This window comes from Microbacterium paraoxydans, from assembly GCF_018224615.1.
Taxonomy (GTDB): Bacteria; Actinomycetota; Actinomycetes; order Actinomycetales; family Microbacteriaceae; genus Microbacterium; species Microbacterium paraoxydans_B.
Map to the genome: position 1 here is coordinate 1 of NZ_JAGTUK010000001.1, position 226,512 is coordinate 226,512.

Genomic DNA, 226,512 nt, shown 5'->3' on the forward strand with positions numbered 1-226,512 from the left:
CCGCGGGGGTCGCGCACATGGGAGCGCACGCCCTGGGCGCGGCCGCCTACGCCGCGGTCGCCGCGGGCCTCGCGCAACCCGGGCATCCGGCGGCGACGGCGGATGAGATCGCCTGGCAGCTCGCGCGGCTCTCGCCCGCGGCGGCGGCGGCGCTGCGGGGGCTTCCTCCGCTCGGCACCGACCCGTCCGGGCCGCTCGGCGAAGGTCTCCTGGCGCGCGGGGCCCTCGGCGACGCCATCCGCACCCTCCAGTCGCGCCTCTGATCCCGCAGCACCCCGACCGCCCCCGCTTCAGCCCCGATTCAGCGGCGAGCCGCCACACTGGGGGGATGCGGATCCTGGTGGTGGACGACGAGGTGCGTCTGGCCGAGGGCGTGCGCCGGGGGCTGGAGGCCGAGGGCTTCGCCGTCGATGTGGCGCACAACGGGGTGGACGGACTCTGGCGGGCGCGCGAGAACCGGTACGACGCGATCGTGCTCGACCTGATGATGCCGGGCCTGAGCGGGTGGAAGGTGTGTGAGGCGCTGCGGGCAGAGGAGAACTGGACGCCCGTGCTGATGCTCACGGCGAAGGACGGCGAGTGGGATCAGGTGGAGGCCTTGGAGTCCGGTGCCGACGACTACGTGACGAAGCCGTTCTCGTTCGCGATCCTCGTGGCACGGCTGCGGGCGCTCGTGCGGCGCGGCGCGGTAGCGCGACCGACCGTGCTCGAGGCCGGAGACCTGCGCCTCGACCCCGCCGGTCACCACGTGTGGCGCGGCGAGACCCCGATCACGCTCACGGCCCGCGAGTTCGCGGTGCTGGAGCACCTGATGCGGCACCGCGGCCAGGTGTTGTCCAAGCGCGACCTCATCGCGGGCGTGTGGGACGACGACTTCGACGGCGACCCGAACATCGTCGAGGTGTACGTGGGGCATCTACGCCGCAAGGTCGACAAACCGTTCGGACGGACGGCCATCGAGACCATCCGCGGTGCGGGCTACCGTCTGGCGGCCGACGGTGGCTAGCCGGTTCCTCCGGTCGGTGCGCGGCCGCACGACGATCGGGGCGACGGTGGTCGTGGCCGTGGCGCTCCTGATCGGGTCGTTCTCCTTCTACGGCGTACTCAGCGCCAGCATGCACGGTGCCAGGGAGCGTGCGGCCGAGCAGCGGCTGGAGGAGCTGACGCAGCGCTTCGAGGGTCCGGCGCGCCCCGGCCCGGAGCAGCTCGACGACGACATCGTGCAGCTGATCGGCCGCGACGGCTCGGTGCGTCGCGCGAGCGAGGAGGCGCAGGACGTGCTCGGCTCGACCGCGCTCCCGGTACACGACGATCCCCGCGCGTTCACGATCGACGGCGAGCGAATGGTGGTCGTGTCGGAGGAGCTCGACGACGGGCAGAAGCTCGTGCTGGCCGTGCCGATGGAGGACGACGCGGAGACGCTCGCCACGGTCGCGACGCTGCTCGCGGTCGCGGTGCCTGCGTTGCTGGTGCTGGTCGCCGCGACCACCTGGCTCGTGACGGGGCGGGCGCTGCGTCCGGTCACCCGCATCCGCGGCGAGGTGGACGGCATCACGGCGGAGCGCCTGGACCGCCGCGTGCCCGTGCCGGATACGGGCGACGAGATCGCGTCCCTCGCCACCACCATGAACGGCATGCTCGACCGGCTCGACGCGGCCGCGACCGCGCAGCGCCGGTTCGTGTCCGACGCCTCGCACGAGCTGCGCTCCCCGCTCGCGACCATCCGTCAGCACGCCGAGCTCGCGCAGGCGCACCCGGAGGTCACGAGCATCGAGGAGCTGGCGGAGGTGGTGTCGGAGGAGGGGCTGCGACTGCAGGGCATCGTGGAGTCGCTGCTGCTGCTGGCCCGGCTCGACGAGGGCGTGGCCGGAGCATCGGAGCCGGTCGATCTGGACGACCTGGCGCTCACCGAGGTGAGACGTCTGCGCGCGGCGGGGTTCGAGGTGGACGGCTCGGGCATCGGCGCGGCGCGGGTGCGCGGCGACGCCCGGCTCCTGGCGCAGCTGGTGCGCAACCTCGCCGACAACGCAGCCCGGCACGCACGCGGGCACCTGGCGATCGGGGTGGCCACGGTGGAGCGGCACGTGTTCCTGACCGTGGAGGACGACGGGGCCGGGGTGCCCGAGGCCGAGCGAGAGCGGATCTTCGAACGGTTCGTGCGGCTCGACGAGGCCAGGAGCCGGGATGCGGGCGGCAGCGGCCTGGGTCTGGCGATCGCCCGCAGCATCGCGACCTCGGCGCACGGGACCGTGTCGGTGGACGACTCGCGGTGGGGCGGCGCGCGGTTCGTGGTGACGCTGCCCTCGGCCGACTGACCGCGCATTCCTGAAGAGCGCTTCAGGTCGCTTCAGGGTGGCTTCAGCGCCCGCTCGGCACCATCGAAGCATGAACGCCAAGACTCCCGACCAGACCCCGAACCCCGACGAGACCCCGACCACCGGTACCCCCGCACCCGACGGCTCCGCGGCCGCCGATGCCCCCACGGTTCCGGTCGCCCCGGCCACCGCACACGGCACCGCCGCCGACGGCACCCCGATGCCCGACGCCACCGCTGCCCCGCACCCCGCCGCGGCCGAGGCGACTCCCCCGGCGAAGCCCCGACGCAAGCGGGCGCTGCTGATCGGCGGAGGCATCGCGGCGGCCGTGCTGCTCGCGGGCGGCGGCGTCGCGGTCGGCGCGGCCATCGGCGATGAGTTCGGCGACGACGACCGCCCTGCCGTGGACGGCCCCCGTCACGGCGACCGCGACGGGGAGCACGGCCCGCGCGGTGACCACGGTCCGCGCGACGACGACCGCGACGACCGTCCGGCGAACGCGGGCGGCCCGGTGACCGGCATCGGCACGGCCTCCGTCGACGAACTGCTCGACATCGCCGAAGCGGCGCGCGGAGCCGCGGACGGCGAGGTGACCTCGATCGATGCCAAGCGCGACGGCACGTGGGAGGTGCAGCTGACCACGGCCGCGGGCGACGAGAGCGACGTGCGCGTGGACGACGACCTCGACGCCACCGTCGTGGCGACCGAGCGGGCGGACGAGGGCGACACCGGCCCCGCGCTCACGCTCGACGAGGAGACGATCCGCGCGCTCGTGGAGGCGGCGCTCGCGGAGGCCGACGGCCGGATCACCGACCTCGACGTGGACGCCGACGACGTGAACCCCTACGACGCGTCGGTGCTCACGGACGACAACCGCTCGATCGACATCTCCTTCGACGCCTCGTTCGCCGTGGTGGGAACCGACCTCGACGACTGAGGCCGGGCGGCGGCGGATAGCATGCAAGCATGACGAACTCCGATCCGGTCGACGAGGTCTCCATCGGCGGCGAGGTCATCCGCCTCGGACAGTTCCTCAAGTTCGCCGGGCTGCTCGACTCGGGCGGCGACGCGAAGGAGGTCATCATCGACGGCTTCGTGACGGTGAACGGCGAGGTCGACCGTCGCCGCGGCCGTCAGCTGCACGACGGCGACGTGGTCGCGTTCGAGGGCCGGGCGGTGCGCGTCCGGCCCTGAGCCGTGCGGCGTTCGCCTGACGACTCCGGCTCTTCCGCCGTCGCCTCTGCGCGCTCCTGCCGCTCCCCCGCGAGCACGACCGCCACGCCCCCGCCGCACAGGGCGAAGCCGATCACGGTCAGCGCGGTCAGCGGCTCTCCCAGCAGCAGGGCGCCGGCGAGCGCGGTGGCCGGGGCGATGAGGAACAGCAGGGCCTGCAGCGCGGTGATGCCGACGCGGCGCAGCAGCCACCAGTAGAGGCCGTACGCCGCGAGCGTCGGGAACACGGCGGCGAGGACGACTGCGAGCCAGAACCCCGGGGCGGCCGGAGGCACCAGGTCTCCCGTGACCAGAGCGATGCCGAGCAGCAGGACCGCGGTGACCGTCAGGTGCACGGTGAGCGTGACGAGCATCCCCGTCCGCACCGGGGACCGACGCTGGAGGAGGGTCCCGATCACCAGGCACACCATGGCGGCGGCCGGGAGCAGGTAGGCCGCGGGCGGCGCCGAAGACGAGCCGAACTGCGAGTGCACGACCAGGGCGACGCCGAGGGCCCCGAGGGCGAGTCCGGCCCATTGCGCGCCGCGCACGCGGAGGCCGAGGATCGGTCCGACCAGCGCGGCGACCACGAGCGGCTGCACGGCATCGATGAGCGCGACGGTTCCGGTGGCGATGCCGCTCGCGACGGCTCCGTACACCGCGGCGCAGTAGCCGAACTGTGCGAAGAGCCCGATCGCGGCCTGGGTGCCGAGTTCGCGTGGCGTCACGCCTCGTGCGGCGCCGGTCGCGATCACCACCGCGAGCAGCACGACCGCGAGGGGCACGAACCGCCAGACGAGGAGCGTGAGGGCGGACACGTCCACGGTCCCGAACGCGGCGATGAGGAATCCGGAGCTCCACGTGATCACGAACGCGACCGCGGCCGTGACCGTCACGGCCCCACGAACTATACCGATCTGTTTACTCATGACCTCGACTATACAGGCCGGTATACTCGGGGCATGCCCCAGGACGTTCCAGAGCTCGCGCCCCTCACTCCCGGAGCACGTCGGGTGCTCGACGCCGCCTCCCGGCTGTTCTACGAGCGCGGCATCCACACGGTCGGCGTCGACACCGTCGCTGCCGCCGCCGGCGTCACCAAGAAGACCCTCTACGACCGGTTCGGCTCGAAGGAGGCGCTCGTCGTCGCCTACCTCCAGCACCGCGACGCGCGCTGGCGCGACCACGTCGCCGCGCACCTCGCGCGCGTGCCGGAGCCCGGAGTCGACCGGGTGCTGGCGGTCTTCGACGCCGCCATCACCTGGTCCGACGAGAACAGCCCCAAGGGATGCAGCGCGATCAACGCCAGAGCGGAGATCGACGGCGGCGACGACGACCGCCTCGTGCTCGCGGAGGCCTCGCGGCAGAAGACCTGGCTCCTCTCCGTGTTCCGCGACCTGCTCGCCGAAGCGGGGTTCCCCGACGCACCGCGACGCGCCGAGACCCTGATGCTGCTCTACGAAGGCGCGATCGTCACCGTCGGCATGGGCACGTTCGCGAAGCCGTTCCACGTGGCGCGGGCCACCGCGAAGACGCTGCTGACCTAGGACGCAACGGCCCCGGCATCGGGGTTCGCGAAGGATGCGACCTGATAATGGGTAACATGCCACGTCCTATCGACGCCTACCGCGGCCTTGCCCAGTCGAGTCGCCTGCGAGTCCTCGACGCTCTGCTGGACACCCCGGGGATCGGTCTCGCGGAACTGTCCGACCTCACGGGCCTGCACGTCAACACCCTCCGCGACCACCTCCGCATCCTGGAGCGGGAAGGTCACGTCCGCTCCGAGGTCGAGCACACCGGTCGCCGGGGTCGCCCCCGCCTGCGGTTCTCGGTGGTGACCGCCGCCGATCGCAACGAGGTCGCCGAGCGGCACCTGCGGGATGCGATCAGGCACGGCGACCTCATGCGCGCGGTGCTCCCGGCGACCGAGTCGTCGCTGCCGACCGATGCGACGCATCAGCTCGACGCGCTCTACCACCACCTCCACGAGGTGGGCCTGGAGCCCGAGGTCGACGAGGAGGCGCTGACGATCCAGCTCGCTCCGTGCCGCTTCCATGCTCTCCTCGCGGAGGACGGGGCGATCGCGTGCCGCGTGCATGAGGAACTGCTGCGTTCGCTGCTGGAGCGCGCGGGCGGGCCGATCGTGGTTGACCGGGTGCTGCCCTTCACCGATGCGCACACCTGCCGGGTCCACCTCGCGCTGCGCGAGCGTGCGTCTCAGGGCAGCGTCTTGCCTTCCAGCGTCGCGGCGAACGAGACGCCGGGCGTGGAGCGGTAGTTCAGGTGCGTCGAGACCGCGATCACGTTGGCACCCGGGCGTAGCGACGACGCGGGGATCGAGATCACGAGGGGCGAGGCGATCGCCGCGGCCGTGCTCGGCGCCGCCGTGGCGTAGGTGGTCGAGGTCACGGTGGTCGCCGGGAGGCGCAATCGCCCCACTTCGACGCCGTTGACCGTCACCACCGCACCATCGTCCGCACGCGCGGTGAGCACGAGTTCGGAGAGCGTGGCGGGGTCGGCCACCGTGAACGTCGTGCGGAAGAGCATGCTGATGGGCCGCTGCGTGGTGGGTGGAGGCACGTCCACGACCGTCGTGATCCCGCTGCCGAAGCCCAGCGGCGCCGGCCCCTGCCCCCAGGCCGCATCGTCGAACGTCACACCGGTCCAGCCCGTTGGCCACGCTCCGGCGGCGTAGCGGAAGCGCCAGGTGGCATCACTGCGCACCAGCGTGATGGGCACCGGCGTGGCCGCGGGAGGTGTGGTGACGGAGACAGTGGTCGCGGCGGACCGCGCACCGTCGGCCCCGACCGCGATCACCGCGTACGACACCGAGCTCCCCGCGGGTGCCGTCGTGTCCGTCACCACCCCCGTCGCGCCTGTCCCCGTCAGCGTCGTCATTCCAGGGCGCGACACCTCCACACCGGCCACCGCGCCTCCGGGGCCCGGCGACCACGCGATGTCCACGCTCGTGGGAGACGTGGCGGTCGCGCTGGCCACCGGGGCGCCCGGAGGGTCCTGCGGGGGTTCGGTGGTCGTGCGGCGCCCGGTCATCACGAGGTCGAACGTGCTGTCCGGTGTGCCGCGGTAGTTCACGTGCGCCGAGGCCGCGATCACGTTGGGGCCGTCGCGCAGCAGCCCGGGAGGCACGGCGAACACGGCGGGGTCGGCGGTCGCCACGCTGGTCGAGCGCACGGCGTCGGCGTAGGTCGCGCTCGTGGGCGTGGTGGACTGCAGGTGCGAGGTGCCCAGCAGCGTGCCGTTGACCCACACGGCGACCCCGTCGTCGGCGCGCGTGGTCACGGTCACGCCGCTGAGCTCCGCCACGTCGGCGAGCGTCACGGTGGTGCGGAAGATCATGGCCCTGGCCCGGTTCGTGCTGGGCGGGCCGAGATCGATCGAGGTGACGGCGCCGGTCCCCCAACCGAGCGGGGCCCTCCCCGAGCCCCACCCGGAGTCGTCGAACCCGAGGGCCGTCCAGCCCGCGGGCCACGCCTGCGTCGAGTTGCGCCACTTCCACGTGGAGCCGCCCGCGAGCAGCACCTCGTCGGTCCCGGCGGTCAGGTCGATCGGGAGGGTGAAGCGGCTGCCGGCATCGGTCTCGTACTGCTGCAGCGTGGGCGAGTACGTGTACGCGTCGACCGTGCCCGCCGCCGGGTCGAACGTGTAGTAGCGCAGCCAGCCGTTGCCGCCGTTCGCGCGGCTCTGGTAGTTCGACAGGATCTGGTGCACGGGCGTGCCGCACGCGTTGGGGTCGGTGCGCCGCGCCTCGCCGATGTCGCCGTCATGCCAGTGCCCGTTGACGACCATCGCGATGGAGCAGTTCTTCGACACGAAGTCGTTCCACAGGGTCACCGCGGAGACGGAGGTGACGTCGGTGCGGATGACGTGCGTGGAGCGCGTGCCACCCGTGTTGATGAAGCCATGCGTCGCCAAAATCACGGTGCGGTCGGGGTGGGCGTCGATCACGCGCTGCGCCCACGCGAGGGTGTACGCGGGCGACTCGAACTCGAGGCTCAGCAGCAGCAGCTTGGTGTCGCCCACGGTCAGGAGGCTGTAGTTGTCCTTGTTCTTGCGGTCGATGCCGTCGGGGCCGAACTGGTTCTGGCCGAGGTACCCGCCGTACGACACGGTCGGGCTGTTCCACGAGGCGGCGGAGTAGCGCGTCGGGGGGAAGTACGTGTCGTACGTGCTGGACTCGCCGGTGGTGATGTCGAGGTCGTGGTTGCCGGGGAGCACCGAGCTCGGAACCCCGGCGTCGTCGAGTGTCTTCATGTGACGGCTCGCGCGTTCCCAGTGGTTCACGTTCGGCCACGACTCGACCAGGTCGCCCACCTGGATCACGAACTTCGTGTTGAGCTGCGCGCGCGTGTCGACGATCCACTGCGTCTGCGCCCCCATGGTCTGCTCGTAGGTGCTCGACGCCGTGTAGCCCTGCGTGTCGGGCAGCACCACGATCGTGAAGGTCTCGTCGGCGGCGGTCGCGACGGCGGGTACGAGCGCGCCGACCAGCAGCGCGGTTGCTCCGACCGCCGCCAGCGCACGACGCCGTGCGCGCGTCCACGTCCCCATGTCGAACCCCAGTCCACTTCGACTGGCTCCGTCTTACACCCGTCGGGGCGGGGGCCACAAGGGCATGTGGGGCGGGGTCAGGGGAACAGCTGCCGCAGCACGTCCCAGTCCTCCGCGGCGAGCGCCTGCGTCACCACGGCCTGCCCCTCGGGCGAGACGTCGGGGCCAAGGCGCTGCCACACGACGCGGGCCGCGCCGAGGTCGCCCGAGGCGATCGCGTTCGCGAACTCGATGAACGCGTTGGCGTAGGGGATGGTGGAGGTGCCCGCCTCCGCCTGGAACGGCACGTGCTGGTCGATCCACGGGAGGGCGGGGTCGGGTCGGAGGATCAGCACGTCTCCCGGGTGCACGGTCTGGGCGGCGACGTGGTTGTAGAGGGCGACGGTGACGTAGTCGACGCAGAACCGCTGGCCGATCGCGATGAGACTGTCGCCCGGCGCGACCTCGTAGGCGAACACCTCGCCGTCGTCGTCGAGCACCGGGGTGCCGCTCGCGAGGTCGGAGGCGCCCATCTCGTCGAGCTCGCCGAGGAGCTTCGCGTGCGGGGCCTCACCGTCTTCCGCGGTGATGTTGATCAGCGAGTTCGTGGTGCAGTCCCCCGGGCCGCCCGCCGGCACCGAGACGCCGTCGCCCAGGTCGACCAGCCCGTCTTCCGGTGCGGTCTCGGACTCGTCGACCACGAGGGGCGTCGGTGCGGGCGCGTGCGTGAAGGCCTCGGAGGACGCGGAGACGGCGGAGACCACCGCGGGCACGGCGAGGGCCACGACCCCCGCGACCGCCACCCCCGCGACGACGGCGACGATGGCGCGGGTGCGGTTCATCCCGTCAGCATGTCAGGGCGCGGCCACTCGCGCCAGCACCGGCTGCGCTCAGGAGATCCAGAAGGGGATCGTGAGCACGGCGGCTCCCAGCACCATCCAGGTCACGGCCACGGGCACGGAACGCGGCACCGTGCCCGTGCCGAACCGGGCGACGAGACGTTCGAGGCGGGCCCGCACGCGGTCTCGTGCGAGCAATCCGATGGCCAGGAGCACCAGGCAGGGCAGGCAGTAGACGATGGTGTATCCGGCGATCACGGCCAGCCCCGCCCCCGGGTGCACCTCGGCGGCGACGAGTCGCTCGATCGCGATGAAGTAGGGGAAGGCGTTGGGGAGGTCCGCGGCCGTCAGCACGGCACCGAAGGGCAGCGCCGTCCACGGGCTGAACCAGGCGGGGAGCGCGATGGCGCGGCGCTCCCGCTCGCGCAGTCGCCGCACACCGGCGATGATCAGGGCGATTCCCGCCGCCCCGAACGCGACGAAGCGGAGGGCGACGACGATCCCGTCGACCGCTCCGGCGGCGGCGCCGGCCGTCAGGAACAGGGCGGCGCCGACGCTGAAGACGGTGAGGGCCGCGCCGAGCACGGCGGCCCCCGCGACGAGCCCCGGGCGACGCGGTGCGGCGATCAGGATCAGCACCACGGCGATGATGGTGGCGGGGTTGAGGGAGTCGAGCAGTGCGAGCCCGGCGATGCCGAGCAGGAGCGGTCCGCTCATCCGCGTGCACCGGGGTCGACGGGTGCGGGGATGAGGTGACCGATGAGCGCGTCGAGGTCGGTGGCGTCCTGGTCGATCCCGGCCACGGCGTTCGCGGCGAGCGCGTCGCCGACCAGACGGATCACCCTGGCCCGGACGGGGTCGCCGACCTCCGCGGCGATCAACGACTCCCACCGTTCGATCGCGACCCGGGCGTCCTCGAGGATGCTCTCGTACCCGGGGTCGGTCGGGCGGAAGGCCGCGGCGAGCCCCTGCAGGAGCGCGCGCTCCTCGGCCCCCGGCACGGACAGCCGGAGCCAGGTCTCCGCCGCTCGCCCTTCCGCGGCTCCTCGCTCCATCGCGGCATCGACGTCGCCCAGGGCCGCGTGGGCGAGGCCGGTGAGAAGCGACGCCCGTGTGGGGAAGTGATGCGTGAGTCCGCCCTTCGAGACGCCGGAGGCCTCGACCACCGCGTTCAGCGACGGGACGGTGCCCTTCTCGAGGGTCAGTCGACGGGCGGTCTCCAGGATCTTGTCGCGCATGCGGCGATCCTAGCCGACCGACCGACCACCCGGTCGGTCACCTCCCACGGGAAGCCGCGCGCCGGGGAGCGACGCCGTCCGCCGCCGTCGCGATCGGCTGGATCGACGTCAGGCGAAGTCGCCGCCGGGAGCCATGTCGGCGAAGCGGGAGTAGTGGCCCTGGAACGCGACCGTGATGGTGGCCGTCGGGCCGTTACGGTGCTTGGCGACGATCAGGTCGGCCTCGCCCGGACGCACGTCCTTGTCGTACACCGAATCGCGATGCAGCAGGATCACCATGTCGGCGTCCTGCTCGATCGACCCCGACTCACGCAGGTCGCTGATGGCGGGCTTCTTGTCCTGCCGCTGCTCGGGACCACGGTTCAGCTGCGACAGAGCGATCACCGGCACCTGCAGCTCCTTCGCGATGAGCTTGAGGCTTCGCGAGAACTCCGAGACCTCCTGCTGACGCGACTCGACGCGCTTGCCCGAGGTCATGAGCTGCAGGTAGTCGATGATGACCATGCGCAGACCTGCGCGCTGCTTGAGCCGACGGCACTTGGCCCGGATCTCGACCAGGGTCATGTTGGGACTGTCGTCGATGTAGAGCGGTGCGTCGTTGATGCGGCCGCGGGTGGCGGCGACCGTGGTCCAGTCGCGCGGGTCGAGCGTTCCCTTGCGCATGTTCTGCAGCGGAATGGCACCCTCCGCGCTGAGCAGTCGCATCGCGATCTCGCTCTTGCCCATCTCGAGCGAGAAGAAGATCGAGGGGAAGTCGTGGCCGATGGAGGCCGCGCGGGCGAAGTCGAGCGCGAGGGTCGACTTTCCCATCGCGGGTCGCGCGGCGACCACGATCATCTGTCCACCGTGCAGGCCGTTGGTCAGCTCGTCGAGCTCGCGGAACCCGGTCGGGATGCCCGTCATGGATCCGTCGCGGCCGTTCGCGGCCTCGATCTCCTCGACCGCGGCGTCGACCGCGACCGTCAGCGGCACATAGTCTTCCGCCGTCTCCGACCCCGTGACGGAGTAGATCTCGGCCTGGGCGTTGTTGACGATGTCGGTCGCGTCGCCCTGCCCGTCGTAGCCGAGCTGCACGATGCGCGTGCCGGCGTCGACCAGACGGCGCAGGATGGCTCGCTCGGACACGATGCCCGCGTAGTAGCCGGCGTTCGCGGCGGTGGGCACGATGGACGTGAGCGTGTGCAGGTAGTCGGCGCCGCCGGCCTTGCTCAGCTCGCCCGTCTTGATGAGCTCGTCGGTGACGGCGACCACGTCGGTCGGCTCGCCGTGCGAGTAGAGCGAGAGGATCGCCTCGAAGATCAGCTCGTGCTTCGGGATGTAGAAGTCGGCGCCCTTGAGCGTCTCGATCACGTCGGCCACGGCGTCCTTCGACAGCAGCATGCCGCCCAGGGCGCTCTGCTCGGCGAGGAGGTCGTGCGGCGGGGTGCGCTCGGGCGGACGCTGCCCTCCCAGGCGCTCCTCTGAGATGTCGGCGATCGACACAGTGTTCCCTTCGATGCGACGGTTCCGATGCGGAACTCCGACGGTGGGTGGCAGGTGATCGTCGGTGGTTCCACGGCCGCGCGGCGGCCACTCCCAGACAAACAGGAGCCCCCGACATTCGGTCGCTCGACCACGCTATGAGCGCCGTCCACACGGTGCAACACAGCCTGTGGATAACCATGTGGAAAGCGTGCGGACAAACGCGGAGTGTCTGTGCAGAACGGGTGTGGATAACCCGGTGGAGGGCGAGAAGGAAGAACTTTTTTCTGTCCTCTGGCCAGGGATTTACCGTTTCCCCACCCTGTGGATGAAAACGAGCTTAAATCGCGCGTTGAAGGTTTCCCCCGTGGGAGCGAGATGTGTAGAACCTGGGGAAAGTCAAGCCGGGAATCCGCCGGGCGCGTCACGATCTGACACCCGCCGCCGCGGATGTAAATGGGCCTGGACAGGGTGGGGGGCCGCGAGTATTCTGCTCCCCATCGACACACCCGTATCGATATGGCGTTGCCTTCAGAGGGGGAGGACGACGTGAACGCTCGAGCGACCCGACGCGGCGTACCTGCCGTCGTTCTCTGGGGCGGTCTCGGCGCGCTCGCGTGGGCGGCACTCACGGTGCTCACGGGCGGAGGGTCGGCACACGCGGACGAGCAGGCCCCCGGTCCGCTCGACTCCCTGACCACCGCCGTCACGCAGACCGTGACCGCTGTGACGGCACCCGTCGTGAACGAGGTCGTCGCCCCGGTCGTCACGCAGGTGGCCACGCCCGTCGTGACCCAGGTCGTCGCCCCCGCGGTGACGCAGGCCGTCGCTCCTGTCGTCTCGCACGCGGTCGCCCCCGTGCAGGCCGTGCCCGCGGTCGTGGAGACGGTGACGGAGACGGTTGAGAGCGTCCCCGTGGTGGGTGCGGTCGCGGCACCCGTGCTCGACTCCGTGTCGGACGCCGCGGCCGCCGTCGTCGACGCCACCACCGACGTCCTGGCGGACTCGCCCGTCTCGCAGGTGACCGAGCCGGTCCTCGAACTCATCGGCGGACTCCCGATCGTCGGCGGGATCGTCGTGGACTCCGGCGCCTCCGAACTCGTGACCGAGGTGGTGGGCGTCGTGGACGGAGCCACCGGCGTGATCGGCGGCACCGTCGACGAGACCGTCCCGCCCGTGATCGAGGGCCTCCAGCCCGGGACACCGCCGTTCAGCGCAGGCTCGGTCCCGGCCGATGCCGCGGCCGTGACCACCGCCACCGCGCACGCCTCCGTGGCTCCCGGTGCGACGTCCGCAGCGACCGACGCGACCGGTGCGCTCGCGGGAACGCCCGAAGAACTCGCGGGACTCGTCGACGAGCCCGCCCCCGCCGATCGCTCCCCCGCACCCGGCAACGCACCGCCCGGCGCGCCTGCCACCCCGTCTTCCTCCGTCGGCTCCGGCGGAGGCACCCCGTATGCGCACGCTCGCCTCGGCGACGACAGCGTGCCCCCGCTCCGTGCCTGGGAGCGGAACTCCGGCGCTGCGGACGACGCCCTTCCCGGCTCGCCCGTCGCCGACACCGACGTCTCTCCTGACTGACTGACCGTCGCGTCATCCCTTCGCGGATGACAGATGCCGTGCTGCGCGCGCACCCGATCGCGCGCACCCATCAGACACCCAGTCATGTCAGGAGAATCATCATGCGCACTTTCGCGAAGCGAGCCCTGTGGGGCGCGCTCCTCGCCGGCGGGATCACCCTGCTCGGCGCGACGGCCGCCAACGCGGCCGAGACATCCGGAGACGACGGACTGCTCTCCGGCACCCAGGCGGTGGCACCGGTCGCCGCACCGGTCACGGTCGCGGGCAACGCGATCTCGGTGCTCGGCGACACGGTCGCCCCCGCACCCGCCCCGGCCCCTGCTCCCGCACCGGCTCCCGCCCCGGCCCCTGCTCCCGCACCGGCCCCGGCCCCGGCTCCGGCCCCTGTGACGGACGGCAGTTCCGGCACGGCCTCCGGCACTCAAGCCGTGGTGACCGTGAACCTGCCCGTCACCGTGTCGGGCAACGCCATCAGCGTCACCGACGACTCCACGACCAGCACCCCGGCCGCCGCTCCGCCCCAGAGCGCGGCTCCCCAGGCCCCTGACGCGGCCGGGGTGCTTTCCCTCGACACGGACGGCACGGACGGCGTGCTCTCGGGCACGCAGGGCCTGCTGGCGGTCAACACGCCGGTCACCGTGACCGGCAACTCGCTGTCGCTCCTGGGCGACGCCGAGTCCGCCTCGAGCACCGGGGGCGCCGCGGCACCGGCACCCTCGTCGACCAGCGCCCCCGCGACCTCGGGCGACGACGGCACCGCCAGCGGGACCCAGGTCGTGGCACCCGTCACCGCCCCGGTCACCGTGACCGGCAACGCCATCTCCCTCCTCGGTGACAGCAGCTCCACCGGCACCACCGGCACGGGCAGCACCGGCACCACGGGTGGATCCGCCGGCGGCAACACCACCTCCGGCAGCGACGGCACCGCCAGCGGTAGCCAGGTCGTGGCACCCGTCACCGCCCCCATCGGCGTGACCGGCAACGCGATCTCCGTGCTCGACGACGCCACTGTCACCGGCGGCACCGGCACCACGGGCGGATCCACCGGCGGCACCCCCGCCACCGGCGGCAACACGACCTCCGGCGACGACGGCACCCTCGGCGGCACCCAGATCACCGCACCCATCACCGCCCCCATCGGCGTGACGGGCAACGCGATCTCCGTGCTCGACGAGGCCACGGTCACCGGCGGCACCGGCACCACGGGCGGATCCGCCGGCGGCACCCCCGCCACCGGCGGCAACACCACCTCGGGCAGCGACGGCACCCTCGGCGGCACCCAGATCACCGCACCCATCACCGCCCCCATCGGCGTGACCGGCAACGCGATCTCCGTGCTCGACGACGCCACCGTCACCGGCGGCACCGGCACCACGGGCGGATCCACCGGCGGCAGCACCACCGGTGGTTCGGTCACGTCGGGCGACGGAGGAATCCTCGGCGGCACCCAGCTGGGCCTGCCGGTGACCCTTCCGATCACGGTCGGCGGCAACGCCATCTCGGTCGTCGGTGAGAGCACCGTGACCGGTCCCGGCACCGGCCCCGGCACGAACCCGGGAACCGACCCGGGAACCGACCCCGGAACCGACCCCGGCACCGACCCCGGAACCGACCCCGGGACTGACCCCGGCACCAACCCGGGAACCGACCCCGGCACCACGCCCGGCACGGGAGCGACCGCGTCGGGAATGTCCTGGGCGTCGGGAGCGGCCGTCGCCGGTGAGGCCAGCGGTCTCGCCATGACCGGTGGTGGCACCTCTCCGATCCTCTGGGCGCTCGCCGCGCTTTTGCTCCTGGGAGGTGCGGGCCTGCTGCGCCGCCGCATCGCGTAGGCGCTGAGCCCCGGCGGTGCCGGTGTCCTCGGGGGAGGAGACACGGCCCCGTCGGTGCGCGGCAGCGTCCGCTCGTGCGGTGCGGTCCCCCGCCGCACCTCCTCTGCCGAGTAGCGACCGCCGCGCGAAGCGCGGATGCCCCGTGGCCAACCGCCACGGGGCATCCGTCGTGCCCGCACGCAGTCGTCCCGGAACGACGAACGCCCCCCGTCCCGAAGGACGGAGGGCGTTCGATCATCGTGCCTTACTTGGCGGCGACGACCTGCAGCGTGATGACCGCGGTGACGTCCTCGTGCAGACGCACGGTCGCCTCGTGCTCACCCGTCACCTTGATGGGCGACGTGATGTGCACCTTGCGCTTGTCGATCGCACCGAGACCGGCGGCCTCGACCGCGTCGGCCACATCGGCGGTCTTGACGGAGCCGAAGAGACGACCCTCCTTGCCCGCCTTCACCGCGAGGCGCACCTTGGCGGCCTCCAGCGAGTTCTTCAGGGCCACAGCCTCGTCGCGGTCGTGGATCGCACGCGCCTGGCGTGCGGCCTGGATCGACGCGACCTGCTTCTCGCCACCGCGCGTCCACGCGGTCGCGAAGCCCTGCGGGATGAGGTAGTTGCGGGCGTACCCGTTCTTGACCTCGACCACGTCACCGGCGCTACCCAGCCCGGCGACCTCGTTCGTGAGAATCAGCTTTGCCATCTCAGTACCCCTTACCGGCCGGCGCCAGCGTAGGGCAGGAGCGCCATCTCGCGCGCGTTCTTGATCGCCGTGGCGATCAGACGCTGCTCCTGCACCGACACACCGGTGATGCGACGGGCACGGATCTTGCCGCGCTCCGAAACGAACTTGCGGAGGGTGGCGACATCCTTGTAATCGATGACGCCGACCCGGATGGACTTCGCGGGGGCGGCGTTCTTCGCGCCCTTCCGCGGCTTGCGGCGGTCGCCGCTCGACTTTCCAGCCATTGTTCTTCCTTAGTGATGATGTGCGGATGCCGCGCGCTCGCGCGCATCCGGAGAGATGATCAGAACGGGGTGTCGTCGCCGAAGCTGCCCGGAGTGCTCCAGGCGTCGGCGCTGGTCGACGAGCCGGGCGTAGACCACGGCTCCTCCGACACCTGCTGCTGCTGCTGCGGACGGGACTGCCCGCCACCGCCACCGCTCGAGGCCGCACGGGTGACCTGCGCGGTCGCGTATCGCAGCGAGGGGCCGATCTCGTCGACCTCCAGCTCGATCGCGGTGCGCTGGTTGCCCTCGCGGTCCTGGTAGGAGCGCTGACGCAGACGACCCTGCGCGATGACGCGCATGCCCTTGGTCAGCGAGCCCGCCACGTGCTCCGCGAACTCGCGCCAGACCGACGCGCGGAGGAACAGCGCTTCGCCGTCCTTCCACTCGTTCGCGGCACGGTCGAAGTTGCGCGGCGTCGATGCGATGGTGAAGTTCGCCACCGGCAGCCCGTTCTGCGTGTACCGCAGCTCGGGGTCGGCCGTGAGGTTGCCCACCACGGTGATGACGGTTTCGCCGGCCATGGGATCAGGCCTTCGCAGCCTTGGCGGACTTGCGGGCGGCCTTCTCCTCGGCGCGCTTCGCCTCGGACGCGATCATCGCCTGCGCCTCTTCGGCACGGAGGACCTTGGTGCGCATGATCTGCTCGTTGAGCTTCAGCTGGCGGTCGAGCTCCTGCGTGGCGGCGCTGGTGGCCGTGAAGTTGACGACGGCGTAGATGCCCTCGGTCTTCTTCTGGATCTCGTAGGCCAGACGACGCTTGCCCCAGATGTCGACGTTCTCGATAGAGCCACCATCGTTGGTGATGACCTTGAGGAACTTGTCGAGCGTCGGGGCGACCTGGCGCTCGTCGATCTCGGGGGTCAGAATGACCATGAGTTCGTACTGGTGCGTCACTTACCCACCTCCTTCGGACTAGAACGGCTCTCGGGACTTTCCCGGGAGCAGGAGGGTGTGTGCACGTGCCCGCCCGCGGAACCCGAGTGGGTGCCGGAGGGCAGACAACCTCGACAGTCTAGCGGAGAATCCTCCGAGCCGCCTCCCACCGATCGCCGCGGTCCTTGGCATGCTGGAGGGCGTGCCCGATGACCGTCATCGGGCATATGACTGGAGGGGGGCGCTATGCGCGTCAACAAATGGGGGGTCGGCGTCGTTCTCGCCGCCGCCGTCATGCTCACCGGATGCTCTGCCGGTGGATCGGACAAGCCGGCCGACGCCGCGCCGAGCGCGGGTGCATCGCAGGAGGCCCAGGCGCCGTCGAGCGACTGCCCCGAGCTGACCGAAGGCGCCACCGTCGACGGCTCCGCGCTCGGCTCGTGCATCGCCGAGGCCATGACCGACGTCGCGGGCTACGCCGCCACGACCACCGTGATGGGCATGGAGTCGACCACGCGCTTCAACCCGTCGGAGAAGGCCATCGAGACCGTGTCGCCCATGGGCTCGATCGTCGCGATCGGCGACGACATCTGGGTCAAGTCGCCCTCGAGCGACTGGCAGACCGCGGACCCGAACTCGAGCGACCCGATCATCGCGGGCCTCAGCACCACGGCCGCCGACGTCACCGCGATCGACCCCGCCACCACGGCGAAGGCCATCACGGGCGACTTCACCGTCACGGGTACGGGCGAGCGCCTGGGCCAGAAGGTGTACGTCGTCTCCGGCACGGTCGAGCAGGCCGGGACCCCGGTCGAGGTGCAGTTCGAGGTGACCGAGGACTACGTCAACCTCGCCTCCACCAGCTCGGCCTCAGTCGAGGGACAGTCGCTCGAGATCGCGATGGAGATCACCGAGTGGGACGTGAAGCAGGACATCGTCGCCCCCGTGTGACCCGGGGATGACACGACGGGCCGGGGCATCGCGCTCCGGCCCGTCGTCGTTCCCCGCGGGGACCGCGTCAGTAGGCGACGGGTGGCACCTCGGCCCACACGGCACGGTCGTCCGCGGTCGGGGCGTCGGGGATGCGACCGGCGCCGTCCGGCTCGGGGATCGCCGCGAGCAGCGCCTGCGTGTACGGGTGCTGCGGTGCGGACCACAGTCGCTCCGTCGGCCCCGACTCGAGCACGCGCCCGCCGAACATCACGAAGGTGCGGTCGGCGATGCGTCGCACCACGGCGAGGTCGTGCGAGATGAAGAGCATGCCGGCGCCCGACTCGGCGACCAGGTCGCGCATGAGCCCTGCGACGCTGGTCTGCGTCGACGCGTCCAGCGCCGAGATCGGCTCGTCCGCCACGAGCAGCGACGGCCGCGCGGCCAGGGCCCTGGCGATCGCGATGCGCTGCTTCTGCCCGCCGGAGAACTGATGCGGGAAGCGGCTGCGCACCTCGGCGGGGAGGCCCACGCGCTCCAGCCACTCCTCCACGGTGGAACCGGCGGCACCGCGCGCTCGGGCGGTCGCGATGCCGTCGGAGATCTGGTCGCCGATCCGCCGTCGCGGGTTCAGCGAGGTCGACGGGTCCTGGAACACCATCTGGATGCCGGTGAGGGCGGTGGCACGACGCCGGATGCCGAGCGGTGCCACCGGCGCACCGCGGAACCGCACGGTGCCGGCCGCGGTCTTCTCGATGCCGACGACCGCGCGTGCCAGGCTCGACTTGCCGCTGCCGGACTCGCCCACCAGCGCCACGGTCTCACCCGCGGACACGCTCAACGACACCCCGTTGACGGCGATCACCGGCGGGCTGCCCGGGTAGCGGACCACGACGTCCTGCGCGTCGAGGACACTGACGTCACTCATCCGCATCCTCCTCGATCGGGTCGACGGCGTCGATGTCGGCGGCACCGTCGGCGGCTTCGATCCGCGAACCGGGCAGAGCCGCCAGCAGCATGCGCGTGTACTCGTGCTGCGGGTCGCGGAACAGGGTCTCGCGGTCGGCGAGCTCCACGATCCGCCCGTCCTTCATCACGGCCACCGTGTCGGCGATCGCGCTCATCACGCCCAGGTCGTGCGTGACCAGCAGCACCGCCAGGTTCCGTTCGATCGCCAGGTCGCGCAACAGCTTCAGGATGCCCGCCTGCACCGTGACGTCGAGCGCCGTGGTGGGCTCGTCCGCCAGCAGCACTTCGGGGTCGCACGCCAGCGCGCACGCGATCGCGATGCGCTGCCGCTGGCCGCCCGAGAACTGGTGCGGGTAGCGCTTCAGCGCCTCGGCAGGGTTCGGCACCTGCACGGTCTGCAGCAGCTCGACCGCACGCTCGCGCGCCGCCGCGCCCTTCAGGCCCAGGTGCACGCGCATGTGGTCGGTGAGCTGGCGGCCGACCGGGAGCTGCGGGTGCAAGGACGCCGACGGGTCCTGGAACACCATCGCGATGCGCTTCCCTCGCACGCGGTTGAGCCCGCGGCGCTTCAAGCCCAGCAGCTCCTCCCCCGCGAGCGAGATCGAGCCGCCCGTGCGGGCCTGCCGCGGCAGCAGCCCCAGCACCGCGAGCGAGGTGAGGGTCTTGCCGGAACCGGACTCCCCCGCGAGACCGTGGATGCGGCCGGGTTCGAGCTCGAGCGACACCCCCTTCACGAGGGGCCGCCCGATCTCGATCGTGAGGTCGCGGATGCTCAGCGCGGACGCGGTCATGCGGGCACCCCCGTGGCTGAGGCCTTGTGCTCGGCCTCCTTCTCGTGCGTGACCTCGGCGGTCGGGTCGAGCACGTCGCGCATCGCGTCGCCGAGGAAGTTGAACGCCAGCACGACCGTGAGGATCGCGAGACCGGGGAACACCCCGAGCCACCAGGCGTCGAAGTTCTGCATCGCGCCGGAGATCATCGACCCCCACTCGGCGGTGGGCGGCTGCGCACCGAGGCCGAGGAACGACAGGCCGGACAGCAGCAGGATCGCGGCGCCGATGTCGAGCGTCGCCAGCACCAGCACCGGCCCGGCGATGTTGGGCAGGATGTCGACGAACAGCGTGCGCACAGGCGAGTGACCGAGCAGGCGACCCGCGACCACGTAGTTCTGTCCGCGCAGGCCGAGCACGATGCTGCGGGTGACGCGGGCGTACTGCGGCCACGACACCACGATCGCGGCGATCACCGCGTTGAACAGCGACGGGCCGAGCGACGCGGCGACCACCATCGCGAGGATCACGGTCGGGAACGCCATGAACAGGTCGGTGATGCGCATCAGCGTCTCGTCCACCGCGCGGCCGAAGTAGCCGGCGACGGCGCCGATGAGCGTGCCGATGATCATCGCCGCGATCACCAGCATCAGCGCGAGCGGCAGGCTCACCGTGGCACCGGTCATCAGGCGGGAAAAGATGTCGCGGCCGTTGCCGTCGGTGCCGAGGATCGTGTCGATGCCCGGCTCCTGCAGCCGCGGGAGCACCTGCGCGTTGGGCGGGTACGGCACCCACCACTGCGCCGTGAACGCGACGACGATCCACGCGGCCGCGATGACCGTGCCGATGATGCCGAGCGGAGTGCGCCAGGCGCGCGGCCAGCGGAAGCGGAAGCGCCAGGGGCCGGAGGCGGCGTCGATGCGGCTCATGCGATCCTCACTCTCGGGTCGAGCACGCCGTAGAGCAGGTCGACGATGAAGTTGATGAGGAGGTAGATCACGCCGACCACCAGACCGACGCCCATGATGCCGGGCAGGTCGAGGTTGGCGGCGGAGTTGTAGGCGTAGGTGCCGAGTCCCGGCCACGCGAACACCGACTCGACCAGCACGGTGCCCGACAGCAGGGCGCCGAACGCGACACCCACCACGGTGAGGATCGGGAGCGAGGCCCCGCGCAGCACGTAGTCGAGGATCACGCGCATCGCGGGGAGCCCCTTGGCCCTGGCCGCGCGCACGTAGTCGCTGCCGAGCACCTCGAGCACGGACGTGCGGATGAAGCGCGTGAGCAGGCCGATCGTCACGAGAGACAGCACCATCACGGGCAGCGCGAGGTGCGCGAGTGCGTCGAAGAAGCCGACGCCGTCGCCGTTCAGCAGGTAGTCGACAGTGTAGAGCCCGGTCACGCGCGGCGGCGGGGTGATGGACGGGGAGATGCGCCCGGAGCCGGGTGCGATGCGCAGCTCCAGGAAGAAGACGTAGAAGCTGACCAGCGCGAGCCAGAACGTCGGGACGCTGAGGCCGACGAGCGTGACCACGCGGATGACCTGGTCGGTGACGAGACCGCGGCGGTAGGCGGCGAGCGTGCCGAGCACGATGCTGACCGCGAGGCTCACGATGATCGCACCGATCGCGATCTCGATCGTCGCGGGCACCGCGGTGGCGAGGTCGCTGGTGACCGGGCGTCCGGTCACCAGCGACGTGCCGAGGTCCCCGCGGAGCAGGTTCCCCATATAGATGAAGTACTGCACGAACAGCGGCTGGTCGAGCCCGTGCTCCCGGATGAACGCCTCGCGCGTCGCCGGGTTCTGGGAGGCGCCCTCACCGAGCGCGGCCGAGACCGGGTCTCCCGGCACCAGGTTGGTGAGCGCGAACGTGACGATGGTCACGCCCACCAACAGGAGCAGGGAGGTCCCGGCCCGCCGCAGCAGGTATCCGAGGAGAGGCGACCGGCGCCGCTGCGCCTGCCTCTGCACGGCCACTGTCGTCATGGATGGTCCGTTCAGCCGGCCGGGGCGATCTCGGCGATGTCCATCTCCCACACGGAGTTGTACACGGCACCGGTCACGTCGCTGGCGGAGGAGATGTTGCGGCCGGGAACGATCAGCGGCACGAACGGGCCCTGCTCCTGCATGGCCTCGGCGAACTCGGTGAACGCGGCCTCGCGCTGCGCGGGGTCGGTGGCGCTGGCGGCACCGGCCGCGATGCCCGCGATCTCGGGGTTGGCCTCGGCCGCCCAGCCGGCCCGCAGGCCCACCTTCAGGCCGGGAGCGAAGGGCAGGAAGTTCGCCGAGTCGGCGTAGTCCGGACCCCAGAACCACAGACCGAAGCCCTCGGTGCCGTTGACGTACGCGTCGAGCTCGGTGGCGAACGGCGCAGGGGCCAGCTCGACCGTGATGCCGGCGTCTTCGAGCTGCGCCTGCACGCGCTCCGCGAGCGGGGTGAACTCCACGCCGCCGACCGGGTAGTCGTTCGGGAACTGCAGCTTCAGGGTCTGACCCGTGTAACCGGCCTCGGCCAGGGCGGCCTTCGCCTTGTCGAGGTCCTGCGTCACGCCGTCGTCGAGCGCACCCTCGAACCCGGGCGGGATCACGCCGGTCGCCTGCACGGCACCGGCGCCCGCGAGTTCGAGCAGCGCGTCGTAGTCGAGCGCGTAGCGGATCGCTTCGGCGATCTTCACGTTCGCCAGGTCGCCGGCCACGGCGGGCGACTGGTTCAGCAGCAGGAAGATGGTCTGGCCGGACGGGACCGAGTCGACCGTGATGTCGTCGCCGAGGCCCGCGACCTGGTCGCCGTTGAGGTCCATCGCGACCATCGAGTCGCCGCCCTTGAGGTTGGCGAGCTGCGTGGCGCTCTCGGACACGTTGCGCACGACCACGCGGCTGTAGGCCGACTTCTCGTCGCCGTTGTACTCGTCGTTGCTCTTCAGAACGACCTGCGAGCTGAGGTCGAGCGTGTCGAGCACGAACGGACCGGAGCCCGCGGACTCGCCGTCGAGGAACTTCTGAGCCGAGTCGGTGCCGTCGATCGCGCCGCCGTTCTCGATCACTACGTCGGAGTTGACGATGCCGAGGGCCGGGTTGGCGAGGATGGCCGGGAGCTGCAGCAGCGGGGTCTCGGACGTGAACCGGATGGTCTTGTCGTCGACCTCGGTGATGGTGAGGCCGCCGAGGAGGAAGTTGGGCTTGGCGTCCTCCATGCCCTGGATGCGCTGGAGCGAGAACACGACGTCCTTGGCCTCGATCGGCGAGCCGTCGGAGAAGACGCGGTCGCCCTCGAGCGTGAACGTGAACTCGGTCGCCTCGTCGTTCTGCTCCCACGACGCCAGGCCGGGGACGGGGGTGGAGACGTCGGAGCCCTCGAAGTCGACCAGGGTCTCGTAGAGCGCCTTCGCGATCATGTTGCCGGTCGGGTCGTAGGTGTGACCGGGGTCGGTGGTCTCGATCGAGAACGCCGTGTCGATGACGAGCGAGTCGGAGCCCTGGGACGAGTCGGAGTTGTTCGCCGAGTTCCCTCCCGAGCAACCCGCGAGCGCCAGGAGCGCGACGGCTCCGAGCGCGATGACCGGCGTGATACGGCGTGACGACATGAGGGCCTCCAAGGGCGAGGAGTACATTCGGGTTCCGGCGGTGTCCGAAGTGGACGACCGGTGATCAGATTCGCATCATATGCGACGATGTGTCCAGCAAGTGCACGTCACATCAGCACGCTTTGTCCAGAACCTCGGATGTCAGGAGCAATATGTCCAGCAAGGATGCGGATCCGTCGAAGCATTCTGGACGAAGTGCCGCCCCACTCGACGAGACGGCGTACAGAATCCTCGACGTTCTGCGTGATAACGGTCGCGTCTCGATCGCCGCGCTCGCCGAGAAGGTGGGCATCTCCCGGGCCAGCGCGTACACCCGTGTCGAGTCCCTCGTGCACGACGGCGTCATCACCGGCTTCAGCGCCCGCGTGGATCAGGCCAAGGCCGGGCTGTCGATCGGCGCGCTCGTGTTCGTCACCGTCATGCCGCAGGCGTGGGCCTCGTTCCGCGAGCGCATCATCGAGATGCCCGACGTGGAGTGGTGCGCCATCACCACCGGGGAGCACGACGCCATGCTGCTCATCCGCGCCGTGGACGTGAGCGGCGTGCACGAGTTCTCCACGGGCGTGATCGCCCAGCTGCCCGAGGTGCGCACCGTGGTGAGCGTCGTGGTGCTCGACGAGGTGATCCGGCGCCCCTACCTGCTGCCCGCCGACCTGCCGGAACGCGACACCGAGGTGCCGCTGGGCATGACCCGCTGGACGCCCGCCTCCCCCGGCCGCGACACCCTCCCCCCGCGCTGAGGCTCAGGCGGCCGGGATCTCCTCGACCACGCTGAGTTGCGGGAGGCCGTGCATCTCGTAGTGCTCCACGAGGCGGATGCGGCCGTCGTCGGTGAGCTCGAGCTCGCTCTCGCCGTCGCCCGTGACCACGGAGCCGTCGGCCTTGAGCACGTGCACGAACGAGACCCAGATGGTGTCGCCCGTGCGGGTGCCGACGAACTTGCCGAACGTGACCGTGTCGCCCTCGTACCCGCCCCAGATCGCGCCGTCGCGCTCGAAGTACTCGAACACGCTGGGAGCATCGGGGTCGACCGCCGAAGTGGTGGACGACACCATGCGGAAGCGTCGGCCGTCGAGAGAGGGAAGGGTCGCAGTCGCAGTCACCCCTCGATTATGGGGGATGCCGCGGACGCCGCTCACTCCAGGTCGAGCGAGAGCAGCCCGGGAAGATGCGCGGTGTCGGCGCGCACGGCCAGCAGCAGCTCGGCGTAGTCGGGACTGGTCGTGACCCGCGACGACGCCAGCAGGTGCCGGGTGCGGCGGCCGTCCGTGCGATCCAGCCGCAGGCGGCGGACGGGGTAGCCGGCCGGGGTCATCCAGATACGACGGAGCTGCGCGAACGGCTGCTCCACGTCGTCCAGGCGCAGCCCCTGACGGCTGACCGTGATGCGCGCCGGGATCGACCGCAGCACCCGGAAGCGCTGGATCGCGCCGATGCCCAGGCCCACCGCGGCCACCGCGGCGAACGGCACGATCAGCACGAGCGCCGACAGCTCACCGTCGAGGAAGCCGGGGCTCAGCGCCACCAGGGTCACCGCGGCCGCCACGGCGAGGAGCGCGAGCGCGGCCAGCAGGAGGCCGGTAGCGAAGCGACGCTCCTGCCCCGCGTCGACCGTGAACGACGACGGCAGTTGCGCCCGTGCCCGCGCGGCCTCGACCGGACTCTCCGCCGGCGGCTGCGCGACCGGCGCCAGCTCCGCCATCAGGGCGTTGAACGTGGCGCGGGTGTACCCCGGCAGCTCGATCGTGATCTCGCGGTCGCCCGAGTACACGACCAGGGCGCGCGTCGTGCCGCTGGGGAGGCCGTTCGTGCGGTGCTCGGTCACCCTCGGGCGGAACCCAGTGACGGCGCGCGGATACGACTCGCGGTTGCCCGCGCGGCCGATCTCGACCGCGTCCGGCGTGACGACCACCCGCACGTTGCGAAACCACAGGAACCCCGCGAACACGGCCAGCGTGAGCGCGATCGCCACGACCAGCACCACGACCCCGCGGTCCGCGATCGGCATGGTGCGCGGGAGGAACCGCGGCAGGAGGAACAGCGTCGCCGCCGATAGCACCGCCGACAGCACGATCGCCCCGACGACGGCCCGCACCGGATGGCGCCGGAACACCAGCGGTCCGGACACGGCCTGCGCCTGATTCACCATGCGAGAACTCCCCCGAGAACGTGGACGGCATCCACCCAGGCGACCAACATATCGCCGGTACCGTTGTCGCATGGAGTGGATGCCCGACCCGACCCCCGGTGCGTGGCTGCGCGACCGCCTCGACGACGCCGCGGGCGACATGCACGTCGTCGTGCCGCGTGGTTACCCGGCCTACGCGCGCGTGTTCCACCCCGCCGTCGTCCGGTCGCTGCCCGACCGCCCCTCCCCCACCCCGGACGAGTGGGAGCGCCTGCCCGAGCCGGAGCGCGCGCGCCTCTCCGCGCAGTTCGACGGCGAGCGCGTGAGCTGGGCCGACACCGCCGCCGTGTTCGGCACCACGATGCACGCGACCGCGCAGTGGCAGCGGATCGTGCGCACCCCGGTCGACGGCGACTGGCGCACCCGCATCGGACCGGACGGCCGCGAGTACAGCGCGCCGCAGGAGGGGGAGCTCGACCCCGACCTGCTGGCCGTGCTCGCGACCCATCTCGCCGCGCACACCTCCACCCCCGACGCGGGTGGCGCCGCGCTGTGGGAGGGGTGGGGCGGACTGGTCGGGTTCTTCGGCCAGACGCCGTCGCGCGCGTTCCTCGGGTTCGACGACGCCCCTCACCACCTCGCGATGCTGGAGCGCAGCACCCACGACCCGTTCAACAACGGCTTCCGCAAGCCCACCTGGCAGGAGGGCATCCTGTCGCGCGAGATCTCCGAGGGCCCGCGACTGCGGCTCCCGATGCGTGACCACGTGCCGTTCACCGCCGGGGCGTCGGAGTTCGCCGACCCCGACTGGGTGCTGCGGGCGCCGTGGCGCGACCTCGCCGCGGAGGAGCACGGCTTCCCGCCGTCGGCGCAGAGCCCGAGCCTGCTGTGGCCCGACGACCGCGCCTGGGTGATGGTGTCGGAGATCGACTTCGACTCGACGGTCGTCGCCGGACCCTCCGAGCTCGTGCGTGCGATCTGCACCGACCCGCGCCTGGAGGCCCACGCGCTGCGCGAGGGCGCCGACCTCGGCTGGGACGCGGACGAGGTGAACCGATGACGACCCCCGCCGCGCCGCCGAGCTTCGACGCGCGGCCGCTCACCGAGCCGGTCGACGCCGCCGCGGTGCGCGCCTTCGCCGCAGAGCTGCGCGCCCGTCGCACGACCGGGGTCGCGGTGGGGACCGTGATCGCGATCGTCGCCCTGTCGATCGCGGCCCTGGTGTTCGTGCCGCTCCTGTTCTCCGTGATGCTCAGCCTCGCCGCCGCGACCGGGAGCCCCGGGGCCGCGGCGATCCCGATCGTGCTGCTCCTGCTCCTCGCGGCCGCGGTGGGCGTGCTGATCTGGATGCGCGTGCGGGCGACGCAGCTCACGCGGTATCGGCTGCACCGCTTCGCCCAAGCCAACGGCATGACCTACGAGGCCAGCATCGCCGACCCCCCGCTGCCCGGGATGATCTTCAGCATCGGTCGGTCGCGCCTCGCCACCGACCTCGTGCGAGGAACCCGACCGCGGTTCGTGGAGTTCGGCAACTACCAGTACACGGTGCAGTCGGGGAAGAACTCCACCACCTACCGCTGGGGCTACGTCGCGGTGAAGCTCGACGTGCCGCTGCCCAACATCGTGCTCGACGCGAAGGGCAACAACGGCTTCGGCTCCAACCTCCCCGCCTCGTTCCAGCGCGCGCAACGGCTGTCGCTCGAGGGCGACTTCGACCGGCACTTCACGCTGTACTGCCCCGAGGGCTACGAGCAGGACGCGCTCTACCTGTTCACGCCCGACATCATGGCGCGGTTCATCGACAACGCCGCGCAGCTCGACGTGGAGATCGTCGACGACTGGCTCTTCCTGTACACGCCGCGTGAGGCCTCGACCCTCGATCCCGCGACCTGGGCGTGGCTGTTCGGGGCGGTCGGCGCGCTGCTGACGAAGTTCGACCAGTGGGCCAGGTGGCGCGACGACCGTCTGGCTGCGCAGCGCCCGTCGCCCGCCGCGACCGGAGCCGCCGGCGGGCACGCGCTGCCGTTCGCTCCCCCGGCCGGACTGCTCACTCCCCCGCCCGGCGTCGCGCCGCAGGGACGGCGACTCAAGCGCACCGGGACGTGGCTGCCCCTGATCGTCGTGATCGGCTTCGCGGCGTTCTGGCTGCTGACGCGCTGGAACTGAGCGCGGTCCGAAGTGGGGGTGGGTGCCGTCTGGGGATCAGCTCCCACCCCATCCCCCCTCGGGATCGAAAGGAATTCGACGTTCCCTCCGCATGACGGCGATGCCGTCGCGCCCGCCCGGCCAGCTGGGGACTGACACCGCGGGCGCCTGCCGAGATGGTATACCGGTCGACGTTGCGCTCGGTTGCGTCCATGCAGACGCATGCGCTTCCCCCGTGCGAGGCGGTCAGCGGGCCGACCAGCCGCCGTCCATCGTGTAGCTCGCCCCCGTCACCATGCCGGCCGCGTCGCCCGCCAGCCACACTACGAGCGCGGCGACCTCCTCCGGTTCCACGAGGCGCTTGATCGCCGACTCGGTCAGCAGCACGCGCTCCAGCACCTCGTTCTCCGGGATGCCGTGCACGCGCGCCTGATCCGCGATCTGCCGCTCCACCAGGGGCGTGCGCACGTAGCCGGGGTTCACGCAGGTGCTGGTGACGCCGTGCTCCGCGCCCTCCAGGGCCGTGACCTTCGACAGGCCCTCCAGCCCGTGCTTCGCCGCGACGTACGCCGCCTTGAACGGCGAGGCCCGCAGGCCGTGCACGCTCGACAGGTTCACGACCCGCCCGAACCCGCGCTCGTACATGCCGGGCAGGGCCGCGCGGATCAGCAGGAACGGCGCCTCCAGCATCAGCCGCAGCAGCAGCGAGAAGCGCTCCGGCTCGAAGTCCTCGATGGGGCTCACGTGCTGCACCCCCGCGTTGTTCACGAGGATGTCGGTGTCGAGGCGCACGGCGGCGAGCGCCGCGACGTCCGACAGGTCGACCTCCCACGCCTCCCCGCCGATCTCGGCCGCCAGGCTCCGCGCCGCGTCGCCGTCGATGTCGGCCACCGTGACGCGGGCCCCCGCCGCGGAGAGCGCCCTGGCGCATGCCGCGCCGATCCCGCTCGCTCCCCCCGTGACGAGGGCCGTGCGTCCGTGCAGATCCGTCATGCCGTGACCCTCGCCGCCTCGGCGCGGGCGGCCGTGCGGGCGGCGTCCTCCTCGTCGATGGCCTGCAGCGAGATACCCGTGGTCTCCCGCAGCGACAGCACGGCGACCGCGGTGACCACGCACGCGAACACGATGTAGATCGCGATCGGCAGCCACGACCCGAAATCGCGCAGCCACTGGATCGCGAGGATCGGCGCGAGCGAACCGGCCAGGATCGCCGTGACCTGCGAGCCCAGCGAGACACCCGAGTACCGCATCCGGGTGGGGAACAGCTCCGCCATCACGGCCGGCTGCGGCGCGTACATGAAGGCGTGGAAGCACAGGCCGATCGTCACGGCGAGCACGATCAGCGCCGGGTTGAGGGTGTCGAACAGCGGGAAGGCGAAGAACGCCCAGGTTGCGCTGAGGATCGCCCCGGTCAGGTACACCGGCTTGCGGCCCCACCGGTCGGCGAGCCGTCCGACCTGCGGAATGACCGCGAAGTGCACGACGTGGGCGATCAGCAGCGCGAGCAGCAGCTGGCTCGTGTCGTACTCGTGCACGGTCTTGAGGTAGACGATCGTGAAGCTCACCACGATGTAATAGACGATGTTCTCCGCGAACCGGAGCCCCATGGCCTGCACGATGCCGACCGGGTAGCGGCGCAGCACCTCGACCACGCCGTAGGAGGTGGACTTCTCCGCCTCCACCTGGGCCTTCGCCTCCAGGAAGATCGGGGCCTCCTCGACGTGACGGCGGATGTAGTAGCCGACGAGCACGATCACGGCGGAGAGCCAGAACGCGATGCGCCAGCCCCACTCGAGGAACGCCGCCGAGCTCATGACCCACGAGCTCACGAGCAGCACGAGCGTGGCGAGCAGGTTGCCCACCGGCACCGCGGCCTGGGGCCAGCTCGACCAGAAGGCGCGCGAGCGGTCGGGGCTCTGCTCGGCGACCAGCAGCACCGCGCCGCCCCATTCGCCGCCCACCGCGAAGCCCTGGATGAAGCGCAGCGCCACGAGCATCGCGGGGGCCCAGTAGCCGATGCTCTGGAACCCGGGCAGGCAGCCCATCAGGAAGGTCGCGGCGCCGACGATGATGATCGTGGCCTGGAGCGTGGGCTTGCGACCGAAGCGGTCGCCGATCTGCCCGAACACGATGCCGCCGAGGGGGCGGGCGATGAAGCCGACCGCGTAGGTGACGAACGCCGCGATGATGCCGTCGAGCGGCGATCCGGTCGCCGGGAAGAAGTACGTGCCGAACACGAGGCTGGCGGCGGTGGCGTAGAGGAAGAACTCGTACCACTCGACGACCGTCCCGGCCATCGAGGCCGCGACGACGCGCTTCAGCTTGGACGGGGAGGTCGCGGGGGATGCCGCAGTGGGGGATGCCATGTCTCTCCTTCGGGTGTCGACGGTGACACCTCCCGACCAGTGTCGGTAGCGGGGCGGCATGCAGCAATGCCCAGTCGCGCGCAGCCACTGTGCATAATTGCAGAGTGGAGGCGGCGAAGCGACCCCGGGCAGACGATTTGCTCGTGCTGCTCGCCGTCGCCCGCACCGGCCGCTACACCAGCGCCGCCGCGCACCTCGGCCTCGACCACACCACGGTGGCGCGCCGCATCGCCGCCCTCGAGGATGCGCTCGGCGGACGGGTGGTCGCGCAGTCGGCGTCGGGGTGGGAGCTCACCGACCTCGGCCGCACCGCTGCGGAGACCGGCGGCCGCATCGAGGCCGCGCTGTCGCAGCTCGACGACGGCGGCACCGAGACGCCCGACCCGATCGCCGGGGTCGTGCGGATGTCGGCCACGGACGGGTTCAGCGCCTACATCGCCGCGCCCGCGATCGCCGACCTGCGCCTGACGCACCCGCGGCTGACCGTGGAGATCGTCGCCGCGACCCGCCGCGCCGCCGAGCACCGCGCCGGCCTCGACCTCGAGGTGGTGGTGGGCGCGCCGCAGACCCGTCGCGCCCACGCGGTCAAGCTCGGGACCTACACCCTCGGCATGTACGCGTCGCGCGACTACCTCGACCGGGCGGGCACCCCCGCCACGCGCGAGGAGCTGGAACGACACCGCCTGGTGTACTTCGTCGACTCGATGCTGCAGGTGGATGCGCTCGACCTGCCGCGACGACTCGTGCCCGGCATGCAGGACGGCCTCACCTCCACCAACGTGTTCGTGCACGTCGAGGCCACCAGGGCGGGCGCGGGCATCGGGCTGCTGCCGTGCTTCGCCGCCGACCGCCACGACGACCTCGTGCGACTGCTGCCGTCGGTGTTCGCCGAGAAGCTGCCCTACTACATGGTCGCCCGGCCGGAGTCGCTGCGCCTGCCGGCCGTCGCCGCCCTCGCCGACGCACTGCGCGCCCGCACCCGCGCCTCCCGGGCCATGCTCGACGGCCTCAGCGCCTGAGCGTCGCCCTGGCGTCCGTGTCAGCAGGCAGTGTGGGCTACACCTCAAGCGACGGCCGCAACGAGGCCACGGCATCAGTCGATAGCAGTGCACGGGAGGGGGCGGACGCTTTCAGCCTCCGCCCCCTCCCGTGTCTGATTCGCTCTAGGGCGTGTTGCTAAAGGCTGATTCGTGGTGTGCGGGTGACGCTCGGAGCGCGTCGCGTACTGAGATCTCCGATGAGGCCTGGGCTGTGATCGGGCCGCTGTTTCCTGCCGTGAAGGCGACGGGGCGTCCGCCGGTGGATCGCCGCGCTGTCGTTGAGGCGACCGCGTGGCGATACCGGACCGGCGCGCCATGGCGGGATGTCCCTGAGCGATTCGGGAACTGGAACACGATCTACAAGAACTTCAACCGATGGTCCGCACAGGGCGTCTGGGCACGGGTGCTCGAGAAGACGCAGTCGCTCGCGCATCAACGAGGCGAACTGGACTGGGTCGCTTCGATCAACTCGACCATCGTGCGCGTGCACCAGCACGGCGCGACCCTGAAGCGCGACACAGGGGGCTCGGTCGAACTACAAGAAGTTCGGCGCCGAGCCTCCTGACCACGCGATCGGCGGCTCCCGCGGTGGGCTGACGACCAAGAACCACCTGGTCTGCGACGGGCGAGCCCGGGCGCTGGCGTTCGTGCTGACGCCCGCGCAGGCGGCGGACACGAGCATGCTCCCCGAACGCGACGACCAGATCGCCCACCGCCGCAAGCACCCCGGCCGCCCCATCGACTTCGGGCGCGAGCAGAAGGAGCGCTACAAGCGCCGCAACGTCGTCGAACGCTGCTTCAACAAGCTCAAGCAGTGGCGCGGCATCGCGATGCGATCAGACAAGACCGCCCGCAACTACCACTCCGCCATCTGCCTCGCCGCGACACTCCAATGGGTTTAGCAACACCCCCTAGTCGCCTGGCGTCGGGTCAGTGACGTCGGCGGCACCGAACAGCAAACTGTCGACGACCTGGTCGCGCCGGGCCGGCCGCGCGGTGGTGTACCTCAGCAGATCTTCGAAGTGAGAGAACACGACGACCGCTTCTTCGAACTCTGGCTCGGAACCGTGGACGACTGCTCCGTCGTCTCGCACCGCCAGGTACTCGTATCCGTTGCGAACGGAAAGCAGGATGGGTGCGTGGCGCCTCCAGAAACGGGAGACCGCGACCGCCTCATCATCCGTCGTCGCAGCCTGGATGCTCAGCAGTTCACACTCGTTCCACGCGAACGCCCCCTCCGCGCCGGTCGAGTAGTCGTCGCGGGACAAGAACCACACCGTCTCGTCTGAGCTCGACAGGAGTGAGAACGAGGACACCCAGCGGATCACCGTTTCGGGTGCCGCGCGCAGCGGGGAGGGAACGCCGTTCTCCATCGACGTCGGCGGCTCAAACGTCCACCCGGCTTCCTGCAAGGTTCCGGCGGCACTTCGGAAGAGTTCCGGCATGCTCCCAGGCTACCGATCCGCCTGGCATAGGCAGGCGGTCACCAAGCCCAGGCCTCATCGGAGATCTCAGTACGCGACACGCTCCAAGCGTCACCCGCACACCACGAATCAACCTTCAGCAACACGCCTTAGTTCTCCTCGTCAACGACGAGCCGTTGATGCCGTTTCGACAACACCAGGGCGACGCGACGCCCGAAGCTCTCGCCCCTCAACGCGGGGTCGCCTCCGCTCGCTGCTGCCGCCGTGAGAAGCGTGGTCAGCACCGCAACGATTGCAAAGATTGGTCCCATCCACGGAGCATGAGTACCAGCAGCGATGCTCGCAATAACGACCGATGCAACGATGAGCAGTCCCGCTACCAAGCTAGCCGCCTTATGGCGGCTTGAGCGTGCAGCCCCCAGCGTCAAGCCAGCGCTGATCGCAAGAGCTGCTGTGAGGATGTAGGCGAGAACTTCACCACTACTTCCAAGATCCACCAGAGCTCCGTGCCACTGTTGGCCTTCGCCTTCGTCGGTAGTGCGGCCACGACGTCGATGCCGAGCTCGCCCGTCGCCTCGACCGCCACAGGATCGACAGAGGAAAACTATCGACGGCGACTCAGCCGAGCAGACCGAGGGACTCCAGTTCCGCGGGGGTGAGCATGCGCGAGCGCAGGAGGAACCGCATCCCGGTCGGCCCCTCCACGCTGAACCCCGCACCGCGCCCCGGCACCACGTCGATCGTGAGGTGCGTGTACTTCCAGTACTCGAACTGCGCGGCCGACATGAACACCTCGACCCCCTGCGGCAGCCCCACCTCGAGCCGGCCGAGCAGCACGTCGCCCGGACCGGTGAGGAACATCCCCACGGGGTAGCACATGGGCGCGGAGCCATCGCAGCAGCCGCCCGACTGGTGGAACATCAGCGGGCCGTGCTGCACGGTCAGCTCGCGCACGAGCGCCGCGGCGGCCTCCGTCACCGCGACCCGTTCGGCCGTGCTCGTGGTCATGACCTCGTCCTTCCGTGTGTCCGGTCGCCGCGCGAGACCCGGCCGCTCTTCGCGTCGCTCGCTCGACGACCGGAGGGTTCCGGGCGGACGCCCCGCGCCCGCCCGGACGGCCGATCAGAAGAAGCCCATCGGGCCCTCGGCGTAGGAGACCAGCAGGTTCTTGGTCTGCTGGTAGTGGTCGAGCATCATCTTGTGGTTCTCGCGGCCGACGCCCGACTGCTTGTACCCGCCGAACGCGGCGTGCGCCGGGTACTGGTGGTACGTGTTCGTCCACACGCGACCCGCCTCGATCGCCCGACCCGCGCGGTACGCGGTGTCGCCGCTGCGGCTCCACACCCCGGCACCCAGCCCGTAGAGGGTGTCGTTGGCGATCGAGATCGCGTCGTCGAAGTCGTCGAACGAGGTCACCGACAGCACCGGCCCGAAGATCTCCTCCTGGAAGATGCGCATGTCGTTCGTGCCCTCGAACACGGTCGGCTGCACGTAGAACCCCTCGCTCAGGTCGCCGCCGAGGTCGGCGCGCTCCCCACCCGTGAGGAGCCGCGCCCCGCCCTGCTTCCCGATGTCGATGTAGCTCAGGATCTTCTCCAACTGGTCGTTCGACGCCTGCGCGCCGATCATGGTCGCCGGGTCGAGCGGGTTGCCCTGCACCACCTTCTTCACCCGCTCCAGTCCGTCGGCGAGGAAGCCGTCGTAGATCGACCGCTGGATGAGCGCGCGCGACGGGCACGTGCACACCTCGCCCTGATTCAGCGCGAACATCGTGAAGCCCTCGAGCGCCTTGTCGTAGAACGGGTCGTTCGTGGAGCGCGCCACGTCTTCGAAGAACACGTTCGGGCTCTTGCCCCCGAGCTCCAGCGTGACCGGGATGAGGTTCTGCGACGCGTACTGCATGATCAGCCGCCCGGTCGTGGTCTCCCCCGTGAACGCGACCTTGCGGATGCGCTTGTGCTGCGCGAGCGGTGCCCCCGCCTCGATGCCGAAACCGTTCACGATGTTCACGACCCCCGCGGGCAGCAGGTCGCCGATGAGGTCGAACAGGAACAGGATCGACGCGGGTGTCTGCTCCGCCGGTTTGATCACGACGCAGTTGCCCGCCGCGAGCGCCGGCGCCAGCTTCCACACCGCCATCAGGATCGGGAAGTTCCACGGGATGATCTGCCCCACCACGCCCAGCGGCTCGTGGAAGTGGTACGCGACCGTGTTCTCGTCGAGCTGGCTGATGCCGCCCTCCTGCGCCCGCAGCACCCCGGCGAAGTAGCGGAAGTGGTCGATCGCGAGGGGGATGTCCGCGGCGAGGGTCTCGCGCACGGGCTTGCCGTTCTCCCAGGTCTCCGCGACCGCGATCTGCTCCAGGTGCTGCTCCATGCGGTCGGCGATGCGGTTGAGGATCACGGAGCGCTCGGCGGGGCTGGTCTTGCCCCAGGACGAGAACGCCTTCCACGCGACGTCGACCGCGCGGTCGATGTCCTCGCTCGTGCCGCGGCCGACCTCGGTGAACGGCTTGCCGTTGACCGGGCTGATGTTCTCGAAGAACTGGCCCTTCACGGGGTCGACGAACTCGCCGCCGATGTAGTGCCCGTAGCGCGGGCGATACGACGCCACGGCACCGGGCTGCCCCGGAGCGGCGTAGGCGAGCGACACGTCTTCTTCGACGATGGTCATGGGGGTCTCCTTCGACGGTGGGCCGCGGCGTCGGTGCTCAGCGGCTGCCTCCGACGGTAGGCCGCGCCCCGTTGCACCCCCGTGCGCAACGTTGCAGGAGGTTGCACGCCTCAGGAGAGCGACGCGGCGAACGCCCGGAACCGCTCGGCCATGGCCGCCGGCGCCTCGGCGACCGTGAAGTGCCCGCCGTGCTCCAGCCGCTCGAACACCCGCAGGTCGCGGTAGAACCGCCGCGCGAGGCCTTCGGGGTAGTCGTGCTCGTGGCGCTGGATGAACACGGCAGCGGGCACCGTGACCTCGGGCATCGGAGCGGGGGTGTCTGCGCCCTCGTAGTACGGGCGGAACGAGCTCGCGATGCTCTGCGTGACCCAGTAGATCATCGCCTCGGTGAGGATGCGGTCGCGCGAGAGGACGGCCTCGACCGCGGCCGGATCGTCGCCCGGGGTGTCGGCCCACTCCGACAGCTTCTCCGCGACCCACGCCAGCAGCCCGGCCGGGGAGTCGTTGAGCGCGGCGGCGAGCGTGTCGGGACGCGCCCACTGCACGTGCCCGTACGAGCCGTTCGGGCCGTGCTCGGCGTCGAGCCGGGCGAAGAACGCCGTCACCTCGGGGTCGTCGCTGGCGGCCCGCTCCTCCGGGGTGCCGAAGTGCGCGTGGGTGGCCACGATTCCCGCCACCTGCTCCGGATACGACGCCGCGATGAGGTCGCTCACGTTCGCGGAGACGTCTTCGCCGTAGGTGAGGTACGACGTGTAGCCGAGCACCTCGGTCATGAGGCGGTGCATGGTGTCGGCGAACCGGCGCTCGTCGGCCGGCCCGTCTGCATAGGGCGGCGAGAACGCGAAGCCCGGCAGGCTCGCGACCACCACGTGCAGGTCGGGCAGGAGCGCCGCCACGTCGAGCTGCAGCGCGAACGTGTGCGGCCAGCCGTGCATGATGAGCAGGGCCGGGGCGTCGGCGCGGTCGGAGCGCAGGTGCGCGAAGTGCACGTCGGTGCCGCCGACCTCGGCGAGGAACTGCGGGAACCCGTTCAGCCATTCCTCACGCGCCCGCCAGTCCCACGTCGCCCAGGAGTCGACCAGCTCGCGCAGCCACGTCGCGCTCATGCCGGAGCGCATGCGCCGCGGGGAGTCGTCGAGCAGGCGGGCGTGGCGCAGGCGGTCGCGCAGATCGTCGAGCACGGCGTCGGGCACGTGGACGCGGAACGGGCGGATCTCGGTCATGCCCGGACGCTACGCCGGGCCACCGACAGCGCGTTCGATGCGGGTCACCAGCCCCGCCCGCCGCGGCGAGCGCGCGGGCAGCATCTCCAACGCGAGCCGCAGCACCTCTACGTCCTCCTGCCCCTCGGGGATGTCGGCGTAGGCGAGCAGCACGTCCAGGCTCGCCTCCGACAGCATCGCCTCCCGGAGCGCCGCGCGCACGGTGTCGCGGAACTCCTCCACCCCCGGCGACGGCGACTCGGGCAGCACGGGTCCGCGGTAGGCGGTGAGGGCGACCCGGTGCGCGCCGCGATCGAGCAGCGACAGCACGTCGTGGGCATCGGTCTCGAGCGCGGCGGGCAGCCGGTACGGCCGCGACTCCGGCACGAGGTCGGGGGCCGTGCGCTCCAGCACCTTGCGCAGCCGCACCATCTCCGGGCGGAGGGTGTCCGGCGACACGTCGGGCCCGTACACCAGCTCGCAGAGCCGCTCGGCCGACAGCCCCTGCCGGTGCACCGCGAGCATCAGCAGGATCGCCGCGTGCCGGGCGCTGAGCTCCACCACCGACTCCTCGTGCGCCGACTCCACCTCCAGCCGCGCGCGGTCGCGGCCGAGCACGTGCAGCCGGGCCCGCGCGGTGGCCGAGGCACGGGGGCGCGTGGGCGCCGGGCGACTGCGCGGGGCCTCGGCGCGCGTGCGGAGCCGGGCCACGAGCAGCTCCGACTCGACCGCGCGCGCCGTCGCGTCCACGAGCAGCCGCGCCTGGGGGGTCACCACCTCCGGCCCGCCCGTGATGTCGATGACCCCCAGCACCCGCTGGGTCTCCGGGTCGCGCACGGGCGCGGCGCTGCACGACCACGGGTGCACGAGGCGGTTGTAGTGCTCCGCCCCGCGGATCTGAACCGACTCCCCGAGCGCGAGGGCGGTGCCGGGCGCGCTCGTGCCCACGGCCGCCTCCGACCAGTTCGCGCCGGCCACGAAGCCCATGCCGTCGGTGAGCGACCGCAGCTGCGCGTCGCCCTCGATCCACAGCAGCCGTCCGGCCTGGTCGCCGACCGCGACCACGACCCCGGTGTCCTCCGCGCTGCCGGGCAGCAGAAGCGCCCGGATGAGGTCCATCGCGGAAGCGAGCGGGTGCGCTCGGCGGTACTCGTCGAGCTCGGCCGCGTGCAGCTCCAGCGGCGGCAGGCCCTCCGGTCCGACGCGACCGCGCCACGACCGCACCCACGACTCCCGCACGAGCGGGCGCACCTCCTGCAGCCTGCGGTCGTCGAGGTTGCCGGCGATCAGCTCCTCGTGCGCACGCTCGACCAGCAGGCGCGGTGCCTCGGGAAGCAGCCCGCGCGAACCCCGCCACGGTGCAGACACGCGATCTCCGATCGTCGAGAACGTGCGTGCCCCTCAGTGTAGGAGCAGCGCTGCCCCGGCGGAACACCGTGGCGCGCACGCCCCTCGCCCACCGTGCGCAGGGTTCGGACGGTCAGCGCAGCAGCCCGTCTACCAGGGCGTCGATCACCTCGTCGGTCGAGGTGTCCGGGTCGATCGGGGTGGTCAGGCGGTCGAGCAGCAGCCCGTCGATCGCGTAGTGGAACAGCGCGATCTCGCGGCGACCGCCGGGGAGCCCCGCCTGCGTGTTGAACGCGACGTCGGCGTCGAACCCGGCCCGCTGCCACGCGCCGAGCACCGCGGCGAGCTCGGGTCGGCGGCCGCTCTCCAGGCGCAGTTCGAACAGTGCGAGCGTGACGTCGCGGTCGTCGGTCAGGCGACGCACGATGTCTCGGATGTAATCGGCGAACAGCGCAGGACCGGGGGTGCCGGCGGCGCGGCGCTCCAGATCGTCGGGCGTGGGGGCGAGCCGCTCCCCGATGCGGTCGACGAGGCCTTCGATCAGGGCGTCTCGGCTGCGGAAGTAGTTGGAGGTGGTGCCAGTGGGCACGTTCGCCTCGATGTCGACGGCGCGGTGGGTGAGCCCGCGGGAGCCCTCACGGGCCAGCACGGTGAGTCCCGCATCGGCGAGGACGCGGCGGCGCGACTCGTTCTTGACCATGACTCGACCCTAGCGCAATCACTACGTCTGTTGTAGTGTCAACCGCGACATCTGTAGTGAATGGAGAATCATGCGAGAACTCGTGTACTTCGCCGCGGTGACGCTCGACGGCTTCATCGCCGGACCGCACGGCGAATTCGACGCCTTCCTCGTCGAGGGCGACCACATGGACGGCATCAACGACCGCTACGCCGACACCCTCCCCACCGTCGCGGCCGAAGCGCTCGGCGTCGAACAGCGCCGCGAGGTGTTCGACACCGTGCTGATGGGGTGGAACACCTATCAGGTGGGCGGGCTGCCCAGCCCCTACCGCCACCTGCGTCAGATCGTGTTCAGCCGCACGCACACGGCCGAGGCGGAGAACCTGGAGGTCACCGCCGAAGACCCCGTGGCCGTCGTGCGGCGACTCAAGCAGGAGGAGGGCGCGGCGATCTGGCTGTGCGGCGGCGGTGCCCTCGCCGCCACCCTCGCCGACGAGATCGACCGCCTCGTGCTCAAGCGGCAGCCGCTGCTCTTCGGGGCGGGCATCCCCCTCTTCGGCGAGCGCCCCTACCGTCCGGAGCGCTTCCACGCCGAGACCACCACCGCCTACGAGTCCGGCGTCGTGGTCACGGAGTACGCGCGGCGTCCCGTCGCCTGAACCGCGCGGCCGGGAGGGGGCGTGGTCCATACCCCCTCTCGGCCCGCGTGGCAATGCCGTTTTCCGATCCGGCGTCCCTTCCTAACGTGAAGCCACACCCCACGAGTCAGGAGAGACGCCATGAACGTCGAGACACCCATCCCCACTGGCTCCTCGCAGCGCACCGAAACGCCCCGTCCGGCCGGTGCCGCGGAGCCGACGTGCGAGCGGATCGACTTCGACAGATATGTCGTCGACGCCGCGTCGCCCGTGGGTTACATTGACGTCGTGCCGCCCCTCTACGTCTGCTACCTCGGTCACCCCTATGCGCGCGCCGTCGAGGTCGCGCAGGTCTACGACTTCGACAACGCGGTCGGGATCGTGAGCGCCATGGCCGCCGGTTCGCGCGACCACGCCCTCGCCGAATGAGCCGCGAGGTCTGGCCCGGGGAGGCCTATCCGCTCGGCGCGACCTTCGACGGACAGGGCACCAACTTCGCCCTCTTCAGCGAAGGCGCCGAGAGCGTCGAGCTCTGCCTGTTCGACGACGACGGCACCGAGACGCGCGTGCCGCTCACCGAGGTCGACGCGTACGTATGGCACGGCTACCTGCCCACCGTGCAGCCGGGGCAGCTCTACGGCTACCGCGTGCACGGCCCGCACGACCCCGCCAACGGTCAGCGGTTCAACCCCCACAAGCTGCTCCTCGACCCGTACGCCAAGGCCGTCGCGGGCGACATCGACTGGGGGCAGTCGCTCTTCGGCTACGACTTCGGCGATCCCGAGTCGCGCAACGACGACGACTCTGCGGCCGCGATGGTGAAGGGCGTCGTCATCAACCCGTTCTTCGAGTGGGCGGGCGACCGTCCGCTCAAGACCCCCTATGCCGAGACCGTGATCTACGAGGCGCACGTGAAGGGCCTCACCCAGCGGCACCCCGAGGTGCCGGAGGAGCTGCGCGGCACCTACGCCGGCATCGCCCACCCCGCGATCGTCGAACACTTGCAGCGCCTCGGTGTGACCGCGCTCGAGCTCATGCCCGTGCACCAGTTCGTCAACGACTCGGTGCTGCAGGACAAGGGGCTCTCCAACTACTGGGGCTACAACACCCTCGGGTTCTTCGCCCCGCACAACGCCTACTCCGCCACCGGCCAGCACGGCCAGCAGGTGCAGGAGTTCCGCGCCATGGTCCGCACCCTGCACGAGGCCGGGATCGAGGTGATCCTCGACGTGGTGTACAACCACACTGCGGAGGGCAACCACCTCGGCCCCACGCTCTCGATGCGCGGGATCGACAACGAGGCGTACTACCGGCTGGAGGAGGACCGCCGGTACTACACCGACTACACCGGCACGGGGAACAGCCTCAACGCGGGCAACCCGCACGCCCTCCAGCTGCTCATGGACTCGCTGCGCTACTGGGTCACCGAGATGCACGTCGACGGGTTCCGCTTCGACCTGGCCTCCACGCTCGCCAGGGAGTTCTACGACGTGGACCGCCTCGCGGCGTTCTTCGAGCTCGTGCAGCAGGACCCGGTGGTGTCGCAGGTCAAGCTCATCGCCGAGCCGTGGGACGTGGGGCCGGGCGGCTACCAGGTGGGCAACTTCCCGCCGCAGTGGTCGGAGTGGAACGGCAAGTACCGCGACACCGTGCGCGACTTCTGGCGCGGCGAGCCCCAGGCGCTCGGCGAGTTCGCGTCGCGCCTCACCGGCTCGGCCGACCTGTACGAGCACTCCGGGCGGCGACCCGTCGCGTCGATCAACTTCGTCACCGCGCACGACGGCTTCACGCTGCGCGACCTCGTGTCGTACAACGAGAAGCACAACGACGACAACGGCGAGGACAACAACGACGGCGAATCGCACAACCGCTCCGACAACAACGGCGTCGAGGGTCCCACCGACGACGTCGAGGTGAACCGGCGGCGCGCACGGCAGCAGCGCAACTTCCTGGCCACGCTGCTGCTGTCGCAGGGCGTGCCGATGATCTCGCACGGCGACGAGCTGGGCCGCACGCAGCACGGCAACAACAACGGCTACGCGCAGGACAACGAGCTCACCTGGATCGACTGGGACGCCGCCGACCTGCCGCTCGTGGAGTTCACGGCCGCGGTCGCCCGGCTCCGGCGCGAGCACCCGACCTTCCGCCGCAGCCGCTTCTTCGACGGGCGGCCCGTGGCGGCGGAGGACGGCGAGCGCATCCCCGACGTGGAGTGGCTGCGCCCGGACGGCCGCCCGATGGCCCCGGACGACTGGGACTCCGGCTTCGGGCGCTGTGTGGGCATGTTCCTCAACGGCCGCGGCATCCGCGAGAACGACCGCCGTGGCCGCCCGGTGGAGGACGTGAACTTCGTCGTCTACTTCAACAGCGGCGACGAACCGGTCGAGCTGGTGCTGCCGGACGACCGCCACGGGCGCGAATGGTCGGTGGTCGTGGATACCGCAGGCGCGCTCGACGACGCCCGACCGCTCGACGCCCGCGCCACGATCCCGCTGGAGGGCAAGGCCATGATCGTGCTGCGCGAGATCGACGGCGAACCCCTCGCGACCGACGACTCCGTCGACGCCTCGCTGCGCTCCCAGAGCGAGCAGGCCGACGCATGACCCGGCGACCGCTGTCGACGTACCGCCTGCAGATCAGTAGGGACTTCCCGCTCGACGCGGCGGCCGAGGTCGTGCCGTACCTCGCCGACCTCGGTGCCTCATGGGCGTACGTCTCGCCGCTGCTCGCGGCCGTGCGCGGCTCCACCCACGGGTACGACGTGGTCGACCACTCGCGCGTGGACGCCGAGCGCGGCGGGGAGGCGGGGCTCGAGCGGTTCGCGGCCGCCGCGCACGACGCGGGTCTGGGCGTGCTGGTCGACATCGTGCCCAACCACGTGGGCGTCGCGGTGCCGCGGCAGAACCCGTGGTGGTGGGAGGTGCTGCGGCTCGGACGGCAGACCAGGCGCGCGGCGGCCTTCGACATCGACTGGGCGGCCGGCGGCGGGCGACTGCTGCTGCCGCTGCTCGGCTCCACCCCGGACGAGGCCGTCGCGAACGGCGACCTCGTGCCCGACACGACGCCCGCACCCGACGCGCCGGACGGCGTGCTGCGCTACTTCGAGCACGAGCTGCCCCTCGCCCCCGGGACGGCCGCGCTGGCGGACGACCTGCCGCGCCTGCTCGCCGCCCAGCACTACGAGCTGCGGTACTGGGAGGACCAGAACACCGACCTCACGTACCGGCGCTTCTTCGCCGTGTCCGAGCTCGCCGGGCTGCGCGTGGAGCTGCCCGACGTGTTCGCCGACTCGCACCGCGAGATCCTGCGGTGGCTGCGCGACGGCCTCGCGGACGGCCTCCGCGTCGACCACCCGGACGGCCTCGTCGATCCGGGCGGGTACCTGGAGCGGCTGGCCGATGCGACCGGACGCGCGTACACCCTCGTGGAGAAGATCCTGGAGCCGGGCGAGGCGCTGCCGGCCTGGTGGCGCACGGACGGCACCACCGGGTACGACGCGCTGGCCGAGCTGGACCGGCTGTTCGTCGACCCCGAGGGCGTGGCGACGCTCGACCGGCTGGACGCACGGCTGCGCGCCGAGACGGGGCTTCCGCCCGCGGCCGCGTGGCCCGACCTGATCCACGACACGAAGCGGATGATCGCGGACACCCTGCTGGTCGCGGAGGTGCGCCGTCTGGTGCGCACACTGCCCCGCGGCATCGTGCATGCCGACGACGCCCTGGCCGAGCTGGTCGCGTGCTTCCCGGTGTACCGGGCGTATCTGCCGGAGGGCAGCGAGCACCTGCGCGCGGCGTTCGCGGAGGCGCGGCGGCGGCGCCCCGACCTGGAGGGTGCGTTCGCCGAGCTGGAGCCGCTGCTGCTCGATCCGTCGCTGGAGGTCGCGCAGCGCTTCCCGCAGGTGACCGGCGCGGTGATGGCGAAGGGCGTGGAGGACACCGCGTTCTACCGGTACACCCGGCTGGGCACGCTCACCGAGGTCGGCGCCGACCCGTCGATCTCCGCGGTCACGGTCGCGGAGTACCACGAGGCGCAGCGGGCACGGCTGGCCGCATGGCCGCACTCGATGACGACGCTCTCCACGCACGACACCAAGCGCTCGGAAGACGTGCGGGCGCGGCTGTCGGTGCTGTCGGAGGTGCCGGAGCGGTGGGCCGAGGTGCTCGACGAACTGCGCGCGGTCGCCTCCACCGGGCACGGACCGCTCGACGCGCTGGTGTGGCAGGCCGCGGTGGGCGCGTGGCCGGTGTCGTCGGAGCGACTGCTCGCCTACGCCACCAAGGCTGCGCGCGAGGCCGCGGAACGCACCACCTGGCAGCACCCCGACGCCGCGTTCGAGGAGGGTCTCGCGGCGATCGCGCGGTCCGTGGAGGGCGAGGCCGCCCCGATCCTCGATCGTTTCGTGGCGGAGATCGTCGACGCGGGCCGCGTCGTGTCGCTGTCGGCGAAGCTGCTGCAGCTCACCGCCCCGGGCGTGCCGGACGTGTACCAGGGCACCGAGCTGTGGGACCTGTCGCTCGTGGACCCCGACAACCGCCGCCCGGTCGACTTCGCGCACCGCGCTGCGCTGCTGCGGGAGCTCGACGCCGAGGTCGCCCGCGGCGTGCTCCCCCCGGTCGACGACACCGCGAAGGCCAAGCTGCTGGTGACCTCGCGGGCGCTGCGCCTCCGCCGCGACAACCCGGAGCTGTTCCGCTTCTACCGTCCGGCCGTGATCGAGGGCGAGGCGGCGGCGCACGCGGTCGCGGTGCACCGGGGCGGGGCCACAGCGGTCGCCACGCGGCTCCCCGTGGGCCTGGCCCGCCGCGGCGGCTGGGGCGACACCGTGATGATGCGGCCGGACATCCCGGGCACCGACCTGCTCACGGGTCGCCGCATCGCGCCAGGGCCGGTGCGTCTGGCGGAGTTGCTCGACACCTACCCCGTGGCGCTGATCGAGCTCGCACGGTGAGAGGAGCACGGGCGTGATCGAGGTGTGGGCACCGCTGGCGACGCGGATGCGGCTGCGGAGGCTCGCGGCGGACGGCGCGGCGAGCGACGTCGAACTGGAACCGGCGGCCGACGGCTGGTGGCGCGGCGACGCGGACCTCGCGGACGGCGAGCGCTACGGCTTCCTGATCGGCGACGACGAGCAGCTGCGGCCCGACCCGCGGTCACGACGGCAGCCGGACGGAGTGCACGAGGCGTCCGCCGCGTTCGACCCCGCGGCGTTCGCGTGGACCGACCGGGACTGGACCGGGCGGCAGCTGGCGGGCGGCCTGATCTACGAGCTGCACGTAGGCACGTTCACTCCGGAGGGCACGCTCGACGCGGCGGTGACGCGGCTGGACCATCTGGTCGAGCTCGGGGTCACGCACGTGGAGCTGCTGCCCATGAACGCGTTCAACGGCCGGTGGAACTGGGGCTACGACGGGGTGCTCTGGTACGCCGTGCACGAGGGCTACGGCGGACCCGTCGCGTATCAGCGGTTCGTCGACGCCGCCCATACGCGAGGCCTCGCGGTGGTGCAGGACGTGGTCTACAACCACCTCGGACCGAGCGGCAACTACCTGCCCCTGTTCGGGCCGTACCTGCGCGAGGGCGAGAGCAACACGTGGGGTGAGTCGGTGAACCTCGACGAGCCGGCCGTGCGCGCGTACATCATCGACAACGCCCTGATGTGGCTGCGCGACCTGCACGTGGACGGACTCCGGCTCGACGCCGTGCACGCTCTGCACGATCGGCAGCCCGTGCACGTGCTGCGCGAGCTGTCGGAACGGGTCGACGCGCTCTCGGCGCATCAGAACCGCCCGCTGACGCTCATCGCGGAGTCCGACCTGAACGACCCCACGCTGATCCTGCCGCGCGAGGCGGGAGGCTACGGACTCACCGCGCAGTGGTCGGACGACTGGCATCACGCGGTGCACGTGGCGCTCACGGGCGAGACCGCGGGGTACTACGCCGACTTCGCCGACGCGGAGGCCGTGGCGAAGGTGACCGACCGCGGCTTCTTCCACGACGGCACGTTCTCGTCGTTCCGTGACCGTCCGCACGGGGCGCCGATCCCGCCCGAGGTGCCGTCGTGGCGCCTGGTGACCTTCGCGCAGGACCACGACCAGATCGGCAACAGGGCGGCGGGCGACCGGCTGTCCGCCACGCTGTCGCCCGACCGGCTCGCGGTCGCCGCGGTGCTCACGCTCACGGCCCCGGGAACGCCGATGCTCTTCATGGGTGAGGAGTGGGGGGCGACGACGCCGTGGCAGTTCTTCACGTCGCACCCGGAGCCCGAACTGGGCCGCGCGGTCGCGGAGGGACGCACGGCGGAGTTCGCGCGCATGGGCTGGGACCCGGCGGCGGTGCCCGACCCGCAGGACCCGGACACGTTCGCGCGCTCGCACCTCGACTGGGACGAGGCCGCGGCGCCCGAGCACGCCCGCCTGCAGGAGCTGTACCGCGACCTGGCACGGCTGCGGCGAGCGCGACCGGAACTCACCGACCCTGACACCGCGCACCTCACGGTGGAGGTGCGGCAGGTCGACGGCCGCCCGGAGCACCGCGTCTATCGCATCGACCGCGGTGCGGTGTCGGTGCTGGTGAACCTCTCCCCCGTGCGAGCCGTGTTCGCGGTGCATCCGGACGCGGCGGTGCTGCTGGCGACCGCGGCGCTCACGCGGGATGAGGGCACGCTCACCCTGCCACCGGACAGCGCCGCGATCGTCGCGGTCTGACGGGGGTTCAGCCGCGCGCGGCCCACCACTCGCGCAGGCGCTGCTCGGCGACCTCGGGCCCGAGCACACCCTCGTCGAGGCGCAGATCGAGCAGGAACTTGTACGCCTCGCCGACCTCCCGGCCCGGTGTGATGCCCAGCACCTGCTGGATGCGGTTGCCGTCGAGCTCGGGCCGCAGGGCGTCGAGCTCCTCCTGCTCGCGCAGCGCCGTGATGCGCGACTCGATGTCGTCGTAGGCGGCGGCGAGCCGGGCGGCCTTGCGCTTGTTGCGGGTGGTCACGTCGGCGCGGGTGAGGATGTGCAGGCGCTCGAGCAGGTCGCCGGCGTCGCGCACGTAGCGGCGCACGGCCGCGTCGGTCCAGGTGCCCTCGGCGTACCCGAAGAAGCGCAGGTGCAGTTCGATGAGCGTGGCCACCGCGTCGGTCGTGGCGGTGTCGAAGCGCAGGGCCTGCAGGCGCTTCCGGGCCATGCGCGCGCCGACCACGTCGTGGTGGTGGAACGTGACGGCGCCGCCCGGCTCGAGCTTGCGGGTGCGGGGCTTGCCGATGTCGTGCAGCAGGGCGGCGATGCGCAGCGGCACGTCGGGCGCCGCACCGGGGTGACGCGAGTGCTCCAGCGCGATGGCCTGACGCAGCACCGTGAGCGAGTGCTCGTAGACGTCTTTGTGGTGGTGGTGCTCGTCGACCTCGAGGCGCAGTTCGCTCACCTCGGGCAGGAACTCCTCGATGAGCCCGGTGTCGACCAGCACGCGGATGCCGCGCACGGGGTCGTCGGTCTGCATCAGCCGCACGAGCTCGGACTGGATGCGCTCCGGGCTCACGATGCGCAGCGTCTCACGCAGCTCGGTGATCGCGGCGGCCGTGTCGTCGTCCACGCGGAACCCGAGCTGGGCGCTGAACCGTGCCGCCCGCAGCATCCGCAGTGGGTCGTCGCCGAACGACACCCGCGGGTCGGCGGGTGTGCGCAGCACTCCGGCCACGAGGTCTTCCACGCCACCGGTCGGGTCGATCAGCTTGACCGCGGGCACCTGCAGCGCCATCGAGTTCACGGTGAAGTCGCGCCGCGCCAGGTCGCCGTCGATCGTGTCGCCGAACTCGACCGTGGGCTTGCGGGTGACGCCATCGTAGCTGTCGGCGCGGTACGTCGTGATCTCGACCTGTTCGCCCCGCACGCGCGCGCCGATGGTGCCGAACGCGCGACCGATGTCCCAGTGGGCGGACGCGACCGGCTTCACGATCGCGAGGATCTCGTCCGGGGACGCGTTCGTGGTGAAGTCGAGGTCGTGGGTCTCCCGCCCGAGCAAGGCGTCGCGCACGGGTCCGCCGACGACGGCGAGCTCGAACCCGGCCTCGGCGAACGCCGCGGCGAGGGTGCGGACGACGGGATTCTCGGCGAGCGCGCCGAGACGGGCGAGGCCGTCGGCCATGTTGAGCATGGGTTCCAGCGTACCGGGACGACCACGTTCACCTGCCCGTCGCCTGGGCGTCAGGTCGCGGTCATCCGGCTTCGATGGGCTGGGCGGGCCCCGTGCGGCTGAGCACGGATCCCCACCCACGAAGGACTGACATGACCTCCCCCACCCCTGCGGTGCGGTGGCGGCGTCGCGGACTCACGTCCGTCGCGCTGCTCGCCGTGCTCGGCGGCGCCGTCGTCGCTCCCGCGGCCCTCGCCGCGCCCGATCCTGAAGTGCCGACCGGCTCGCTCATCACGAGAGACACCGCGTGGCGCTACCTCGACGACGGCTCGGACCCGTCTCCCGCCCCGGCCGCCCTGCGCGACTGGACCCTGGCCGCCTACGACGACAGCGCGTGGAAGACGGCACCGGGCAGCTTCGGAGCGAAGAACGGCGCTCTCGCCGCGGTCGGACCGCAGACCCCGAAGACGCTCCTGAACCACTACCTCGACGGCGTGAAGGCCCCCACCGTCCCCACCTACTTCTTCCGCACGACGTTCGAGCTCGAGACCGGTGTGGCCGAGCAGGTCGCCGCGCTGCAGAGCACCGTCACCTACGACGACGCCCTCGTGGTGTGGCTCAACGGCACGGAGGTCGCGCGCTACGTCGACGGCCGCATCACCGACACGACCAACGTGGAGTACGCGGGCGACTCGAACGGCGACCCGCTCACCAGCACGTTCAGCGCCGAAGGCGGACTGCTGCACGACGGGACCAACACGATCGCGGTGTCGCTGTTCCAGGATCGCGCCACCAGCTCCGACATCTACTTCGACATGTCGTCGCTCACGCTCGTGCCCGCTTCCGAGCCCGGCACCCCGGTGGTCGCGCCGCCCACGCGCGTGATCCTCACGCCGACGGAGCAGCCGGCGGTGTCGCAGTCGTTCTCGTGGCTCGCCGGCGACGCCTCCCACACGGTCGGGCAGGTCGAGATCGGCGCGGCGGCGGGCGGCGACACCCGCACGGTCGACGCGTACGACGCGGGAGTGGTGAACGGCAACCCGAACAAGCACTTCTCCGCCACGGTCACCGGCCTCACCCCGGCGACCGCCTACCGCTACCGCGTCGGTCTGCCCGGCAGCTGGAGCGACTGGTTCGAGTTCCGCACGGCCGACCCCGCCGCGACCGACTTCCAGTTCATCTACTACGGCGACGCCCAGATCGGACTCGACACCACGTGGCCGAGCGTCGTGAAGCAGGCCGAGGCCAACGCCCCGCGGTCGATCGGCTCCGTGCACGCAGGCGACCTGATCAACACGTCGAGCAACGAGAACGAGTGGCTCAACTGGTTCAAGGGCATGGAGGACTCGGCCGTCCGCACGAACGTGATGGCGGCCCCGGGCAACCACGAGTACTCGGGCGACAAGCTGCTCACGGCGTGGAAGGCGGCGTTCGAGTACCCGCACAACAATCCTTCGATGAGCTCGATCGGGACGCTGGCCGACCTCGCGAAGGGCGACTCCCCCGTGGCGCAGCAGTACCGTGCGTATTTCGAGCACTGGAGCGCGTTCGCGGCGGAGACCGCGTACTACACCGACTACCAGGGCGTGCGTTTCATCACCCTGAACGCCACCCGCGACACGACCTTCCTCACCCCGGCCGGACTGCCCTCGTGCAGCGGGGCGGAGTGCCCCTCGGCCCAGGTGGGCACGCTGTGGACGCGCTTCCAGGGGGCGTGGCTCGACCTGCTGCTGCAGAACAGCCCGTCGAAGTGGAACGTGGTGACGTTCCACCAGCCGGTGTTCTCGGCGTCGGCCGGACGTAACGAGCCGGTGCTGCGCGCCGAGTGGCTGCCGGTGTTCCAGCGCAACGACATCGACCTGGTGCTCATGGGCCACGACCACACGTACGCCCGCGGCTATGTGAACGCCGACGCGACCGACACCCCCGGTCTCACGACGGGCCCGGTGTACGTGGTGTCGAACTCGGGTGCGAAGCACTACGACCTGGAGACGCCGGAGAAGAACGTCTGGACCAACAACGGCGCCACCCAGGTGCTGCGCGGCGAGGGCGTGACCACGTATCAGGTGATCGACGTGTCGAAGAACCAGCTCGTGTACCGGTCGTACCTGGCGGAGAAGACGGCGACGGCGAGCACCGATCTGCCCGTCGGCGCGGTGTACGACACGTTCACGGTGACGAAGTCCGACGCGGGCGATAAGTGGGTGACCGAGGCGGGCGTGACTCCGCCGGTCACCGAGGAGCCGGAGCCCACCGCGACGGTCGAGCTCGGCGCGTCGTCGGTGGTCGCCGGGGGCACGGTCGAGGTGTCGGGCAGCGGCTTCGCGGCGGGTGCCGAGCTGCGGCTCGAGCTCCGGTCCGACCCGGTGTCGCTGGGCACCGTGACGGCCGCGGCCGACGGGTCCTTCGCCCGCACGGTCACGATCCCCGCCGGCACCCCCGCCGGGGCGCACACCCTCGCGGTGATCCTGCCCGACGGCACCGAGGTGACGGCGGCGCTCGCGGTCACCGCAGCCGCGGGCGGCGGGGCGACCGCGCCGGGCCAGGGCGGCTCGGGCGGAGCAGACGGCGACCTCGCGACGACGGGTGCGGACAGCGTGCCGTTCATCGTCGCCGCGGTCGTGCTGCTCGCGGCGGGCCTTGGCCTGTTCGCACTGCGCCGCCGTCGTTCCGCGGCCACCGCGGCCGCGACGGTCACCCCGGCCGACACGGCGGAGCGGACCGACGCCGAGTAGTCCCCTCTCGCAGCGGCGCCGTCGGGGCTTCGGCTCCGGCGGCGCCGTCGTGCGTGCGCACCACCGCGGCCGGTCGTTGTCCTGGGATAACCTTCACGTGCCCGAACCCCGCGAAGGAGAACCCGTGCCCGCGAACGATGTGATGGCCGACGAGACCGACCGGATCGTGGCCGCGGCGCTGCAGGTGAACGGCCGCGCGTCGTGGGGTGAGATCGCCCGAGTGGTGGACCTTCCGGAGCGCACGGTCGCCCGCCGCGGACAGCGCCTGCTCGACCGGGGACTCGTGCGCGTGTCCACCTACGTCGACCCGGCCAGGGTCCTGCATGCCCGCGCCGTGCTGTTCCGCATCACGACCGAGCCGCACGCTCTGTGGCACGTCGCCCGCACGCTCGCGCGCCGCACCGACGCGTCCTCGGTGTCGGTGCTGGAGGGCAGCAGCGACATCGCGGGCATGCTCCTCCCCCACGACGACGCGTCGATCAGGGAGCTGCTGTTCACCGACTTCCCCGAGGTCGACGGCATCGCCTCGATCAACGTCACCACGGTGCTGAAGTTCTTCCGCTCGGGGCACGACTGGCGGGTGGGCGTGCTCACCGACGAGCAGGTGCGCATGCTCGACGAGTCGTCGGGCTCGGAGGTCGATCCGGCGGACGCGCTCAGCGACGACGAGGAGGCACTGATCCGGCTGCTGCTCAAGGACGGGCGGATGCCGGTGGCGCAGCTGGCGCGCGCGCTGGGCCTGAACGTGACGACGACCAGGCGTCGCATGGAGTCGCTGAACCGTCGCGGCCTGATGCATCCGCGCACCGAGATCGTGCCGAGCCTGTTCGGCCTCGGCCTGGAGGCGCTGGTGTGGCTGCGCGTGCCGATGGACCGGTTGGAGAAGGTGGGCACGGCTCTCGCCGCGGCCCCCGAGGTGAAGTTCATCGTCGCGACCACCGGCACGTCGCAGCTGCTGATGAACGTGCTGGTGACGGATGCCGATGCGTTCTATGACTTCCTCACCGGTCCGGCGGTCGCGGGGCACGACGGGCTCGAGGTGGTGGAGTCGCTCGTGGTGATCACGCCGGTGCTGCGCGGCTCGCTCATCGTCGACGAGGCGCCCGAGGCGCTGGCACAGGACGTGCCGACGGGAGCGATCCGCTTGTAGGCCGATTCTGTTATGAGAGTGTAAAGAAGTGGCGAGATCGTTCGTCAGGGCTTGACCCAGTGGCGAAATAGGGCGAGTATCCTCTCCAGGGCCATCACCCCTGGAGAGGACGACCGTGTTCACGGCAACTGGAGACGACTGGGCGCACCGCGCGGCGACGCTCACCCTGCGCACCCGCATGTTCATCGACGGCGCCTGGGAGGACGGCGCCGCCGAACCGCTCGCCCCGGTCAGCCCGCGCGACGGACGCACGCTGCCCACGATCGCCGCCGCCTCCCCCGCCGACATCGACCGCGCCATCCGCTCCGCCCGCGTCGCCTTCGACTCCGGCGTGTGGTCGCGCCTCGCCCCCCGCGAGCGCGGCCAGCGCCTGATCGCCTTCGCCCAGCGCATCCACGACAACGCCGAAGAGCTCGCCCTCACGATCTCGCTCGAGATGGGCAAGCCCGTGCGCGAAGCGCTGCAGACCGAGCTGCGCGCCGTCGTCACCTGCTTCCGGTGGTACGGCGAGGCGGCCGACAAGGTGCTCGACGAGATCCCCGTCACCGCGCCGGGCAGCCTGGCCCTCGTCACGCGCGAGCCCGCCGGGGTGGTCGCCGCCGTCGTGCCGTGGAACTTCCCCCTCACGATGACCGCATGGAAGCTCGCCCCCGCCCTCGCCGTCGGCAACAGCGTCGTGCTCAAGCCCGCCGAGCACACCACGTTCTCCGCCCTGCGCCTGGCGGAGCTCGCGCTCGAGGCGGGGATCCCCGCCGGCGTGCTCAACGTCACCCCCGGCGCGGGGCACATCGCCGGCCGCGCGCTCGGTGAGCACCCCGACGTCGACGTGGTCACCTTCACCGGCTCGCCAGAGGTCGGCCGCCGCTTCCTCGGCTACGCGGCCGCCTCCAACGGCAAGCGCGTGTGGCCGGAGCTCGGCGGCAAGACCGCAAGCCTCGTCCTGCCCGACGCCGCCCTGGAGCGGGCCGTGCGCGCCACCGCCGACGGCTGCTTCTACAACCAGGGCCAGATGTGCACGGCCTCGTCGCGCCTGCTCGTGCCGCGAGCGCAGCGCGACCGCGCACTGGAGATCGCCGCCGAGGTCGCCCGCACGACGCTACCCGCCGACCCGTTCGACGTGAGCACCTCCATGGGCGCGATCGTGAGCGAGAAGCAGCTCGCCGGGATCGCCGGGTTCGTCGAGCGCGCTCAGGCCGAGGGCGCCGAGCTCGCCGCGGGCGGAGCCGAACGCTTCGACGCGGTCGAGGGCGGGAGTTACTTCGCCCCGGTCGTGCTGGGCGTGACCCCGCAGCACGAGGTCGCGCAGCGCGAGGTCTTCGGCCCCGTGCTCTCGGTGATCGCGTACGACGACGTGGACGAGGCCCTGTCCATCGCGAACGGCACCGAGTACGGTCTGGCCGCCGCGCTGTGGAGCACCGACCTCAACGCCGTGCACACCCTCTCGCGCCGCCTGCGAGCCGGGGTCGTATGGGTCAACTGCTTCGAGGAAGGCGACATGACCATTCCGTTCGGCGGGGTCAAGGGCTCCGGCTTCGGGCGCGACAAGAGCCTGCACGCCCTGGAGAAGTTCACCGACCTGAAGACCACGTGGATCGAGCTGTCGTGACCCGCCCGCTCATCGGCATCACCACCTGGCGCCGCTCCATCGACACCGACCTCGGCACCGGCCGCCCCGCGCACACGCTCGGCGCCGAGTATGCGACACCGATCGAGGTCGCAGGCGGCGCGGTCGTGCTGCTGCCGCCCACGGCGGGCATCGACGAGGTGCTCGACCGGCTCGACGGGCTCGTGCTGTCGGGCGGGGAGGACGTGCACCCCTCGCGCTACGGCGCCGCGCCGCAGGAGGGCAAGACGTACGACAGCGCCCGCGACGGCTACGAGATCGCACTCGCGCTCGGTGCGCGCGACCGCGGGCTGCCCGTGCTCGCCATCTGCCGTGGCCTGCAGGTGAGCACCGTCGCGTTCGGCGGCTCCCTCATGGTCGACATCCCCGCCACGGAGCACCACCACCCCGTGCGCGGCGCCGACGAGCAGCTGTCGGCCCGGCACCCCGTGACGTTCGCCGAGGGCAGCCGCCTGGCCGCGCTGTACGGCACGACCGAGCGCACCGTGAACACCATCCACCACCAGTCGGTCGAGGTCAGCGCCCCCGGCCTCCGGCCTGTCGCCTGGGCCCCCGACGGCATCGTCGAGGCGGTCGAGGCCGACGGCGACTGGCCGTTCTGGGCGGTGCAGTGGCATCCCGAGAAGCTGATCGACCCCGATGAGGCCGCCGAGGAGCGCCCGCTGTTCGCGGCGTTCGTCGAGGCCGCCCGCGAACGTGCGACGGAACCGTCCGTCGCCCAGAAAGGAACACGATGACCAAGCAGGTCTTCCTCGAGTACGAGAACGGCGTCCGCGCCGTCGCCACCCTGTTCGAGGACCTCGCCCCTCGCACGTGCGAGGCCATGTGGGGTGCACTGGAGAAGCCCGTCACCATGCAGGCCATGCACGCGATGTACGCCGGGCCCGAGGTGATGGTCGGCCTGCCCGAGGAGGCGCAGAACTTCGACCCCGAGGCCGTGCCCGCCGAGAACCAGCAGGTGGTGCCCGCGCCGGGCGACCTGCAGTGGTACTGGCAGCGTCCGATGCAGATGGGCGGACTGCCGTTCGAGTGGTACGAGATCGGCGTCTTCTACGATCGTGGTGCCCGTATTCTCGGCCCGCTCGGATGGACACCCGTCAACATCTGGGCCGGCATCACCGAAGGACTCGCGGAGTTCGCTCAGGAGAGCGCCGCGATCCGCATCGACGGAGCGAAGCAGCTCACCATCGGACGCGTCTGAGCGTCACCCCTCCCCCCGTGCTGGACCCATCCCGAAGGAGCAGTGCATGAACACCCGCAGAATCCTCACCGCCGGAGCGCTCGTCGCCACCGGTGCCCTCGTCCTCGCCGGCTGCGCCGCCGGTGACGACGAGTCCTCCGCGTCCGGCGGCGAGAAGGAGTTCGCCGGAGAGACCCTGGTCGTCACCTCGTTCGGCGGCGACTGGGAGAAGGCCTTCATCGAGGCGGTCGTCGACCCGTTCGAGGAGGAGACCGGCGCGAAGGTCGAGCTGATCACGCTGTACAGCGCCGATGCGCTCGCACAGGTCACCGCCCAGAAGGCGAGCCCGCAGATCGATGTCGTGCACTTCTCCGGCGGCCAGGAGTTCACCGCCGCCGAGCAGGGGCTGATCGCGCCGATCTCCGCCGACGACCTGTCCGTGTCGGCCGACCTGATCGACGTCGCCACGGCCGGTCTCGAGCGCGGGGAAGGTCCCGTGATCCAGCTCGCGCCGATCGGGCTCGTCTACAACACGGAGGCCGACGCCCCCGCCCCCACCTCGTGGGAGGACCTGTTCGACGACGCGTACGCGGGTCACATCGCGCTGACCGACTTCTCGAACACGTACGGCGTGCTGTCGATGCTGCGCGTGGCCGACGCCCTCGGCGGCGGTATCGACGACCCGTCCGAGGCGATCGCCGACCTCGGGGCGCTGGCCTCGTCGGGAGACGCGATCGTGGTGCCGACCTCGCCCGACCTGCAGACCGCGTTCGCACAGCGCGGCACGTGGCTCGCCCCGTATGCGATGGACTACGCGGGCACGCTGCAGGACGCGGGGCTCCCGGTCGAGTTCATCGTCCCGGAGGAGGGCGCGACGGCGTCGCTCATCACCGCGAACGTGGTCGAAGGCCGGGACAACCCGGACCTGGCGACGCTGTTCATCGACTTCGAGCTGCGTCCCGAAGCGCAGGCCGTGTTCGCGGAGAACATGCGTTACTCCCCGGTCAACACCAAGACCGAGCTGTCGGAGGAGGCGGCCGAGGCCGTCCTGACCGGCGACGAGCTCGACGACGTCGTGGTCTACGCGCCCGGTGACATCGCCGCGTCGCGTCAGGCGTGGACCGACGAGTGGAATGCGCTGATCACCAAATGAGCGTCAGAACCCGAAGGGAGCCCTGGCTCCTGCTCCTGCCGGCGATCGTGCTGCTCGCGCTCGCCTTCCTCACCCCGGTGGCCGGCATGCTTCTCATGAGCGTGCAATCGCCGGCAGGCGGGTTCACCCTCGACAACTTCACCCGCTTGTTCGCAAGCGAGTATCACCTCCAGGCGGCGCTGCGTTCGCTCCGCCTGGGGGTGATCCAGACGGTGATCACCCTGGCGATCGCCATCCCGCTGTCGTACATCATGGCCCGCGCCGGCTCGAAGGTGCGCTCCTTCCTCCTGATCGTGGTGATCCTGCCGCTGATGACGAGCGTCGTGGTGCGCACGTTCGGGTGGGTGGTGCTGATGGGTCCGTCTGGGTTGATGATGAAGATCCCCGGCGCGGAGTTCCTCGTCGGCGGCACGCAGGGCTTCCTCGGCACCGAGACCGGCGTGGTGATCGCGATGGTGCAGGTGCTGCTGCCGTTCGCGGTGCTGAGCATCCTCGGAGTCATCTCCGGCATCACGCCGCAGCTGGAGGAGGCGTCGCGCACGCTCGGCGCCGGGTTCTGGCGCACGCTGCGGCACGTGGTGCTGCCGCTGTCGGTGCCCGGTATCGTCGCCGGCGCCTCGCTCGTGTTCGTGCTGTCGGTGAGCTCGTTCATCACGCCGCGGTTCATCGGCGGCTCACAGATCCCCGTGTTCGCGCAGACGATCTACGTCGACGCGACCACCAACCTCGACTGGTCGTTCGCGGCGGCACAGGCCGTGCTGCTGTTCGCTGGCGTGATGCTGGTGCTGGCGGCCACGGCCCGGCTCGGGAAGCAGAAGGTGTGACCATGGTCCGTTCCGTTCCGATCCTCGGCCGGATCCTCGCGATCCTCCTCGGCGTCGTCGTGACGCTGTACATGCTCGTCCCGCTGCTCGTGGTCGCCGGTGCCTCCGTCGGTGAGAACCGCTTCCTCACGTTCCCGGGGCAGGGGTTCACGCTCGACTGGTACGTGGAGGCGCTCACGTCGGACACGTACCTGGAGCCGTTCCGTCTCAGCCTCGTGGTGGGAGTGACGGTCGCGATCATCGCCGCGGCGGTCGGCACGGCGGCCGCGCTGGCCCTCACCCGGTTCCGCGTGCCCGGCGGTGCCGCGATCCAGGCGCTGCTGATGTCGCCGCTCACGATCCCCACGATCATCCTGGCGATCGGCGCCCTGTCGATCGCGTCGCTCACGATCGGCTCGCCCAACGTGGGGGTGCTGATCGCCATCCACGTGGTGATCGCGATCCCGTATGTGATGCGCACCGTGACGGGGGTGATGACCCGCGCCGATCACTTCACGGAGGAGGCCGCGCGCACCCTCGGTGCCAGCACGTGGAATCGCTACCGTCTGGTGGTGCTGCCCATCGCGCGCCCCGGCATCGCAGCCGGCGCATTCTTCGCTTTTAACGTCTCGTTCGACGATGCGGTCATCGCCCTCTTCCTGCGCACTCCGCAGCTGGAGACCCTGCCCATCGCCATCTACGGCCAGCTGGAGTTCAGCACGTCGCCCACCGTGGCGGCCGTGTCGACCCTCATGGTCCTGCTCACCGTCGTCCTCATGATCGTCCTCGAACGCATCATCGGCCTGGGAAGGTTGTTCGTCTGATGACAACGCTCACCATCACTGCTCTCACCAAGGACTTCAAGGGGACGAAGGTGCTCAAGGGCATCGACCTCTCGATGCGGTCGGGGGAGTTCGTCTCGCTGCTGGGGCCGTCGGGCTGCGGCAAGACCACGCTGCTGCGCTGCATCGCCGGGCTCGAGTCGCCCACGAGCGGCACGATCGAGATCGCCGGCCAGGACGTCACGAAGCTTCCGCCCGAGAAACGGCACCTCGGAATGATGTTCCAGAGCTACGCACTGTTCCCGCACATGAGCGTGGTCGAGAACGTGCGCTTCGGGCTCCGCATGGCCGGGGAGAAGCCGAAGGCCGAGCAGAAAGAGCTGGCGGTGCGTGCGCTGGAGCGCGTGCAGATGGGCCACCTCGCCGACCGGATGCCGGCGCAGCTGTCGGGCGGCCAGCAGCAGCGCGTGGCCCTGGCGCGGGCGATCGCGTTCGAGCCGCGGGTGCTCCTGCTCGACGAGCCGCTGTCGAACCTCGACGCCCGGCTGCGCGAGGACATGCAGGTGGAGCTGAAGGAGCTGCACCGCACGCTCGGCCTCACGACCGTGTTCGTCACGCACGACCAGGAGGAGGCGATGAGCCTGTCCGACCGGATCGTGCTGATGAACGGCGGCGTGATCGAACAGGAGGGCGCCCCCGCGGAGCTGTACGGCTCCCCGCGCACGCCGTTCGCGGCGGACTTCATCGGTGCGGCGAACCTGCTCCCCGCGACGCGGTCGGGTGCCGTCGCGACGCTCGACGGCGCTGCGGTGCAGGTGCCGCTCTCGGGTGCGGGCCCCGACGGTTTCGGCGAGGTCGTGCTGCGGCAGGAGGACCTGCACCTGGCACCCACGGTCGGTGCCGACGCACCGGTGGCGGTCGAGGTCGTCGCGCACGTGTACCGCGGCGCGGACGTCGTGTACATCGTGGAGCTGTCCGGCCGGCGGCTGCGCGTGGTGCGCCCTCGCCACGAGCAGCCCATCCCCGAGGGCCCGGCCGGTCTGGGCTGGCGCCCTGGCGCGGTGCTCTGGATCCCGGCCGCCTGACCTCGGAGACCTCGCCGCGCGGCGCCCCTCCCCTATGGAGCGGCGCCGCGCGGTCATAGGATCGGCGCATGGACGCCCCCGACTCGCCCACCCCCGCCCCGGCCGACTCGACCCCGCGGGATCCGTCCCGGCGCGGATTCTTCAAGGTGGGGGGCGCGGCACTCGCGGGTGCGGTGATCGGCGGCGCGGGCGGTGCCGCGATCGGCGCAGCGGTGGCGGGCGGCAACCCGCGCGACGGTTTCGCGGACGACCCCGACCCGTTCGCCGCACTCACGCCGCGGAAGGAACCGGGCTTCGACCACATCGTGGTGGTGATGGGCGAGAACCGCTCCTTCGACAACCTGCTCGGCTACCTCTACACGCCCGACACGCTCCCGAAGGGTGAGACGTTCGAGGGTCTCGCGTTCGGCACGCACAGCAACACGGCCGCCGATGGCACCGTGGTCGAGGCGCACGTGTACCAGGGCGACACCGACCGGATCATGAGCCTGCCCGACCCCGACCCCGGCGAGGAGTACCCGCACGTCAACACCCAGATCTTCGGCACGGTCGACCCGAAGTCCAACGCGGACCTGTTCGTCGATGAGATGGCGTCTCCGTTCAACGCCCCGACCCACGGTGAGAAGGCGACCATGTCGGGGTTCCTGGAGGACTACATCATCAACTTCCGGCGGCTCCGCGGCGGGAAGGAGCCGAGCGTCGACGAGGCCAGGCACATCATGGGGTCGTTCTCGCCGGAGATGCTGCCGGTGCTGTCGACTCTCGCGTCGGAGTTCGCGGTGTTCGACCACTGGTATGCGGGCGTCCCGTCGCAGACGTTCTGCAATCGTTCGTTCTTCCACGCCTCCACCTCGCACGGCTTCGTCACCAATCAGGGCGGCGGCGGGTACCGGAAGTGGATCGACGCGCCGGCTGCCCCCACGGTGTTCAACCGGCTGGAGGACAAGAAGATCAGCTGGAAGGTCTACATCGACAAGCTGCAGCTGGTGTCGTTCACGGGCATGCTGCACGCGGCGGTGCTGGAGAAGTACTGGCGCACGGAGCACTTCGGCACGATGGAGGACTTCTACGCCGACGCGAAGAACGGCACCCTCCCGGCGTACGCGTTCATCGAGCCGCGCATGGTGTACGACCACAACGACTTCCATCCGCCGTTCGGTGCGCCACGCGAGAGCGTGGTCGACGGCGAGCCCGTGTTCGACAGTGCGATCTCCGACGTGCGGGCGGGCGACCGGCTGATCCACGACGTGTACGAGGCCGTGCGCACGAGTGCCACCCCGGACGGCTCGAACGCGGTGAACACCCTGCTGCTGATCACGTTCGACGAGCACGGCGGGTGCTACGACCACGTGCCGCCGCCCTCCGCCACCACGCCGACGCCCGACACGGAGCCCGGGGAGATGGGGTTCACGTTCGACCGACTGGGGTGCCGGGTGCCCGCGATCGCCGTGTCTGCGTACACCCGCCGCGGCACGATCATCCACGACGAGATGCACCACGGCTCGGTGACCGCGACGCTCTCCCGGCTGCACGGGCTGAAGCCGCTGAACGACCGCGACCAGTCCGCGAACACGCTCATGAACGTGGTGAACCTGGACAAGCCACGCCACCCGGCCGATTGGCCCGTGACCACCCCGGCCTATACGCCGCCGAACCCGGAGGACGGCACGCCGCAGCCGAACGAGGCCGATCACCTCAAGCCGCTGACCCCGCCCGCCCGCGGGCTGCTCGGGCTGCTGCTGGCGCGCTACGGCAAGCCGGGCGAGCCGGAGCCGGAGACCTTCGCCGACGCATACACGCTGCTGCACGAGCACGGCGAGGAGCTGTTCGGCCCCGCGAAGGGCAGCTGACCCCGCGCTGTCCGTCGGGGCTGCACGTCGGGCCTAGACGTCGGGGATGAGCCTCTTGCCCAGGTCGACCGTGTCGTCGATCTCGTAGCCGAGCCGTCGGTAGAAGTCGACCACCTGCGCGTTGCCGGCACGCACCTGCAGATTCACCTTCGGGCAGCCGAGGTCGCGCAGGCGGGCCTCCACGTGCGCCACGAGTTCCCTGCCCACTCCGAGTCCGCGCGCGTCGGGCTGCGTGGCGAGGTAGTTCATCCACCCTCGATGACCGTCGTATCCCGCCATGACCGTGCCGAGGATGCGCCCCGTCTCGTCCTCCGCCACGACGAAGAGCTCGGGCTGCACCGTCAGCTTCCTGGCGATGTCCTTCCGCGGATCGTTCCACGGCCGCGTGAGCCCCGCCGCCTCCCACAGGTCGACGACGGCATCGGTGTCTTCAGATCGGAAGGGTCGGATGTGCACTGTTCCAGCCTCCCAGATCCGGCCTCCCGCGAGGATCAGCCGCCCACCGGTGGGAACGAGGTCAGGGGGAGGCGGCGGTCAGACGTCCGACGGGAGGGTCAGGTGGACGATCGGGTACGGTCGCCCGTCCCCGTCGAGTTCGCTGCGGCCGACCGGCACGAATCCGCGGCGCAGGTAGAACGCGCGCGCCGCCTGGTTTTGCTCGTTCACGTCCACGCGCGTCACCGCCTGGTTCTCGACGACCTCGGCCAGCAGGGCAGACCCCACGCCCTGACCACGGACCGCGTCGGAGACGAACAGCATCTCCAGGCTCCCGTCGAGAACCCCGGCGAACCCGGCCGGCGTGCCGTCGGTCTCGGCGACGGTGAGGGTCACCGCGGGGAAGTAGTCCGACGCCAGGTGCGACTCGATCCGCGTGAAGTCGGAGGCGTCCAGGAAGTCATGCGTGGCCCGCACCGCGCTGCGCCAGATCTCGACCAGCGTCGGGTACTCCTCTGGGCCGCGGCACGGACGGATGGTCGGCGGGTGGGCGTCCTCGGGCATGGTGTCGATCGTACGGACCCTGCTCGGCCGCGTCAGACCGGGTCCCCCGTGACGGGGCCCTCGGTGTTGGGCTTCCAGCCCAGCGCCGGGGCGACGTGCTCGGCGAACGCCTCCAGCACGTGCAGGTTGTACTCCGGCCCGAGCTGGCTGGGAAGGATTAGGAGAGCTCCAAACAAAGCAGTCTCTCGCGGTCATCCCAGGGCGTGGGAGAGATAACGAAACCGAGCTTCCGGTATAGCGTGATGGCAGGTTCTCGCCAATCCCACACAGAAAGCTGAACAGGGCGACCGATGCCCCGCAGCGCCTCGCTGATCAGAGCCGATCCGACGCCGAGGCCTCGTGCCGTCGGATCCGTCCAGAACCGCTTGATCTCCGAAGCCCCAGAAACCGAGGTACCGACGACAACGACTCCGCAGTCCAACCCATCCGCCGTGGCGACGATGACCCGCATCCGGTGCAACGCCTTGGCGGGATCGGCCACTTCTCTTTGATACCGCTCGGGCAGCGGGCCGGCGTTCGACACGAGAGCGTGCTCTGCCTTCTCAGTTTCGGTCTGCCGGAGGTAGCTGTCCAGAAGTGCCGAGACGGAAGCGGTATCTTCCGGGAAAGATGCCTGTCGAAGAACGATCGCAGTCATAGGACATCGCCCTGCGCTGGCTGCGATTCAAGGTTCGTCACGACGCCTCACTGATCCTGACCGAGTTGCTTGTTCTGGATGCGCTCATGCCATCGGGGTCCTGGCGTCGCTCCGATGCGCCCGGCGGCCTGCCCGATCTCTTTGGCGCGCTCAAATAGCGTAATCCGCACTTAGATGCTCAGATCGCGTCGCCTTGCACGGGGCCCTCGGTGTTGGGCTTCCAGCCCAGCGCCGGGGCGACGTGCTCGGCGAACGCCTCCAGCACGTGCAGGTTGTACTCCGGCCCGAGCTGGTTCGGGATCGTCAGCATGAGGGTGTCCGCCGCCATGACGGCCTCGTCCTGCTTCAGCTGCTGGATCAGCACGTCGGGCTCGGCGGCGTAGGTCTTGCCGAACGTGGAGCGGAACCCGTCGATGATGCCGATCTGGTCGCCGTTCTCCTCGCTGCGCAGCCCGAAGTAGGCGCGGTCCATGTCGGAGATCAGCGGGAACACGCTTCGGCTCACCGACACCCGCGGGGTCCCGGTGTGACCGGCCTCCTTGTACGCGGCGCGGAACAGGTCGATCTGCTCGCGCTGCAGCTCGTGGAACGGCTGGCCCGTGGCCTCGGTCACCAGGGTCGAGCTCATCATGTTGAGGCCCTTGCGTCCGGTCTCCTCGGCCGTGGCGCGCGAGCCCGAGCCCCACCAGATGTGGTCGCGGAGCGTGGGCGACTGCGGCTCGATCTGCAGGTAGCGGCCGGCGCCGACCATGCGCGGGTCTCCGGGGGCGATGCCCTGACCGTCGATCGCGTGCAGGAAGATCTCGAACTTCTCCCTGGCCAGCACACTGCCGCGCTCGGGGTCTTCCTCGTCCACGTAGCCGAACGTCTCGTAGCCGCGCAGCGCCGTCTCGGGTGAACCACGGCTCACGCCGAGGGCGATGCGGCCGTCGGCGATGAGGTCGAGCGCGGCGGCCTCCTCGGCGAACTGGAAGGGGTTCTCGTAGCGCATGTCGATCACGCCGGTCCCCACCTCGATGCGCTCCGTGCGCGCGGCCATGGCCGACAGCAGCGGCATGGGCGACGCGGCCTGCCGCGCCCAGTGGTGCACGCGCACGTAGGCGCCGTTCACCCCCAGCTCGTCGGCGCCCTCCGCGATCTCGATCGTCTGCTTCAGCATGTCGCCCGCGGTGCGGGTCGCCGAGCCGGGCACGTCTGCGTAGTGCCCGAAGGAGAGGAATCCGAAAGCCTTCATGATGTATTCGAACGCATGGAAGCGTCGACTATTCCCCCGGCGTCAGGAAACCGTCGCGCACGAGGGAGCGGATCTTCGGCTCCAGGTCCGCCCACAGGTCGGCGAGCGGCACGTCGAACAGGTCGGCCAGCGCGCCGACGATCTGCGCCACGGTGAGCTCCCCGTCGCACGCGCCGACGAACCCGGCGAGCGCGCTGTCGACGCTCACGGTGCGCGCGAAGCCGCCGCCCTGACGCAGCTCGATCACACTGGGGTCGTCGTCGCCCGGCATCAGGTGCCTGGCCTCGGTCACATCCGGCGCCACCACCAGGGTCGAGGGCAGCCCGCCCGCGAGCGCGTCGTGCGCCGCGAGCCCGGCCGCGAGCGCCGCCCCCACGTTCGACACCTGCTGCCCGAGCCGCTCCACCCGCCGCAGGGGTTCACCGTCGCCGCGCCGCAGCAGCACGTAGCCGAACCCGACCGCCGTCACGCCGCGCGCGGCGAAGTCGTCGAGCCACGCGGTGAGCAGCGGCACGAACGCGGCGTCGCGGGGCGTGGTGCCGCCGTCGCGGATCCACAGCTCCGCGTACGCCAGGGGCGACAGCTCCTCCCGCTCGATCACCCACAGGTCGAGGTCGGCGGGCACCCACGCCTCGAGCCGCGCGAGCCCGGTGACGCCCGTGCGCGACTCCCAGTTGCCGAGCAGCTGCGCGATGCCGCCGCGCGTGAGGTGGGCGGGTGCCGTGCGGACGAACCGCTCGACCAGCGCGTCGCCCACCAGGCCGCCGTCGCGATATTCGTACGCGGGCACGCCCTCGGTGCGCGGAGTGATCACGAAGGGCGGGTTCGACACGATCAGGTCGAACGCCTCGCCCGCGACGGGCTCGAACATGCTGCCGAGCCGGAAGTCGATGTTGGTCACGCCGTTGAGCTGCGCGTTGAGCTCCGCGTATGCCAGGGCGCGACGGGAGATGTCGGTCGCGACCACCGTGCCGGCGCGGCGGGCGACCAGCAGCGCCTGGATGCCGCAGCCGGTGCCGAGGTCGAGGGCGCGCTCCACCTGCACGGGCACCACGGTCTCGGCGAGCGTGCGCGAGGCCCCGCCCACACCCAGCACGTGGTCGGCGGGCAGGGGTCCGTCGAGCGCCACCTCGTCGAGGTCGCTCGCGATCCACCACTCGCCCACGCCGTCCGCGTCCACGAACGACTGCGGACGCAGCAGTGCCGTCGGGACCACCGTGCCGTTCTCGACACGCGCGAGCCCGAGCTCGACCAGCCCGTCCACGCCGAGGGCGGGGAGCGCCGGGGCGACGACCGCCTCCGGTTGCGGAAGGCCGAGCACGAACAGGCGTCCGAGGGTCGCGAGCACGCCGTCGTCGTCGGCGATCGCACGGAGGATCGGCTCGCGCATCCCGCGGCCCAGCGCGTCGTCGGCCTCCGCGCCCCACAGCTGCCGCAGCGGCTCGGAGCGGAGGTCGGCGGCGTCGAGGTCGGCGGCGAGGCGGGCGCTGCGGACGGGGTCGGGAACGGGTGCGGGGGCGTCGGACACGGCCGTCACTCTACGCGTCTTCAGGGTTCTCCTTCCTCGCGCCTCCTAGAATCGCAAGGTCAGTACTCACGATCCGCCCCTCCCCGGCGTTCGAGGAAGACCTTCATGACCGCGATCACCCCCCACACGGGCCTCCGTGTGCGCCTGCGACGGCTGGCGGCGGCGGTGATCGCCGCCTCCGCGTGCACGCTGGCGGTCCCCGGTGTCGCGTCCGCTGCGGACCAGCCGTCCGGAGACGACCGCACGGTCGAGCTGCACGTGTCCGCGGGACTGCGCGGTGTGGTCGCGCCCGGCACCTCCACGTCGGCGGTCGTCACGATCGACAACGGCACCGAGACCGAGCTGAGCGCCGGTCGGGTCGAGATCGAGCTCGGCAGCACCCCTCTCCCGACCGCCGAGGCCGTGAGCGACTGGCTCGACGACGGTGAGACGGAGGGCGCGTTCGTCTCGCTCGGCGACGAGGCGTCGAAGACCGCGGATCCCGACGGCATCGCCACGACCACGGTGTTCGTGCCGCAGGAGACCATCGAGGCCCTGGCCCCCGGGGTGTACCCGCTGCGGGCGGCTCTGAGCGGTGCGCGCACGGGCGACACGGACGGCGAGCGCGCGACCACGTGGGACACCACGGCCACGAGTGTGCTGGTGGTGTCCGATCCCACGGCCAGCCCGGTCGGCGTGCTCGTGCCCATCACGGCGACTCCCGCCGGCGGCGCGCTGCTCACGGCGGACGAGCTCACGACGCTGACCGCGCCGGAGGGGGCGCTCACAGCGCAGCTCGACGGGGTGTCCGGCACCACGGCCGTGCTCGCGATCGACCCCGCGATCCTGGCGTCGATCCGCGCGCTCGGCACCGCGGCGCCCGAGTCCGCACGGGAGTGGCTGACGCGTCTCGACGAGCTGCCCAACGCCCGGTTCGCGCTGCAGTTCGGCGATGCCGATCTCACGGTGCAGGCGCAGACGGGCCTCGCGGCGCCGTTGGCTCCGCTGCCGTTCACTGCTCTGCTCGATCCTGCCGACTTCCCCCCGCAGTCGGCCACCACCGAACCCCCGTCCGCGCCGGGCTCGGCGAGCCCGACTCCGGGCAGCACGAACGCCCCCGCCCTGCCCGACGACGCGACGCTCACGGAGGTCGACGGCGCGCTCCCCCGCGTCGTGTGGCCCGAGCAGGATCTGACCCAGGCCGACGTCACGGCGTTCGCGGGGTACCTCGGCCAGAGCACCACTACGGTCGTGTCGTCCGCGACGCTCGGCGGGCCCACCGCGGCGCACGCCACCGCGGGCGGCCTCGACCTCCTGGTGACGGATGCCGCGACGTCCGCGGCGCTCTCGGGTGCTGCGGGGGCCGCGGACCCGGTGGTGCGTCAGCGCCTGCTCGCCGAGGCGTCCGCGCAGCTGTTCCTGGCGCAGGGGGCCACGGGCGGCGCTCCCCTGCTGATCGGGCTGGACCGCGACGAGACCCGCACGGCCGATGCGCTGCGCGACGCGATCTCCGCCGCCGACTCGATCGGGTTCGAGCTCTCCACGGTCCGCGCCACCGCGCCGGTGGCGGTCGCGCTGCCGGAGGCGGCGGCCACCTCGCGCTCGACCGACCTGGTGAACCTGCTCACCGACGAACAGTCGCTCACGGCGTTCTCCACGATCCTGAGCGAGCCAGGGGTGCTGCTCTCCCCCGAGCGCATGCGCATCCTCCGCACGATCGCGGTGGGGTCGTCCGACGCCGAGTTCGCCGAGAAGGTCGCCGCCCATCGCGCCCGCACCACCACGACGCTGTCGAGCGTGAGCATCCCGCCGTCGAGCACCATCCAGCTCCTCACCGCGAACGCCGACCTCCCGATCGCGGTGCGCAACGACCTTCCGTGGCCCGTGACCGTGCGGCTCTCGGCGTCTCCGAGCGACCCTCGCCTCGAGGTGAAGCCCGTGATCGAGACGGTCGTGCAGCCCCAGTCGAGCACCCGGGTCAAGGTGCCCGTGTCGGCGCGGGTCGGCAGCGGTGAGCTCGACCTGCGTCTGAGCCTGTCCAGCCCCACGGGCGTGCCGATCCAGTCGGAGCAGTCGGTGCGGGTGGCGGTGCGCGCGGAGTGGGAGACGATCGGGCTCGTGGTGTTCGGCGGACTGGCGGTGCTGCTCATCGCGCTCGGCGTGGTGCGCACGGTGCGCCGCAAGCGCCGCGAGGCCGTCGAGGCGCAGGCCGTGGAGGCCGCGGTCGACGAGCTGATCGAGGAGAAGGAGGCCGAGGCTGCGGCGCAGGAGCGCGCCCTCGACCGCGACACCCCGCCGACGAAGGAGAACCCGTGACGAGCCTCGGACGCGCGAGCGCCATCATCGGTGCCGGCACCCTGGTCTCACGCCTGACGGGTCTGCTGCGCAGCATCGTGCTGGTCGGCGTGCTCGGTGCGGTCGGCTCCGAGGCAGCGGACGCCTTCACGTACGCCAACACCCTCCCCAACAGCGTCTTCTCGCTCATCTCCGTCGGTGTGCTGACGGCGGTGATCGTGCCGCAGATCGTGAAGGCCACGGCCGATGCCGACGGCGGCAACGCGTTCATCTCGAAGCTGTTCACGCTGGGCACGGTGGTCCTGGTCGCGACGACGGCGGTGGCGACGATCGCCGCCCCGTGGCTGGTCGTGCTCGTGGCCGGACGCGCACCGCTGGAGGCGCAGGCCCTGGCGACCGCTCTCGCGTACTGGTGCCTCCCCCAGATCCTGTTCTACGGGCTCTACGCGCTGCTGGGCGAAGCGCTCAACGCGCGCCGCATCTTCGGTCCGTTCACGTGGGCCCCGGTGATCAACAACATCGTGTCGATCGTCGGCTTCCTCATCCTGGGGGCCGTGTTCGCGCCGGTGCCGACGCAGGCCGAGGAATGGACGCCGTCCATGATCGCGGTGCTGGGCGGCACGGCCACGTTCGGCATCGCCCTGCAGGCGCTCGTGCTGCTGATCTTCTGGCGGCGCACCGGCCTCGCGCTGCGGCCCGACTTCCAGTGGCGCGGTGTGGGCCTGGGCGCGGTCGGCAAGCTCGCCGGCTGGACCTTCCTGATGGCGTTCGCGAGCCTCGCGGCCGGGATGCTGCAGGGCTTCATCGTGAGCGAGGCGTCTGGTTCCGGTGCCTCGGCGACGGTCACCGCGAACGCCTGGCTCATCTTCATGCTCCCGTACTCCGTGATCGTGCTGTCGATCGGGACGCCATACTTCACGCAGATCAGCGAGCACGCCGCAGCCGGGCGCGACGCCGAGGTGCGGGCCGACATCTCGCGCAGCATCCGCACGCTGCTGTTCTTCATCGTGGCGGCGGTCGCGGCGGTCGCGGCGGCGGCGATCCCGGCGTCGCGCGTGTTCACGAGTTCCGCAGCCGACGCCGAGGCCGCCGCACTGGTGCTGCTCTGCTATCTCGTCAGCCTCATCCCGCTCACGCTTCTGTTCATCGTGCAGCGCACGTTCTACGCCTACGACGACACGCGCACGCCGTTCTGGTTCACGATCTTCCAGTGCGTGCTCATCGTCGCGACGGCGCTGCTCGCGGGCGGGTTGTACCAGGCGGGTGTCATCCCGATCACGTCGCTCGCGGCCGCTGTCGCCCTGGGCCAGTCGGTGGCGAGCACCCTGCAGACGATCGTGGCGACCTGGCTCCTGCACCGCCGTCTGGGCGGCCTCGGGGTGCGCACGTGGGCGACGGCGATCGCCCGGTTCGCGGTGGCGGCGGTGCCGGCAGGGCTCGCCGGGTGGGGCGTGTTCCTGCTGATGGGCGGCGTGGACGGCTGGACCGCGTCCGACAAGATCCAGGGCGCCGTCGGCACCGCGATCATCGGCCTCGTCGTGGTGGCGGTGTACGTCGCAATCCTCGCCGTGCTGCGCGCCCCGGAGCTCAAGGCCGCGGGCGGACTCGTGCGCCGCTTCCTGCCCGGCCGCTGAGCCCGGCGTGCACCTCCCGGCCGGGAATGCCCCGCGGTTACCATGGGTTGAAGCAGTCGGACGTCTTTCGACGGCACCGCCTTTCTAACGGAGATCACATGCGTCAGGTCATCATCATCGGCTCCGGCCCCGCCGGATTCACGGCTGCCATCTACGCCGCCAGGGCGAACCTGGAGCCGCTGCTCATCGCGAGCTCCGTCGAGGTCGGCGGCGAGCTCATGAACACGACCGAGGTGGAGAACTACCCCGGCTTCCCCGAGGGCATCCAGGGCCCCGAGCTGATGGCCAAGTTCCAGGAGCAGGCCGAGAAGTTCGGCACCGAGGTCCTGTACGACGACGTCACCGAGCTCGACGTGGCCGGCCCGGTCAAGAAGGTCACTCTCGGCTCGGGTGCCACGCACGAGGCGAAGACCATCATCTACGCGACGGGTTCCGCCTACCGCAAGCTCGGTATCGAGGGCGAGGAGCGCCTGTCCGGCTTCGGTGTCTCCTGGTGCGCCACCTGCGATGGCTTCTTCTTCCGTCAGAAGACGATCGCGGTCGTCGGCGGCGGCGACTCGGCGATGGAGGAGGCCACCTTCCTCACGCGCTTCGCCGACAAGGTGTACGTCATTCACCGCAAGGACTCGCTGCGCGCCTCGAAGATCATGCAGGAGCGGGCGTTCGCGAACGAGAAGATCGAGTTCGTGTGGAACAGCGAGGTCGTGGAGATCCTCGGTGAGAACGCGGTGTCGGGCGTGCAGCTGCGCTCGACGGTCGACGGCTCGCTGCGCGATCTGCCGCTCGACGGTCTGTTCATCGCGATCGGCAACGACCCGCGCACGCACCTGGTGCACGAGAAGCTCGAGCTCACGCCCGAGGGCACCATCTGGGTCGACGGCCGCTCCTCGCGCACGTCGGTTCCCGGTGTGTTCGCGGCGGGCGACGTGATCGACCCCACCTACCGTCAGGCCATCACGGCCGCGGGCACGGGCACGGTCGCGGCTCTCGACGCCGAGCACTTCCTGGCCGACCTGGAAGACGCCTCCGTGGAGGTCCCGGCGGCGGAGGCGGCCGAGGTCATCACGGCCTGATCAGGGCCGGGAACACTTTTCCCTCGCCGGTTGTTGTAGCAGGCGAACCTCGAACAAGGAGAAACTCTGATGAGTGCAAAGGCGACGAGCCAGGCGACCTGGGAGCAGGACGTTCTGCAGGCCGATGGTCCCGTGCTGGTGGACTTCTGGGCCGAGTGGTGCGGTCCGTGTCGTATGGTCGCGCCGGTGCTGGACGAGATCCAGGCCGACAACCCCGACAAGATCACCATTCTCAAGCTCAACGTCGACGAGAACCCCGAGCTCGCGATGAAGTACCAGATCACGTCGATCCCGGCGATGAAGGTCTTCCAGGGCGGCGAGGTCAAGACGACGATCATCGGCGCGAAGCCGAAGTTCGCTCTCGAGAAGGACCTGGCCGACTTCATCGGCTGATCCCCACGACGACCAAGGGCCGCACCTCCGGGTGCGGCCCTTTTCGCATGCCCCCTCGCCTGCCGACGCGAAATCTGCCGGCCTGTCGCGAACTCCTCGAATCGTGCCGGCCACGACGGGTCGTACGGCACGCGGAGCATCGGCGTCAGGAGGCGTCGGCGATGCGCGGATCCCATCGGCGATGGCGCTGCTGCTCGTCCAGCAGCCCCCACACCGCGGGCGTGAGCTCCGGGTACTCGAGGGCGATCTGCCGCAGCACGCGGTAGTGTCGCGCGGCGTTGGGCCGGACACCGTCGTTCGCGGCGATGTTGTCGGCGCGCAGCAGGTAGACGACGAGCTCGTCGACGCTGGGCAGTTCCTCCATGAACTCCCACGGGTCTTCCCCGCCCAGCAGCCGCTCCTGGATCAGCACCGCGAGTTCGTCGGCCGCTTCGGCACGCAGCACTTCCAGGCTGGCGCGGCGGGGGACGGACTCGGTCATCCGTCCAGCCTACGCGCGTGCAGGACCCCGGCGGCGCTCGACCTTCGCATCCTCGGTCATGTCCTCGAGCTCGCGGCCCTTGGTCTCGGGCACTTTGAAGAACACGAAGAAGAACGACAGCAGGGCGAAGAAGGCGTAGAAGCCGTAGGCGAACGTGAGGCCGATCTCCGCGAACGCGGGGAACGTCGTGGAGATGAAGAAGTTGGCCACCCACTGCGCGGCGGCGGCGACGGCGAGGGCGCCGGCGCGGATGGAGTTCGGGAAGATCTCGCCGAGCAGCACCCACACGAGCGGTCCCCAGCTGGCGCCGAAGAACACGACGAAGCCGTTCGCGCAGATGAGTGCGACGGTGGCCCACGGGTCGGGAAGCGTGGCGGTGCCCTGAGCGTCGAGGGTGCCGAACGAGAAGGCCAGCGCCATGAGGCCGAGGGTCACCGTCATGCCGACGGAGCCGACCAGGAGCATGATGCGCCGCCCGACCTTGTCGACCAGGAGGATTGCGACGATCGTGACGACGATGTTGGTGACCGAGGTGATGACCGACGTGAGCAGGGCGCTGGATTCGTCGAATCCGACCGACTGCCACAGTGTCGTGGAGTAGTAGAAGATGACGTTGATGCCGACGAACTGCTGGAAGACCGACAGCAGGATGCCGATCCAGACGATCGGCTTGAGCCCGAACCGATGCCCGCGCAGATCGCGCAGCGACTCGGAGCGCTCGGTGTCGATCGTGCCCGTGATCTCTTTGATCTTCGCGGCGGTATCGACCGTGCCGGTCACGGTTTGCAGCACTTCGGCAGCGCGTTCGGTGTCCCCTCGGCGCACGAGGTAGCGCGGCGATTCGGGTAGCCGGAGGGACACGAGGCCGTAGACGAGCGCGGGGATCGCAGCGACCATGAACATCCAGCGCCAGGCGGTGAGGCCCCAGAGCGGCTGGTCGGCTTCTCCCGCGATCCCGGCGAGCAGCGCGTCCGACAGCAGCGCCGCGAAGATACCCGTGACGATCGCGAGCTGTTGCAGCGATCCGAGTCGTCCGCGGATCGCTGCGGGCGAGACTTCTGCGATGTACGCCGGGGCGATGACGGAGGCGGCGCCCACGCCGAGTCCGCCGATCACGCGCCAGATGATGAGGTCGACCACGCTGAAGGCGAGGCCCGACCCGATCGCCGAGACGAAGAACATGGCGGCTGCCGCGACCATGACCGGGATGCGCCCGAACTTGTTCGACACCGGTCCCGCGAACCACGCACCGACGGCGCATCCGATGAGGGCGGAGGACACGGCGAAGCCCTTGAGGCCGGTGCCGAGGTCGAATCCGGAGACGTCACCCGCGAGCGCGTCGACCGCACCGTTGATCACGGCCGTGTCGAAACCGAAGAGGAAGCCTCCCAGTGCTGCCGCGATACTCACCGCGATCACGCGGCGCTTGATGGTTGCTGCGTCCGCTGCTCTGGACATGACCTACCCCCGCATCGTCAAGATGACGCGAGTCTATGACACCGCCGGTCTCGCGCCGGGTCAGCGCGCGGAGCCGTAGCCTTCTTCGCCCAGCTCCTCGAGAATGCGATTCAGATCCTGGATAGATGCGAAATCGATTGTGACCTGGCCTTTTCGCGTACCCAGGGAGATCTTGACGCGCGTGTTGAGGCGGTCTCCGAGTTTGCCGGCGACCTCGTCGAGGTACGCCCGTCGGGCACCCGGAGTGGCCTTGGGCGTCTTCCCCGCGCTCGGCTGCGCTTTGGCCGCCACTTCGGTGGCTCGCACGGAGAGGTCTTCGTTCACGACCTTGTCCGCCAGGCGCTGCATGGCCTCGGGGGTGTCGAGGCTGAGGATCGCGCGAGCGTGACCGGCCGACAGTACCCCGGCGGCGACGCGCTGCTGCACGGGGACGGGCAGCTTGAGCAGGCGGATGGTGTTGCTGATCTGCGGGCGGGAGCGGCCGATGCGCGTGGCGAGTTCCTCCTGCGTGATGCCGAAGTCCTCGAGCAGCTGCTGATACGCCGAAGCCTCTTCGAGCGGGTTCAGTTCGGAGCGGTGGAGGTTCTCCAGGAGCGCATCCCGTAGCAGGTCCTCGTCGGCGGTGTCGCGAACGATCGCCGGGATGGCGTCGAGACCTGCCTCGCGGGCGGCTCGCGTGCGCCGCTCCCCCATGATGAGTTCGTAGTCGCCGTCGCTGTTCTTCCGGACGACCACGGGCTGCAGCACCCCGAACTCGCGGACGCTGTGCACGAGCTCGGCCAGGTCCTCCGGGTCGAAGTGGGTGCGCGGCTGACGCGGGTTCGGCACGATCGCGTGCGGGTCGACCTGCACGAGGTGGATGCCGGGGACTGCTTCGAGGGCGGCCTCGGCGGCCTGCGCCGTGGTGGCCTCACCCGCGTCTGGCCGCAGGCTCGCCCCGGGGAAGAACACGTCGACGGGTCGTTCCGCCTGATCTGCCGTCGGGATGAGGGCACCGATGCCCCGGCCGAGTCCAGTGCGCTTCGCCATTACTTCTCCTTGCTCTGCGTCACGCGTGACGCGATTTCGACGGCGGCCTCGCGGTAGGCGATCGCGCCGGCGGACTGCCCGTCGTACGCGATGACCGTCTGGCCGAAACTCGGGGCCTCAGACACTCGCACCGACCGCGGGATGACGGTGTCCAGCACCTGCGTGGGAAAGTGCGTGCGGACTTCTTCGGCGACCTGCTGCGCCAGCCGCGTGCGTCCGTCGAACATCGTCAGCAGAATGGTCGACAGGTGCAGCTCCGGGTTGAGGTGCTTCTGGATCATCTGGATGCTGCCGAGAAGCTGGCTGAGTCCCTCCAGTGCGTAGTACTCGCACTGGATCGGGATGAAGACCTCGGACGCTGCCGTGAAGGCGTTGATCGTCAGCAGCCCCAGCGACGGCGGGCAGTCGATGATCACGAAGTCGACCGGGTGCTCGGAGAGGTAGTCCTGCAGGGCGCGGCGGAGTCGATGTTCACGCGCAACCTGCGCCACCAGCTCGATCTCCGCCCCGGCCAGGTGGATGGTGCTCGGTGCGCAGAAGAGACGGGGATTCTCGGGGCTGGGCTGCACGATCTCCGCGAGCGGGAACTCGTCGATCAGCACGTCGTAGACGCTCGGCGTGTCGGCGTTGTGCGGCACACCGAGGGCGGTGGAGGCGTTCCCCTGCGGGTCGAGGTCGATCACGAGCACGGTGGCGCCGAGTCCCGCGAGCGCTGAGGCGATGTTCACGGCGCTCGTGGTCTTGCCCACGCCGCCCTTCTGGTTCGACACGGTCAGCACCCGCGTCTCTCCGGTGAACTCCACCTTCACGGCCTCCAAGGCCCTGCGGCGAGCGGAGAGGTCGGCCAGTTCGCGGGCGAGCGGGGTGTCCATCCCGAAGGAGTCGTTTGCCGGTGTCTTCTCGGACTGTTTCACGTGAAACATCCACTCCTTTCGGGGCCGCATCCCACTCTAATCGCAGCAACCGACCTTGAACTCCCTCGCGGGCCGCCGAGCGCTCCACGCTCTTGTTTCGAGATGTGAACCATGCCAGACCGTTCTCCACGAGGGCCGTCCGACCTGGGCAGTGATCCCCGCGCAAGACGGGGGCCGGCGGACCCAAGACGGGGAGACCCTTCTCCTGGATGCGTCGCGGGACCTGACGATCGCTAACCGCTGGGGTCGGATCCTTCTTCAACGGTCCGTGCGTGATCGCACCGATCATGCGACGCCGATCCGCGCGCCCGACTCTCTGCACCGAAGTCGCGGACCCACCGCTTCGCGGCACGAGGCGTCTTGCGTGGCGTGTCCGCTCCCCTCTGGGTTTCATTCAAGGACGGAGACGGCTCACGCTCCCCCACCGTTCCCATCGTTACCCCGCGCAGCCGCGTGCTTCCCACCGGCTACTGCAACAGCACGGCATCGGGCCCGGAGGCCGCCGCGCGCAGCACGAGCGATTCACGGGTACGGGTACAGATCACGCTCCCCCACCGTTCCCATTTGCCCCGCGCAGCCGCGTACATCCCGCCGGTGACTGCACCAGTACCGCTTCGGGCCCGGAGGCCGCCATGCGCGGCACAAGCAGTTCACGGTAAGGATAAGAATCACGCTCCCCCACCGTTCGCATCGTTACCCCGCGCAGCCGCGTACATCCCGCCGGTGACTGCACCAGCATCGCTTCGGGCCCGGAGGCCGCCTCGCGCGGCACGAGCAGTTCACGAGTACGGATACAGATCGCGCTCCCCCACCGTTCCCATCGTTACCCCGCGCAGCCGCGTACATCCCGCCGGTTGCCGCATCAGCATCGCTTCGAGCCCGAAGGCCGCCATGCGCGGCACGAGCAGTTCACGAGTACGGATACGGACCACCCTCCCCCGCCGTTCCCATCGTTACCCCGCGCAGCCGCGTACATCCCGGCGGTTGCCGCATCAGCACTGCTTCGGGCCCGGGGGCCGCCGTGCGCGGCATGAGCGATGCACGAGCGATGTCGCCCCACCGCAGGAACTCCTGCCCTGTCGGTCCGGTTCAGGCGCAGACACACGCGTCCGGGACGGTGACCGCACCACGCTCCCCTCGCTCCGGGGGCGACGCGAGCAGTCATGCGTTCCGCGCGAACTACCACGGCGCGGCCCGCCACCCGGATCGTCCCGCCCGCTGACATCGCTCCGCTCCCCCCGGATCTGCTTCAGTACCCTCACCCGCTCCCCCACGCTGGTGGCTCCGAGGGCCGCCATTCCTTCCGCTTCCCTCCCGCGCCCCTGCGATGCCGCTCCGGGAACGACACCTCCGGCTTTCGGGACTTCTGGGGCGGTATCGCTCTCCGCGTGGAGTCTCTGCTCGAACGCATCAGTCAGCCGAGTGAGGTTCTCTCCACCGTGCCCATCGCTCGCTCCCCGATCGACCGCTGCGGTGATGCACCGCACGGACGCCGTGAACCAGCAGCCCCGCGCCCCACGACGCACGCAGGGGCGTCGCCGGGCACCACGCTCGCCACGGCCACCGTCGGGACCGGGGCCAGATCCGTCTGCGCGCGCAGTATTCCCATGGAAGGGGCAGAGACAATGACCGTTTCACGTGAAACAACGCGCCGCAATGCCGCCGGTTCAACTGCACGTCCGGCCCTTCGCTTCGGTCCACGACGTACTGCTCCCGCCGACCGCCTCGAACCCAACAATCAGAGCGATCATCCCGAAGCTCCTCAGACCTCGTCACCTCATGGGGCGAAGCTCTTCGGCCATTCGTTCCGGTGTAGCAGCCCGCAATCCTGGCCGGCACAGCTCGATCGCCACTGACCCCGCCTGGTTCTGCAACTCACCTCAATTCACTCGCACCTCGGTTGCCCCAGGAGACGCGCGCGCACAGGTTCTCATATCGCCGTTTCACGTGAACAACCCGATGCGATCCCGACCCGACTCCGCACGCTCCCCACCACGCGGCGTCGCCGCGCCAGCCGTCCTCGCCTCGCAAAGTGCCAGTCCCGCGCCAGGCCCGCGCCGCGGGCGCCTCGCTCATCCGCATCCGCCTCGCGCACAGCGACCTCCTCTAAGACAGCGCTGCAGCGCCCCTCCTGAGTCCACAGCTCCGTGACCGACGGCGCGCCTCGCGGTATTGCTCCACGACTGACTCCCCCGCCGCTCCTCGATTCACGGCGGAACGAACCCGAGTAACCCACGGCACTCCGCACAAGCCTCCCCCACACCCGACTCACGTCAGGCGCGGCGAACGTCGCGAGAGTCGGTACTGCTGCGTGCGCAACAGCTATCAGCGTGCACGTGGCGCCCTCCCCCGTGTGTACGCGGCTCGGACCGGATCCGGAAGACTGCCGAGCACGGCTCGAGGCACCCAGCATCTGCAATCTGAGCACGCCTGTGACCGCCCCTCACCGCCCCACTCCGCGCGAAACCACGGGGAGAACACGCGTTCAACGCTGATGACATCGACAACTGTGTGAAGGCGTCGCCGTCGTCCCATCTGTCATCGAGACGACGAGACGCCCGGTCTGTGCATCCCGGCCATGCAACGCCGCCACGGCATCCGAAGCGAATCACTCCCCTCGCTCACCGTTTCACGTGAAACACAAGCTGCAGATCAAGCCTGTCCTCGTTGCGGAACCGGAGCTCTGGCGCACCTGTCCAGCGGGCCCTCGCCGCGTTCCAACGGCGCCCATAACGACCCGAATGGCGCGCAAGGCCGACGCACAACACCCGCGCGCCCGCACGAGCTGCGGTCGCCGTCCCGCCATGCGTGCACAGTCACGACACCTCGCTGTGTGCAGTCACGACACCGCGCTGTGAGACCGGGCAGGCCCAGAGCTCGATGGCCACACCACTCCCCGCCCCGGAGCCCTTCCGCTCCCTCAGGCCGACCCTTAGCCGAGGAACGGCAGACCATCGCCGTGGAAGGAACGCTGAGGACGCGGAAAGCGCAAAATCGCACGAGCACGGCGTCCACTGACTCCTGCAGCTACGGGCATCACGTAGTCCGAAGCCACCGAGGATGTAACTGGCTCTTCACCATGCGCAAGCGGCACTGTTACCGCGGGGACTATCCGTGACCCTCCGATGGCAATCCGGAGGACCGCAGCCACGATGCCACGATGTTTCACGTGAAACGTCGATCCGGTCCGCTCGGCTAGGCCGCAAGAGAGGCAGCCATGCCTGCCGTCCACCGCGCGAAAGCACGTCAGGATGAACAATCCCCGGATCAGACGCCGGTCCATCGTGCCCGGAACCGTCATCCGCCGACGGATACCAGTTGAGCCACCACACCGTGAGATCGACGAGCAGAGCACCTCGCGATCAATCGCACGTCAAGACCTGACGCCCCCACCACCAGCGACCGCGGAGCTTCAGAGTCTTCAGCATCCCTGATGAAGCGGCGCACGCGCCCCGCCGAGAACCGGCAGTGCACGTCTGTCGGACTTCTTCCGCGTGCCGCCACTGCCACCGTCGCGGCCACCGGCGGCCCTGCCGCGATTCGCGTGGATAGCTACGGGCGTCGAGCACCAGGCAAAGGGGTACGCCTGAGGTCCCACCCAGTTGTGTTTCACGTGAAACGGCGCTCAACGAACGCGGGCACGGACGACCCGAGTGGTCTCCGGCAAAACGCCCTCGCCCAGAACCTCAACGCGCACATCCGAGAGGCGGTACTTCTTGATCTGCTTCTCGGCCGCATCGATCTCGTTCGCTGCGTTCATCCCTTTGAGGAGCGCGAGCTCGCCGCCGTCCCGCACCAGCGGTGCAGTCAAGGGAAGAAGCGTTCGTAGCGCACTCACTGCCCGCGCCGTCACGACGTCGAATCCACCTGCCGGCTTCACGTCCTCCGCCCGTGAACGCAGTACGGTGACGTTGCTCAGCCCGAGCTCCGCAACCTGCTCGGTCAACCAGGTGACCCGACGCTCCATCGGCTCAACCAGAGTCCAGGTCACGTCGGGCCGAGCGATGGCGAGCACCAGACCGGGAAGCCCGGCACCGGAGCCGATGTCTGCCACGCTGCCATGAAACAACGGCGCCGCGATCACGCTGTTCAGGATGTGGCGCGTCCACAGGCGCGGCAGCTCCAGCGGTCCGATCAGACCCCGCTCCTCGCCCTCGCGTGCCAGCGCGGCGGTGAACTGCCGGGCCGTTTCGATGCGGTCACCGAACAGACCGGCGGCAACGGCGGGCTCCGCCTCGACAGCACCCTCCTCGGCCGGAGAATCCGACACCGACATCACCGACGACGCAGGACGGTGTGGCGGTCAGCACCCTCGCCATAGGACTCGGACACGAGTCCGCGATCTGCCGCGATGTCGTGCACCAGCTTGCGCTCGTAACTCGACATGGCGGGCAGCGATGCCTGCGAGGAACCCTCATCCAGCTTCGCAGCCGCGGCATCGACAAGCGTCTCGAGCTGCCGACGACGTGTGTCGCGCGATCCGCCGATGTCGAGGATCAGTCGGGAGAACGAACCGGTCTTGTTCTGAACCGCCAGGCGGGTCAGCTCCTGCAGCGCCTGCACGGTCTCCGGTGCAGAGAGCACCGACAGACCGTCGCCCTCCGCCTCCACAGAGACATAGGCGCGGCCCTGGCGAACATCGAGGTTCAGGTCGCCGTCGATGTCGGCGATGTCGAGCAGCTCCTCGAGGTAGTCCGCAGCGACGTCACCCTCGTGCTCCAGCTGCGCCACCGTGGGCTCACTGCTCCCGGTCACGACCTCGCTCATGAACCGCTTCCCTTCTTCTTCGCGCGCTTCTTGCCGACGGGCTGCTGCCGCTTGGGAGCCTCAGCCTTCGCTTTCTCCGCCTCTTCCAGCAGACGCTGCTGCTCCGCCTCGTACACGGCGATCGGGACGACCTTGCCCGACGAGTCGATCGCCTTGCCCTTGCGCGCCAGACGCTCCTCACGAGCCTTGGCCGCCTCGGAACCGGGAGTCGGCATCTCGCGGATCACGAGGAACTGCTGGCCCATGGTCCACAGGTTGGAGATGAACCAGTACACGACCACGCCGAGCGGGAAGAAGACGCCGGAGAAGATGAAGCCCAGCGGGAGCACGTAGAGCATGATCTTCTGCATCTGGTACGCCTGGCCCGTCTTGGCCTCCGGCGAGAGGTTCTTCGAGATGATCTGCAACTGCGTGAAGAACTGCGAGCCGATCATGAGCACCACGAGAGTGACCAGGATGATGATCGCCGTCGTGTTCTGCGCGTCGATCGCGTTGCCGAGGTTCTCGTGGAGCGACGCCACTCCGAAGAGCTTCGCGTCGTAGAACTCCTTGGTCAGCTCCGGGCTGAGGAGCCCGACGCCACCGATGTTCTCCTTCGCGTGCTTGCTCACGTCGCTCAGCACGCTGTAGAGCGAGAAGAAGATCGGCATCTGCACGAGCAGCGGGAGGCAGCTCGACATCGGTGTCGTGCCGTGCTTCTTGTACAGCGCCATGGTCTCGCGGCTCATCGCCTCGCGAGAGAGCTGATCCTTCTTACCGCGGTACTTCTCCTGAACTTTTCGCAGTTCAGGAGCAATTTCCATCATCTTTCGCTGGCTCTTGATCTGCTTCACGAAGAGCGGGATCAGCGCCGCGCGCACCACGACGACGAGGCCGACGATCGACAGCACCCACGTGATGCCGGACGCAGCCGGAAGGCCGACCGCGGTGAGCAGCCAGTGCCAGGCGACCAGGATGAGCTCGACGACCCACTTCAGCGGCCAGAGAATCGTGCCGAGCAGGTCGAACCCGCCCCCAGCCGGCTCGGGGCTGGGGGTGGTGCTGGCGAGCAGGAGGTCAAGACCCACCGGTCAGTCCTTTCGGGAGGGAACGACGAAACCGTGAGAGGTCAGGTCGTAGCGGAAGTGTTCGTGCGGCGTGACGTCGTCCACGCCGCCGCTGGTCCAGGGATTGCAGCGGAGGATGCGCCACGCGGAGAGCAGGGCCCCGCGCACCGCGCCGTGCTGCTGCACCGCACCTACAGCGTAGGCGGAACAGGAGGGGTAGTACGCACAGACATCTCCATAGAGCGGGGAGATGACCTTGCGGTACCCGGAAAGGAAGGCGATGACCGCGTTCCGAGGGAGCAGCGGAATGCTCCGCAGCAGATCCCGCCCGTGCAACTCGCCGGTTCCCACCGAGGAGGCTGGTAGGGCAGTCATGACGAGGCCTCGGCCGGAGCCAGGCGTTGCAGACACCGCTCGACGTCGCTCCGCAACTCCGCGAAGGTCGCGGTGGCGGATGCAGGAAGGGCACGGATGACCACATCCGTGCCCTGAGGAACACGCGGGAGCGCCTCCGCGCAGACGGCTTTCAGACGCCGACGCACGGTGTTGCGCACCACGGCGGTACCCACCTGCTTGCTGATGATGAAACCGAACCGCGCGTCACGGCTCTCCCCCGTCGAGAGGATCGAGGTGATGACGCGCGCACCGCCACAACGCGATCCGCGTCGAACGACCACTCGGTAGTCGCTCCCGCGGGTCAGACGGAACGGGCGGGCGAGCACGGCTGCTTACGCAGAGAGCTCGGTACGGCCCTTCGCGCGGCGTGCCGACAGGATGGCACGGCCGGCGCGGGTGCGCATGCGGGCGCGGAAGCCGTGCTTCTTGGCGCGACGACGGTTGTTGGGCTGGAAGGTGCGCTTGCTCATGAGATCACTCCGGGAATGCTGCCACCGGATTCACTTCGACCGGAGACATGGGGAACTGCCCAAATAGGCATAAGTCAACCGACTAAGGGTACGTCGTGGCGGCGCACAGGGCAAATTTGCGCCCTGCTGCGCTCAGGCCCTCGCGGGAACCGCACAGCCATTATCCACAACCGGGTCTCTCCGGATGTGCGCAACACGCCCCGTGTTTTCAAGGGCAGGTTGCCGTTCGTGGCCGGTGTGACTACCGTGGCATCCGAAGTTATCCACAGGGGCACGGCACGTCGACCCCGACCCGAACCGTCGTCCGGAGCACCATGTCCTCACCAGCCCAGCCCGACGTCCCGATCTGGACCACGGTGCAGGAGCTGCTGGAGGCCGATGACCGCGTCACCCCGCAGCTCCAGGGCTTCCTGAGCCTCGCCGTTCCCGCGGGCGTCATGGCCGCGACCCTCTATCTCGAGGTGCCGAACGACCTGACCGCCGCACAGATCAACAAGCGGCTGCGGCTGCCGATCATGGAGGCGCTCGCCCACGTGGGCGACGAGGTCACCTCGTACCGCGTCGTCGTGAACCACGAGCTCGCCGACCAGCCGACCGCCCCGATCGCCGTCGCCGACTTCGGCCGCCAGGAGCAGCCACGCGAGTCTCCGATGGAGCAGCCGACGCAGCTGCGCCACGAGTCCCGTCTGAACCCGAAGTACACCTTCGACAACTTCGTCATCGGCCAGTCCAACCGCTTCGCGCACGCCGCAGCGGTCGCGGTCGCAGAGGCGCCGGCCAAGGCGTACAACCCGCTGTTCATCTACGGTGACTCCGGACTCGGCAAGACCCACCTCCTCCACGCGATCGGCGACTACGCGCAGTCTCTGTACGCCGGGGTCAAGGTGCGCTATGTCTCCAGCGAGGAGTTCACGAACGACTTCATCAACTCGATCGCGAACAACCGGGGTGCCGCGTTCCAGGCTCGGTATCGCGATGTCGACATCCTCCTCATCGACGACATCCAGTTCCTCCAGGGTCGTGCCGAGACACAGGAGGCGTTCTTCCACACGTTCAACACGCTCCACGACCACAACAAGCAGGTCGTGATCACGAGTGACGTCGCGCCCAAGCACCTCACCGGCTTCGAGGACCGCATGCGCAGCCGCTTCGAGTGGGGCCTGATCACCGACGTGCAGGCGCCCGACCTCGAGACCCGCATCGCGATCCTCAGGAAGAAGGCGCAGAGCGAGGCGCTGCACATCCCCGACGAGGTGCTCGAGTACATCGCCACGGTGGTGTCGTCCAACATCCGCGAGCTCGAGGGCGCGCTGATCCGCGTGTCGGCATTCGCGAGCCTCAACCGGTCGGCGCTCGACATCTCGCTCGCGCAGACGGTGCTGCGCGACATCATCGACACGGCGGAAGACAACATCATCTCGCCGACCGACATCATCACGGCGACCGCACAGTACTTCAAGCTCACGGTCGACGACCTGTACGGCTCCAGCCGGTCGCAGCAGATCGCGACGGCGCGGCAGATCGCGATGTACCTGTGCCGCGAACGCACGAGCCTGTCGCTACCGAAGATCGGGCAGCTGTTCGGCAACCGGGATCACACGACCGTCATGTACGCGTACAAGAAGATCAGCGAGCTCATGAAAGAACGTCGCTCGATCTACAACCAGGTCACCGAGATCACCACACAGCTCGGCCGTCGCTGACGGATCCGCAGGAAGGGCGTCGTCCGTGAGGGACGGCGCCCTTCGTCGTTCTTGACACCGGGGCCGCGTCTCCGATAAATGCGTCTATGCACATGTGGATAACTTGTGGATGGTTCGGGATCGAACCGCCTCGAATGTGGGGCGATTGAGGAAACCTGTGGATAACCGTCGGACAGCTGCGACTGTCCACATGCCCGCCAACCCGCGGATTCCTCAGTGTCTCCACAAGTCACAGTCGTGTAGTTCCCTACTCGCGCTTGCTTTCCACCGACTTATCCACAGTATCCACAGCGGTTAACACCGTTAAGGAGTTAAGTCATTCAAGGGGCGATCCGATCACCAGACGGTGGGGAGAACCCGATGCGAGCTTCGCCGGTGCTCCGGCGTAGGGAACCGCGGGACTGTAGGGCTAGCATGGGAAGCCCTGCACTGGCAGGACCCGACGACGACCCGTCATGTACGACGACAAGGGAGCACCCGTGAGGTTTCAGGTCAACCGCGATGTCTTCAGCGAGGCTGTGTCCTTCGTCGTCAAGCTCCTCCCCCAGCGCAACCCACAGCCGATCCTCGCTGGTGTGCTGATCGAGGCCGACGGCTCCGGACTCACGCTCTCCGCTTTCGACTACGAAGCCTCTGCCCGGACGACCATCGAAGCCACGGTCGAGACCCCCGGCACGATCCTGGTCCACGGCCGGCTGCTCTCCGACATCGCGAGCCGCCTGCCCAACGCTCCCATCGAGATCGCGGTCGAGGACGACGGCGGTATCGCGGTCACCTGCGGCTCGGCGCGCTTCACCCTCGCGGCCATGCCGGTCGAGGAATACCCGTCGATTCCCGAGGTCTCCGGCTCCTCCGGCGTCGTGCCCGCCGACGAGTTCGGTACTGCGATCGCCCAGGTGGGCTTCGCGGCCTCCCGCGACGATGTGACCCCGGTGCTGACCGGTGTGCAACTCGAGGTGACCGGCCAGACTCTGAGCCTTGTCGCCACCGACCGCTATCGCGTGTCGCTGCGGGACGTGCCGTGGGACGGTGAGGCGGTCGAGGCTTCCGCGCTGGTCCCCGCGCGCACCCTGCTCGAGGTCGGCAAGACCTTCGGTCACGCGGGCACGATCCAGATCGCGTTCTCCGGTGCGGGCGATCGGGAGATCATCGCCTTCACCGCGGGCAACAAGACCGTGACGTCGCTGCTCATCAAGGGCAACTTCCCGCCGGTGCGCCGGCTGTTCCCCGAGCAGACCGACCACTACGCGGTCGTCAACACCGCGGACCTGATCGAGGCCGTGCGCCGTGTGTCGCTCGTGCTCGACCGCGCCGCCCCGCTGCGCTTCACGTTCTCGACCGACGGCGTCACGATGGACGCCTCCGGCAGCGAGCACGCGCGCGCCTCCGAGTCGGTCGACGCGATCCTCTCCGGCGGTGACGAGGTCACGCTCGGCCTCAACCCGCAGTACCTGATCGAGGCGCTCGGTGCGGTGAAGAGCGAGTTCGTGCGCGTCACCTTCACGTCGAGCGACAACGCCAACAAGCTGAGCCCGGTGCTCATCACGAGTCAGACGTCGGTGGACCAGGCCGGACTCGACTCGTTCAAGTACCTGCTGCAGCCCAATCTGCTGCTGCGCTGATCCCGTCGCGGCGCCGCCGCCGACCGGGAGGATGTCCCACCCGAAAGGTAGGCTGGCTCCGTGATTGTGGAGCACCTGAATCTGGTCGATTTCCGCAATTACGCGACCGCTGATCTGGCACTTCACCGTGGACCGAACGTGCTCGTCGGGAGGAACGGTCAGGGCAAGACGAATCTCGCCGAAGCCGTGGTCTTTCTGGCGACGCTCGGTTCGCATCGCGTCTCATCGGACGCACCGATGGTGCGGGACGGACAGGACTTCGCGGTGATCCGTGCGCGACTCGCCCACGGAGAGCGGCGGGTGCTCGTCGAAGTGCAGGTGAACCGGCAGGGCTCCAACAAGGCGCGTATCAACGGCTCCCCGTCGAAGGCGAACGAGCTGCCGCGGTACGCCCACGTGGTGCTGTTCGCGCCGGAAGACCTGCAGATCGTCCGCGGTGACCCCTCCGCGCGCCGACGGTTCGCGGATCAGCTGCTGATTCAGCGCACTCCACGGATGGCGGCGGTGCTGGGGGACTATGACCGCGTGCTCAAGCAGCGCAACGCTCTGCTCAAGTCGGCCAGGGCGAGAGGGATTCGCGGTGAGGCCCTCAGCACGCTCGACGTCTGGGACGACAAGCTGGTCGCGCTCGGAGCCGAGATCATCACCGCTCGCCAGCGCCTTGCCGCAGATCTGCAGCAGCCGGTGGCCGAGGCGTACGCCGCGATCGCCGGCGCCGACCATCGTCCGCGACTGGAGTGGGCGCTGTCGGTGGCGGGTGCCAATCCAGAAGACGAGGACGACGCTGAGGAACGGGAGTCGCCGTCGACGGCGACGGAGCAGCGCATCGACGTCGCTCGCACAGCCGAGTTGTTCCGCGCCTCCTTGACGGCCAAGCGCACGCAGGAGCTCGATCGCGGCCTCACGCTCTCCGGTCCGCACCGGGACGACCTCGTGCTGCGAGTGCGCGACCTGCCGGTGAAGGGCTACGCGTCCCACGGGGAGTCCTGGTCGGTGGCGCTCGCGCTCCGCCTCGCCTCGGCCGAGCTGCTGCGCAGCGAGTCGCCCGCGGGTGACCCGGTGCTCATCCTCGATGACGTGTTCGCCGAGCTCGATGCCGATCGTCGGCAGCGCCTCGCCACGCTCACCGCGGGCTACGAGCAGGTGGTCGTCACGGCGGCGGTGGAGGAGGATATCCCCGAGGTGCTGCACGCGCACGTGGTGCGGATCGCGGCGGGCACCATCACCGACGAGCGGGAGGCACCGGATGAGTGACGCCGCCATCGACGCGGTGGTCGAGGCACCGGAAACGGTCGCCACGTATCTCCGGCTGCGCGGTCTGACCCCGAGCGCGAAGAACTGGAAGCGCAAGCGCCGGATCACGGTCGACGACGACAACGCTCCGTTCACTCCGGGACGTGACCCGGGAACGCTGGGAGACGTCCTCGATCGGCTCAGCCGGGAGTCGGGGTGGGAGACCACGCTCGCCAGGGAGGACCTGGTGCGGCAGTGGGCGGATCTCGCGGGCGCCGACACCGCGAAGCACTCGGAACCGGTGTCGCTGGAGCGCGGGCTGCTGACCGTGAAGTGCGACTCGACGGCCTGGGCCAAGAACCTGCAGTTCATGCGCGCGACGATCCTGACGGAGATCGGGAGACGGTATCCCGAGGCCGGCGTGGAGAACCTTCGCTTCATCGGACCGGACGTCCCCTCCTGGAAATGGGGTCCCAGAGCCGTTCCAGGACGGGGCCCACGCGATACCTACGGGTAGGGCACCATGCAAGGGGTCCGAAACGCTCAGAGGGCCACACGCGGCCGTTGAGCGGCATTTCGACTTGAAACCCGGCTAGAATGGGAGTTCGAGCTATCGATCTGGAGAATGCCCTCTGATGACGCCTGAATCCCCCGCTGACGAGACGGAATCGAACACCGGGGGAACCCCCGCACCCGAGGGAACCGCCGACCGGTCCGCCAACCGTCCCGCGCAACAGCCCGGAGAGTACGGCGCCGACTCGATCCAGATCCTCGAAGGTCTCGAGGCCGTCCGCAAGCGACCCGGTATGTACATCGGATCCACCGGCCCGCGCGGACTGCACCACCTCGTGTACGAGATCGTCGACAACTCCGTGGACGAGGCCCTCGCGGGCTACGCCGACACGATCCTCGTGACGCTGCTCGCCGACGGTGGGGTCCGTGTGGTCGACAACGGCCGCGGCATCCCCGTCGACCCGCACTCCTCCGACCCGTCGAAGTCGACCGTCGAAGTGGTGCTGACGATCCTGCACGCCGGCGGTAAGTTCGGCGGCGGCGCCTACGCCGTCTCCGGCGGTCTCCACGGTGTCGGCTCCTCCGTGGTGAACGCGCTCTCCACCCGATTCGACGTGGAGGTCAAGCAGAAGGGGTTCGTCTGGCGGCACAGCTTCGCGAACGGCGGAGTCCCGCAGCAGAAGCTGGAGAAGGGCGAGGCCACCGACGAGACCGGGACGAGCATCACGTTCTGGCCGGACGGTGAGATCTTCCAGGAGACCATCGAGTTCGACTACGACACCCTCCGCACGCGCTTCCAGCAGATGGCCTTCCTCAACAAGGGCCTGCGGATCGAGCTGTCCGATGAGCGCCCGGACTCCGCGTATGAGACCGAGGAGGACGGCCAGGCCGTCACGAAGCAGCCGTCCGACGTGTTCTTCTACGAGCGCGGCCTCGTCGACTACGTCGAGTACCTGAACAAGGTGCGTCACGCCGAGGTCGTCAACGACGAGATCATCGCCTTCGAGTCGGAGGACACCGCGCGCAAGATCTCCCTCGAGGTCGCGATGCAGTGGACCACGTCCTACACCGAGAACGTGTTCACCTACGCGAACACGATCAACACGCACGAGGGCGGCACGCATGAGGAGGGCTTCCGGGCCGCGCTCACCACGCTCGTGAATCGCTACGCTCGCGCGAACAATCTGCTCAAGGAGAAGGACGACAACCTCTCCGGCGACGACGTGCGCGAGGGCCTCACGGCTGTCATCTCGATCAAGCTCGGCGAACCGCAGTTCGAGGGTCAGACCAAGACCAAGCTGGGCAACACGGAAGCCAAGGCCTTCGTGCAGAAGGTCGTCGGAGACCAGCTCGGCGACTGGTTCGATCGCAACCCGAACCAGGCCAAGAACGTGATCCGCAAGGCGATCGATGCCGCGACCGCACGCCTCGCCGCCCGCAAGGCGCGCGAGACCGCGCGCCGCAAGAGCGTCTTCGAGTCGGCCGCGATGCCCGACAAGCTCAAGGACTGCACCAGCAAGGACCCGTCGATCAGCGAGATCTTCCTGGTGGAGGGCGACTCGGCCGGAGGCTCGGCCGTGCAGGGACGCGACCCGCACACGCAGGCGATCCTCGCGCTGCGCGGCAAGATCCTCAACGTCGAGCGGGCACGACTCGACAAGGCGCTCGGTAACAAGGAAGTCCAGGCGATGATCCAGGCCTTCGGCACGGGCATCGGCGAGGAGTTCGACATCGAGAAGGCGCGGTACCACAAGATCGTGCTGATGGCCGATGCCGACGTCGACGGCCAGCACATCACCACGCTGCTGCTCACGCTGCTGTTCCGCTACATGCGCGGACTCATCGAAGCGGGCTTCGTGTACCTCGCGATGCCGCCGCTCTACCGCCTCAAGTGGTCGAACGCACCGCACGAGTACGTGTTCAGCGACGCCGAGCGCGACGCCCTGCTGAAGTACGGCCTCGACAACGGCAAGCGCATCCCGAAGGACGCGGGAATCCAGCGTTACAAGGGTCTCGGCGAGATGAACGCCAAGGAGCTGTGGGAGACCACGATGGACCACACCACCCGCACGCTGCGGCAGGTGACCATCGAGGACGCCGCGGCCGCCGACGAGATCTTCAGCGTGCTGATGGGCGAGGACGTGGAGTCCCGCCGCAGCTTCATCCAGCGCAATGCCAAGGACGTCCGCTTCCTCGACATCTGACGGCGAGCCCCTCCTCGCTCGCTCAACGACCGGAAATTGAAGAGAACACATGACTGACGAAGAACGCCCCGACATCAACGAGGGCCACGACCACGGCAAGATCGACCAGGTCGACCTGCAGTCGGAGATGCAGCGCAGCTACCTCGACTACGCCATGGCCGTGATCGTGGGCCGCGCGCTCCCCGACGTGCGCGATGGCCTCAAGCCGGTGCACCGCCGCGTGATCTACGGCATGTACGACGGTGGGTTCCGCCCGGACAAGTCGTTCTCGAAGTGCGCCCGCGTCGTCGGCGAGGTCATGGGGCAGTACCACCCGCACGGCGACTCGGCGATCTACGACGCCCTGGTGCGCCTGGTGCAGCCGTGGTCGCTGCGGTACCCGCTCGCGCTCGGCCAGGGAAACTTCGGCTCGCCCGGCAACATGGGTGCCGCCGCCCCGCGATACACCGAGACGAAGATGGCTCCGCTCGCGCTCGAGATGGTGCGCGACATCGAAGAAGAGACCGTCGACTTCCAGGACAACTACGACGGTCAGACGCAGGAGCCGACGGTGCTGCCGTCGCGCTTCCCGAACCTGCTCGTCAACGGCTCCGTCGGCATCGCGGTCGGCATGGCCACGAACATCCCGCCGCACAACCTGCGCGAGGTGTCGGACGCGGCGCTGTGGGCGCTCGACCACCCCGACCTTCCGCGTGAGGAGCTGCTCGACGGACTCATCCAGCGCATCCCCGGCCCGGACTTCCCGACCGGGGCGCAGATCCTCGGGACGAAGGGCATCCACGAGGCCTACCGCACCGGTCGCGGCTCGATCACGATGCGCGCGGTCGTCAACGTCGAGGAGATCCAGGGCCGCACGTGCCTCGTGATCACCGAGCTGCCGTACCAGGTGAACCCGGACAACGTCGCGGTGAAGATCGGTGACCTCGCGCGCGACGGCAAGATCACGGGCATCGCCGACATCCGCGACGAGTCCTCCGACCGCACCGGTCAGCGCCTCGTCGTGGTGCTCAAGCGCGATGCGGTCGCGAAGGTCGTGCTGAACAACCTGTACAAGCACACGCAGCTGCAGGAGAACTTCGGCGCGAACATGCTCGCGATCGTGGACGGTGTTCCGCGCACTCTCGCGATCGACGGCTTCGTGACGAACTGGATCGCCCACCAGATCGACGTGATCGTGCGGCGCACGCAGTTCCGGCTCAACGAGGCCGAGAAGCGCATGCACATCCTGCGCGGATACCTGAAGGCGCTCGACGCGCTGGACGAGGTCATCGCGCTCATCCGCCGGTCGCAGACCACGCAGGACGCGAACGAGGGTCTGCAGAAGCTGCTGGACATCGACGAGATCCAGGCCGATGCGATCCTGCAGATGCAGCTGCGTCGCCTCGCCGCCCTCGAGCGTCAGAAGATCATCGATCAGGCCACGGAACTCGAAGCGCAGATCACCGACTACAAGGCGATCCTCGCCGACGAGGGCCGGCAGCGCACCATCATCCGCGAAGAGCTCACCGCGATCGTCGACCGCTTCGGCGACGAGCGCCGCACGCACATCCTGCACGGATTCGACGGCGACGTCTCGATGGAAGACCTCATCGCGGAAGAGGAGATGGTCGTCACCGTCACGCGCGAGGGCTACATCAAGCGCACGCGCAGCGACAACTACCGCTCGCAGCACCGCGGCGGCAAGGGTGTGAAGGGGGCGCAGCTGCGCGCCGACGACATCGTCGAGCACTTCTTCGTGACCACGACCCACCACTGGCTGCTGTTCTTCACCGACAAGGGCCGCGTCTACCGCGCCAAGACGTACGAGGTGCCGGAGGCCGGGCGTGACGCGAAGGGCACGCACGTCGCGAACCTGCTCGCGCTGCAGCCCGACGAGAGCATCGCGCAGGTACTCGACATCCGCGACTACGCCGTGGCCGACTACCTCGTGCTCGCCACGCGCGACGGTCTGGTGAAGAAGACCCGCCTCGACGCGTACGACACCAACCGTCAGGGCGGTGTGATCGCGATCCGGCTCAACGAGGAGGACGAGCTCGTCAGCGCGCTCCTCGTGAACGCCGAAGACGACATCCTCCTCATCAGCCGCCGCGGCATGTCGGTGCGGTTCGAGGCGACCGACGAGGCGCTGCGCCCCATGGGTCGCGCGACCGCCGGTGTGCGCGGGATGAAGTTCAAGATCGACGGGGACAGCCTGCTGTCCGCCTCGGTCGCCGCCCCGGGGAAGTTCGTGTTCGTGGTCACCGACGGCGGCTACGCCAAGCGCACCGCGGTCGAGGAATACCGGGTCCAGGGCCGCGGTGGAACCGGCATCAAGGTGGCCAAGCTGAACGACGATCGGGGCACTCTCGCGGGTGGTCTGATCGTCGCCGAGGACGACGAGGTCTTGGTGGTTCTGTCCAGCGGCAAGGTGGTACGCTCTGCCGTGGCCGAGGTCCCCGCCAAGGGTCGAGACACCATGGGAGTGGTGTTCGCCCGCACGACGGAGGCCGACCGCATCCTCGCCATCGCCCGTAACGGTGAGCGTGGTCTCGCAGAAGACGAGGCCGAACCGGATGTCGACACCGAGGCCCCCCAGACGACTGAGACACCCGAGGATACAGACGCATGAGCACAGTGGCCGACAAGCTGGCGAAGAAGTCGACCCGAAAGACCAGTGGCAAGCAGGTTCGCCTCCGCCTGGTCTACGTCGACTTCTGGTCGGCGGTGAAGCTCTCCTTCCTGGGAGCGGTCGCTCTCGCCGTCGTCACGATGGTGTCGTTCTTCCTCATCTTCCTGGTGCTGCAGGCAACGGGCATCATGTCCACCGCCGACGAGTTCCTCCAGGGCATCACGGACAACGCGTTCGTGCTGTCCGAGGTCGTCGGTCTGCCGCAGGTGATGGCGTTCGCGGCCGTCGTCGCGATCCTGAACCTGATCGTCTTCACGGTGCTCGGTGCCGTGGTCGCCGGCATCTACAACCTCGCGGTGAAGGTGACGGGCGGTCTGCTCGTCGGCTTCATGTCGAACTGACGCGCGTCGCGACGAAGGGCGGGTGCTGCGGCACCCGCCCTTCGTCGTTTCTATGAGCCGTCTAGACGACGCCCGTCGTGCCGAGGAGCGTGCCGATCAGCCAGGTGGCCGCCAGCGCGAGAGCCCCGCCGATCACGAGTCGTATCGCCGCTCGGCCCGGCGCGGACCCGCCGATCTTCGCAGAGATCGTGCCGGTCGCGGCCAGCGCGACCAGCACCGCGACGAAGGTCACCGGGACACGCCAGTCCGGTGGCGGCAGCAGGATCGCCAGCAGCGGCAGCAGCGCACCGAGCGTGAAGGCGATCGCGGAGGACAGCGCGGCGTGCCACGGGTTGACCAGATCGTCCTGATCGATGCCGAGCTCCACCTCGAGGTGGGCCGACAGGGCGTCGTGCGCGGTGAGCTCCTCGGCCACCCGGCGCGCGGTCTCCTCCGTCAGCCCGCGGTTGCGGTACAGCGCGGTCAGCTCGGCGAGCTCCTCTCGGGGCATCGTGCGCAGCTCTTCCTTCTCCTTCGCGATCAGCGCGCGCTCGCTATCGCGCTGGCTGCTCACTGACACGTATTCGCCGAGCGCCATCGAGATCGCCCCGCCCACGAGCCCCGCGACACCCGCCGTGAGGAGAGCGGCGTTGTCGGTGGTGGCGCCCGCGACGCCGACGACCAGGGAGGCCACCGAGACGATCCCGTCGTTCGCACCGAGCACACCAGCGCGCAACCAGTTGAGGCGCTGACCCACGCCGGCGCCGTGCGGTTCACCCTCGTGTGCGGTCATGCCCCCAGTGAAGCAGACCAGGGCAGCCGCGGGCCGAAGCGCGGGTAGGGAAAACCCGAACCGGAGTGTCCGGTTGCCTCGGTGCCGGCGTCGCACCCTCCCCCGTACCGTGGAACCATGACCACTCAGCCTGCGCCCCCGGCCGCCGCCGCCCCGGCGAAGCCACCGTTGCGCCTCTTCCTCACGGTCCTGCACTTGGCGGGCATCGGCGTCCTGGGCGGCGCGATCTTCACGACGCTCGGTGCCCTGCTCGGGACGGGGCTCGGCCTCGTGTTCGTGGCCGGCATCGGTATCGTCCTGCTCGTCGGGCTCGTGTACGCGCTCTACGGCCTGGGCTGGTTCGAGGTCGCTCGCGTGGCCGGGCTCTACCGCACTCCGCTCGCGCCGCTGCGACTGCAGCCGCGCGACCGTCCCGGCTTCGTCGGCTGGCTGCGCGCACTCGGGCGACAGGCCATCGACGGGCGCATGTGGCGCGCGGTCGCGAACTTCGCGATCAGTGCCCTGCTCGGCTGGGTCGTGCTGCGCCTGTTCTGGAGTCTTGTGTGGTCGATCGTCATCTCGTTCGCGCCGCTGACCTCCGCCGAGAGCATCATCGGGCCGTTCGGCGGGGCGGGGATCCCCGTGGCGTGGGCGCCTCTGATCGGCATCCTGGGTGTCGCGGCGTCTGCGGCGGGCATCCTGGGGCTGGCGTTCCTGCACCGCACGCTGTCGCTCGCGATCGTCGCCCGCAGTCGTGAGACGGAGCTCACCGAACGGGTGCGCACGTCGACGGCGCAGCGCGAAGGCGCCGTGCGAGCGGCCGATGTCGAGCGCACCCGCATCGAGCGCGACCTCCACGACGGCGTGCAGCCGCGCCTGGTGTCGGTCGGGATGACCCTGGGTCTGGCGCAGCAGAAGATCGACACGGATCCCGACGCCGCGAAGGAACTCATCTCCGAAGCGCACACGTCGACGAAGGCGGCGATCACCGAGCTGCGACAGCTCGCACGGGGCATCCATGCCTCGGTGCTCGATGACCGCGGCCTGGACGCCGCGCTGTCCGCGCTCGCCGGGCGCTCGCACATTCCTGTGCACCTCGATGTGCGGATGGACGGCCGGTGCAGTCGCGAGGCAGAGGCCGCCGTGTACTTCTCCATCGCGGAGTCGCTCACGAACGCTGCTAAACACTCTCGCGCGAGCGAGGCGCGGGTGACCGTGCGACTGCGTGAGGGCAACGTGCTCTGGGCACGCGTGGAGGACAACGGCATGGGCGGTGCGCAGGTGCTGCCGGGCGGTGGCCTCGACGGCATCGCGAACCGGATCCTTGCCGCGGGCGGGACCTTCCGCCTGGACAGCCCGCTCGGCGGCCCGACCAGCCTGGAGGTGAACGTGCCATGCGCATCCTGATCTGCGAGGACTCGGTCCTGCTGCGCGAGGGACTCGTGCGTCTTCTCGAAGATGCGGGGCACGACGTGGTGGCGGCCCTCACCGACACCGACGGTGTGCCGGAGGCCGTGGAGTCTACCGACCCGGAGCTCTGCATCCTCGACGTCCGGCTCCCCCCGACGTTCACCGACGAGGGAATCCGCGCCGCGCTGGCTCTTCGCGCGACCCATCCGGCGCTGCCGATCCTCGTCCTCTCCCAGTACGTGGAGGAGCGTTACGCGTCGGATCTGATCGCGGCGCAGGGAGGGCCCCTGGGCTACCTGCTCAAGGACCGCGTGGCCGATGTCGCGGAGTTCATCGACTCGGTGCAGCGCATCGCGGACGGGGCGACTGTGCTCGACCCCGAGGTCGTGGCGCAGCTGCTCACCCGGCGCAACCGTGACGACCGGATGCTCCGTCTCACGGAGCGCGAGCGCACGGTTCTCGCGCTGATCGCGGAGGGAAAGTCGAACCAGGCGATCGCCGGGCTGCTGTTCGTCTCCGAGGCGAGTGTGGAGAAGCACATCACCTCCATCTTCCAGAAGCTGGGCTTCGAGCAGGACGAGTCGGGCAACCGTCGCGTGCTGGCGGCCCTGGCGCACATCGAGAACACGGGCGGCCCGACGCCGTCGACCGGACAGACAGGAGTGGCACGATGACCACCGAAGACCAGGGCGCACAGGGCGGCCACACCCCGCTCACCCCTCCCCCCGCCACGGCACCGCCGACCACGGCCGGGCCCACGCCGGTGACCTCGGAGATCTCTGACCGCGGCTCGGGGCGTTCGCCCGGGACGACGGCGATCCTCGTGGTCACCGCGGTCGTCGGCGGCCTCGCGCTGCTGGGCGCGGGGGGAACGGCGGCCGCGGCGGCCGCGGGGTCCGTGGTGTCGTCGAGCCGGCCCGACTCGGTGCAGACGCTGGGCGTGGACGGCATCGACGGGATCGACCTCGACGCGGACGCGAGCAGCGTGCGCGTGGAGTTCGGCGACGTGGAGGACGCCGAACTGGCCGTGACGAACGGCCGCGGGCAGGCGTGGACCTTCGAGCGGGAGGGAGACGAGCTCGTCGTGCGTAGTCCGCGTGGGGTGTTCGGCTGGTGGTTCGGCAACTGGTTCGGGGATGAGGAGGTCGCCGTGCTGACGTTGCCGGAGACTCTGCGCGATGCCGGACTCGACGCGAACCTCACGCTCAACGCGGGAAGCCTGAACGTCGCGGGGGACTTCCGCGGCCTCGAGCTCGACGTGAACGCGGGTGCGCTGGACGTGGAGGGTTCGGCGGAGACCCTCGACGTGCAGATGAACGCCGGTCGCGCCGACCTCGTGCTGGACTCCGTGAGCGAGGCGGATCTGGGCATCTCTGCGGGAGACCTCACGGTGGAGCTGACCGGTTCGGCACCCACGCGTACGACCGTGGATGCGAGCGCGGGGTCGGTCGACCTGACGCTGCCGGACGTGGAGTACAGCATCACCCAGGATGTGAGCGCCGGCTCGCTCGACGCCACGGTCGACCAGGGGTCGAGTGCGCGACGCACCATCGACGTGTCGCTCGCGGCAGGAGACGTGACCATCCGTCCTGGGCGCTGAAGCGCGGACCGATCAGGGGCCGGTACTCGGTGAGTACCGGCCCCTTGCCGTGTGTCCGTTCACACCCGGCGGAAAGTTATCCACAGTTCTCTCCACAGCATGGGGAGAATTACACCGTTGTTATTCACAGGGGTTAACAACCCTGTTAACAACTCGGGATCAGGTCAAAAAGAGCAGCGGAGGCACGAACGCCACCACGACGATCAACAGGACGACCAGCGCCGACAGGAACACGATCTGCCACACGCGCTGGTCGCGGCGCTTGGTCCGCGTATAGATGAACGCCACGAGCGCGCCGACGATCGCCCCGCCGAGGTGGGCCTGCCACGAGATCCCACCGGCGAAGAAGCCGAACGCGAAGTTGATCGCGAGGATGACGAGGATTCCCGTCACGTTCGCCCCGATGTGGCGTCCGATGATCAGCAGCGAGGCGAGAAGGCCGAAGATCGCGCCCGACGCACCCACGGTCCACGTCCCCGGGGCGAGGATCGCGACCGCGACCGAGCCGCCCAGCCCGCTGATCAGGTACAGCGCAAGGTAGCGTGCGCGGCCGAGCATCGGCTCGAGGCTCTGGCCGAGCATCCACAGCGCGAGCATGTTGAGCGCCAGATGCACGAAACTGCCGTGCACGAACAGCACCGTCAGCAGGCGCCACGGCTCGAACGGCACCGGGAAGAGGTGCGGATAGAGGAACGGCGCGTAGAACCCCAGCGCCTGCGTGATCGGCGCGTTGAGCCCCGGGATGAGCTGCACGAGTCCGATGAAGGAGGTGATCGCCAGCAGCACGTAGGTGACGACCGGCTTCCCGCCGCGGGTCATCGCCATGGTGCTTCCGCGGCCGCCCCAGCGTCGGGCGGCCTTCTTCTGGGCGGGAGTGCGGTTCTTGCGTTCGGCCGCCATGCACTCCGGGCAGATGACGCCCACGGCGGCCTGTGTCTGGCACTCCGGGCAGATGGTGCGCAGACACCGCTGGCAGAGCACGAAGCTCTGCCGATCCGGATGCCGGTAGCAGAAGTTGTCGCGATTGCTCGTGAACTCGGGCGTCGTCATCCGGATCGGCCGTGGCTTTCGTCAGGCCGCGACGATGTCGATCGACTGCAGCACGACCGGCTCGATGGGGCGGTCGCCCGCTGCGGTCGGAACGGAGGCGATCGCGTCGACGACCTTCTTCGACGCGTCGTCGGCGACGGCGCCGAAGATCGTGTGCTTGCCCTGCAGCCACGGGGTCGGGTCGGTCGTGATGAAGAACTGCGAGCCGTTCGTGCCCTCGACCTTGCCGGTGATGGCGTTGCGACGCAGGCCCGCGTTGGCCATGGCGAGGATGTAGGGCTCGTTGAAGTCGAGCTCCATGTTGATCTCGTCGTCGAAGTTGTAGCCGGGACCGCCGACACCCTGACCGAGCGGGTCGCCGCCCTGGATCATGAAGTTCGGGATGATGCGGTGGAAGATGACGTCCTTATAGAGAGGACCCTCGCCGGGCTTGCCGGTGGCCGGGTCGGTCCACTCCTGGGTGCCGTCGGCCAGGCCGACGAAGTTCTTGACCGTCTTCGGGGCGTGGTCGCCGTAGAGGTTGATGACGATGTCACCGTGGTTGGTGTGCAGAGTTGCGACATGGGAAGCGTGAACCATGCCCTCATTCTCGCAGAGCTTCCGGTGAGCGGGTCGGGCGTGTACATCCCCTCGACGGATGATGCAAGGGGCAGGCGATTCCCTCCCGCCGTCCAGGGTGTCGTGGCAAGATGGGGAGCCCGTACTCCAATGGACAGGAGAGCATCGTGAGCCTCAGCCGCAAGCGGAAGAAGCAGCTTCGTCGTCTTCAGAAAGACGCGAACCAGCTGTGGGAGGACCAGCAGGTGCTCGTCGGCCACGCGGCCGACGTCGCCCGAGAGGCCGGCCGTCAGCTCGGCCACTTCAACCGGGAGCAGCTCGTCCCCGCCGTGCAGGACACCTACAACCGCCGCGTCGCCCCCGTGGTCGACCGCGGCGTGAAGGTCGGCAAGCACGTGGTCGACGACAAGGTCGTGCCGATCGTCGGCGGAGTCGTCGGCACGGCGCTCACCGCATGGGACGTCGCCAACGCCAAGCGTCTGGGTGTCGAGTACAAGGCCCGCAAGGCCGTGGCGCCGAAGAAGGGCCCGGGCCTCGGTTCGGTCATCGCGATCGTGCTCGGTGCCGCCGCTGCCGTGGGTGTGCTCTACGCCGCCTGGCAGGCCCTGCGCGCCGACGACGAGCTCTGGGTGGCCGACGACCCGCTCTCGGCCCCCGAAGCGTGACCACTCCCGACCCGCACGCACGGGTGAGGGACGCTGCGGCCGCCCGCGGACTCGACATCGAGCTCCGGGAGCGGCCGCAAGCACGCAGTCTGCATGAAGCGGCGGAGATCCTCGGCATCCCGCCGTCGGGCATCGTGAAGACCCTGGTCGTCAAGCGCTCCGATGACACGTACCTGTTCGCGCTGGTCCCCGGTGGTCGCTCGATCTCCTGGCCCAAGCTGCGTGCTCTGGTCGGGGTCAACAAGCTGCGTCTTCCCGAGGCCGAGCTCGCCCTGGCGGCCACCGGGTATGAGCGGGGAACGATCGTCCCGATCGGCAGCACCACCGACTGGCCGGTGTACGCCGACGAGTCCATCGTCGGACAGCGCATCGCGATGGGCGCGGGCGCGCACGGTTACAGCCTGTTCGTCGACGCCGACGAGCTGATCGCCGCCTACGGGGCGACCGTCGCCGACATCTCCGTGCCGGAAGAGCGCTGACCGGAATCAGGGCGGTTCAGGCGAGCCCCGCCATGCGGATGGCGATGTCGACCAGCTTCACCCGCTGCAGTTCGGCGACGGCCTTGAGCGGAAACCACTCCGCCATGTCCGTCGAGCCGTCCGTCTCGAACCGCAGTCGACCACCCGTCACCTCGGCGCGGTAGACGATGCGCAGCGTGTGGAGTGGCGCGGTCGCCTTCTGCACTCTTCGCCCGGCCGGTATCACGCGCGAGTGGATGCCGAGCAGTTCTCCGACGCGCACGGTATACCCGGTCTCTTCGCGCAGCTCCCGGCGCACCGCGTCTTCCGGGGCCTCTCCGGGCTCGAGCCCGCCGCCCGGCATGGTCCACGCCACCCGGCGCCCCTCCGTCCAGCGCGCCAGGAGCAGGCGGCCACCCTCGTCGGTGACGACCGCGTATGCAGCGACGCGCAGGTCCATGGCTCACACCCTATCCGGCGGCAAGCACCGGCCCCGACCAGGTGTCGTCCGCGGGTGCATCGATCACGAATCGAGAAGCGCGCGCCCGCGGATGATTCCTATTCTGTGGACAACAGCTTCACCGGAAGGACAGGAACCATGGCCGCAGACAACGAGAAGAACTTCACCGCCGAGGAACGCGAGGCGATGCAGGCCGCCGCGAAGGAGGCCCGCACGCGCCGGTCGCGCGCCAAGAAGTCGCCGGAGGAGCTCCGCGCGGCCGGTGAGGCCGACATCAAGGAGGCGATCGGCAAGCTCGACGGGCACGACCAGGAACTGGCCGACAAGCTGCACCGGCTGGTGTCGGAGGTCGCACCCGAGCTCGTTCCGCGCACCTATTACGGCATGCCTGCGTGGGGCCGCGACGGCAAGGTGCTGTGCTTCTTCCAGCCGGCGAGCAAGTTCAAGGTGCGCTACGGCACGTTCGGGTTCGAGCCGATCTCCAACCTCGACGACGGCACCGTCTGGCCCACCGCCTACGCCGTGACCGACCTGACGGCGAAGGATCTGGAGTTCCTCGCGGAACGCCTCCGCCAGGCCATCAGCTGACCCGGAAGCCGAGACAGTGGTGACCTCTCGGCAGTAGCGTGGACCCCGTGAGCACTCCCCCGTTCCCCGCCGCCGTGTACGCCTCCCGACTCACCCGGGCGGGTGCGCTCGCCGCTGACGCCGGGCTCGACGCGGTGGTCGTGGGTCCCGGCCCCGATCTGCAGTACCTGGTCGGCGTCGAGGGCGACACCATCGAACGGCTCACGGCGCTGGTGCTGACGCCGGGCGGTGGCGCGACCATCGTGGTGCCGCGCATGGAGCTCGCGAAGATCCGCAGCACCGCCGCCGGGGAGCTCGGTCTGACGGTTGCCGACTGGGTGGACGGCGAGGACCCGTATGCGCTGGTCGCCGACGCCGCGGGCACCGTGCAGCGGGTGGGCGTCTCCGATGCCCTGCCCGCACTCCACGTGGTCCCCATCGCCGATCGGCTGGGAGTACGGGTCGAACTGGCGACCCCGGTGCTGCGCGAAGGACGCATGATCAAGGACGCTGCGGAGATCGCCGAGCTCCGGCGGGCGGGTGCCGCCATCGACGCCGTGCACCGTCAGGTGCCGCAGTGGCTGCGAGCCGGACGCACCGAACGTGAGGTGGCGGACGACATCGCCGCGGCGATCGTCGCCGAGGGTCACCGCACGGTGGAGTTCGTGATCGTCGGCTCCGGACCCAACGGCGCCGACCCGCACCACGAGGTGTCCGACCGCGTGATCGAGGACGGCGACATCGTGGTGGTCGACATCGGTGGAGCGGTGCCGAGCGGCTACAACTCCGACAGCACGCGCACCTACGTGGTCGGCGAACCCGCCGCGGAAGACGCCGAGCGGATCGCGGTGCTCGTGCGTGCGCAGCAGGCCGCGGTCGATGCGGTGCGCCCCGGGGCGACCGCGGCAGAGGTCGACGCGGCCGCGCGCACGGTGCTCGGCGACGCCGGGCTGGGCGAGGCGTTCCTGCATCGCACGGGCCACGGGATCGGGGTGTCGGTGCACGAGGAGCCCTACATCGCGCCCGGCAACGACCTGGTGCTGCGGGCCGGCATGGCGTTCAGCATCGAGCCGGGCATCTACTTCCCCGGCCAGTGGGGCGCCAGGATCGAGGACATCGTGGTGGTGACGGAGGCCGGTGCGGAGCGCTTGAACCTCGCGCCGCACGCACTGACGCCGGCGACACCGGCGTGACCTTCGGCCACGTCCCGGCCCCGAAAGTCCTCACGGGGAACTCCTAAAGTCGCCTATTGGCGATATTACGGCGCGGCTAGCATCCTGAGTGCCGGAGCCCAGTGCTTCGGCGATCACTGATTCCATCTGGCGGGGGTTGCCGGAGGGTCGGATGTTCGCGTCTGAACGCCACAATTTCATCACGTCGCCTTCAGGGGGCTCGAGAACGAGACGCACGTGGGCGATCCTCACGCTGTTCGCCCTGCTAGCGGGCTACATCGTCGCCATAGTGACCCCACCTGTTCCCGCGCGGGCCGAGTTCACGTTCGACTGCTCCAGCACCGAGGGGTACGCCTACTTCGTCAACTCGAACTCGGGTTCGGTCTCCGCGGTGTACACCGGAACAGACACGAACGTTCGGAACGTGACCGTCGGGGGGACGCCGTACGGTCTGGCTTCGCTGCCGAACGGCTCCGCGGTGTATGTCGCGAACGGCAACGGTACGGTGCAGCGCATCGACACCGCCACGATGGCCGTCACGACCATCACGTCGCCCACCTTCTCCACGCCGGTCGGTGCATGGAGCTCGGCCGACGGTTCGCAGGTGTACATCTCCAACTACGGCACCAACACCGTCAGCGTGATCGACACCGCAACGAACACCGTGTCGCGCGTCATCACGGTGGGCGGCACAGCATCGCGTCCCGGATGGATGGACGCGAACGGAAACGAGCTCTTCGTCGCCATGGACAACACGACCGGCGGCATCGCGGTGATCGACATGAACAGCGGCTCGACCACCGCTTCGCGGGTGATCGCCGGAGCCGCCCCGGCCCACACTGTGGCAGTGAACACGGCCTTCGTCGCGAGCGCCGCACAGACCACGTCGATTCAAATCCACAACACCGCCGCTCCGTCCGCCCTCGTCCGCACGATCACCGCGCCCGAGAACATTCACGGGCTCACGTTCGTCCCCGGGACCAACTACCTCGTCGCGACCTCGGCCGCGGGACACACCTATGTCTACGACGCATCGACCGGCGCGCTGCTTCGGACGTTCGTGGCCGGCGGCAGCAACATGCGGATCGCGGTCGCCTCACCGATCGGGAACGAGGTCTACATCGCCGGCGTGGATGGCGCCGCCGGGACGATCGACCGACTGGTGACCGTGGGACCACCGGCGTCATGGACGTACACGACGGATCAGACGTCGCTCCAGGCGCTTCCCGACGGTCACACCCCGGCGTTCTCGTGTCTGCCTCCACTCACGGGCGCGAAGTCGTTCGCGAAATCACCGATCGCGATGGGGGAGACGACGCTGCTCACCATCACGATCACGAACCCGAACATCGCGCCGACACCCGCACTGACGGGGGTGGCGCTGACCGACGACCTTCCGTCCAACATCCGGGTCGCGGCGTCGCCCGCGCCGACGACCACCTGTACCGGCGGGACGGTCACCGCGGCGGCCGGGAGCGGGACGATGGCGCTGACCGGCGCATCGGTGCCGGCAGCGAGCGGTCCCAATGGTTCGATCGTCAACGGCAGCTGCCAGATCACCGTTCCGGTGGTCGGCGTCGCCCCGGGCGCGCAGACCAACACGATCCCCGCGGGGAACCTCGCGGCGGATGTGGTGGGGCCCAGCGCGACGCCGTTCTCGGCCCCGATCGAGGTGCTCGCTCCCGGGCTGGCGATCACCAAGGCGAACGACGACGCGGACGGCATCGTCGAGGGCGGACAGACGCTGACGTACACGCTCACCGTCACCAACTCGGGCACGATCGCGCAGACCGGCCTCACCGTCGATGACGTGATCCCTCCCGGAGTCACCTATGCCCCCGAGTCCACCGTCGTGACGCAGGGCACGGCGACGCGTGACAACGCCCCCGGCGGCGCGAATCCCGACCTGGTCGGCGGGGACCCGGTGACGGGAACGCTCGTCGGACCGACCGACCCGTTCACGATCCCGCCCGGCCAGACGATGACCGTCCGCTACCAGGTGACCGTGGACGCCCCGGCACCGGCCACGGTCGACTCGTACACCAACACGGCAAGCGTGAGCTCCGCGCAGGAGCCGACGCCGATCGAGACGTCGAACACGGTCGAGGGTCTGTCCGCGCTCCAGCTCGACAAGCAGGCGGGCACCCCGGTGGACGTGAACGGCAACGGCTCCGTCGACGCGGGCGACACGATCGCGTACACGTTCACGGTGACGAACACCGGCAACGTGACGGTCAACGACCTGACCGTCAGCGACCCCAAAGTTGGCGCGGTCACGTGCGACGTGACCAGCCTCGCGCCGACCGAGGTGGCGACCTGCACGGCCGCCCCGTACGAGATCACGCAGGCGGAGACCGATGCGGGCGAGGTGGCGAACACGGCCACGGCCTCGGGCATCGATCCCGGCGGCGACCCCGTTCCCTCGAACGAGTCGTCCACCACGACACCGACCGATCAGACGACCGAGCTGACGTTCGACAAGACAGCGGGCACGCCGGTCGACACGAACGGCGACGGTCTGGTGGATGCGGGCGACACGATCGCGTACACGTTCACGGTGACGAACACCGGCACCGTGACGGTGGCGGACGTCGCCGTGGACGACCCGAAGCTCGGCACCGTGACCTGCGATGTGACGACACTGGCCCCGGCCGCGGTGGCCACCTGCACGGCGGCGCCGTACACGATCACAGCGGCGGACCAGGACGCGGGCTCCGTCGACAACACCGCCTCCGCGTCGGGCACCGACCCCGCGGGTGACGCCGTGACGTCTGACGACGACGCGACCAGCACGCCCGTTGTCGCACCGGCTCCGGCGCTCGAGTTCGACAAGACCGCGGGCACGCCGGTGGACCTCAACGGCAACGGCGTCACGGATGCGGGCGACACGATCGCCTACACGTTCACGGTGACGAACACCGGCAACGTGACGGTGACGGACGTTACCGTGAGCGACCCGAAGGTGGGCCCGGTCACGTGTGACGTCACCAGCCTCGCGCCGACCGAGGTCGCCACGTGTACCGCCGCGCCCTACGCCATCGCCCAGGCCGATGTCGATGCGGGCGAGATCGAGAACACGGCCTCGGCGTCCGGCACGGACCCCGCCGGCGACCCGGTGCCGTCGAACGACGACTCCACCACCACTCCGATCGACCAGAACCCGTCGCTCGAATTCGACAAGACAGCGGGTACGCCGGTGGACGTGAATGCGAACGGCCTCACCGACGAGGGGGACACGATCGCCTACACCTTCACGGTGACCAACACCGGGACCGTGACGGTGGACGGCATCGCGGTGGCCGACGACGTGGTGGGCGCGGTCACGTGTGATGTCACGACGCTAGCGCCCGGAGCAGTCGCCACCTGCACCGCGGGTCCCTACGCCATCACCGCGGCGGACGAGGCGGCGGGCGAGGTCGTGAACACGGCATCGGCGTCGGGCACCGGGCCCGGCGGCGACCCCGTGCCGTCGAACGAGGACTCGACCACCACTCCGGTCGTGCCGTCGGCTCCGGCCCTCACCATCGACAAGGTCGCCGGAGACCCGGTGGACGTCAACGGCAACGGCATCACCGACCTGGGTGACACGATCGCGTACACGTTCACGGTCACGAACACCGGCAACGTGCCGCTCGCGGATGTGGCGGTGGACGATCCGAAGGTGGGCGCGGTGACGTGTGACGTCACGACGCTCGCCCCGGGTGCGGTGGCGACGTGTGCCGCGGCGCCGTATGTGATCGCGCAGGCGGATGTGGACAACGGAAGTGTGGACAACTCCGCCACGGCGACGGGCACGCCCCCGGGTGAGCCCGCCGTGCCGTCGGAGCCGGACACGACCACGACCCCCACGGATCCGTCGCCTGAGCTGACGCTGGAGAAGACCGCGGGTGCTCCGGTGGACGTGAATGCGGATGGTCTGGTGGATGCGGGCGACACGATCGCGTTCACGTTCACGGTGACGAACACGGGCAACGTCACGATGACGGATGTGGTGGTGGACGACCCGAAGGTGGGCGCGGTCACGTGTGACGTGACGACGCTCGCGCCGGGAGAGGTCGCGACCTGTGCGGCGGCGCCGTACGTGATCACGGCGGACGATCAGGCCGCGGGTTCGGTGGACAACACCGCGACCGCGTCGGGCACCGACCCCGCGGGTGACACGGTGCCGTCGAACGAGGACTCGACCTCGACCCCGGTGGTCGCTCCGGCTCCCGCGTTGGAGTTGGAGAAGACCGCGGGAGCTCCGGTGGATGTGAATGCGAACGGCCTCACCGATGCCGGTGACACGATCGCGTTCACGTTCACGGTGACGAATACGGGCAACGTGACGATGACGGATGTTGCCGTGGACGACCCGAAGGTGGGGGCGGTCACGTGTGACGTGACGACGCTCGCGCCGGGAGAGGTCGCGACGTGTGCGGCGGCGCCGTACGTGATCACGGCCGCGGATCAGGATGCGGGTTCGGTGGACAACACCGCGACCGCGTCGGGCACCGACCCCGCGGGTGACACGGTTCCGTCGAACGAGGACTCGACGTCGACCCCGGTGGTCGCTCCGGCTCCCGCGTTGGAGTTGGAGAAGACCGCGGGAGCTCCGGTGGATGTGAATGCGAACGGCCTCACCGATGCGGGCGACACGATCGCGTTCACGTTCACGGTGACGAACACGGGCAACGTCACGATGACGGATGTGGTGGTGGACGACCCGAAGGTGGGCCCGGTGACGTGTGACGTGACGACGCTCGCGCCGGGAGAGGTCGCGACCTGTGCGGCGGCGCCGTACGTGATCACGGCCGCGGATCAGGATGCGGGTTCGGTGGACAACACCGCGACCGCGTCGGGCACCGACCCCGCGGGTGACACGGTTCCGTCGAACGAGGACTCGACCTCGACCCCGGCCGAGGCGTCCGCGCCCTCGCTCACCCTGGACAAGTCCGCTGGAGACCCGGTCGACGTGAACGGCAACGGGGTGACGGACCTCGGCGACATCATCGTCTACACGTTCACGGTCGCGAACACCGGGAACGTCCCGCTCGCCGACATCGCCGTGAACGATCCGAAGGTGGGCGCGGTGATCTGTGACACGACCACCCTCGCCCCCGGTGCGGTCGCGACCTGCACGTCCGACCCGTACGCGATCACGCAGGCCGACGTCGACAACGGCTCCGTGGACAACTCCGCGACCGCGTCGGGCACTCCCCCGGGCGAACCGGCCGTGCCGTCCGAACCGGACACCACCACGACTCCGACCGATCGTTCGCCCGCGCTGACGCTGGAGAAGACCGCGGGAGCTCCGGTGGATGTGAATGCCAACGGCATCACCGATGCGGGCGACACGATCGCGTTCACGTTCACCGTCACCAACACGGGCAACGTGACGATGACGGATGTCACGGTGGACGACCCGAAGGTCGGTGCCGTGACCTGTGATGTGACGAGCCTGGCCCCGGGCGAGGTGGCGACCTGCACCGCCGCGGCCTACACGGTCACCGAGGACGACGAGGCCGCCGGGTCGGTGGACAACACCGCGACCGCGTCGGGCACCGACCCCGCGGGCGACACGGTCCCGTCGAACGAGGACTCGACCACGACCCCGGTGGAACCGTCGGCGCCGTCGCTGCTGTTCGAGAAGACCGCGGGCACCCCGGTCGACGTCGACGGCGACGGCCTCACCGACGCGGGCGACACGATCGCGTACACGTTCACGGTGACCAACACCGGCAACGTCCCGGTGGCCGACGTGACCGTGACCGACCCGAAGCTGGGCCCGGTCACCTGTGACGTGACATCCCTGGCCCCGGGCGAAGTCGCCAGCTGCACGGCCGCGCCGTACACCATCACCCAGGCGGAAGCGGATGCGGGCTCGGTGGAGAACACGGCCACCGCCGCCGGCACACCCCCGGGCGAGCCCGCCGTGCCGTCGAACCCCGACACCACGAACACGCCGGTCGATCAGGCTCCGCAGCTGCTGTTCGACAAGACCGCTGGCACGCCCGTCGACGTGAACGCGAACGGCCTCACCGATGCGGGCGACACCATCGCCTACACGTTCACGGTGACCAACACCGGCAACGTGACGGTGACCGACATCGTGGTCACGGATCCGGAGGTCGGCGTCGTCGTGTGCGACGTCACGACCCTCGCGCCCGGTGAGGTCGCCTCGTGCTCGGCCGAGCCGTACACGATCACCGCGGACGACGAGACGGCCGGTCAGGCGGAGAACACCGCGGCCGGCGCGGGCAGCTCCCCCGGCGGTGACCGCGTGCCATCGAACGACGACACGACGGACACCCCCGTGGTGCCGTCGGCTCCCGCGCTGACGTTCGAGAAGAGCGCGGGCACCCCGGCCGACGTCAACGGCAACGGACTGACCGACGTCGGTGACACCATCGTCTACACGTTCACCGCGACCAACACCGGCAATGTTCCGCTGAGCGGTGTCACGGTCGACGACCCCAAGGTGGGCGCCGTCACCTGCGATGCGACCACGCTCGCCGTCGGGGAGACCGCCACGTGCACCTCGGAGCCCTACGCCATCACGCAGGCCGACCTGGACGCGGGTGCCGTCAAGAACACCGCGACCGCGACCGGCACGCCCCCGGGTGGGCCCGCCGTGCCATCGAACCCGAGCACGACCACGACCCCGACCGACCAGCAGCCGTCCCTGGCGCTCGTGAAGACCGAGGTGCTGGACGACGGCGACCGAGACGACATCGCCGATGCGGGCGAGGTGATCCACTACGGCTTCCGGATCACCAACACCGGCAACGTCACGATGAGTGACAGCGGGGTCGACGATCCGCTGCTCGACGAGGCGGGCGAGCCGATCAGCTGCCCCGCGGCCCCGCTGCCGCCCGGGGAGTCGCTCGACTGCAGTGCCTCGCACACCGTGACCGCGGCTGAGGCGACCGGAAAGGCGCTGAGCAACACGGCGACCGCCACGGGCACGACCGGCGACGGCGACCCCATCCGCAGCGACCCGTCCACGGTCGAGACGCCCACGGACATCCCGCCGGCACCGGGTCCCGCGCACCTCCCGACGACCGGTGGGTCGGTGCCGCTCGGGTGGAGCGCGGCAGCACTCGCGTTCCTGCTCGCGGGAGCCGGGCTGTTCGCCATCGGACGGCGTCGTCGGCGCGGCCACACCGTGTGAGATCCGGAGGGCCGGCGGGACCCGGGGTCGGAGACTCCGGGTCCGCCGCGTCTCCGTTCCTCCGCGGACGCGCGGGGCAACAGAAAAGCCGGCGACCAAGGCCGCCGGCAGGGAACGAATCTGGTGGAGCCTAGGAGATTCGAACTCCTGACATCCTGCTTGCAAAGCAGGCGCTCTACCAACTGAGCTAAGGCCCCGTGAGGGATTTCTTGAATTGAAAGGGTGGGGCTACCAGGACTTGAACCTGGGACCTCTTCATTATCAGTGAAGCGCTCTAACCGCCTGAGCTATAGCCCCGTCAACCTCCAAGACTTTACCGGAGAATCTCGGAAATTCCGAATCGAGCCCGAGGAGCACGATGCGCACCTTTCCCGGCACGACGAAGCCCCCTCGCGCGGCGAGGGGGCTTCGGAAGAGAAGTGGCTGGTCAGCGCCAGCGCGTGGTCATGAGGAAGCCGATGAGGGCGATGCCCAGACCGATCGCGAGGTTCCAGTTGTCGAGGCCGGGGATCGGGAACTGCATCCCGGAGATGTAGAACACGAGGATCCACGCGAGGCCGAGGAGCATGAAGCCGATCATCACCGGCTTGAACCACACGGCGTTGGGGGCGGCGTCGCCCTCGGCGCGCTCGACGGCGGGTTCTTCGGTCTTGCGGTCTCGTGCCATGCCGTCATTGTACCCGGGAGACCTCTGCGCCCACGAGATGCGGTTGCTTCCGGGTGCGCGGGCGCGGGCCGTCGTTCAGCGTCGGCGGATATGATCGCGCCATGACTGCATCCGCCGCGCCTGGGGGGCGCCACGGACGTCGGGAGCGACCGCGGTCGCGCGCCACGTTCGCGAGCGTGCTCGGCGAGCTGCTGCTCACCGCCGGGGTGATCGTGCTCCTCTTCGTGGCGTGGCAGATGTGGATCGGCGACATCATCATCGCGGCGCAGAAGAACGACGAGGGCGCCGCGGTGTCGCAGCAGCTGGCGGAGGCCGAGCCGCCCGCGTTGCCACCGAAGGTCGAGACCGACGACGGCACCACGGTGTATCAGGCGCCCGTGCCCGCCGCCCCCGCCGACGGCGCCTGGTTCGGGCAGATGCACATCCCCCGGTTCGGCGCCGAGTACAACTTCGGGATCTTCGGCGGCACCAGCCGGGCCCGGACGCTCGACCAGAAGGGCATCGGCGTCTACACCGACTCGAAGATGCCGGGCGAGGTGGGCAACTTCTCCCTCGCCGGACACCGGACCACCTGGGGCAAGCCGTTCAACCAGCTCGACAAGCTGCAGCTCAACGACGCGATCGTGGTCGAGACCCCGGACGGCTGGTACACCTACCGCTTCCGCACGCTCGAGTACGTGAAGCCCTCGCAGACCGACGTGCTCGCCGACGTGCCGCAGATGCCCGAGCAGCAGACCGGGGAGCAGTACATCACCCTCACCGCCTGCTCTCCGCTGTACTCCCTGGCCGAACGGATCGTCGCCTATGGGGTGTTCGAGAGCTTCCAGCCGCGCGCCGAAGGACCGCCGTCCGCGCTGACCGACCCGCCGCCTCCGCCCGCCGCCCCGTCGGTGTGACCACGAACGATCAGGAGACAAGACCCATGTACGCCGCACTCTGGCGCCTGCTGCCCGGTCCGTGGTGGCTGCGGGTGCTCATCCTGCTGATCGTGGTCGCCGCCGTGCTGTACGCCCTGTTCTGGTACGTGTTCCCGTGGGTCAGCCCGTTCATCACGCCCGGCGAGGTCGACGTCGAATGACCCGCGTGCTCGTGGTGGACAACCACGACAGCTTCGTGCACACCCTGATCGGCTACCTCCACGAGCTCGGTGCCGACACCACCATCGTCGAGGCCGACGCGGTCGATGCGGCCGGAGTCGCCGAACTGCTCGCCACGCACGACGCGCTGCTGCTCTCCCCCGGCCCCGGCTCGCCCGAGGACGCGGGCGTCTCACTCGACGCCATGCGCCTCGCCGCGCGCGCGTCCGTCCCCACGCTGGGCGTGTGCCTGGGGCATCAGGTGATCGGCGCGGCACTGGGGGCACCCGTGACCGAGGCCCCGGAGCTCATGCACGGCATGGTCTCCACGGTCGAGCACGACGGCTCCCCCCTCTTCGACGGCATCCCCTCGCCGTTCGACGTGGGGCGCTATCACTCCCTCGCCCTCGCGGAGCACGACCTCCCCGACGACCTCGCGGTGACCGCGCGCACGCAGAGCGGCACGGTCATGGCGATCCGGCACCGCACGCTGCCGATCCACGGGGTGCAGTTCCACCCGGAAAGCGTGCTCACCGAAGGCGGATACCGGCTGCTGGCCAACTGGCTCCGGCTGTGCGGCGACGCGGACGCCGTGGCGCGCGCGGGGCGGTTGCATCCGCTCTCGCGCTGACCGCGACCGCCCGCGTCAGGAGCCGGTGCAGTAGCGGAGCTCGACCGAGGAGTTGATCGGCACGTCGCCCGGAGCCACCGACATCGAGTGCACCGTGGCCGGATCGGTGGCCGGGCAGTCGCTCTGCTCGATCGGCACCGGCGTGAGTCCGAGATCCGTCAACGCCTTCGATGCGGAGTCGACCGACCAGCCGACGACATCCGACAGCGTGACCTTGCCGCTCGCGACCTCGAGGTTCACGACCGTGTTCGGCGCCACCTCGGTGTCGGCCTTCTCGCTCGCCGTCATCACGGTGTTCGCGGCGAGACCCTTGTCGTTGCGCTGCGTGACCGTGCCGAGCTGCAGCCCCGCGTTCTCCAGCGCCTCCGTAGCGGCCGCCAGCGACATGCCCTCGAGCTTCGGCACGACCACGGTCTCCTCACCGGACGACACGTACAGCGTGATCGTGGAGCCCTGCTCCACCGACACCCCGCTCTCCGGGTCGGTGCGGATCACGTTGCCCTCGGCGATGTCGGGGCTCGACTCGATCACGATCTTCGACGACAGGTCGAGTTTCGCCAGGTCGTCCTGCGCGCGCTCCGACGCCACGTTCGTCAGGTCGGGCACGACGCGCGACGTGCTCGGCACGTCCGACGGACGCATGCTGATGGTGACCACCCAGAACAGCACCGACGCGAGCAGCACGGCGAGCAGCGCGACACCCGCCCAGATCCACGCCACGGGCGGGCCCGACTGCGTGCGCGTCATCGTGGTGTCGCTGCTGAGCTGCCGCAGCGAACGGGCCGTCTCCTGCGCCTGACGCGGGCTCGGACCGTACAGCTCACTCGTGAGCGCACCGATCTCCTTGCGCGTCGGAGCGGCTCCGGTCACGGCCGAGTCGAGGGCGGCGCGGAAGTGCGCGGCGTCGGGGAAGCGCTGGTACGGATCCTTCGCGAGGGCCCGCAGCACGATCGGGTCGAGCGCCGCCGGAGAGTCCTCGTTCACCTCGGACGGCGGGATCGGGGTCTCACTCACGTGCTGGTACGCCACCGCGACCGGGGACTCCCCGCGGAACGGCTGGCGACCGGTCAGCAGCTCGTACAGCACCACGCCCGTGGAGTACAGGTCGGCGCGCGCGTCGACCGGCTCGCCCTTCGCCTGCTCCGGCGAGAAGTACGCGGCCGTCCCGATGATCTGCGTGGTCTCCGCGACCGTCGAGGAGGAGTCGGACACGGCGCGGGCGATGCCGAAGTCCATGACCTTGACCTGACCCTTGTCGGTCACCATCACGTTGCCCGGCTTGATGTCGCGATGCACGACGCCCGCGCGGTGCGAGTAGTCCAGCGCCTCGAGGATGCCGTCGACGTAGCGCACCGCATCGTCCACGGGCACCGGGCCCTCGGCGATGATCTTCTTCAGCAGCGTGCCCTTGACGAGCTCCATCACGATGTACGGCGGCTCGGAGGACGAAGGGTCGGCCGTGGACGGGTCGCCCGCGTCGTACACCCGCACGATCGACGGGTGCGACATACGCGACGCGGCCTGTGCCTCCAGGCGGAACCGCGTGCGGAAACTGGTGTCCCTGGCCAGCTCGGGGTCGAGGAGCTTGATCGCGATCTCGCGACCCAGGGTCAGGTCGTATCCGCGATACACCTTCGCCATTCCGCCGTGCCCGATGAGCTCGTCGACGCGGTACCGGCCCGCGATGACTTGTGGCTCTGTCGACACGGATGACCCCCCTGAAAAACTACAAACAGCTGGACTACAGGCTACCCTTGGCCGCCCTCGCCGCCGTCACCCTCGCCGCCGTCGTCCGGCGCCGTGATCGTGACCGACAGCGGAGGCGACGCGTTCGACGTGCGCTGGTCGCCACCCGAGCACATGGCCTGGTACGTGACGATGAGCTGCTGGCCCACCGCGTCACCGACCTTCACCTGCGTGTTGCGCTGCGTGGGCTGGAAGTTCGGGCCGCCCGAGACGAACGTGCCGTTCTGCAGCGACACGACATAGCCCGACAGCGTGGTGCCACTCGGGCACGTGAAGCCGGTGCCCCAGGCCACCGTGACGGTGCTGCCCGCGACCGGGTCGCCCGTGAGCGTCGGAGTGTCGGTCGGGGTGGGCAGCGGGGTGCGGGCGGCGTACACGGTCAGCGTGATCGGCGTCGTGGTCTCCACGTTGCCGGTGGGCTGCACGCGGTACACCTGGCCGACCTCCGCGTCGCTCGGAGCGGGGTCGCCGTCGGCGCACGTGATGTTGTTCGTGAAGCCCGCGTCCTTCAGCGTCGCCGTGGCCGTCGCACAGTCCGAGCCGTTGAGGTTCAGCGCAGCCACGTCGACCCGCGTCACCTCCGGAGTGGGAGTCTGCGACGGCGTCTGCGGCGTGGTCTGCGCGGTGGTCGGGGTGTCCGACGGCTTCGGGTCTTCGCCGCGGTTGCCGAACATCGCCCACAACGTTCCGCCGAGCACGATGATCAGCAGGGCGATCAGGGCGATCAGCGGCCACGTCCACGGGCTGCGCTTCTTCTTCTTCTTCTCCTCCTCCGCGACGGCCTCCTCGGTGGGAAGCTGCGCGGTGGTGGGGAGGATGCGCGTGGCACCGTCGTTCGACGCCGTCAGCATGCGCGTCGCGTCGTCGTCGCCGGCGATGCCGCCCGTCGCGATCGCCGGGACAGCGATCGCCGCCGAGTTCAGGTCGCCGCGACGCAGGGCCTGCGCGGCCCGGGCGACGGTCGCCGCCGAGGACGGGCGGTCGGCGGGCTTCTTGGCGATCATCGCCATGACCAGGTTCTGCACCGGGATCGGCACGGTCGGCGGCAGCGGCGGCGGCTGCTCGTTGATCTGCGCCATCGCGATCGCCACCTGCGACTCGCCCGTGAACGGACGCTTGCCGGCCAGGCACTCGTACGCCACGATGCCCAGCGAATAGGTGTCGGTGGCGGGCGACGCGGGGTGACCGGAGGCCTGCTCGGGCGAGAGGTACTGCACGGTGCCCATCACCTGACCGGTCGCCGTCAGCGGGACCTGGTCGGCGATGCGGGCGATGCCGAAGTCGGTGATCTTCACACGGCCATCGGGCGTGATCAGCAGGTTGCCCGGCTTGATGTCGCGGTGCACCAGTCCGGCGGCGTGTGCAGCCTGCAGCGCGGAGGCCGTCTGGGCGACGATGTCGAGCGTCTTGTCGGCGCTCAGCGCACCGTCGCGCTCGAGGATCGTGGACAGCGCCTCACCGGGCACGAGCTCCATGACCAGGTAGGCGCTGCCGTTCTCCTCGCCGTAGTCGAACACGCTGGCGATGCCCTCGTGGTTGACGAGCGCGGCGTGACGCGCCTCGGCGCGGAACCGCTCGAGGAACCCCGGGTCCCCCATGTACTCGTCCTTGAGGATCTTGATCGCGACGGTACGCCCGATGACGTGATCCGTCGCCTCCCACACCTCGCCCATGCCACCGATCGCGATCCGCGACTGCAGCTCGTAACGACCACCGAACGACACACCCTGCGTCGGCCTCATCTGCCCAGCACCGCCTCTATGACCTTCTTCGCAATCGGAGCGGCGATGGTGTCACCGCTACCTGACTGTCCCTGTCCGCCGCCGTCTTCGACGACGACCGCTACTGCGACCGACGGGTCGTTCGCCGGGGCGAACCCCGTGAACCACAGCGTGTGCGGCCTGTTTCCGTTCTCTGCCGTGCCCGTCTTACCGGCCACATCGACCCCGTCTATTCTTGCACCCTGGGCCGCGCCGTTTGAGACGCTGGCGACCATGGCGGAGGTGATCTCGTTCGCCACGTCGGCCTCCATCGCCCGCCCGAACTCGCTGTTCTGGAACGCCTTGATGACCGAAAGGTCGTTGCCGATCACGGCGTCCACCAGCTGCGGGTTCATGACCACCCCGTCGTTCGCGATGCCGGCCGACACCATCGCCATCTGCAGCGGCGTGGCGGTGACCTGACCCTGACCGAAACCGCTGAGTGCGGTCTGCGCGTCGTCGAGCCCCCGCGGGTAGCTGGACGGGGTCGAGGGGAGCGGCGTGTCGAAGCTCTGGTTGAAGCCGAACTTCTCCGCCATCTCCCGGATCGCGTCGTCGCCGAGCTCGACGGCGAGCTCCGCCATCGGGATGTTGCAGCTGAGGCGGATGGCCTCGGCGATCGTCACGGTCGCACCGGGACCGCAGGTGTCACCCCACGCGTTCGACACGCGGTTGGACGAGCCGGGCAGCGTGTACAGCGCCGGGTTCGGGAGCGTGGACTCGGGGGTCCACTTGCCGCTCGCATACGCCGCGGCCGCCGTGACCAGCTTGAACGTGGAGCCCGGCGGGTTGAGGTCGCCCGCGATCGCCCGGTTCGACAGCGGCTTGCCCGGATCGGCGACGAGCTGGTCGTAGGTGGCGTTCGCGGCGTTCGCGTCGTGCGTCGCCATCAGGTTCGTGTCGAACCCGGGCGTCGAGACCATCGCGAGGATGCGCCCCGTCTTCGGGTCCATCGCGACCACCGCACCCTGGAGGCCGTCGAGCGCCTCGGCGGCGGCCCGCTGCGCCGCCGTGTTCAACGACAGCTCGACGCTGTAGCCGCGCTGCGGCTGGCCGGACAGGATGCGCTCGATCTCGGAGAAGAAGGCGTTCGACCCGGTGCCGGAGAGGTCGGCGTTCATCGCCTTCTCGATGCCCGTGGTCGACCCGAGCGCGGGGTTGAAGTAGCCGGTGACGGTCTCCCACAGCGCCGGATCGGTGTACACGCGCTGGAAGCGGTACTGGTCGTCGCTGGGCGTGGAGCTCGCGATCGCGGCGCCGTCGACGATGATCGCGCCGCGCTGGATCTCGAAGCTGTCCAGCCGGGTGCGCTTGTTGTGCGGGTTCTGCGCGAGGCTGTCGGATTCGACGACCTGGATCCAGCTGGTCGCGGCGAACAGCGCGATGAACATGAACAGCATGATGATGCTGAGGCGGCGGAGCTCTCTGGTCATGTCAGCCGATCACCACCCTGGGCTGACGGCGCACGCCGTCGGAGATGCGCAGCAGCAGCGCCACGATGAGCCAGTTCGCCACCAGCGACGAACCACCCGCCGCGAGGAACGGCGTGGTCAGACCCGTCAGCGGGATGAGCCGGGTGACACCGCCGACCATGATGAACACCTGCAGCGCGATCGTGAACGACAGCCCGGTCGCGAGCAGCTTGCCGAAGTCGTCCTGACCGGCGAGACCGATGCGCACGCCGCGGCTGACGAACACCATGTACAGGCACAGGATCGCGAACAGCCCGATCAGCCCGAGCTCCTCCCCGAGGCTCGTGATGATGTAGTCGCTGTGCGCGAGCGGCGTGATCTCCGGGCGCCCCTGGCCCCAGCCCGTGCCGATCAGACCGCCGCGCGCCAGACCGAACAGACCCTGCATCGGCTGGTAGCCCGCGACGTCGGGATCGACCTGCGACGAGTCGAACAGGAACAGCCAGTTGATGAAGCGGCCGCGCACGTAGCTGAGGATCTGCGTGGCCACGGCGACACCGGCAACCACCAGTCCGAGTCCGATCAGCACCCAGCTGGTCTTGCCGGTCGCGACGTACAGCATCGCGACGAACATGCCGAAGATCAGCGTTCCCGTGCCCAGGTCGCGCTGGAACACGATGATGCCGAGCGAGATGGCCCACACCACGAGAACGGGCCCGAGCTCGCGCATGCGCGGCCACGTGATCCCGAGCACCCGCTTGCCCACCGACGTCAGGCTCTCACGCGTGCGCACGAGGTATCCGGCGAAGAAGATCGCGAGGCAGATCTTCGCGAGCTCGCCCGGCTGGAACGCGAAGATGCCGCCGAGCGACACCCACACCTGAGCGTTCGCGTCGGCGATGCGCAGCCCGGGAACGAACGGCAGCAGCAGGAGCAGGATGCCCGCGAGACCGAAGATGTACGTGTACCGGAAGAGCACGCGGTAGTTGCGCAGCAGGATCACCACGGCGATCGCGCCTGCGAGGGAGATCGCCGTCCACGCCAGCTGCTTGGTGGAGTACGCGTCCCACCCGGTGTTCTTGTACGCGATGTCGATGCGGTAGATCATCGCCACGCCGAGCCCGGTCAGCAGGGTCGCGATCGGCAGCACAAACGGGTCGGCGTCGGACGCCACGAAACGCAGCACGATGTGCAGGGCGAACGCCAGCACGGCCAGGCCGCCGCCGATCGCGAGGATCATCGGGTCGATCACGCCCAGCGCACCCAGCTGCACGAGGGTCAGCGCGGCCCCGCTGATGGCGCACGCGAACAGCAGCAGCCAGAACTCGCGGTTGCGCTGCGTCTGCGGCATGCGCAGTCGCTTCAGCGCCTTGATGACGGTGGTGTCGGCCTGCACATCGGTGCTCATCCCTCACCCCCGGCCGGGGTGTCGCTCGGGGTGGGCGCCGGCGTGGGCAGCGGGGTCTGCTCGATCACGTTCGCCTCGGCGCCCGTGCGCAGACGGTCGACGATGGCCATCGCGTCGGACAGCGAGCGGGCGGAGATCGTGCGCTCCACCGACGCCCGCTGATACGGCGGGAGGTCGGCGAGGAGGATGTCGGTGTCCTCCACCGGAGTGGAGAGGGTGATCGGGCCGATGTTCTGCTGCACGCCCTGGAAGATCACCACGCTGTCGTCGTCGGCACCGATGAAGTAGCGCGTCTGAGTCCAGCTGTAGGCGGCGAAGGCGGCGAAGGCCAGCATCGCGATCACCACCAGCACTCCGGCGAACCAGCCGAGGCGGCGGCGCTTGGCGCGGCGACGATCTTCCTCGATCAGCTCCTCGAGATACTCGGGTGCGGGCTCGAAGTGGCTCGGCTCGTTCGCAGCCTGGCGCACCGGGTGCAGCCAGTTGCTGCGAGGAGCGCGCACCGGCGGCACGTAGACGCCGGACGGGTTGGATGCGGCGCCCACGATCGTCGCGGTGCCGGAATGGATCGGGTGCTGCCCGCCCACGTCGACCAGCACGATCGTGACGTTGTCCGGCGCACCGCCGTCGAGCGCCTGCTTGAGCAGGTTGTCGGCCGTGCGACCCGGCGCGAGACCCAGCTGCATGGCCTTGAGGATGCGTGCCTCGTCGACCACGCCCGACAGCCCGTCCGAGCACAGCAGCCAGCGGTCGCCCGGCTGCGTGTGCATGACGAACATGTCGAGCTCGGGGTCGGAGTCCATGTCGCTGAGCACGCGCATCAGCACCGAGCGGCGCGGGTGGTAACGCGCCTCCTCCGGGGTGATGCGGCCCGAGTCGACCAGGCGCTGCACGAACGTGTGGTCCGCCGTGATCTGCGTGAGCGCGTCGTCGCGGTAGAGGTAGATGCGCGAGTCGCCGATGTGCCCGATCACCGCGTACTCGTCGACCATGATGATGGCGCTGAGCGTGGTGCCCAGACCCGCGAGCTCCGGCCGGTCCTTCGCGGCGCGGATCAGGTCGCCCGCGGCGGTCGTCGCGGCAGCCTGCAGCGCGGCCTGCGCATCCTCCGTGGAGGCGTACGGCTGGTCGAGGGGCTCCAGGCGCTGGATCGCGATGCTCGAGGCGACGTCTCCGCCCGCGTGGCCGCCCATGCCGTCGGCGACGACGAACAGGTTCGCCCCGGAGTACCCGGAGTCCTGGTTGTTGGAGCGGACCTTCCCGGTGTGGGAGATCGCGACGCTCGAGCCCTCGAAGACCATGCCGGCGTCAGGCCCTCAGCTCGAACGTCGTGGCGCCCACCTTGACGGGGGTGCCGAGGCTGAGGGCGACCGGGCCTCCGGTCACGCGCTGGCCGGCGACGAAAGTGCCGTTCGTGGAGTCGAGGTCCTGGATCGCCCAGGTGTCTCCGCGCAGGAGCAGCCGGGCGTGGTGGCTGGAGGTGTAGTCGTCGCGGATCACGAGCGCGGACTCGCTGGAGCGGCCGATCGTCATCGAGTCGGAGCCCAGCGGCAGCTCCAGTCCCGCCTTGGGGCCGGACGTGATGACCAGACGCTTCGCGGTCGCCACCGTTGCGGGACCCGACGAGGGGCGCGACGACGCGGAGGGCTTCGCGGGGGCGGCGGGCGCGGCGGCGACCGGAGCACCGGCGGCTGCCTCGGCGGGCAGCTTGCGTGCCTTGACCCCGAACAGGTCGGCGCGCAGCGAATACACGACCCCGAACACGAAGAACCACAGCAACACCAGGAAGCCGATGCGCAGCAGGAGCAGGACGAGTTCGCTCATCAGAAGGCTCCGAACGCCCTGGTCGCGTCGTCGCCCGGGCGCTGCGGGCGCGAGGGGGCGGCGACGGGGACGATGCGGAACACCAGGTCGGTGCGGCCGATCGTGATCGTGGTGTCGGACGGCAGCGCGGCCTCGCGGAGCTTCTGGCCGTTCACCTTCGTGCCGTTCGTCGAGCCCATGTCGCGGAGCATGGCGCGCTCGCCGTCCCACAGGATCTCCGCGTGCTTACGGCTCGAGCCCGCGTCGGCGATCGTGATGTCGGCGTCGGACCCGCGACCGATGACCGTACGGGCCCTGGTGAGAGCGTGGCGGCGGCCGTCGACATCGACCACGGCCTGCCAGTTGACGCGCCCCTCGACGGTGCCGGAACTGACGCGCACCGTGCCGGTCGCGACCTTCTCGTCGGCCTCGAGCGTGAGCGACAGGGGCCCCGCGAAGCTGTACCCCTGCGCGGACGCGTGCTTCGTGAGCAGGGCGTGGAGCTCGTCGGTGAGCGCACCGCCGAGACCCCGCATGCGATCGGCGTCGTCGGGGCTCAACCGCACCACGTAGCTGTTCGGGGCGATGATGCGGTCGCGGCTGACGACCGCGGCCTTCGTGTCGGCCTCGCGGCGCAGAGCCGAGGCGATCTCCACCGGCTGAATGCCGCTGCGGAAGGTCTTCGCGAACGCGCTGTTCACTGCGCGCTCGAGACCCTTCTCAAAGCTGTCAAGTAGTCCCACTGGGCTCCTCTGGCATGCCGACCGGTAGGGACATCGTAGCCAGGTGACCTGGGGGAACGCCGCCGCGGCCCCTCCGGGAGTGTGCATCGGGACCGAAAACGCGTGATATCCTCGGGAAGTTGAGTTCTTCGGAACGAGACACTCGCGCGAGTGGCGGAATGGTAGACGCGCTGGCTTCAGGTGCCAGTGTCCGTATGGACGTGGGGGTTCAAGTCCCCCCTCGCGCACAGCGAGGCTGTATTCGTTTATTCAGCCCGATGTGTTCGTACATTGAAAGAGCCGGTCAGGCTGTAAATCTGACCGGCTCTTCATGTATTGGTAGGGGCGACGCGGCTACTGTCCGCGTTCGAGGTCCCGGGGCCGTAGGAGGGCGGAGGCCTGCAGTATCTCCACTCCGAGGAGGTGGCCGTCTGCGTCGAAATCGAGGATGACCTCGCCGCGCACCCCGTCCGGCAACGCCAGGGGGACCTGACGCGTGGACTCTCCTGCTTCGATCGTTCCGAATCCCAGGTATGCGGCGTCTGCTTCTCCGTCGTAACTGAACGTGCTCACATTCCTCCTCCGCCTGCCGTATAGGTCGTGATGATTGCGCCCGTCTTATTGTTCACGACGACGTAGATGCCGTTGTGGTTGAACAGTGTGGTGCCCGCCTGATTGCCGGGCTTCGATTTTCCCTCCTGCACCGCACGCTGGATCGCCTGGTGCGAGATGTTTCGCTTCGCGGCCTGATTCAGGGCATGAGTGGTCCAGCGAGCGACGAGACCGAAGAGCGGAATCCAGAATGGGTCTGCCATGACGGGATAGGCAGCGCTGCCGTGCTGAACGACCTGGGTCAGCGCGGTGCCTTCGATCTCGTAGTGCGTGGGAACGGCGGCCCCGGTCGCGTCCTTGGCCCAGGGTGCTGCAAAAAGGCCGATGACGATCCCATCGGAACCGACAACGGCGACACTGCCATCGGAGATCGCCTCCAATGACGCGCCTTCGGGAAGGCTCAACGAATACTCGTACTGGGTGGGCTCGCCTCGCGACGGGCCGGGCGCACACGCGTCGGGCGCACACGACGCCGCGACGACCGCCTCGCGCGGCTGACCCAAGGAGGCGGGCATGGGATCACGGACGGTGGGCTTCATCGGGCTCGGCATCATGGGGGTGCCGATGGCCACGAACCTGGTGCGGGCCGGCTTCGACGTCGTCGTCTGGGCACGGCAGCCGGAACCGGTCGCGACGCTGGTGAACAAGGGCGCGCGAGCCGCCGACGGCGTGGCCGCGCTGTTCGCGCAGGCCGAGACCGTCGTCCTGATGCTCCGCGACGAACCCGGCGTCGATGCGATCCTCCACCGCGGCGACCCCGCCTTCGCGGAGCTCGTGCGCGACCGCACCATCGTGCAGATGGGCACCTTCACGACCGCGTTCTCCGCCGCGCTCGCCGACGAGGTGCGCGACGCCGGCGGCCGATACGTGGAAGCGCCCGTGTCGGGCTCCCGCGGCCCCGCCACCGCGGGGACACTGGTCGCGATGCTCGCTGGCGACCCCGACGACCTCACGCGCGTGGAGCCCGTGATCGACGCGATGTGCGGCCAGCGGTTCCGCTGCGGCCCGGTGCCGTCGGCGCTGGCGATGAAGCTGTCCGTCAACACCTTCCTGATCACGATGGTCACCGGACTCGCCGAGACGTTCCACATCGGCGCACACCTGGGTGTGGATCCGGCGGTGCTGCGCGACGTCCTCGCGGCGGGACCCATGGCCTCGCCCGTCTCCACCACCAAGGCGTCGATGCTGGTCGACGGCGACTTCGGCGCCCAGGCCGCGATCGCCGACGTGCTCAAGAACGCCCGGCTCGTGGAGGACGCCGCGGTCGCCGCCGGGGCCGCGCACCCCCTCATCCACGCGAGCCGCGAACTGTTCGACGAGGCGAACCGGGCGGGACTCGGTGCGCAGGACATGATCGCGGTGATCGCCGCGTACGACGCCCGCTGAGTCGCGCCGCGAGGGCCGCCCGCACCCGCCCGTGCGCCGGTCAGCTGAACAGGATCAGCACGTACACGGCGAAGGTCGCGAGGTGCGCCGCGCCGTGCATCGCGGTCACCCGCTTCGCGGAGAAGGTCGTGACCGACAGCAGCAGCGTGACCCCGAGCATCAGCAGGTTCGCGGGCGACTCGGCCAGCACCACCGTCTGCCCCGTGAGCATGCCGATCACCAGCACCGCGGGGATCGTGAGCCCCACGGTCGACACGAGCGCGCCGTGGCACAGGTTCGTCACGCGCTGCGCCTCCCCGTTCAGCGCGGCGCGCACGGCCGTGATCGACTCGGGCAGGAACACGATGCCCGCGATCAGGAGTCCGGCGAGGGCCACGGGCGCTCCGACCCGGGCGAGACCGTCGTCGAGCAGCGCCGCCATGTCGTGCGACAGCAGCACGATCGGCACCACCGTGACCACGAGCAGGATCAGTCGCGTCACGACCTCGGTGCGATGCGCGGCCAGCACCTCGCGGATCCCCGGGCGCGGCTCCTCGGTCGGCGCCGCGACCCGCCGCAGCCGCTCGTCCACCTCGGTGAAGTCGTCGGCCTGCGCCCCCATCTGCCGGAACAGGAAGAACGCGTACAGCGCGAGGGTCAGCACGATGATCGGGATCTCCTGCCCCACCGTGTACGCCCCGTCGTCGCCGATGAGTCCGGGCAGCGCGATGCCGAGGGCGACCAGCACCACGAGCATCGCCAGGTACGCCGACGTGCCGGTGCGGTTGTGCGCCATGCCGCGGTGACGGAGGCCGCCGAGCAGCAGGGCGAGACCGATCACCAGGTTGAGGATGATCATCGACACGGCCATCACGGAGTCACGGGCGATCGTCGCGTGCTCACCCGGCCCGAGCATGACCGCGGAGATCAGGATCACCTCGATCAGCACGATCGACAGGGTGAGCACGAGCGAGCCGTAGGGGTCGCCGAGGCGGTGCGCCAGCGCCTCCGCCTGCTTCACCACGCCGAACGCGCACACCAGGATCACCGCGACGATGCCGACGAGCGCGACCACCAGCAGCGGGCCGGGCACGGGCGGCGCGAGCAGCGGATGCGCGAGCAGCAGGGCCCCGAACGCGCCCCAGCCGAGCACCACGCGGACCACGTCGACGGGGGTGATCAGTTGCCTGATCGACGGTCGGCTCATGGACGGCTCCTCGGCGGTCGGCCTCACCTTGGACATGACGACTCCCTCGTGAGTCAGTCGTCGTGTGCGGGTACTGCTCCCTCGTCCGCTGCCCCGGTGACCGGGGACGGCTCCAGCGTAGCGGCGGAACCGCAACACCGCCTGTGCAGGGCGCCCGCCGTCGAAGCGCTACACCGGAAGGCGGGGTCGCCGCGGAACCCAGCAGGCCACGCGGTCGCGGTAGGTGCGGAACTCGGCACCGAACCGCGCCTCCAGGTCGGCCTCCTCCAGCGGTCGCACGAGCGCGTTCCACACCAGCGAACCGCACAGCGCGTAGAGCACCACGAGCCAGGAGCCTGCCATGAGGCCGACCGCGACGCCCTGCGCGATACCGCCGACCGCCATCGGGTTGCGCACGAACCGGTAGGGCCCCGCGACCACGAGCCGCCGGGGCATCGCGGAGGGAAGCGGGGTGCCCTCGCCCCGCATCGACATGGCGGTCGCCGACCACATCGACAGCGCGAACGCGACCGCGAACAGCACGACTCCCGCGACGCGCACGGCCACGGGGAACGGCACGTGCAGGCCCCACCGATGCTCCACGACCGCGATCACGGCGGGCAGCGCCACCAGGAACACCGCGGTGAACACCAGGATCTGCACGGCCGTGCGCGACAGGTGCGCCACGGGCCGGGCGGTGGCCGCGAGCCGGAACCGGAAGGGTCCGCGCAGCAGCCACTCCGCTGGAACCCGCCCGGTGAGCACGAGCACGGCGGCGCCGATCGACCCCAGAGCCGCGGCGACCATGAGCAGTGCGCCCCAGCCCGCCATGCCGGTGACCGTGGCGTACAGCGCCATCCCGGCCGCGACCACGGCGGTCCATCCGGCGGCCACCCACACCGCCGCGCGCACCCCCAGGGCCGCGAGGGCCGAGCCCAGCACGAACAGCGGAACGTCGAGCAGGGCGACGAGCGCGGGGTCGAGCGCGCCGAGGGTGACGGTGCGGACGCCGGGCCACGTGAACACGGCGATCCACCACGCGGCGCCGGCGACGGCCTGCAGCCCGAAGAAGAGTCGACCCCAGGAGCGCGGCGACATCCGGCGCCACAACTCCCCCATGGCCGTCAGTCTAGGTCAGACGCGCGGCCCGACTCCGCGCGGGTCAGTGCTGCGGGGCGTCGTTCCACGACCAGATGTCGTCGCCGCGGAGCACGGCGTCGGCGCCGCCGTCGCAGTAGATCGTCTGACCGGCCATGTGCGTGTTGGCGGGGCTGGTCAGCCACACCAGCAGCTCCGCGATCGACGAGGCCGGCTGGTGGTAGTTGAGCGGCATCGGCACGGCGGCGTCCACCTGCGCCAGACCCTCCGGCGAGGCGAGCAGTCCGGCGGTCATGGCGGTGGTCACGGTGCCGGGGGCCACGGCGTTCAGCGGGATACCGGCGCCGGCCCATGCGGGCGTGACCGACTCGCGGCGCACCCACCGGGACACCGCGCGCTTGCTCGACGAGTAGTTGAGGAACCCGCCCTCGGGGGTGGCCGCGAGCTGGTCGCCGATCTCCAGCGCCCGGGTCTCGTCGCCGGCGAGGGCGGCGTCGACGAGCTCGGCGGACACGGGCTGCAGCGATGCCATCGACGACACCACGGCGGCACGCGGCGCGTCGGCCAGGCTGAGCGTGGGCCGCAGCGCCTCCAGGAACTCGGTGACGCCGAAGTAGTTGATCGCCATGGTCTTCGCGATCGGAGCGGCGATCCCGGCGCAGGCGATCACGGCGTCGATGCTGCCGTCCGCGGCTTCCACGGCGGCCTGCGCGGCGGCGAGGCGTCCGTCGTGCGTGGAGAGGTCGCCCTCCACCTCGGCACCCGCGAGGTCGACACCGATCACGGTGTGGCCCTGCGCGCGCAGCAGGGTGGCGGTGGCGGCTCCGATTCCGGATGCCGAGCCGGTGACGACGTAGGTGCGGGTCATGATGATTCCTCCTGGGTGGACGGCGCCGACGGCGTGCCGGCGAGGGCGAAGACGAAGCGGGTGAGCTGCTGCCGGAACGCCGCGATCTCCGCGGCGTCCCAGCCGGCGAGGGCGTCTTCGACCATCCGGTGACCGGCTTCGACCAGGCGCGCGTACGCCTGCTCGCCGGCGGGCGCGAGACGCACCTCGACCGTGCGACCGGTGCGGATCGGGTCGACGACGCCCTGCGCGGCCATGCGGGCGACCAGCTTGGACGTGGTCGGCCGGGACATCGATGCATGCTCGGCGAGGGCGCCGAATCCGAGCGCTCCCCCGTGCAGCCCGAGCAGGTACACGGCGCGGATCGCGGTGGGGTCGAGCGAGACGCCGACGCTCTCGGCCACCTGGGCCTGCACGTCGCTCTCGCTCCACGCCGACACCACGCTCACGAGGGCGACGTGGATGTCGGCGATGCTCTCGGCGTTCGCCATGCCCTCAGTCTACGCCTTTTGTTGCTTGAGGCAACTGTTCTCGGTGATGTACCCCGTCGAACCCGTGTCGTCGACCAGCACGTACGGCACGAGGTCGCCCGAGGTCCCGCGGCCTCGCCGCCAGTGCCGCTCGCGCCCGTCGCCGTACTCCAGCACGATCGCGCTCGGCGCCACGCCCGCGGGAGCGACCACGTACGAACTGCCGCCGAGGCCCGCCGACCGCAACTGCGCGACGATCCCGCCCTCTCGTGGCCGCGGTGCTTCGGTGTGCAGGTCCCGTGGGGTCACGGGGAGGGCGTACTCACCGCGCACCTGCAGCACCGCGGCTCCGGCGGCGCGGGGGCCGAGGGGCGTCACTCCGCGACCCCGATGCGCTCGGCCCAGGCGGCGGTATCCCGCAGACCCCGGGCGTCGAGGTACGCGCGGACGGTGTCGTGCACCAGGCGGACCTCGGCCTCGTTCCCCATCGCGGCCTGCATCGCGCCGATCTCCGGGGCCGGCTTGCCGTCGATGCGCTCGAGTGCCTCCCAGACGATGTCCTCGCGAGCACCGCGTCCCAGGGCGTGCGGCATCGAGACGAATCCGGGGCTGGAGCGGCGGGCGGGTCGTGACTCTTCCATGCGTTGTCCTCTCTCGACCGGAGGGCAGGCTCGCGCGGAGGGGCCGGCGGCCCCTGGCGGCGCGCACGACCGCCTCGGGGTAGGTGCCCCCGTGTGTGGTCGTGCGGTTGTGCGGCCCGCGCTGCTCCCCTGATCGCCGTCGAGTGCGGCGCGGGAACCTCGGTCTGGCCGTCCGGTTCCCTCCGACCGTACCACTTTATTTTGAGTCATTCAAAACAACGACACGAGGTGACGATGGTCGACTCGGAGGGGCAGGCCCCGACGCGAGCGCCGCACCGCGTGGTCCAGAGGACCGCATTTTTTCTGGCTCATCGGGAATTTGACTTCCATGCCGTTCCGGTCCGGAGGGTGCGCCGGATACCCGCGCGAGAGGGCGCTGTCAACGGCCCTGTCCTGGCGTGACATCCGGCGCACCCTGGACCTCTCACCCGACGAGAGGAGCACATCGTGATGCACGACGAGGGCCACTTGAGCGATCCGGAGCGCATGCAGCCGGAGGAGGAGGACAGGGTCGAGTCGGGCCAGGACCCGACCGATCCGGACTACCCCTCCGAGCCGGGCGGACAGGAGACGCCGTCCAGCGCGTCGATCGCGGCGCACCTGGACGAGCGCGGCGGAGACCGCGCGGATGGTGTCGAGAACGTTCCGGCGGGTGGAGCGGGAGCCGACGCGGGTGCGGGCTCGGCCGCGCGCGTCGACGGATCCACCGAGCCGTCCGAACCCGGATACGAGTCCGCCCACAGCGACGAGCCCGGGGTGGGAGCCAAGCGCCCCGACTGATGCGCGCTGGCGGACGGTGCCGCCGCGCTCAGTGGGGGAACGGGCACCCGCGACCGGTGCCGGCCGCTCGCACGCGACCACCTGACGCGGGCTTGGTGGGGAGCCGTCGACGGTTCACCTCCAGGCCCTCGTCGAGCACGCGCAACCGCGGGTCGCTGAGCACGGCGATCGCGGCAGTGAGGCCCGCCACGACGAGCTTCTCGCCCGGGCAGCGGTGACCCGTGGCGACGTCGGCCCCGCCCTGTGGGATGAACGTCTTGACGTCTTCGTGGTCGGTCACATCGGTGAAGCGCTCCGGTGCGAAGCGGTGCGGGTGCGCCCACGACTGCTCGTCGGTGTCGGTGCCGAGGATGTCGAGCACCACGCGGCCGCCCTTCGGCACCCGCACGCCGTCGATCTCGATGTCGGTGAGGGCACGCCCGGGCAGCATTGGCACGAACAACCCCGTGCGGCGCACCTCCTGCGCGAACATGGTCGCCAGCGGTCCGCCGACCAGGGCCCCGCGCTCCTCGGTCTCGGCCGCGATGCGGGCGCGCCATTCGGGGCGGTCATGCAGCTCCTTGGCCGCGAACGCCACGAAGCGGGCGGCCGCGATCATCGGCCGGATGCTGTTCTGCAGCTCGATGCCGGCCGTCTTCGCGGGGAGCAGCGCGCCGTCGGCGTCGCGGTGCCCGGCCCACAGCGAGAGCGCGGTGTCCTCCCCGGCGGTGAGCGAACCGTCGCGCACCGCCTCGATCAGCCGCTGCGCGTGCCGGTCCGACCACACGCGGTTCAGCGTGGCGACGAGGTACTCCGGTGAGTAGGGAACGCCGAACCCGTCGACGATCTGGGCGAGTCGCGCCGCCCAGCGCGTCTTGGCCGCCGCGGTGCCCGGCAGGCCCGCCCACCCCATGATGGCGCGGCCGAACGCGCCGACCGCGGCGTCGTAGGCACTGCGCGTGCCGCCGTCCAGCCAGGCGTCGCGCTCCCGCGCCCACTCCCGCTCGAGCCACGGCGTCAGCCGCGCGACCTGGCGGTCTTCGTAGGCGGCGGTCACGAAGGTCGCCTTGCGGTGCCGGTGCGCGGCGCCGTCGAGGCTGTGCACCGAACCGTGTCCGAACAGCGTCTCCTGCACGATCGCGGGCATGGCGCCGTGACGCGCGATGCGGCTCTCGTCATAGAACAGGTCGATGCCCTCGGCGCCGCGCACGAGGGCGGCTTCGTCGCCCAGCAGCCGCATCGGGGCTGACCGGGCGCCCGGGCGTGCGCGCCGCCAGATGCGCGCCCCGAAGTCGTAGCCGCGCGTGAGGAGGAACGGAGAGTCCTCGTGCGTGACCGCCTCGGCGGCGTGCGAGATCCGGGTGGTGAGTCGCTGAAGCATGACTCGACCCTGTCAGTGTCTGCGGGGGCCCTCCAGGGGGGAGCGTTCGACGGCCGACTGTGCTAGCGGGGTCGCGGCGGCCGTTGTCAAGCGCCTGTGCGCTCGGCCCCTCCCCCGTCACACTGGCGGCGGAACGGAGGAATCATGGCCACCAACACCCGAGACCTGACGTGCACCACCGAGGACGTGTTCCGCGTGCTGGCGGACGGCTGGCTCTACCCGGCGTGGGTGGTCGGGGCCTCCCGCATGCGCGACGTGGATGCCGCATGGCCCGCCCCTGGCGCGCAGCTGCATCACTCCGTGGGCGTCTGGCCCGCGCTGCTCGACGACACGACCGAACTGCTGCAGTGGAACCCGCCGCATCGGGTGGTGATGCGAGCGCGGGGGTGGCCGGTGGGCGAGGCGCAGGTCACGCTGCGGGCACGGTCGACCGCGACCGGCTGTCAGGTGCGCATCGACGAGGAGCCCGCGAAGGGCCCGGCGACGCTCCTCCCCCGTTTCCTGACCACGCCGATCCTGCGGTGGCGCAACGCGGAGACGCTGCATCGGCTGGCGTATCTGGCCGAGGGCCGCTCGCGCTGAGCCTCCCCGCGGAACCTATGCCGCGGAGCGCATATAGTCCTCGGCGGCCTGCACCTGGGCCGGTGTGGGCCGCACGCCGGTGTAGAGCACGAACTGCTCCAGCGCCTGCAGAGTGGCGACCTCCGCTCCCGTGATGACGGTCTTGCCCGCGGCCCGCGCCGCGGCGATCAGCGGTGTCTCGGCGGGAAGCGCGACCACGTCGAACACCACGGCGGAGGCGGAGATCGCATCCTCGCTGAACGCGAGGGCGTGCTCCTCGTCCCCTCCGGCCATCCCGATCGGGGTCACGTTCACGAGCACGGCGGCCGTGGCGTCACCGGGTTCGGGTCGCCAGCCGAAGCCGTACAGCTCTGCCAGGGCGCGACCGCGGGCCTCGTTGCGGGCCACGATGGTGACGTCGGTGAAGCCGGCGTCGCGGAAGGCGGCGGCGGTCGCCTTGGCCATGCCGCCCGAGCCGCGCAGCAGCACGGAGGACCGCGGGTCGATGCCGCTGCGCTCGATGAGGCTCGCGATGGCCGAGTAGTCGGTGTTGTAGGCCGTGAGCACGCCGTCGTCGTTCACGATCGTGTTGACGGAGTCGATGGCGCTCGCGGAGGCATCCATCCGGTCGACCAGCGCGATGACGTCCTCTTTATAGGGCATGGAGATCGCGCACCCTCGGATGCCGAGCCCGCGGACGCCCGCGATCGCCTGCGCCAGATCGGTGGGCGCGAACGCCTTGTAGATCCAGTTGAGCCCCAGCGACTCGTACAGATGGTTGTGGAACCGGGTGCCGTTGTTGCTCGGCCGTGCGGACAGCGAGATGCACAGCGTCATGTCCTTGTTCAGCATCGTCACCGCATCAGGCTACTCGCGGCGGGGTCCGTGGCGGGAACGGCCGCACTCCCCTATGGTGAAGGTGCATGCACAGGGGATTGATCGTCTCCGTCTCACCCCAGGAGACGGACGGCCCACCCCAGGGGCACGACGATCCGTGTATGCGATTGGGCCCTCTCGAGTAGTTCAGTCCCCAATGGGCTACTCGAGGGGGCCGCTATCGTTCATTCTCCCACCGATTTTCGGATTTGTCCCCCAAAAGGGGGACACGGAGGCCCAAAAGGGGTTAGGCTGTCTCTGACGCACCCTCCGGTCGTCTTCGGCCCTCATCGCTCCCCCCGCGGTGAGGGCCACACCATTTTCCGGGCACCGTCTCCCCCTCGCCCGCGGCGTGCGCGTGACGCTCGTGCAACATTTGGATTACCTTCTTGCCTCTCCTGTTGCCGCCGGGGTCGCCTCCACTAGCGTTAGCGATGTCGGTGCACCCCTGCGTCGGCTTCTAGATCAGCAGAACAGGCAGTACATGAGCACCCAGGGCACGGTCAAGTGGTTCAACTCGGAGAAGGGCTTCGGCTTCATCTCCCCCGACGACGGAGGCGCTGACGTCTTCGCGCACTACTCCGCCATCCAGTCATCCGGCTACCGGTCTCTCGACGAGAACCAGCGAGTCGAGTTCGATGTGGCGCAGGGCCCGAAGGGCCTGCAGGCAGAGAACATCCGCCCGCTCTGACGCGGACGACACCGGGACTCCCCGTCTGAAGAACGCACTCGAGCGTCCTTTCGACGGGGAGTTCCGTTTTCTGCGGCAGTGAGGGAGCGCTCAGCTCAGCAGCAGGGCGCGCAACTCGTCGACCGAGGCGACGCGGAACGCCGCGTCGTCCCCTTCGTGCGGGTCGCTGAACCCCCACTCGACGAAGATCACGGGCACGCCGTTGGCCTTCCCGCCCTCCACGTCGTGATGGCGGTCGCCCACGAGCACCGGCCGTGAGACGTCGGTGCCCAGCGCCTCCAGCCGGCGCAGGGCCTCGGCGACGATGTCGGTCTTCGATGCGAGCGTCGCCTCATCCGGCGTGGCCCCGACGGTGGTGAGGAACGCGGGACGCAGGCCGAAGTAGTCGACCAGCGCATCCACCTGGTTCTCCGGCTTCGAGCTGGCGGTCGCCTGCGGCACCCCCGCGGCGTGCAGATCGTGGATGAGCTCCGCCACTCCCGGGTACGTGCGCACGTCGGTCGTGTAGCCGTCTGCCTTGCCGAGTGTGCGGTAGAACGCCACGGCCTCCGCCGACTCCTCCGGGGTCATGCCGGCCTGGTCCTGGAACGACTGGAACATGGGCGGCCCGATCCAGTGCACCAGTTCCTCGCGCGTCGGGGCCGGACGGCCGAAGTGCGTGAGGGCGACGTGCAGCCGGCGGAGGATGCCGACCGAGGCGTCGACGATCGTGCCGTCGACGTCCCAGAGCACGCAGGAGTAAGGGAAGGGGGCCATGCCCTCCAGCCTATGGGCTCGCGGACGCCTGACCGCCTGCTCTGCACAGGTGTGCAGAACCAACGAGGCATCGCCGCCCGGTGAGGGGGAGCGTCAGAAGAGCCGGGGGATGCCCGACTCGATGCCCTTCATGTCGTCGTAGTCGAGCACGAGGCAGCGGATGCCGCGGTCTTCGGCGAGCACGCGCGCCTGGGGCTTGATCTCCTGCGCGGCGAACACGCCCTGCACGGGGGAGAGGTGCGGGTCGCGGCCGAGCAGCTCCAGGTAGCGCGTCAGCTGCTCCACACCGTCGATGTCACCGCGGCGCTTGACCTCCACGGCGATCGCGGCACCGTCGGCGTCCCGCACCAGCAGGTCGACCGGACCGATCGCCGTCGGGTACTCGCGCCGCACCAGCGTCGCGCCCTCGGAGATGCGCTCCACCTGCTCGGCGAGCAGGCGCTGCAGGTCGGCCTCGACGCCGTCCTTCTGCAGCCCGGGGTCGAGGCCGAGCTCGTGCTGCGAGTCGTGGATGATCTCGTAGATCTGCACACGCAGCGCGTCACCCGTCTTCTTGTGCGTCACGCGCCACACCTCGACGACGCCGGCACTCGCCTCCTCCTCGCCGGGCTCCTCGGTGGCGAGCGAGCACGGCGGGCTCATCCAGTTCAGGGGCTTGTAACTGCCCCCGTCGGAGTGCACGAGCAGACTCCCGTCGCCCTTGTGCACGAGCAGACGCGTGGCGAGGGGGAGATGGGCGTTGAGCCGACCGGAGTAGTCGACCGAGCAGCGGGCGATGACGAGACGCACCCGACGAGCCTACTTCGTCGACGGCCGTCGCTCGTCCGCTCAGAGGATCGAGCCGAGCGCGTCGAACAGCCCCAGCTCGGTTGCCGCCGACCGCGCGATCAGGAAGCCGAGGATGCCGATGATCCACGCCGTGTTCTCGGCTCCCGTGCGCTCCATCCAGGCGGCGAAGCGCTCGAGCGGGCGCTGCACGAGCGGCGCGGCGACGAGCCGCAGCACCAGGAGGACGAGCGCCGGGGCGATCATGAGCGCGCAGTAGGCGACCAGCGCGAGCACGCGGAACGGCGCGTCCACACCGGCGTCAGCGAGCATGGTCATGGCGACGAGGTAGGGGAGCATCGTGGCGACCTCGACCAGACCGGCAGCGATCGCGACCGCCATCACCGCCAGCCCCCGGGTGCGCGGGTCGAGCAGTCGCTCGCGCCACCGCGTGAGGCGCCCGGGGCGGGCCGGTGCGCGTCCGGCGGGCGTGGTTTCCGGGCGTTCGAGCGCCGAGTGCGCGGCCGGGTCCGGTGTGCTCGCTCCGGACGGCGTGACCGGGGTGACTCGCGCGGGCGGCCGCTCGGCGTCGCCGTCCGCCGCGGGTTTCGACGTCGGCATCACGAACGCGGTGATCAGCAGCGCCGCGCCCACCAGCAGTCGCGTGACCATCCCCGCCGGCGATCCCAGGAAGTCGGAGGCGACGTCCGCCAGATTCACGAGGCCCCACAGGAACAGCAGCCCGACCACGAGGTAGAACGCGGCGATCGTCACCAGGTAGAGCACGATGCGGCCGCCCCGCACACGTCCGGGGTGCAGCAGCAGGAACACCGGGATCAGCAGGGTGCCGACGCTGAGACCGTCGATGAGCGCCAGCACCGCGAGCGACAGGGGGAGGGGGAGTCCGCCGAAGAGTTCCATGGCTCCACCGTCGCGGGTGCCGCGTCGGCGCGGATCGGGCGAAAGTCCCGGTCGTCTCGCGCTCCTCATCCCTTCGTCGGATGCGGCCCCCGCGTGGTCGTGGTTGCATGAGGGCATGCGCGAACCGGGCGAGGGCGGTCTCGGCGCCCGGTACCGGCGTCACCGCTGGTGGGTGGACCCGCTCGGCGCCCTGCTGCTCACCGTGGTGATGGCCGCCTTCGGGTTCCATGGGCTCTGGGGACCGTTCTCGATGCTGCCCGACGACGTGTCGCCGTGGTGGGCGCTCGTGCTCACGGTCCCGGCGTGCGTGCTCTCGCTCGGCAAGACACGGCACCCCTGGACCGTCCTGGTGCTCGTCGCCGTGCTGTTCCTCGCCGACCTGCTCACCGTCGGCGGCATCGGCACGCTCGTCGTGCTGCTCGACGTGCTGTGGACGGCCGCGTTCCTCGCCGGCCCGCGCGGACGCCGTGTCATCCTGGCGGCCCTGGGCGTCGCCACCGTGGCGCTGTTCCTGGCGGCGCTGCTCGTCTCCCGCGTCGAGGTGCCCGTGGCCGTGCTGTTCGCGGTGCAGTTCGGGGCGATCTTCGGCACCGACTATTGGTGGGCGGTCGCGGTCTCCCAGGCGCACGAGCTCGCGGAGCTGCACCGGCAGCGAGCGGAGGACGCGGCGGCCGAAGCCGAGCGCGACCGCACCGAGGCTGTGCAGCGCGAACGCGAGGCGATGGCGCGGGAACTGCACGACGTGGTCGCGGGGCACGTGCTGGCGATGGCGATCCGCGCGGAGGCCGCGCTCTCGGCACCCGCTGAGCGGTCAGACGATCGGGCGGCGCTGCGGGCCGTGCGTGACGCGGGGCTCGACGCCCATGGGGCGCTGCGGTCGATGATCACGGTGCTGCGCCGCGGCGGCGGGCCGCTCGTGCCCACGCCCAGCTGGACCGACCTCGAGGGCATCGTGCACGAGGCGCGGTTGTCCGGGCTGTCCGTGCGGCTCGACGCGGCCGACCGGGCAGAGCTGGGGGACCTCGGCGGTGGCGGTGAGCAGGCGATCGTCCGGGTCGTGCGGGAGGCACTCGGCAACTGCGTACGGCACGCGGGCGGTGCCGAGGTCGCGGTGGAGATCGGACGCTCCGGCGATGAGACGCGGGTGCGCGTGCGGTCGCACGGCGGGGTGGCCGCGGTCGGCACGGCCCGGCACGACGGCGACGGCTGGGGTCTGCAACTGTTGCGCGAGCGGGTGGTGGCGCTGGGGGGCGTGTTCCACGCGGGACCGCAGGACGACGGCTGGACCGTGGAGGCGCGGCTGCCGGCGGGGGCCCGGTCGTGAGCGCCCCCACGGTGCTGCTGGCGGACGACCACGGGGCCATCCGCGCGGGACTGCGGATCATGCTCGAGACGCACGACATCGTGGTGGTGGGCGAGGCGGCCGACGGCGATGTGGCCGTGCGCAACGCAGCGGCCCTCCGCCCCGACGTCGTGCTGATGGATCTGCGTATGCCGGGGCGGGACGGCGTCTCGGCCACGAAGGAGATCGTCGATCGGGGTCTCTCGGACGTGCTGGTGCTCACGAGTTTCGACGAGGACGAGCTCGTGCTCGCGGCGATTCGCGCCGGGGCGGTGGGGTTCCTGCTGAAGACGGCGGACGCGCCCACCCTGGTGCACGCGGTGCGCGCGGTCGCGGCGGGGGAGGGCGCGCTCGATCCCCGCGTGACCCGTCGTGCGCTCGCCGCCGTGGCCGAGGCCGCCTCCGACCCGTCGCCCTCGACCTCGGCCCCGCCCGTGCTGGACGAGCTCACCGCGCGCGAGCGGGAAGTGCTCGACGGGATCCTGCAGGGCTGGTCGAACGCCCAGCTCGCCGCCCGCCTGCGCATCTCGGTGCCGACCGTGAAGACGCACGTGTCGAACGTGCTCGCGAAGCTGGGCGCCCGCAGTCGTTCGCACGCGGCCGCGCTCGTGCGGTCGCGCGACGACTGAGGCTCAGCCGCGCGCGGCGGGCGCGACCGGGGTCTTCTCGTCTTCGCGCAGCGGGCGGGCGGCGCCGGAGAACAGCCCGGACACCACGACCAGCGCGACCAGGATGAACAGCGTGTTGAGCAGGCCGATGTGCTCGCTGATGACGCCGAGCACGGGCGGGCCGCCGAGGAAGGCGACGTAGCCGATCGTGGCGGCGGCGCTCACGCGGGCGGCGGCCTTGGCGGGGTCGTCGGCCGCGGCGGACATGCCGAGCGGGAAGCCGAGCGAGGCGCCGACGCCCCACAGGGCGGCCCCGATGAGCACCAGCGGCAGGGTGGGCGCGAGGATGAACAGGAGGATGCCGGTCGCGGCGGTCGCGGCGAGGATCCGCAGCACGAGCACCCGCCCGAAGCGGTCGACCAGGGGGCCGCCGAACAGTCGCACGACGGTCATGCCGACCGAGAACACGGCCAGTGCGACGGCACCCGACCCCTCCGCGAGTCCGTGACCCTGTTCGGTGCCGAGGGCGATCCAGTCGTTCGCCCCGCCCTCCGCGAACGACATGCCGAGCATGACGGTGCCCAGCAGGTACGTGCGGGGCTCCCGCCACGCCTCGAGTGCGGTGTGCAGGCGCTGGCGGAACGGCGGCTTCTCGTGCTCCTCCGGGTCGAGCGCGGCCTCGCGCACGGGCACCTGGAAGAAGCAGATCACCGCGATCACGGCGATCAGGATGCCGACGGCGATCGCGTGCGTGCCGACGTCGATCCGGAGGTGGGCGGCGAGGGCGCCGATGCCGGCGCCCAGCACGGTGCCGAAGCTGAAGAAGGCGTGGAAGACGGGGAGGATGGTGCGACCCATCTGCTGTTCGATCGCGGTGGCCTCGACGTTCATCATCACGTCGACGCAGCCGTTGCCGAAGCCGAACAGCACCATGCCGACCAGGACCAGCGGCACGGAGCCGAACACGGTGGCGCCCAGACCGACGAGCGCGATGCCCGCCCCGAACGTGAGCATCGACAGGAGCATGCCGCGGCGCGCACCCGTGCGTGCCATCACGGCCGGGCTCGTGGAGATGCCGAGGATGGACGCGATGCCCATGCCGAGCAGGATCAGCCCGACCTGTGCGTTGTCGAGGCCGAGGGCCTCCTTGATGCCGGGCACACGCGAGGCCCACGTCGCGATCGAGAGGCCGCTGGCGAGGAAGATGGCGAAGATCGCGGCGCGCCAGCGCACGAACTGCGAGCGGATGAGGGCGGTGTCCATGAGCGAAAGCATATCGAATCGATTCGATCCGTGAGCGCCGAACCCGGCTATCCTCGGAGTATGAGCAGCAGGGAGACCCCGCGCCGACCCACGATCGCGGATGTCGCGCGCGAGGCGGGGGTCGCGACCTCCACCGCGTCCGTGGTCTTCAGCGGCAAGGCCAAGGTCGCCCCCGCTACGCGCGACCGCGTGCTCGCCGCCGCCACCGAGCTCGGCTACACCGGCCCCGACCCCCGCGCGGCCTCGCTCCGACGCGGTCGCAGCGGCATCGTCGCCGTCGTGCTCGAGGGGCACCTGCGGGCCGCGTTCCTCGACCCCGTGACCACCGCGATGATGGACGGCCTCACCGACGGCCTCGCCGACCTCAGCGCCGGGATCCTCCTGATGCGCGACGAGCCCGGCGAAGACGGCTCCGCGATCGCGAGCGCCCCGGTCGACGCGGTCGTGCTGATCGGCTGTTCCGGCCGCACCCGCGCGTCGCTCGAGGTCGTGCTCGGGCGCGGCCTCCCGGTGGTCGTGATCGAGGGCGATGCGGGGCTCGACGTGCCGCGCATCACGCTCGACAACGTGGCCGCCTCCGCCGACGTGGCCCGGCACGTGCGCGACCTCGGGCACCGCGACGTGGCGCTGGTGACGCTCGCGCTCGACGCCGACCGCGAGCGGACCCTCATCACGCCGGAGCGCCTGGCGAACGCGACCGTCGACGTCACGGTCGACCGGCTCCGCGGCATGCGCGAGATCTTCCCCAACGCCCCCGCGATCTCCGCCTCGGGCAGCCTGATCGACGAGGGCATCCTGGTGGGGCGCATGCTGCTGTCCGACCCCGAGAACCGCCCGACGGCCGTGCTCGCCCAGAGCGACCTGCTCGCGGTCGGCGTGATCCGCGCCGCGGAGGAGCTCGGGCTGCGCGTGCCGGAAGACCTGTCGGTGGCGGGCTTCGACGGCATCGCGCTCGACGGCCTCGGAGACCTCACGCTCACCACCAGCGTGCAGCCCGCGGTCGAGAAGGGCCGCGCGGCGGGGGAGCAGGTGGCGCGCATGCTCCGCGGCGAGCCGGGGGAGACGCAGGACCTCTCCTGCCGGTTCCGCGCCGGCACCACCACCGCACCGCCCGCGCGCTGAGCGCTCCCGCCGCTCAGGAGTGCGCGGGACCGAGGCGCAGCGGAGTTTCGCCGAAGTCGAGGATGCGGTACCGACCGCACTCGACCGTGTCGAACGGCCCGGCCCCGGCGGGCAGCTGCCACGGCACGGTCTGCGCGTCCTCCACCAGGAACGACACCTCGCCCACCGCGAAGTCCCGCCGGTCCACGAGCCAGGCGTAGCCGTTCAGGGCGTGATCCACCTGCACCAGCCGCGACGGATCCGCGAGGTGCAGCTTCGGCAGCCGCATGGTCCAGAACTGTCCAGCGCCCGTGCGGCCGGAGGCGTCGACCCAGTCGGTCACGCACGCCAGATCGGCGTCGGGAGCCTGTGCCGCGGCCGCGAGCCGCGGCACGCTCAGGCCGCCCGCGACCAGCAGCAGGGCGCCGGTCGCCGCGACCACGACCCGCACCGCCCGCCCGGACGACCGCAGCACGCGCGGATCCGCGACCAGGGCCAGCACCGGCACGAAGGCGAGCGGCTGAAGGTAGCGGGCGGCCTGCGTGCCCAGCGCCACCGCCCCCAGGAGGACCAGCACCGGAGCGACCCAGGCGACGGCGGCCACGAGTCGTGCCCCGGGCTCCCGCTCCCGCACCGAACGCACGACCGCGAGGCAGAGCAGCGCGACGACCGCGGCCACCGCGAGCACGCCGGGCAGGGTCGACAGCCGCTCCGCGAACAGCCCCGCGTACAGCCGCAGCGACTCCGCCCACCGCCAGGGCTGCACGTAGCCGGCACCCGTGTTGGCGATCCATGCCGCGAACGGAATGCGACCCAGGAACCCGAGCGCCGTGCCCCCCAGCAGCACCACCGCGAGCAGCAGCGCGCGCCGTCTGCTCGCGGCGGAGAAAGCGAGCCAGGCGAGCACCGCCAGCAGCGGCACGGCGGCCCAGGCCGCGAACAGCGGATTGCTCAGCGTGGAGACCGCCGCCGTCGCGCCGAAAGCCACGAGCAGCGCGACCCCGCCCCGCGGGCGGTCGAGGAAGCGGCGGGCGAGGCCGATCGCCGCCACGACCCCGATCGTGGTGGCGGCGTAGTACGTGGTGGTGAGCGGAAGCGACGCGAGCTCGAGCGCATCGCGGGAGGCCGACGACTCCGTGAGCACCAGCGCGGCGAAGGCGCCGAACGCCGCGAGCGACCATGCGACCGGCGCGGAACCCGCCCGGCGGCGACCGGCGACGAGCCGCGCCACGCCGTAGAACCCGAGCAGGTTGACCACCGCGTTCACCGCGAGCAGGCCGTTCACCCCGAGTGGCAGCAGGGCAGCGAGCACGACGTGCACGGCGGTCTCCGGCAGGAACAGCACGCTCGACAGCGCCCACTCGCCCACGCCGTCGCCGCCGAGCACCGCCCGGCCGATCAGCGCCACGACCAGGGAATCGCCGTCGCGGAACAGCAGCTCGGAGCGGGGAGTGGCGGCGAGCTGACCCGCCGCGACGAGGGCGATCGCGAGGGCTGCGAGCCACCCCGTCAGCTCCCGCCGTGCGCCCCCGTGCATGCGAACACTCTGGCACGTCGCGAACACCCGGGGACCGCGGCCAGCCATCATCCCGGTAAACTGGACGGACACCGCCCGCCTGAGCCGCAAGGCCGACGAGCCCCGAGGAGCCGCGTATATGCTGATGCTCCTCGCCGTGTTCCTCCTCGGGTCGCTGTTGATGCCCGTTCTGGTGCGCTGGCTCGGAGCTCAGGCCTTCGCCGTCGCCGCCCTCATCCCGGCCGCCGCGTTCGTGCACGCCCTCGTCCTCACGCCGCAGGTGCTCGACGGCCCCGTCCCGTTCGAGTCTGTGCCGTGGATCCCGCAGCTCGGGCTCTCGCTGTCGATGAACATGGACGTGCTCGGGTGGGTGCTCACGCTCATCGTCACCGGCGTCGGCGCGCTCGTGCTGCTCTACTGCCGCTGGTACTTCCACGACGACGCCGCCGGCATCGGCCAGTTCGCCGGGGTGCTGCTCGGCTTCGCGGGCGCGATGTACGGCCTCGTGCTCACGGACGACCTCGTGATGCTCGTGATGTTCTGGGAGGTGACGAGCATCCTCTCGTACCTCCTCATCGGGCACTACCGCCGCCGCGCCGCCAGCCGTCGTGCCGCGCTGCAGGCCCTGCTCGTCACGACGCTCGGCGGACTGGTGATGTTCGTCGGCGTCGTGCTCCTGGTGGTCGACGCCGGTACGTCGAGCATCCGCGAGATCCTTGCCCTCGCGCCCAGCGGGCCCCTCGTGGACGCCGCCATCGTGATGCTGCTGATCGGCGCGATCAGCAAGTCGGCCCTGTTCCCCTTCCACTTCTGGCTGCCCGGCGCGATGGCCGCCCCCACCCCGGTGAGCGCCTACCTGCACGCCGCCGCCATGGTGAAGGCCGGCATCTACCTGATCGCGCGCTTCGCCCCGATCTTCGCGCTGAGCGCGACCTGGCGGCCGATCATCATCAGCCTCGGCATCCTCACGATGCTGCTCGGCGGGGTGCAGGCGCTGCGCGAGACCGACCTCAAGCGCGTGCTCGCGTTCGGCACCGTCAGCCAGCTCGGGTTCTTCGCGGTCGTCGTCGGCTACGGCACCCAGGCCGCCGCCCTCGCCGGAGTCGCGCTCGTGATCGGGCACGCGCTGTTCAAGTCGGCGCTGTTCCTGATCGTCGGCGTGATCGACCGCCAGCTCTCCACGCGTGACATCACCGAGCTCTCCGGGGTCGGACGTCAGGCGCCGGTCATGGCGACCGCGGCGTTCATCTCGGTCGCGTCGATGGCGGGCATCGCGCCGACGATCGGCTTCGTCGCCAAGGAGTCCACGCTCACGGCGTTGCTCGACGACGCCCAGGGCGGCTCCGTGTGGGGCCTGGTCGCGCTCCTCGGCGTCGCGCTCGGATCCATGCTCACCGCGGCATATGGCGTGCGCTTCCTGTGGGGAGCGTTCTGGACCAAGCGGGGCGAACGCGGCGACCGGCTGCCCGACACCGCCTGGCCCGACCCGCCCGTCGGCTTCCTCTCCGCGCCGATCATCCTCGCCGGGGTCACTCTCGCGGCAGGCATCGGCGCCCCCGCGCTCGACGTCGCGTTGCAGCCGTACGCCCTCACCGCCAGCCCCGGGCTCGACCACGAGGGAGCGGCCGTCGAAGGGCCCGGCCACCTCGCGCTCTGGCACGGGTTCGAGCCTGCGCTGGGCATCTCGATCCTCACGATCCTCCTCGGCATCGGCCTGTTCCTGCTCACGCGCCGCACCGGATGGGACCGCCGCCCGCGCGTGCTGCCGTTCACCGCCGCCGACGCCTACTACCTCGTGATGCGCGGCATCGACCGCCTCTCCGTGCTCAGCACCTCGCTCACCCAGCGCGGCTCGCTGCCCGTCTACGTCGGCACGATCTTCGTGGTGTTCGTCGCCGCCGAGGTCACCGCGCTCATCGCGAGCGACATCGACCGGTACGAGCTGTCGCTGTGGCACACGCCGGCCCAGCTCGCCGTCGCGCCCATCATGGCGGTCGCCGGCGTGGTCGCGGTGCGCGCCAGGAAGCGGTACACCGGCGTCGTGCTCGCCTCGGTCACCGGGCTCGGCATGGTGGTGCTCTTCGCCACCAGCGGTGCACCCGACCTCGCGCTGACGCAGATCCTGGTGGAGACCGTGACCATGGTCACCTTCGCGCTCGTGCTGCGCCGGCTCCCCGCGCGGATGGGCGAGCACAACGCCTCGGTCAGCCGCATCCCCCGCGCGCTGCTCGGCATCGGTGTGGGCCTCACCATGGCGTTCGTCGCGATCGTCGCCACCCAGTCGCGCGTGGCCGACCCGATCTCGGAGATCTTCCCGCAGATCGCCTACGAGATCGGCCACGGCAAGAACGTGGTGAACGTGGCCCTGGTCGACCTGCGCGGCTGGGACACGATGGGCGAGCTGTCGGTGCTCGTGCTCGCCGCGACCGGCGTCGCGTCGCTCGTGTTCGTGACCCACCGCGCCGACCTGCTCGCCGCCACCAAGACCCTGCCGCGTTCCGTGCGCAAGGCCGCCCGCAGCCGTCCGCTCGTCGAGACGACCGACGGCGTGCGCTTCCAGACCTCGGAGAACCGCAGCGCCCCACGCGCCTGGCTCGTCGGCGGGCAGAAGATGAAACCGGAGAACCGGTCGATCCTGCTCGAGGTGATCGTGCGGATCCTGTTCCACACCATCATCGTGGTGTCGATCTTCCTGCTGTTCGCCGGGCACAACCTGCCGGGCGGCGGCTTCGCCGGCGGGCTCGTCGCGGGAATGGCGCTCGTGATGCGCTACATCGCGGGCGGCCGCTGGGAGCTCGGCGCCGCGGCCCCCACCGACGCCGGACGTCTGCTCGGCGCCGGTCTCATCCTCGCGGTCGGCACGGCCGTCGTCCCGCTGTTCTTCGGCATGGCCCCGCTCACCAGCACGTTCTGGGAGTGGGAGATCCCCGGCATCGGTCACATGGAGTTCGTCACCTCCACGATCTTCGACGTGGGCGTGTACCTCGTGGTGATCGGCCTGGTGCTCGACGTGCTGCGCAGCCTCGGCGCCGAGGTGGACCGGCAGTCCGCGCTCCGCCCCGGTCAGAGCACCGCGATCGACTTCACCTCCCGGACGGGAGGGAACGGCTGATGGACGTCTCCCTCGCGCTCATCGCGATCATGGCCGTGCTCTTCGCGTGCGGCGTGTACGCCATGCTCGAGCGCAGCCTGACGCGCGTGCTGATCGGGTTCCTGCTGCTCGGCAACGCCACCAACCTGCTGCTGCTGATCGTGATGGGCGTGCCCGGCAACGCGCCGTTCTTCGGCACCGACGGCGACCTGAGCGACCCGCTGCCGCAGGCGCTCACGCTCACGGCCATCGTGATCACGTTCGCGGTGTCCGCGTTCCTGCTCGCCCTGATCTACCGCTCCTGGCAGCTCGGACAGGCCGACACGGTCGAGGACGACGAGGCCGACATCGCGCTGCGCGAGCGCACCGACGCCGACGAAGAGCTCATGGACGACGAGTCGGAGACCGACGACGACGAGGCGACCACCGACTTCGTCGGCGTGCAGACCGCGCCCATCACGGTGCTGCACATGCGCGACCACCCCGACATCCACGACGACGCCCCCTACGACTCGCCCTACGGCGCGCAGCCGGACGACCCCGAACCCGAGGCCGACGCGGACTCAGACCACACGACAGACGGGGAGGGCAGGCCATGACCACGCTCGTCCCCCTGCTCGTCGCCCTGCCGCTGCTCGGCGCCGCCGTGACCCTGGTCTTCGGTCGCAACGCCCGCCTGCAGGTGTTCGTCACGGTGGCCACGCTCGCCGTGGTGTCGGTGATCGCCGCGGTGCTGCTGGTCGTGGTCGACGCCGGCTCTCCGCTCGCGGTGTCGGTGGGCGGCTGGCCCGTGCCGTTCGGCATCGTGCTGTACGTCGACCGGCTCGCCGCCCTGCTGGTGCTGGTGTCGAGCGTGGTGCTGCTCGCGGTCCTGTTGTTCTCGATCGGCCAGGGAGTGGCCGACGGCGCCGACGAGACGCCGATCTCGATCTTCAACCCCTCGTACCTGATCCTCGCGGCCGGCATCTTCAACGCCTTCATCGCGGGCGACCTGTTCAACCTCTACGTGGGCTTCGAGATCCTGCTCGTGGCGTCGTACGTGCTGATCACGCTCGGCAGCACCGAGTCGCGCATCCGCACCGGCGCGGTGTACATCGTCGTCTCGCTCGTGTCGTCGATCCTGTTCCTCGCCTCGATCGCGATGATCTACGGCGCGCTCGGCACCGTGAACATGGCGCAGATCGCCGAGCGCATGTCGGAGCTGCCGCAGGACACCCAGCTCGTGCTGCACCTCATGCTCGTGGTCGCGTTCGGCATCAAGGCCGCGATCTTCCCGGTGTCGTTCTGGCTGCCCGACTCGTACCCGACCGCGCCCGCCCCGGTCACCGCCGTGTTCGCCGGCCTGCTGACGAAGGTGGGCGTGTATGCGCTGATCCGCACCGAGACGCAGCTGTTCGCGTCGAACAGCATCGACACGCTGCTGCTCATCATCGCGCTGGCGACCATGGTGGTCGGGGTGCTGGGCGCCGTGGCGCAGGCCGAGCTGAAGAGGATCCTGTCGTTCACGCTCGTCAGCCACGTGGGTTACATGATCTTCGGCCTCGCGATCGCGACGCCCGCGGCGATCGGCGCCACGGTGTACTACATCGTCCACCACATCGTCGTGCAGACCACCCTGTTCCTCGCGGTGGGCCTGATCGAGCGCCGGGCGGGCAGCACCTCGATCCTCCGGGTGAAGGGACTGCTCAAGATCGCGCCCGTGATCGCCGTGCTGTACTTCATCCCCGCGATCAACCTCGGCGGCCTGCCCCCGTTCTCCGGCTTCATCGGCAAGTTCGCCCTGTTCGAGGCCGCCGCCTCGGTGGGCACGCCGCTCATGATCGTGCTGATCTTCGGCGGCATCGTCACCTCGCTGCTCACGCTGTACGCGCTCATGCGGGCGTGGAACCTGGCGTTCTGGCGCGAGGAGGAGGACTCGGCCGAGACCGAGGGCCGCATCTCCTACCTCACCGGCGCCCCCGCGGCAGACGAGCAGCAGGAGACGCGGCGCATCCCGAAGATCATGACGGTCGCGACCGCGGGAATGGTCACGGTCACGGTGGCCCTGACGATCTTCGCCGGTCCGCTGTACGCTCTGTGCGATCGCATCGGGGCTGGCCTGCTGCAGCCGGTCAACCTCGTCCAGCTGGAAGACGAGGTGGAGGGATGAGGCCGGAGACGCGGCGCCTGTGGCGCGACATCGGCATGCAGCTGCCGTTCCTCGCGTGGCTGGTGGTGCTGTGGATGCTGCTGTGGGCCCAGTTCACGGTGCTGTCGTTCCTGACCGGGCTCGTGGTCGCGATCTTCGTGACGCGTGTGTTCCGCCTGCCTACGGTCGAGCTCTCCGGTCGCGTGAACCTCTGGTACGCGGCGCTGTTCCTGGTGCAGTTCCTCTACGCCGTGCTGCGGGGCGCCCTGTCGGTCACGGTGCAGGTGTTCGACTTCCGTCGTCAGCCCGGCACCGCGATCGTCGCCGTGCCGCTGCGCTACGCGGACGACCTCGTGATGACGCACGTCGCGGTGGTGTCGTCGCTGATCCCCGGCTCCCTCGTGGTGGAGGCCGACCGCGACCGCCGCATCCTCTACCTGCACGTGATCGGCGTGCGCAGCAAGGAAGACGTCGAGGAGCAGCGGCAGGGGGTGCTCGGCTGGGAGAAGCGCGTGGTGCGGGCCCTCGGCGACCCGTCGCAGTACCGTCGCCTCAAGGCCGATGAGCGCGCCGGCCGTATCGACCCGGCCAGGGTGGGGGGTGCCCGATGAACGTCCTGCTCCTGGCGATCCTCGCGGTGTTCGGCGTCGCGGCGATCCTCGCCGTCATCCGCATCGTGCGCGGCCCGTCGATCCTCGACCGCGCGGTCGCCGCCGACGTGCTGCTCACCGAGGTGATGTGCGTGATCGGCGCGGAGATGGCGATCAACGGTCACACGCGCAACATCCCGGTGCTGCTGATCATCGCCGCGGTGGGCGTGTTCGGCTCGATCGCGGTGGCGCGGTTCGTCGCGAGAAGGGACAACACGACCCCATGAACGTGTTCGGCCTGATGATCCCCGACGCCGTGATCGACGTCACCGTGCTGGTGCTGATCCTGATCGGCGCGCTGCTGTGCCTGTCGGCCGCGGTCGGACTGCTGCACTTCCGTGACGTGCCGACCCGGTTGCACGCCGCGACCAAGCCGCAGGTGCTCGGCCTGCTGGTGATCTGCGTGGCGATCGCGCTGTCGCAGCGGTCGATCGGCGGGGTGCTGTTCGGGCTGGTGCTGGTGGCGCCCGTGGTGCTCATGCAATTCGCGACGGCCCCGCTGTCGGCCCACATGGTCGGTCGCCAGGCGTATCGCAACGGCACGATCGAGCAGCGCGGCCTCGTGGTGGACGAGCTGGCGGAGTCCAAGCAGACGCCTCCCGCGGCGGGCTGAGGTCGCCCGTTCCGCCGCCGAGCGGGTCAGGTGCGGTCGGCGAATGACTCGATCAGCCGCGCGGCCGGCTCGGAGTCGCTGATCAGCGTGCCGTGCCCGTGGTCGGGGATCACGGCGAGCTCGGCGCCGGGGATCGCATCGATGATGTCCTGGCACCAGCTCATCGGGGCCAGCGGGTCGTCCTCCCCGCGCAGCACGAGCACGGGGCACTCGATGCGGCGGAACGCCTTCTCCGGCTGGTGCACGATGGTCGCGCGCATCTTGCGGATCAGGTGCGGACCGCCACGGAGGTACTCGCGGGCACCGCGCCAGATCACGAGCGGCCGTTCGCCGACGAGGTCTTGCAGGAGGTAGCGCGCCTGAGCCCCGATGTTCCGCTCGGCCTTGTCGACCGTGGGTCCGGCGAGCACCACGCCCGCGACGAGCGACGGGTGCCGCGCGGCGAGCTCGGCCGCGATCTGACTGCCCATCGAGTGACCGATCACCACGACGGGCTCGGCGTCGACGTGGCGCAGGTACGCGGCGACGAGGTCGGCGTGGCGCTGCATCGTGAGGGTGCGGGCGGGCTCCGGCGCTTCGCCGAAGCCGGGGAGGTCGAGTGCGATGACGCGACCGTGCAGCCGCTGCACGAGGTCGAGGTACACGCTGCGGCCCATCCCGATGCCGTGCAGCAGCAGGTAGGTGTGCGGTCCGTCGCCGAAGCTCTCCGCGATGAGGGTCGCGCCGCCGTGCTCGAACTCCAGGAGCGTCGCGGTCGTCCCCTTGGGGGCAAGGTAACTGGAGGGCACCGGTCCACGCTAGCCGAGGAAGCTCGGAGGCAGCTCAGCCCGCGGGCGTCAGCACCAGGGTGTCGCGCGCGGCGGCGTCGACCGCCTTCGGCGTGAACGCCCAGGGGCGCTGCACTCCGGAGGACCAGTCCTCGGTCTGGTCGACGTAGTGCTCGTGGTACGCGTGACCCGAGGCCCCGGTGAGGTGGATCCACGTGGAGGCGTCGAAGTCGTCCAGGTCGACCACCATCCGCATGGAGGGCACGGTCGTGGTCGCGTAGGACGCGCCGATGGTCCACCCGGTCGCGTCGACCACCGAGGCCCCGCCGCCCACCGGGTAGGGCCCTCGGTTGAACAGCGCCTCGATCGGGGCGATGCCGGACGACCCGAACGTGTCGCTGCGGAGCGTGATGGCGTGCAGGGCACCCCAGTTCCAGCGCGTCACATCCGTGCCCTGCAGGGCGGCGAGCTCGTCGTACGCCTCCTCGGCCGAGCGGGCCAGCATCGGCGCCATGCCGTCGACCTCGATCCGGTCGTTGCGCCACAGCGGGTCGGACGGGTCTTCGAGCAGGTCGGCGACCACGGTGAACAGGCGCCCCTGACCGTCGGTGGGGAGGGGCACCTCGCGCTCGGCGAAGAGGTTCTGCACAAGGTTCGACCACAGCACGTTCGCGTAGGCGGCCGCTGCGGAGCCCTTGTCGTTCTGCGCGTCCCAGGTGCGGAGCAGCTCCACCGCCTGCTGCGGCCCCGCGCCCTCCACGTCGACGTCGCTCATCGCGCTCACCAGCTGCTTGCCGATCCACATCTCGCCGTCCATCTGGATGTCGCGCATGTCCTGCGCGGTCAGCGGCCCGGCGGCGGCGCGGCGCTCGATCAGGTGGGCGATGCGCGCGGCACGGTAGCCCTGGTCCCAGTCGCGCGACAGGAAGTAGTCGTAGTCGTCGGTCACGATCGCGTTGTTGGCGGTCACGATGTAGCCGGAGGCGGGGTTGTACGCCACGGGCAGCTCCTCGAACGGGATGTAGCCCGTCCAGTCGTAGCTGCTGTCCCACCCGGGCTGCGGCATCCATCCGTCCCCGGCACCGCGCACGGGAAGCCGCCCCGGTGTCTGGTAGCCGATGTTGCCGTCCACGTCGGCGTAGATCAGGTTCTGCGCCGGCACGTCGAACAGGGCGGCGGCGGCGCGGAAGTCGTCGAAGTCCTGCGCGGTGGAGAGCGCGAAGATCGCGGTCGCGGTGGTGCCGGGGTCGAGCGCCGTCCAGCGCAGGCTCACGGCGTACTCCGCAGCGTCGGACCCCGGGGCGGTCGGGGCGGTGCCCTCGGCTCGGAGCGCGGCGGAGGGGTCGTCGGCGATCGCGGTGAAGTCGTCGGTGAGTCCGGAGATGATGGGGCCGTGCACGGTGGAGCGGATCGTGAGCTCGATGTCGTCGCCGCCCGCGACCGCGATGGTCTCGGTGCGCTCCTCCAGCGGCACGAGGGCGCCGTCGCGCCAGTACGCGTCACCCTCGATGCGCTCGACGTACAGGTCGGTCACGTCGGTGGTGAGGTTGGTGAAGCCCCACGCGACGCGCTGGTTGTGGCCGATCACGATGCCGGGGAGCCCGGAGAACGAGAAGCCGCCCACGTCGAACGGGCAGTCTTCGCCGACCGTGGAGCACCGCAGCTGCACCTGATACCAGACCGAGGGGAGGGACGCCCCCAGGTGCGGGTCGTTCGCGAGCAGCGGCATGCCCGACGCGGTCAGCTCGCCCGACACCACCCAGGAGTTGGAGCCGATGCCCTCGCCCGCGTCGCCCACCAGCACGCTCGCGGCCTCGATCACGTTCGCCGTCTCCTGCCACTCGATCGTGGTCACGGCCTGCTGCACCTCGCCGTCCGGCGCCGGCAGGGTGAAGGCGGCGGCGTCGGCCGTGGTGTCGATCGGGTCGACGGTGGAGATCTGCGGCACGATCACCGGGTTCCGGTCGAACGGGTACGCGGGGTACAGCTTCGCGAGCAGGGCCCGCGTGTCCTCCGGGTCGTCGCCATCGGCGAGGTCGGCCGCGAGCAGCGCGCGCTCGGTCTCGTCCTCGACGTTGGTGCGGAGGTCCCACGCCATGGCCTTGAGCCACGCGACCGAGTCGGCCGGCTCCCACGGCTCCGGCTCGTAGTCGGGGTTCTGCAGTCCCAGCACGGCGTACTCGAGCGACAGCTCCGCGCCCGACCGCGACGCCAGGTACGCGTTGACTCCGGCGGCGTAGGCCTCGTAGTACCCGCGGGTGCGCTCGTCCATCGCCTCGACCTCGGCCTCGGCGGTCGTGCGCCAGCCGAGGGTGCGCAGGAACGCGTCGGTGCCCGCCTGGGACTCTCCGAACAGCTCGGCCACACGGCCCGCGGTGACGTGGCGGCGGAAGTCCATCTCGAAGAAGCGGTCCTGCGCGTGCACGAAGCCCTGCGCGAAGAACAGGTCCTCCGAGGAGTCGGCGGTGATGGTCGGCACCCCGCTCGCATCGCGCTGCACCGTCGCGTCGGCGGCGAGGCCCTTCAGCTGCACGGTGCCCGACGTCTGCGGGAACGAGCGCTGGATCGTCCAGGTCACGAAGAACGCCGCGGCCACCGCGATCACCACGAGTGCGGCGACGACGAGGAACGCGATGCGTCCGATGCGGACGCCCAGCGACGGGCGGGAGGGGGCGGGGGACACCGGCGAAACGGTCATCATCGTCGAGAACTCTTTCGGGTCGGGCTGGGACTCAGTCCCACCGAGCCCCGGTGCGCGTGTCAGGGTCGCGCTCTCGCATCCTAGCCGCACGGGCGCTCGCCGCGGCACCTCCCCGCGGCGAGCGACCGCGTCAGCCGATCAGGCTGGGCTGCAGGTCGCGCAGCGTGCGCCGGTGCGTCATGCGCGTCACCCCGATCGCCGCGAGCACCAGCGCGCCCGCGAGCCACAGCCCCAGCACGGCCAGGTCCCACCCGGCCCTGGCGTAGTCGCCGCCGTACATCAGCTGCCGCATCGCATCCACCACGTAGCCGAGCGGCAGCACGTGGTGCAGCGCCGCGAGCGGGGCGGGCAGCGTCTGCCACGGGAACGTGCCGCCCGCGGTCACGAGCTGCAGCACCATGAGCACGAGGCCCAGGAACTGCCCGACCGAGCCCAGCCACACGTTGAGCGCCAGGATGATCGCCGCGAACGTGGCCGACGCGAACATCATCACCCCGAGCGTGCCCAGCGGGTGGTCGAACGTGAAGCCGAGCGTGAGCGCCAGGATGCCCATGAGCCCGAGCATCTGCACGGCGCCGAGCATCGCGGGCGTGAGCCACCCGGCCAGCGTGATGCGCACGGGGGAGTGCAGCGCCGTGACCGCGCGCCGCGAGATCGGCTTCACGATGAGGAACAGCGCGTAGATGCCGATCCAGGCCGACAGTGCCGCGAAGAAGGGGGCGAGCCCGGCGCCGTAGTCCTCGGCGGAGGCCACCTTGTCGCTCGACACCTTCACGGGGTCGGCGATCGTGTCGGCCTGCAGGCTGCGCAGTTCGGGCGTGGACTCCGGGATCTGCTGCACGCCGTCGGCCAGGCCGTCGCGCAGCTCGACCGTGCCGGCGGAGAGCGTGGCGAGACCGTCGCGCAACTGGGCGGCGCCGGTGTTGGCGGAGGCTGCACCGTTCGCCACCGTCCCGGCGCCGCTCGCGAGGTCGTTCGCGCCGGACGCGAGGGCGGCGGCACCCGCGGCGAGCTGGTCGACCTTGCCGACCGCGGCCTGCACCTGCGCGTTGCCCTCCTCCAGACGGGCCCCCAGCGGGTCGAGCCGCGCCAGCACCTGGTCGATCTCCTCGGGCGTGAGGCCCTGGTCGGCCAGGGCCGTGGCGATGTCGGAGCGCACCTGCGGCAGGGCGGCGGTGGCCTCCTGCACGGCGGCGCCCGCCCGGTCGGCCACGTCGGCGAGCTGACGGTTGCCCGCGCTCACCTGCTGTGCGCCGCTCGCGAGGGTCTGCGCCCCGGCCGCGAGCTGGGCGGTGCCGTCGGCGAGCTGGGCGGTGCCGTCGGCCAGCGCGGAGCTCCCGGACGCGGCGGTGCCGGCGCCGTCGGCCAGCTGGCTCGCGCCGTCGGTGGCCGAGACGAGGCTGTCGCGGATGTCGCTGAGCCCGGTGAGCAGTCGCTCGGCCGCCTCGCTGCCGACCATCTCGGCGACCGAACTGCGGATCTTCTCGACCGCCTGCGTGCCCATCGAGGAGGCCAGGTAGTTGTTGGCGTCGTTGGTCTCCAGTTCGATCCGCGCCTGGTGCGGGTCGGTGCCGGCGGCCGAGGTGAGGGCGGCGGAGAAGTCGGACGGGATCGTGACGGTGAAGTCGACCGTGCCGTGGCGCAGGGCGTCGGCGGCCTCGTCGGCGGTCATGCGCTGCCAGTCGAACGCGTTGCCGTCGATGAGGTTCTCGGCGACGTCTTCGCCGTAGTTCACGGTCTCGCCGGTCGCGGGTTCCGTGCCGGTCGTGGGGGCGGGGGCTCCTTCGTCGTCGACCACGAGGGCCACCGGCACCTCGGGGAACTTGGCGTAGGGGTCCTGGTTGGCCCACAGGTAGAGGCCGCCGTAGAGGATCGGCACGCAGACGAGGGCGACCAGGGCGAGGATGCCCATGCGGCTGGCGGTGAGACGCCGCAGCTCGGCGGCGATCATGGACGGGACCTTCATCGCGCGTCTCCTCTCTCCTCGGGGGCGGGTTCGGATTCGGGGGCGGGTTCAGGCTCTGGTTCGGGTTCCGGTTCGGCCTCGGGTTCGGGTTCGGGCTCGGGCTCGGGCTCCGCGTCGGGTTCGGCCTCGGCCTCGGCCTCGGGCTCGGGTTCGGCTTCGGGTTCGGGTTCGGGTTCGGGTTCGGGCAGGATCAGCGGCTCGACGGGCCCGGAGGCGTTGACGGCGTCGAACTCGTGCATGCGCTCGAGGGCCACGGCGGCCGAGCCCCCGACGATCACGAGCATCGCGTAGCCGCGGTCGGCGAACTCGCCCGCGATGCGCCACCAGCCGTCCGGGCTTCCGCCGTGACGGTCGGGTGCGACGAGCACGATGCCCTCCACGCCGCGACGCAGCACCGCCAGCTCGCACAGCAGTCGCACGCGCGCGGCGGGGTCGATGTTGCCGATCGGCACGGAGGCCAGCTCCTCGAACCCCAGCCGTCCGAGCCAGCGTCGTGCGTGCAGCGGGGTGGCGCCCAGTCCGGCGAACATCAGCTCCTCGCCCACGACCCCCGCGAGGGTGATGTCGGGGTGCGGGTCGCTCACGTCGGGGGCGTCGACCAGCGCGACGCGACGCCGCAGGTCCTTGGCGTCGCTCGCGCCGTCGATGCTCACGCGTCCGGTGTCGGGGCGCATGCGTCCGCTGGCGATCAGGCCGAGCACGGTGGGCCGCTGCTCGGTCTCCGCCAGGGCGTAGCGCACCGCACCGGTGTGGAACTCCAGGCTCGTGAGAGGGAGCGCCTGGCCGTTGCGGCCCTTGCTCACCTCGTGCAGGGCGATTCTCATGCGCGGGCCTCCTGCCCGGTCGTGGCGATCTCGGGATGCGCGTCGAGCAGTTCGTCGGCCTCGCGCCAGGAGAGCCCGGCGATGCTCAGCACGGCCCGCACGGCGAGGTCGCCGGTGGACGCGTCGGACGCGTCGGTGCGCGAGACGACGGTGCGGGCGGTCTCCTCGATGAGCCGGGCGAGGGCGGGGCCGGACAGGTCGGTGCGGAAGCTGCCGTCTTCCTGCCCGCACCGCACCAGGTCGGCCAGAGCGTGACGGAGGGGGGACAGGGCCTCGGCGGTGTGGGCCACGTGCGTCTCGTCGAGGGCCAGCGCAGCGGCGACCTGCACGTGCGCGGCCTCCTGCCACAGCAGCGAGGTGAGGCGGGCGAGAGCCAGACGCGGTTCCGCATCGGTGACGGAGGCCGCGATGGCGTTGAAGCGCTGCGCTCCGGCGGAGACGAGCTCGCGGATGAGGGCCTCGCGGTCGTCGAAGTGGCCGTAGAGCGTGCGGCGCGACAGGCCGGCGCTGCGGGCGATGGCGTCGATCGAGGCGTGCGGGTCGACGGCGAGGGCGGCGCGGGCGGCGGAGAGGATTCCGGCGCGGTTCTCCACGGCGTCGCGGCGAGGGGCACGAGAGGTCATGACTCCATGATACTTATCGTGCACAGCAGTGTGCAAGATAGTTGGGCGACTTCTCAGCCTGCCGCGACGGGTCCGCCGGCATCTCGGCGCTTCCCATTTCGGCTGTGTTATGTTACGCGTTGCGCTACGGCGCGGTAGCGGCCGATCGGCTCGGAACTCTCTCCGATGCGGCGGTCGCGAAGCGGCGGGGGGAACCGCCACGACGGAGGAGAGGGTGCACTGTGCCGGGAATGGACAGTCCGCTGGAACGGCGGACCATGAGCGACGACATCTACAACCGGTTGCGCGATGCGATCGTGTCGGGCGAACTGCGACCGGGGGAGCGGCTGCGCGACTACGAACTCGCCGAGACGCTCGGCACGTCCAAGACGCCCGTCCGGCACGCGCTCGATCGCCTCGCCGAGCACGGGCTCGTCGAGATGCAGCGCAACCGCTTCACGCGGGTGGCCCCGATCGACCTGGACGACGTGCGCGACGCCGTCGCCCTGTTCGGCGACGTCTGGATCGGCTCCGTGCGGCACGCCACCCCGCTCATGCGCGATGACGACGTGACCTACCTGTCGGAGCTCATCGAAGACATGCAGTCCGCGATCGCCGCGTCCGACGTCGCCGCGTTCAGCGCCGCGCTGCGCACCATCGCCGTCGCCTACGCGCGCATCGAGGGCAACACCACGCGATCCACCGTGATCGAGTTCCTCGGCCCGCAGATCCGCCGGTTCAGCGCGCAGGCGCGGGGCGACTTCGACTTCACGGCGCTCGCGGCTTCCACGCGCGAAATCCAGACCGCCATGACGCAGCGGGACGCGGTCGGCCAGCGCGCGGCCCTGATCGCGCTGTTCGACCGCGTGCTTCCCGCGGTCATCGACCGGGCCGAAGAGCGGGGTCGCCGCGTCGGCGCGGAACAGCTCGACGCCTGACACGACGAAGGGACGCCCGCACCCGCGGGCGTCCCTTTCGTCGTGACCGGGTCAGTCGGTGCCGGAGTCGAACGCCGCGCCCTCGGACACGGTGTCCACCGCATCGGCCAGGTTCTCGTCGGTCTCGGACACCGAGCCCTCGACGGCGCCCGTGATCTCCGCCGCCTCGCCCGCGGTCACGCGACCGACCAGCTCGCCGGTCGCCCCGCCCACGAGGCCGAGGCCCGCGTACTGCTCCAGGCGCGCGCGCGAGTCGGCGATGTCGAGGTTGCGCATCGTGAGCTGACCGATGCGGTCGACCGGACCGAACGCGGCGTCGCCGACCCGCTCCATCGACAGCTTCTCCGGGCCGTACGACAGGTTCGGCGACACGGTGTCGAGGATGGTCCAGTCGTCGCCGCGGCGCAGACGGATCGTCACGGTGCCGGAGATCGTGGAACCCACCCAGCGCTGGATCGACTCGCGCAGCATGAGCGACTGCGGCTCCAGCCAGCGGCCCTCGTACATCAGGCGGCCCAGGCGGCGACCCTGCTCGTGGTAGGTCGCGAGGGTGTCCTCGTTGAGGATGCCGTTGACCAGCCGCTCGTAGGCGATGAACAGCAGCGCCATGGCCGGGGCCTCATAGATGCCGCGCGACTTCGCCTCGATGATGCGGTTCTCGATCTGGTCGCTCATGCCGAGACCGTGGCGGCCGCCGATCGCGTTCGCCTCCTGCACCAGCGCGACCGGGTCGGTGAACTCGACCCCGTTGATCGCGACGGGCCGACCGCCCTCGAACGTGACCGACACGTCTTCCGACTCGATCGCGACCGACGGGTCCCAGAACTTCACGCCCATGATCGGGTCGACCGTCTCGAGCGACACGTCCAGGTGCTCCAGCGTCTTCGCCTCGTGCGTCGCGCCCCAGATGTTCGCGTCGGTCGAGTACGCCTTCTCCGCCGAGTCGCGGTACGGGAAGTCGTGGGCCACGAGCCAGTCGCTCATCTCCTTGCGGCCGCCGAGCTCCGTCACGAAGTCGGCGTCGAGCCACGGCTTGTAGATGCGCAGGCGCGGGTTGGCCAGCAGCCCGTAGCGGTAGAACCGCTCGATGTCGTTGCCCTTGTAGGTGGAGCCGTCGCCCCAGATGTCCACGCCGTCCTCGCGCATGGCACGCACCAGCAGCGTGCCCGTGACCGCGCGCCCGAGCGGAGTGGTGTTGAAGTAGGTCTTGCCGCCGGAGCGGATGTGGAACGCGCCGCACGACAGGGCGACGAAGCCCTCCTCGACCAGCGCGGTCTTGCAGTCGATCAGCCGCGAAGCCTCCGCGCCGTACTCCAGCGCGCGGCCGGGGATCGACGCGATGTCGTCCTCGTCGTACTGCCCCAGATCGCCCGTGTAGGTGTACGGCACGGCGCCCTTGTCGCGCATCCACGCGACGGCGACGGAGGTGTCGAGTCCTCCGGAGAAGGCGATGCCGACGCGCTCGCCGACGGGCAGGGACTGGAGGACCTTGGACATGCCCTCCAGTCTATCGGCGGGCGGCGTGTCGCCTTTCCCTGCGTCGGATCGGGCGCCCGTCGATCCGGAGGCCGGCGTCGGTGCCCGCGGAGGACGCGGGTCGGCAGGCGACATCGCGGACGCGTGCGCGCCGATGCCCGAACCCGTCGCGGCCGTGGGAGAGTGCTGTCGGAGGTGCGCATGGGCGAAGCGGTGCTGTGGGGTGCGGTGGCCGCCGCGCCCCTGTTCGTCGGAGCCGTGCTGGCCCTGCTGCGCACCTGGCCCCCGCGCTGGCTCGGCATCGTGCTGGGGTTCGGCGCCGGTGCCCTCATGGCCTCCATCGCGTTCGAGCTGTGGGAGGAGGGCCTCGACCGCGGGGGACCCGTGCCACTCGTGGCCGGGGTCGCGCTCGGGGCGCTCAGCTACTACATCGCCGCGCGCATCCTCGACGCCAGGGCCGCCCGCACCAAGGGTGAGGCCGGTGGCGGACAACTCGCGGTCGGGGCCCTGCTCGACGGCATCCCCGAGCAGCTCGTGCTCGGCATCGGCCTGGCGTCCGGCGAACCCGTGAGCATCGCGCTGGTCGTCGCGATCCTGGTGTCGAACCTGCCCGAATCGATCGGCTCCGCGGCCGACCTGCTGCACGGCGGCATGACCAAGGGGCGGGTACTGCTGCTGTGGGCCGGGGTTGCCGTGCTGTGCGCTGCCGCGACGGTCGCGGGCTTCGCCCTGGCCAGCGTGACCGGCGACGTGTTCCGTTCCGGTGCGAGCGGCTTCGCGGCCGGCGCGCTGCTGGTGATGCTGGTCGACTCGATGGTGCCCGAGGCGCAGTCGAAGGCGAAGGAATCGACCGGGCTGGCGACAGTCCTCGGCTTCGCGCTCGCCGCCGGCCTCGCGTTCGCCTCCTGAGCGCGGGCTCAGATCTTCGGGGTGCGGGTGTCCCGCTGCACGCTGCGCCCCGTCATGGTCTCGATGTGCAGCAGCAGCGCGAGGTCGCGGTCCTCACCCGCCCACGGGTGCACGCGCGCCTCGATGCCCGCCGACTGCTCCTCCGGCGCGCGGGTCAGGGTGCCGTGCATCAGCACGCTCCACGCGGTCGCGCCCAGCGGGTCGTGGTAGTCGACCTCGAACGCGACCGCGGCCGGCACCGTGGTGAGCGCGGCGAGCAGCCCCTCCGGCGAGGTGCGCAGCAGGATGTCGCGGCCGGACAGCGCATAGTTCACCGGGTGGATGTGCACCCTGCCGTCGTGGACGAAGCCGATACGGCCCACCGTGGTCGTGGTCAGCAGCTCGTAGGACTCATCGGGCTCGAGCTCTCGGATCATGCGCGTGCTCCCTCCGTGTGGCGCCAGTGTAGCCACCGCCCCCGGCCTGTTCGAGGGGCCCTCACCCGAGCGGGATGGGCGGCCGCGACCCCGCCGCACGGCGGAGCGATCGGCGCGCTCCGGCCGCACGTGGCGGGTTACCGTGGGGGACGGCCCGCCCGATCCTGGGGGCATGCCACCGCGTCGGTGGCGAGGACAAAGGAGTTCTGATGACCGACACGCTCGCCCGCCCGCCGTTCGACCCGGAGCTGGAGGCCGCCCTCGCGCTCGTCGGCGACCAGTTGCCGTCCACGCTCACCGTCGACATGATCCCGCTGCTGCGGCAGAGCCCCGTCAGCGGCGAGGACGAGATCTTCGCCGTGCTCGCGGAACGCGGCTTCACGTGGCGCGACGTCACCATCACCGGGCACGACGGCGGAGACATCGTGGTGTCCGTGATCGAGAAAGAGGGACGCACGGGCACCGGGCCCGGCTTCTTCCACACCCACGGCGGCGGCATGATCATCGGCAACCGCTGGCTGGGGGTCGTCGGCTTCCTCGACTGGGCGGAGCGGTTCAACGGCGTGATCGTCACGGTGGAATACCGGCTGGCGCCCGAGTTCCCCGACCCGTACCCGGTGGAGGACTGCTACGCGGCGCTGCAGTGGACCGCGGAGCACGCGGCGGAGCTGGGCATCGACACCGCGCGGCTGCTGATCGGCGGGGGCAGCGCCGGCGGGGGCCTCGCGGCCGGGACCGCGCTGCTCGCCCGCGACCGGAGGGGTCCGGAGCTGGTCGGACAGCTGCTGATCTACCCCATGCTCGACGACCGCGACGACACCGTCTCCACGCGGCAGATCGACGGCATCGGCGTGTGGGACCGCGGCTCGAACGTGACCGGATGGACGGCGCTGCTCGGCGACCGGAAGGGCACCGACGACGTCTCGATCTACGCCGCCCCCGCGCGCGCGACCGACCTCAGCGGGCTGCCGCCGGCGTTCATCGACTGCGGCAGCGCCGAGGTGTTCCGCGACGAGGACGTCGCCTATGCCACCAAGCTGTGGGAGGCGGGCGTGCAGGCCGAGCTGCACGTGTGGGCCGGCGGCTTCCACGGCTTCGACATGTTCGCACCCCACGCGGCGGTCGCCCAGGCCATGCTCGCGGCACGCGACAACTGGGTGAACCGCCTGCTCGCGTGACCTCGGCCCCGCCCCGCCGTCCCCGACCGGGCGGCGGGGCGGCCAGTAGGGTGGAATCCCCGTGCGATGGAGCCCGACATGCAAGATCTGCTGGGGCGGATCACCGCCCTCGATTCCGATGCCAGCGAGACTCTGAAGGTCGTCACCTACTTCGACGCCCTCGTGGCCCGCTCGGTGGGCGTGGAGAGCGTGCTGCGCGGGGCGGCCGTGCTCAGCGGGGCCACAGTCGGCCAGCGCGACGGCGCCCAGACCGTGCGCGTCCGGGCCGACGGCGTGCGCATCGACCCCGCCGCGATGTCTCCGGCCTGGCAAACGCGCGAGAGCGGACCCGATGCCGTGGTGTGGATCGAGCGGGACGGCCCACCGCAGACGAACGACGCCATGATCCTGGAACGGCTCAGCCTCGCGCTCGGCATCATCCGCGCCCGTCGCACCGTGGGCCAGGAGAGCGCGGTGGAGCTCGCGATCAGCTCCTACGCGGGGCCGGACGAGCGCGCGGCGGCCCTGCCCCGGCTGCGCCTCGCCCCCGGGGCCCTGCGCGTGGTGGCATCGCCGCCCGACCCGGCACCCCTGCCGGCGTACCCCTCGGCCGTGGTCGCCACGCGTCACGGCCTCACACGCGCCACGATCCTCGACGCCGACCGCGACCCGGCCACGGCATGGGGCGACGCGACGGCGCTGCGCCTCGGCGTCGGCACGGCCGTGCACGGCGACGGGCTCCCGGAGTCATGGGCGGCCGCGCTCGTGGCCGTGCGGCTCACGACCGACGAGCGGCGCGTGGTCGCCGCGGACGAGCTGGGGGCGCTGCTGCTCCTGGCCCAGGCCGCGGAGGGGAGCCCGCCGCATCCCGACGCGGTGACGCTCGGCCGCATCGACCCGCGCCACCGTGAGCTGCTCGACGCGGTCGTGGACGCGCAGAGCGTGCGCGCCGCAGCCGTGCGCCTGGGGCGCCACCACTCGAGCGTGCAGGAGAGACTGGCGGCGCTGATCGACACGCTGGGCTACGACCCGCGCACCTCGCTCGGCCATGCCCGGTTCGTGGCCGCGCGGATGCTGCTCGCGCTCACCACGTGAGACTCACTCGAAGCCCGGGTAGTCCGCGAGCCGATCCTGGAACTCCGCCCGGTCGGCCTCGCTCAGCACGGCGCTGGCGATGACCACGAGCTGCAGCCCCTCCAGGGGTTCCCCGGTGCGCGCGCTCTGCGCTTCCCGCGACGTGAGGAAACTGCCGTCGACGTCGTTGGAGAGGTCGTAGATGTTGGCGTAGAACCGCAGCGGATCGGGGTAGTTCTCCGTGTAGTACTCCCACGTGGTCTGCGTGCGCGGATCGTCGCTGCCATACAGCTTCGCGATCATCGACGGGTCGATGCTGGAGGTGGCCGGATCGTTGAACGCGAACAGGTCCCACAGCCCGTGGTCGAGCACCACCTCGTTCACCGCCCGCATCACGGCGAGCTTGCGGTCGTAGCCCTGCACCGGCTCGTTCGTGGCCCACGCCGACGTGGTGAACTCGTACAGCATCGACTCGCCGCCGTAGCCGTTGCGCTCCGGGCGGAGGTCTTCCGCGCCGACCTGCGTCCAGGAGTAGCCGAACTCGTCCGTGAGCCGCTGCCGCACGTCGGCGAACAGGGTCTCGGCGGCGGCGCGCACCTCCTCCAGCGACTGCTGCGACAGCGCCTGCTGCGGATCGGTGCCCTTGATGCCCGGGTAGGCCTCGGCGTGCCGCTGCTCCGCGGTCTTCACGCCCTCGTAGTTGCCCGAGGCGGAGGTGCGCAGGGCGCTCAGCGCCCCGACGGTCCCCACGTTCAGCAGCACCGTGACCACGAGAGCGATCGAGGCCAGCCGCCGGGCACCGGGAGAGAACAGCGCCGCGATCACCGCACCCGCCACGAGCAGCTGCAGCGTGAGGAACGTGACGCCGTAGAGCAGGTCGGTGCCGCCGGCCGCGAGCACCCCGAGCAGGGTGAGGGAGAAGAGGATCGCCGTGACCAGCACGATCCAGCCGAACGCGGAGCTCGGTGTGCGCTCCTTCTCGGACGGCGCGACCGGGGGCGGCGGCGGGGGCGTGAGGTCGGGCTGCCGGCGCTTGGCACCCGCGTAGCCTCCGGGCGGAGGAACGGGCGGCGCTCCGTCGGCCGCCCCCACGTAGCGCGCCCGCTGACGCTCGTTGTCGTTCACCATGGCTTGTCCGCGTCCGAGCTGCCCGGATCCCCGCCCTGCTGCTGGTCGCGCTCCTGCGTGCCCTGGTTGAGCTTCTCCTGAAGGTCCTGCAACTTGTCCTCCGAGGGTTGCGGCTCCTGCTGCTGCGGCTGCTCCCCCTCCTCGCCCTGCGACTGCTCCTGCTGCTCCTGCTGCTTCTGCTTGAGCCGGTCCTCCGCGCCGTCCAGCGTGTCGGACATGTCGCGCTGCGGGTCGGGCGACTGCTGCTGCGCCTCCTCGCTGCGGCACTCCTCCGGCGTCTCCACCGTGAGGGTCAGCGCCTCGCCGTAGAGCTCCGCGGCCGCGGCGCCGTCGCCGTCCGCCCTGGCCGCATCGCCCATCCGCTCCACCACGATCGCGAGGTTGATCCGCACCGCGCACACCTCCAGCCCGGAGGCGAGGTCGAGCGCCCGCTCCAGTTCGGACCTGGCCGCGGGCAGCTCCTCCGCGCCGGCGAGGGCCGTGCCGACGTTGTACGGCGCCTTGTACGGCTCGAACCAGTTCAGGAACTCCTGCCCGCGCGCTGCGGACTCCGCACCGGCGAAGTCGTCCACCACGTACGACGTGATCGCCTGGTGCGCGAACGCGTACATGCTCAGGATCTTCCCGACGAACAGCAGCGCCGCGAGGGTGAGCGGCAGCGTGCCGATGGCCACCCAGCGGCGGAGGCGACGGCGGCGCCGGTGCGACCGGAGCACCGCGGCGGCCGTGTCGTCGTGCCCGCTCATGCGCCACCTCCGTCGATGCTCGGTGCCGCGTCGCGCGCGGCGTCGCGGCGGGAGGGCGCCAGTCCGCGCAGCCGCGCGATCAGCGTGGTCGCCCGCAGCAGCTCGATCCCGAGGAGCGCGAGCAGCACGAGCGCCGCGATCCAGTACAGCTCGGTCACCGAGCCCACCTCGCCCGACTCGGCATAGTTCGTGGTGGTCGACGGGGCCTCCGGCAGCACGGGCTCGGTGTCGGCCGTGCGGTGCTGATACTCCACGCCGAGTTGCTGCGCCATGGCCTTCAGGTTGTTCTCGTCGATCACCGACAGCGCGTCCGTGCCCTGGTACTGGATGTACTCGCCCTCGCCGCCGCTCACCCCGCCGCTGGTCACGCGCATCGGACCGCCCTCCGCGGTGCCGTAGCCGAACACCGCACCGCCGTCGACGTAGCGGGCGCTCTCGCTGAAGGGCTCCGGCGGGGTGCCGGTCGTCTGCTCGCCGTCGCCGAACGTGAACACCATGCGCGACCGGTCGGGCGACGCCTCCGCGGCGGACCGCAGCGTGTCGCGCAGGAGGTTGGCCGCGACGCCGATCGAACTGCCGCGCGACCGGCTGGTGACCTCCGGGCGCAGCACGTCGAGCGAGCCGACCAGCGCCGTGGTGTCGGTGGTCAGCGGCATCCGCAGCTGGGCGGACGCGTCGGAGGTGATCAGCGCGAACCGTGCGCCGGGGTACTCCGCCACGAGCTCGCGCACGTCGGCGCGCACGCCGTCGAGCCGCGGAGACCCCTCGTCCCAGTCCTCCGCGACGATGCTGGCGGTGGTGTCGACCACGAGCACGATGTCGGTGTCGGTCGCGAGGGTCTGCGTCGCGCCGCCGGGGATGCCGGGGCGCAGCAGCATCGCGAAGCACGCCAGCACCATCAGTAGTCGCAGCGCCCACAGGGAGCGATGCGCGGCGATGGCACGGCGGTCGGTCACGCGCTCGCCGCCGACCCGGGGCGCGCGCACGAGCATCCAGACGGCGGCGGCGGCCACGGCACCGCACAGCAGCACCACGAGGATCAGGGGGAGGACGGGCTGGAAGATCACAGGCGCACCCTCCAGACCAGCAGCACGAAGCCGAGCGCCACGACCGACAGCACCGCGATCGCCAGGTTCGGGGCGTCGGTCCACACCACCTGGGCCTCCCCGCGCAGCGCCGTCGCGTCCTGCTCCCGCACCTGCTCCACGATGTCCGACACCGTGGTGGTGTCGCGCAACCCGAAGGCCGCACCTCCGGTGGCCTCGGCCGCGGCGGTCAGTTCCGCGCTCACCGCGGCATCCTTGCCCTCCACCGGGTTGATCGCGAACACGCGCACGCCCTTCGACGCCGCGTACGCCGACGCCTCCGGCAGCGTCACGATCGAGGCGCCGTTCACCTCGTTGTCCGTCGCGAAGATCACCGACCGCGACCGGTCGTCGTTCGGATGGTCGAAGCCCATGGTGCAGGCGGCCAGGCCGTCGCCGATGAGCGAGGCGCCGTCGCCGTTGAGCGTCCCGACCCAGTGCTCGGGGATCCGGTCGACGTAGTCGAAGCTCGACATCATGCTCTTCAGGTGCTCGCGGATGAAGTCGTAGTCGTCCGTCAGGGGGAAGATCTGCACGGGCGAGCTGTTGAAGATCGTCAGGCCGATGCGCTCGCCCTCGAAGCCGTCCAGCAGCTCCTCGAACACCGACAGCACCTCGACGTCGACCTCGCTCATCGAGCCGGACACGTCGAGGCACAGCATGATGTCGCGGCTGCTGTCGACCGGCTGGATGGTCTGCGCCGCCATCGGTCGCGCGGCCACCACCCCTGCCGCCAGTGCGGCGACTGCGCCGAGCGCGATCACTCCGGACAGCGCGAGCACCCGCCGCGACAGCGCCTGACGGAACGACGGCAGGGTGCGCAGCCGCTCGGCCCGCGCCACCCGCGCGGCATCGCCGACCGCGCGACCCCCGCGTCGCCGCAGTCCGAGCAGGAGCCCGGCCGCGACCGCCGCGATCACGACGCCCACGGCGAGGATCAGCACCCACAGGTTCGCTAGTGCCATGCGCGCACCACCGTCCTGGCGGCCGCGGCGCCTGCCACGGGGTCGATCGCGGGACCCTGCCGGAAGATGCTCGGATAGTAGTGCCGGCCCATCGCGTCGATCAGGGCGGGGTGCACGCCGCGCGCGACCAGGTCGTCGAGCGCGAGCACGGGCGCCTCCAGGCCGCTGTACTCGTTCACGAACGCGCGCACCACGCGGCTGAGCTCGAGGTTGGCCTGCCGTGCCGACAGCCGACGTCCGAGGTAGTCGTTCTCGACGGCCTGGATGCGGTCGAGGTACTCGGTGCGCAGCAGCGACAGCACGTCGAGCGTCGAGGGCGAGGTGACGGCGGCCGCGGCCGGAGTGCGCGGCGGGCGCGTGAGCACGATCAGCAGCCACGCGGCGAGCACGAGCAGCGCCAGGATGCCGAGTGCGAGCAGCATCCAGCCCCAGCCGTACTGTGCCGGCGGGTAGAGCTCGTCAGAGCCGGGCATTGGTCCTCCGGTTCAGCAGCCGCAGCAGCTGCGGTACGGCGTCGTCCTGCCCGTCGAGGGCCGCATGGCTGATCTCCATGCGGGTGAGGAGGTCGGCCAGCTGGGCGGCGTCGGCGTCGCGCTGCGCCGTGAGCTCCTGCACGATGCCGCGGTCGCCCTGCACGAAGTCGGGCACCTGCCACCGGCTGTCCACGTCCATGCGCAGCCGCCCGGTGCGGTGGTCGAGCACGGGATCGGCGTCGCGCAGCGTGAGCCACAGCACGTCGTGCTGCACGCGCAACCGCCGCAGCAGCCGCTCGGTCTCGGGCGTGACCGGGGCTTCGTCGGTGAGCACGACCACGATCATGCGGCGCGCGATCGTGCGGGTCACGAACGACAGCAGTGCGTCGCGGTCGCTCGGGGCGGCGGCGTCGTCCACGGCACGGTCGAGCGTGCGGAGCGCGTGCTCGAGGGCGCCCTCGCTGCGGCCGGGGGCCAGGCGGCGCACGCGGGACGCATCGCCGTAGACCACCGTGAAGTCGTCGCCGTGCCGCAGCGTGAGCACACCCAGGGCGCCCGTGGCGAGGATCGCGAGCTCCTTCTTGGAGCGCTCGTCTGCGGCGAGGGCGGCCATCGAGCGGCCCGTGTCCACCACGAACATCACGGTGTGCATGCGGGTGGCCCGCGACCGCTTCACGAGGGGCGTGCCGAGGCGCGCGGTGGCCCGCCAGTCGATGTCGCGCACCTGATCCCCGTACTCGTACTTGCGCAGGTCCTCGAAGTCGAGGCTGCGCCCGTGCAGCAGTGACGCATACGCGCCGTCGAGCGCGTGCAGCGACTTGCGCGACGAGTGGATGAAGAGCTTGCTCTTCACCTGGGTGATCAGGCTGGCCATGGGCGTGGGGTCAGGGCGTGGGGACGGAGGCGAAGATCTGGTCGATGATCTCCTCGCTGCGGATGCCCTCGGCGTCGGCCTCGAACGTGAGCAGCACGCGGTGGCGCAGCACGAGGTGGCGCAGCGCGCGGATGTCTTCCGGGAGCACGTGCGACCGGCCGTTGAGCAGGGCGAGCGCGCGCGAGGCCTGCAGGAACGCGATGCTCGCGCGGGGGCTCGCACCGTACTTGATGAAGCGGGCGCGCTCCTCGCCGATGTACGGTGCCGGGTTCCGCGTGACGTAGGCGATCGAGACGATGTAGTTGCGGATCGCGGGGTCGACGTAGATGCGGCTCGCCACGTCTTGCAGCAGGTGCACGTCGTCGAGCGTGACCGCGCTGCTGACGTGGCGGTCGGGGTCGAGCACGCCGGAGTCGATGCGGCTGAGGATCTCGAACTCGTCGGCCGGGCTCGGGTACTCGACGATCTCCTTCAGCAGGAACCGGTCCATCTGGGCCTCGGGGAGCTCGTACGTGCCCTCCTGCTCGATCGGGTTCTGCGTCGCGATCACCAGGAACGGCTTGGGCAGCGGGTGGATCTCCCCGCCGATCGTGGTCTGGTGCTCCTGCATGGCCTCGAGCATCGCGCTCTGGGTCTTGGCGCTGGAGCGGTTGATCTCGTCGAGCAGCACGAAGTTGGCGTGCACGGGGCCGAGCACGGTGCGGAACGTGCCGGTGGCGGCGTCGTAGATCTGGTTGCCGGTGATGTCGCTCGGCAGCAGGTCGGGGGTGCACTGGATGCGCTTGAACTGCGCCTTCACGGTGTCGGCGAGGGTGCTGGCCGCGGTGGTCTTCGCGAGACCCGGCACGCTCTCCAGCAGGATGTGGCCGCCGGCGATGAGCGACACGAGCAGGCTCGTGCGCAGGCGCTCCTGGCCGACCATCTTCGCCGAGTACGCATCCGAGATGGTCTTCAGCACGGCAGTGGCGCGCGCCATCTCCGCTTCGCTCGGCGCAGGCTTCTCGGCGGTGCCGCGCGTGGGGGCCGCGGCGGCGGTGGGGGCCGAGGCGGGGGCTGCGGGTGCGGGCGGGGGCGGGGGTGCGGAGATCGTCGGCGGAGTCTGCGCGTCGGGCTCGGTCATCGTTCGGTTCGTCTCCCTCGTTCACACGCGGGACCCCGATGTGCCCCTCCGCCGACCAGCGTAATCGTCTGCCGCGACGGCGAGCCGGACCCCCGCTCGCGCGTCGTCGGCCCCCGCGCGGGTGCACTCCGGAATATTCCAGGTCAGCCGCTTATTTCCTTGCTTATCCTGGCTCTTCGTGACCTCCAACACCCCTCCCCTCCGGCGAAGCTCCGTGTGGCTCGTCATCGCCTGCGTCATCCTGCTCGCCGAGATCGTCGCCCTCCCCCTCGCTCTGCAGCACCGCTCCTCGAGGCCATCGGCGTCGTGCGCGGCGACCACGCAGCTGACCGTCGTGGCACCTGCCGAGCTCACCGACTTCCTCGCCTCGGTCCCCGCGCCCGAGTGCATCGAGGTGACCCTTCGGGAGGCCGAGGGCTATGAGGGCGCCGACCGCCTCGCCGCGGGCGACGCCGACGTGTGGATCGCCGACTCGACCTACACCGTCGCGGTGGCCGACCCCGCGCTGGTCGATCGCTCGGTCGCCGTCGTCCGCCGCGGCGTGGGGCTCGCGGCGTCGGAGCGGACACGCACCCGGCTCGCCGCCGTGCCCAGCTGGGCGCTCGCGCTCCACACCGACGACACCTCGGCCCACGCGGCGAGAGAGGGCCAGGGCGGTGAGTCGTCGGCCGCGGTGATGAGCGCGGCCGGCCCGATCCTCGCCGCGGCCAGGGAGGCGACCGGTGACCAGTACCTCGGCCTCGGGCTCGCGGCAGCCAGCATCCGCGACTTCACCGCCGCGAAGCCGGGCCGGGGACCGGTGGCCGACGGCGCGCTGCGCATCGGTCTGCTCGACCGGCTCCCCGCCGGGGAGGCGCTCCCCACCGCCGAGGGCATCCCCACGGTCGACGTCCCCGCCGTCCTGCCCGTCGAGTCGACGTCGCGCACGGCCGCGGCGAAGCGGTTCATCCGGGCGCTCGGCGCCGCGAAACACGAGCGGACACAGCATCACTTCCTGGCCCCCACCGCGACCAGCGTGACGATCGACGGCACCGAACTGCCCCTGATCCCCGCCGATCAGGGGCCCGACCTGAACCTGCGGCACGCGCTTGCCGACCCCTCCGTGTTCACCGGCAACATCCTCACCCTCACCGACGTGTCGGGGTCGATGGGGCAGCTCGCCCCGGGACAGACCGTGACCGGTATCGACGGTGTCCGTCAGGCGGCCAGCCTCTTCGCCGGCTCGATGCCCGGCCACCTGACGGTCGGCGCCTGGGCCTTCGCCTACCGGCTGGACCCTCCGCGCGACTACGTGGTGTCGACGGCGCCGGGCCGTCTGTCCGAGGTCAGGGACTCCCTGCTCCTCGGTGCCCGGAACCTCGAGGCGCAACCCGTGGGCACGGCGCTCTACAGCACGTTCGACGCCGCGTACCGCGCGATGCTGGCGAACTACCAGCAGGGCACGATCAATGCGATCGCCGTGTTCACCGACGGCCGCGACGAGGACGACCCCGATTCCCTCGACCTGCCCGGGCTCCTCGCCGACCTGCGGGCCGTGCAGGATCCGGCGCGCCCGATCGTCCCCCTGTTCTTCGCGTTCGGAGACGCCGACATCGACGCGATGCACCGGATCGCGGATCCGCTGGGCGGCCAGGTGCTGAGCTTTTCCTCGCCGGCGCAGATCGGCGGCGCGATGATCGCCGCGATCGCCGCGACCGCGCACACGGACCCCACGGCCGGATGAGCGCAGCGCCTCGTCGGCGACCGCGGTTCGGCGTCAGCGGGAGCGCGGTCGCAACCGCGTGATGAGCACGCCGAGCAGGCACAGCGCCCCGCCGACGAACATGAGCGGTGTGGGCACCTCGCCGAGGATCATCCACGACATCAGGATCGCGAGCGCCGGGACGACGTACGTGGTGGCGGAGGTCTTGCCCGCGGTGCTGCGCTGGAGCACGTAGGCCCAGGTGGTGAACGCGATCGCGGTGGGGAACACGCCCAGGTACACCACCCACAGGGTCGCGTCGAGCGGAGCGGACTGCACATCGGCGACGAGCTGCCCGGTCCAGGGCAGCAGCGCGACCGTGCCGGCGGCGGCACCGAGCCACGTGAGCGTGGTCGAGTCGGCTCCCCCGCTCAGCAGGTGCTTCTGCAGCAGCGTGCACCCCGCGTACATCACCGCGGCGAGCAGGGCCAGCAGCAGCCCGGTCACGTCGGGACCGTGACTGCCGGTGGAGTTCATGCCGATGAGCACGACCCCGAGGAACGCGATGGGCGCGCCGATCACGAGCGGGCGGGGGAAGCCCTCGCGCAGGAACAGCCCGCTGAACACGACCACCATGAGCGGCGCCAGGTTGACCACCATCGCGGCGGTGCCCGCGTCGAGCGTGCGCTCGGCACTGTTCAGCGCGAGGTTGTACACGCAGAACCAGCCGACGCCCCACAGCGCGATCAGCAGCCATTGCCGGCGGCCGGGCAGGCGGATGCCGTGGCGCAGCGCGATGACGGTGAGGGCGAGCGTGCCGACGGCCATGCGCAGCAGGGCGAGCGCCCCGGGATCGTAGTGCGGGCCCGCGCCGCGGATGCCGATGAACGCCGACGCCCACAGCACCACCGTCACGATCGCGGCGAGGAGCACGAGCACGCCCTGGCGGCGGCCGGACGTCTGCTCGTCGGCGGCGGGCTCTCGCGTAGGGGTGTGTCGCACCGTCCGATCCTGCCAGCGACCACCGACACCGGCGATCCTCCCGAGCGACAGCCGCCGTCGCATTCCCGCCAGAGGCGCCGAGGCGCACTGCTAACGTCGAAGAGCAGCCACTGTCCGGGCAGGTCGAGCACTCCGCTCCCCCCGGGGAACGACTGTCCTCCTCGCCCGGATGCCGCTGCGCCCGATACATGACGCAAGAGTGTGAGGACATACGTGACGAACAGTGAACGAGTAGCGATCATCGGTGCCGGCCCCTCGGGGATGGCACAGCTGCGGGCCTTCGAGTCCGCAGCCCGTGCGGGGGCGGACATCCCCGAACTGGTCTGCTTCGAGAAGCAGGCCGACTGGGGCGGCCAGTGGAACTACACCTGGCGCACCGGGCTGGACGAGTTCGGCGAGCCGGTGCACTCCAGCATGTACCGCAACCTCTGGTCGAACGGCCCGAAGGAGGCGCTGGAGTTCGCCGACTACACCTTCGACGAGCACTTCGGCCGTCCGATCTCCTCCTACCCGCCGCGCCCCGTGCTGTGGGACTACATCGCCGGGCGCCTCGCGAAGACGCGGGTGCGCGACCTGATCCGCTTCCGGACCGCCGTGCGCTGGGTGGAGTTCGACGAGGAGCGCGAGGTGTTCCGCGTCACGAGCGAGCACCTGCCCACCGGGCGTTCGACCACGGAGGAGTTCGACCGCGTGGTCGTGGCCAGCGGGCACTTCTCCTTCCCGAACATGCCGCAGCTGCCCGGCATCGAGACCTTCCCCGGCTCCATCGCGCACGCGCACGACTTCCGGGGTGCGGAGGCCCTGGCCGGGCGGGACGTGCTCGTGGTCGGGTCGAGCTACTCCGCGGAGGACATCGGCAGCCAGGCGTTCAAGATGGGTGCCCGCTCGGTCACCGCCAGCTACCGCACCGCCCCGATGGGCTACGACTGGCCGGACGGCATCGAGGAGCGACCGGTCGTCGAGCGCTTCGAGGGCAGCGTCGCGCACTTCGCCGACGGCACCTCGAAGCGCGTGGACGCCGTGATCCTGTGCACGGGCTATCTGCACCGGTACCCGTTCCTCCCCGGCGACCTCGCGCTGTCGTCGCCCAACAACGTCTACCCCGACGGGCTGTACCGCGGCGTGCTGTGGCAGGGCAACCCGCGCCTGGCGTACCTGGGAGCGCAGGACCAGTGGTTCACGTTCAACATGTTCGATGCGCAGGCGTGGTTCGTGCGCGACGTGATCCTCGGGCGCATCGCCCTCCCCGACGAGGCGGAGCGCGCGGCCTCGATCGCGCAGTGGCGGGAGCGCTTCGCCGCGATCGACTCCGCCGCGTCGGAGATCCGCTTCCAGGCCGACTACATCCGCGACCTGCTCGAGTGCACCGACTACCCGGCGTTCGACCTCGACCGCGTCGTCGACATCTTCCTGGCGTGGAAGCGCGACAAGAAGGAGGACATCATGGGCTACCGCGACCGCGTGTACGCCTCGGTGATGACCGGGACCCTCGCCGCGGTGCACCACACGCCGTGGCTGCAGGAGCTCGACGACTCGCTCGAACGCTATCTCGACGTGGACCCGGACGCCCGCGGTACGGCGCTGCTCCCGGGCGACGAGGCGGCGGACGACGATGAGCGGGAGGCGCTGCTCCCCGCCTGATCGGGTTCGTCGGGGTGCTCTCGCGGCGATCAGCCCCCTGGGCGACGCGAGAGCACCCCGCCGGGTGCCGCCCTTGGCGGGGTTAAGGACGGAGCCCGGCGTCGCCGTCCGCTGCACCCAACGGGGTCGGCGACGCCACAGGTAGCGTGACACCGGGTTACCCACCGCACAAGACATGCCACCCGTCATCACCCGGATGATCTCGCGCGCGTGGGGGCCGCGAGACGTCGGCCGGCCGGGTGCGGGGTGTCAGGCGAGCGCCGTGGGGGTGGTGCCGCGTCGTCGTCCGGTCCACACCACGAGCGCCGAGACCGCCACGATGATCCCGGCGATCAGCAGCACGTACAGTGCCACCGTGCCGTAGCCCCCGGGCTGGTGCGGGTTCAGGAACGGGTACGGGTACCACCAGTGCTCGCCCGTGGCGGGGGCGATCACGAGGTTCGCGCGGATCAGCGTGTACACGACCCACACCAGCGGGAAGACCGCGGTGATCGCGACCGTGCTCCAGCCGAGCGCTCGCCGCCGTGGGGCGAACAGCAGGTCGAGCAGCATGAGGAGCGGCGCGACCACGTGCAGCACCTCGTTGGACCAGGGCACGGTCGCGCCCTGCGGCAGGGCGATGCCGCGCAGCAGCGTGTTGTAGACCACCCCGGTCACGAGCATGTACGTGGTCGCGCACACCAGCAGGATCGCGAGCCACCGGGGCTCGGGGCCGGTCGAGTCGCGGTGACGCAGCGCCCACACGGCACCCGCGGCCAGCGCGACCGCGGCGAGCACGTTCGACTCGATCGTGAAGAAGCTGAAGAAGTTCGCGATCACGGTGGGGAGGTGCCCGCCCCAATCGGTGTCCGCGTCGCGGGCGATCTCGAGCGTGCGGACGAGCTGCGCCACGATCGCCGCCACCGTGAGCGCCGCTCCCGCGAGCCGTACGTAGGGCCACCACCGCCTCATGCCCACCTCCGTCGCACACTGTAGCGGTACCGATTCCTGGACCCGGTGACCGCTGGTCCGCACCACCATCGGCGGGTGACCCGATCCTGGCTCCGCGAGGACTTCCTGCGGCGGAACGACGCACCGGAAGGGGTGTCCGAGCCCTCCCGATAGGATGGGAGCGCCCGAAGAGGGCCAGCTCATCGGCCGGTGCAAACCCGGCGAAAGCAGGGGGGACACCCATGCCAGGAATCGTGATCGTCGGCGTGCAGTGGGGCGACGAAGGAAAGGGCAAGGCCACCGATCTTCTCGGTGAGCGCACCGACTGGGTGGTGAAGTTCAACGGCGGCAACAACGCCGGGCACACCGTGGTCGTCGGCGACGAGAAGTACGCGCTGCACCTGCTCCCCTCCGGCATCCTGTCGCCCGGGGTCACCCCGGTCATCGGCAACGGCGTGGTCATCGACCTCGAGGTGCTGTTCTCCGAGCTGGAGGCGCTGTCGGCCCGCGGCATCGACGTGTCGCGCCTCAAGGTGAGCGCCAACGCGCACATCATCACGCAGTACCACCGAACGCTCGACAAGGTGACGGAGCGGTTCCTCGGCAAGCGCAACATCGGCACCACGGGCCGCGGCATCGGCCCCGCCTACGCCGACAAGATCAACCGCGTCGGCATCCGGGTGCAGGACCTGTTCGACGAGAACATCCTGCGCCAGAAGGTCGAGGGCGCGCTCGACCAGAAGAACCACCTGCTGGTGAAGGTCTTCAACCGCCGCGCCGTCACGTGCGACGAGATCGTGGAGGACCTGTTGTCCTACGCCGAGCGGCTGCGCCCGATGGTCGCCGACACGGGCTACCTGATCGACCAGGCGCTGAACCGCGGCGAGGTGGTGGTGTTCGAGGGCGGCCAGGCCACCATGCTCGACATCGACCACGGCACCTACCCGTTCGTCACGTCGTCGTCGGCCACGGCCGGTGGCGCGTCCACCGGCTCCGGTGTCGGTCCCGGCGCGCTCGACCGCATCGTCGGCATCGTCAAGGCGTACACGACCCGCGTGGGCTCCGGCCCGTTCCCGACCGAGCTGTTCGACGAGCAGGGCGAGTGGCTGCGCAAGCAGGGCTTCGAGTTCGGCACCACGACCGGGCGTCCGCGTCGGGTGGGCTGGTACGACGCGCCGATCACCCGCTACGCCACCCGCATCAACGGCATCACCGACCTCGTGCTGACCAAGCTCGACATCCTCACGGGGCTCGACCGGATCCCGGTGTGCGTGGCGTACGACGTCGACGGGGAGCGCTTCGACGAGGTGCCGGTCAACCAGACCGACTTCCACCACGCGAAGCCGATCCTGGAGTACTTCCCGGGCTGGAGCGAGGACATCTCGACCGCCCGCACGTTCGAGGACCTGCCGCAGACGGCGCAGGACTACGTGCTGGCGCTGGAGCGCATGAGCAACACGCGCATCTCGGTGATCGGCGTCGGCCCGGAGCGCGATCAGGTGATCGTGCGCCACGACCTGCTCGACTGAGCGACGGGAGAGCACCGTGACGCGGTTCTGGCTGGGCGGCTACGGCCCCGCGATGGAGGGCTCGGCCGAGGGCATCGGCGTGCTCGCGGGAGACGAGGGCCGGGAGGCGAGCACTCTCGCGTATCGCGGGGCGGTGACGCAGACGCCGTCGCCGTCATGGCTCGCGCAGCACCCGACGCTCGACGTGGTCTATGCCGCGCTCGAGGGTGATGCGGCCGTGCAGGCGTTCGTGCGCACGGGTGACACGGCCTTGACGCCCCTCGGTGCTCCGGTCGCGGCGGGCGACGGCGTGTGCCACGTGGCGGTGTCGCCCGACGGGCAGAGCCTGATCGCGAGCTGCTACGGCGACGGCCGTGTGGTGCGCTACGGTCTCGCGGCCGACGGAAGGATCGTGCCCGCGAAGGAGGACGCGGCGGCCGCCCTGCGTGCTGCCCTGTTCGGCGAGGGCGACCCCGAGGCGGCTCCTGCCACCCCTCCGGGCGACGGTGTCGCGGCGGCCGACCCCTATGGCGGACCCGACCGCGCCTCGCACGCGCACTCGGCGGCGTTCCTGCCCGACGGCCGCATCGTCACGACCGACCTGGGCTTCGACCTCGTGCGCTTCTGGCGGGCGCGGGGCAGCGGGCTGGAGCTCGACCAGGAGGTCGTGCTGCCGCAGGGCACGGGCCCGCGGCACATGGTCGTGCATCCGAGCGGGCACCTGCACGCGGTCACGGAGTACTCCTGCGAGGTGTTCACGCTCGCCGCGGCGGCCGACGGCACCTGGAGCGTGGTGTCGGCGACGATCGCGAGCCCGATCGCCCAGGTCGGCAGCGACTTCCCCGCGGAGCTGGCCCGCACGCGCGACGGGCAGTTCCTGTACACGGCGCTGCGCGGCAGCAACACGATCGCGGCGCTGCGCGTGCGCGGTAGCGGGGAGGCGCTGGAGCCGGTGGCGCTCGCCGACTCCGGGGTGGACTGGCCGCGCCACCACCTCGTGTATCAGGGCAAGCTGCTGGTCGCCGGGCAGCGGTCCGACACGGTGACGCTGCTCGATCTCGACGACCGCACGGGAGCCCCGCTCGGGGTGCGGCACGAGGCGCAGGCGCCCGCGCCGACGAGCATCCTGCCGCTGCGCTGAGGGCCGTCGACCGCGGCGACGCCTGTTCCGCTTGACCTCAAGGAAACTTGAGGTTCTACGGTCGAGTCCATGACGACCGAGACCGGGCGCGCAGCGCCGACCACCCCCGCCACCCCGCGCATCCTCGGGGGTGAATACGTGTGGATCACGATCGGGGCGTGCGCCCTGGTGTTCCTCGGGGCGTTCGAGTCGCTCGCGGTGACCACCGTGATGCCGGCCGTGAGCGCCGACCTCGACGGCGAGCGACTGTATGCGCTCGCGTTCGCCGGACCCCTCGCCACGAGCGTGATCGGCATGGTCGCGGCGGGCAACTGGGCCGACCGGCGCGGACCCGTCGCGCCGCTGTACTCCTCGATCGCGTTGTTCGTGGTGGGGCTGCTGATCGCCGGGCTCGCGCCGAACATGGAGGTGCTGGTGGTCGGCCGGTTCGCGCAGGGCCTGGGGAGCGGCGGACTCATGGTGGCGCTGTACGTGGTGGTGGCCCGGGTCTACCCGCAAGCGCTGCACCCCGCGATCTTCGCCGGGTTCGCGGCCGCGTGGGTGATCCCGTCGCTGGTCGGCCCCACGATCGCGGGTGGGGTGACCGAGCTGTGGAGCTGGCACTGGGTGTTCCTCGGCGTGGTCGTGCTCGTGCTGGTGGCGCTGCTGATGATCGTCCCGGCGCTGCGGGGCCTCGCCAACGAGGGCGATGCGGCGACGCCGTGGGCGGTGGCGCGGCTGGGGTGGTCGGTGCTGGCTGCGGTCGCGGTGCTGGCGCTGAACCTCGTGGGGGACGTGCCCGCGGTCGGTCCGCTGCTGGCCGTGATCGCGGTGGTGGTGGCGCTCATCGCCGTGCGCCCCCTGGTGCCGCGCGGCACTCTGCGCGCCGTGCGCGGGCTGCCGTCGGTCATCCTGGTGCGCGGGCTCGCGGCCGCGGCGTTCTTCGGCGCGCAGATCTACCTGCCGTATCTGCTCACCGACAGCTATGCCCTCACCCCGACGGTGGCCGGACTGGCGCTGACGGGCGGCGCGCTGGCGTGGTCGGTCGCGGCGACCGTGCAGGGGCGGATGGGCATGCGGCTGTCGAGCGTGACGGCGGTGCGGATCGGGACGGCACTCGTGCTCGTCGGGATCGTGCTGACCGCGGTGATCGCGGCGTTCCGTGCGGAGCCGGTGCTGCTCGCGGTCGCCTGGGTCGTGGCCGGGGCGGGGATGGGGCTGATGAGCCCGCGGTCGAGCGCGCTCACGCTCGCGCTGTCCACGCCGGAGACGCAGGGGTTCAACAGCGGCGCGATGACGGTGGCCGACTCGTTCGGGAGTGCCCTGGCGCTCGCCGTGACGAGCATGGTGTTCCTTGCGCTCGCGGCGACCGACCCGTTCCTCGGCGTGTTCCTGCTGGCGGCGGTGCTCGCCCTCGCGGCGGCCGTACTCGCCCCGCGGGTGCGCGGTGCGGCGGAGGGCGCGGGCGCGGACGCGGCGTGAAGTTGCGCGCGCGGGCGAGGCTTCCCTACTCTGTTGAACGGTGTTCAGGTGAACACCGTTCAGGAAGGACACCCGATGACCCCCACGTCCCGCGACACCGGCGCCACGCTCGGCCGCATCGCCGTCTTCGCCGCCCTCATCATCGTGCTCGGGACGGTCGTCGTACCGCTGCCCGGCGGCGTGCCGATCACCGCGCAGACCCTGGGCGTGATGCTCGCCGGACTGGTCCTCGGGCCGCGGGTCGCCCCGCTGTCGATCCTGGTCGTGCTGGCGCTCGCCGCCCTCGGCCTGCCCGTGCTCGCGGGCGGGCGCGGCGGCCTCGGGGTGTTCGTAGGCCCGACCGCGGGGTACATGCTCGGCTGGATCGCGGGCGTCGTGGTGATCGGTCTGCTCCTACGCACGGGCCGTCCCACCTGGTGGCGGGTGGCGCTGTCCGCGCTCGTCGGCGGGGTGCTCGTGGTCTACGCGTTCGGCATCCCCGTCCAGGCCATCGTCACCGGTGTGCCGCTCGACCTCACGGCCCTGTCCGCCCTCGCGTTCCTCCCCGGCGACCTCATCAAGGTCGCCGCCGCCACCCTGATCGTGGTGGCGCTGCGCCGGGCGTATCCGCGCGCGTTCGCCGACACGCGCCAGCGCACCGCGGTCGCCTGAGGCCTGCGCCGCAACCCCGCCGATCCGGGGGCCGGCCGCGTCGGCGGCCTCCGGATCACGCGTTCCCGCCCCCGGTTTCCGGCGCGGCGGGAACAACGCGCCCGTGACTCGACGTTCGTCTTGAGCAAGACTTGCCCTGACACGGGCGACGGAGAGGGGCGGCGCATGACTGCCGAGAAGACCGACGAATACGACCTGATCGTGGTGGGGGCGGGACCGGTGGGCGAGAACGTCGCCGACCGAGCGGTGCAGGGCGGGCTCACCGCCATCATCGTGGAGAGCGAGCTGGTGGGCGGCGAGTGCTCCTACTGGGCGTGCATGCCGTCGAAGGCGCTGCTCCGGTCGGCGCAGGCGCTGCGGGCGGCCCAGCACGTGGGCGGTGCATCGCAGGCCGTGACCGGCACGCTCGACGTGCGCGCCGTGTTCGAGCGGCGCGACTCCTTCACCAGCAACTGGTCGGACGACGGGCAGGTGTCGTGGCTGCAGTCGGCCGGCATCGATCTCGCCCGCGGTTATGGACGTCTCACGGGTGAGCGCGAGGTGACCGTGACGGACGCCGACGGCGGCACCCGGGTGCTGCGGGCGCGGCACGCGGTCGCGATCAGCACGGGCTCCGACGCCGTGATCCCCCCGATCGAGGGGCTGCGCGAGGCCTCCCCGTGGACCAGTCGCGAGGCCACCAGCGCCGAGGAGCTGCCGGAGAGCCTCGCGGTGATCGGCGGCGGCGTGGTCGCGGTCGAGATGGCCACGGCGTATGCGGCCCTCGGCTCGCGCGTGACCCTGCTCGCACGCAGCGGGCTGCTGGGCGGCATGGAGCCGTTCGCGGGTCAGCGCGTGACGGCGGGGCTGGAGGAGCTCGGCGTCGACGTGCGCACCAACACCGGCACCACGGCCGTGCGCCGCGATGAGCACGGCGTCATCATCACGCTCGACAGCGGCGAGGAGGTCACGGCCACGGAGGTGCTCGTCGCGACCGGTCGTTCGCCCCGCAGCGGCGACATCGGCCTGGAGGTGGTCGGGCTCGAGCCGGGGCGCTGGATCGAGACCGACGACACCCTGCGCGTGCCCGGCGTGGACTGGCTGTACGCGGTCGGCGACGTGAACGGGCGGGTGCTGCTGACGCATCAGGGCAAGTACCAGGCGCGTGCCGCGGGCGACGTGATCGCCGCACGGGCCAAGGGCGAGGCGGTGGACGACGCTCCGTGGGGGCGGCACGCCGCGACGGCCGACCACGCGGTGGTGCCCCAGGTCACCTTCTCGATCCCGGAGGTCGGCTCCGTCGGACTCACCGAGGCCGCAGCCCGCGAGGCGGGAACGGCCGTGCAGGTCGTGGACTACGACCTCGGGTGGGTCGCCGGCGCGAGTCTCTACGAGGACGGCTTCGCGGGACAGGCGCGACTGGTGATCGACACCGACCGCGACGTCGTGATCGGCGCGACCTTCGTCGGCCCGGAGGTGGCGGAGCTCGTGCAGGCCGCGACCATCGCGATCGTCGGCGAGGTGCCGATCGCGCGACTGTGGCACGCGGTGCCGTCGTATCCCACCATCAGCGAGATCTGGCTGCGGCTGCTGGAGGGCTACGGACGGGACTCCGCCTGACGGGCAATCCGTTGTCGCGACCGCACCGAACAGCACCGGGATTGTTTCTCACATTGACGACCGCCCGCGCAAGCCGCTGCTCGATGTCGTCGCCGTCTTATACGCTCTTACCCACATCCGAGGAGGCAGGACCATGAAGGCTGTACTCGCAGGAACCGTGCTCGCCGAGGCCGCACAGGACGACCTCATCCGCATCGAAGGCAACTGGTACTTCCCGCCGGCGTCGGTCGCGCCCGACGTGCTCGTCGAGAGCCCCACGCCCTACACCTGTCCGTGGAAGGGCGAGTGCCAGTACTACTCGGTGCGGGCCGGTGGCGAGCTGCACAAAGACCTCGCGTGGTCGTACCCGCACCCGTACCCCTCGGCGTTCGACCGGGTCGGGAAAGACTTCTCGGGCTACGTCGCCTTCGCCCCGGGTGTCGAGGTGTCGGCCTGAGCCGCGCCGCGCCCGCACGACCGTCGGAGAAGAACCCCCATGATCGAGTTCCGCAACGTCACCAAGCGCTTCCCCGACGGGACGCTCGCCGTGAACGACTTCAGCCTGGTGCTGCCGTCGCGTAAGACCACCGTGTTCGTCGGCTCGTCCGGCTGCGGCAAGACCACCCTCCTGCGCATGATCAACCGCATGGTCGAGCCCACCTCGGGCGAGGTCGAGATCGACGGCGAGAGCGTGCTCTCCGGCGATCCGGTGGCCCTGCGCCGCCGCATCGGCTACGTCATGCAGAACTCGGGCCTCATGCCGCACTTCACCGTGATCGACAACGTCTCCACGGTGCTGCGGCTCAACGGCGTGAAGCGCAAGGAGGCCCACGCGCGCGCCCGTGAGCTGCTCACCACGGTCGGGCTCGACCAGGCGCTCGCCGAGCGGTACCCCAGCCAGCTGTCGGGCGGGCAGCAGCAGCGCGTCGGTGTGGCACGCGGGCTCGCCGCCGACCCGAACATCCTCCTGATGGACGAGCCCTTCGGCGCGGTCGACCCCATCGTGCGCGCCGACCTGCAGCAGGAGACACTGCGCCTGCAGCACGAGCTCGACAAGACGGTCGTGTTCGTGACGCACGACATCGACGAGGCGTTCCTGCTGGGCGACCAGGTGGTGATCCTCGACAAGGGCGCCAGGGTCGTGCAGGTGGGCAGCCCGAGCGAGATCATCGAGAACCCGGCCGACGACTTCGTCTCGGCGTTCATCGGCGCCGACCGCGGCCGCCGGGCACTGCACCTCAAGCAGACCCCGCGCGGCACGGTCGTGGTCGACTCCGAGGGCCGCACGCAGGGCGCGATCGTCGACGCCCCCGACGAGCTGGTGGGCGGAGCCGCCGCGGCGAAGGCGGCCCCGTGAACTGGGTGGTCGACAACCTCGGGCTGATCCTCGATCTCACCGTCGCGCACCTGCGGCAGAGCGTCGTGCCGATCGTGCTGGGCTTCGTGCTCTCGCTGCCGCTGGGGTGGGTGGCGTGGCGTTACCGCCTGGTGCGCGGCCCCATCATCGCGCTCACCGGCCTGCTCTACACGATCCCGTCGCTCGCGCTGCTGATCCTGCTCCCCGCGGTGCTCGGCTATTCCGCGATCAGCGAGCCCAACCTGGTGATCGCGCTGACCATCTACGCCGTCGCGATCCTGGTGCGCGCGGTCGCCGACGGCCTCGACTCGGTGGACGACGACGTGCGGCAGGCGGCCACCGCGACCGGCTTCGCGCCGTTCCGCCGCTTCTGGGCGGTCGAGTTCCCGCTCGCCGGCCCGGTGATCCTCGCGGGTCTCCGCGTCACCGCCGTCAGCACGATCTCGCTCGCCACGGTCGGCATCCTGATCGGCGTGCGCAACCTCGGCTACCTGTTCACCGACGGGTTGCAGCGCCGCATCATCGAGGAGGTCTTCGCGGGTGTGGTCGCCGTCGTGGTGATCGCGCTGATCGTCGACCTGCTGCTGCTGCTCGCGGGGCGGGCGCTCATGCCGTGGACGCGGGCGGTCACCAAGACGGCGACGAAGGCGGCCGTGGGTCGCACGGCGGCGATCGGATCGGCCGCATGAACCTGTTCGCGGAGGCCTTCGCCTGGTTGTTCTCGCCCGAGCGCTGGCAGGGTGCGTACTCGCTGCCCGTGCTGTTCGGGCAGCACATCTTCTACACGGTCGTCTCGGTGGTGATCGCCGCGGTGATCGCGGTGCCGCTGGGCTGGCTGATCGGGCACACGGGCCGCGGGCGGGAGATCGCCGTCGCGGTGTCGGGGGCGGCGCGCGCCATCCCGTCGTTCGGCCTCATGGTGCTGCTGGTGCTGCTGCTGGGCGTACTGCGCACCCCGCTCGCGGCGATCATCACGTTCGTGCTGCTCGCGATCCCGTCGTTGCTCGCCGGGGCCTACACGGGCCTCGAGGCGATCGACCGCCGAGTGCTCGACGCCGCGCGGGCCATGGGCATGACCGAGTGGCAGGTGTTCTGGAAGGTCGAGGTGCCGCTCGGCCTCTCCCTGCTCGTCGGCGGTCTGCGCTCGGCGCTGCTGCAGGTGATCGCCACGGTCACGATCGCCGCCTACGTGAACCTGGGCGGTCTCGGCTGGCCGATCATCCAGGGCATCCCGCTGCGCCGCTTCGACCAGGTGCTGGGCGGCGCGATCCTCGTCGCGGTGCTCGCCCTCCTGGTCGACCTCCTGCTCGCGCTCGCCCAGCACGCCGCCGTGCCGCAGGGTGTGCGCCCCCGTTCCGTGCGCCGACGCGCCAGGGCCTCCGCGCCCGCGCCGGCCGCCGCTCCCGCCTGACTGACGTCCGTCCACAGCATCCGCAGGTCCCAGAGAAGAGGAAGTCCCATGTTCACCGCACGCTCGTCCCGCTTCGCCCTCGCCGGCGGCGCCGCGATCGCCGCAGCGCTCGTTCTCGCCGGCTGCACCAGCAGCAACCCGCTCGACACCCCCACGGAGGACTCCGGTTCGGGTGGCAGCGACACCATCGTGATCGGCTCGCAGGCGTACTACTCGAACGAGATCATCGCCGAGATCTACGCGCAGGCGCTGGAGGCCGCCGACTTCACGGTCGACCGCAAGTTCAGCATCGGCCAGCGCGACGCCTACATGCCCGACGTGGAGTCCGGCGCGATCGACCTGTTCCCCGAGTACACCGGCAACCTGCTGGAGTACCTGGACAAGGACGCGACCGCCACCAGCCCGGAGGACGTGTACTCGGCGCTGCAGGAGGCGCTGCCCGACGGCCTCACGGCGCTCGACTATGCCGAGGCGACCGATCAGGACACGTACACGGTGCTGAAGAGCTTCGCCGAGGAGAACGGCCTCACCACGATCGCCGACCTGTCGAAGGTCACCACCCCGGTCACGATCGGTGCGGCGCCGGAGTTCGAGCAGCGTCCGTACGGTCCCGCGAAGGCCAAGGAGGTCTACGGCGTCGACCTGGCGTTCTCGGCCACCGGCCCGACCACGCTGGAGTCGCTGCTGGCCGGCGAGATCCAGGTGGCCGACATCTACTCGGCCGACCCGGCGTTCCAGACCGAGGACATCGTGGCGCTGGAAGACCCGGAGAACATCATCCTCGCGTCCAACGTCGTGCCGATCGCGTCGAGCGACGTGGCCGACGAGATCGCCGACGTGATCAACGCGATCAGCGAGAAGCTGACCGCGGAGGAGCTGGTGGCCCTCAACGTGCAGAGCACGGTCGACAAGAAGTCGGCGGAGGAGATCGCCAAGCAGTGGCTCGCCGACAACGACCTCGCCTGAGCGGAGTCGCACGAAGCGCCCGGTCCCTCGCGGGGCCGGGCGCTTCGTCGTGCGGGCCATGTCCACGTATGACGACATATTGGACTCAAATGCCTAATCTGCCCAGGGAACTACGAGGAAAACGGACTGCTACTGTCGTCGGCATGTTCTTCGCGATCGGATTCGTGCTGTCGATCGTCGTGGCGTTCGTCAGTCCGTACGTCTATGAGGGTCTGACGGATTCGCCCGCACTGCCGACCTCCGTGACCATCATTGCCTGCTGGGTCGTGCTGGCGGGTGGGGGGTATCTCGTGGACCTACGCAGGCACCGGAAGTCCGCACCCGAGGGCGGAGACTCTCCTGAGTCGCCCGCCTGAGCGGCGTCGCACGAAGCGCCCGGTCCCTCGCGGGGCCGGGCGCTTCGTCGTGCGGCGGTGACTAGACGCGCGCGTCCTGCCGGGGGACCAGGACCTGCTTGATGATGATGAGGATCGACGCGGTGACCGGGACCGCGACCAGAGCACCGAGCAGCCCCAGCAGCGTGCCGCCGGCCAGGGCGCCGATCACCACGAGCGAGCCGGGCACGGCCACCGCGCGGTTCATCACGCGCGGCGTCAGCACGTACGCCTCGATCTGCATATAGACGAGGTAGATCGCGGCGAACACGAGCGCGGCGATCGGGTTGGTGAACAGCGCCAGCCCGGTGCCGATGATCCAGAACAGCACCGATCCGACGAGCGGGATGAGTGTGACGCAGAACGCGATGGCGGCCATGAGCGGCGGGAACGGCAGGCCCAGCACGGCGTAGAGGATGAGGGCCAGGGTCGCGTTGCAGAACGCCAGCACCACCATGCCCATCACGTAGCCGCCCACCGAATCGGTGATCTGGTCGGCGATGTCGCTCGTGCGAGCGCGGTCGCGGGCCGGGGCCAGGCGCAGCATGCCCTGCTTCATGGCGGGGAGGGTCGCGAGGAAGTACAGCGTCAGCACGAGCACGACGATCGCGCCGGAGATGCCGGAGGCGATCGAGGCGCCCACCGCGAGCGCCCCGCCGCCGATCGTCGCCAGGTTGCCGAAGTCGGACAGGAACTTCTGCACCTCGCCGACGAGATCCTGGAACTGGTCGCCGAACTGGTCATCGAGCGTGGCGTACAGGTCGGTCTTCGTGAAGTCCTGGATCATGCCGGGAACGGACCGCACGAACTGCGAGATCTGGTCGACGACGATCGGGATGATCATCCACAGCACGAGCGCGAACACCACGATCAGCGCGACGATCGTGATGACGACCGCGATGGCCCGGGAGAGTCCGCGCCGCTCCAGGAAGCGCACAGCGGGGTCGAGCCCGAGCGCACCGAACAGGGCGAGGGCGATGTAGATGAGCACGGTCGACAGGTTCGACAGCGCGAGGCCGATCACGAACGCGCCGAGGCCGCCGAGCGTGACCAGGAAGCCGAACACGAACGGCCGGTCGATGCGTGTCCAGAACGAGCGGCTGGGCGTCATGGGCTCCACCACCACCGGGCGGGCGGCGTGCGCGGTCGCGATGGGGGCCGCGTCGGCCGGGGCGCCGGCGAGGGCCGAGTCCACGGGCTCGGGGAGCGCGTCGTCGTGGGGGGCGGGTGCCGGCGACTCGTCGTTGCTCATGAGCACACGATAGCGCTGCCCGACCGCGGGGCCGGGGGGACCTCGCCCCTAGAGTGGGAGGATGACCGCCGTAGAGGATCCGAAGGCCGAGCTGCTCCGTCTGCGCGCCACCATCGACAACATCGATGCGGCGCTGATCTTCATGCTGGCCGAACGCTTCCGTGCCACACAGCAGGTCGGGCACCTCAAGGCCGAGCACGCCATGCCCCCATCCGACCCGAACCGCGAGGAACAGCAGGTCGCACGGCTGCGCGCGCTCGCGGAGGAGGCCCACCTCGACCCCGAGTTCGCGGAGAAGTGGTTCAACTTCGTGGTCGCGGAGGTCATCCGCCACCACACCGAGGCCGCCGAGAGCCGCTGAGCCGCGGTCGCGGAGGTCACACCGCGAGGATGCGTCCGCTGATGACGCCCTCGACCGCGCGCACGTACGCGCGACCCACCTCCTGGTCGCTCACGGGACGGTGCCCCGGGAACGCGTCGAAGTAGCCGGGGGAGTTCTCCAGCACGTCGGGCGAGACGGCGTTGATGCGGATCCCGCGCGGTGCCTCCGCGGCGGCCGTGATCACGAACGACTCGAGGGCTCCGTTGGCGAGGGCCGCCGCGGCGCCCGTGGCGATCGGCTCGCGCGCGAGCACCCCGCTGGTCAGCGTGATCGAGCCCCCGTCGGCGACCGCGCCCAGGGCCTCGCGCACCACGTCGAGCTGCGCGAGGGTCTTGCCCGTGAACGCGGCCACGTAGTCGTCGCGGTTCAGCTCGCCGAGCGGCTTGAACGGCACGGAACCCACCGCCACCACGACCGCGTCCACGGAGCCGACGCGCGCGAAGAGCTCCCGGATGGACGACGGGTCGGTCACGTCCACGCGCTCGCCGGTCGTGCGCGCGGCGCGGACGACCTCGTGCCCGCGCTCCTCGAGGGTGGTGGCGACCACGCCGCCGATGCTGCCGGTCGCGCCGATCACGAGTGCCTTCATGGGTGTCCTTCCGCCAGAGCTCACGAGCGGTCGATCACCCGCCCCGCACGAGTCTTCCACCCTCCGCGCGGGTCGAGGGTCGTTCGGGCGGCGGGTCAGCGCGGGCTGAACGCGGCGGCGACCACGCGGGTCGCGGCTCCCCGCAGCACCGCGTCGTCGAGCAGGCTGCGCTCCACGACCGGGCCCAGCGAGGGGTGGGAGGCCGCGCGGACGGCGGCCGCTGTGGCCTCCGCGAACGGCGGCGTCGCGATGTCGGACGGGCCGCTCAGCAGGATCGTCGGCAGGTCGACCGCGGCGGCGATCACGGAGAGCGAGGTGCCGAGCCGGGCCCCCGCCTCGGCGAGCACGGCGTCGGCATCCGCGCCAGCGAGGCGGCGGCGCAGCGCGGGCGTCGCGGCCCACGCGTGCACGCAGCCGTCGCGTCCGCACGGGCAGCGGTCGCCGGGGTCGCCGCCCGCCACGACGTGGGCGAGCTCGCGGGCGCCGATCGAGCGCTCCACGGGCGCCCCGTCGTCGCCCACCACGCGAATCGCGGTGCCGATGCGGGTGCCGAGGCGCACCAGCAGGAAGTCGCTGCCGACCGTGCCGAAGCGCTGCTCCGCGTCGGCCACGAGGTCGGCGTCGTCGAACACGTGCACGTCGAGCCCGAGGGTCTCGGCGAGCCGCGGTCCGAGGCCGAGCAGTGCGGGGGAGCCGGTGGGCGCGCCGATGCCGATGCCGAGCGGCCGGCTGTCGGCCACGCTCGCGAGGTGCTCCGCGAGCGCGGCGATCGCGGCGGCGGGGTCGGCGGCGAGGGCGCGCGTGGTGCGGTGCTCGACCCGGCCGTCCGGCGTGGCGAGGGCCGCGGTCACGTGTCCCGGCACGCTGAGGTCGAGCGCGATGACCTGCACCGCCCGCTGGTCGAACTCGAGCATGACGGCGGGCTTGCCCGGCCGGGCGTCCTGGCTGGGGCCGGTCTCGCGGAGCACGCCCTCGTCGAGCAGGTCGCGCACGACCTCGGAGATGGTGGGGCGGGCGAGTCCGGTGAAGCGGGAGAGGTCGGCGCGGCTGGCCGTGGAGTGCTCCATGAGCGTGCGCAGGACGAGGGCGCGGTTGCGCTCCCGGATGGCGCGGGCGTGGGTGGGCGGCGAGATTCGTGCCCGGTCGCCAGTGCGCTCTAGGATCTGGGGGTAGTGCACGTCACTCCTCCCGATGCTCGGTCGGGCAACTAAGTTTAATGAATAAACTAACTGGATCGAGCGTACGGAGCGCCGTGCGCGCTGTCAATGACCGCACCCATCCCCCGAGGGGCCGCGACCATGTTCACCACCGAAGACGCGCTGGACACCCAGGCCGCGGTCCGGCGCGCGAACCTGCGCCGCGCCCTCCAGCTCGTGTTCCAGGCGTCCGGCACCCAGACCCGCGCGGGCATCGCCAGGGCCACGGGCCTCACCGCCGCCACCGCCTCCTCGCTCGTGGCCGAACTGATCGAGAGCCGCCTCGTGGTCGAAGGCGAACAGGCCGAGAGCACCGGGGGCAAGCGCGCCACCACGCTCAGCGTCGACGCCGCGCACCACCGCATCCTCGTGATCGTGGTGCAGCCCACCAGCTCCCACGTGGCACTGGTCGCGCTCGACGGCACCGCGCTCGAGGCCGGAACCGTGACGTACACCCCGGAGACGCGCGACCGTGTGCTCGACGACACCGTCCGTGAGGTCGCGGGACGCGTCGGCAGTCGATTGCTCGCGGTCGGCGTGCAGGTGCCGGGCACCACCGACGGCCGCTCGGTGCTGGAGAGCGTGCAGCTGGAGTGGCACGACGTGCCCCTGGCGGAGCGCTTCGAAGCGATCGCGGGCGCCCCGGTGCTGCTCGTGAACGACGTGGACGCGGAAGCCGTCGCGGAGGCCGTGCGGGAGGAGGCCGCCGCGGGCTACCGGCTCTTCATCCACCTCGGCGGGGGTGTGGGCGCGGCCGTGACGCTCGACGGCGAGCTCGCCCCGGGGCCACGCGATCGTGCGGGCGAGATCGGCCACGTGCAGGTCGTCTTCGGCGAGGCCGCGCGGCCCTGCCGGTGCGGACGCCGCGGGTGCCTGGAGTCGGCCGCGGCGCTCGGCCCCATGCTCGGCGAGGAGTTCACCGACACGCTCGACGCCGAGGCCACGCGCGCCCTCGTCGCGCGCGCCGACCAGAAGCTGATCGACGAGGGCGCCCGGGCTCTCGCCAGGGCCATCAAGCTCATCAGCGCGCTGCTCGACCCCATCGAGGTCGTGATCGGCGGACCGGCGACCGTGCTCGGCCCGCGGTTCCTCGAGCGCGTGCGCGCCGAGACCGACTACGCCGCGCGCGGCACGGCCCAGGTGCCCATCCGCTACGCCGACCCGCGCGTGCCGCCGTCGGCGGGGGCCGCCCAGGCCGCGCTCACCGCCGTGCTCGGCGTGCGCTGGAGCCCCGCGCAGCTCCGCACCGTCTCCGCCTGAGCCCGGCCGCGGCTCCCTCCGGAGCGCCGGGGGTCAGCCGCCGAACTCGGCCGTGAGGATCAGCGGGCTGTGGTTGGCGTCGCAGGCCGACCCGATCGGGGAAATCGCGGGCGTGATCGCCGGCACCAGCGACCCCGGCTGCCGGTCGGGCCCGCGAACGATCGTGAGGATCTCGGCGAACGCGGGCGTCAGCGTGCTCTGCGAGGTGGCGACGAGAGCGTCGAGGTCGGCGGTCGCGTCGTCCATGCGCGCCGTCCACTCGTCCTCGTCGAAGGCCCCGTACAGGGTGAGCCCCTGCTCCGCATTGGTGATCGCACTGTAGACCTCGGCGAAGGAGCCGCAGTCCGCCACGAGCGCCTCGTCACGGTGGAACTCGGCGGTGGAGTAGTACGGCACCGCCTCCCACTCCACCCCGTCGAGCACCCAGACGGTGAGCGTCGGCGCAGTCTGCTCCGTGAACGGCCACGCGAGCGTGGTCGTGCCGTCGCAGGTGCCACGTAGCGGCGCCTGATTCAGCATCATCGAATCGCCGAGCTCCACGTGGAAGGGACCGCCGCCGCTGCAGGTGAGCTCCACGGTCACCGACCGCGTTCCGTCCGGCACGCTGAGGTCCAGCCCGGGCGAAGCCGGACTCGGCCCCGTCCCGGTGAGCGTGGGACCTGCCACGGCCACCGTCGCCACCGCGTCCGCCTCGGAAGCCGACGGGGAGGGCGACACCGTGCCGACCGGCCCGGTGACGCCGCATCCGGCGAGGACGAGCATGAGCGCGGCGGCGGTCGTCGCGAGAAGGGTGGGGCGGGTGGCGGTCATGCGACTCCTTCGTCACGGGTCCGCCCGCCGCGCTCGAGTGCGAGACGGAGGCGGCGGACGGGCCCGAGCCTACTTCACGCTGCCGGCGGTGAGACCGCCGACGAGGCGCTTCTCGATCAGCATGAACAGGATGATCACGGGCAGGATCGCGACGATCGAGACGCCGAACACGTACTGCCAGCTGGTCTCGTACTGACCGACGAACTTGGTCAGCGCGACCGACAGCGGCTGGTTCTTGTCGGTCGACAGGATCACGAGCGATGCGGCGAACTCGTTCCAGCAGGCCACGAACGTGAACACGATCGCCGTGACGATGCCCGGCCACACCAGCGGCAGGTTGATCCGGAACAGCACCGTGAGGCGCCCGGCACCGTCGATCTGCGCTGCCTCGTCCACCTCCTTGGGGATGCCGGCGAAGAACGAGTGCATGATCCACACCGCGAACGACAGGTTGAACGCGGCGTTGATGAAGATCATCGCGGCCCACGTGTCGCCGAGGCCCAGCGTGGTGAACTGCCGGAACAGGCCGGAGGTGAGCACGGCCGGCTGCAACATCTGCGTCACGATCACGAGGAACAGGAACACCATGCGGCCGGGGAACTTGAACCGGGCCGTGTAATAGGCGGCGGGCAGCGACACCAGCAGCACGAGCAGCGTCGCGAACACCGAGATCACGATGGTGGAGACGAGGTTGTACGGCAGCGGCGTCTCGGGGGTCGACCACATCGTGATGTAGTTCTCCCAGTGCCACTCCGTCGGCAGGTAAGTGGGGTCGACCGAACGGATCTGCGCCTTGGTCTTCACCGACCCGAAGAACATCACCAGGTACGGCAGCACGAAGATCGCCAGCACCAGGAAGCCCGCGGCCATGCGCAGGATCACGCGCGGCAGCGACACCTGGTCGGCGGTGTAGCGGCGCTTGCGGCCCGGGATCGGCGGGGTGCGGCGTTCGCGGGCATCGGCGGTGGTCACGAGGGCGGTCTCGGTCACGGTCATGATCAGACCTCCTTCATGGGCTTGACGATCTTCACGTAGGCCGCGACGATCGCGATCACGATCAGGAACGCGACCACCGACAGGGCGCTCGCGACATCGACCTTCTTCTGCAGCTCGATGTACTTGAAGATCAGGGTCATGATCGTGTCGGCGCCGTAGCCGGGGATCGACCCGGTCATCACCTTCAGGATCGGCAGCGAGTTGAAGACGTTGATGATGTTGATGAGGATCGCGACGGCGAGGGCGCTGCGCAGCTGCGGCAGCACGATCGACCAGTAGGTGCGGGCGGGCCCGGCGCCGTCCATCTTCGCGGCTTCGATCGCGTCGGCGGGGACCGCCTGGAGACCGGCGAGGATCGTGTAGGTGGTGAACGGCAGCGACACGAACACGGCGATCACGATCGACCATGCGAACGCGGTCGCCGGGTTCTTGGTCCAGCCGTAGCCGACCGCGTCATCCGACAGCCCCACGTCGTAGAGGAACTTGTTCACGATGCCGAAGTACGGCTCGAGGCTGTAGTAGAACACCATGGTCGTCATCACGACCGAGGCGGCCCACGGCACGATGACCGCCATGCGCACGAGCTGTCGCCCGGGGAATGCCTTGTTGAGGATCTGCGCGAGCCCGAGCGAGATCACCACGGTCAGCGCCACGACCGACACCACCCAGACGATCGTGCGGAAGAAGATCGGCCAGAACTCCGCGAACGTGAACACGGTGACGAAGTTGTCGAAGCCGACCGAGCCCTTGTCGAGCCCGGACAGGGAGATGTCGCGGGTCGAGTTGAAGAACATGACGCCGGCGGGGAACAGCACCACGCCGATGATGAGCACCAGCGCGGGCGCGATCCAGGGCAGCGCCTGGAGGAGATCCCGCCCGCCGGGGCGACCGCGATCGGCCGCCCCGGCGTTCGGGGTGCGGGGGCGGCCGGTCGCCGCCCCCGCGAGGTTCGAGGATTCTGTGGTCTGGCTCATGGGATACCCGAACCTCTCCGTTCTGCGGGTCAGCCCGCGTCGACCTGCGCCTGGATCTCGGTCAGCACGTCCTGCGCCGGCTTCGACTGGATCTGGCCGAACAGCGACTTGAACGCGCCGTCCGCGGCGGACCACTTCGGGTTCGTCGACGGGTAGAACTGCGCGTCGGGCAGCACGTCGAGGAACGGCTTGAGCGCCTCCTCGCCGGAGAGCTGCTCGGCGCCCGACTTCGTGACGGGCAGGAAGCCCTCGGCCTGCACCCACGGCACGTACACGTCGGCCGAGTAGTAGTAGTCGAAGAACTTGGTGATCGCGTCCTTCTTGTCGTCGTCGTTCTGGAACGCCATCAGCTGGTCCATGACGCCGAGCGTGAACGGCGAGCCGTCCTTGGTCGGGATCGGGACGATGGAGTAGTCCAGCTCGGGGTTGGCGTCGGCGATCTGGCCGACCGTCGGCGGCAGACCCACCTGCATGCCGATCTTGCCCTGGATGAAGATGTCCATCAGCGGGGAGCGCTGCGTCGAGCCGGGGTCGGCCTGGGTCGCGCCCGCGTCGATCATCTTCTTGATCTGCTCGGCGCCGACGAGGTTCTCCGGGGTGTCGATCGTGATCTCGGACGCGTCGCCGAACGAGCCGCCGCCGCCCCACAGCCACACGGCCGCCTCGGCCTGCGCCTCTTCCGAGCCGAGCGGCATGCCGTAACCGGCGACGCCGCCGCCGAGCGCGGAGACCTTGGTGGCCGCGTCGAGCAGCTCGTCCCAGTTGGTGGGTGCTTCCACGCCCGCCTGCTGCAGCAGCGTGTTGTTGACGAACAGGGCGCGAGCCGAGGCGATGAGCGGCAGGGCGTAGGCGGTGCCGTCGACCTCGGCGTTCTTGATGAAGGAGTCCTGGAAGTCGGAGTACACCTCCTCGGACACGACGTCCTTCACCGGGTAGAGCAGGTCGTCGCCGACGAATCCGGCGAACGGTCCGCCGTTGTAGATGTCGGGAGCCTCGCCTGCCTGGATCTTGGTGGAGATGACCTTCTCGAGGTTGTCCCACGACTGCACCTCGAGCTTGACGCTGATGTCGGGGTTCTCCTTCTCGAACCCGTCGATCACGTCTTCCCACAGCCCCTTGGTCGCGTCGGAGTAGCTGGGGACGAGCAGGTCGAGCGTGGTCTTGCCGTCGGCGTCCCCGCCGCTGTCGCCGCCCGATCCGCCGAATCCGCACGAGGCGAGCGACAGTGTGGCGACGGCCGCGACGGCAGCCGCTCCGAACCGCAGTGACTTCTTCATGGGCATTGCATTCCTCACTGTGAGTGCCTCCGTCGGCGGGCGGGCGGGCCGCTGACCGACAGAGCGGGGGTGTGGTGCACAGTCGCAGAACACTTCACGCGACGGTGCGTGGTGATCGATCGCGGTGAGGGCGACCTCTCGGTTCAAGCCGGGGCTTGGGTGGAACGTACAGATTATTTGTCAGGCAAACAAACAAAATCAAGCATTCGCCGGATGTTGTCTCGCTGTGGTGACATACTATGATCGAAACGCACCCGAAAGAATCACAAATACGCAACTACTCGTCTGAAAGGGTCGACTGATGACCGAAACGCTTCCCGGCGCGCACATGCGCGAAGAACTCTTCTCGCAGCCGGAGATGTGGCAGCGCGCCGCCGAACTCACCGCGGAGCAGCGCCGGCTCCCCGCCCACGGAGCGCGGGTCGCCGTGGTCGGGTGCGGCACGTCCTGGTTCATGGCGCAGTCCTACGCCGCACTGCGCGAGTCGTCGGGACACGGCGAGACCGACGCGTTCGCCGCCTCCGAGGCCTTCGTCGACCGCGGCTACGACACCGTCGTCGCCCTCACCCGCTCCGGCACCACGAGCGAGGTGCTCGAACTGGTCGAGCGCATCCGCGGACGCGTCCCCACCGTGGGCGTGATCGGCGACCCCGACTCGCCGCTCGTCTCGCTCGTCGACGAAGCCGTGCTCCTGCCCTTCGCCGACGAGAAGTCCGTGGTGCAGACCCGCTTCGCCACCACCGCGCTCGCGCTGTTCCGCGCCTCCCTCGGCGAAGACCTGAGCGGGGCGATCGCCGACGCGACGGCCGTGCTCGCCGAGCCCGACGTCGACGCCGAGCTGCGCGACGCGGAGCAGTACACGTTCCTCGGCCGCGGCTGGACGATCGGCCTGGCGCACGAGGCCGCCCTCAAGCTGCGCGAGTCCTCGCAGTCGTGGACCGAGGCGTACCCGTCGATGGACTATCGCCACGGCCCGATCGCGATCGCCGCCCCCGGCCGCGTCACCTGGCAGTTCGGCGACGCGCCCGTCGGGCTCCCCGACGAGGTGCGCGCCACGGGCGCCCGCTTCGAGCACCGCGCGATCGACCCGCTCGCCGACCTCGTGCGCCTGCACCGCACGGCCCTCGACCGCGCCGTCGCCCGCGGCCTCGACCCCGACCAGCCGCGCAACCTCACCCGATCCGTCATCCTGGATGCATGACCCGAGCCACCACCGGAGCCGAGCGATGACCCCGAACGACGGCGCGGGCGCGATCCCCGACGTCGAGAAGGACGCCTCCGGCGAGAGACTCGCCGCCGTGCGGTCGCTCGGCCCCGGTGCCCCGACCCTCGCGTTCGACGTGGGCGGCACCGACATCAAGTCCGCCCTGTTCGACGCCGACGGCACCGCCCTCGGCCTGCGCCGCACCCCGACACCCGTCGTGGACGGCGACCGCACGCACGCGATCCTCGACCGGCTCGAGGTGCTTGCCGCCGAGCTCCGCGACGCGCACCCCGAGGTCGTGCCGCAGGCGGTCGGCCTCGTGGTGCCCGGCATCGTCGACGCCGAGGCCGGGATCGGGGTGTTCGCCAGCAACCTCGGCTGGCGCGACACCCCGCTGCGCGACCTCGCCACCCAGATGCTCGGGCTGCCCGTGGCGTTCGACCACGACGTGCGCGCCGCGAGCTGGGCCGAACACCGCCTCGGCGGAGCGCGCGCCTACGACGACGCCGTGATCCTCGTGATCGGCACCGGGATCGCCGGGGCGCTGCTGGTGGGCGGGCGGCCGTACACCGCGGGCGGCTACGCCGGCGAGATCGGCCACTCACCCATCGCCGACGGCCCGGAATGCCCCTGCGGCGCTCGCGGCTGCCTGGAAGCCGTCGCCTCGGCCGGGGCGATCGCCCGCCGCTACCGCGAGGCCACCGGGGTCGTTCCCGACGGCGCGAAGGACGTGATCGCCAGGGCCGCCGCGGGCGATGAGGTCGCCGCGGCCATCTGGGACTCCGCGCTCGACGCCCTCACGATGTCGCTCGCGCAGCTCACCGCCGTGGTCGCCCCGGAGGCGGTCGTGATCGGCGGCGGACTCTCCCGCGCCGGAGGGGCCCTGTTCGACGAGCTGCGCCGGCGGCTGGCCGCGCGCCTCAGCTTCCATCGCCTGCCCGTGCTCGTGCCCGCCGAGCTCTCCGGCAACGCGGGCCTGATCGGCGCGGCGCTGCGGGCACGGGAGCTGACGTGATCCTCACCGTCACCCCCAACCCCGCCCTCGACCTGACCTGGCGCATCGACCGGCTCGTGGAGGGCGGCACGCACCGCGCCGACACGGGCTCCGCGCGCGCGGGCGGCAAGGGCCTCAACGTCGCCAGGGTCGCGCACGCCCAGGGGGCGCCCGTGCTCGCACTCACCACGGCGGGCGGCCGCGTGGGCGCCGAGTTCGCGGACGAGCTGAAGACCAGCGGCGTGCCGCACGTGCTCGTGCCCGTCGCCGCCGACACCCGCCGCAGCATCGCCCTCGTCGACGAGTCCGCGGGCGACACCACCATCGTCAACGAGCGCGGCACTGGCCCCTCCGACGCGGAGTGGGGCGCGCTGCTGGCCGAGGTGGTCGAGCGGCTGCCCGCGGCGGACGTGCTGGTGATCTCCGGCAGCCTCCCGCCCGGCACCCCCGAAGCGCTGCTGCCGATGCTGATCGCCGTGGGACGCGACGCCGGAGTGCCGGTGATCGTCGACACCTCCGGGCCCGGACTGCTGCGCGCCGCCGACGCCGGGGCGACCGTGCTCAAGCCCAACGCCGCCGAGCTCGCCGAGGCCACCGGCAGCGACGACCCCGTGGCCGCCGCCCGCACGCTGCTCGAGCGCGGGGCCGAGCTGGTGCTGCTGTCGCTCGGCGCCGACGGCATGCTCGCCGTGACCCACGACGACCTGCTGCACGCGCGACTCGAGGAACCCCTCGCGGGCAACCCCACCGGTGCGGGCGACGCCGGGGTGGCCGCCTGCGCGGTGCTGTACGCCGAGGGCACGCGCGACCCCGAGACCGTGCTCCGCCGCGCGACCGCGTGGTCGGCGGCCGCCGTGCTGATGCCGCTCGCCGGTGACATCTCGCCGCGATGGACCGCGCTCGAACAGCAACTGCACGTGACCCGCCCCGACCCCGACCAGTTCCGGAAGGACCCCTCGTGACCCTCGTCTCCGCCAGAGAGCTCGTCTCCGCCGCCTCCGCCGCCGGCGCCGGCATCGGCGCGTTCAACGTGATCCACCTCGAGACGGCGGAGGGGCTCGTGCGGGCATCGGCGCTCGCCGGACTGCCCGTGATCCTGCAGATCTCCCAGAACTGCGCCGACTATCACGGCGGCCTGGAGCCCATCGCCCTCGCCTCCCTCGCGCTCGCGCGCCGCGCGGAGACCCCGGTGGCGGTGCACCTCGATCACGCCGAGCGCCCCGAACTGGTGGACGAGGCGGTCGCGCTCGGCTTCGGCTCGGTGATGTTCGACGGCGGCGCACTGCCCTATGACGAGAATGTGGCGCTGACCGCTGAGGTCGCCGACCGGGCGCGGCGCGCCGGGGTGTTCGTGGAAGGCGAGCTGGGCGAGGTGGGCGGCAAGGACGGGGCGCACGCGCCCGGTGTGCGCACCGACCCGGACGAGGCCAGGGCGTTCGTCGCGGCGACCGGGGTGGACGCGCTCGCCGTGGCGGTGGGTTCGTCGCACGCCATGACCGACCGCACGGCCGCGCTCGACCTCGACCTGATCGCCCGGCTCCGCACAGCGCTGCGGGGGGCGGGGCGAGAGGGGGCGGACGTGCCGCTCGTGCTGCACGGCTCCTCCGGCGTCGCGGACGCCGTGATCGCCGACGCCGTGCGCGCCGGCATGACCAAGATCAACGTGTCGACGCACCTCAACGGGTTCTTCACCAGGGCGGTGCGCGAGGTGCTGGCGGCGGACGAGCGGCTGGTCGACTCCCGCAAATACCTCGGCCCCGCGCGCCACGCCCTGGCCGACGAGGCCGCGCGGATGCTGCGCCTGTTCGCACTGCAGCCCGAGGCGGTGCGGTGAAGCGCGCGGCACGCCTGAACGCGATCCTCGACCTGCTGGCCGCGAGCGGGGAGGTCACGGTGGACGAGCTCGTCGACCGGTTCGGCGCCTCGCCCGCGACCACGCGCCGCGACCTCGACTCGCTCGCGGAACAGCGGCTGCTCACCCGCACGCACGGCGGTGCGGTGGCGCAGACCGTCGCGTACGAGCTGCCCATCCGCTACAAGAGCCACCTGCGCACGCAGGAGAAGGCGAGCATCGCCCAGGCCGCGGCCGACCTCGTGTCGCCCGGCATGGTGGTCGGACTGTCCGGCGGCACCACCACGACCGCGATCGCGGCCGCGCTCGCCGCCAGAGACGACCTGGCCGCCGAAGGCGGGATCACGGTCGTCACGAATGCCGTGAACATCGCGGCGCAGCTCGCGACCCGGCCCGACATCAAGGTCGTGGTGACGGGCGGCGTCATCCACTCCCGCACCTACGAGCTGGTCGGCCCGTTCGTGGAGCAACTGCTGCGCGGCGTGCGGCTCGACATCGCGTTCCTGGGCGTGAACGGGATGGACGCCACGGCCGGAGCGACCACGCAGGACGAGCGGGAGGCGGCGGTGAACCGCATGATGGCCGAGCGTGCCCGCCGCGCCGTCGTCGTGACCGACGGCAGCAAGCTCGGCGTCGAGGCGTTCTCGGCGGTGGGCGGGCCCGAGCTGTTCCACACGGTCATCACCGACCGTGGGGCCGATCCCGCGCGGATCGACGCCTTGCGCACGGCCGGCTACACCGTCGTCCTCGCCTGAGCCCCCGGGACGACCACGACGCGCCTCTGGCTCGGCGGCCATCTCGACAGCCGGGCCCCGCGGGCAGCCCGAAGGGCCCCGGCGTCCCCAGATCGCCGAGGCCCCATGAGTGCCGCGGCTGCATACCGCGGGTCCCCCCGAGCAGATGGTGTCGCTGTCGTGTGCGCTCCCCAGTGCGCGATTCCCCAGATCCGACGGCGCCTCCCTCGCGCCTCATCCTTCGAGGCCCTTCGCCCCGACACCTTCCGAAGAACAGGAGTCACCGCCTGCGGTTCTGATACACCGATTGGAGAAAAAGGTCAGAATCCATCGCCGTGGCACTGGAACGGCGCGATCACGCCCGTGGTGACGGCCGCCGAGGCCAGCGCGTCCGCAGGGGCAGCGCCCTCCGCGAGCCCCGCGTGCACGGCCGTCAGCAGCTCGCACGCATCGTCGTCCGGCACCACGACCGGCGCCGCGATCACGCACTCGGCACCCGCGTGCAGCCACACCCGCGTCATGCCCAGCGCCTCCTCGCCCCACCGCACCGACGATCGCCCCAGCTCGCACGCCGACAGGATCACGGTGCGGGGTGCCCGGGGGATGAGGTCGACGTCGTAGCCGAACAGCGTGCCGTCACGCAGCTCGAACCCCGAGAACAGCGGGTTGTCCACCGCGTGCCGCCCGTGCGCCGCGATGTGCAGCAGGTCGGCGTCACCCGCGAGCGCCGTCACCGCCGACACCGTCGCCTCCGCGCCCTCGCGCATCCGGGTGGTGCCGAGGCCGTGCCACGCGGCGGCCGCCTGCTGCACCTCCTCGCCTGCGCGGCGCACCCGGGGGCCAGCAGCGAAGCCCACCACGGGCGCGGCGGTGCGCGCAGTGCGGGCGGCTCCGAGCCACCGTGACACCGACGTGGCGAGCGTGAACGGCACCCCGCGCATCCCGGGCAGCATCCCCCACGGCACGCCCCCGAGGATGCCGGGCACCGTGATCGCGACGCGCGAGGCGTGCGGGGCGGCCCGCCGCAGGGGCGCGAGCAACTCGGCGTCGAGCAGCGCCAGCCGTGCGCCGAGCGCCCGCTCCGTGACCGCGCCCATCGCACCGCCGCGGGTCAGGGCGGCCATGTCGAGGTCGGCCCGCAGCCCGTCGAGCGCCGCCCGCACCCGGGGCCAGGCGAGCTCCACGATCGTCGCGGCACCGTCCGACACGACCACCGCGTGCAGCCCCGAGCCCGTGAACACGTAGGCGAACACCGCGGTGTCGTGGGGGAGCAGCGCGGCGGACGTCGCCAGGCCGAGCCGTTCGCGCGTGGCCCCCGAGCCGGTCGCGGTCCACTGCCGTTCGCGCACCCGGTCGCGCAGCACCCGCACCCGCGCGTCGGTCGTCCAGTCGGCACCGGCGAGCTCGGCGCGCAGCATCCGCAGCTCGGCCAGGTCCGCCGCGAGCTCCGCGTCGTGCGGTGGCCGCACCGGCGCGACCTGCTGGCTGAGGTGACGCGCCCGCTCCGACCACTCGAACAGGGTCTCCGGGTCGCCTCGTCGCGCCGCAGCCGTGAGCCCGGTGAACACGAGGTCGCTCGCGTGCATCGCCACCGACGCCTGCAGGTCGAGAGCGCCGAACGACTGCTGCCACGCCGACAGCAGGTCGAGCCCCTCGCCCGCGGCGCGCAGGGCCTCCCGGTCGCGCCCCCGGTGCAGGGCCCTGGCCGCCCGCACCTCGTGTGCCCGCAGTCGCAGCGGCGTGGGGGCGGAGGCGGCGATGCGGGGCAGTCGCCCTCCGCCGTCGCGTCGCGCGGTGAGGCGCAGGGCGGAGGCCTCGGTGCGGAACCCGGCCCGGTCGAGGTCGCGCGCCACCCGCTCGAACTCCTCCGCCGGGATCGTGCGGCCGGGGCGGGCGCGCTGCCGTGCCTCGAGTCGCACGGCCTCGGCGCGCGCCGCCCAGGCCGGGGTCGCGAGGGCCGTGAACCGGCGGGCGGCCAGACGCGCCGCGCGCTCCGCGGCCGCCGGGTCGTGACGCAGCAGCGACCGCGCCAGGTGGAACTCCGCCTCGCCGCGGGCCTGCCGCATGCGCTGCGCCCCGAACTGCACCGCGACCTGCGCCAGCAGCGCCTCCGCCTCGGTCGTGAGCCCCGCATCGCGCAGCACCTCGGCGCGGTCGAGGTCGGCGATCGCGGCGGCCAGGTCGCTCACCTCGGCCAGCGCGGGGCGGGAGCGGGTCATGAGCGCCAGTGCCCCCACGAGGTCGCCGCCCAGCAGTGCCGCGTAGCCGAGGTTGTGCGTGGCCTCGGCGACCGGGCCGCGGGCGTCGTGCGCCTGGTACACGGCCAGGGCGCGGCGCAGGTCGGCCACGCACGCGTCCAGCTCGTGTCGCTGCATGCGCACGACGGAGCGGTTCATCAGGCAGTTCGCCAGCTCGATGCTCTCGGCCCCCGCGGCGGAGAGCGCGTCGATGGCGCGGGTGAGCATGGCCTCGGCCTCGGGCAGCCGCCCCCGGTGCATGAGCAGGGTGCCGAGCTGCCCGCTGAGCAGGGCGACGGTCTCCGGCAGCAGCCCGTCGCGCGCGAGCGCCGCCCGGCACAGTTCCTCGGCGGCCGCGGGGTCGCCGGTCTGCGTCAGCACGTAGGCGCGCGTGCCGTCGATCCTGGCGCGCAGCTCGGGGTCGTCGGTGCGGGCGTCCGCGGCGTCGAGGGCACGGTGGGCCTGCGTGAACCGTCGCGCGTTCGCCGCCTCGACGCCGCGATGATGCAGCTCGCTCGCGGACAGGGGCATCCGTCCAGGATGCCGTGCCGCGCCCCCGGCGGGGAAGAGCGCGCGTCAGGCGCCGTCGTGCGGTGTGGGCAGGGCGGCGAGCACGGCGGCCACGGCTTTCGCCGCCGCGGCCGGGGTCGCCCCGCCGATCGGGACAGCGCCCAGCTGCGCCGCGATGCGTCCCGCGAGGTACGGCGCCGCGAACGACGTGCCGCTCCACACCGCGAAACCGCCGCGGTAGTCGTCCGGGTCGAGGGTCTCGCGCACCAGTCCGTCCACGTCGGCCCTGGTCGCCGCCTGCGCTCCGCCGACGAACGCGGGCGAGGTGCTCACGACCGCCGCGCCCGGCGCGTACACGTGCACCCACGGCCCGACGTTGGAGAACAGGGCGACCGAGCGCGCCGAGGGGTTGAGCGCCCCGACCGAGACGTGCGGGGCGCCCTTGTCGGCGGGCAGCCCGTTGTCCGATCCCGGCCACGGCCACAGCGACGCGGGGAAGGACGGCCGGTCGATCGCGTCGTTGCCGGCCGAGCACACCACCACGCAGCCCAGTTCCCGCGCCTTCGCCAGCAGCTCGTACAGCGTGCGGCTGAACAGTCCGTCGGTCGGCGTCTCGTGGTAGTAGCTGAGCGACAGGTTGAGCACGTCGATCGGGAAGCCCGTCTTCGGGTCCTCGCGGTGCCGTCGCAGCAGCTCCACGACCTGCGCCACGGTCTCCAGCAGGGTGCTCTCGTCGACCACGCCGAGGGCACCCGCCACCCGGATCGACAGGATGTCGGCGTCGGGCGCGGTCTGCCGCACGATCCCGGAGATGAACGTGCCGTGCCCTGCCACGGCGTCGATCTCGCCGTCGAGCTGCCCGTACAGGTCGGGGTAGCGTTCGGGGTCGGCATCGTCGGTGAGCCCGACCGGCACCCCGTCGAGCTCGACGTGCCGCGTGACGATGTCGGCGGGCAGCCAGGCGTGCTCGCCGCAGCCCGTGTCGAGCACGGCCACCACCGGGCGGCGTCCGCGCTTCGGCGCCGGAGCCCTCACCGGCGCAGGACCGAGCCACGACACCGGCTGCCTGGCCCCGCGGCCGGGCTCCAGGTAGTCGTCGCTGCCTCCGGCGCCGGCCCCCGCGCCGCGCACGGGATTGGTGCGCGTGAACGGGTTGGTGCGGGTGAACGGGTTCGTGCGCGTGAACGGGTTGAGGCCCACTGGGTCGATCGACAGCACGTGCTCCAGGCTCGTGCGCGGCATGGTCGAGCGCGACAGGCGGCGCGCCCGCTGCAGCACCCGCCAGGCGTCCGGCGCCACGGGCGACTCCCCCCTGGTCGGCTCGTCGGGCGTGGTAAGGCGTGCGCGGAGGAACCCGGCGACGCCCGGCACCAGCTCGTCGCCGCCGACCCCGCGCTCCGCGGATTCGATCTCCAGCCGCCAGCCGAACGAGTCGGCCGCGTCGCGCAGCGTCCGCACCTCGCGGTCGTACGCCTCCTGGTCACCGACGGTGCGGGTGATGAGCAGCCGTTCGGGCAGGTACGCGGTGGGAAAGGCGCGGATGCCGTCCACCGGTTCCGTGCTCGGGTCGAGGGCGGTGCCGCGCCGGATCGAACCTTCCGCGCGGTCCTGCCACGTCCATCCCTGGGGCTGCTCCATCGCTCATCCTCTCCGTGCGGGTCCCCCCGCTGCCTCCTCGACGGGCGCCCTCGCCCGCCGTCACAGCTCGAACTGCGGCGTCTCCAGCGTGCGTTCCTCGTCGCCGTCGAGGGCGGTCAGACGCACGCGGCTGAGCCCGGGGGGCACGTCGTCGAACTGGAACCGTCCGGTGTCCGCCGGGGTGGTGCTGCGGGTGCGCTCGCCCTGCGCCAGCACGATCCGGGCGGCGGCGGTGTCGACCCAGCCGTCGACGCGGCGCCGGCCGGACGCGGTCGTCGTCACGTGCAGCAGGATGCTCGTGGTGCCGTCGCTGAACTGCAGCGTGAGCGCGTCGGCGTCTCCGCGTACGGCCCCCAGCTGGCCTTCCACGAGGGTCAGCAGGGCGTATTCGCGGTTGAGCCCATCGGCGGCGACCGCGGCGACCATGCGGTCGATCAGTCCGGCCGGCACCGGATCGACCTCTTCCCACAGGGTGCGCAGGCGGGCGAACATCCGGGCGTCGTCGTGGTCGCTCATGCTCATCCCTCCGTCCGCGGTGCCGGTGCGTCCAGCAGCGCCCGCAGCTTGGCGAGGCAGCGGCTGCGGGTTGGGCCGATGCTCCCGACCGGCATGGCCAGGTCGGCGGCGAGGCGGGCATAGTCGGGGCGGTCCTCGAACGCGATCACCCGCAGTAGGCGCTGGCAGCGTTCGGCGAGGCGGCGCACGGCGAGCCAGAGCCGGCGGTTCTCGTCATCCAGCGTCGCGTGGTCTTCGGCCGACGCCTGCTCCGGCAGCAGGGTGTCGAGGTCGTCGGAGTCGGCGGTGTCGATGCGGCCGTTCGCCTTGGCGGCCTTCCAGGCTTCGCGGCGCGCGGTCGTGGTGAGCCAGGCCGACACGGCGCGCGGGTCGGCGATGGATCCGTGCCCGCGGACGAGCCGCAGCCAGGTCGTCTGCACCACGTCCTCCGCGAGGGTGCGCTCGAGCCCGTAGGCGCGGACGACGTGCCACAGCACCGGCGTCAGCAGACGCACGAGCTCGTCCATCGCGCGGCCGTCGCCTTCGCGCCATGCGCCGAACAGGTCAGCGGCACGTTCCCACCGTGCCCGACCGTCGTCGGATGCAGGATCGAGGGGGGCGGCGCCGGGTGCACCGTCGATCATGAAGCCCATTGTGATCACACCTACCAGGAGCACGGCAAGAGCCCGGTGATACATGTCGCCGTCCAAGAATCCCGGTGCTTGGTTCTCGGCGCGGACGCCGCCCTCGGTAGCGTGGAGGGGTGATCGCCCTCGCCGTCGTGCTGTTCCTCAACGCCGTCTTCAACGTGGTGGTCTGGCCGCGCTTCTACGCGAGGGTCGCGAACGATCCGCGCGCACGTGACGAGAACGGCAAGGCCACTGCGTTTCTGCGGGTGCACGTCGTCCTGATCGCGATCGCACTGGTGCTCGCCGTGGTGTCCGCGGCGTTCGGCGTCGCCGCGCTCGTCGGCGCCCTGTAGCCCGACTTTCCGCACGCCCGGCGGCCTGACTCACTCGTCGGCGGCGGGCCGTTCGGCGCTGAGGATCAGGATGCGGCGCAGGTGCATCGCGGTGAGCACCCCCGGGCCCATCGAACTGCGGGCATCGAGCGTGCGGTCGTCGACGCGCTCCAGCAGCCGGCGGATCGCGCGGGCGGCCTCGCCCCGTCGCCGGTGCGCCTCGCTCGACCCCGGCTCCGGTTCTGCGATCACCTCGGCGACCGCGTGGCACGCGTCGGACAGGGGCTCCGGCAGGGCGGGGTCGAGCGACATGGCGGCCGGACGGTCCCAGATGGTGTCGGCCGTGGCGTCGGCGATGTCGCGGATCAGGTGCGCGACGCGGTCGAGCGTGTCGAGCTGCTCGTGGATGTGCCCGGTGCCCGCGCGCCGCCGCCGCGCTCGCGGGTTGTAGCGCACGCTCTCGTCGGCGTCGGCCAGGGCGGCCCGCAACTCCGCGGTGGTGTGCGCGAGGGAGGCTGCGTCCTCCGCCCACTGGGCATGCTCGGGCGGCCACGACTCCGACACCGCCGAGCCGATGTCGTGCAGGTGCCGGGCGAGCTGCGCGCGGAACGACGCCACGCGCGCCTCGGCCGCGGCGGTGAGCGGGGCCGGGGCGATCAGCAGGTTCACGAGCAGCCCGATCACCACGCCGACGGCCATCTGCGCCAGGTACCCGGCCGAGTAGTCGTCGGCGTTCTGCCCGCCGATGATCAGCACGAACAGCGCGGCCATCGGCACGTACTCGCGCCCGACGCCGAACCATCCGGTGCCGGAGAGCAGCACGCCCAGCCCGACCACGAGCGGGATCGTCCACCAGGTGGGGCCGACCGTGAGCACGACCAGGGCGGCCAGGCCGATGCCCGCGGCGAGACCGAACAGCGTCTGCAGGCTCGACCGCATCGAGCCCATGAGCGTGGGGTACATGCTCACGAGCGCTCCGAGGGGCGCGTAGTAGGGGTACTCGTCGGTCACGCCGGGCATGTGCGGGGCGATGGCCCACGCGAGCCCGACGGCCAGGGCGGTCTTGGCCACCAGGAGCAGCCGCGCCGGGCGGACCGCGTCGTGCAGCGTGCGCGACAGGTACGACCGGCGCTCCCTGAGCCGGTGGCGTGCGCGGTCGCGGAGCGGGGAGGCGTGCGGGTTCACGGCATCCTCTCGTCGACGGACGGGGTTGTCGCGAGAGGATAGGCCGCCGCGGGCGCGACGGCCACCCGGTTGCCCCGAGTGCGGCGGGCGGGTAACCGGTGCCGCGCAGCACGCGAAGGCCGCGACCGCACGAGTGTGCAGCCGCGGCCTCCGGCGGTGGTGGTGCCGGCTCAGGGGATGGCCCTCCGGAAGGCCAGGAACGAGACGGCGCTCAGCACGGCCACGACCACCAGGCCCCACAGTGCGAGCCCGACCGCGCCGAGGTCGATGATCCCCGCCCACACCTCGCCCCAGAGCTCGAGACGGGTGATGAGGAACAGCGCACCGACGAGCAGCAGCGCCAGCCCGACACCGACGATCGTGAGCACCATCGGGCCCCAGCTCTTGTAGATCGTCGCGCCGGTGAAGCCGACGATGAAGAAGAACAGGGCGAGGGTGAAGTAGATCACGAACGCACCGAGCGGTCCCGACTCCCACAGCCACGGCAGGTGGAACACCCAGCCGTTCACGCCGTAGCCGTTCGTGGCGAGCTCGATCGCGCCGCCCAGCAGGAACACGACGCCGAGCAGGGCGCTGCCGAGCACGGCGGTGAGCAGCGTTCCGACGAAGAACTCCCGGCGGGTGACGCTCATGGCCTGCGAGAACGGGAACGTGAGCGTCATGGCCGACATGCCGATCGCGAAGAAGTACCACAGCGGGGCCTGACCGCCGCCGCCGTACTTGGGACTGTCGCCGGGGATCATGGCGTAGATCAGCACTGAGATCACGACGGCCGAGCCGAGGATGATCAGCGGCACCCAGACGAAGGTCTGCCGGTTGATGAGCTGCAGGCGGATGACGTTGAGGGTGCGTCGCATCAGCGGACTCCTTCCTTCGCGGCGTCGGCTCTCGTGCCGTGCTGCGCCTCGGCCTTCTGGGTCAGTCGCACCACGAGCTGCTGCAGCGAGACGGGGGCGAGGTCGAGCCCCGCCGCCACCACTTCGGCGCGCTCCTCGGCGGAGAGCCGCCCGAGCACGGTGACCGAGGCCACGCGTCCGAGTTCGTCGCGGTGCAGCACCTCGCGGTCGCGCACCCAGGCGTCGACCACGGCGGCATCGCCGACCACGGTCACGGCGCGGTCGCGCACGGCGTCGGTGTCCTCGTTGAGCAGGATCTGACCGTTGTCGATCACGATGACCTTCTCGATCAGGTTCGACACCTCGTCGATCAGGTGGGAGGAGAGGATGATCGTGCGCGGGTGCTCCGCGTAGTCCTCCACCAGGCGGTCGTAGAAGATCTGCCGGGCGACCGCGTCGAGCCCGAGGTACGGCTCGTCGAAGAACGTGATGTCGGCGCGCGAGGCGAGCCCGATGATGACGCCGACGGCGGACAGCTGCCCGCGCGACAGCTTCTTGATCGTCTGCTTCATCGGGAGCTGGAACTCCGCGACGAGCTCGTCGGCGAGCTCCTGATCCCAGTTCGGGAAGAACAGGCTCGCGGCCGTGAACGCGTGCTTGGGGTACGCGTCGTCGGGGTACTTCTGGCTCTCGCGAACGAAGCAGATGCGGCCGAGCACGCGCGCGTTCTCGTAGGGGTGCTCGCCGAACACCTTCACGGTGCCGGACGACTCGAAGTTCTGCGCCGTGAGGATCGACATGAGGGTCGTCTTGCCGGCGCCGTTTCGGCCGAGGAGCCCGTAGATCGAGCCCCCCTCGATCGAGAGCGACACGTTGTCGAGCGCCCTCTTCTCCTTGTAGCGCTTGGTGAGGTTCTGCACCTCGATGACGGCGGTCATGCGGGGTTCTTCCCTTCTGGGGTGGGGGTGTGTGCGGCGCGCTGCCGGAGCAGGTCCGCGAGGTCGTCGGCGCCGAGGCCCAGCGTGCGGGCTTCGGCGAGGAGCGGGTCGATGTAGCGGTCGGCGAAGGCGGCCCGGCGCTCCCCGAGGAGCAGTTCCCTGGCGCCCTCCGAGACGAACATGCCGATGCCGCGCCGCTTGTGGAGCACTCCCTTGTCGGTGAGCATGGCGACTCCCTTCGCTGCGGTGGCGGGGTTGATGCGGTAGAACGCGGCGAGCTCGTTGGTGGAAGGAGCCTGCGCCTCCTCGGCCAGTGAGCCGTCGATGATCGAGTCCTCGATCTGCTCGGCGATCTGGAGGAAGAGCGGCTTGCCTTCTTCGATCACGAGTCCTCCGCTGGGTTGTTGGGTTACTTACTCGACTAAGTAACCATACAACCGGAACGCCTGTCAACCCTCGCCGCGGACCTCAGTTCTCGCGACGGTGCTCGTGCCACTCCTCCACGATCTGCCGCATGCGCGTCGAGAGGAACCGGAAGAACGCGGCCAGCTCCGCCGCCCGCTCCTGGGCATCCGGGTCGTCGGCGTGCTCCCCCGCGATGTCGTCGATGTAGTCCGACAGCCGCTCGTATACCGGCAGGTTGCCCACGATCGAGCGGTAGAACGGGTCGTGCACGAACGCGTACCGGTCGCGCCGTTCGCCCGGCCGCGAGCGCCGCTGGATGACGTGCAACCCCTGCAGGTAGCGCACCGCGCCCGACACCGCCGCGGGGGAGACGCCGAGCCGCTCGGCCAGCTGCGCCGCGGTGTACCCGCCGTCCGGCGCGGCGACCAGGGCCATCATCACCCGCGCCGGCATCCGCGGCATGCCCGCCGCCGTGAGCATCGCCGCCGCCTGCTCCGCGGGCTCGACGCCCCGGTGCTCCCCGTCCTCCACGGTCATCGCGTCACCCTCCCGCCGCCAGCTCGCGCCGACGCATCAGGGTCAGCGCGCCCGCCGTGGCCCCCGCGACCACCAGCACGAGCCACCACAGCCCCCGCACATCGACGCCGTCGCGGTCCATCACCGGCGTCACCGCGAACGGCGACAGGTTCGCGGTCCACTCCGGCAGCCCGAACAGCGGGCCGAACATGCCGAGCAGCGCCGCGACGAGCACCAGGACCCAGGCCACCGGGATGGTCGCGCGCGGCAGCACCACGAACACCAGGGCCGTGAGTGCCACGAACACCGCCCCCGCGAGGGCCTGCCCCGCGCCGGCAACCGCCACGATGCGGTACAGCGCAGTGTCGCCGTCGCTCGACCGCACGCCGAGCCACCCGCCGAGCACGGCCGCCGCGACCACGAGCAGCACCGCGACCGCGCCGACGATCAGGTGGTCGGCCAGCCAGCGCACGCGGCCCGTGGGCGTCGCGAGCACGAGCTCGACCGTCCCGCGGGCCTCCTCCTGCCGCGCGCGCACCACGGTCTGGACGGCGCAGCACGCCACCAGGATGCCCAGCAGCGTGAAGAACACGGTCACCACGACCTCCTCCAGGCCGCCGGTCGCGCCGCCGATCTTCTCGAGGATGTCGGTCACCGCGGGGTTCTCACCCGCGATCCGATCCACCACGCCGCCCAGGGTCGTGGCGAGCAGCCCGGTGAGCGCACCGCCCACCGCCCACCCGACGATTCCGCCCGAGGTGAGTCGCCACACCAGAGCGAGCGGCGACGACAGCCCGGGCCGCGCCGCCACCCGGCCGAGACGCTCGGCGACGAACCCGGCATCCACGTCGCGCAGCGCCTGCAGGCCGACCGCGGCCGCCGCCAGTGCGAGCCCGAGCGCGAGCCCGAGCAGCGGCGGCCACCACAGGTTCTCGTCGAACGGCCGGGTCTGCTCCGCCCAGCCGAACGGCGACAGCCAGGCAGGCCACGCGCTCGTGATGCCGGCGAGGTCGTCGGCGGGGGTCCCGGCCGCATTGCCGATGCCGCGCAGCAGGAAGGCCGCCACGAGCACCCACACCGCCGCGGAGTTCGCTCCGCGCGAGGTGCGGAAGAGCTGCGCCGTGAACAGCGCTATTCCCAGGAACGCCAGGCCGCACGAGCCGGCGGCGGCGCCCGCGAGCACCGATCCGCCCGCGTCCAGCCCGGTCGCCATGAGGGCCAGCGCGGTGAGCGCCGCCAGCACGAGGTTCGCGGCGATGCCGTGCACGGCCGTCGCTATCGTGGGCAGCCGCCGCCCGGCCGGCGTGGCCCACACGAGCTCGGTGCGTCCGGCCTCCTCGTCGCCGCGGGTGTGCCGCACCGCCAGGAACACGCTCATCAGCGCGGCCAGCAGTGCGAGCCACGGCAGCACCTCGAACGCCAGGAACGCTCCCTCCGACGTGCCGGACGGCAGGCCGCGGAACATCAGGATCACCGGGTTCGCGAGGGCCGCAGCCAGGATGTTCTGCCGGTCGGCCACGGTCGCGTACGACTGCGTGACCCCGGCGTAGCCCGCGAACGCCATCAGCGCGGTGCCCACGATCCATAGCGGCACCTGCACCCGGTCGCGGCGGATGCGCTGCCGCACCAGCACCCCGAAGCGGTCCATCACGCACGCCCCTTCGCGTGACGCGACCGGCGGGTGGGCGACCCCGCGTCGTGGCCACCGTCCTCCGCGGCTTCGAGCGTGGCGAGGTCGTCGCCGTAGTGCCGCAGGAACAGCTCCTCCAGGGACGGCGGTGCCACGCGCAGGTCGCTCAGGCCGAGCGCGGCCAGGGCGGGGAGCACGGCGGCGGTGCGATCGCTGTCCACGGTCAGGCGGAACCGGTCGCCGTGCACCGTGGCGTCGTGCACGTCGGGGATACGCGACACCCGGCCGAGCGTGACCCCCGGCGCCGTGAACGACACGTCGCTGCGGGTGAGGTGGCGCAGGTCGGCGAGTGTGCCCGTCTCGACGACGCGCCCCGCGCGGATGATCGACACGCGGTCGCACAGCTGCTCCACCTCGCTCATGATGTGGCTCGACAACAGCACGGTCGCGCCGTGCTCGTGCGCACGCGCGACCTCACGCTGGAAGATCACCGCCATGAGGGGGTCCAGTCCGCTCGTCGGCTCGTCGAGGATGAGCAGGTCGGCCGGCACGGCGAACGCGGCGATCAGGGCGACCTTCTGGCGGTTGCCCTTCGAGTACGCGCGGCCCTTCTTGCGCGGATCGAACTGGAACGCCTCCAGCAGCCTGGCCTTCTCGCGCCGGTATGCGGGGTCGTGCGTGCGGGCGCCGCGTAACCGGGCGAGCAGATCGATGGCCTCGCCGCCCGACAGGTTCGGCCACAGGCTCACGTCGCCGGGGACGTAGGCGATGCGGCGGTGCAGCTCGACCGCGCGGCTCCAAGGGTCATCGCCGAACACGCGGACCGTGCCGCCGGTGCGCCGCGCGAGGCCCAGCAGGATGCGGATGGTGGTGGACTTCCCCGCGCCGTTCGGGCCGAGGAATCCGTGCACCTGCCCTGGCTCGACGGTCAGATCGAGACCGTCGAGCGCGTGCACGTGCCCGTAGTGCTTGGTGAGGTTCTGGGTGGCGATGACGGTGGTCATGCGCGGGAGCGTACGCCCGCTTCACAATCTTGTGAATCGAGTGAAGACAACGCATGCGAAATCCTCACGGCCCCCGCGTACAGTGGGCTGGTGCCGGAGTTCCCCTACAGTCGCCTGCGCCGCTGGCCGGATGTCGAGGCGGAGAACCTCCAGGCCCACGACGCCACCGACCCGCTCCTGGTCGAGCGGGCGCTCGCCGCCGGGCTCGACGGCTCCGAGGTCGCCGTGATCGGCGACGACTACGGCGCGGTCACCCTCGCGCTCGTGCACGCCGGGCTGCGCGGCATCCGCGTGCACCAGGACCTCGCGACCGGGCGGCGCGCGCTCGACCGCAACGCCCAGGAGCTCGGTCTTGACGGGTTCACGACGCACGAGCTCGACGCGACCCTGCTCGACGGCGCCCGCCTCGTGCTGCTGCAGCTGCCGAAGTCGCTCGCCGAGCTGACCGAGGTCGCGGATGCCGTCGCCCGTTGGGCCGCACCAGACGCGGTGCTCGTCGCCGGCGGTCGCGTGAAGCACATGACCCTGGCGCAGAACGACGTGCTGGCGCGCCGCTTCCGTCACGTGCAGCCGCAGCGGGCCGAGCGCAAGTCTCGGCTGCTCGTGGCGTCGGAGCCCCTGCCCGCACCCGCCGCGCGACCGTTCCCCGTGCGGGAACAGCACGACGGGCTCACCCTCGTGGCCCACGGTGGCGCGTTCGCCGGGGCGCGGCTCGACATCGGCACGCGCGCACTGCTCGACGCGCTCGGCCTGTCCCGCTCCGTGGTTCCTGAGCGAGGAGCGCAGCGACGAGACGAAGGGCGCAGCGTGCTCGACCTCGGCTGCGGCACGGGCGCGCTCGCGGTCTCGTGGGCGCTCGACCACCCCGCGGATGCGGTCACGGCGACGGATCGCTCGGCCGCGGCCGTGGCCTCCGCGCGCGCGACCGCCGAGGCGAACGGTGTGGCCGACCGCGTGGTGGTGACCCACGACGACGCGGGCTCGCACCTGCCGGACGGCTCGTTCGACGTGGTGCTGCTGAACCCGCCGTTCCACCTCGGCAGCAGCGTGCACACGGGGGCCGCGACCCGTCTGTTCGAGGCCGCGGCGCGACTGCTCCGGCCGGGCGGCGAGCTGTTCACGGTGTACAACTCGAGCCTCGGCTACCGCGCCGAGCTGACGCGGCTGATCGGGCCGACGGAGCAGCGGTCGCGCACCCCGAAGTTCACCGTGACCCGCAGCTCGCGGCGGCCCTGAACACGCCGCGCCGAGATTGCTAGACGGTCGTACTATCCCCCGGTCAGCACCGGAAACCCGGGCACGTCTCCGCCCCAGGATTTGCCCCTGACCGGCCATTTCGTTACGTTGGTCCGTGGGCCTGACGGCCCGAAGACCAGTCCGCGACCACGTCCTTCTTTCGATGAGCTGTGCTGCGAAGAGGCGTGGGCGTACGGTCGGTCCTCTCTGCGGCGGATCCGAAATCCGCCGCCCGCGCCGCCACAGCGATGATGTCGAACGGCCTCGTGAGGATCACCCGGACGTGACCGAAGCAGGCTCAGCCACCCGAGGCCGAGCCGCAGGGGAAACGTGTCCGACATCGCACTCGAAGCGCGCCATCTGTACAAGGTGTTCGGGAGGAATCCGAACGCCGCCGTCCGTCGACTGAAGGCCGGTGAGAGCCGCGCGGCCGTCGCCGACGCGGGCACCGCCGCCGTCATCGATGCCAGCTTCACCGTGAACCGCGGTGAGATCTTCGTCATCATGGGCCTGTCCGGATCGGGCAAGTCCACCATCATCCGCATGCTCAACGGCCTGCACGACATCACCTCCGGCACGGTCACCGTGGGCGGCGACGCCATCACCGGCATCCCCGCCGGGCGACTGCGTGAGATCCGCCGCGACCGCATCTCGATGGTGTTCCAGCACTTCGCCCTGCTGCCGCACCGCACGGTCGCCGAGAACGTGGCCTACCCGCTCGAGCTCAAGGGCGTCGCCAAGGCCGAGCGCCTCGCGAAGGCCGAGGAGATCCTCGCGCTCGTGGGGCTCGAGGGGCAGGGAGACAAGCTTCCGTCCGAGCTTTCGGGCGGCATGCAGCAGCGCGTCGGCATCGCCCGTGCGCTCGCCGCCGACAGCGACATCCTCCTGATGGACGAGGCGTTCAGCGCGCTCGACCCGCTGATCCGCCGCGAGATGCAGGAGCAGCTGCTCGAACTGCAGCAGAAGCTGCAGAAGACCATCGTCTTCATCACGCACGACCTCAACGAGGCCATGTTCCTCGGCGACCGCATCGCCGTGATGCGCGACGGCCGCATCGTGCAGATCGGCACGCCGGAGGACATCCTGATGGACCCGGCCAACGACTACGTCGAGCAGTTCGTGCAGGACGTGGATCGCGCCCGCGTGCTCACCGCCGCGAACGTCATGGAGCGCCCGCGCCCCGTGGTCGCCGAGACCGCGGGCCCGCGCACCGCCCTGCGCCAGATGCGCGACGCCTACATGTCGGCCACCTACGTGGTCGGCAAGGACCGCCAGCTCCTCGGTGTGGTCACCGACCGCGACGCCGTGAAGCTCGTGCGACAGGGCGTGACGCGCCTCGACTCCGTCATCAAGCCCGTGCTGCAGAGCGTGCGCGAGGACGACGTGCTGATGAACCTGTTCGTGCCCGCCGTGGAGTCGCCGCTGCCCCTGGCCGTGACCGACGGCGATGGGCGCCTCGTCGGCGTGATCCCGCGCGTGACGCTGCTCGCCGCGCTCGGACCCGGACCCGGCGCGACCGAGGAGATCCTGCTGCCGATGACGCCCATGCCGCAGGCCGAGATCGACGCGGTGCTCGACGACGGCTGGACGGCCGAGCCGCTGCCCACGACCCCCGAGACGGAGGAGGTGCGCTGATGGACGGGTTCCGCATCCCCCTGGGCGACTGGGTCGCCGCCGGCGTCGACTGGATCAAGGACAACCTCGACGGTCTGCTCGACGTGGTGTCGTTCGTGGTGAGCTTCCTCGTGGACGGCCTCACCCGCGTGCTCCTCACGCCACACTTCGCCGTAATCATCGTGATCGCCGCGCTCATCGCCTGGCTCGTGCGCTCCTGGAAGCTCGCGCTCGGCACCGTCGTGTCGTTCCTGCTCATCGTGGCGATGGACCTGTGGGTGCCCGCGATGCAGACCCTCGCGCTGGTGCTCGTCGCAGCGATCGTGGCCGTGCTGATCGCGGTGCCGCTGGGCATCTGGTCGGCGCGCAACGCCACCGTGCGCGCGGCCCTGAAGCCGGTGCTCGACTTCATGCAGACCATGCCGGCGTTCGTGTACCTGATCCCCGCGATCGTGTTCTTCGGCATCGGCGTGGTGCCGGGTCTCGTGGCGACCGTGATCTTCGCGCTGCCTCCGGGCGTGCGCCTGACCGAGCTGGGCATCCGCGGCGTCGACTCCGAGACCGTGGAGGCCGGGCACGCGTTCGGCGCCACCCCCGGTCAGATCCTCCGCGGCATCCAGCTGCCCCTGGCGATGCCGACCATCATGGCCGGCGTCAACCAGGTGATCATGCTCGCGCTGTCGATGGCGGTGATCGCCGGCATGGCCGGTGCCGACGGGCTCGGGAAGATGGTGGTCGAGGCGATCTCGACGATCAACATCCCGAAGGGCGTCGAGGCCGGTCTCGGTGTCGTGCTGATCGCGGTCTTCCTCGACCGGGTGACGGCCGCACTGGGTGCCCCGGGCGAGAACCGCTCGTCGCTGCTGGGGCTGCTGAAGCGTCGCGGCTCCGGCACGGGTTCCGCCTCGACGGCCGCCGCCGTCGACGCGAGCACCCCCGCCGAGCAGACGGCCGCCGAGCCCGAGCTCACCCGCGCCTGAGCCAGCCGAGGTGTCCCGCGGCTCGTCCGCATCCCTGAAATCACATACGGAACGCAAGAGAGAGAAGTACATGACGAAGAAGATCCTCACCCTCACCGCCCTCGGCGCCGCAGCAGCGCTGACCCTCGCCGGATGCAGCGGCGACGGCGCGGGCGGCACCAGCGGCGGCGGAGGCGACGCCGACGACAAGGGCACCATCACGCTCGGGTTCCTGCCCTCCTGGACCGACGGCCTCAGCACCGCCTACCTGCTCCAGGACCAGCTGGAGAAGATCGGCTACACGGTCGAGATGAAGACGCTCACCGAGGCCGGCCCGCTCTACACCGGTCTCGCGCAGGGCGACGTCGACATGTACCCGTCGGCCTGGCCCGAGCTCACCCACGCCTCCTACATGGACAAGTACGGCGACGACATCGAAGACCTCGGCGCGTACTACGACAACGCCACGCTCACGCTCGCGGTGCCGGAGTACTCCGAGCTGACCTCGATCGAGGACCTCGTGGGCAAGGGCGCCGACTTCGACGGCAAGATCTACGGCATCGAGCCGGGCGCCGGCCTCACCGCCCAGACGCAGAAGATGATGCCCGAGTACGGTCTCGACGGCGAGTACGAGCTGGTCACCTCGTCGACCGCGGCGATGCTCACCGAGCTGAAGACCGCGACCGACAAGCAGGAGGACATCGTCGTCACGCTGTGGCGTCCGTTCTGGGCCAACGACGCCTTCCCGGTGAAGGACCTGGAGGACCCGAAGGGTGCGATGGGCAAGTCCGAGGCGCTGCACTTCCTGGGCACCAAGGGCTTCGCGGACGAGTTCCCCGAGGCGGCCGAGCTGATCGAGAAGATCAAGCTCGACGACGAGCAGTACGGGGCGCTGGAAGACCTCGTGGTGAACGAGTACGGCGAGGGCAAGGAAGCCGACGCGGTGGACGCGTGGCTGGAGAAGTACGGCGACCAGTTCGACTGGGTCGTCACCAGCTGACGCGCGTCGCACGCTCACGACGGAGGGTCTCCCGCACGGGAGGCCCTCCGTCGTCGATTCACCCGTCCGTCTTCCTCTTTCGGTTCCGCTTCTGCAGTTCCGGCACGACCAGTGTGGGCACCGCGCGCTTCATGAACTTGTCGAATTCGGGAACGGTGAAGGCAGCGAATCCGTGTTCCGGCGTGTAGAGGAGGCCCATGTCGATGAGTTCGGCTCGCGTCGGGCCGAGCTGGGTCGACTCTCGTCCCATCACCCTCGCAACTTCGGACGCCTTCTGAGGCTCCGGGCCGAGCTCGGCCATGGCGCGCATGTACGCGGTCTGCAGCGGTGTCGCGCGGTCGAGCCTGACGCGGAAGAACGAGCTGTCGAGTTTCGCCTCGTAGCCTTCGCGGGCTGTCTCGACGTCGAGTCGCGTGATGGGGGTCTCTTCCGCGATCTCCCACACCTGGAAGCCGAGCTCTTGGATGAAGTAGGGGTATCCCTGCGAGATCTCCAACGCCAGCGTCACGGCGTCGCTCTCGAAGGTCACGCCTTCCGCTCGCGCGGGCTCGGTCAGTGCCTGGCGTGCATCGTCCTCGTCGAGGGAGTCGATCTTCGGAAACTGGAAGAGACGCTCAGCGTAGGACTTGGCGTCACCCGCCAGCTCTGCGATCTGCGGCAGCCCGGCACCGACGAACGTGATCGGCAGTTTGCGCTGCACGGTCTTGTGCACAGCCTGGATCAGGGCCTCGAGTTGTTTGGTGCTGAGGAACTGGACCTCGTCGATCAGGATGGCCACGCCACGGTGCCGCTCCTGCGCGATCTCGCCGATGGCGACGAGTACGTCAGTGAGATCCATGGCGAGATCGCCGTGGTCGGCGAAGCCGTCTTCTGGTTCGACGTCCCACGACAATGACCACGCGCCCTTCTGGTCCACGGAAAGAGCGAACGAGGACACAACGGCAGCGGCGCGACGAGCCCGATCCGTCCACTTCGCGCGGGGGGACAGTCGGAGGAGCGCGGCCTTGAGCAACGAAGCCATCGACTGACGGAAGCGCGTGTCGTCGTGCTTGCTCGCTTCGATCTCCAGCACCTCCCAGTGTTCGGCGCGGGCGATGTCGCCGAACTCGTTGAGAAGAACGGTCTTCCCGACGCCCCGGAGGCCGGTGATGATCATGGACTGGTGGGTCTTCCCGCGCGCCAGTCGGCGGAGGAGGGTCTGGAACGCCTGGGTCTGTGCGTCGCGGCCGACAACGATGTCGGGCGAGGCCCCGGCATTGGGGGTGTAAGGGTTCAGCAGACTGTCCATGCCGTCGTCCTTAGGGAGTTTAGTCGTGTTTATTAGTTTGCAATAAAGCTCGCTAAAGAGGCTAACAACGGGTTCGTGATTTCGCCATCACTCCGTTCCCGCACGGGAGGCCCTCCGTCGTCGTGGGTGGCACCCCCCTTCTGTTCCGTGGGGGGAAGTGCGACCATGACCGTTCGCGGGCCCGCCCCCGGGCCCGGAACGGAGAGGGACGAATGTGCACAGGACTGAGCTTCACCACCGCTGACCACTACTTCGGGCGCAATCTCGACCTGGAGTTCTCGTATCACGAGACCGTCACCGTCACGCCGAGGAACTTCCCCTTCGCGTTCCGGCGGCTGCCCGAACTGACGTCGCACCACGCCATCATCGGCATCGCGACCATCTCCGACGGCTATCCGCTCTACTACGACGCGAGCAACGAGAAGGGCCTCAGCATGGCCGGGCTCAACTTCCCGGACAACGCCTTCTACCCGGCGGAGGGGTCGGGTGGCACGGAGATCACGCCGTTCGAGTTCATCCCGTGGGTGCTCGGCCAGTTCGAGACGGTCGCGCAGGTGAAGGACGCGCTGCGTTCGGTGAGCCTGGTGGACATCGACTTCAGCGAGGCCTTCCCGCTGTCTCCGCTGCACTGGATCATCGCCGACCGCACCGCGTCGATCGTCGTGGAGAGCGTGCGCGAGGGACTGAAGGTGTACGACAACCCGTGGGGCGTGCTGACCAACAACCCCACGTTCGACATCCAGAGCTTCCGGCTGAACGACTACCGGCACCTATCGAAGCGTCAGCCCGAGAACACGTTCGCGTCCGACGTGCCGCTCGACCTGTACAGCCGGGGCATGGGCGGGATCGGCCTCCCCGGCGACCTGTCGTCGTCGTCGCGCTTCGTGAAGGCGGTGTTCACGCGCATGAACGCGGTCTGCGGCACGTCCGAGTCGGAGTCGCTCAGTCAGTTCTTCCAGATCCTCGGCGCGGTCGCCCAGCAGCGCGGGTGCGTGCAGGTGGGCGACGAGGAGAAGTACGAGATCACGATCTACTCCTCGTGCTGCAACACCGACAGGGGCATCTACTACTACACGACCTACGAGAACAGTCAGATCACGGGCGTGGACATGCACCGGGAGGACCTCGACGGCACAGACCTCGTCGCGTATCCGCTCATGACGGGACAGCAGATCGCGATGCAGAACTGAGCGACGCGCCCTCTTCGCCGCCGCGCGCAACCCCCTCAGCGGGTCGTGGCCGTCGGCGTAGCCTGTGGCCGTGGACGGGTTCGCGGCGGTCGACTTCGGGTTCGCCCGCGAGGTCCTGCAGCGGGGCATCGCGGCGCTGTATCTCGTCGCGTTCGTCTCCACGCTGAACCAGTTCCGGCCGCTGCTGGGGGAGCACGGACTCCTGCCCGCACCCGCGCTGCTCGACTGGGTGGCGCAGAAGCCGGAGCGGCGGAAGCTGCTGCACCCCACGCTGTTCACGCGCCTCCGCTACAGCGACCGGCGGCTGGTGATGCTCGCGTGGGCCGGGATCGTGGTCGCGGCGCTGCTGGTGGCGGGGGTGCCGCAACTCGGGCCGCCATGGGTGCCGATGCTGGCGTTCCTGGCGCTGTGGCTCGGCTACATGTCGGTCGTGAGCATCGGGCAGACGTTCTACTCCTTCGGGTGGGAGATGCTGCTGCTGGAGGCCGGGTTCCTCGCGGCGTTCCTCGGGTCGCACGACCAGCCGCCACCCGTCGTGGTGATCATGCTGTTCTGGTGGCTGCTGTTCCGGCTGGAGTTCGGGGCCGGGATGATCAAGATCCGCGGCGGGCGGGAGTGGCGCGACCTGACCGCCATGACCTTCCACCACGAGACGCAGCCGATGCCAGGGCCGCTCAGCCGGCAGGCGCACCTGCTACCGCGGTGGTTCCACACGCTCGAGGTGATCGGCAACCACGTGGCACAGCTCGTGGTGCCGTTCTTCCTGTTCGCGCCGCTGCTGTCGCTGTGGGTGCCCGGCCCGGTGCCGCAGATCGTGGGGGCGGTCGCGGGGGCCGTCGTGATCGCGACGCAGCTGTGGCTCGTGCTCACCGGCAACTTCGCGTGGTTGAACGCGGCGACGATCGTGCTCGGGTTCTCGGCGATCGGGCTGCCGGGGGTCGGAGCGCCGGAGCGGACTCCGGAGACCGTGCTGCCGTGGCTCGTGTCGGGGATGCCGCTGTGGTGGGTCGTGGTGACGTCGGCCGTGGGGCTGCTGTTCGTGGTGCTGAGCGTGCCCGCCGTGCGCAACCTCTTCGCGCGGCGGCAGCTGATGAATGCGAGCTTCAACCGCTGGCAGCTCGGCAACGCCTACGGCGCGTTCGGCACGGTCACGCGGCAGCGCGTCGAGATCGTGGTGGAGGGCTCCGCCGACGAGGACGGCATGCACTGGCGCGAGTACGAGTTCCGGGGGAAGCCGGGCGACGTGCGGCGGGTGCCGCGGCAGTTCGCCCCGTATCACCTGCGGCTGGACTGGCTGATGTGGTTCCTGCCGCTCGGGCACTCGCTGGACGACTGGTTCACCGTGTTCCTGGTGCGACTCCTCGAAGCGGACGAGCCCACGCTGCGGATGCTGCGGGTCGACCCGTTCCACGGCGAGCGGCCGCGGTGGGTGCGGGCGGTGTCGTACCGCTACCGCTTCGCCACCAGGGCCGAGCACCGCGCGGACGGCGCCGTGTGGGTGCGCACGCGACGCCGCGTCGTGCTCGGTCCGGTGGGCCTGCGCTGAGGCGACACCCCGCCGAGCGCGGCGAAACGCTCCGGCCGGGGGAGAGTCCCCGGTCGGAGCGTTCCGTCTCGCTTGGCGTCGATCAGCTGACCTTCTTCCGGTAGGAGATGATCGCGAACACGTAGGCGACCACGAGGATGCCGACGCACCAGGCGAGGGCGATCCAGATGTCGTTGCCGACGGGCTGCTCCGCGAACAGCGCCTGGATGGTGTTGACGATCGAGGTGACCGGCTGGTTGTCGGCGAACCACTGCACCGGACCGGGCATCGTGTCGGTCGGCACGAACGCCGAGCTGATGAACGGCAGGAAGATCAGCGGGTACGAGAACGCGCTCGCCCCGTCGACCGTCTTGGCGTTGAGGCCCGCGATGATCGCCAGCCACGTGAGTGCCAGGGTGAACAGCATCAGGATGCCGATCACGCCGAGCCAGGCCCACACGCTCGCCCCGGTGCGGAACCCCATCAGGAACCCGACGCCGAAGATGATCGCGAGGGTGATCGCGTTGGCCGTGAGCGACGTGAGTACGTGTGCCCACAGCACGCTCGACCGGGCGATCGGCATGGAGTGGAAGCGCTCGAAGATGCCGCTCTGCATGTCGGTGAACAACCGGAACGCGGTGTACGCGATGCCCGACGCGATCGCGATCAGCAGGATGCCGGGCAGCAGGTAGTTCACGTAGTTCTCGGTGCCGGTGCTCTGCTGGAGCGCGCCGCCGAAGACGTACACGAACAGGAGCATCAGCGCGATCGGGGTGACCGCCGTGGTGATGATCGTGTCGGGACTGCGGAAGATGTGCCGCATCGAGCGGCCCGTGAGCGTCGCCGTATCGGCGGCGAAGTGCGTGGTCATGCTGCGTCCTCCTTCGTGGACGAGGGGCCGATCAGGGTGAGGAAGATCTCCTCGAGGGTGGGCTGCTTCTCGACGTACTCGACCTGGGCGGGCGGCAGCAGCCGCTTGAGCCCGGCGAGGGTGTCGTTCGCGATGATGCGGCCCTCGTGCAGGATCGCGATGCGGCCGGCGAGCTGCTCGGCCTCGTCGAGGTACTGCGTGGTGAGCAGCACCGTGGTGCCGCCGTCGGCGAGCTGCTTCACGACGTCCCACACCTCGATGCGCGACTCCGGGTCGAGCCCGGTGGTCGGCTCGTCGAGGTAGATCACCTCGGGGTCGCCGACCAGGCTCATCGCGATGTCGAGCCGGCGGCGCATGCCACCGGAGTACGTGCCGACCTTGCGGCTGCCCGCGTCGGTCAGGCGGAACGTGGCAAGCAGCCGGTCGGCCACCGCGCCGGGGTCGGGCAGGTGGCGCAGCTTGGCGACGAGCACCAGGTTCTCGCGCCCGGTGAGGATCTCGTCGACCGCGGCGAACTGCCCGGTGAGGCTGATCTTCTCCCGCACGCCGAGCGGGTTCGCCGCCACGTCGATCCCCTGCACCGTCGCGGTGCCGGTGTCGGCCTTCAGCAGCGTGGAGAGGATGCGCACCATCGTGGTCTTGCCCGCGCCGTTCGACCCGAGGAGGGCGAAGATCGATCCCCGCTCCACCTCGAAGTCGACGCCGCGCAGCACGTGCAGGTCTTTGTAGGACTTCTCGATGCCGCGCACCGAGATGGCGGTGTTCGTCATGACCGGTTCTCCTTCTTCTTCGCGTCGGCGACCGCCTGCGTCAGGCGAGCGCGCTCCTTGTCGACCCACTGGGTGCCGCCGTACGCCTCGGCGTAGGTCTCGGCGAACTCGACGGGGTCGGCGCCGATGATGTCGTCGATCGGGGTGCCGTCGATCGCGGCGCGCTCCCACAGGTCGGCGAGGTCGAGGAAGATCTGCACCAGGGTGTCCCCGTCGGTGATCCCTCCGTAGTACATGGTGTAGCGGTGCTGGGCGTTGGCGACCGTGCGGTACGGCTCGGGCAGCGCCTCGATCCGGGCCTTCGCCTGCTTGTACTGCTTCTTCTGCTCGAGCGATCCGGTGAGCGCTTCGATCCACTTGGCGGCCATGTCAGTTCTCCTTGCTGGGGGTGTGGGTGGTGTTGAGTCGTTCGATGTGCTGCGCCAGGAAGTTCCAGGTGGTCCAGAACTCCTGCAGCTCCTGTCGGCCGGCGGCGTTCAGGGTGTAGACCTTGCGGGGCGGTCCCTTTTCGCTCGGAACCTTCTCGACGTCGACGAGCTTCTTCTGCTCGATCCTGACCAGCAGGGCGTAGACGGTGCCCTCGGCGGTGTCGGTGAAGCCGTGCTCCCGCAGGCGGGTGGTGATCTCGTAGCCGTAGGCCGGCTGCTCGGCGAGGAGGGCCAGAACGATGCCCTCCAGGGTGCCCTTGAGCATCTCGGTCATCTGCTTGCCCATCGGGTCCTCCTCTCCTCATGTTCGGTACTCAGTGTTGCTGGGTACCGGTACAAAGTAACACTGAGTACCGGTACTTAGCAACACCGAATACCGAAACTCTTTCGGAGCGGTGTGAGGGAGGCGTCCGCGCGGCGGGCGCCCCCGTCAGCAGCAGCCGGGCAGGCGGTTGCCGAACAGCGGCAGCGTGAGCGCGGCGCGACCGGCGACGTAGGTCGCGGCGAGCAGCACGAGCAGCAGAACCGTCCCGATCATCGGCGCCCACGCCCTGGCTCTGGGGTGCTGCCGGAGCAGGATCATGGCCACGACCGTCGCCGCCAGCAGCACGAGGGCCCCGAGGTAGAACGTGTCGATCGCGGCCGAGAACGCCGAGTAGTCGCAGGAGGTCTCGGTGCAGCTCGCGACGCTCAGCGTCGAGGTGAACGTGATCGCGAAGCCGAGCACCGTGAAGACCACCTGGAGTCCCAGGCCCAGCGCGAGGAAGCTCCCGCCTGCCTCCGCCGCCGGCCGGCGGACCCCCGTGTCCATCGCGCCATGGTCTCACGCGGGGGTGCGGCCCCCACGGAGCGCGGGGTGAAAAGGCGGGGTGAATTCTCCCGGATCCGCCGGGACGGGCCCGCCCGCCCGGGCAGTCTGGCGGTGGCCCGGACCGAGTTCACCATGCCCGAGTGGTGCTCGGCGGTCGCCTGAGGGGGCGGGGGCTTCCGTGTGCGCGCACGCGCCGCGGACAGCGAGGGATGGGGAGTGAAGTCGTGGGATTCCGTGATGCCCGAGAGCAGCGGCCGAGCCGCTGGAGCCGCACCAGGAGACTGATCGGCGGTGTCGTGAGCACCGCGCTGGTCGCGTCGTCGATGGTCGTCATCGGCGGCACGATGACCGCGGCCCCCGCGGCCGCAGCCGAGCCGTTCCTGTGCACGCCCGGCGCCGTCTACGTGCAGAGCACCACCGACGTGCGCGAGTTCGTCGTGAACGAGCAGGGTGGTGCCCCGGGCAACGGCGGCACGCTCAGCTCGGTCAACCTGGGCACGAACCACTCCAACAACGCCCTCGGCGTCTCCTCCAGCGGTCGCTACGCCTACACGGTCACCAATGCGGCCGGCACGAAGATGCTTGCCAAGCACGACCGCGTGACCGACACCACCACCCGCACCTCGTTCACGCTCAACTCCTCGGTGCTGCGCGGCGCGGTGCACCCGGTCACGGGTGTCTACTACTTCGCCAGCGGCACGATCGGCGGTGCCATCAACCTGTACGCGTGGAACGAGAACGTCACGCCGCAGACCTACGTGCAGGTCGGCACGCTGCGCCCCACCACCGGTAGCAGCGCGTTCGGCGCCAACGGCGACATGGCCTTCAGCGCCTCCGGTCAGCTCGTGCTCGTGGCCGACAACTTCATCTACTCGTCCGACCTGCCCGCCTCGCTCGAGCCGAGCACCGCCACGATCGACGCCAAGCAGGTGCACGACATGGGCGCCGGCGTGCAGGGCAACGGCATCGCGTTCGGAAACCTCGGGCACATCTTCGTATCGGTCTCGGGCGGCGGCAACCGCATCATCGAGGTGGACCTGCCGCGCGGTCAGACCGTGAACACCACGTCGCTCGGCAGCTTCGCGCCCACCGACATGGCCAGCTGCACGTTCCCGAACACGCTCACGTTGAAGAAGGACCTGCCCAACGGGCGCCAGGCCGACACCGACCAGTTCGCGCTGCGCGTGCAGTCGCCCGCGGGCTACCAGGTCGCGCAGACCGACGCCACCACGCGCGGCACCCAGTCCGGCCTGCAGCCCGACTACGCGGGACCCGTGTTCACGAACCAGGGCGACACGTTCCGCCTCTCGGAGTCTCCCGCCGGCACGACCGACCCCACGCGCTACGACGCCTCGCTGGTGTGCGTGCAGGTCAACCCCGACGGCTCGACGACCCCGGTCGCGGTGACCGCCGACGGCCAGGTGACCCAGCCCGCCGGACCCCTGGGCACCGACGTCACCTGCACGTACACGAACCTGCGCCTGGCCCCCGACCTGGCCCTGCGCAAGACCTCCGACCCCGCGAACGGCTCCGCCGTGCGTCCGGGCCAGCGCCTCACCTACACGGTCGAGGCCGAGAACACCGGCAACACGCGCCTCGACCCGGTGACCGTGACCGACGACCTGTCCGGCGTGCGCGCCTTCGCCACCTACCAGGGCGACGTCGCCACCGCGATCGACGGCGACCCGGTGACCACCGGTGCCGCCACCGTCACGGGCGACGAACTCGCCTGGACCGGCGCCCTCGAGCCCGGCCAGGTGCTCACCGTGACCTACTCCGTGATCGTCGACGAGGGCGTGGAGGGCGAGCGCCTCGCCAACAGCGTCACCGCGTCGGGCACGCCCCCCGGCGGCTTCGACCCGCTCGTGCCGCCGGCCGTCACGACCGAGCACCCCGTCGCCGGCTTCGAGCTCGTCAAGACCTCCTCGCCCGCCGCGGGCAGCGTGGTCGAGCCCGGCCAGACCATCCAGTACACCGTCACCGGCACCAACACCGGCGCCACCACGCTCGACCCCGCCTCGCTCACGGACGACCTCGCCGGTGTGCTCGCGCACGCCGCATACAACGGCGACCTCGCGACCGCGATCGACGGCACCACGCTCACCACGGGCGGCGCGACCCTCAGCGGCAGCACCCTCTCCTGGACCGGGGCCCTGCAGCCCGGGCAGTCCGTGACCGTGACGTACTCGGTGACCGTGGGTCAGGACGCCTCGGGGGAGATCCTGCGCAACACCGTCTCGGGCACCGCCACCCCGACCACGCCCACCCCCGGCGACCCCACCGGACCGCAGGTGCCCGGCGAGCCGATCGTGCCGCCCACCTCCACCACGGAGCACCCCGTGCTCGGCTCGGGCTTCACCGTCTCCAAGTCGGCCGATCCCGCCTCGGGCACCGCCGTCGAGGCCGGGGACACCATCACCTACACGATCACCGGCACCAACACCGGTGACACGGCGCTCGACCCCGCCGAGATCGTGGACGACCTGTCCGGCGTGCTCGGCTCCGCCGCCTACAACGACGACGCGACCGCCGACCGCGGCACCGTCTCGGTCACGGGCGACACGCTCACGTGGCGCGGCTCTCTGCCGAAGGGCGCCTCCGTCACCATCCGCTACACCGTCACGGTCGACGCGGGCGTCGAGAAGGCGCTGCTGCGCAACGTCGCGACGGGCGAGGGCACCCCGCGGATCCCGGTCGACCCGAGCGATCCCGACGGACCCACCCGTCCGGGCACGCCGCTCACCCCGCCGCCCGCCGAAACCACGCACCCCGTGGTCGACACCGGGTTCGAGGTCGCCAAGACCGCCGACCCCGTGTCCGGCACCGCCGTCCGTGCGGGCGACACGATCACGTACACGGTCACCGGCGTCAACACGGGCAACACCGTGCTCGACCCCGCCACGATCACCGACGACCTCTCCGCCGTGCTCGCCCACGCCGCCTACAACGGCGACGCGACCGCGACCTCCGGCACCGTCGTGCTGAACGGCACCGCGCTCGCCTGGACCGGGGTGCTGCAGCCGGGCGACCGCGTCGAGATCACGTACTCCGTGACCGTGGCCGCCGACGCGACCGGCGTGCTGCTGCGCAACTCGGTCGAGGGCGCTGGCACCCCGCTGATCCCGTCCGACCCGACCGATCCGGGCAGCCCCACCACACCGGGCACCCCGGTGGAGACGCCGCCCGCGACCACCGAGCACCCCGTCGCGACCCCCGGGTTCACCGTCACCAAGGCGGCCGACCCCGCGTCGGGCACCCGCGTCGACCCCGGCAGCGTCCTCACGTACACCGTCACGGGCGTGAACACGGGCGACACCGTGCTCGACCCGGCGTCGATCACGGACGACCTGCGCGACGTGCTCGCCCACGCCAGCTTCAACGACGACGCGACCGCGAGCCGCGGCGACGTGCGCGTGGCCGACGGCACGCTGCAGTGGAGCGGACGGCTGCTGCCAGGGCAGGACGTCGTGATCACCTACTCGGTCACGGTCGACCCCGCCGCGGGCGGCGAGCTCATCGCCAACAGCGCGACCGGTGAGGCGACCCCGCTGATCCCCACGGATCCGAGCGACCCCGGCAGCCCGACCACCCCTGGCACGCCGATCACGCCGCCGCCGTCCACCACGGAGCACCCGGTGAACGAGCCCGGCTTCACGTTCGCGAAGACGGTCGACCCCGCCGCGGGCACCGCCGTCGACCCGGGCGCCGTGCTGACCTACACCCTCACCGCCGCGAACACCGGAGCGACCGTGCTCGACCCGGTGTCCATCTCCGACGACCTGTCCGGTGTGCTGCCGTACGCCGCGTACAACGGCGACGCCGTCGCGACCATCGGTGGCGCGCCCGCGGGAGTCGTGACCGTCGACGGCACCGACCTGTCCTGGACCGGGTCGCTCGCGGTCGGGGAGACCGTGACGGTCACGTACTCCGTGACCGTGGGCGCGGAGGGTGTCGGCACCGTGATCGAGAACGCGGCGACCGCGACCGCCACCCCGCCCGGTGGCTCGGTCATCACGCCGCCGCCCGGCACCACCACCACCCCGGTGAACCGTCCCGGCTTCTCGCTGTCGAAGAGCGCCGACCCGGCCACGGGCACCGCGGTCGACCCCGGTGCCGTCCTCACCTACACGGTGACCGGCGTGAACACGGGGGAGACGGCGCTCGACCCCGTCTCGATCACGGACGACCTCTCCGGGGTGCTCGCCCACGCCGCGTACAACGGCGACGCGACCGCCACGATCGACGGCGCCCCGGCCGCGGCTCCCGCCGTGTCGGGCGACCGCCTGACGTGGAGCGGGGCACTGCCGGTCGGCGCGACCGTCACCCTCACGTACTCCGTGACCGTGGCAGCCGATGCGGGCGGCAGCGTCCTGACGAACACGGTCTCCGGCTCCGCGACCCCGCCCGGGGGCGTGCCGCCGATCGAGACCCCGCCCGCCACCACCGAGCACCCGGTCAACGCGCCCGGCTTCGAGCTGCGCAAGACCGCCGACCCCGCGTCGGGCACCCGCGTCGACCCGGGCAGCGTCCTCACCTACACGGTGACCGGCGTGAACACGGGCGAGACGGCCCTGGCACCCGTGAGCATCCGCGACGACCTGTCGGGCGTGCTCGCCCACGCCGACTACAACGGCGACGCGACGGCCACCGTGGTCGACGGCTTCGCGCCGGAACCGGTCGTGGCCGACGGGGAGCTCACCTGGACGGGTGACCTCGCCGCAGGTCAGCGCGTCACGATCACCTACTCGGTGACCGTGCACGGCGACGCGGGCGGTGCGACCATCGCGAACACCGTCGAGGGTTCGGCGACGCCTCCGGGCGGCGCGGTCATCACGCCTCCGCCGGCGACCACGGAGAACCCGGTCGGCACCCCCGGTTTCACGTTCGCGAAGACCTCGAACCCCGGTTCGGGCACGGCCGTGGCGACGGGAAGTGTCGTGACGTACACGCTCACCGGCACCAACACGGGTGAGACCGGGCTGGATGAGGTCGTCGTGCGCGACGACCTGGCCGGAGTGCTGCGGCACGCCGACCTACGGGGGACGGCGACCGCGACGGTGGGTGACCGTGCGGTGGCCGCTCCCGTGATCGACGGCACGTCGCTGCGCTGGACCGGCAGTCTCGCGGAGGGGGAGAGCGTCGTGATCACGTACGCCGTGACCGTGCACGCCGACGCCGCCGGTGCCTCGCTGCGGAACGTCGCCGTCGCCTCGGCCACGCCTCCCGGTGGCGAGACGATCACGCCCCCGGCCGGCACGACCGAGAACCGCGTGCTGACGCCGCTCGCCCTCACCGGCGGACAGCTGGCGCCGTGGGTTCTCGGGCTCGCGATCGCTCTGCTGCTCGCCGGAGCGGCCCTGCTGATCGTGCGCCGACGCCGCCTGCAGGCCTGACGAACCCCCCGCCGGCCCCGGCCGTCGTCCCACGGGACGGCCGGGGCCCGTGGGGTTCAGTCGGGCAGCAGCCCGTGCCGGGCGGCCTGTTCCAGCGCCTCGGTGCGGTTGCCCGCGTCGAGCTTGCGGTAGATGCTGCGCAGCTGGGTCTTGAGGGTGTTCTGGGACACGCTCAGCTCGGCGGCGATCTCCGGCAGCGGCGCGCCCGAGGTGAGGGCGTGCAGCACGACCTGCTCGCGCGACGACAGCCGCGGCCGCGTGGCGAACGACGGCAGCGCCGAGCGGAGGGGCAGCGGTGCACCGGGGAGCGGGGCCAGGTCGGCGCGCACGGCCGCGAAGTCCTCCGCGCCGAGCAGCGCGATCGGGGTCCGCAGCTCCCGGTCGGCGAGCTGTGCGCCCAGGGCGTCGGTGGCCCGCTGCGCCGCCGCCGGGGTGACCCGGTGCAGCGCGGCGGACTGCACGGCCGCGGCCTCCGCGCGCTCGCGGGACGTGGTGGGCTCGAGTCGTGTCTGCGTCAGCAGGCGCACGGCGTCCGGCGCACGACCGTCGACCAGGGCCACGCGGGCGCGCTCCAGCAGTGTGGCGAAGCGGTCGCCGGGGGCGTCGCGCTGCTTGATGCTGCGGGCGGCCCGCACGTCGCCGAGCGCCAGGTGCAGCAGGATGCGCGGACGGCTCAGGGTCGTGCGCGCGTGCGGTGACCCGGCCTCGCGTCCCCGCATCCTGGCGAACGACTCGAGCCGTTCGAGCCCGCCCGCGGCGTCGCCCTCGTGCAGCGCGATCCAGGCCTCCACCGCGGCCATGGTGGTCCAGTGCTCGCTGGTCGCCCGGTGCGGGAGGAACGCGCGCACGTGCTGTTTCGCGGCGTGGAGGTCGCCGTCCTCGACCGCGAGCATCGCCTCGGCCACGCGGTAGAACGTGCCGCGGTAGCCGTCGAGCTCGTCCTGGCTCCAGCCGCCGTCGCGGATGAGGTCGACGTAGTGCCGCGCCTCGGGGAGGTCGCCGTTCAGGGCGTGGATGCCCGCGAGCAGGCTCACGGCGTGGAACGCGTTGCGGGTGCCCTGCGAGGCGGCGAGGGCCGCGGCCTCGTCGAGTAGTCCGAGCGCCTGCTCACGCCGGCCGCCGTAGTGGAGGGAGAGGGCGAGGTGGGTGCACACCAGGGGCATCTCCCGCGCGTAGCGCTCCCACTGCGTCTCGGGCGTCTCGGTGAGCAGGGCGAGGGCGCGGGCGGCCACCTGCCCGCCACGGTCGGGCAGGCCGATCACGCGGAGCGCCGCGCTCTCGGCCGTCCAGATGAAGATGCGCTCGATCGCCGAGAGGCGGTTCTTCCTGGCGTTCGCCGCCGACACGGCCACCCGTAGCAGCTGGAGTCCGCGCAGCCGCCGCAGCCGGTTGGCGTTGAGGCAGATGCCCAGCAGCATGGCCACGAGCGGCTCCTGCTTGAGTCGCGCGAGCGGCAGGTCGCCGAGCAGTCGCACGACCGCCCGCCCGTCGTGGTCGAGCAGGTGGCTCCAGCCCGACATGATGACGTGGGACGCGAGGTGCAGGTCGCCCTCCTCCACGGCCAGGCGCAGTCCCTCGAACGGGGCGCCGCGCAGCACGGCGCCCTCCACCGCGAGGCGTCGCAGCTGCGGGATCTCGGTCGGGTGCGTGCGGCGGAGTTCGCGGTGCAGCAGGGTGCGGGCGAGCGGGGCGAGCCGGAAGGTGCGTGGCTCGCCGTCTTCCCAGCGCCCGAAGCCGAACACCTCGGCCTCGTCGAGGGCGCGGACGACGTCGGGGTTGCCGGTGAGGGCGACGGCGAGCGGGGCGTCGACGGCGTCGGTGATGCTGAGCCGCACGAGGTCGTCCAGGGTGCGCTCGGCGAAGTCGCCCTGCTCGATGCGCGCCTGCAGGTAGTCCTCGATCGTGGCCGACGCGGCCTCGACAAGCGAGGGCCCTCCGGTGCCGCCGCCGCGCAGCGCGGCCGCGCGGACCGCTCCGGGGAACCCGCCCGTCGCCTCCAGGATCGCCGTGACGGTGTCGTCGTCGTCGAGGTCGAGCGCGGCTCGGATCTCGTCCCGGTCGAACATGAGGTCGTGCGGGCCGAGCACCACCGTGTCGATCAGCAGATCGAGGCCGGAGCTGTCGAAGGGGCTGGGGCGGTTGGTCGCGGCGACGAGTCGTGCGAGCGGGGCCGCGGCGACCGTGCGGCACAGGTCGAACACGGTGTCGCGGTCGAGTGCGGCCGCGTCGTCGAGCACGATCGCGAGCGGTTCGGTGGTCGCGCACAGGTGCGCGGCGACGGCGGCCCACAGCAGTGCGGGGGTGTCGCTCGCGGGGTCGTCGGCCGGTGCGTCCGCGGGCGCGTGGGTGTGCAGTGCCCGCAGCAGGGCCCGGGCGAGGTCGGCGCTGCGCTGATGCGCGGGAGTGACGGTGAGCCACACCACGCGCGCCGCGGTGAGGAACGCCCAGCCCACGAGCGCGGTGGTCTTGCCGGAGCCCGACGCCGCGCGCAGCAGTGTCAGCGGTGTGTCGGTCTCGATGGCCGCCGTGAGACGCGGTCGCCCGATCACGTTCGTCGATACTCGCGGCAGCTGCCTGTTCTCGCGCGCGACGGAATCCGTCATGTCCCCTCCCCAGTTCCCCGCCTCCACAATATTCCGAAATGGTGATGGGTCGAGACGAGATGACGCGGTGGGCGCGGAGCCGCGTCCGAGGGGTCCGCCGTCGGCTCTAGGCTCGAAGGCGTGACGGATGGACGGGCGAGGGCGGTGCGCCGCGTCCCCACCAGCGCGCTGCTGGTGAGCGCGGCCCTCGGGGCGATCCAGGCGCTCGTGTTCCTGGCGGTCGTGCCGGTGACGGGCGTGCTCGCGGCCGCCTCGCCCCCGGCCTACGCCCTGGTCGCCGCGGTGCACACGGCCCTGCCCCTGCTGGCGCGCGTGATCACGCGCACACCCGGAATGGCCACGCTCACGGCGTTCGTGGCCGGGGTGCTCACGGTCGCGGTCTCGCCGATCGGGCCGCTCGGCCTGGTGCCGCTGCTGTTGGGTGGGCTCGCGCTCGACCTCGCCCTGCCCCTGCGGCGGGACGCGGCGGTGTCGTCCGCTCGCCTCCTCGCCGCCGCGGCGGTGGCGGGCGTCGCGCTGTTCCTGGTCGCGCTGCCGGTGTTCTCGCCGGAGCACCTGGTGCCCGCGGTGCTCGGGGCGACGCTGGTCGCGCGTGTGGTCGGGATGCTCGCAGTCGCGGCGGTCGTGATCGCGGTGCGGCGGCTGCTGGCGCGCGCGGGCGTCGTCCGCTGACCCCTCGAATACCCATACCCCCACCGGGTAGTATCGGGGCATGAGCGATCGACGGGCGCTGCGCGGTGCACTGCTCGTCGTGGTGCTCGCGGGCGGCGTGCTGCTCGGCCTGCTCGGCATGCACGCCCTCGGGCTGCACGGCACCGCGGGAGCGCACGGCTCCGGTCACGCGCCCGCCGCCGCGACCGCGAGCCACGGCACCGAGGGGCACCGTGACCCGAGCCCCACGACGCCCGTCACGCCGCCCGCGGTCGCGCACACCGCGCACGACCCCGGCGCGGCGGCGGTCGCTTCCCCGTCGCCCGCGGGAGCGGACGGCGGCGGCGCGTGCGTGCTGGCCCTGCTCGGCGGGCTCCTCCTGCTGCTGCGACACCGCTCGACCCCCCTCCTGGCGGCGCCGGCGGGCGCGGTCGCCCTTCGCGCCCGCGGCACCGTGCCGATCGCGCGACCCCCGTCTCTCCACGCGCTCTGCATCAGCCGGACCTGAACGGCGCCGTCGTGCGCCGGGACGACCGCGACCGCGGACGTCCGTCCGATCGAGATGACAGAGAAGAGAGACTCATGAAGAACCGAACCACCGTCGCCGCCGTACTCGTGATCGCGGGGGCGCTCGCGCTCGCGGGCTGCGCGTCGAGCACGCCGGCGGGTCCCGCCGACCACTCCGGCATGGACCACTCGACGAGTGACACCCCCGCCGCGGGGGCCAACGACGCGGACGCGATGTTCGCGTCGATGATGATCGTCCATCACCAGCAGGCCGTCGAGATGTCCGACCTGGTGCTCGCCAAGGAGGGGGTCGACCCGCGTGTGGCCGACCTCGCCGAGCGCATCACGGCCGCGCAGGGCCCCGAGATCGAGCAGCTCCAGGGCTGGCTCGACGACTGGGGCGTGGACGCCGCGGACGCCGACGCCATGGATCACGGCGACGGCATGATGAGCGAGGACGACCTGGCGGCGCTCGAAGCGGCGGCCGGGCCGGAGGCGTCGCGGCTGTTCTTGGAGCAGATGATCGTGCACCACGAGGGCGCGGTCGAGATGGCGGAGGCGCAGCTCGCGGACGGCGAGAACCCCGACGCCGTGGCGCTCGCGCAGGACATCGTCGACGCCCAGACGGCCGAGATCGCGGAGATGAAGGAGATCCTCGCGACGCTCTGACCCGCGCGGCCCCGCGTCGCATCGGTGGCGCGGGGCCGTGTCGCGCGGGGATCGCTAGCCCTCGCGCGGGCGGCGGAGGCGGCGCAGCGGACGGGAGAGTCGCGCCCACAGGCTCTGCGGCGCCGGGGTGTCTTCGACGGGCGGCGGCGCCACCGCGAACTGCACGAACTCTTCTGCGCCGTGGTGCACCACGCGGTACAGGGCCGTGCCGATCAGCACGCCCAGCGCGATCGACATGACCGAGACGAGCGCGGCGGCGAAGTCGGCCAGCCCGTTGTCCGTCGCGAACGCCTCTGTCAGCCCGACCAGTCCGGCCGCCCCCGGCACCAGCAGCCAGAACGCGGGGAGGAACGTGAGCTGCGACGGTGCCCCGTGCCGCAGCCCGGCGATCCAGAACACCACCGGGGTCACCGCGACCGCGCCGACGAAGCCGCCGACGGCAGGATCGATGAACTCCGTACCCGCCCACTGCCCCAGGTAGGCGACCACGAGCGCGAGCAGCACCCACCCGAAGGTCGAGGGCGGCGAGGAGAAGTGCAGGAAGTTGCCCAGCGCGAACACCAGGATCCCCAGCAGCGGCACCCACCACGGCAGGAACGCGGAGGCGTCCAGCGGCTCGTACGAATCGGACGACACCCCCACCACGGCGCCCGCGGCGAGGATGCCGAACGCGAGCAGTGCGAGCTGCACGAAACCGTAGATCAGGCGCGAGGCCCCGGAGATCATCTGCCCCGCCGCGAGCTCGACCGTCGCCGTCGTCAGCACTCCTCCCGGGAGGAAGGTCACCAGCGGTGCGATCAGCAGCCGGATCGGGTCGCCGATCTCGATCGCCTCCGCGAGCAGGAACACCGCGGTCGCGCACACGAACGCGGCCGCGATCGGCATGATCAGCTGGAGCGTGGGCGAGCGCACGAGCTTGAGCAGCCCGATGCCGAAACCGAGCACGAACGCGACGATCGCGCCCTGCCAGGTGGGCGCCAGCAGGAGGGCGAGGCCGGTGGTGAGGATCGCGTGGCCCAGGGTGCGCGTGAACCAGCCCAGCCGCGGGCGCATCGCCCCGATCTCGTTGAGCCGGCGGATGCCGTCTCGCGGCTCGACCGTCCCCGCGCGGGCCTGCGCGATCAGCTCGTACAGCGCGGCGATCTGGTCGAAGCGGAACGAGGCGTTGGTCGCGGAGCGGATCGCGACGCGCTCCTCCTCGTCGTCGCCGGTCTCGACGATGATGATGGTCGGCAGCACCACGAAGTCGGTGTCGTCCCCGCCCGACGCGCGCGCCACCTCGGCGATCGTGTCGCGGATGCGGTCGACCGACTCCGCCGAGGCGTTCATGCCCTGCGCCAGTCCCAGCAGGAACTGCCGCAGCGCCGACCGGTCGACGACGTCGGTCATGTCACCCCGTCGCGCTCATGTCACGCAAACAGGAACGACAGGGCCACGCCGACCACGATCGCGGTGCCGACGTACACGAGGTTCGGCAGCTGGAACGAGTGGTCGACCACGAACTTGCCCATCTTGGTGGTGCCGGTCTGGTCGAACGCGACCGTTGCCACCTGGCTGCCGTTGGCGGGCAGCGTGTAGATGCCCATGGTCGCCGGCCACAGCCCGACCAGCAGCGGGGCGGGCAGTCCGATCGTGATGCCGATGGGCACGATCGCGTTGGTCGCGCTCGACTGGCTGGTGGTGAGCATCGCGACCGCGAACAGCGCCAGCGCGAACAGCAGCGCCCCGAGGAACGCCGACGACCCCGACACGACCGACCCGAGCCCGTCGACGATGAGCGTCTGGTTCGCGGCGACGAACGTGTTCGCCAGCCACGCGATACCGAACAGGGCGATGGCTCCGACGATGCCGGCGGGGAACGTGGGCTGCTTGGGGACGTCGGCCGCCTTCACCTTGCAGAACACGAAGATCAGCGCGGCGATGATGCCCATGGTCACCTCGATGATGACGGTGACGCTGAGGCGCACGGGGTCGCCCGCGTCGTCGGTGCC

212 protein-coding genes, 3 tRNA genes and 1 pseudogene (1 of these 216 only partly in view) are annotated in these 226,512 nt (G+C 70.8%); 102 read left to right on the top strand and 114 right to left on the bottom strand.

Annotation, left to right across the window (positions count from 1 at the left end; all coding sequences use genetic code 11):
* The 5 genes from KE274_RS00005 to KE274_RS00025 form a co-directional block, all read left to right on the top strand.
* Positions 1–263, top strand: a 263-nt coding sequence (locus KE274_RS00005; protein WP_368856133.1) for a putative immunity protein, incomplete at its 5' end; no start/stop codon positions are given.
* Positions 264–328: 65 nt separating this feature from the next.
* Positions 329–1,006 carry a response regulator transcription factor gene (locus KE274_RS00010; protein WP_211539574.1) on the top strand — a complete coding sequence of 226 codons (678 nt, stop codon included), beginning with the start codon at positions 329–331 and terminating at the stop codon, positions 1,004–1,006.
* Entirely contained in the window at positions 999–2,315 is a 1,317-nt protein-coding gene (locus KE274_RS00015) for a sensor histidine kinase (protein WP_307872102.1), read from the top strand. Before KE274_RS00010 ends, KE274_RS00015 begins: the two co-directional genes overlap by 8 nt.
* A 70-nt stretch (positions 2,316–2,385) precedes the next feature.
* On the top strand, positions 2,386–3,252 hold the full coding sequence (locus KE274_RS00020; protein ID WP_249185776.1) for a hypothetical protein: 867 nt from the start codon (positions 2,386–2,388) through the stop codon (positions 3,250–3,252).
* 29 nt (positions 3,253–3,281) lie between these two features.
* Positions 3,282–3,509 carry an RNA-binding S4 domain-containing protein gene (locus KE274_RS00025; RefSeq protein ID WP_211539575.1) on the top strand — a complete coding sequence of 76 codons (228 nt, stop codon included), beginning with the start codon at positions 3,282–3,284 and terminating at the stop codon, positions 3,507–3,509.
* Here KE274_RS00025 and KE274_RS00030 read toward each other — a convergent pair.
* Positions 3,449–4,456: a DMT family transporter gene (locus tag KE274_RS00030; RefSeq protein ID WP_249185778.1), complete on the bottom strand. Its 1,008-nt coding sequence runs from the start codon at positions 4,454–4,456 to the stop codon at positions 3,449–3,451. The two genes, KE274_RS00025 and KE274_RS00030, sit on opposite strands and share 61 nt — an antisense overlap.
* A 33-nt stretch (positions 4,457–4,489) precedes the next feature.
* Here KE274_RS00030 and KE274_RS00035 point away from each other — a divergent pair, with 33 nt between their 5' ends.
* Positions 4,490–5,074: a TetR/AcrR family transcriptional regulator gene (locus tag KE274_RS00035; RefSeq protein WP_211539577.1), complete on the top strand. Its 585-nt coding sequence runs from the start codon at positions 4,490–4,492 to the stop codon at positions 5,072–5,074.
* Between the two features lie 56 nt (positions 5,075–5,130).
* Positions 5,131–5,805: a helix-turn-helix domain-containing protein gene (locus tag KE274_RS00040; protein WP_211539585.1), complete on the top strand. Its 675-nt coding sequence runs from the start codon at positions 5,131–5,133 to the stop codon at positions 5,803–5,805.
* Here KE274_RS00040 and KE274_RS00045 read toward each other — a convergent pair.
* The 5 genes from KE274_RS00045 to dnaB all read right to left on the bottom strand — a co-directional run bounded on the left by KE274_RS00045 (position 5,745) and on the right by dnaB (position 11,634).
* A complete protein-coding gene (locus KE274_RS00045) occupies positions 5,745–8,096 on the bottom strand; it encodes a metallophosphoesterase (protein ID WP_211539587.1) in 2,352 nt (783 codons plus the stop codon). The genes KE274_RS00040 and KE274_RS00045 overlap by 61 nt on opposite strands.
* A 77-nt stretch (positions 8,097–8,173) precedes the next feature.
* Positions 8,174–8,917, bottom strand: coding sequence for a LysM peptidoglycan-binding domain-containing protein (locus tag KE274_RS00050; protein WP_211539589.1), 744 nt, complete (start codon positions 8,915–8,917; stop codon positions 8,174–8,176).
* Between the two features lie 48 nt (positions 8,918–8,965).
* Positions 8,966–9,631, bottom strand: a complete 666-nt coding sequence (locus KE274_RS00055; RefSeq protein ID WP_211539590.1) for a GAP family protein — start codon at positions 9,629–9,631, stop codon at positions 8,966–8,968.
* Complete coding sequence (locus KE274_RS00060) at positions 9,628–10,152, bottom strand: TetR/AcrR family transcriptional regulator (RefSeq protein ID WP_211539592.1); 525 nt, start codon at positions 10,150–10,152, stop codon at positions 9,628–9,630. The genes KE274_RS00055 and KE274_RS00060 overlap by 4 nt, the downstream gene beginning before the upstream one ends.
* A gap of 108 nt (positions 10,153–10,260) precedes the next feature.
* Positions 10,261–11,634 carry a replicative DNA helicase gene (gene dnaB / locus KE274_RS00065; RefSeq protein ID WP_211539594.1) on the bottom strand — a complete coding sequence of 458 codons (1,374 nt, stop codon included), beginning with the start codon at positions 11,632–11,634 and terminating at the stop codon, positions 10,261–10,263.
* 528 nt (positions 11,635–12,162) lie between these two features.
* On the opposite strand from dnaB, the gene KE274_RS00070 reads away from it, so the two are divergent.
* Complete coding sequence (locus KE274_RS00070; RefSeq protein WP_307872103.1) at positions 12,163–13,194, top strand: hypothetical protein; 1,032 nt, start codon at positions 12,163–12,165, stop codon at positions 13,192–13,194.
* Positions 13,195–13,295: 101 nt separating this feature from the next.
* Positions 13,296–15,026 (top strand): beta strand repeat-containing protein, encoded by a 1,731-nt coding sequence (locus KE274_RS00075; protein ID WP_211539602.1) that lies wholly within the window; start codon positions 13,296–13,298, stop codon positions 15,024–15,026.
* A gap of 244 nt (positions 15,027–15,270) precedes the next feature.
* Here KE274_RS00075 and rplI read toward each other — a convergent pair whose 3' ends face one another.
* The 4 genes from rplI to rpsF are packed head-to-tail and all read right to left on the bottom strand — an operon-like array spanning position 15,271 to position 16,925.
* Positions 15,271–15,723, bottom strand: a complete 453-nt coding sequence (gene rplI / locus KE274_RS00080) for a 50S ribosomal protein L9 (protein WP_211539604.1) — start codon at positions 15,721–15,723, stop codon at positions 15,271–15,273.
* A gap of 11 nt (positions 15,724–15,734) precedes the next feature.
* Positions 15,735–15,989 carry a 30S ribosomal protein S18 gene (rpsR, locus tag KE274_RS00085; protein ID WP_017203799.1) on the bottom strand — a complete coding sequence of 85 codons (255 nt, stop codon included), beginning with the start codon at positions 15,987–15,989 and terminating at the stop codon, positions 15,735–15,737.
* Between the two features lie 59 nt (positions 15,990–16,048).
* Positions 16,049–16,552, bottom strand: coding sequence for a single-stranded DNA-binding protein (locus tag KE274_RS00090; RefSeq protein ID WP_211539606.1), 504 nt, complete (start codon positions 16,550–16,552; stop codon positions 16,049–16,051).
* Positions 16,553–16,556: 4 nt separating this feature from the next.
* Positions 16,557–16,925 (bottom strand): 30S ribosomal protein S6, encoded by a 369-nt coding sequence (gene rpsF, locus KE274_RS00095; RefSeq protein ID WP_149083943.1) that lies wholly within the window; start codon positions 16,923–16,925, stop codon positions 16,557–16,559.
* Between the two features lie 225 nt (positions 16,926–17,150).
* Here rpsF and KE274_RS00100 point away from each other — a divergent pair, with 225 nt between their 5' ends.
* Positions 17,151–17,855 carry a hypothetical protein gene (locus KE274_RS00100; RefSeq protein WP_211539608.1) on the top strand — a complete coding sequence of 235 codons (705 nt, stop codon included), beginning with the start codon at positions 17,151–17,153 and terminating at the stop codon, positions 17,853–17,855.
* A 67-nt stretch (positions 17,856–17,922) separates the two neighbouring features.
* Here the strand turns inward: KE274_RS00100 and KE274_RS00105 are convergent, their stop codons facing one another.
* Genes KE274_RS00105 through KE274_RS00125 form a run of 5 tightly spaced genes read right to left on the bottom strand, consistent with a single transcriptional unit; the run spans position 17,923 to position 23,158 of the window.
* On the bottom strand, positions 17,923–18,762 hold the full coding sequence (locus KE274_RS00105) for an ABC transporter ATP-binding protein (protein WP_211539610.1): 840 nt from the start codon (positions 18,760–18,762) through the stop codon (positions 17,923–17,925).
* Complete coding sequence (locus tag KE274_RS00110; protein WP_211539612.1) at positions 18,755–19,594, bottom strand: ABC transporter ATP-binding protein; 840 nt, start codon at positions 19,592–19,594, stop codon at positions 18,755–18,757. The genes KE274_RS00105 and KE274_RS00110 overlap by 8 nt, the downstream gene beginning before the upstream one ends.
* The gene (locus tag KE274_RS00115) at positions 19,591–20,502 is read right to left on the bottom strand and encodes an ABC transporter permease (RefSeq protein ID WP_211539620.1); all 912 of its coding nucleotides are present in this window, start codon (positions 20,500–20,502) and stop codon (positions 19,591–19,593) included. Before KE274_RS00115 ends, KE274_RS00110 begins: the two co-directional genes overlap by 4 nt.
* Positions 20,499–21,560: an ABC transporter permease gene (locus KE274_RS00120; protein ID WP_211539622.1), complete on the bottom strand. Its 1,062-nt coding sequence runs from the start codon at positions 21,558–21,560 to the stop codon at positions 20,499–20,501. Before KE274_RS00120 ends, KE274_RS00115 begins: the two co-directional genes overlap by 4 nt.
* Positions 21,561–21,571: 11 nt before the next feature.
* On the bottom strand, positions 21,572–23,158 hold the full coding sequence (locus KE274_RS00125; RefSeq protein WP_211539629.1) for an ABC transporter substrate-binding protein: 1,587 nt from the start codon (positions 23,156–23,158) through the stop codon (positions 21,572–21,574).
* 152 nt (positions 23,159–23,310) lie between these two features.
* Between KE274_RS00125 and KE274_RS00130 the strand changes: the two genes are divergently transcribed.
* The gene (locus KE274_RS00130; protein ID WP_211539630.1) at positions 23,311–23,898 is read left to right on the top strand and encodes an Lrp/AsnC family transcriptional regulator; all 588 of its coding nucleotides are present in this window, start codon (positions 23,311–23,313) and stop codon (positions 23,896–23,898) included.
* A 3-nt stretch (positions 23,899–23,901) separates the two neighbouring features.
* Here KE274_RS00130 and KE274_RS00135 read toward each other — a convergent pair whose 3' ends face one another.
* Positions 23,902–24,261: a hypothetical protein gene (locus KE274_RS00135; RefSeq protein ID WP_307872104.1), complete on the bottom strand. Its 360-nt coding sequence runs from the start codon at positions 24,259–24,261 to the stop codon at positions 23,902–23,904.
* 32 nt (positions 24,262–24,293) lie between these two features.
* A complete protein-coding gene (locus tag KE274_RS00140; protein WP_211539632.1) occupies positions 24,294–25,307 on the bottom strand; it encodes a hypothetical protein in 1,014 nt (337 codons plus the stop codon).
* Positions 25,308–25,377: 70 nt separating this feature from the next.
* On the opposite strand from KE274_RS00140, the gene KE274_RS00145 reads away from it, so the two are divergent.
* Together KE274_RS00145 and KE274_RS00150 are read left to right on the top strand one after the other, a co-directional pair.
* Entirely contained in the window at positions 25,378–26,346 is a 969-nt protein-coding gene (locus KE274_RS00145) for a hypothetical protein (RefSeq protein WP_211539634.1), read from the top strand.
* Positions 26,343–27,452 (top strand): hypothetical protein, encoded by a 1,110-nt coding sequence (locus KE274_RS00150; RefSeq protein ID WP_211539635.1) that lies wholly within the window; start codon positions 26,343–26,345, stop codon positions 27,450–27,452. The genes KE274_RS00145 and KE274_RS00150 overlap by 4 nt, the downstream gene beginning before the upstream one ends.
* 225 nt (positions 27,453–27,677) lie before the next feature.
* Here KE274_RS00150 and KE274_RS00155 read toward each other — a convergent pair whose 3' ends face one another.
* Together KE274_RS00155 and KE274_RS00160 are read right to left on the bottom strand one after the other, a co-directional pair.
* Positions 27,678–28,424: a 3-hydroxybutyrate dehydrogenase gene (locus tag KE274_RS00155; protein WP_211539637.1), complete on the bottom strand. Its 747-nt coding sequence runs from the start codon at positions 28,422–28,424 to the stop codon at positions 27,678–27,680.
* Positions 28,421–29,797, bottom strand: coding sequence for an MFS transporter (locus KE274_RS00160; RefSeq protein WP_211539639.1), 1,377 nt, complete (start codon positions 29,795–29,797; stop codon positions 28,421–28,423). The genes KE274_RS00155 and KE274_RS00160 overlap by 4 nt, the downstream gene beginning before the upstream one ends.
* Positions 29,798–29,940: 143 nt before the next feature.
* Between KE274_RS00160 and KE274_RS00165 the strand changes: the two genes are divergently transcribed.
* The 3 genes from KE274_RS00165 (at position 29,941) to KE274_RS16825 (ending at position 31,739) form a co-directional block, all read left to right on the top strand.
* The gene (locus KE274_RS00165; protein WP_307872105.1) at positions 29,941–30,816 is read left to right on the top strand and encodes a LysR family transcriptional regulator; all 876 of its coding nucleotides are present in this window, start codon (positions 29,941–29,943) and stop codon (positions 30,814–30,816) included.
* Positions 30,817–30,967: 151 nt separating this feature from the next.
* Positions 30,968–31,402, top strand: coding sequence for an IS5 family transposase (locus tag KE274_RS16820; protein WP_439957704.1), 435 nt, complete (start codon positions 30,968–30,970; stop codon positions 31,400–31,402).
* Between the two features lie 115 nt (positions 31,403–31,517).
* Positions 31,518–31,739 (top strand): transposase, encoded by a 222-nt coding sequence (locus tag KE274_RS16825; protein ID WP_439957705.1) that lies wholly within the window; start codon positions 31,518–31,520, stop codon positions 31,737–31,739.
* A gap of 9 nt (positions 31,740–31,748) precedes the next feature.
* On the opposite strand, the gene KE274_RS00175 is transcribed toward KE274_RS16825, so the two are convergent.
* The 6 genes from KE274_RS00175 to KE274_RS00200 form a co-directional block, all read right to left on the bottom strand.
* Positions 31,749–32,282: a hypothetical protein gene (locus KE274_RS00175; RefSeq protein WP_211539649.1), complete on the bottom strand. Its 534-nt coding sequence runs from the start codon at positions 32,280–32,282 to the stop codon at positions 31,749–31,751.
* A 597-nt stretch (positions 32,283–32,879) separates the two neighbouring features.
* Positions 32,880–33,269: a DUF779 domain-containing protein gene (locus KE274_RS00180; RefSeq protein ID WP_211539651.1), complete on the bottom strand. Its 390-nt coding sequence runs from the start codon at positions 33,267–33,269 to the stop codon at positions 32,880–32,882.
* A gap of 114 nt (positions 33,270–33,383) precedes the next feature.
* Positions 33,384–34,934, bottom strand: a complete 1,551-nt coding sequence (gene exaC, locus KE274_RS00185) for an acetaldehyde dehydrogenase ExaC (RefSeq protein WP_211539653.1) — start codon at positions 34,932–34,934, stop codon at positions 33,384–33,386.
* A gap of 110 nt (positions 34,935–35,044) precedes the next feature.
* Positions 35,045–36,157, bottom strand: coding sequence for an epoxide hydrolase family protein (locus KE274_RS00190; protein ID WP_211539655.1), 1,113 nt, complete (start codon positions 36,155–36,157; stop codon positions 35,045–35,047).
* A 9-nt stretch (positions 36,158–36,166) separates the two neighbouring features.
* Positions 36,167–37,504: a GAF domain-containing protein gene (locus tag KE274_RS00195; RefSeq protein ID WP_211539657.1), complete on the bottom strand. Its 1,338-nt coding sequence runs from the start codon at positions 37,502–37,504 to the stop codon at positions 36,167–36,169.
* Positions 37,505–37,616: 112 nt separating this feature from the next.
* Positions 37,617–38,183, bottom strand: coding sequence for a TetR/AcrR family transcriptional regulator (locus KE274_RS00200; RefSeq protein WP_211539659.1), 567 nt, complete (start codon positions 38,181–38,183; stop codon positions 37,617–37,619).
* 70 nt (positions 38,184–38,253) lie between these two features.
* Here KE274_RS00200 and KE274_RS00205 point away from each other — a divergent pair, with 70 nt between their 5' ends.
* The 5 genes from KE274_RS00205 to treZ all read left to right on the top strand — a co-directional run bounded on the left by KE274_RS00205 (position 38,254) and on the right by treZ (position 45,506).
* Positions 38,254–38,823 (top strand): dihydrofolate reductase family protein, encoded by a 570-nt coding sequence (locus KE274_RS00205; protein ID WP_211539661.1) that lies wholly within the window; start codon positions 38,254–38,256, stop codon positions 38,821–38,823.
* Between the two features lie 120 nt (positions 38,824–38,943).
* A complete protein-coding gene (locus KE274_RS00210; RefSeq protein ID WP_211539663.1) occupies positions 38,944–39,231 on the top strand; it encodes a hypothetical protein in 288 nt (95 codons plus the stop codon).
* Positions 39,228–41,405: a glycogen debranching protein GlgX gene (gene glgX, locus KE274_RS00215; RefSeq protein WP_211539665.1), complete on the top strand. Its 2,178-nt coding sequence runs from the start codon at positions 39,228–39,230 to the stop codon at positions 41,403–41,405. The genes KE274_RS00210 and glgX overlap by 4 nt, the downstream gene beginning before the upstream one ends.
* Positions 41,402–43,750, top strand: a complete 2,349-nt coding sequence (gene treY, locus KE274_RS00220; RefSeq protein WP_211539667.1) for a malto-oligosyltrehalose synthase — start codon at positions 41,402–41,404, stop codon at positions 43,748–43,750. The genes glgX and treY overlap by 4 nt, the downstream gene beginning before the upstream one ends.
* Positions 43,751–43,796: 46 nt before the next feature.
* Positions 43,797–45,506, top strand: coding sequence for a malto-oligosyltrehalose trehalohydrolase (gene treZ, locus KE274_RS00225; RefSeq protein ID WP_211541649.1), 1,710 nt, complete (start codon positions 43,797–43,799; stop codon positions 45,504–45,506).
* A gap of 7 nt (positions 45,507–45,513) precedes the next feature.
* Here treZ and KE274_RS00230 read toward each other — a convergent pair whose 3' ends face one another.
* A complete protein-coding gene (locus KE274_RS00230) occupies positions 45,514–46,941 on the bottom strand; it encodes a CCA tRNA nucleotidyltransferase (RefSeq protein WP_211539669.1) in 1,428 nt (475 codons plus the stop codon).
* Between the two features lie 131 nt (positions 46,942–47,072).
* Here KE274_RS00230 and KE274_RS00235 point away from each other — a divergent pair, with 131 nt between their 5' ends.
* From KE274_RS00235 to KE274_RS00280, 10 genes are all read left to right on the top strand, one after another.
* Positions 47,073–49,655 (top strand): purple acid phosphatase family protein, encoded by a 2,583-nt coding sequence (locus KE274_RS00235; RefSeq protein ID WP_211539671.1) that lies wholly within the window; start codon positions 47,073–47,075, stop codon positions 49,653–49,655.
* A 124-nt stretch (positions 49,656–49,779) separates the two neighbouring features.
* Positions 49,780–50,805: an Lrp/AsnC family transcriptional regulator gene (locus KE274_RS00240; RefSeq protein ID WP_211539673.1), complete on the top strand. Its 1,026-nt coding sequence runs from the start codon at positions 49,780–49,782 to the stop codon at positions 50,803–50,805.
* Positions 50,806–50,920: 115 nt separating this feature from the next.
* Entirely contained in the window at positions 50,921–52,411 is a 1,491-nt protein-coding gene (locus tag KE274_RS00245) for an aldehyde dehydrogenase family protein (protein ID WP_211539675.1), read from the top strand.
* Positions 52,408–53,166, top strand: a complete 759-nt coding sequence (locus KE274_RS00250) for a gamma-glutamyl-gamma-aminobutyrate hydrolase family protein (protein ID WP_211539676.1) — start codon at positions 52,408–52,410, stop codon at positions 53,164–53,166. The genes KE274_RS00245 and KE274_RS00250 overlap by 4 nt, the downstream gene beginning before the upstream one ends.
* Positions 53,163–53,630 (top strand): DUF3830 family protein, encoded by a 468-nt coding sequence (locus KE274_RS00255; RefSeq protein WP_211539678.1) that lies wholly within the window; start codon positions 53,163–53,165, stop codon positions 53,628–53,630. Before KE274_RS00250 ends, KE274_RS00255 begins: the two co-directional genes overlap by 4 nt.
* 46 nt (positions 53,631–53,676) lie before the next feature.
* Entirely contained in the window at positions 53,677–54,762 is a 1,086-nt protein-coding gene (locus KE274_RS00260; protein ID WP_211539680.1) for an ABC transporter substrate-binding protein, read from the top strand.
* The gene (locus KE274_RS00265; RefSeq protein ID WP_211539682.1) at positions 54,759–55,586 is read left to right on the top strand and encodes an ABC transporter permease; all 828 of its coding nucleotides are present in this window, start codon (positions 54,759–54,761) and stop codon (positions 55,584–55,586) included. The genes KE274_RS00260 and KE274_RS00265 overlap by 4 nt, the downstream gene beginning before the upstream one ends.
* A 2-nt stretch (positions 55,587–55,588) precedes the next feature.
* On the top strand, positions 55,589–56,389 hold the full coding sequence (locus KE274_RS00270; protein WP_249185783.1) for an ABC transporter permease: 801 nt from the start codon (positions 55,589–55,591) through the stop codon (positions 56,387–56,389).
* Entirely contained in the window at positions 56,389–57,432 is a 1,044-nt protein-coding gene (locus KE274_RS00275; RefSeq protein ID WP_211539685.1) for an ABC transporter ATP-binding protein, read from the top strand. Before KE274_RS00270 ends, KE274_RS00275 begins: the two co-directional genes overlap by 1 nt.
* A gap of 68 nt (positions 57,433–57,500) precedes the next feature.
* Complete coding sequence (locus tag KE274_RS00280) at positions 57,501–59,282, top strand: alkaline phosphatase family protein (RefSeq protein ID WP_211539687.1); 1,782 nt, start codon at positions 57,501–57,503, stop codon at positions 59,280–59,282.
* A gap of 33 nt (positions 59,283–59,315) precedes the next feature.
* Here KE274_RS00280 and KE274_RS00285 read toward each other — a convergent pair whose 3' ends face one another.
* The 6 genes and pseudogenes from KE274_RS00285 to KE274_RS00310 all read right to left on the bottom strand — a co-directional run bounded on the left by KE274_RS00285 (position 59,316) and on the right by KE274_RS00310 (position 63,689).
* The gene (locus KE274_RS00285) at positions 59,316–59,738 is read right to left on the bottom strand and encodes a GNAT family acetyltransferase (protein ID WP_211539689.1); all 423 of its coding nucleotides are present in this window, start codon (positions 59,736–59,738) and stop codon (positions 59,316–59,318) included.
* Between the two features lie 78 nt (positions 59,739–59,816).
* The gene (locus tag KE274_RS00290) at positions 59,817–60,281 is read right to left on the bottom strand and encodes a GNAT family N-acetyltransferase (protein ID WP_211539696.1); all 465 of its coding nucleotides are present in this window, start codon (positions 60,279–60,281) and stop codon (positions 59,817–59,819) included.
* Positions 60,282–60,313: 32 nt separating this feature from the next.
* A pseudogene (locus KE274_RS00295) lies at positions 60,314–60,445 on the bottom strand (LLM class flavin-dependent oxidoreductase); the annotation flags it as partial.
* Positions 60,439–60,918, bottom strand: a complete 480-nt coding sequence (locus KE274_RS16715) for a GNAT family N-acetyltransferase (RefSeq protein WP_211539698.1) — start codon at positions 60,916–60,918, stop codon at positions 60,439–60,441. The pseudogene KE274_RS00295 and the gene KE274_RS16715, both read right to left, overlap by 7 nt.
* Before the next feature lie 178 nt (positions 60,919–61,096).
* On the bottom strand, positions 61,097–62,152 hold the full coding sequence (locus KE274_RS00305; protein WP_211539700.1) for an LLM class flavin-dependent oxidoreductase: 1,056 nt from the start codon (positions 62,150–62,152) through the stop codon (positions 61,097–61,099).
* Between the two features lie 28 nt (positions 62,153–62,180).
* Positions 62,181–63,689, bottom strand: a complete 1,509-nt coding sequence (locus KE274_RS00310) for a DUF7059 domain-containing protein (protein ID WP_211539702.1) — start codon at positions 63,687–63,689, stop codon at positions 62,181–62,183.
* A gap of 96 nt (positions 63,690–63,785) precedes the next feature.
* On the opposite strand from KE274_RS00310, the gene KE274_RS00315 reads away from it, so the two are divergent.
* The 4 genes from KE274_RS00315 to trxA all read left to right on the top strand — a co-directional run bounded on the left by KE274_RS00315 (position 63,786) and on the right by trxA (position 69,054).
* A complete protein-coding gene (locus tag KE274_RS00315) occupies positions 63,786–65,975 on the top strand; it encodes a DUF6049 family protein (protein ID WP_211539704.1) in 2,190 nt (729 codons plus the stop codon).
* Positions 65,972–67,588 (top strand): murein biosynthesis integral membrane protein MurJ, encoded by a 1,617-nt coding sequence (gene murJ / locus KE274_RS00320; protein WP_211539706.1) that lies wholly within the window; start codon positions 65,972–65,974, stop codon positions 67,586–67,588. The genes KE274_RS00315 and murJ overlap by 4 nt, the downstream gene beginning before the upstream one ends.
* A gap of 98 nt (positions 67,589–67,686) precedes the next feature.
* Complete coding sequence (gene trxB, locus KE274_RS00325; RefSeq protein ID WP_211539708.1) at positions 67,687–68,661, top strand: thioredoxin-disulfide reductase; 975 nt, start codon at positions 67,687–67,689, stop codon at positions 68,659–68,661.
* Between the two features lie 69 nt (positions 68,662–68,730).
* Entirely contained in the window at positions 68,731–69,054 is a 324-nt protein-coding gene (trxA, locus tag KE274_RS00330; RefSeq protein ID WP_211539710.1) for a thioredoxin, read from the top strand.
* Between the two features lie 145 nt (positions 69,055–69,199).
* On the opposite strand, the gene KE274_RS00335 is transcribed toward trxA, so the two are convergent.
* From KE274_RS00335 to rpmH, 10 genes are all read right to left on the bottom strand, one after another.
* The gene (locus KE274_RS00335; RefSeq protein WP_136033761.1) at positions 69,200–69,535 is read right to left on the bottom strand and encodes a tryptophan synthase subunit alpha; all 336 of its coding nucleotides are present in this window, start codon (positions 69,533–69,535) and stop codon (positions 69,200–69,202) included.
* 9 nt (positions 69,536–69,544) lie between these two features.
* A complete protein-coding gene (locus KE274_RS00340; protein WP_211539712.1) occupies positions 69,545–70,993 on the bottom strand; it encodes a sugar porter family MFS transporter in 1,449 nt (482 codons plus the stop codon).
* 60 nt (positions 70,994–71,053) lie between these two features.
* Positions 71,054–72,022, bottom strand: a complete 969-nt coding sequence (locus KE274_RS00345) for a ParB/RepB/Spo0J family partition protein (RefSeq protein ID WP_211539713.1) — start codon at positions 72,020–72,022, stop codon at positions 71,054–71,056.
* Positions 72,022–72,945, bottom strand: coding sequence for a ParA family protein (locus KE274_RS00350; RefSeq protein ID WP_249185785.1), 924 nt, complete (start codon positions 72,943–72,945; stop codon positions 72,022–72,024). Before KE274_RS00350 ends, KE274_RS00345 begins: the two co-directional genes overlap by 1 nt.
* A gap of 3,616 nt (positions 72,946–76,561) precedes the next feature.
* On the bottom strand, positions 76,562–77,212 hold the full coding sequence (gene rsmG, locus KE274_RS00355; RefSeq protein ID WP_211539715.1) for a 16S rRNA (guanine(527)-N(7))-methyltransferase RsmG: 651 nt from the start codon (positions 77,210–77,212) through the stop codon (positions 76,562–76,564).
* Complete coding sequence (locus KE274_RS00360; protein ID WP_211539717.1) at positions 77,212–77,703, bottom strand: Jag family protein; 492 nt, start codon at positions 77,701–77,703, stop codon at positions 77,212–77,214. The genes rsmG and KE274_RS00360 overlap by 1 nt, the downstream gene beginning before the upstream one ends.
* Positions 77,700–78,770, bottom strand: a complete 1,071-nt coding sequence (yidC, locus tag KE274_RS00365; protein ID WP_211539719.1) for a membrane protein insertase YidC — start codon at positions 78,768–78,770, stop codon at positions 77,700–77,702. Before yidC ends, KE274_RS00360 begins: the two co-directional genes overlap by 4 nt.
* A gap of 3 nt (positions 78,771–78,773) precedes the next feature.
* Positions 78,774–79,124 (bottom strand): membrane protein insertion efficiency factor YidD, encoded by a 351-nt coding sequence (yidD, locus tag KE274_RS00370; protein WP_211539721.1) that lies wholly within the window; start codon positions 79,122–79,124, stop codon positions 78,774–78,776.
* Positions 79,121–79,426, bottom strand: coding sequence for a ribonuclease P protein component (gene rnpA, locus KE274_RS00375; protein ID WP_307872107.1), 306 nt, complete (start codon positions 79,424–79,426; stop codon positions 79,121–79,123). The genes yidD and rnpA overlap by 4 nt, the downstream gene beginning before the upstream one ends.
* 51 nt (positions 79,427–79,477) lie before the next feature.
* Entirely contained in the window at positions 79,478–79,615 is a 138-nt protein-coding gene (gene rpmH / locus KE274_RS00380; RefSeq protein ID WP_022879826.1) for a 50S ribosomal protein L34, read from the bottom strand.
* 314 nt (positions 79,616–79,929) lie between these two features.
* On the opposite strand from rpmH, the gene dnaA reads away from it, so the two are divergent.
* From dnaA to KE274_RS00415, 7 genes are all read left to right on the top strand, one after another.
* On the top strand, positions 79,930–81,318 hold the full coding sequence (gene dnaA, locus KE274_RS00385; protein ID WP_211539725.1) for a chromosomal replication initiator protein DnaA: 1,389 nt from the start codon (positions 79,930–79,932) through the stop codon (positions 81,316–81,318).
* Between the two features lie 479 nt (positions 81,319–81,797).
* On the top strand, positions 81,798–82,940 hold the full coding sequence (gene dnaN, locus KE274_RS00390) for a DNA polymerase III subunit beta (protein ID WP_211541651.1): 1,143 nt from the start codon (positions 81,798–81,800) through the stop codon (positions 82,938–82,940).
* Between the two features lie 60 nt (positions 82,941–83,000).
* A complete protein-coding gene (gene recF / locus KE274_RS00395) occupies positions 83,001–84,194 on the top strand; it encodes a DNA replication/repair protein RecF (protein WP_211539727.1) in 1,194 nt (397 codons plus the stop codon).
* Positions 84,187–84,690, top strand: a complete 504-nt coding sequence (locus KE274_RS00400) for a DUF721 domain-containing protein (RefSeq protein ID WP_211539729.1) — start codon at positions 84,187–84,189, stop codon at positions 84,688–84,690. Before recF ends, KE274_RS00400 begins: the two co-directional genes overlap by 8 nt.
* A 118-nt stretch (positions 84,691–84,808) precedes the next feature.
* Positions 84,809–86,890, top strand: a complete 2,082-nt coding sequence (gyrB, locus tag KE274_RS00405) for a DNA topoisomerase (ATP-hydrolyzing) subunit B (protein ID WP_211539731.1) — start codon at positions 84,809–84,811, stop codon at positions 86,888–86,890.
* Between the two features lie 49 nt (positions 86,891–86,939).
* A complete protein-coding gene (gene gyrA, locus KE274_RS00410) occupies positions 86,940–89,498 on the top strand; it encodes a DNA gyrase subunit A (protein WP_211539734.1) in 2,559 nt (852 codons plus the stop codon).
* Positions 89,495–89,899, top strand: coding sequence for a DUF3566 domain-containing protein (locus KE274_RS00415; protein ID WP_211539736.1), 405 nt, complete (start codon positions 89,495–89,497; stop codon positions 89,897–89,899). Before gyrA ends, KE274_RS00415 begins: the two co-directional genes overlap by 4 nt.
* Positions 89,900–89,960: 61 nt before the next feature.
* Here the strand turns inward: KE274_RS00415 and KE274_RS00420 are convergent, their stop codons facing one another.
* Positions 89,961–90,671, bottom strand: a complete 711-nt coding sequence (locus tag KE274_RS00420) for a VIT1/CCC1 transporter family protein (protein ID WP_211539738.1) — start codon at positions 90,669–90,671, stop codon at positions 89,961–89,963.
* Positions 90,672–90,788: 117 nt separating this feature from the next.
* Here KE274_RS00420 and KE274_RS00425 point away from each other — a divergent pair, with 117 nt between their 5' ends.
* Genes KE274_RS00425 through KE274_RS00435 form a run of 3 tightly spaced genes read left to right on the top strand, consistent with a single transcriptional unit; the run spans position 90,789 to position 93,660 of the window.
* On the top strand, positions 90,789–92,057 hold the full coding sequence (locus KE274_RS00425; RefSeq protein ID WP_211539746.1) for a sensor histidine kinase: 1,269 nt from the start codon (positions 90,789–90,791) through the stop codon (positions 92,055–92,057).
* The gene (locus KE274_RS00430; RefSeq protein ID WP_211539748.1) at positions 92,045–92,734 is read left to right on the top strand and encodes a LuxR C-terminal-related transcriptional regulator; all 690 of its coding nucleotides are present in this window, start codon (positions 92,045–92,047) and stop codon (positions 92,732–92,734) included. The genes KE274_RS00425 and KE274_RS00430 overlap by 13 nt, the downstream gene beginning before the upstream one ends.
* Positions 92,731–93,660 (top strand): DUF4097 family beta strand repeat-containing protein, encoded by a 930-nt coding sequence (locus KE274_RS00435; RefSeq protein WP_211539750.1) that lies wholly within the window; start codon positions 92,731–92,733, stop codon positions 93,658–93,660. The genes KE274_RS00430 and KE274_RS00435 overlap by 4 nt, the downstream gene beginning before the upstream one ends.
* A 159-nt stretch (positions 93,661–93,819) precedes the next feature.
* Here KE274_RS00435 and KE274_RS00440 read toward each other — a convergent pair whose 3' ends face one another.
* Together KE274_RS00440 and KE274_RS00445 are read right to left on the bottom strand one after the other, a co-directional pair.
* A complete protein-coding gene (locus KE274_RS00440; protein WP_211539752.1) occupies positions 93,820–94,710 on the bottom strand; it encodes a rhomboid family intramembrane serine protease in 891 nt (296 codons plus the stop codon).
* A 21-nt stretch (positions 94,711–94,731) separates the two neighbouring features.
* Positions 94,732–95,289 (bottom strand): peptidylprolyl isomerase, encoded by a 558-nt coding sequence (locus tag KE274_RS00445; RefSeq protein ID WP_211539754.1) that lies wholly within the window; start codon positions 95,287–95,289, stop codon positions 94,732–94,734.
* Between the two features lie 146 nt (positions 95,290–95,435).
* Between KE274_RS00445 and KE274_RS00450 the strand changes: the two genes are divergently transcribed.
* On the top strand, positions 95,436–95,933 hold the full coding sequence (locus tag KE274_RS00450; RefSeq protein ID WP_211539756.1) for a DNA helicase: 498 nt from the start codon (positions 95,436–95,438) through the stop codon (positions 95,931–95,933).
* Positions 95,930–96,412 carry an aminoacyl-tRNA deacylase gene (locus KE274_RS00455; RefSeq protein WP_307872108.1) on the top strand — a complete coding sequence of 161 codons (483 nt, stop codon included), beginning with the start codon at positions 95,930–95,932 and terminating at the stop codon, positions 96,410–96,412. Before KE274_RS00450 ends, KE274_RS00455 begins: the two co-directional genes overlap by 4 nt.
* 16 nt (positions 96,413–96,428) lie before the next feature.
* On the opposite strand, the gene KE274_RS00460 is transcribed toward KE274_RS00455, so the two are convergent.
* Positions 96,429–96,851: an NUDIX hydrolase gene (locus tag KE274_RS00460; protein WP_211539758.1), complete on the bottom strand. Its 423-nt coding sequence runs from the start codon at positions 96,849–96,851 to the stop codon at positions 96,429–96,431.
* A 138-nt stretch (positions 96,852–96,989) separates the two neighbouring features.
* Between KE274_RS00460 and KE274_RS00465 the strand changes: the two genes are divergently transcribed.
* From KE274_RS00465 to KE274_RS00475, 3 genes are all read left to right on the top strand, one after another.
* Positions 96,990–97,439 carry a DUF1801 domain-containing protein gene (locus KE274_RS00465; RefSeq protein ID WP_211539760.1) on the top strand — a complete coding sequence of 150 codons (450 nt, stop codon included), beginning with the start codon at positions 96,990–96,992 and terminating at the stop codon, positions 97,437–97,439.
* A 47-nt stretch (positions 97,440–97,486) separates the two neighbouring features.
* Positions 97,487–98,611 (top strand): M24 family metallopeptidase, encoded by a 1,125-nt coding sequence (locus KE274_RS16720; protein WP_211539762.1) that lies wholly within the window; start codon positions 97,487–97,489, stop codon positions 98,609–98,611.
* A 268-nt stretch (positions 98,612–98,879) separates the two neighbouring features.
* Complete coding sequence (locus tag KE274_RS00475) at positions 98,880–105,743, top strand: DUF7507 domain-containing protein (RefSeq protein WP_211539764.1); 6,864 nt, start codon at positions 98,880–98,882, stop codon at positions 105,741–105,743.
* A gap of 121 nt (positions 105,744–105,864) precedes the next feature.
* Here the strand turns inward: KE274_RS00475 and KE274_RS00480 are convergent.
* The 3 genes from KE274_RS00480 to KE274_RS00490 all read right to left on the bottom strand — a co-directional run bounded on the left by KE274_RS00480 (position 105,865) and on the right by KE274_RS00490 (position 106,410).
* Positions 105,865–105,940, bottom strand: a tRNA-Ala gene (locus tag KE274_RS00480).
* 26 nt (positions 105,941–105,966) lie between these two features.
* Positions 105,967–106,040, bottom strand: a tRNA-Ile gene (locus KE274_RS00485).
* 130 nt (positions 106,041–106,170) lie between these two features.
* Complete coding sequence (locus KE274_RS00490; RefSeq protein WP_025102888.1) at positions 106,171–106,410, bottom strand: cell division protein CrgA; 240 nt, start codon at positions 106,408–106,410, stop codon at positions 106,171–106,173.
* Positions 106,411–106,511: 101 nt separating this feature from the next.
* Here KE274_RS00490 and KE274_RS00495 point away from each other — a divergent pair, with 101 nt between their 5' ends.
* From KE274_RS00495 to KE274_RS00505, 3 genes are read left to right on the top strand one after another with little or no spacing between them, the layout of a single operon-like run.
* A complete protein-coding gene (locus KE274_RS00495) occupies positions 106,512–107,306 on the top strand; it encodes a class E sortase (RefSeq protein ID WP_211539766.1) in 795 nt (264 codons plus the stop codon).
* Positions 107,307–107,332: 26 nt separating this feature from the next.
* Positions 107,333–107,488 (top strand): hypothetical protein, encoded by a 156-nt coding sequence (locus tag KE274_RS00500; RefSeq protein WP_211539785.1) that lies wholly within the window; start codon positions 107,333–107,335, stop codon positions 107,486–107,488.
* The gene (locus tag KE274_RS00505) at positions 107,485–108,117 is read left to right on the top strand and encodes an anthranilate synthase component II (RefSeq protein ID WP_211539788.1); all 633 of its coding nucleotides are present in this window, start codon (positions 107,485–107,487) and stop codon (positions 108,115–108,117) included. Before KE274_RS00500 ends, KE274_RS00505 begins: the two co-directional genes overlap by 4 nt.
* A 15-nt stretch (positions 108,118–108,132) precedes the next feature.
* Here KE274_RS00505 and pknB read toward each other — a convergent pair whose 3' ends face one another.
* From pknB to KE274_RS00540, 7 genes are read right to left on the bottom strand one after another with little or no spacing between them, the layout of a single operon-like run.
* Positions 108,133–109,824 carry a Stk1 family PASTA domain-containing Ser/Thr kinase gene (gene pknB / locus KE274_RS00510; RefSeq protein ID WP_211539790.1) on the bottom strand — a complete coding sequence of 564 codons (1,692 nt, stop codon included), beginning with the start codon at positions 109,822–109,824 and terminating at the stop codon, positions 108,133–108,135.
* A 41-nt stretch (positions 109,825–109,865) separates the two neighbouring features.
* On the bottom strand, positions 109,866–111,605 hold the full coding sequence (locus tag KE274_RS00515; RefSeq protein ID WP_249185790.1) for a serine/threonine-protein kinase: 1,740 nt from the start codon (positions 111,603–111,605) through the stop codon (positions 109,866–109,868).
* Entirely contained in the window at positions 111,602–113,056 is a 1,455-nt protein-coding gene (locus tag KE274_RS00520; protein ID WP_211539792.1) for a peptidoglycan D,D-transpeptidase FtsI family protein, read from the bottom strand. The genes KE274_RS00515 and KE274_RS00520 overlap by 4 nt, the downstream gene beginning before the upstream one ends.
* 1 nt (position 113,057) lies before the next feature.
* Positions 113,058–114,443 (bottom strand): FtsW/RodA/SpoVE family cell cycle protein, encoded by a 1,386-nt coding sequence (locus KE274_RS00525; RefSeq protein WP_211539794.1) that lies wholly within the window; start codon positions 114,441–114,443, stop codon positions 113,058–113,060.
* Entirely contained in the window at positions 114,440–115,744 is a 1,305-nt protein-coding gene (locus KE274_RS00530; protein ID WP_211539796.1) for a PP2C family protein-serine/threonine phosphatase, read from the bottom strand. Before KE274_RS00530 ends, KE274_RS00525 begins: the two co-directional genes overlap by 4 nt.
* 7 nt (positions 115,745–115,751) lie before the next feature.
* Positions 115,752–116,267 carry an FHA domain-containing protein FhaB/FipA gene (locus KE274_RS00535; RefSeq protein WP_211539805.1) on the bottom strand — a complete coding sequence of 172 codons (516 nt, stop codon included), beginning with the start codon at positions 116,265–116,267 and terminating at the stop codon, positions 115,752–115,754.
* Complete coding sequence (locus tag KE274_RS00540) at positions 116,267–116,989, bottom strand: FhaA domain-containing protein (RefSeq protein ID WP_211539807.1); 723 nt, start codon at positions 116,987–116,989, stop codon at positions 116,267–116,269. Before KE274_RS00540 ends, KE274_RS00535 begins: the two co-directional genes overlap by 1 nt.
* 144 nt (positions 116,990–117,133) lie before the next feature.
* Here KE274_RS00540 and KE274_RS00545 point away from each other — a divergent pair.
* Positions 117,134–117,216: transfer RNA gene (locus KE274_RS00545), tRNA-Leu, on the top strand.
* A gap of 106 nt (positions 117,217–117,322) precedes the next feature.
* Here the strand turns inward: KE274_RS00545 and KE274_RS00550 are convergent.
* Both KE274_RS00550 and KE274_RS00555 read right to left on the bottom strand, forming a co-directional pair.
* Positions 117,323–117,541 carry a DUF2283 domain-containing protein gene (locus KE274_RS00550; RefSeq protein ID WP_211539815.1) on the bottom strand — a complete coding sequence of 73 codons (219 nt, stop codon included), beginning with the start codon at positions 117,539–117,541 and terminating at the stop codon, positions 117,323–117,325.
* The gene (locus KE274_RS00555; protein WP_211539817.1) at positions 117,538–118,119 is read right to left on the bottom strand and encodes a DUF4258 domain-containing protein; all 582 of its coding nucleotides are present in this window, start codon (positions 118,117–118,119) and stop codon (positions 117,538–117,540) included. The genes KE274_RS00550 and KE274_RS00555 overlap by 4 nt, the downstream gene beginning before the upstream one ends.
* On the opposite strand from KE274_RS00555, the gene KE274_RS00560 reads away from it, so the two are divergent.
* Positions 118,094–118,966, top strand: a complete 873-nt coding sequence (locus tag KE274_RS00560; RefSeq protein WP_211539819.1) for an NAD(P)-dependent oxidoreductase — start codon at positions 118,094–118,096, stop codon at positions 118,964–118,966. The two genes, KE274_RS00555 and KE274_RS00560, sit on opposite strands and share 26 nt — an antisense overlap.
* A gap of 40 nt (positions 118,967–119,006) precedes the next feature.
* Here KE274_RS00560 and KE274_RS00565 read toward each other — a convergent pair whose 3' ends face one another.
* The 6 genes from KE274_RS00565 to KE274_RS00590 form a co-directional block, all read right to left on the bottom strand.
* Positions 119,007–120,152 (bottom strand): calcium:proton antiporter, encoded by a 1,146-nt coding sequence (locus tag KE274_RS00565; RefSeq protein WP_211539820.1) that lies wholly within the window; start codon positions 120,150–120,152, stop codon positions 119,007–119,009.
* 168 nt (positions 120,153–120,320) lie between these two features.
* Positions 120,321–121,250 (bottom strand): methyltransferase family protein, encoded by a 930-nt coding sequence (locus tag KE274_RS00570; RefSeq protein ID WP_249185793.1) that lies wholly within the window; start codon positions 121,248–121,250, stop codon positions 120,321–120,323.
* 43 nt (positions 121,251–121,293) lie between these two features.
* Positions 121,294–122,097, bottom strand: coding sequence for an SDR family oxidoreductase (locus KE274_RS00575; RefSeq protein ID WP_211539828.1), 804 nt, complete (start codon positions 122,095–122,097; stop codon positions 121,294–121,296).
* Entirely contained in the window at positions 122,094–122,567 is a 474-nt protein-coding gene (locus KE274_RS00580) for a MarR family winged helix-turn-helix transcriptional regulator (RefSeq protein ID WP_211539831.1), read from the bottom strand. The genes KE274_RS00575 and KE274_RS00580 overlap by 4 nt, the downstream gene beginning before the upstream one ends.
* A 9-nt stretch (positions 122,568–122,576) precedes the next feature.
* Positions 122,577–122,924 carry a hypothetical protein gene (locus tag KE274_RS00585; protein ID WP_211539832.1) on the bottom strand — a complete coding sequence of 116 codons (348 nt, stop codon included), beginning with the start codon at positions 122,922–122,924 and terminating at the stop codon, positions 122,577–122,579.
* A complete protein-coding gene (locus tag KE274_RS00590) occupies positions 122,921–123,187 on the bottom strand; it encodes a hypothetical protein (RefSeq protein WP_211539834.1) in 267 nt (88 codons plus the stop codon). The genes KE274_RS00585 and KE274_RS00590 overlap by 4 nt, the downstream gene beginning before the upstream one ends.
* 447 nt (positions 123,188–123,634) lie before the next feature.
* Here KE274_RS00590 and KE274_RS00595 point away from each other — a divergent pair, with 447 nt between their 5' ends.
* Entirely contained in the window at positions 123,635–123,967 is a 333-nt protein-coding gene (locus KE274_RS00595; RefSeq protein ID WP_211539836.1) for a hypothetical protein, read from the top strand.
* Positions 123,968–123,995: 28 nt separating this feature from the next.
* Here the strand turns inward: KE274_RS00595 and KE274_RS00600 are convergent, their stop codons facing one another.
* The gene (locus KE274_RS00600) at positions 123,996–125,327 is read right to left on the bottom strand and encodes a cytochrome P450 (protein ID WP_211539838.1); all 1,332 of its coding nucleotides are present in this window, start codon (positions 125,325–125,327) and stop codon (positions 123,996–123,998) included.
* Positions 125,328–125,471: 144 nt separating this feature from the next.
* On the opposite strand from KE274_RS00600, the gene KE274_RS00605 reads away from it, so the two are divergent.
* The gene (locus KE274_RS00605; RefSeq protein ID WP_211539845.1) at positions 125,472–125,909 is read left to right on the top strand and encodes an SRPBCC family protein; all 438 of its coding nucleotides are present in this window, start codon (positions 125,472–125,474) and stop codon (positions 125,907–125,909) included.
* A 15-nt stretch (positions 125,910–125,924) separates the two neighbouring features.
* Here the strand turns inward: KE274_RS00605 and KE274_RS00610 are convergent, their stop codons facing one another.
* The gene (locus KE274_RS00610; RefSeq protein WP_211539848.1) at positions 125,925–126,746 is read right to left on the bottom strand and encodes a shikimate 5-dehydrogenase; all 822 of its coding nucleotides are present in this window, start codon (positions 126,744–126,746) and stop codon (positions 125,925–125,927) included.
* 502 nt (positions 126,747–127,248) lie between these two features.
* On the opposite strand from KE274_RS00610, the gene KE274_RS00615 reads away from it, so the two are divergent.
* Positions 127,249–127,455 (top strand): cold-shock protein, encoded by a 207-nt coding sequence (locus KE274_RS00615; protein WP_136034351.1) that lies wholly within the window; start codon positions 127,249–127,251, stop codon positions 127,453–127,455.
* A gap of 90 nt (positions 127,456–127,545) precedes the next feature.
* On the opposite strand, the gene KE274_RS00620 is transcribed toward KE274_RS00615, so the two are convergent.
* The 3 genes from KE274_RS00620 to KE274_RS00630 form a co-directional block, all read right to left on the bottom strand.
* The gene (locus KE274_RS00620) at positions 127,546–128,211 is read right to left on the bottom strand and encodes an HAD hydrolase-like protein (protein ID WP_211539850.1); all 666 of its coding nucleotides are present in this window, start codon (positions 128,209–128,211) and stop codon (positions 127,546–127,548) included.
* 93 nt (positions 128,212–128,304) lie between these two features.
* Positions 128,305–129,000 carry an endonuclease NucS gene (nucS, locus tag KE274_RS00625; protein WP_211539852.1) on the bottom strand — a complete coding sequence of 232 codons (696 nt, stop codon included), beginning with the start codon at positions 128,998–129,000 and terminating at the stop codon, positions 128,305–128,307.
* A gap of 39 nt (positions 129,001–129,039) precedes the next feature.
* On the bottom strand, positions 129,040–129,897 hold the full coding sequence (locus tag KE274_RS00630) for a GAP family protein (RefSeq protein WP_211539854.1): 858 nt from the start codon (positions 129,895–129,897) through the stop codon (positions 129,040–129,042).
* A gap of 115 nt (positions 129,898–130,012) precedes the next feature.
* On the opposite strand from KE274_RS00630, the gene KE274_RS00635 reads away from it, so the two are divergent.
* Positions 130,013–131,221 carry a sensor histidine kinase gene (locus KE274_RS00635; protein WP_211539856.1) on the top strand — a complete coding sequence of 403 codons (1,209 nt, stop codon included), beginning with the start codon at positions 130,013–130,015 and terminating at the stop codon, positions 131,219–131,221.
* On the top strand, positions 131,218–131,868 hold the full coding sequence (locus KE274_RS00640; RefSeq protein ID WP_307872109.1) for a response regulator transcription factor: 651 nt from the start codon (positions 131,218–131,220) through the stop codon (positions 131,866–131,868). Before KE274_RS00635 ends, KE274_RS00640 begins: the two co-directional genes overlap by 4 nt.
* A 3-nt stretch (positions 131,869–131,871) precedes the next feature.
* Here the strand turns inward: KE274_RS00640 and KE274_RS00645 are convergent, their stop codons facing one another.
* Positions 131,872–133,110 carry an MFS transporter gene (locus tag KE274_RS00645; protein ID WP_211539864.1) on the bottom strand — a complete coding sequence of 413 codons (1,239 nt, stop codon included), beginning with the start codon at positions 133,108–133,110 and terminating at the stop codon, positions 131,872–131,874.
* Between the two features lie 60 nt (positions 133,111–133,170).
* On the opposite strand from KE274_RS00645, the gene KE274_RS00650 reads away from it, so the two are divergent.
* Positions 133,171–134,232, top strand: coding sequence for a LacI family DNA-binding transcriptional regulator (locus tag KE274_RS00650; RefSeq protein ID WP_211539867.1), 1,062 nt, complete (start codon positions 133,171–133,173; stop codon positions 134,230–134,232).
* Between the two features lie 13 nt (positions 134,233–134,245).
* Here KE274_RS00650 and KE274_RS00655 read toward each other — a convergent pair whose 3' ends face one another.
* Complete coding sequence (locus KE274_RS00655; protein ID WP_211539869.1) at positions 134,246–135,748, bottom strand: hypothetical protein; 1,503 nt, start codon at positions 135,746–135,748, stop codon at positions 134,246–134,248.
* A 118-nt stretch (positions 135,749–135,866) separates the two neighbouring features.
* Here KE274_RS00655 and KE274_RS00660 point away from each other — a divergent pair, with 118 nt between their 5' ends.
* From KE274_RS00660 to mnhG, 6 genes are read left to right on the top strand one after another with little or no spacing between them, the layout of a single operon-like run.
* Positions 135,867–138,839 (top strand): Na+/H+ antiporter subunit A, encoded by a 2,973-nt coding sequence (locus tag KE274_RS00660; RefSeq protein WP_211539877.1) that lies wholly within the window; start codon positions 135,867–135,869, stop codon positions 138,837–138,839.
* The gene (locus KE274_RS00665) at positions 138,839–139,417 is read left to right on the top strand and encodes a Na(+)/H(+) antiporter subunit C (protein WP_211539879.1); all 579 of its coding nucleotides are present in this window, start codon (positions 138,839–138,841) and stop codon (positions 139,415–139,417) included. Before KE274_RS00660 ends, KE274_RS00665 begins: the two co-directional genes overlap by 1 nt.
* Positions 139,414–140,967: a Na+/H+ antiporter subunit D gene (locus tag KE274_RS00670; protein WP_211539881.1), complete on the top strand. Its 1,554-nt coding sequence runs from the start codon at positions 139,414–139,416 to the stop codon at positions 140,965–140,967. Before KE274_RS00665 ends, KE274_RS00670 begins: the two co-directional genes overlap by 4 nt.
* Entirely contained in the window at positions 140,964–141,557 is a 594-nt protein-coding gene (locus tag KE274_RS00675) for a Na+/H+ antiporter subunit E (RefSeq protein WP_211539890.1), read from the top strand. Before KE274_RS00670 ends, KE274_RS00675 begins: the two co-directional genes overlap by 4 nt.
* Positions 141,554–141,823: a monovalent cation/H+ antiporter complex subunit F gene (locus tag KE274_RS00680; RefSeq protein ID WP_211539892.1), complete on the top strand. Its 270-nt coding sequence runs from the start codon at positions 141,554–141,556 to the stop codon at positions 141,821–141,823. The genes KE274_RS00675 and KE274_RS00680 overlap by 4 nt, the downstream gene beginning before the upstream one ends.
* Positions 141,820–142,209 (top strand): monovalent cation/H(+) antiporter subunit G, encoded by a 390-nt coding sequence (gene mnhG / locus KE274_RS00685; RefSeq protein WP_211539894.1) that lies wholly within the window; start codon positions 141,820–141,822, stop codon positions 142,207–142,209. Before KE274_RS00680 ends, mnhG begins: the two co-directional genes overlap by 4 nt.
* 26 nt (positions 142,210–142,235) lie before the next feature.
* On the opposite strand, the gene KE274_RS00690 is transcribed toward mnhG, so the two are convergent.
* The 5 genes from KE274_RS00690 to KE274_RS00710 all read right to left on the bottom strand — a co-directional run bounded on the left by KE274_RS00690 (position 142,236) and on the right by KE274_RS00710 (position 149,090).
* Positions 142,236–142,997 (bottom strand): alpha/beta fold hydrolase, encoded by a 762-nt coding sequence (locus tag KE274_RS00690; protein ID WP_211539896.1) that lies wholly within the window; start codon positions 142,995–142,997, stop codon positions 142,236–142,238.
* 34 nt (positions 142,998–143,031) lie between these two features.
* On the bottom strand, positions 143,032–145,674 hold the full coding sequence (locus KE274_RS00695; protein ID WP_439957709.1) for a penicillin acylase family protein: 2,643 nt from the start codon (positions 145,672–145,674) through the stop codon (positions 143,032–143,034).
* Between the two features lie 133 nt (positions 145,675–145,807).
* On the bottom strand, positions 145,808–147,643 hold the full coding sequence (locus KE274_RS00700; protein WP_211539907.1) for a YhgE/Pip family protein: 1,836 nt from the start codon (positions 147,641–147,643) through the stop codon (positions 145,808–145,810).
* Positions 147,640–148,467, bottom strand: a complete 828-nt coding sequence (locus KE274_RS00705; RefSeq protein WP_211539909.1) for a hypothetical protein — start codon at positions 148,465–148,467, stop codon at positions 147,640–147,642. The genes KE274_RS00700 and KE274_RS00705 overlap by 4 nt, the downstream gene beginning before the upstream one ends.
* Positions 148,464–149,090, bottom strand: a complete 627-nt coding sequence (locus KE274_RS00710; protein ID WP_211539911.1) for a TetR/AcrR family transcriptional regulator — start codon at positions 149,088–149,090, stop codon at positions 148,464–148,466. Before KE274_RS00710 ends, KE274_RS00705 begins: the two co-directional genes overlap by 4 nt.
* A 230-nt stretch (positions 149,091–149,320) precedes the next feature.
* Between KE274_RS00710 and KE274_RS00715 the strand changes: the two genes are divergently transcribed.
* Positions 149,321–150,007: a GntR family transcriptional regulator gene (locus KE274_RS00715; RefSeq protein WP_249185795.1), complete on the top strand. Its 687-nt coding sequence runs from the start codon at positions 149,321–149,323 to the stop codon at positions 150,005–150,007.
* A 51-nt stretch (positions 150,008–150,058) separates the two neighbouring features.
* Here the strand turns inward: KE274_RS00715 and argG are convergent, their stop codons facing one another.
* Positions 150,059–151,504, bottom strand: a complete 1,446-nt coding sequence (gene argG, locus KE274_RS00720; RefSeq protein ID WP_211539913.1) for an argininosuccinate synthase — start codon at positions 151,502–151,504, stop codon at positions 150,059–150,061.
* A 180-nt stretch (positions 151,505–151,684) separates the two neighbouring features.
* Between argG and KE274_RS00725 the strand changes: the two genes are divergently transcribed.
* Positions 151,685–152,392 (top strand): ZIP family metal transporter, encoded by a 708-nt coding sequence (locus KE274_RS00725; protein ID WP_211539921.1) that lies wholly within the window; start codon positions 151,685–151,687, stop codon positions 152,390–152,392.
* 8 nt (positions 152,393–152,400) lie between these two features.
* Here KE274_RS00725 and KE274_RS00730 read toward each other — a convergent pair whose 3' ends face one another.
* Positions 152,401–152,808 carry a pyridoxamine 5'-phosphate oxidase family protein gene (locus tag KE274_RS00730; RefSeq protein ID WP_211539923.1) on the bottom strand — a complete coding sequence of 136 codons (408 nt, stop codon included), beginning with the start codon at positions 152,806–152,808 and terminating at the stop codon, positions 152,401–152,403.
* Between the two features lie 209 nt (positions 152,809–153,017).
* On the opposite strand from KE274_RS00730, the gene KE274_RS00735 reads away from it, so the two are divergent.
* Positions 153,018–153,986, top strand: coding sequence for an alpha/beta hydrolase (locus KE274_RS00735; protein ID WP_211539925.1), 969 nt, complete (start codon positions 153,018–153,020; stop codon positions 153,984–153,986).
* A gap of 78 nt (positions 153,987–154,064) precedes the next feature.
* Positions 154,065–155,060, top strand: a complete 996-nt coding sequence (locus KE274_RS00740; protein WP_249185797.1) for a hypothetical protein — start codon at positions 154,065–154,067, stop codon at positions 155,058–155,060.
* Between the two features lie 3 nt (positions 155,061–155,063).
* On the opposite strand, the gene KE274_RS00745 is transcribed toward KE274_RS00740, so the two are convergent.
* From KE274_RS00745 to KE274_RS00775, 7 genes are read right to left on the bottom strand one after another with little or no spacing between them, the layout of a single operon-like run.
* Positions 155,064–156,167, bottom strand: coding sequence for a hypothetical protein (locus tag KE274_RS00745; RefSeq protein WP_211539935.1), 1,104 nt, complete (start codon positions 156,165–156,167; stop codon positions 155,064–155,066).
* Positions 156,161–156,913, bottom strand: a complete 753-nt coding sequence (locus tag KE274_RS00750; protein WP_211539937.1) for a hypothetical protein — start codon at positions 156,911–156,913, stop codon at positions 156,161–156,163. The genes KE274_RS00745 and KE274_RS00750 overlap by 7 nt, the downstream gene beginning before the upstream one ends.
* The gene (locus tag KE274_RS00755; RefSeq protein ID WP_211539943.1) at positions 156,910–157,980 is read right to left on the bottom strand and encodes a VWA domain-containing protein; all 1,071 of its coding nucleotides are present in this window, start codon (positions 157,978–157,980) and stop codon (positions 156,910–156,912) included. The genes KE274_RS00750 and KE274_RS00755 overlap by 4 nt, the downstream gene beginning before the upstream one ends.
* A complete protein-coding gene (locus KE274_RS00760) occupies positions 157,977–158,963 on the bottom strand; it encodes a VWA domain-containing protein (protein ID WP_249185799.1) in 987 nt (328 codons plus the stop codon). The genes KE274_RS00755 and KE274_RS00760 overlap by 4 nt, the downstream gene beginning before the upstream one ends.
* Positions 158,954–159,436 (bottom strand): hypothetical protein, encoded by a 483-nt coding sequence (locus KE274_RS00765; RefSeq protein ID WP_211539945.1) that lies wholly within the window; start codon positions 159,434–159,436, stop codon positions 158,954–158,956. The genes KE274_RS00760 and KE274_RS00765 overlap by 10 nt, the downstream gene beginning before the upstream one ends.
* On the bottom strand, positions 159,423–160,310 hold the full coding sequence (locus KE274_RS00770) for a DUF58 domain-containing protein (protein WP_211539947.1): 888 nt from the start codon (positions 160,308–160,310) through the stop codon (positions 159,423–159,425). Before KE274_RS00770 ends, KE274_RS00765 begins: the two co-directional genes overlap by 14 nt.
* A gap of 10 nt (positions 160,311–160,320) precedes the next feature.
* Positions 160,321–161,286: an AAA family ATPase gene (locus tag KE274_RS00775; protein WP_439957710.1), complete on the bottom strand. Its 966-nt coding sequence runs from the start codon at positions 161,284–161,286 to the stop codon at positions 160,321–160,323.
* Between the two features lie 322 nt (positions 161,287–161,608).
* Here KE274_RS00775 and KE274_RS00780 point away from each other — a divergent pair, with 322 nt between their 5' ends.
* Positions 161,609–163,153: a hypothetical protein gene (locus KE274_RS00780; protein ID WP_211539951.1), complete on the top strand. Its 1,545-nt coding sequence runs from the start codon at positions 161,609–161,611 to the stop codon at positions 163,151–163,153.
* Positions 163,154–163,186: 33 nt separating this feature from the next.
* Here KE274_RS00780 and KE274_RS00785 read toward each other — a convergent pair whose 3' ends face one another.
* Positions 163,187–164,113 (bottom strand): DMT family transporter, encoded by a 927-nt coding sequence (locus KE274_RS00785; protein ID WP_307872110.1) that lies wholly within the window; start codon positions 164,111–164,113, stop codon positions 163,187–163,189.
* Between the two features lie 213 nt (positions 164,114–164,326).
* Here KE274_RS00785 and KE274_RS00790 point away from each other — a divergent pair, with 213 nt between their 5' ends.
* Positions 164,327–165,754 (top strand): NAD(P)/FAD-dependent oxidoreductase, encoded by a 1,428-nt coding sequence (locus tag KE274_RS00790; protein ID WP_307872111.1) that lies wholly within the window; start codon positions 164,327–164,329, stop codon positions 165,752–165,754.
* A 249-nt stretch (positions 165,755–166,003) separates the two neighbouring features.
* Here the strand turns inward: KE274_RS00790 and KE274_RS00795 are convergent, their stop codons facing one another.
* Positions 166,004–166,705 carry a Pr6Pr family membrane protein gene (locus KE274_RS00795; protein ID WP_211539966.1) on the bottom strand — a complete coding sequence of 234 codons (702 nt, stop codon included), beginning with the start codon at positions 166,703–166,705 and terminating at the stop codon, positions 166,004–166,006.
* A gap of 221 nt (positions 166,706–166,926) precedes the next feature.
* Here KE274_RS00795 and KE274_RS00800 point away from each other — a divergent pair, with 221 nt between their 5' ends.
* The 11 genes from KE274_RS00800 to KE274_RS00850 all read left to right on the top strand — a co-directional run bounded on the left by KE274_RS00800 (position 166,927) and on the right by KE274_RS00850 (position 177,113).
* A complete protein-coding gene (locus tag KE274_RS00800) occupies positions 166,927–168,213 on the top strand; it encodes an adenylosuccinate synthase (protein ID WP_211539968.1) in 1,287 nt (428 codons plus the stop codon).
* Positions 168,214–168,229: 16 nt separating this feature from the next.
* Complete coding sequence (locus tag KE274_RS00805) at positions 168,230–169,333, top strand: lactonase family protein (protein ID WP_211539976.1); 1,104 nt, start codon at positions 168,230–168,232, stop codon at positions 169,331–169,333.
* Between the two features lie 69 nt (positions 169,334–169,402).
* Complete coding sequence (locus KE274_RS00810; RefSeq protein ID WP_211539978.1) at positions 169,403–170,794, top strand: MFS transporter; 1,392 nt, start codon at positions 169,403–169,405, stop codon at positions 170,792–170,794.
* Between the two features lie 75 nt (positions 170,795–170,869).
* Positions 170,870–171,445 (top strand): biotin transporter BioY, encoded by a 576-nt coding sequence (locus KE274_RS00815; protein WP_211539980.1) that lies wholly within the window; start codon positions 170,870–170,872, stop codon positions 171,443–171,445.
* A 165-nt stretch (positions 171,446–171,610) separates the two neighbouring features.
* Positions 171,611–173,044 carry a dihydrolipoyl dehydrogenase family protein gene (locus KE274_RS00820; protein ID WP_211539988.1) on the top strand — a complete coding sequence of 478 codons (1,434 nt, stop codon included), beginning with the start codon at positions 171,611–171,613 and terminating at the stop codon, positions 173,042–173,044.
* Between the two features lie 133 nt (positions 173,045–173,177).
* On the top strand, positions 173,178–173,480 hold the full coding sequence (locus tag KE274_RS00825; RefSeq protein WP_211539990.1) for a DUF427 domain-containing protein: 303 nt from the start codon (positions 173,178–173,180) through the stop codon (positions 173,478–173,480).
* Positions 173,481–173,519: 39 nt separating this feature from the next.
* Positions 173,520–174,380: an ABC transporter ATP-binding protein gene (locus tag KE274_RS00830; protein WP_211539992.1), complete on the top strand. Its 861-nt coding sequence runs from the start codon at positions 173,520–173,522 to the stop codon at positions 174,378–174,380.
* Positions 174,377–175,069, top strand: coding sequence for an ABC transporter permease (locus tag KE274_RS00835; protein WP_211539994.1), 693 nt, complete (start codon positions 174,377–174,379; stop codon positions 175,067–175,069). The genes KE274_RS00830 and KE274_RS00835 overlap by 4 nt, the downstream gene beginning before the upstream one ends.
* Positions 175,066–175,791 (top strand): ABC transporter permease, encoded by a 726-nt coding sequence (locus tag KE274_RS00840; protein WP_211539996.1) that lies wholly within the window; start codon positions 175,066–175,068, stop codon positions 175,789–175,791. Before KE274_RS00835 ends, KE274_RS00840 begins: the two co-directional genes overlap by 4 nt.
* Positions 175,792–175,839: 48 nt before the next feature.
* On the top strand, positions 175,840–176,757 hold the full coding sequence (locus KE274_RS00845; RefSeq protein WP_211539998.1) for an ABC transporter substrate-binding protein: 918 nt from the start codon (positions 175,840–175,842) through the stop codon (positions 176,755–176,757).
* A gap of 143 nt (positions 176,758–176,900) precedes the next feature.
* Positions 176,901–177,113, top strand: coding sequence for a hypothetical protein (locus KE274_RS00850; protein WP_211540000.1), 213 nt, complete (start codon positions 176,901–176,903; stop codon positions 177,111–177,113).
* A 61-nt stretch (positions 177,114–177,174) separates the two neighbouring features.
* Here KE274_RS00850 and KE274_RS00855 read toward each other — a convergent pair whose 3' ends face one another.
* The gene (locus tag KE274_RS00855; RefSeq protein ID WP_211540002.1) at positions 177,175–178,383 is read right to left on the bottom strand and encodes an AI-2E family transporter; all 1,209 of its coding nucleotides are present in this window, start codon (positions 178,381–178,383) and stop codon (positions 177,175–177,177) included.
* Between the two features lie 61 nt (positions 178,384–178,444).
* On the opposite strand from KE274_RS00855, the gene KE274_RS00860 reads away from it, so the two are divergent.
* Positions 178,445–178,744, top strand: a complete 300-nt coding sequence (locus tag KE274_RS00860; RefSeq protein WP_211540004.1) for a chorismate mutase — start codon at positions 178,445–178,447, stop codon at positions 178,742–178,744.
* A 16-nt stretch (positions 178,745–178,760) separates the two neighbouring features.
* On the opposite strand, the gene KE274_RS00865 is transcribed toward KE274_RS00860, so the two are convergent.
* The gene (locus tag KE274_RS00865) at positions 178,761–179,354 is read right to left on the bottom strand and encodes a short chain dehydrogenase (protein WP_211540012.1); all 594 of its coding nucleotides are present in this window, start codon (positions 179,352–179,354) and stop codon (positions 178,761–178,763) included.
* 95 nt (positions 179,355–179,449) lie between these two features.
* The gene (locus KE274_RS00870) at positions 179,450–180,532 is read right to left on the bottom strand and encodes an ROK family transcriptional regulator (RefSeq protein WP_211540014.1); all 1,083 of its coding nucleotides are present in this window, start codon (positions 180,530–180,532) and stop codon (positions 179,450–179,452) included.
* 120 nt (positions 180,533–180,652) lie between these two features.
* On the opposite strand from KE274_RS00870, the gene KE274_RS00875 reads away from it, so the two are divergent.
* The gene (locus KE274_RS00875; protein ID WP_211540016.1) at positions 180,653–181,810 is read left to right on the top strand and encodes an ROK family protein; all 1,158 of its coding nucleotides are present in this window, start codon (positions 180,653–180,655) and stop codon (positions 181,808–181,810) included.
* A 33-nt stretch (positions 181,811–181,843) separates the two neighbouring features.
* Here KE274_RS00875 and KE274_RS00880 read toward each other — a convergent pair whose 3' ends face one another.
* From KE274_RS00880 to KE274_RS00895, 4 genes are all read right to left on the bottom strand, one after another.
* Positions 181,844–182,620 carry a hypothetical protein gene (locus KE274_RS00880; protein ID WP_211540018.1) on the bottom strand — a complete coding sequence of 259 codons (777 nt, stop codon included), beginning with the start codon at positions 182,618–182,620 and terminating at the stop codon, positions 181,844–181,846.
* Between the two features lie 69 nt (positions 182,621–182,689).
* On the bottom strand, positions 182,690–183,616 hold the full coding sequence (locus tag KE274_RS00885) for a carbohydrate ABC transporter permease (RefSeq protein ID WP_211540020.1): 927 nt from the start codon (positions 183,614–183,616) through the stop codon (positions 182,690–182,692).
* A gap of 2 nt (positions 183,617–183,618) precedes the next feature.
* Entirely contained in the window at positions 183,619–184,590 is a 972-nt protein-coding gene (locus tag KE274_RS00890) for a carbohydrate ABC transporter permease (RefSeq protein WP_211540022.1), read from the bottom strand.
* Positions 184,591–184,619: 29 nt separating this feature from the next.
* Positions 184,620–185,867, bottom strand: a complete 1,248-nt coding sequence (locus tag KE274_RS00895) for an extracellular solute-binding protein (protein ID WP_211540024.1) — start codon at positions 185,865–185,867, stop codon at positions 184,620–184,622.
* Between the two features lie 301 nt (positions 185,868–186,168).
* Between KE274_RS00895 and KE274_RS00900 the strand changes: the two genes are divergently transcribed.
* The 5 genes from KE274_RS00900 to KE274_RS00920 are packed head-to-tail and all read left to right on the top strand — an operon-like array spanning position 186,169 to position 190,672.
* A complete protein-coding gene (locus KE274_RS00900; protein ID WP_211540026.1) occupies positions 186,169–187,068 on the top strand; it encodes an SIS domain-containing protein in 900 nt (299 codons plus the stop codon).
* 25 nt (positions 187,069–187,093) lie between these two features.
* Positions 187,094–188,086 carry an ROK family protein gene (locus KE274_RS00905; protein WP_211540028.1) on the top strand — a complete coding sequence of 331 codons (993 nt, stop codon included), beginning with the start codon at positions 187,094–187,096 and terminating at the stop codon, positions 188,084–188,086.
* Positions 188,083–189,027 (top strand): 1-phosphofructokinase family hexose kinase, encoded by a 945-nt coding sequence (locus tag KE274_RS00910; RefSeq protein WP_211540030.1) that lies wholly within the window; start codon positions 188,083–188,085, stop codon positions 189,025–189,027. Before KE274_RS00905 ends, KE274_RS00910 begins: the two co-directional genes overlap by 4 nt.
* Positions 189,024–189,899 carry a class II fructose-bisphosphate aldolase gene (locus KE274_RS00915; RefSeq protein WP_211540032.1) on the top strand — a complete coding sequence of 292 codons (876 nt, stop codon included), beginning with the start codon at positions 189,024–189,026 and terminating at the stop codon, positions 189,897–189,899. Before KE274_RS00910 ends, KE274_RS00915 begins: the two co-directional genes overlap by 4 nt.
* Complete coding sequence (locus KE274_RS00920; protein ID WP_211540034.1) at positions 189,896–190,672, top strand: DeoR/GlpR family DNA-binding transcription regulator; 777 nt, start codon at positions 189,896–189,898, stop codon at positions 190,670–190,672. The genes KE274_RS00915 and KE274_RS00920 overlap by 4 nt, the downstream gene beginning before the upstream one ends.
* A 299-nt stretch (positions 190,673–190,971) precedes the next feature.
* Here KE274_RS00920 and KE274_RS00925 read toward each other — a convergent pair whose 3' ends face one another.
* From KE274_RS00925 to KE274_RS00940, 4 genes are read right to left on the bottom strand one after another with little or no spacing between them, the layout of a single operon-like run.
* Positions 190,972–193,419 carry a CHAT domain-containing protein gene (locus KE274_RS00925; protein ID WP_211540037.1) on the bottom strand — a complete coding sequence of 816 codons (2,448 nt, stop codon included), beginning with the start codon at positions 193,417–193,419 and terminating at the stop codon, positions 190,972–190,974.
* Between the two features lie 45 nt (positions 193,420–193,464).
* Positions 193,465–195,036: a S8 family peptidase gene (locus KE274_RS00930; RefSeq protein WP_211540039.1), complete on the bottom strand. Its 1,572-nt coding sequence runs from the start codon at positions 195,034–195,036 to the stop codon at positions 193,465–193,467.
* 60 nt (positions 195,037–195,096) lie between these two features.
* A complete protein-coding gene (locus tag KE274_RS00935) occupies positions 195,097–195,552 on the bottom strand; it encodes a hypothetical protein (protein WP_211540041.1) in 456 nt (151 codons plus the stop codon).
* Positions 195,553–195,554: 2 nt separating this feature from the next.
* On the bottom strand, positions 195,555–196,175 hold the full coding sequence (locus tag KE274_RS00940; protein WP_249185802.1) for an RNA polymerase sigma factor: 621 nt from the start codon (positions 196,173–196,175) through the stop codon (positions 195,555–195,557).
* 119 nt (positions 196,176–196,294) lie between these two features.
* Between KE274_RS00940 and KE274_RS00945 the strand changes: the two genes are divergently transcribed.
* Entirely contained in the window at positions 196,295–196,513 is a 219-nt protein-coding gene (locus tag KE274_RS00945) for an SCO4848 family membrane protein (protein ID WP_211540045.1), read from the top strand.
* Positions 196,514–196,543: 30 nt separating this feature from the next.
* Here the strand turns inward: KE274_RS00945 and KE274_RS00950 are convergent, their stop codons facing one another.
* The 7 genes from KE274_RS00950 to KE274_RS00980 form a co-directional block, all read right to left on the bottom strand.
* Positions 196,544–197,677 carry an FUSC family protein gene (locus KE274_RS00950; protein WP_211540047.1) on the bottom strand — a complete coding sequence of 378 codons (1,134 nt, stop codon included), beginning with the start codon at positions 197,675–197,677 and terminating at the stop codon, positions 196,544–196,546.
* Between the two features lie 170 nt (positions 197,678–197,847).
* A complete protein-coding gene (locus KE274_RS00955; RefSeq protein ID WP_211540049.1) occupies positions 197,848–198,534 on the bottom strand; it encodes a hypothetical protein in 687 nt (228 codons plus the stop codon).
* On the bottom strand, positions 198,534–199,451 hold the full coding sequence (locus KE274_RS00960) for an ABC transporter ATP-binding protein (RefSeq protein WP_211540051.1): 918 nt from the start codon (positions 199,449–199,451) through the stop codon (positions 198,534–198,536). Before KE274_RS00960 ends, KE274_RS00955 begins: the two co-directional genes overlap by 1 nt.
* Positions 199,448–199,837, bottom strand: coding sequence for a GntR family transcriptional regulator (locus KE274_RS00965; protein WP_211540053.1), 390 nt, complete (start codon positions 199,835–199,837; stop codon positions 199,448–199,450). The genes KE274_RS00960 and KE274_RS00965 overlap by 4 nt, the downstream gene beginning before the upstream one ends.
* Before the next feature lie 82 nt (positions 199,838–199,919).
* The gene (locus KE274_RS00970) at positions 199,920–200,393 is read right to left on the bottom strand and encodes a GbsR/MarR family transcriptional regulator (protein ID WP_211540055.1); all 474 of its coding nucleotides are present in this window, start codon (positions 200,391–200,393) and stop codon (positions 199,920–199,922) included.
* Positions 200,394–200,397: 4 nt separating this feature from the next.
* Entirely contained in the window at positions 200,398–202,020 is a 1,623-nt protein-coding gene (locus KE274_RS00975; protein WP_211541659.1) for an ABC transporter permease, read from the bottom strand.
* Positions 202,020–203,006 (bottom strand): ABC transporter ATP-binding protein, encoded by a 987-nt coding sequence (locus KE274_RS00980; protein WP_211540057.1) that lies wholly within the window; start codon positions 203,004–203,006, stop codon positions 202,020–202,022. Before KE274_RS00980 ends, KE274_RS00975 begins: the two co-directional genes overlap by 1 nt.
* Before the next feature lie 90 nt (positions 203,007–203,096).
* Between KE274_RS00980 and KE274_RS00985 the strand changes: the two genes are divergently transcribed.
* From KE274_RS00985 to KE274_RS01000, 4 genes are all read left to right on the top strand, one after another.
* Positions 203,097–204,242, top strand: a complete 1,146-nt coding sequence (locus tag KE274_RS00985) for a class I SAM-dependent methyltransferase (RefSeq protein WP_211540065.1) — start codon at positions 203,097–203,099, stop codon at positions 204,240–204,242.
* A 330-nt stretch (positions 204,243–204,572) separates the two neighbouring features.
* Positions 204,573–205,877, top strand: a complete 1,305-nt coding sequence (locus KE274_RS00990) for a quaternary amine ABC transporter ATP-binding protein (protein ID WP_211540067.1) — start codon at positions 204,573–204,575, stop codon at positions 205,875–205,877.
* On the top strand, positions 205,877–206,836 hold the full coding sequence (locus tag KE274_RS00995; RefSeq protein ID WP_211540069.1) for an ABC transporter permease: 960 nt from the start codon (positions 205,877–205,879) through the stop codon (positions 206,834–206,836). The genes KE274_RS00990 and KE274_RS00995 overlap by 1 nt, the downstream gene beginning before the upstream one ends.
* A gap of 70 nt (positions 206,837–206,906) precedes the next feature.
* Positions 206,907–207,815 carry a glycine betaine ABC transporter substrate-binding protein gene (locus KE274_RS01000; protein ID WP_211540071.1) on the top strand — a complete coding sequence of 303 codons (909 nt, stop codon included), beginning with the start codon at positions 206,907–206,909 and terminating at the stop codon, positions 207,813–207,815.
* A 58-nt stretch (positions 207,816–207,873) separates the two neighbouring features.
* Here the strand turns inward: KE274_RS01000 and KE274_RS01005 are convergent, their stop codons facing one another.
* Positions 207,874–209,103 carry an ATP-binding protein gene (locus tag KE274_RS01005; RefSeq protein WP_211540073.1) on the bottom strand — a complete coding sequence of 410 codons (1,230 nt, stop codon included), beginning with the start codon at positions 209,101–209,103 and terminating at the stop codon, positions 207,874–207,876.
* Positions 209,104–209,315: 212 nt separating this feature from the next.
* Between KE274_RS01005 and bsh the strand changes: the two genes are divergently transcribed.
* Complete coding sequence (bsh, locus tag KE274_RS01010) at positions 209,316–210,293, top strand: choloylglycine hydrolase (RefSeq protein ID WP_211540076.1); 978 nt, start codon at positions 209,316–209,318, stop codon at positions 210,291–210,293.
* A gap of 70 nt (positions 210,294–210,363) precedes the next feature.
* Entirely contained in the window at positions 210,364–211,839 is a 1,476-nt protein-coding gene (locus tag KE274_RS01015) for a lipase maturation factor family protein (RefSeq protein ID WP_211540078.1), read from the top strand.
* Between the two features lie 82 nt (positions 211,840–211,921).
* Here the strand turns inward: KE274_RS01015 and KE274_RS01020 are convergent, their stop codons facing one another.
* From KE274_RS01020 to KE274_RS01040, 5 genes are all read right to left on the bottom strand, one after another.
* Positions 211,922–212,689 carry an ABC transporter permease gene (locus tag KE274_RS01020; RefSeq protein WP_211540080.1) on the bottom strand — a complete coding sequence of 256 codons (768 nt, stop codon included), beginning with the start codon at positions 212,687–212,689 and terminating at the stop codon, positions 211,922–211,924.
* Positions 212,686–213,459, bottom strand: a complete 774-nt coding sequence (locus KE274_RS01025; RefSeq protein ID WP_211540082.1) for an ABC transporter ATP-binding protein — start codon at positions 213,457–213,459, stop codon at positions 212,686–212,688. Before KE274_RS01025 ends, KE274_RS01020 begins: the two co-directional genes overlap by 4 nt.
* Complete coding sequence (locus KE274_RS01030; RefSeq protein ID WP_211540089.1) at positions 213,456–213,827, bottom strand: DUF1048 domain-containing protein; 372 nt, start codon at positions 213,825–213,827, stop codon at positions 213,456–213,458. The genes KE274_RS01025 and KE274_RS01030 overlap by 4 nt, the downstream gene beginning before the upstream one ends.
* Position 213,828: 1 nt before the next feature.
* Positions 213,829–214,173: a PadR family transcriptional regulator gene (locus KE274_RS01035; protein WP_211540091.1), complete on the bottom strand. Its 345-nt coding sequence runs from the start codon at positions 214,171–214,173 to the stop codon at positions 213,829–213,831.
* Positions 214,174–214,317: 144 nt separating this feature from the next.
* Positions 214,318–214,698: a hypothetical protein gene (locus KE274_RS01040; RefSeq protein WP_211540093.1), complete on the bottom strand. Its 381-nt coding sequence runs from the start codon at positions 214,696–214,698 to the stop codon at positions 214,318–214,320.
* A 296-nt stretch (positions 214,699–214,994) separates the two neighbouring features.
* Here KE274_RS01040 and KE274_RS01045 point away from each other — a divergent pair, with 296 nt between their 5' ends.
* Complete coding sequence (locus tag KE274_RS01045; RefSeq protein ID WP_307872112.1) at positions 214,995–220,091, top strand: beta strand repeat-containing protein; 5,097 nt, start codon at positions 214,995–214,997, stop codon at positions 220,089–220,091.
* 56 nt (positions 220,092–220,147) lie between these two features.
* Here KE274_RS01045 and KE274_RS01050 read toward each other — a convergent pair whose 3' ends face one another.
* Positions 220,148–222,694: a LuxR C-terminal-related transcriptional regulator gene (locus tag KE274_RS01050; RefSeq protein WP_211540097.1), complete on the bottom strand. Its 2,547-nt coding sequence runs from the start codon at positions 222,692–222,694 to the stop codon at positions 220,148–220,150.
* A 120-nt stretch (positions 222,695–222,814) separates the two neighbouring features.
* On the opposite strand from KE274_RS01050, the gene KE274_RS01055 reads away from it, so the two are divergent.
* The 3 genes from KE274_RS01055 (at position 222,815) to KE274_RS01065 (ending at position 224,521) form a co-directional block, all read left to right on the top strand.
* The gene (locus KE274_RS01055) at positions 222,815–223,366 is read left to right on the top strand and encodes an ECF transporter S component (RefSeq protein WP_211540099.1); all 552 of its coding nucleotides are present in this window, start codon (positions 222,815–222,817) and stop codon (positions 223,364–223,366) included.
* Between the two features lie 40 nt (positions 223,367–223,406).
* Complete coding sequence (locus tag KE274_RS01060; protein ID WP_211540106.1) at positions 223,407–223,853, top strand: DUF6153 family protein; 447 nt, start codon at positions 223,407–223,409, stop codon at positions 223,851–223,853.
* Between the two features lie 74 nt (positions 223,854–223,927).
* Complete coding sequence (locus tag KE274_RS01065) at positions 223,928–224,521, top strand: DUF305 domain-containing protein (RefSeq protein ID WP_211540108.1); 594 nt, start codon at positions 223,928–223,930, stop codon at positions 224,519–224,521.
* 54 nt (positions 224,522–224,575) lie between these two features.
* Here KE274_RS01065 and KE274_RS01070 read toward each other — a convergent pair whose 3' ends face one another.
* Both KE274_RS01070 and KE274_RS01075 read right to left on the bottom strand, forming a co-directional pair.
* On the bottom strand, positions 224,576–225,910 hold the full coding sequence (locus KE274_RS01070) for a threonine/serine ThrE exporter family protein (protein ID WP_211540110.1): 1,335 nt from the start codon (positions 225,908–225,910) through the stop codon (positions 224,576–224,578).
* 20 nt (positions 225,911–225,930) lie between these two features.
* Positions 225,931–226,512 carry the final stretch of an anaerobic C4-dicarboxylate transporter family protein gene (locus KE274_RS01075; protein WP_211540124.1) on the bottom strand. It continues 774 nt past the right edge of the window, so the window shows 582 of its 1,356 coding nt (coding positions 775–1,356); its start codon lies beyond the right edge, outside the window; its stop codon occupies positions 225,931–225,933.

What these genes read in the sequence shown, in the direction of transcription:
- KE274_RS00055 (WP_211539590.1), bottom strand. Translation starts at nt 9,631, where the DNA reads ATGAGCGGACCGCTCCTGCTCGGCATCGCCGGGCTCGCACTGCTCGAC.
- KE274_RS00100 (WP_211539608.1), top strand. Translation starts at nt 17,151, where the DNA reads ATGCGCGTCAACAAATGGGGGGTCGGCGTCGTTCTCGCCGCCGCCGTC.
- KE274_RS00960 (WP_211540051.1), bottom strand. Translation starts at nt 199,451, where the DNA reads ATGACCGCCGTCATCGAGGTGCAGAACCTCACCAAGCGCTACAAGGAG.
- KE274_RS00260 (WP_211539680.1), top strand. Translation starts at nt 53,677, where the DNA reads ATGAACACCCGCAGAATCCTCACCGCCGGAGCGCTCGTCGCCACCGGT.
- KE274_RS00840 (WP_211539996.1), top strand. Translation starts at nt 175,066, where the DNA reads ATGAACCTGTTCGCGGAGGCCTTCGCCTGGTTGTTCTCGCCCGAGCGC.
- KE274_RS00710 (WP_211539911.1), bottom strand. Translation starts at nt 149,090, where the DNA reads ATGACCTCTCGTGCCCCTCGCCGCGACGCCGTGGAGAACCGCGCCGGA.
- KE274_RS00650 (WP_211539867.1), top strand. Translation starts at nt 133,171, where the DNA reads ATGAGCAGCAGGGAGACCCCGCGCCGACCCACGATCGCGGATGTCGCG.
- KE274_RS00975 (WP_211541659.1), bottom strand. Translation starts at nt 202,020, where the DNA reads ATGGACCGCTTCGGGGTGCTGGTGCGGCAGCGCATCCGCCGCGACCGG.
- KE274_RS00700 (WP_211539907.1), bottom strand. Translation starts at nt 147,643, where the DNA reads ATGAAGGTCCCGTCCATGATCGCCGCCGAGCTGCGGCGTCTCACCGCC.
- KE274_RS16715 (WP_211539698.1), bottom strand. Translation starts at nt 60,918, where the DNA reads ATGACTGCGATCGTTCTTCGACAGGCATCTTTCCCGGAAGATACCGCT.
- rplI (WP_211539604.1), bottom strand. Translation starts at nt 15,723, where the DNA reads ATGGCAAAGCTGATTCTCACGAACGAGGTCGCCGGGCTGGGTAGCGCC.
- KE274_RS00425 (WP_211539746.1), top strand. Translation starts at nt 90,789, where the DNA reads ATGACCACTCAGCCTGCGCCCCCGGCCGCCGCCGCCCCGGCGAAGCCA.
- KE274_RS00630 (WP_211539854.1), bottom strand. Translation starts at nt 129,897, where the DNA reads ATGGAACTCTTCGGCGGACTCCCCCTCCCCCTGTCGCTCGCGGTGCTG.
- KE274_RS00765 (WP_211539945.1), bottom strand. Translation starts at nt 159,436, where the DNA reads ATGCCCGGCTCTGACGAGCTCTACCCGCCGGCACAGTACGGCTGGGGC.
- KE274_RS00230 (WP_211539669.1), bottom strand. Translation starts at nt 46,941, where the DNA reads ATGCTCAACATGGCCGACGGCCTCGCCCGTCTCGGCGCGCTCGCCGAG.
- KE274_RS00500 (WP_211539785.1), top strand. Translation starts at nt 107,333, where the DNA reads ATGTACGCCGCACTCTGGCGCCTGCTGCCCGGTCCGTGGTGGCTGCGG.
- KE274_RS00050 (WP_211539589.1), bottom strand. Translation starts at nt 8,917, where the DNA reads ATGAACCGCACCCGCGCCATCGTCGCCGTCGTCGCGGGGGTGGCGGTC.
- KE274_RS00210 (WP_211539663.1), top strand. Translation starts at nt 38,944, where the DNA reads ATGAACGTCGAGACACCCATCCCCACTGGCTCCTCGCAGCGCACCGAA.
- KE274_RS01030 (WP_211540089.1), bottom strand. Translation starts at nt 213,827, where the DNA reads ATGGCCGCCAAGTGGATCGAAGCGCTCACCGGATCGCTCGAGCAGAAG.
- KE274_RS01040 (WP_211540093.1), bottom strand. Translation starts at nt 214,698, where the DNA reads ATGGACACGGGGGTCCGCCGGCCGGCGGCGGAGGCAGGCGGGAGCTTC.
- KE274_RS00155 (WP_211539637.1), bottom strand. Translation starts at nt 28,424, where the DNA reads ATGACGGATCTGCACGGACGCACGGCCCTCGTCACGGGGGGAGCGAGC.
- KE274_RS00350 (WP_249185785.1), bottom strand. Translation starts at nt 72,945, where the DNA reads ATGTTTCACGTGAAACAGTCCGAGAAGACACCGGCAAACGACTCCTTC.
- rpsR (WP_017203799.1), bottom strand. Translation starts at nt 15,989, where the DNA reads ATGGCTGGAAAGTCGAGCGGCGACCGCCGCAAGCCGCGGAAGGGCGCG.
- trxA (WP_211539710.1), top strand. Translation starts at nt 68,731, where the DNA reads ATGAGTGCAAAGGCGACGAGCCAGGCGACCTGGGAGCAGGACGTTCTG.
- KE274_RS00670 (WP_211539881.1), top strand. Translation starts at nt 139,414, where the DNA reads ATGACCACGCTCGTCCCCCTGCTCGTCGCCCTGCCGCTGCTCGGCGCC.
- yidD (WP_211539721.1), bottom strand. Translation starts at nt 79,124, where the DNA reads ATGACTGCCCTACCAGCCTCCTCGGTGGGAACCGGCGAGTTGCACGGG.
- KE274_RS00140 (WP_211539632.1), bottom strand. Translation starts at nt 25,307, where the DNA reads ATGGTGAATCAGGCGCAGGCCGTGTCCGGACCGCTGGTGTTCCGGCGC.
- KE274_RS00890 (WP_211540022.1), bottom strand. Translation starts at nt 184,590, where the DNA reads ATGAGCCAGACCACAGAATCCTCGAACCTCGCGGGGGCGGCGACCGGC.
- treZ (WP_211541649.1), top strand. Translation starts at nt 43,797, where the DNA reads ATGCGGCTGCGGAGGCTCGCGGCGGACGGCGCGGCGAGCGACGTCGAA.
- KE274_RS00775 (WP_439957710.1), bottom strand. Translation starts at nt 161,286, where the DNA reads ATGGCGCGCGCCACTGCCGTGCTGAAGACCATCTCGGATGCGTACTCG.
- KE274_RS00555 (WP_211539817.1), bottom strand. Translation starts at nt 118,119, where the DNA reads ATGAAGCCCACCGTCCGTGATCCCATGCCCGCCTCCTTGGGTCAGCCG.
- KE274_RS00515 (WP_249185790.1), bottom strand. Translation starts at nt 111,605, where the DNA reads ATGAGGCCGACGCAGGGTGTGTCGTTCGGTGGTCGTTACGAGCTGCAG.
- KE274_RS00335 (WP_136033761.1), bottom strand. Translation starts at nt 69,535, where the DNA reads ATGACCGAGTCCGTCCCCCGCCGCGCCAGCCTGGAAGTGCTGCGTGCC.
- KE274_RS00280 (WP_211539687.1), top strand. Translation starts at nt 57,501, where the DNA reads ATGGACGCCCCCGACTCGCCCACCCCCGCCCCGGCCGACTCGACCCCG.
- KE274_RS00200 (WP_211539659.1), bottom strand. Translation starts at nt 38,183, where the DNA reads ATGGTCAAGAACGAGTCGCGCCGCCGCGTCCTCGCCGATGCGGGACTC.
- KE274_RS00340 (WP_211539712.1), bottom strand. Translation starts at nt 70,993, where the DNA reads ATGTCCAGAGCAGCGGACGCAGCAACCATCAAGCGCCGCGTGATCGCG.
- KE274_RS00940 (WP_249185802.1), bottom strand. Translation starts at nt 196,175, where the DNA reads ATGATCGACGGTGCACCCGGCGCCGCCCCCCTCGATCCTGCATCCGAC.
- KE274_RS01005 (WP_211540073.1), bottom strand. Translation starts at nt 209,103, where the DNA reads ATGGACAGTCTGCTGAACCCTTACACCCCCAATGCCGGGGCCTCGCCC.
- KE274_RS00315 (WP_211539704.1), top strand. Translation starts at nt 63,786, where the DNA reads ATGACCGCGATCACCCCCCACACGGGCCTCCGTGTGCGCCTGCGACGG.
- KE274_RS00735 (WP_211539925.1), top strand. Translation starts at nt 153,018, where the DNA reads ATGACCGACACGCTCGCCCGCCCGCCGTTCGACCCGGAGCTGGAGGCC.
- KE274_RS00345 (WP_211539713.1), bottom strand. Translation starts at nt 72,022, where the DNA reads ATGGCGAAGCGCACTGGACTCGGCCGGGGCATCGGTGCCCTCATCCCG.
- KE274_RS00770 (WP_211539947.1), bottom strand. Translation starts at nt 160,310, where the DNA reads ATGGCCAGCCTGATCACCCAGGTGAAGAGCAAGCTCTTCATCCACTCG.
- KE274_RS00705 (WP_211539909.1), bottom strand. Translation starts at nt 148,467, where the DNA reads ATGAGAATCGCCCTGCACGAGGTGAGCAAGGGCCGCAACGGCCAGGCG.
- KE274_RS00605 (WP_211539845.1), top strand. Translation starts at nt 125,472, where the DNA reads ATGGCCACCAACACCCGAGACCTGACGTGCACCACCGAGGACGTGTTC.
- KE274_RS00035 (WP_211539577.1), top strand. Translation starts at nt 4,490, where the DNA reads ATGCCCCAGGACGTTCCAGAGCTCGCGCCCCTCACTCCCGGAGCACGT.
- KE274_RS00530 (WP_211539796.1), bottom strand. Translation starts at nt 115,744, where the DNA reads ATGGTCTTCGAGGGCTCGAGCGTCGCGATCTCCCACACCGGGAAGGTC.
- KE274_RS00925 (WP_211540037.1), bottom strand. Translation starts at nt 193,419, where the DNA reads ATGCCCCTGTCCGCGAGCGAGCTGCATCATCGCGGCGTCGAGGCGGCG.
- KE274_RS00045 (WP_211539587.1), bottom strand. Translation starts at nt 8,096, where the DNA reads ATGGGGACGTGGACGCGCGCACGGCGTCGTGCGCTGGCGGCGGTCGGA.
- KE274_RS00955 (WP_211540049.1), bottom strand. Translation starts at nt 198,534, where the DNA reads ATGCGACGCACCCTCAACGTCATCCGCCTGCAGCTCATCAACCGGCAG.
- KE274_RS00680 (WP_211539892.1), top strand. Translation starts at nt 141,554, where the DNA reads ATGAACGTCCTGCTCCTGGCGATCCTCGCGGTGTTCGGCGTCGCGGCG.
- bsh (WP_211540076.1), top strand. Translation starts at nt 209,316, where the DNA reads ATGTGCACAGGACTGAGCTTCACCACCGCTGACCACTACTTCGGGCGC.
- KE274_RS01065 (WP_211540108.1), top strand. Translation starts at nt 223,928, where the DNA reads ATGAAGAACCGAACCACCGTCGCCGCCGTACTCGTGATCGCGGGGGCG.
- KE274_RS00030 (WP_249185778.1), bottom strand. Translation starts at nt 4,456, where the DNA reads ATGAGTAAACAGATCGGTATAGTTCGTGGGGCCGTGACGGTCACGGCC.
- KE274_RS00150 (WP_211539635.1), top strand. Translation starts at nt 26,343, where the DNA reads ATGACGACCCCCGCCGCGCCGCCGAGCTTCGACGCGCGGCCGCTCACC.
- KE274_RS00635 (WP_211539856.1), top strand. Translation starts at nt 130,013, where the DNA reads ATGCGCGAACCGGGCGAGGGCGGTCTCGGCGCCCGGTACCGGCGTCAC.
- KE274_RS00465 (WP_211539760.1), top strand. Translation starts at nt 96,990, where the DNA reads ATGGCCGCAGACAACGAGAAGAACTTCACCGCCGAGGAACGCGAGGCG.
- KE274_RS00885 (WP_211540020.1), bottom strand. Translation starts at nt 183,616, where the DNA reads ATGACCGTGACCGAGACCGCCCTCGTGACCACCGCCGATGCCCGCGAA.
- KE274_RS00105 (WP_211539610.1), bottom strand. Translation starts at nt 18,762, where the DNA reads ATGAGTGACGTCAGTGTCCTCGACGCGCAGGACGTCGTGGTCCGCTAC.
- KE274_RS00830 (WP_211539992.1), top strand. Translation starts at nt 173,520, where the DNA reads ATGATCGAGTTCCGCAACGTCACCAAGCGCTTCCCCGACGGGACGCTC.
- KE274_RS00760 (WP_249185799.1), bottom strand. Translation starts at nt 158,963, where the DNA reads ATGGCACTAGCGAACCTGTGGGTGCTGATCCTCGCCGTGGGCGTCGTG.
- KE274_RS00905 (WP_211540028.1), top strand. Translation starts at nt 187,094, where the DNA reads ATGACCCCGAACGACGGCGCGGGCGCGATCCCCGACGTCGAGAAGGAC.
- KE274_RS00460 (WP_211539758.1), bottom strand. Translation starts at nt 96,851, where the DNA reads ATGGACCTGCGCGTCGCTGCATACGCGGTCGTCACCGACGAGGGTGGC.
- KE274_RS00600 (WP_211539838.1), bottom strand. Translation starts at nt 125,327, where the DNA reads ATGCTTCAGCGACTCACCACCCGGATCTCGCACGCCGCCGAGGCGGTC.
- KE274_RS00435 (WP_211539750.1), top strand. Translation starts at nt 92,731, where the DNA reads ATGACCACCGAAGACCAGGGCGCACAGGGCGGCCACACCCCGCTCACC.
- KE274_RS00505 (WP_211539788.1), top strand. Translation starts at nt 107,485, where the DNA reads ATGACCCGCGTGCTCGTGGTGGACAACCACGACAGCTTCGTGCACACC.
- KE274_RS00265 (WP_211539682.1), top strand. Translation starts at nt 54,759, where the DNA reads ATGAGCGTCAGAACCCGAAGGGAGCCCTGGCTCCTGCTCCTGCCGGCG.
- KE274_RS00590 (WP_211539834.1), bottom strand. Translation starts at nt 123,187, where the DNA reads ATGGAAGAGTCACGACCCGCCCGCCGCTCCAGCCCCGGATTCGTCTCG.
- KE274_RS00420 (WP_211539738.1), bottom strand. Translation starts at nt 90,671, where the DNA reads ATGACCGCACACGAGGGTGAACCGCACGGCGCCGGCGTGGGTCAGCGC.
- KE274_RS00715 (WP_249185795.1), top strand. Translation starts at nt 149,321, where the DNA reads ATGGACAGTCCGCTGGAACGGCGGACCATGAGCGACGACATCTACAAC.
- mnhG (WP_211539894.1), top strand. Translation starts at nt 141,820, where the DNA reads ATGAACGTGTTCGGCCTGATGATCCCCGACGCCGTGATCGACGTCACC.
- KE274_RS00205 (WP_211539661.1), top strand. Translation starts at nt 38,254, where the DNA reads ATGCGAGAACTCGTGTACTTCGCCGCGGTGACGCTCGACGGCTTCATC.
- KE274_RS00800 (WP_211539968.1), top strand. Translation starts at nt 166,927, where the DNA reads ATGCCAGGAATCGTGATCGTCGGCGTGCAGTGGGGCGACGAAGGAAAG.
- KE274_RS00675 (WP_211539890.1), top strand. Translation starts at nt 140,964, where the DNA reads ATGAGGCCGGAGACGCGGCGCCTGTGGCGCGACATCGGCATGCAGCTG.
- argG (WP_211539913.1), bottom strand. Translation starts at nt 151,504, where the DNA reads ATGTCCAAGGTCCTCCAGTCCCTGCCCGTCGGCGAGCGCGTCGGCATC.
- KE274_RS00090 (WP_211539606.1), bottom strand. Translation starts at nt 16,552, where the DNA reads ATGGCCGGCGAAACCGTCATCACCGTGGTGGGCAACCTCACGGCCGAC.
- KE274_RS00745 (WP_211539935.1), bottom strand. Translation starts at nt 156,167, where the DNA reads ATGGTGAACGACAACGAGCGTCAGCGGGCGCGCTACGTGGGGGCGGCC.
- KE274_RS00010 (WP_211539574.1), top strand. Translation starts at nt 329, where the DNA reads ATGCGGATCCTGGTGGTGGACGACGAGGTGCGTCTGGCCGAGGGCGTG.
- KE274_RS00930 (WP_211540039.1), bottom strand. Translation starts at nt 195,036, where the DNA reads ATGGAGCAGCCCCAGGGATGGACGTGGCAGGACCGCGCGGAAGGTTCG.
- KE274_RS00400 (WP_211539729.1), top strand. Translation starts at nt 84,187, where the DNA reads ATGAGTGACGCCGCCATCGACGCGGTGGTCGAGGCACCGGAAACGGTC.
- KE274_RS00430 (WP_211539748.1), top strand. Translation starts at nt 92,045, where the DNA reads ATGCGCATCCTGATCTGCGAGGACTCGGTCCTGCTGCGCGAGGGACTC.
- gyrB (WP_211539731.1), top strand. Translation starts at nt 84,809, where the DNA reads ATGACGCCTGAATCCCCCGCTGACGAGACGGAATCGAACACCGGGGGA.
- KE274_RS00645 (WP_211539864.1), bottom strand. Translation starts at nt 133,110, where the DNA reads ATGGACACCGCCCTCATCCGCTCGCAGTTCGTGCGCTGGCGCGCCGCG.
- gyrA (WP_211539734.1), top strand. Translation starts at nt 86,940, where the DNA reads ATGACTGACGAAGAACGCCCCGACATCAACGAGGGCCACGACCACGGC.
- KE274_RS01060 (WP_211540106.1), top strand. Translation starts at nt 223,407, where the DNA reads ATGAGCGATCGACGGGCGCTGCGCGGTGCACTGCTCGTCGTGGTGCTC.
- KE274_RS00145 (WP_211539634.1), top strand. Translation starts at nt 25,378, where the DNA reads ATGGAGTGGATGCCCGACCCGACCCCCGGTGCGTGGCTGCGCGACCGC.
- KE274_RS00040 (WP_211539585.1), top strand. Translation starts at nt 5,131, where the DNA reads ATGCCACGTCCTATCGACGCCTACCGCGGCCTTGCCCAGTCGAGTCGC.
- KE274_RS00025 (WP_211539575.1), top strand. Translation starts at nt 3,282, where the DNA reads ATGACGAACTCCGATCCGGTCGACGAGGTCTCCATCGGCGGCGAGGTC.
- rpmH (WP_022879826.1), bottom strand. Translation starts at nt 79,615, where the DNA reads ATGAGCAAGCGCACCTTCCAGCCCAACAACCGTCGTCGCGCCAAGAAG.
- KE274_RS00535 (WP_211539805.1), bottom strand. Translation starts at nt 116,267, where the DNA reads ATGAGCGAACTCGTCCTGCTCCTGCTGCGCATCGGCTTCCTGGTGTTG.
- KE274_RS00880 (WP_211540018.1), bottom strand. Translation starts at nt 182,620, where the DNA reads ATGACCGCCACCCGCCCCACCCTTCTCGCGACGACCGCCGCCGCGCTC.
- KE274_RS00795 (WP_211539966.1), bottom strand. Translation starts at nt 166,705, where the DNA reads ATGAGGCGGTGGTGGCCCTACGTACGGCTCGCGGGAGCGGCGCTCACG.
- KE274_RS00560 (WP_211539819.1), top strand. Translation starts at nt 118,094, where the DNA reads ATGGGATCACGGACGGTGGGCTTCATCGGGCTCGGCATCATGGGGGTG.
- KE274_RS00060 (WP_211539592.1), bottom strand. Translation starts at nt 10,152, where the DNA reads ATGCGCGACAAGATCCTGGAGACCGCCCGTCGACTGACCCTCGAGAAG.
- KE274_RS00980 (WP_211540057.1), bottom strand. Translation starts at nt 203,006, where the DNA reads ATGACCACCGTCATCGCCACCCAGAACCTCACCAAGCACTACGGGCAC.
- KE274_RS00270 (WP_249185783.1), top strand. Translation starts at nt 55,589, where the DNA reads ATGGTCCGTTCCGTTCCGATCCTCGGCCGGATCCTCGCGATCCTCCTC.
- KE274_RS00615 (WP_136034351.1), top strand. Translation starts at nt 127,249, where the DNA reads ATGAGCACCCAGGGCACGGTCAAGTGGTTCAACTCGGAGAAGGGCTTC.
- KE274_RS00895 (WP_211540024.1), bottom strand. Translation starts at nt 185,867, where the DNA reads ATGAAGAAGTCACTGCGGTTCGGAGCGGCTGCCGTCGCGGCCGTCGCC.
- KE274_RS00695 (WP_439957709.1), bottom strand. Translation starts at nt 145,674, where the DNA reads ATGACCGTTTCGCCGGTGTCCCCCGCCCCCTCCCGCCCGTCGCTGGGC.
- rsmG (WP_211539715.1), bottom strand. Translation starts at nt 77,212, where the DNA reads ATGTCGGTGTCGGATTCTCCGGCCGAGGAGGGTGCTGTCGAGGCGGAG.
- KE274_RS01000 (WP_211540071.1), top strand. Translation starts at nt 206,907, where the DNA reads ATGACGAAGAAGATCCTCACCCTCACCGCCCTCGGCGCCGCAGCAGCG.
- KE274_RS00445 (WP_211539754.1), bottom strand. Translation starts at nt 95,289, where the DNA reads ATGGTTCACGCTTCCCATGTCGCAACTCTGCACACCAACCACGGTGAC.
- KE274_RS00565 (WP_211539820.1), bottom strand. Translation starts at nt 120,152, where the DNA reads ATGAGCCGACCGTCGATCAGGCAACTGATCACCCCCGTCGACGTGGTC.
- KE274_RS00655 (WP_211539869.1), bottom strand. Translation starts at nt 135,748, where the DNA reads ATGCACGGGGGCGCACGGCGGGAGCTGACGGGGTGGCTCGCAGCCCTC.
- KE274_RS00855 (WP_211540002.1), bottom strand. Translation starts at nt 178,383, where the DNA reads ATGAGCAACGACGAGTCGCCGGCACCCGCCCCCCACGACGACGCGCTC.
- KE274_RS00730 (WP_211539923.1), bottom strand. Translation starts at nt 152,808, where the DNA reads ATGATCCGAGAGCTCGAGCCCGATGAGTCCTACGAGCTGCTGACCACG.
- KE274_RS01070 (WP_211540110.1), bottom strand. Translation starts at nt 225,910, where the DNA reads ATGACCGACGTCGTCGACCGGTCGGCGCTGCGGCAGTTCCTGCTGGGA.
- KE274_RS00725 (WP_211539921.1), top strand. Translation starts at nt 151,685, where the DNA reads ATGGGCGAAGCGGTGCTGTGGGGTGCGGTGGCCGCCGCGCCCCTGTTC.
- KE274_RS00900 (WP_211540026.1), top strand. Translation starts at nt 186,169, where the DNA reads ATGACCGAAACGCTTCCCGGCGCGCACATGCGCGAAGAACTCTTCTCG.
- KE274_RS00865 (WP_211540012.1), bottom strand. Translation starts at nt 179,354, where the DNA reads ATGAAGGCACTCGTGATCGGCGCGACCGGCAGCATCGGCGGCGTGGTC.
- KE274_RS00810 (WP_211539978.1), top strand. Translation starts at nt 169,403, where the DNA reads ATGACGACCGAGACCGGGCGCGCAGCGCCGACCACCCCCGCCACCCCG.
- KE274_RS00740 (WP_249185797.1), top strand. Translation starts at nt 154,065, where the DNA reads ATGCAAGATCTGCTGGGGCGGATCACCGCCCTCGATTCCGATGCCAGC.
- trxB (WP_211539708.1), top strand. Translation starts at nt 67,687, where the DNA reads ATGCGTCAGGTCATCATCATCGGCTCCGGCCCCGCCGGATTCACGGCT.
- exaC (WP_211539653.1), bottom strand. Translation starts at nt 34,934, where the DNA reads ATGACCATCGTCGAAGAAGACGTGTCGCTCGCCTACGCCGCTCCGGGG.
- KE274_RS00875 (WP_211540016.1), top strand. Translation starts at nt 180,653, where the DNA reads ATGTTCACCACCGAAGACGCGCTGGACACCCAGGCCGCGGTCCGGCGC.
- KE274_RS00175 (WP_211539649.1), bottom strand. Translation starts at nt 32,282, where the DNA reads ATGCCGGAACTCTTCCGAAGTGCCGCCGGAACCTTGCAGGAAGCCGGG.
- KE274_RS00360 (WP_211539717.1), bottom strand. Translation starts at nt 77,703, where the DNA reads ATGAGCGAGGTCGTGACCGGGAGCAGTGAGCCCACGGTGGCGCAGCTG.
- KE274_RS00525 (WP_211539794.1), bottom strand. Translation starts at nt 114,443, where the DNA reads ATGAGCACCGATGTGCAGGCCGACACCACCGTCATCAAGGCGCTGAAG.
- KE274_RS00660 (WP_211539877.1), top strand. Translation starts at nt 135,867, where the DNA reads ATGCTGATGCTCCTCGCCGTGTTCCTCCTCGGGTCGCTGTTGATGCCC.
- KE274_RS00860 (WP_211540004.1), top strand. Translation starts at nt 178,445, where the DNA reads ATGACCGCCGTAGAGGATCCGAAGGCCGAGCTGCTCCGTCTGCGCGCC.
- KE274_RS00820 (WP_211539988.1), top strand. Translation starts at nt 171,611, where the DNA reads ATGACTGCCGAGAAGACCGACGAATACGACCTGATCGTGGTGGGGGCG.
- KE274_RS00130 (WP_211539630.1), top strand. Translation starts at nt 23,311, where the DNA reads ATGTCCAGCAAGGATGCGGATCCGTCGAAGCATTCTGGACGAAGTGCC.
- KE274_RS00160 (WP_211539639.1), bottom strand. Translation starts at nt 29,797, where the DNA reads ATGGCATCCCCCACTGCGGCATCCCCCGCGACCTCCCCGTCCAAGCTG.
- KE274_RS00190 (WP_211539655.1), bottom strand. Translation starts at nt 36,157, where the DNA reads ATGACCGAGATCCGCCCGTTCCGCGTCCACGTGCCCGACGCCGTGCTC.
- KE274_RS00575 (WP_211539828.1), bottom strand. Translation starts at nt 122,097, where the DNA reads ATGACCCGCACCTACGTCGTCACCGGCTCGGCATCCGGAATCGGAGCC.
- KE274_RS00750 (WP_211539937.1), bottom strand. Translation starts at nt 156,913, where the DNA reads ATGAGCGGGCACGACGACACGGCCGCCGCGGTGCTCCGGTCGCACCGG.
- KE274_RS00815 (WP_211539980.1), top strand. Translation starts at nt 170,870, where the DNA reads ATGACCCCCACGTCCCGCGACACCGGCGCCACGCTCGGCCGCATCGCC.
- dnaA (WP_211539725.1), top strand. Translation starts at nt 79,930, where the DNA reads ATGTCCTCACCAGCCCAGCCCGACGTCCCGATCTGGACCACGGTGCAG.
- KE274_RS00495 (WP_211539766.1), top strand. Translation starts at nt 106,512, where the DNA reads ATGACTGCATCCGCCGCGCCTGGGGGGCGCCACGGACGTCGGGAGCGA.
- KE274_RS16825 (WP_439957705.1), top strand. Translation starts at nt 31,518, where the DNA reads ATGCTCCCCGAACGCGACGACCAGATCGCCCACCGCCGCAAGCACCCC.
- KE274_RS01020 (WP_211540080.1), bottom strand. Translation starts at nt 212,689, where the DNA reads ATGACCACGCACTTCGCCGCCGATACGGCGACGCTCACGGGCCGCTCG.
- KE274_RS00235 (WP_211539671.1), top strand. Translation starts at nt 47,073, where the DNA reads ATGACCTCCCCCACCCCTGCGGTGCGGTGGCGGCGTCGCGGACTCACG.
- KE274_RS00275 (WP_211539685.1), top strand. Translation starts at nt 56,389, where the DNA reads ATGACAACGCTCACCATCACTGCTCTCACCAAGGACTTCAAGGGGACG.
- KE274_RS00570 (WP_249185793.1), bottom strand. Translation starts at nt 121,250, where the DNA reads ATGGGGGAGTTGTGGCGCCGGATGTCGCCGCGCTCCTGGGGTCGACTC.
- KE274_RS00415 (WP_211539736.1), top strand. Translation starts at nt 89,495, where the DNA reads ATGAGCACAGTGGCCGACAAGCTGGCGAAGAAGTCGACCCGAAAGACC.
- KE274_RS00115 (WP_211539620.1), bottom strand. Translation starts at nt 20,502, where the DNA reads ATGAGCCGCATCGACGCCGCCTCCGGCCCCTGGCGCTTCCGCTTCCGC.
- KE274_RS00290 (WP_211539696.1), bottom strand. Translation starts at nt 60,281, where the DNA reads ATGCCCGAGGACGCCCACCCGCCGACCATCCGTCCGTGCCGCGGCCCA.
- KE274_RS00825 (WP_211539990.1), top strand. Translation starts at nt 173,178, where the DNA reads ATGAAGGCTGTACTCGCAGGAACCGTGCTCGCCGAGGCCGCACAGGAC.
- KE274_RS00440 (WP_211539752.1), bottom strand. Translation starts at nt 94,710, where the DNA reads ATGACGACGCCCGAGTTCACGAGCAATCGCGACAACTTCTGCTACCGG.
- KE274_RS00850 (WP_211540000.1), top strand. Translation starts at nt 176,901, where the DNA reads ATGTTCTTCGCGATCGGATTCGTGCTGTCGATCGTCGTGGCGTTCGTC.
- treY (WP_211539667.1), top strand. Translation starts at nt 41,402, where the DNA reads ATGACCCGGCGACCGCTGTCGACGTACCGCCTGCAGATCAGTAGGGAC.
- KE274_RS01035 (WP_211540091.1), bottom strand. Translation starts at nt 214,173, where the DNA reads ATGGGCAAGCAGATGACCGAGATGCTCAAGGGCACCCTGGAGGGCATC.
- KE274_RS00995 (WP_211540069.1), top strand. Translation starts at nt 205,877, where the DNA reads ATGGACGGGTTCCGCATCCCCCTGGGCGACTGGGTCGCCGCCGGCGTC.
- KE274_RS00520 (WP_211539792.1), bottom strand. Translation starts at nt 113,056, where the DNA reads ATGACCAGAGAGCTCCGCCGCCTCAGCATCATCATGCTGTTCATGTTC.
- KE274_RS00020 (WP_249185776.1), top strand. Translation starts at nt 2,386, where the DNA reads ATGAACGCCAAGACTCCCGACCAGACCCCGAACCCCGACGAGACCCCG.
- KE274_RS00120 (WP_211539622.1), bottom strand. Translation starts at nt 21,560, where the DNA reads ATGACGACAGTGGCCGTGCAGAGGCAGGCGCAGCGGCGCCGGTCGCCT.
- KE274_RS00180 (WP_211539651.1), bottom strand. Translation starts at nt 33,269, where the DNA reads ATGACCACGAGCACGGCCGAACGGGTCGCGGTGACGGAGGCCGCCGCG.
- KE274_RS00970 (WP_211540055.1), bottom strand. Translation starts at nt 200,393, where the DNA reads ATGACCGTGGAGGACGGGGAGCACCGGGGCGTCGAGCCCGCGGAGCAG.
- KE274_RS01050 (WP_211540097.1), bottom strand. Translation starts at nt 222,694, where the DNA reads ATGACGGATTCCGTCGCGCGCGAGAACAGGCAGCTGCCGCGAGTATCG.
- KE274_RS00620 (WP_211539850.1), bottom strand. Translation starts at nt 128,211, where the DNA reads ATGGCCCCCTTCCCTTACTCCTGCGTGCTCTGGGACGTCGACGGCACG.
- KE274_RS00075 (WP_211539602.1), top strand. Translation starts at nt 13,296, where the DNA reads ATGCGCACTTTCGCGAAGCGAGCCCTGTGGGGCGCGCTCCTCGCCGGC.
- KE274_RS00845 (WP_211539998.1), top strand. Translation starts at nt 175,840, where the DNA reads ATGTTCACCGCACGCTCGTCCCGCTTCGCCCTCGCCGGCGGCGCCGCG.
- KE274_RS00935 (WP_211540041.1), bottom strand. Translation starts at nt 195,552, where the DNA reads ATGAGCGACCACGACGACGCCCGGATGTTCGCCCGCCTGCGCACCCTG.
- KE274_RS00490 (WP_025102888.1), bottom strand. Translation starts at nt 106,410, where the DNA reads ATGGCACGAGACCGCAAGACCGAAGAACCCGCCGTCGAGCGCGCCGAG.
- glgX (WP_211539665.1), top strand. Translation starts at nt 39,228, where the DNA reads ATGAGCCGCGAGGTCTGGCCCGGGGAGGCCTATCCGCTCGGCGCGACC.
- KE274_RS00580 (WP_211539831.1), bottom strand. Translation starts at nt 122,567, where the DNA reads ATGGCGAACGCCGAGAGCATCGCCGACATCCACGTCGCCCTCGTGAGC.
- KE274_RS01025 (WP_211540082.1), bottom strand. Translation starts at nt 213,459, where the DNA reads ATGACGAACACCGCCATCTCGGTGCGCGGCATCGAGAAGTCCTACAAA.
- KE274_RS00255 (WP_211539678.1), top strand. Translation starts at nt 53,163, where the DNA reads ATGACCAAGCAGGTCTTCCTCGAGTACGAGAACGGCGTCCGCGCCGTC.
- KE274_RS00305 (WP_211539700.1), bottom strand. Translation starts at nt 62,152, where the DNA reads ATGAAGGCTTTCGGATTCCTCTCCTTCGGGCACTACGCAGACGTGCCC.
- KE274_RS00665 (WP_211539879.1), top strand. Translation starts at nt 138,839, where the DNA reads ATGGACGTCTCCCTCGCGCTCATCGCGATCATGGCCGTGCTCTTCGCG.
- KE274_RS00125 (WP_211539629.1), bottom strand. Translation starts at nt 23,158, where the DNA reads ATGTCGTCACGCCGTATCACGCCGGTCATCGCGCTCGGAGCCGTCGCG.
- KE274_RS00110 (WP_211539612.1), bottom strand. Translation starts at nt 19,594, where the DNA reads ATGACCGCGTCCGCGCTGAGCATCCGCGACCTCACGATCGAGATCGGG.